The organism is Pelomonas parva (genome assembly GCF_043555835.1).
Classification (GTDB): Bacteria; Pseudomonadota; Gammaproteobacteria; order Burkholderiales; family Burkholderiaceae_C; genus Pelomonas; species Pelomonas parva.
This window is the reverse complement of the sequence record NZ_JBIGHV010000009.1, coordinates 1-224881: the sequence shown is the minus strand read 5'-3', so window position 1 is coordinate 224881 and position 224881 is coordinate 1. Positions and strand designations below refer to the sequence as shown.

203 protein-coding genes, 1 tRNA gene, 4 pseudogenes, 1 riboswitch and 1 other annotated feature (1 of these 210 cut by a window edge) are annotated in these 224881 nt (G+C 68.3%); of the genes and pseudogenes, 106 read left to right on the top strand and 102 right to left on the bottom strand.

The genetic code is table 11. The features are described 5' to 3' along the window. Both cphA and ACG00Y_RS22860 read right to left on the bottom strand, forming a co-directional pair. Positions 1-95, bottom strand: the start of a protein-coding gene (gene cphA, locus ACG00Y_RS22865; protein ID WP_394482903.1) for a cyanophycin synthetase. The gene continues 2467 nt to the left of window position 1, outside the view; 95 of the gene's 2562 nt are visible here — the first part of the coding sequence; its start codon is at positions 93-95; the stop codon falls past the left edge of the window. Between the two features lie 8 nt (positions 96-103). Further along, entirely contained in the window at positions 104-2284 is a 2181-nt protein-coding gene (locus ACG00Y_RS22860; RefSeq protein WP_394482901.1) for a cyanophycin synthetase, read from the bottom strand. An 89-nt stretch (positions 2285-2373) separates the two neighbouring features. Between ACG00Y_RS22860 and ACG00Y_RS22855 the strand changes: the two genes are divergently transcribed. The 5 genes from ACG00Y_RS22855 (at position 2374) to ACG00Y_RS22835 (ending at position 7862) form a co-directional block, all read left to right on the top strand. Further along, on the top strand, positions 2374-4629 hold the full coding sequence (locus ACG00Y_RS22855) for a cyanophycin metabolism-associated ABC transporter (RefSeq protein ID WP_394482899.1): 2256 nt from the start codon (positions 2374-2376) through the stop codon (positions 4627-4629). After that, complete coding sequence (locus tag ACG00Y_RS22850; RefSeq protein ID WP_394482897.1) at positions 4626-5102, top strand: cyanophycin metabolism-associated DUF1854 family protein; 477 nt, start codon at positions 4626-4628, stop codon at positions 5100-5102. The genes ACG00Y_RS22855 and ACG00Y_RS22850 overlap by 4 nt, the downstream gene beginning before the upstream one ends. Positions 5103-5111: 9 nt before the next feature. After that, the gene (locus ACG00Y_RS22845) at positions 5112-5918 is read left to right on the top strand and encodes an MliC family protein (protein WP_394482895.1); all 807 of its coding nucleotides are present in this window, start codon (positions 5112-5114) and stop codon (positions 5916-5918) included. Between the two features lie 3 nt (positions 5919-5921). Beyond that, complete coding sequence (locus tag ACG00Y_RS22840) at positions 5922-7073, top strand: methionine aminotransferase (RefSeq protein ID WP_394482893.1); 1152 nt, start codon at positions 5922-5924, stop codon at positions 7071-7073. Positions 7074-7178: 105 nt separating this feature from the next. Next, entirely contained in the window at positions 7179-7862 is a 684-nt protein-coding gene (locus ACG00Y_RS22835; RefSeq protein WP_394482891.1) for a methyl-accepting chemotaxis protein, read from the top strand. Between the two features lie 11 nt (positions 7863-7873). On the opposite strand, the gene ACG00Y_RS22830 is transcribed toward ACG00Y_RS22835, so the two are convergent. Further along, positions 7874-8947 (bottom strand): alpha/beta fold hydrolase, encoded by a 1074-nt coding sequence (locus ACG00Y_RS22830; protein ID WP_394482889.1) that lies wholly within the window; start codon positions 8945-8947, stop codon positions 7874-7876. Between the two features lie 132 nt (positions 8948-9079). Between ACG00Y_RS22830 and ACG00Y_RS22825 the strand changes: the two genes are divergently transcribed. After that, on the top strand, positions 9080-9883 hold the full coding sequence (locus ACG00Y_RS22825; protein ID WP_394482887.1) for a S1C family serine protease: 804 nt from the start codon (positions 9080-9082) through the stop codon (positions 9881-9883). A gap of 48 nt (positions 9884-9931) precedes the next feature. On the opposite strand, the gene ACG00Y_RS22820 is transcribed toward ACG00Y_RS22825, so the two are convergent. The 7 genes from ACG00Y_RS22820 to ACG00Y_RS22790 form a co-directional block, all read right to left on the bottom strand. Next, positions 9932-10501, bottom strand: coding sequence for a hypothetical protein (locus ACG00Y_RS22820; protein ID WP_394482885.1), 570 nt, complete (start codon positions 10499-10501; stop codon positions 9932-9934). 161 nt (positions 10502-10662) lie between these two features. Continuing rightward, positions 10663-11928: a Zn-dependent hydrolase gene (locus tag ACG00Y_RS22815; RefSeq protein ID WP_394482884.1), complete on the bottom strand. Its 1266-nt coding sequence runs from the start codon at positions 11926-11928 to the stop codon at positions 10663-10665. A gap of 10 nt (positions 11929-11938) precedes the next feature. After that, complete coding sequence (gene hydA / locus ACG00Y_RS22810; RefSeq protein ID WP_394482882.1) at positions 11939-13387, bottom strand: dihydropyrimidinase; 1449 nt, start codon at positions 13385-13387, stop codon at positions 11939-11941. Beyond that, the gene (locus ACG00Y_RS22805; RefSeq protein ID WP_394482880.1) at positions 13387-14808 is read right to left on the bottom strand and encodes an NCS1 family nucleobase:cation symporter-1; all 1422 of its coding nucleotides are present in this window, start codon (positions 14806-14808) and stop codon (positions 13387-13389) included. Before ACG00Y_RS22805 ends, hydA begins: the two co-directional genes overlap by 1 nt. Positions 14809-14832: 24 nt before the next feature. Beyond that, complete coding sequence (locus ACG00Y_RS22800) at positions 14833-16335, bottom strand: CoA-acylating methylmalonate-semialdehyde dehydrogenase (RefSeq protein ID WP_394482879.1); 1503 nt, start codon at positions 16333-16335, stop codon at positions 14833-14835. Positions 16336-16345: 10 nt separating this feature from the next. Next, on the bottom strand, positions 16346-17653 hold the full coding sequence (gene preA / locus ACG00Y_RS22795) for an NAD-dependent dihydropyrimidine dehydrogenase subunit PreA (RefSeq protein WP_394482877.1): 1308 nt from the start codon (positions 17651-17653) through the stop codon (positions 16346-16348). Beyond that, positions 17646-18995 carry an NAD(P)-dependent oxidoreductase gene (locus tag ACG00Y_RS22790; RefSeq protein WP_394482876.1) on the bottom strand — a complete coding sequence of 450 codons (1350 nt, stop codon included), beginning with the start codon at positions 18993-18995 and terminating at the stop codon, positions 17646-17648. The genes preA and ACG00Y_RS22790 overlap by 8 nt, the downstream gene beginning before the upstream one ends. 101 nt (positions 18996-19096) lie before the next feature. Here ACG00Y_RS22790 and ACG00Y_RS22785 point away from each other — a divergent pair, with 101 nt between their 5' ends. Further along, the gene (locus ACG00Y_RS22785) at positions 19097-19726 is read left to right on the top strand and encodes a TetR/AcrR family transcriptional regulator (protein WP_394482874.1); all 630 of its coding nucleotides are present in this window, start codon (positions 19097-19099) and stop codon (positions 19724-19726) included. On the opposite strand, the gene ACG00Y_RS22780 is transcribed toward ACG00Y_RS22785, so the two are convergent. The 3 genes from ACG00Y_RS22780 to ACG00Y_RS22770 all read right to left on the bottom strand — a co-directional run bounded on the left by ACG00Y_RS22780 (position 19716) and on the right by ACG00Y_RS22770 (position 22760). Beyond that, positions 19716-21596 (bottom strand): sensor domain-containing diguanylate cyclase, encoded by a 1881-nt coding sequence (locus ACG00Y_RS22780; RefSeq protein WP_394482872.1) that lies wholly within the window; start codon positions 21594-21596, stop codon positions 19716-19718. The genes ACG00Y_RS22785 and ACG00Y_RS22780 overlap by 11 nt on opposite strands. A gap of 70 nt (positions 21597-21666) precedes the next feature. Then, positions 21667-22266 (bottom strand): hypothetical protein, encoded by a 600-nt coding sequence (locus ACG00Y_RS22775; protein ID WP_394482870.1) that lies wholly within the window; start codon positions 22264-22266, stop codon positions 21667-21669. Beyond that, positions 22263-22760 carry an RNA polymerase sigma factor gene (locus tag ACG00Y_RS22770; RefSeq protein ID WP_394482868.1) on the bottom strand — a complete coding sequence of 166 codons (498 nt, stop codon included), beginning with the start codon at positions 22758-22760 and terminating at the stop codon, positions 22263-22265. The genes ACG00Y_RS22775 and ACG00Y_RS22770 overlap by 4 nt, the downstream gene beginning before the upstream one ends. 78 nt (positions 22761-22838) lie before the next feature. Between ACG00Y_RS22770 and ACG00Y_RS22765 the strand changes: the two genes are divergently transcribed. Both ACG00Y_RS22765 and ACG00Y_RS22760 read left to right on the top strand, forming a co-directional pair. Continuing rightward, positions 22839-24128: a S8 family serine peptidase gene (locus ACG00Y_RS22765; protein ID WP_394482867.1), complete on the top strand. Its 1290-nt coding sequence runs from the start codon at positions 22839-22841 to the stop codon at positions 24126-24128. Between the two features lie 114 nt (positions 24129-24242). After that, positions 24243-24890, top strand: a complete 648-nt coding sequence (locus ACG00Y_RS22760; RefSeq protein WP_394482865.1) for a hypothetical protein — start codon at positions 24243-24245, stop codon at positions 24888-24890. A gap of 10 nt (positions 24891-24900) precedes the next feature. On the opposite strand, the gene ACG00Y_RS22755 is transcribed toward ACG00Y_RS22760, so the two are convergent. The 7 genes from ACG00Y_RS22755 to ACG00Y_RS22725 form a co-directional block, all read right to left on the bottom strand. Then, positions 24901-25920, bottom strand: a complete 1020-nt coding sequence (locus tag ACG00Y_RS22755; RefSeq protein WP_394482863.1) for a serine hydrolase domain-containing protein — start codon at positions 25918-25920, stop codon at positions 24901-24903. After that, a complete protein-coding gene (locus ACG00Y_RS22750) occupies positions 25917-26702 on the bottom strand; it encodes an ABC transporter permease (RefSeq protein WP_394482861.1) in 786 nt (261 codons plus the stop codon). Before ACG00Y_RS22750 ends, ACG00Y_RS22755 begins: the two co-directional genes overlap by 4 nt. Continuing rightward, on the bottom strand, positions 26699-28792 hold the full coding sequence (locus ACG00Y_RS22745; RefSeq protein ID WP_394482859.1) for an ATP-binding cassette domain-containing protein: 2094 nt from the start codon (positions 28790-28792) through the stop codon (positions 26699-26701). The genes ACG00Y_RS22750 and ACG00Y_RS22745 overlap by 4 nt, the downstream gene beginning before the upstream one ends. A gap of 9 nt (positions 28793-28801) precedes the next feature. Then, positions 28802-29470, bottom strand: a complete 669-nt coding sequence (locus ACG00Y_RS22740; protein ID WP_394482857.1) for a hypothetical protein — start codon at positions 29468-29470, stop codon at positions 28802-28804. Next, the gene (locus tag ACG00Y_RS22735) at positions 29467-30345 is read right to left on the bottom strand and encodes an ABC transporter ATP-binding protein (RefSeq protein ID WP_394482855.1); all 879 of its coding nucleotides are present in this window, start codon (positions 30343-30345) and stop codon (positions 29467-29469) included. Before ACG00Y_RS22735 ends, ACG00Y_RS22740 begins: the two co-directional genes overlap by 4 nt. After that, complete coding sequence (locus ACG00Y_RS22730; protein WP_394482854.1) at positions 30342-30686, bottom strand: GntR family transcriptional regulator; 345 nt, start codon at positions 30684-30686, stop codon at positions 30342-30344. Before ACG00Y_RS22730 ends, ACG00Y_RS22735 begins: the two co-directional genes overlap by 4 nt. Before the next feature lie 141 nt (positions 30687-30827). Beyond that, positions 30828-32030, bottom strand: coding sequence for an HD-GYP domain-containing protein (locus ACG00Y_RS22725; RefSeq protein WP_394482853.1), 1203 nt, complete (start codon positions 32028-32030; stop codon positions 30828-30830). Positions 32031-32115: 85 nt separating this feature from the next. Further along, a riboswitch (S-adenosyl-L-homocysteine riboswitch) is annotated at positions 32116-32186 on the top strand. Positions 32187-32204: 18 nt separating this feature from the next. Between ACG00Y_RS22725 and metH the strand changes: the two genes are divergently transcribed. Together metH and ACG00Y_RS22715 are read left to right on the top strand one after the other, a co-directional pair. Beyond that, on the top strand, positions 32205-34901 hold the full coding sequence (gene metH, locus ACG00Y_RS22720) for a methionine synthase (RefSeq protein ID WP_394482851.1): 2697 nt from the start codon (positions 32205-32207) through the stop codon (positions 34899-34901). Between the two features lie 118 nt (positions 34902-35019). After that, complete coding sequence (locus tag ACG00Y_RS22715) at positions 35020-35586, top strand: outer membrane lipoprotein (protein ID WP_394482849.1); 567 nt, start codon at positions 35020-35022, stop codon at positions 35584-35586. A gap of 24 nt (positions 35587-35610) precedes the next feature. On the opposite strand, the gene ACG00Y_RS22710 is transcribed toward ACG00Y_RS22715, so the two are convergent. The 7 genes from ACG00Y_RS22710 to ACG00Y_RS22680 form a co-directional block, all read right to left on the bottom strand. Continuing rightward, the gene (locus ACG00Y_RS22710) at positions 35611-36417 is read right to left on the bottom strand and encodes a D-alanyl-D-alanine carboxypeptidase family protein (RefSeq protein ID WP_394482847.1); all 807 of its coding nucleotides are present in this window, start codon (positions 36415-36417) and stop codon (positions 35611-35613) included. Positions 36418-36422: 5 nt separating this feature from the next. Further along, positions 36423-37361, bottom strand: a complete 939-nt coding sequence (locus ACG00Y_RS22705) for a hypothetical protein (RefSeq protein ID WP_394482845.1) — start codon at positions 37359-37361, stop codon at positions 36423-36425. A 95-nt stretch (positions 37362-37456) separates the two neighbouring features. Further along, positions 37457-37912, bottom strand: coding sequence for a magnesium chelatase subunit ChlI family protein (locus ACG00Y_RS22700; RefSeq protein ID WP_394482843.1), 456 nt, complete (start codon positions 37910-37912; stop codon positions 37457-37459). A gap of 894 nt (positions 37913-38806) precedes the next feature. Beyond that, positions 38807-40855, bottom strand: coding sequence for a hypothetical protein (locus ACG00Y_RS22695; RefSeq protein WP_394482841.1), 2049 nt, complete (start codon positions 40853-40855; stop codon positions 38807-38809). 152 nt (positions 40856-41007) lie between these two features. After that, positions 41008-42366, bottom strand: a complete 1359-nt coding sequence (locus ACG00Y_RS22690) for an IS630 family transposase (RefSeq protein ID WP_394482839.1) — start codon at positions 42364-42366, stop codon at positions 41008-41010. 356 nt (positions 42367-42722) lie between these two features. After that, positions 42723-43481 (bottom strand): TraB/GumN family protein, encoded by a 759-nt coding sequence (locus ACG00Y_RS22685; RefSeq protein WP_394482837.1) that lies wholly within the window; start codon positions 43479-43481, stop codon positions 42723-42725. A 551-nt stretch (positions 43482-44032) separates the two neighbouring features. After that, on the bottom strand, positions 44033-45844 hold the full coding sequence (locus tag ACG00Y_RS22680) for an N-6 DNA methylase (protein WP_394482835.1): 1812 nt from the start codon (positions 45842-45844) through the stop codon (positions 44033-44035). A gap of 122 nt (positions 45845-45966) precedes the next feature. On the opposite strand from ACG00Y_RS22680, the gene ACG00Y_RS22675 reads away from it, so the two are divergent. Further along, complete coding sequence (locus tag ACG00Y_RS22675; protein ID WP_394482833.1) at positions 45967-46698, top strand: hypothetical protein; 732 nt, start codon at positions 45967-45969, stop codon at positions 46696-46698. A gap of 149 nt (positions 46699-46847) precedes the next feature. Here the strand turns inward: ACG00Y_RS22675 and ACG00Y_RS22670 are convergent, their stop codons facing one another. The 5 genes and pseudogenes from ACG00Y_RS22670 to ACG00Y_RS22650 all read right to left on the bottom strand — a co-directional run bounded on the left by ACG00Y_RS22670 (position 46848) and on the right by ACG00Y_RS22650 (position 51044). Further along, on the bottom strand, positions 46848-48044 hold the full coding sequence (locus ACG00Y_RS22670; RefSeq protein ID WP_394482831.1) for a metallophosphoesterase: 1197 nt from the start codon (positions 48042-48044) through the stop codon (positions 46848-46850). Positions 48045-48059: 15 nt separating this feature from the next. After that, a complete protein-coding gene (locus ACG00Y_RS22665) occupies positions 48060-48656 on the bottom strand; it encodes a sigma-70 RNA polymerase sigma factor region 4 domain-containing protein (protein ID WP_394482830.1) in 597 nt (198 codons plus the stop codon). Positions 48657-49273: 617 nt separating this feature from the next. Continuing rightward, entirely contained in the window at positions 49274-50026 is a 753-nt protein-coding gene (locus tag ACG00Y_RS22660; RefSeq protein ID WP_394482828.1) for an SGNH/GDSL hydrolase family protein, read from the bottom strand. 262 nt (positions 50027-50288) lie between these two features. Further along, positions 50289-50531: pseudogene (locus tag ACG00Y_RS22655) on the bottom strand (IS3 family transposase); the annotation flags it as partial. Continuing rightward, positions 50355-50469: a sequence feature (AL1L pseudoknot), on the bottom strand. It overlaps the preceding pseudogene by 115 nt. 213 nt (positions 50532-50744) lie before the next feature. Next, positions 50745-51044 (bottom strand): H-NS histone family protein, encoded by a 300-nt coding sequence (locus tag ACG00Y_RS22650; RefSeq protein WP_394482826.1) that lies wholly within the window; start codon positions 51042-51044, stop codon positions 50745-50747. 154 nt (positions 51045-51198) lie between these two features. On the opposite strand from ACG00Y_RS22650, the gene ACG00Y_RS22645 reads away from it, so the two are divergent. The 3 genes from ACG00Y_RS22645 to ACG00Y_RS22635 all read left to right on the top strand — a co-directional run bounded on the left by ACG00Y_RS22645 (position 51199) and on the right by ACG00Y_RS22635 (position 53381). Further along, on the top strand, positions 51199-51771 hold the full coding sequence (locus tag ACG00Y_RS22645) for a histidine phosphatase family protein (RefSeq protein ID WP_394482824.1): 573 nt from the start codon (positions 51199-51201) through the stop codon (positions 51769-51771). 218 nt (positions 51772-51989) lie between these two features. Beyond that, entirely contained in the window at positions 51990-52763 is a 774-nt protein-coding gene (locus ACG00Y_RS22640) for a hypothetical protein (protein ID WP_394482823.1), read from the top strand. Continuing rightward, positions 52764-53381: a papain-like cysteine protease family protein gene (locus ACG00Y_RS22635; protein ID WP_394482821.1), complete on the top strand. Its 618-nt coding sequence runs from the start codon at positions 52764-52766 to the stop codon at positions 53379-53381. A gap of 78 nt (positions 53382-53459) precedes the next feature. Here the strand turns inward: ACG00Y_RS22635 and ACG00Y_RS22630 are convergent, their stop codons facing one another. From ACG00Y_RS22630 to ACG00Y_RS22605, 6 genes are all read right to left on the bottom strand, one after another. After that, on the bottom strand, positions 53460-53975 hold the full coding sequence (locus ACG00Y_RS22630) for a hypothetical protein (protein ID WP_394482819.1): 516 nt from the start codon (positions 53973-53975) through the stop codon (positions 53460-53462). A 35-nt stretch (positions 53976-54010) separates the two neighbouring features. Beyond that, a complete protein-coding gene (gene tnpC, locus ACG00Y_RS22625) occupies positions 54011-55582 on the bottom strand; it encodes an IS66 family transposase (protein WP_394483041.1) in 1572 nt (523 codons plus the stop codon). A 54-nt stretch (positions 55583-55636) separates the two neighbouring features. Next, entirely contained in the window at positions 55637-55984 is a 348-nt protein-coding gene (gene tnpB, locus ACG00Y_RS22620; RefSeq protein WP_394482817.1) for an IS66 family insertion sequence element accessory protein TnpB, read from the bottom strand. Beyond that, positions 55981-56391 (bottom strand): IS66-like element accessory protein TnpA, encoded by a 411-nt coding sequence (tnpA, locus tag ACG00Y_RS22615; RefSeq protein ID WP_394482815.1) that lies wholly within the window; start codon positions 56389-56391, stop codon positions 55981-55983. The genes tnpB and tnpA overlap by 4 nt, the downstream gene beginning before the upstream one ends. A 133-nt stretch (positions 56392-56524) precedes the next feature. Further along, positions 56525-58744: an HAD family acid phosphatase gene (locus ACG00Y_RS22610; protein ID WP_394482813.1), complete on the bottom strand. Its 2220-nt coding sequence runs from the start codon at positions 58742-58744 to the stop codon at positions 56525-56527. Between the two features lie 240 nt (positions 58745-58984). After that, the gene (locus tag ACG00Y_RS22605; RefSeq protein ID WP_394482811.1) at positions 58985-59554 is read right to left on the bottom strand and encodes an H-NS histone family protein; all 570 of its coding nucleotides are present in this window, start codon (positions 59552-59554) and stop codon (positions 58985-58987) included. A 213-nt stretch (positions 59555-59767) separates the two neighbouring features. On the opposite strand from ACG00Y_RS22605, the gene ACG00Y_RS22600 reads away from it, so the two are divergent. Further along, a complete protein-coding gene (locus ACG00Y_RS22600; protein ID WP_394482810.1) occupies positions 59768-62761 on the top strand; it encodes a hypothetical protein in 2994 nt (997 codons plus the stop codon). Between the two features lie 49 nt (positions 62762-62810). On the opposite strand, the gene ACG00Y_RS22595 is transcribed toward ACG00Y_RS22600, so the two are convergent. Together ACG00Y_RS22595 and ACG00Y_RS22590 are read right to left on the bottom strand one after the other, a co-directional pair. Continuing rightward, positions 62811-63731 carry a putative phage abortive infection protein gene (locus tag ACG00Y_RS22595; protein WP_394482808.1) on the bottom strand — a complete coding sequence of 307 codons (921 nt, stop codon included), beginning with the start codon at positions 63729-63731 and terminating at the stop codon, positions 62811-62813. Between the two features lie 385 nt (positions 63732-64116). Further along, positions 64117-65021: pseudogene (locus tag ACG00Y_RS22590) on the bottom strand (YifB family Mg chelatase-like AAA ATPase); the annotation flags it as partial. Positions 65022-65268: 247 nt separating this feature from the next. Here ACG00Y_RS22590 and ACG00Y_RS22585 point away from each other — a divergent pair. From ACG00Y_RS22585 to ACG00Y_RS22555, 7 genes are all read left to right on the top strand, one after another. Continuing rightward, the gene (locus ACG00Y_RS22585; protein WP_394482807.1) at positions 65269-65988 is read left to right on the top strand and encodes a TorF family putative porin; all 720 of its coding nucleotides are present in this window, start codon (positions 65269-65271) and stop codon (positions 65986-65988) included. A gap of 22 nt (positions 65989-66010) precedes the next feature. Beyond that, positions 66011-66349: a P-II family nitrogen regulator gene (glnK, locus tag ACG00Y_RS22580; RefSeq protein ID WP_233370978.1), complete on the top strand. Its 339-nt coding sequence runs from the start codon at positions 66011-66013 to the stop codon at positions 66347-66349. 37 nt (positions 66350-66386) lie between these two features. Further along, complete coding sequence (gene amt, locus ACG00Y_RS22575; protein ID WP_394482805.1) at positions 66387-67913, top strand: ammonium transporter; 1527 nt, start codon at positions 66387-66389, stop codon at positions 67911-67913. Between the two features lie 99 nt (positions 67914-68012). Further along, positions 68013-69149, top strand: coding sequence for a GGDEF domain-containing protein (locus ACG00Y_RS22570; protein ID WP_394482803.1), 1137 nt, complete (start codon positions 68013-68015; stop codon positions 69147-69149). Between the two features lie 53 nt (positions 69150-69202). Then, positions 69203-70468 (top strand): glutamate--cysteine ligase, encoded by a 1266-nt coding sequence (gene gshA, locus ACG00Y_RS22565; protein ID WP_394482802.1) that lies wholly within the window; start codon positions 69203-69205, stop codon positions 70466-70468. Between the two features lie 347 nt (positions 70469-70815). Further along, positions 70816-72663, top strand: coding sequence for a potassium transporter Kup (locus ACG00Y_RS22560; protein WP_394483039.1), 1848 nt, complete (start codon positions 70816-70818; stop codon positions 72661-72663). 51 nt (positions 72664-72714) lie between these two features. After that, positions 72715-73329 carry a hypothetical protein gene (locus ACG00Y_RS22555; protein ID WP_394482800.1) on the top strand — a complete coding sequence of 205 codons (615 nt, stop codon included), beginning with the start codon at positions 72715-72717 and terminating at the stop codon, positions 73327-73329. A gap of 7 nt (positions 73330-73336) precedes the next feature. Here ACG00Y_RS22555 and ACG00Y_RS22550 read toward each other — a convergent pair whose 3' ends face one another. Next, complete coding sequence (locus ACG00Y_RS22550) at positions 73337-74464, bottom strand: DNA-methyltransferase (RefSeq protein ID WP_394482798.1); 1128 nt, start codon at positions 74462-74464, stop codon at positions 73337-73339. Positions 74465-74538: 74 nt separating this feature from the next. Between ACG00Y_RS22550 and ACG00Y_RS22545 the strand changes: the two genes are divergently transcribed. Then, on the top strand, positions 74539-75885 hold the full coding sequence (locus tag ACG00Y_RS22545) for an APC family permease (protein WP_394482796.1): 1347 nt from the start codon (positions 74539-74541) through the stop codon (positions 75883-75885). On the opposite strand, the gene ACG00Y_RS22540 is transcribed toward ACG00Y_RS22545, so the two are convergent. Continuing rightward, the gene (locus ACG00Y_RS22540; protein WP_394482795.1) at positions 75863-76717 is read right to left on the bottom strand and encodes a hypothetical protein; all 855 of its coding nucleotides are present in this window, start codon (positions 76715-76717) and stop codon (positions 75863-75865) included. The two genes, ACG00Y_RS22545 and ACG00Y_RS22540, sit on opposite strands and share 23 nt — an antisense overlap. Positions 76718-76774: 57 nt before the next feature. Here ACG00Y_RS22540 and ACG00Y_RS22535 point away from each other — a divergent pair, with 57 nt between their 5' ends. From ACG00Y_RS22535 to ACG00Y_RS22520, 4 genes are read left to right on the top strand one after another with little or no spacing between them, the layout of a single operon-like run. Continuing rightward, positions 76775-77947, top strand: a complete 1173-nt coding sequence (locus ACG00Y_RS22535; protein WP_394482793.1) for a benzoate/H(+) symporter BenE family transporter — start codon at positions 76775-76777, stop codon at positions 77945-77947. A 58-nt stretch (positions 77948-78005) separates the two neighbouring features. Then, the gene (gshB, locus tag ACG00Y_RS22530) at positions 78006-78950 is read left to right on the top strand and encodes a glutathione synthase (protein WP_394482791.1); all 945 of its coding nucleotides are present in this window, start codon (positions 78006-78008) and stop codon (positions 78948-78950) included. Then, positions 78947-80644 carry a DUF885 domain-containing protein gene (locus tag ACG00Y_RS22525; protein WP_394482789.1) on the top strand — a complete coding sequence of 566 codons (1698 nt, stop codon included), beginning with the start codon at positions 78947-78949 and terminating at the stop codon, positions 80642-80644. The genes gshB and ACG00Y_RS22525 overlap by 4 nt, the downstream gene beginning before the upstream one ends. Positions 80645-80646: 2 nt before the next feature. Beyond that, a complete protein-coding gene (locus ACG00Y_RS22520) occupies positions 80647-81129 on the top strand; it encodes an ankyrin repeat domain-containing protein (RefSeq protein WP_394482788.1) in 483 nt (160 codons plus the stop codon). Positions 81130-81164: 35 nt separating this feature from the next. On the opposite strand, the gene ACG00Y_RS22515 is transcribed toward ACG00Y_RS22520, so the two are convergent. Next, complete coding sequence (locus ACG00Y_RS22515) at positions 81165-83090, bottom strand: hypothetical protein (RefSeq protein ID WP_394482787.1); 1926 nt, start codon at positions 83088-83090, stop codon at positions 81165-81167. A gap of 8 nt (positions 83091-83098) precedes the next feature. Here ACG00Y_RS22515 and ACG00Y_RS22510 point away from each other — a divergent pair, with 8 nt between their 5' ends. Continuing rightward, positions 83099-83470, top strand: coding sequence for a hypothetical protein (locus ACG00Y_RS22510; RefSeq protein WP_394482785.1), 372 nt, complete (start codon positions 83099-83101; stop codon positions 83468-83470). Positions 83471-83481: 11 nt separating this feature from the next. On the opposite strand, the gene ACG00Y_RS22505 is transcribed toward ACG00Y_RS22510, so the two are convergent. Further along, positions 83482-84699 carry a flavin-dependent oxidoreductase gene (locus ACG00Y_RS22505; RefSeq protein ID WP_394482784.1) on the bottom strand — a complete coding sequence of 406 codons (1218 nt, stop codon included), beginning with the start codon at positions 84697-84699 and terminating at the stop codon, positions 83482-83484. A 54-nt stretch (positions 84700-84753) separates the two neighbouring features. Between ACG00Y_RS22505 and ACG00Y_RS22500 the strand changes: the two genes are divergently transcribed. The 5 genes from ACG00Y_RS22500 to ACG00Y_RS22480 are packed head-to-tail and all read left to right on the top strand — an operon-like array spanning position 84754 to position 91896. After that, positions 84754-85275 carry a MarR family winged helix-turn-helix transcriptional regulator gene (locus ACG00Y_RS22500; protein ID WP_394482782.1) on the top strand — a complete coding sequence of 174 codons (522 nt, stop codon included), beginning with the start codon at positions 84754-84756 and terminating at the stop codon, positions 85273-85275. Further along, the gene (locus tag ACG00Y_RS22495) at positions 85272-86234 is read left to right on the top strand and encodes a Bug family tripartite tricarboxylate transporter substrate binding protein (protein WP_394482781.1); all 963 of its coding nucleotides are present in this window, start codon (positions 85272-85274) and stop codon (positions 86232-86234) included. Before ACG00Y_RS22500 ends, ACG00Y_RS22495 begins: the two co-directional genes overlap by 4 nt. A gap of 30 nt (positions 86235-86264) precedes the next feature. Further along, positions 86265-88667, top strand: coding sequence for a tetratricopeptide repeat protein (locus ACG00Y_RS22490; RefSeq protein ID WP_394482779.1), 2403 nt, complete (start codon positions 86265-86267; stop codon positions 88665-88667). Beyond that, positions 88664-90793: an FUSC family protein gene (locus ACG00Y_RS22485; RefSeq protein WP_394482777.1), complete on the top strand. Its 2130-nt coding sequence runs from the start codon at positions 88664-88666 to the stop codon at positions 90791-90793. Before ACG00Y_RS22490 ends, ACG00Y_RS22485 begins: the two co-directional genes overlap by 4 nt. Before the next feature lie 2 nt (positions 90794-90795). Further along, positions 90796-91896 (top strand): S-(hydroxymethyl)glutathione dehydrogenase/class III alcohol dehydrogenase, encoded by a 1101-nt coding sequence (locus ACG00Y_RS22480; protein WP_394483037.1) that lies wholly within the window; start codon positions 90796-90798, stop codon positions 91894-91896. A 130-nt stretch (positions 91897-92026) separates the two neighbouring features. On the opposite strand, the gene ACG00Y_RS22475 is transcribed toward ACG00Y_RS22480, so the two are convergent. From ACG00Y_RS22475 to ACG00Y_RS22460, 4 genes are all read right to left on the bottom strand, one after another. After that, positions 92027-93127, bottom strand: coding sequence for a lactonase family protein (locus tag ACG00Y_RS22475; RefSeq protein WP_394482776.1), 1101 nt, complete (start codon positions 93125-93127; stop codon positions 92027-92029). Beyond that, positions 93127-94257: a DUF5009 domain-containing protein gene (locus ACG00Y_RS22470; RefSeq protein ID WP_394482774.1), complete on the bottom strand. Its 1131-nt coding sequence runs from the start codon at positions 94255-94257 to the stop codon at positions 93127-93129. The genes ACG00Y_RS22475 and ACG00Y_RS22470 overlap by 1 nt, the downstream gene beginning before the upstream one ends. 384 nt (positions 94258-94641) lie before the next feature. Then, on the bottom strand, positions 94642-97440 hold the full coding sequence (locus ACG00Y_RS22465; RefSeq protein ID WP_394482772.1) for a TonB-dependent receptor: 2799 nt from the start codon (positions 97438-97440) through the stop codon (positions 94642-94644). 43 nt (positions 97441-97483) lie between these two features. Beyond that, positions 97484-98179 (bottom strand): chitinase, encoded by a 696-nt coding sequence (locus ACG00Y_RS22460; protein WP_394482770.1) that lies wholly within the window; start codon positions 98177-98179, stop codon positions 97484-97486. 114 nt (positions 98180-98293) lie between these two features. On the opposite strand from ACG00Y_RS22460, the gene ACG00Y_RS22455 reads away from it, so the two are divergent. The 3 genes from ACG00Y_RS22455 (at position 98294) to ACG00Y_RS22445 (ending at position 101491) form a co-directional block, all read left to right on the top strand. After that, positions 98294-98956, top strand: a complete 663-nt coding sequence (locus ACG00Y_RS22455) for a response regulator transcription factor (RefSeq protein ID WP_394482768.1) — start codon at positions 98294-98296, stop codon at positions 98954-98956. Positions 98957-98958: 2 nt separating this feature from the next. Continuing rightward, positions 98959-100332 (top strand): sensor histidine kinase, encoded by a 1374-nt coding sequence (locus ACG00Y_RS22450; protein WP_394482766.1) that lies wholly within the window; start codon positions 98959-98961, stop codon positions 100330-100332. A gap of 244 nt (positions 100333-100576) precedes the next feature. Next, the gene (locus ACG00Y_RS22445) at positions 100577-101491 is read left to right on the top strand and encodes a hypothetical protein (RefSeq protein WP_394482764.1); all 915 of its coding nucleotides are present in this window, start codon (positions 100577-100579) and stop codon (positions 101489-101491) included. A 716-nt stretch (positions 101492-102207) separates the two neighbouring features. Here ACG00Y_RS22445 and ACG00Y_RS22440 read toward each other — a convergent pair. The 4 genes and pseudogenes from ACG00Y_RS22440 to ACG00Y_RS22425 form a co-directional block, all read right to left on the bottom strand. Continuing rightward, positions 102208-102342, bottom strand: a pseudogene (locus tag ACG00Y_RS22440) (IS3-like element ISPsy37 family transposase); the annotation flags it as partial. A gap of 57 nt (positions 102343-102399) precedes the next feature. Further along, a complete protein-coding gene (locus ACG00Y_RS22435; protein ID WP_394482762.1) occupies positions 102400-102909 on the bottom strand; it encodes a DUF1993 domain-containing protein in 510 nt (169 codons plus the stop codon). Positions 102910-103105: 196 nt separating this feature from the next. After that, positions 103106-104545, bottom strand: a complete 1440-nt coding sequence (locus ACG00Y_RS22430) for an N-acyl-D-amino-acid deacylase family protein (RefSeq protein ID WP_394482761.1) — start codon at positions 104543-104545, stop codon at positions 103106-103108. Further along, complete coding sequence (locus ACG00Y_RS22425; protein ID WP_394482759.1) at positions 104545-105819, bottom strand: alanine racemase; 1275 nt, start codon at positions 105817-105819, stop codon at positions 104545-104547. The genes ACG00Y_RS22430 and ACG00Y_RS22425 overlap by 1 nt, the downstream gene beginning before the upstream one ends. 83 nt (positions 105820-105902) lie before the next feature. On the opposite strand from ACG00Y_RS22425, the gene ACG00Y_RS22420 reads away from it, so the two are divergent. Next, a complete protein-coding gene (locus ACG00Y_RS22420; RefSeq protein WP_394482758.1) occupies positions 105903-106298 on the top strand; it encodes a RidA family protein in 396 nt (131 codons plus the stop codon). A 25-nt stretch (positions 106299-106323) separates the two neighbouring features. Here the strand turns inward: ACG00Y_RS22420 and ACG00Y_RS22415 are convergent, their stop codons facing one another. Further along, positions 106324-107406 (bottom strand): MBL fold metallo-hydrolase, encoded by a 1083-nt coding sequence (locus tag ACG00Y_RS22415; protein WP_394482756.1) that lies wholly within the window; start codon positions 107404-107406, stop codon positions 106324-106326. 20 nt (positions 107407-107426) lie between these two features. Further along, a complete protein-coding gene (locus ACG00Y_RS22410; protein WP_394482755.1) occupies positions 107427-107804 on the bottom strand; it encodes a VOC family protein in 378 nt (125 codons plus the stop codon). 133 nt (positions 107805-107937) lie between these two features. Between ACG00Y_RS22410 and ACG00Y_RS22405 the strand changes: the two genes are divergently transcribed. Next, positions 107938-108288 carry a DUF2200 domain-containing protein gene (locus ACG00Y_RS22405; protein WP_394482753.1) on the top strand — a complete coding sequence of 117 codons (351 nt, stop codon included), beginning with the start codon at positions 107938-107940 and terminating at the stop codon, positions 108286-108288. On the opposite strand, the gene ACG00Y_RS22400 is transcribed toward ACG00Y_RS22405, so the two are convergent. Further along, complete coding sequence (locus ACG00Y_RS22400; RefSeq protein WP_394482751.1) at positions 108285-109196, bottom strand: LysR family transcriptional regulator; 912 nt, start codon at positions 109194-109196, stop codon at positions 108285-108287. The genes ACG00Y_RS22405 and ACG00Y_RS22400 overlap by 4 nt on opposite strands. 116 nt (positions 109197-109312) lie before the next feature. On the opposite strand from ACG00Y_RS22400, the gene ACG00Y_RS22395 reads away from it, so the two are divergent. The 7 genes from ACG00Y_RS22395 (at position 109313) to ACG00Y_RS22365 (ending at position 117050) form a co-directional block, all read left to right on the top strand. Further along, entirely contained in the window at positions 109313-109735 is a 423-nt protein-coding gene (locus ACG00Y_RS22395; RefSeq protein WP_394482749.1) for a RidA family protein, read from the top strand. Positions 109736-109740: 5 nt separating this feature from the next. Next, positions 109741-110640, top strand: coding sequence for a hypothetical protein (locus ACG00Y_RS22390; protein ID WP_394482747.1), 900 nt, complete (start codon positions 109741-109743; stop codon positions 110638-110640). Positions 110641-110781: 141 nt separating this feature from the next. Beyond that, on the top strand, positions 110782-112920 hold the full coding sequence (locus tag ACG00Y_RS22385; RefSeq protein WP_394482745.1) for a family 20 glycosylhydrolase: 2139 nt from the start codon (positions 110782-110784) through the stop codon (positions 112918-112920). Further along, positions 112917-114125 (top strand): ABC transporter substrate-binding protein, encoded by a 1209-nt coding sequence (locus ACG00Y_RS22380; RefSeq protein WP_394482743.1) that lies wholly within the window; start codon positions 112917-112919, stop codon positions 114123-114125. The genes ACG00Y_RS22385 and ACG00Y_RS22380 overlap by 4 nt, the downstream gene beginning before the upstream one ends. Continuing rightward, positions 114125-114988 carry a carbohydrate ABC transporter permease gene (locus ACG00Y_RS22375; protein WP_394482741.1) on the top strand — a complete coding sequence of 288 codons (864 nt, stop codon included), beginning with the start codon at positions 114125-114127 and terminating at the stop codon, positions 114986-114988. The genes ACG00Y_RS22380 and ACG00Y_RS22375 overlap by 1 nt, the downstream gene beginning before the upstream one ends. Next, positions 114985-115794 carry a carbohydrate ABC transporter permease gene (locus ACG00Y_RS22370; RefSeq protein ID WP_394482739.1) on the top strand — a complete coding sequence of 270 codons (810 nt, stop codon included), beginning with the start codon at positions 114985-114987 and terminating at the stop codon, positions 115792-115794. The genes ACG00Y_RS22375 and ACG00Y_RS22370 overlap by 4 nt, the downstream gene beginning before the upstream one ends. Positions 115795-115796: 2 nt before the next feature. Continuing rightward, positions 115797-117050, top strand: a complete 1254-nt coding sequence (locus ACG00Y_RS22365; protein ID WP_394482738.1) for an ABC transporter ATP-binding protein — start codon at positions 115797-115799, stop codon at positions 117048-117050. On the opposite strand, the pseudogene ACG00Y_RS22360 reads toward ACG00Y_RS22365, so the two are convergent. The 3 genes and pseudogenes from ACG00Y_RS22360 to ACG00Y_RS22350 all read right to left on the bottom strand — a co-directional run. After that, positions 117045-118214 (bottom strand): annotated as a pseudogene (locus tag ACG00Y_RS22360) (alkaline phosphatase PhoX); the annotation flags it as partial. The gene ACG00Y_RS22365 and the pseudogene ACG00Y_RS22360 overlap by 6 nt on opposite strands. Before the next feature lie 5 nt (positions 118215-118219). Continuing rightward, positions 118220-118792: an HAAS signaling domain-containing protein gene (locus tag ACG00Y_RS22355; protein ID WP_394482736.1), complete on the bottom strand. Its 573-nt coding sequence runs from the start codon at positions 118790-118792 to the stop codon at positions 118220-118222. Position 118793: 1 nt separating this feature from the next. Continuing rightward, entirely contained in the window at positions 118794-119108 is a 315-nt protein-coding gene (locus ACG00Y_RS22350; RefSeq protein ID WP_394483036.1) for a PadR family transcriptional regulator, read from the bottom strand. Positions 119109-119279: 171 nt separating this feature from the next. On the opposite strand from ACG00Y_RS22350, the gene ACG00Y_RS22345 reads away from it, so the two are divergent. After that, positions 119280-120260: a lytic transglycosylase domain-containing protein gene (locus ACG00Y_RS22345; RefSeq protein ID WP_394482734.1), complete on the top strand. Its 981-nt coding sequence runs from the start codon at positions 119280-119282 to the stop codon at positions 120258-120260. A gap of 40 nt (positions 120261-120300) precedes the next feature. Then, a complete protein-coding gene (locus tag ACG00Y_RS22340) occupies positions 120301-121713 on the top strand; it encodes a serine hydrolase domain-containing protein (RefSeq protein WP_394482732.1) in 1413 nt (470 codons plus the stop codon). On the opposite strand, the gene ACG00Y_RS22335 is transcribed toward ACG00Y_RS22340, so the two are convergent. The 3 genes from ACG00Y_RS22335 to ACG00Y_RS22325 form a co-directional block, all read right to left on the bottom strand. Continuing rightward, a complete protein-coding gene (locus ACG00Y_RS22335; RefSeq protein ID WP_394482730.1) occupies positions 121714-122883 on the bottom strand; it encodes an ATP-binding protein in 1170 nt (389 codons plus the stop codon). A 49-nt stretch (positions 122884-122932) separates the two neighbouring features. Then, entirely contained in the window at positions 122933-126208 is a 3276-nt protein-coding gene (icmF, locus tag ACG00Y_RS22330) for a fused isobutyryl-CoA mutase/GTPase IcmF (RefSeq protein ID WP_394482728.1), read from the bottom strand. Between the two features lie 112 nt (positions 126209-126320). Beyond that, positions 126321-127007: a Bax inhibitor-1/YccA family protein gene (locus ACG00Y_RS22325; RefSeq protein WP_394482727.1), complete on the bottom strand. Its 687-nt coding sequence runs from the start codon at positions 127005-127007 to the stop codon at positions 126321-126323. 271 nt (positions 127008-127278) lie between these two features. Here ACG00Y_RS22325 and ACG00Y_RS22320 point away from each other — a divergent pair, with 271 nt between their 5' ends. From ACG00Y_RS22320 to can, 3 genes are read left to right on the top strand one after another with little or no spacing between them, the layout of a single operon-like run. Next, positions 127279-128163: a LysR family transcriptional regulator gene (locus tag ACG00Y_RS22320; protein WP_394482725.1), complete on the top strand. Its 885-nt coding sequence runs from the start codon at positions 127279-127281 to the stop codon at positions 128161-128163. Between the two features lie 60 nt (positions 128164-128223). Beyond that, complete coding sequence (locus ACG00Y_RS22315; protein ID WP_394482723.1) at positions 128224-129402, top strand: isovaleryl-CoA dehydrogenase; 1179 nt, start codon at positions 128224-128226, stop codon at positions 129400-129402. A 23-nt stretch (positions 129403-129425) separates the two neighbouring features. After that, positions 129426-130100, top strand: a complete 675-nt coding sequence (gene can / locus ACG00Y_RS22310) for a carbonate dehydratase (RefSeq protein ID WP_394482721.1) — start codon at positions 129426-129428, stop codon at positions 130098-130100. Between the two features lie 12 nt (positions 130101-130112). Here can and ACG00Y_RS22305 read toward each other — a convergent pair whose 3' ends face one another. Then, a complete protein-coding gene (locus ACG00Y_RS22305) occupies positions 130113-131228 on the bottom strand; it encodes an MORN repeat-containing protein (RefSeq protein WP_394482719.1) in 1116 nt (371 codons plus the stop codon). 264 nt (positions 131229-131492) lie between these two features. On the opposite strand from ACG00Y_RS22305, the gene ACG00Y_RS22300 reads away from it, so the two are divergent. Beyond that, positions 131493-132077, top strand: coding sequence for a hemerythrin domain-containing protein (locus ACG00Y_RS22300; protein ID WP_394482718.1), 585 nt, complete (start codon positions 131493-131495; stop codon positions 132075-132077). Here the strand turns inward: ACG00Y_RS22300 and ACG00Y_RS22295 are convergent, their stop codons facing one another. From ACG00Y_RS22295 to ACG00Y_RS22240, 12 genes are all read right to left on the bottom strand, one after another. Then, complete coding sequence (locus ACG00Y_RS22295; RefSeq protein ID WP_394482716.1) at positions 132078-132986, bottom strand: acyltransferase domain-containing protein; 909 nt, start codon at positions 132984-132986, stop codon at positions 132078-132080. Further along, positions 132983-133849, bottom strand: a complete 867-nt coding sequence (gene mdcB, locus ACG00Y_RS22290) for a triphosphoribosyl-dephospho-CoA synthase MdcB (RefSeq protein WP_394482714.1) — start codon at positions 133847-133849, stop codon at positions 132983-132985. The genes ACG00Y_RS22295 and mdcB overlap by 4 nt, the downstream gene beginning before the upstream one ends. Next, on the bottom strand, positions 133846-134523 hold the full coding sequence (mdcG, locus tag ACG00Y_RS22285; protein ID WP_394482712.1) for a malonate decarboxylase holo-[acyl-carrier-protein] synthase: 678 nt from the start codon (positions 134521-134523) through the stop codon (positions 133846-133848). Before mdcG ends, mdcB begins: the two co-directional genes overlap by 4 nt. Next, positions 134520-135221, bottom strand: coding sequence for a biotin-independent malonate decarboxylase subunit gamma (mdcE, locus tag ACG00Y_RS22280; RefSeq protein WP_394482710.1), 702 nt, complete (start codon positions 135219-135221; stop codon positions 134520-134522). Before mdcE ends, mdcG begins: the two co-directional genes overlap by 4 nt. After that, positions 135221-136084, bottom strand: a complete 864-nt coding sequence (locus ACG00Y_RS22275) for a biotin-independent malonate decarboxylase subunit beta (protein ID WP_394482708.1) — start codon at positions 136082-136084, stop codon at positions 135221-135223. The genes mdcE and ACG00Y_RS22275 overlap by 1 nt, the downstream gene beginning before the upstream one ends. Continuing rightward, positions 136081-136413, bottom strand: a complete 333-nt coding sequence (gene mdcC, locus ACG00Y_RS22270) for a malonate decarboxylase acyl carrier protein (protein WP_394482706.1) — start codon at positions 136411-136413, stop codon at positions 136081-136083. The genes ACG00Y_RS22275 and mdcC overlap by 4 nt, the downstream gene beginning before the upstream one ends. A 16-nt stretch (positions 136414-136429) precedes the next feature. After that, complete coding sequence (gene mdcA / locus ACG00Y_RS22265; RefSeq protein ID WP_394482704.1) at positions 136430-138109, bottom strand: malonate decarboxylase subunit alpha; 1680 nt, start codon at positions 138107-138109, stop codon at positions 136430-136432. A gap of 14 nt (positions 138110-138123) precedes the next feature. Beyond that, complete coding sequence (locus tag ACG00Y_RS22260) at positions 138124-139497, bottom strand: SLC13 family permease (protein WP_394482702.1); 1374 nt, start codon at positions 139495-139497, stop codon at positions 138124-138126. A 145-nt stretch (positions 139498-139642) separates the two neighbouring features. Next, the gene (locus ACG00Y_RS22255; RefSeq protein ID WP_394482700.1) at positions 139643-140581 is read right to left on the bottom strand and encodes a LysR family transcriptional regulator; all 939 of its coding nucleotides are present in this window, start codon (positions 140579-140581) and stop codon (positions 139643-139645) included. A 50-nt stretch (positions 140582-140631) separates the two neighbouring features. Further along, positions 140632-142056, bottom strand: a complete 1425-nt coding sequence (locus ACG00Y_RS22250) for a M16 family metallopeptidase (RefSeq protein ID WP_394482699.1) — start codon at positions 142054-142056, stop codon at positions 140632-140634. Between the two features lie 13 nt (positions 142057-142069). Then, on the bottom strand, positions 142070-143491 hold the full coding sequence (locus ACG00Y_RS22245; protein ID WP_394482698.1) for a M16 family metallopeptidase: 1422 nt from the start codon (positions 143489-143491) through the stop codon (positions 142070-142072). Positions 143492-143576: 85 nt separating this feature from the next. Continuing rightward, positions 143577-143930, bottom strand: a complete 354-nt coding sequence (locus tag ACG00Y_RS22240; protein WP_394482696.1) for a hypothetical protein — start codon at positions 143928-143930, stop codon at positions 143577-143579. 140 nt (positions 143931-144070) lie between these two features. On the opposite strand from ACG00Y_RS22240, the gene ACG00Y_RS22235 reads away from it, so the two are divergent. Further along, the gene (locus tag ACG00Y_RS22235) at positions 144071-144694 is read left to right on the top strand and encodes a hypothetical protein (protein WP_394482695.1); all 624 of its coding nucleotides are present in this window, start codon (positions 144071-144073) and stop codon (positions 144692-144694) included. Positions 144695-144733: 39 nt separating this feature from the next. Here the strand turns inward: ACG00Y_RS22235 and ACG00Y_RS22230 are convergent, their stop codons facing one another. The 3 genes from ACG00Y_RS22230 to ACG00Y_RS22220 are packed head-to-tail and all read right to left on the bottom strand — an operon-like array spanning position 144734 to position 148150. Further along, positions 144734-145036 carry a hypothetical protein gene (locus ACG00Y_RS22230; protein WP_394482693.1) on the bottom strand — a complete coding sequence of 101 codons (303 nt, stop codon included), beginning with the start codon at positions 145034-145036 and terminating at the stop codon, positions 144734-144736. Positions 145037-145046: 10 nt separating this feature from the next. Continuing rightward, positions 145047-147605, bottom strand: coding sequence for a serine/threonine-protein kinase (locus ACG00Y_RS22225; RefSeq protein WP_394482691.1), 2559 nt, complete (start codon positions 147603-147605; stop codon positions 145047-145049). Beyond that, entirely contained in the window at positions 147602-148150 is a 549-nt protein-coding gene (locus tag ACG00Y_RS22220) for an ECF-type sigma factor (protein ID WP_394482690.1), read from the bottom strand. The genes ACG00Y_RS22225 and ACG00Y_RS22220 overlap by 4 nt, the downstream gene beginning before the upstream one ends. 86 nt (positions 148151-148236) lie before the next feature. Between ACG00Y_RS22220 and ACG00Y_RS22215 the strand changes: the two genes are divergently transcribed. Further along, on the top strand, positions 148237-148482 hold the full coding sequence (locus ACG00Y_RS22215) for a DUF3297 family protein (protein WP_394482688.1): 246 nt from the start codon (positions 148237-148239) through the stop codon (positions 148480-148482). On the opposite strand, the gene ACG00Y_RS22210 is transcribed toward ACG00Y_RS22215, so the two are convergent. After that, on the bottom strand, positions 148473-148859 hold the full coding sequence (locus ACG00Y_RS22210) for a hypothetical protein (RefSeq protein ID WP_394482687.1): 387 nt from the start codon (positions 148857-148859) through the stop codon (positions 148473-148475). The two genes, ACG00Y_RS22215 and ACG00Y_RS22210, sit on opposite strands and share 10 nt — an antisense overlap. Beyond that, positions 148856-150211, bottom strand: a complete 1356-nt coding sequence (locus tag ACG00Y_RS22205; RefSeq protein ID WP_394482685.1) for a cytochrome P450 — start codon at positions 150209-150211, stop codon at positions 148856-148858. Before ACG00Y_RS22205 ends, ACG00Y_RS22210 begins: the two co-directional genes overlap by 4 nt. A gap of 129 nt (positions 150212-150340) precedes the next feature. Between ACG00Y_RS22205 and ACG00Y_RS22200 the strand changes: the two genes are divergently transcribed. From ACG00Y_RS22200 to ACG00Y_RS22160, 9 genes are all read left to right on the top strand, one after another. After that, positions 150341-151141, top strand: coding sequence for a substrate-binding periplasmic protein (locus tag ACG00Y_RS22200; RefSeq protein ID WP_394482683.1), 801 nt, complete (start codon positions 150341-150343; stop codon positions 151139-151141). A gap of 47 nt (positions 151142-151188) precedes the next feature. After that, the gene (locus ACG00Y_RS22195; RefSeq protein WP_394482681.1) at positions 151189-152367 is read left to right on the top strand and encodes an acetyl-CoA C-acyltransferase; all 1179 of its coding nucleotides are present in this window, start codon (positions 151189-151191) and stop codon (positions 152365-152367) included. Positions 152368-152369: 2 nt separating this feature from the next. Continuing rightward, the gene (locus tag ACG00Y_RS22190) at positions 152370-152996 is read left to right on the top strand and encodes a LysE family translocator (RefSeq protein WP_394482679.1); all 627 of its coding nucleotides are present in this window, start codon (positions 152370-152372) and stop codon (positions 152994-152996) included. Beyond that, positions 152993-153658, top strand: coding sequence for an SDR family oxidoreductase (locus ACG00Y_RS22185; protein WP_394482678.1), 666 nt, complete (start codon positions 152993-152995; stop codon positions 153656-153658). Before ACG00Y_RS22190 ends, ACG00Y_RS22185 begins: the two co-directional genes overlap by 4 nt. Next, a complete protein-coding gene (locus tag ACG00Y_RS22180; RefSeq protein WP_394482677.1) occupies positions 153655-155673 on the top strand; it encodes a GDSL-type esterase/lipase family protein in 2019 nt (672 codons plus the stop codon). Before ACG00Y_RS22185 ends, ACG00Y_RS22180 begins: the two co-directional genes overlap by 4 nt. A 174-nt stretch (positions 155674-155847) precedes the next feature. Continuing rightward, the gene (locus ACG00Y_RS22175; RefSeq protein WP_394482676.1) at positions 155848-156318 is read left to right on the top strand and encodes a MaoC family dehydratase; all 471 of its coding nucleotides are present in this window, start codon (positions 155848-155850) and stop codon (positions 156316-156318) included. 42 nt (positions 156319-156360) lie between these two features. Further along, the gene (locus ACG00Y_RS22170; RefSeq protein ID WP_394482675.1) at positions 156361-156834 is read left to right on the top strand and encodes a hypothetical protein; all 474 of its coding nucleotides are present in this window, start codon (positions 156361-156363) and stop codon (positions 156832-156834) included. A 77-nt stretch (positions 156835-156911) separates the two neighbouring features. Next, positions 156912-158048: an acyl-CoA dehydrogenase family protein gene (locus tag ACG00Y_RS22165; protein ID WP_394482674.1), complete on the top strand. Its 1137-nt coding sequence runs from the start codon at positions 156912-156914 to the stop codon at positions 158046-158048. Between the two features lie 111 nt (positions 158049-158159). Beyond that, positions 158160-161303 carry an EAL domain-containing protein gene (locus ACG00Y_RS22160; protein ID WP_394482673.1) on the top strand — a complete coding sequence of 1048 codons (3144 nt, stop codon included), beginning with the start codon at positions 158160-158162 and terminating at the stop codon, positions 161301-161303. Here ACG00Y_RS22160 and ACG00Y_RS22155 read toward each other — a convergent pair. Continuing rightward, a complete protein-coding gene (locus ACG00Y_RS22155; RefSeq protein WP_394482671.1) occupies positions 161298-161513 on the bottom strand; it encodes an endo-1,4-beta-xylanase in 216 nt (71 codons plus the stop codon). The two genes, ACG00Y_RS22160 and ACG00Y_RS22155, sit on opposite strands and share 6 nt — an antisense overlap. A 192-nt stretch (positions 161514-161705) precedes the next feature. Between ACG00Y_RS22155 and ACG00Y_RS22150 the strand changes: the two genes are divergently transcribed. Further along, complete coding sequence (locus ACG00Y_RS22150) at positions 161706-162665, top strand: alpha/beta hydrolase (protein WP_394482670.1); 960 nt, start codon at positions 161706-161708, stop codon at positions 162663-162665. 65 nt (positions 162666-162730) lie between these two features. Here ACG00Y_RS22150 and ACG00Y_RS22145 read toward each other — a convergent pair whose 3' ends face one another. Continuing rightward, positions 162731-163879, bottom strand: a complete 1149-nt coding sequence (locus ACG00Y_RS22145; RefSeq protein ID WP_394482669.1) for an endo-1,4-beta-xylanase — start codon at positions 163877-163879, stop codon at positions 162731-162733. 10 nt (positions 163880-163889) lie between these two features. Then, entirely contained in the window at positions 163890-164807 is a 918-nt protein-coding gene (locus ACG00Y_RS22140; RefSeq protein ID WP_394482668.1) for a lactate/malate family dehydrogenase, read from the bottom strand. A gap of 145 nt (positions 164808-164952) precedes the next feature. Here ACG00Y_RS22140 and ACG00Y_RS22135 point away from each other — a divergent pair, with 145 nt between their 5' ends. Then, positions 164953-165882, top strand: a complete 930-nt coding sequence (locus ACG00Y_RS22135; protein WP_394482667.1) for an ABC transporter ATP-binding protein — start codon at positions 164953-164955, stop codon at positions 165880-165882. 11 nt (positions 165883-165893) lie between these two features. Further along, on the top strand, positions 165894-167174 hold the full coding sequence (locus ACG00Y_RS22130) for an ABC transporter permease (RefSeq protein WP_394482665.1): 1281 nt from the start codon (positions 165894-165896) through the stop codon (positions 167172-167174). Between the two features lie 322 nt (positions 167175-167496). Here the strand turns inward: ACG00Y_RS22130 and ACG00Y_RS22125 are convergent, their stop codons facing one another. Beyond that, the gene (locus tag ACG00Y_RS22125; RefSeq protein WP_394482664.1) at positions 167497-168468 is read right to left on the bottom strand and encodes a hypothetical protein; all 972 of its coding nucleotides are present in this window, start codon (positions 168466-168468) and stop codon (positions 167497-167499) included. A 312-nt stretch (positions 168469-168780) separates the two neighbouring features. Between ACG00Y_RS22125 and ACG00Y_RS22120 the strand changes: the two genes are divergently transcribed. From ACG00Y_RS22120 to ACG00Y_RS22105, 4 genes are all read left to right on the top strand, one after another. Then, entirely contained in the window at positions 168781-169986 is a 1206-nt protein-coding gene (locus ACG00Y_RS22120; protein ID WP_394482663.1) for a C39 family peptidase, read from the top strand. Beyond that, the gene (locus tag ACG00Y_RS22115) at positions 169961-170440 is read left to right on the top strand and encodes a hypothetical protein (RefSeq protein WP_394482661.1); all 480 of its coding nucleotides are present in this window, start codon (positions 169961-169963) and stop codon (positions 170438-170440) included. The genes ACG00Y_RS22120 and ACG00Y_RS22115 overlap by 26 nt, the downstream gene beginning before the upstream one ends. Positions 170441-170906: 466 nt before the next feature. Beyond that, positions 170907-173162 carry a hypothetical protein gene (locus ACG00Y_RS22110; protein WP_394482659.1) on the top strand — a complete coding sequence of 752 codons (2256 nt, stop codon included), beginning with the start codon at positions 170907-170909 and terminating at the stop codon, positions 173160-173162. A gap of 66 nt (positions 173163-173228) precedes the next feature. Beyond that, positions 173229-174419: a hypothetical protein gene (locus tag ACG00Y_RS22105; protein WP_394482658.1), complete on the top strand. Its 1191-nt coding sequence runs from the start codon at positions 173229-173231 to the stop codon at positions 174417-174419. A gap of 11 nt (positions 174420-174430) precedes the next feature. Here the strand turns inward: ACG00Y_RS22105 and lepB are convergent, their stop codons facing one another. Beyond that, on the bottom strand, positions 174431-175120 hold the full coding sequence (gene lepB / locus ACG00Y_RS22100; protein WP_394482656.1) for a signal peptidase I: 690 nt from the start codon (positions 175118-175120) through the stop codon (positions 174431-174433). Continuing rightward, positions 175117-175257 carry a hypothetical protein gene (locus ACG00Y_RS22095; protein WP_394482654.1) on the bottom strand — a complete coding sequence of 47 codons (141 nt, stop codon included), beginning with the start codon at positions 175255-175257 and terminating at the stop codon, positions 175117-175119. The genes lepB and ACG00Y_RS22095 overlap by 4 nt, the downstream gene beginning before the upstream one ends. A gap of 80 nt (positions 175258-175337) precedes the next feature. Between ACG00Y_RS22095 and ACG00Y_RS22090 the strand changes: the two genes are divergently transcribed. From ACG00Y_RS22090 to ACG00Y_RS22055, 8 genes are all read left to right on the top strand, one after another. Further along, positions 175338-175832 carry a TspO/MBR family protein gene (locus tag ACG00Y_RS22090; protein ID WP_394482652.1) on the top strand — a complete coding sequence of 165 codons (495 nt, stop codon included), beginning with the start codon at positions 175338-175340 and terminating at the stop codon, positions 175830-175832. A gap of 37 nt (positions 175833-175869) precedes the next feature. After that, positions 175870-176562: a tRNA (adenosine(37)-N6)-threonylcarbamoyltransferase complex dimerization subunit type 1 TsaB gene (gene tsaB, locus ACG00Y_RS22085; protein ID WP_394482651.1), complete on the top strand. Its 693-nt coding sequence runs from the start codon at positions 175870-175872 to the stop codon at positions 176560-176562. 121 nt (positions 176563-176683) lie between these two features. Further along, positions 176684-177121 (top strand): ribosomal protein S18-alanine N-acetyltransferase, encoded by a 438-nt coding sequence (gene rimI, locus ACG00Y_RS22080; RefSeq protein ID WP_394483034.1) that lies wholly within the window; start codon positions 176684-176686, stop codon positions 177119-177121. A gap of 2 nt (positions 177122-177123) precedes the next feature. Further along, positions 177124-177894, top strand: a complete 771-nt coding sequence (locus ACG00Y_RS22075) for a uracil-DNA glycosylase (RefSeq protein WP_394482649.1) — start codon at positions 177124-177126, stop codon at positions 177892-177894. Further along, positions 177891-179960: a putative bifunctional diguanylate cyclase/phosphodiesterase gene (locus ACG00Y_RS22070; RefSeq protein WP_394482647.1), complete on the top strand. Its 2070-nt coding sequence runs from the start codon at positions 177891-177893 to the stop codon at positions 179958-179960. The genes ACG00Y_RS22075 and ACG00Y_RS22070 overlap by 4 nt, the downstream gene beginning before the upstream one ends. Next, complete coding sequence (locus ACG00Y_RS22065) at positions 179957-181036, top strand: class I SAM-dependent methyltransferase (protein ID WP_394482645.1); 1080 nt, start codon at positions 179957-179959, stop codon at positions 181034-181036. Before ACG00Y_RS22070 ends, ACG00Y_RS22065 begins: the two co-directional genes overlap by 4 nt. 113 nt (positions 181037-181149) lie before the next feature. After that, positions 181150-181389: a c-type cytochrome gene (locus ACG00Y_RS22060; protein WP_394482643.1), complete on the top strand. Its 240-nt coding sequence runs from the start codon at positions 181150-181152 to the stop codon at positions 181387-181389. Next, complete coding sequence (locus ACG00Y_RS22055) at positions 181386-182630, top strand: FCSD flavin-binding domain-containing protein (protein ID WP_394482642.1); 1245 nt, start codon at positions 181386-181388, stop codon at positions 182628-182630. The genes ACG00Y_RS22060 and ACG00Y_RS22055 overlap by 4 nt, the downstream gene beginning before the upstream one ends. Before the next feature lies 1 nt (position 182631). Here the strand turns inward: ACG00Y_RS22055 and ACG00Y_RS22050 are convergent, their stop codons facing one another. Beyond that, entirely contained in the window at positions 182632-183051 is a 420-nt protein-coding gene (locus tag ACG00Y_RS22050; protein ID WP_394482640.1) for a VOC family protein, read from the bottom strand. 102 nt (positions 183052-183153) lie between these two features. Between ACG00Y_RS22050 and ACG00Y_RS22045 the strand changes: the two genes are divergently transcribed. Next, positions 183154-183837, top strand: a complete 684-nt coding sequence (locus tag ACG00Y_RS22045) for a PEP-CTERM sorting domain-containing protein (protein WP_394482638.1) — start codon at positions 183154-183156, stop codon at positions 183835-183837. A 33-nt stretch (positions 183838-183870) separates the two neighbouring features. Here the strand turns inward: ACG00Y_RS22045 and ACG00Y_RS22040 are convergent, their stop codons facing one another. Next, positions 183871-186108: a C1 family peptidase gene (locus tag ACG00Y_RS22040; RefSeq protein WP_394482636.1), complete on the bottom strand. Its 2238-nt coding sequence runs from the start codon at positions 186106-186108 to the stop codon at positions 183871-183873. Between the two features lie 77 nt (positions 186109-186185). Between ACG00Y_RS22040 and ACG00Y_RS22035 the strand changes: the two genes are divergently transcribed. Together ACG00Y_RS22035 and ACG00Y_RS22030 are read left to right on the top strand one after the other, a co-directional pair. Next, on the top strand, positions 186186-187163 hold the full coding sequence (locus ACG00Y_RS22035; protein ID WP_394482634.1) for a 2-dehydropantoate 2-reductase: 978 nt from the start codon (positions 186186-186188) through the stop codon (positions 187161-187163). 2 nt (positions 187164-187165) lie between these two features. Next, complete coding sequence (locus tag ACG00Y_RS22030) at positions 187166-187447, top strand: hypothetical protein (protein WP_394482632.1); 282 nt, start codon at positions 187166-187168, stop codon at positions 187445-187447. A gap of 47 nt (positions 187448-187494) precedes the next feature. Here ACG00Y_RS22030 and ACG00Y_RS22025 read toward each other — a convergent pair whose 3' ends face one another. Both ACG00Y_RS22025 and ACG00Y_RS22020 read right to left on the bottom strand, forming a co-directional pair. Then, the gene (locus tag ACG00Y_RS22025; RefSeq protein ID WP_394482630.1) at positions 187495-188067 is read right to left on the bottom strand and encodes an NnrU family protein; all 573 of its coding nucleotides are present in this window, start codon (positions 188065-188067) and stop codon (positions 187495-187497) included. 11 nt (positions 188068-188078) lie between these two features. Then, positions 188079-188543: an Lrp/AsnC family transcriptional regulator gene (locus ACG00Y_RS22020; RefSeq protein ID WP_394482628.1), complete on the bottom strand. Its 465-nt coding sequence runs from the start codon at positions 188541-188543 to the stop codon at positions 188079-188081. A 122-nt stretch (positions 188544-188665) separates the two neighbouring features. Between ACG00Y_RS22020 and ACG00Y_RS22015 the strand changes: the two genes are divergently transcribed. The 3 genes from ACG00Y_RS22015 to ACG00Y_RS22005 all read left to right on the top strand — a co-directional run bounded on the left by ACG00Y_RS22015 (position 188666) and on the right by ACG00Y_RS22005 (position 191422). Next, positions 188666-189760, top strand: a complete 1095-nt coding sequence (locus tag ACG00Y_RS22015; RefSeq protein ID WP_394482627.1) for a saccharopine dehydrogenase family protein — start codon at positions 188666-188668, stop codon at positions 189758-189760. Positions 189761-189771: 11 nt separating this feature from the next. Then, complete coding sequence (amaB, locus tag ACG00Y_RS22010) at positions 189772-191283, top strand: L-piperidine-6-carboxylate dehydrogenase (protein WP_394482625.1); 1512 nt, start codon at positions 189772-189774, stop codon at positions 191281-191283. 54 nt (positions 191284-191337) lie between these two features. Further along, a tRNA-Leu gene (locus tag ACG00Y_RS22005) sits at positions 191338-191422 on the top strand. A gap of 46 nt (positions 191423-191468) precedes the next feature. Here ACG00Y_RS22005 and ACG00Y_RS22000 read toward each other — a convergent pair. Then, positions 191469-193505, bottom strand: coding sequence for a putative bifunctional diguanylate cyclase/phosphodiesterase (locus ACG00Y_RS22000; protein WP_394482624.1), 2037 nt, complete (start codon positions 193503-193505; stop codon positions 191469-191471). Positions 193506-193621: 116 nt separating this feature from the next. On the opposite strand from ACG00Y_RS22000, the gene ACG00Y_RS21995 reads away from it, so the two are divergent. From ACG00Y_RS21995 to ACG00Y_RS21960, 8 genes are all read left to right on the top strand, one after another. After that, positions 193622-193975 carry an HU family DNA-binding protein gene (locus tag ACG00Y_RS21995; RefSeq protein WP_394482622.1) on the top strand — a complete coding sequence of 118 codons (354 nt, stop codon included), beginning with the start codon at positions 193622-193624 and terminating at the stop codon, positions 193973-193975. Positions 193976-193985: 10 nt separating this feature from the next. After that, the gene (locus ACG00Y_RS21990; RefSeq protein ID WP_394482620.1) at positions 193986-195020 is read left to right on the top strand and encodes a LacI family DNA-binding transcriptional regulator; all 1035 of its coding nucleotides are present in this window, start codon (positions 193986-193988) and stop codon (positions 195018-195020) included. 239 nt (positions 195021-195259) lie between these two features. Continuing rightward, on the top strand, positions 195260-196618 hold the full coding sequence (locus ACG00Y_RS21985; protein ID WP_394482619.1) for a GH1 family beta-glucosidase: 1359 nt from the start codon (positions 195260-195262) through the stop codon (positions 196616-196618). A gap of 282 nt (positions 196619-196900) precedes the next feature. Continuing rightward, positions 196901-198202: a cyclic di-GMP phosphodiesterase gene (locus ACG00Y_RS21980; RefSeq protein WP_394482617.1), complete on the top strand. Its 1302-nt coding sequence runs from the start codon at positions 196901-196903 to the stop codon at positions 198200-198202. A gap of 53 nt (positions 198203-198255) precedes the next feature. After that, positions 198256-200337, top strand: a complete 2082-nt coding sequence (locus tag ACG00Y_RS21975) for a putative bifunctional diguanylate cyclase/phosphodiesterase (protein WP_394482615.1) — start codon at positions 198256-198258, stop codon at positions 200335-200337. Between the two features lie 33 nt (positions 200338-200370). After that, a complete protein-coding gene (locus tag ACG00Y_RS21970; protein WP_394482613.1) occupies positions 200371-200694 on the top strand; it encodes a DUF1840 domain-containing protein in 324 nt (107 codons plus the stop codon). Positions 200695-200696: 2 nt separating this feature from the next. Then, entirely contained in the window at positions 200697-201338 is a 642-nt protein-coding gene (locus ACG00Y_RS21965; RefSeq protein ID WP_394482611.1) for a histidine phosphatase family protein, read from the top strand. A 140-nt stretch (positions 201339-201478) separates the two neighbouring features. Continuing rightward, positions 201479-202435 carry a porin gene (locus tag ACG00Y_RS21960; RefSeq protein WP_394482609.1) on the top strand — a complete coding sequence of 319 codons (957 nt, stop codon included), beginning with the start codon at positions 201479-201481 and terminating at the stop codon, positions 202433-202435. Positions 202436-202479: 44 nt separating this feature from the next. On the opposite strand, the gene ruvB is transcribed toward ACG00Y_RS21960, so the two are convergent. The 4 genes from ruvB to ACG00Y_RS21940 are packed head-to-tail and all read right to left on the bottom strand — an operon-like array spanning position 202480 to position 206209. Next, entirely contained in the window at positions 202480-203538 is a 1059-nt protein-coding gene (ruvB, locus tag ACG00Y_RS21955; protein WP_394482608.1) for a Holliday junction branch migration DNA helicase RuvB, read from the bottom strand. Further along, positions 203535-204104, bottom strand: a complete 570-nt coding sequence (gene ruvA, locus ACG00Y_RS21950; RefSeq protein WP_394482605.1) for a Holliday junction branch migration protein RuvA — start codon at positions 204102-204104, stop codon at positions 203535-203537. The genes ruvB and ruvA overlap by 4 nt, the downstream gene beginning before the upstream one ends. Positions 204105-204131: 27 nt before the next feature. Then, the gene (locus tag ACG00Y_RS21945; RefSeq protein WP_394482603.1) at positions 204132-204782 is read right to left on the bottom strand and encodes a response regulator; all 651 of its coding nucleotides are present in this window, start codon (positions 204780-204782) and stop codon (positions 204132-204134) included. Positions 204783-204796: 14 nt separating this feature from the next. Next, positions 204797-206209 carry a sensor histidine kinase gene (locus ACG00Y_RS21940; RefSeq protein WP_394482600.1) on the bottom strand — a complete coding sequence of 471 codons (1413 nt, stop codon included), beginning with the start codon at positions 206207-206209 and terminating at the stop codon, positions 204797-204799. A 93-nt stretch (positions 206210-206302) separates the two neighbouring features. On the opposite strand from ACG00Y_RS21940, the gene ACG00Y_RS21935 reads away from it, so the two are divergent. Together ACG00Y_RS21935 and ybeY are read left to right on the top strand one after the other, a co-directional pair. Next, positions 206303-207277, top strand: a complete 975-nt coding sequence (locus ACG00Y_RS21935) for a PhoH family protein (RefSeq protein WP_394482598.1) — start codon at positions 206303-206305, stop codon at positions 207275-207277. Continuing rightward, the gene (gene ybeY / locus ACG00Y_RS21930) at positions 207274-207723 is read left to right on the top strand and encodes an rRNA maturation RNase YbeY (RefSeq protein WP_394482595.1); all 450 of its coding nucleotides are present in this window, start codon (positions 207274-207276) and stop codon (positions 207721-207723) included. The genes ACG00Y_RS21935 and ybeY overlap by 4 nt, the downstream gene beginning before the upstream one ends. Here ybeY and ACG00Y_RS21925 read toward each other — a convergent pair whose 3' ends face one another. After that, positions 207724-208830, bottom strand: coding sequence for a magnesium transporter CorA family protein (locus ACG00Y_RS21925; protein ID WP_394482593.1), 1107 nt, complete (start codon positions 208828-208830; stop codon positions 207724-207726). 4 nt (positions 208831-208834) lie between these two features. Continuing rightward, positions 208835-209851, bottom strand: coding sequence for a porphobilinogen synthase (gene hemB / locus ACG00Y_RS21920; protein ID WP_394482590.1), 1017 nt, complete (start codon positions 209849-209851; stop codon positions 208835-208837). Between the two features lie 347 nt (positions 209852-210198). Between hemB and ACG00Y_RS21915 the strand changes: the two genes are divergently transcribed. From ACG00Y_RS21915 to ACG00Y_RS21890, 6 genes are read left to right on the top strand one after another with little or no spacing between them, the layout of a single operon-like run. Further along, positions 210199-210627 (top strand): CopD family protein, encoded by a 429-nt coding sequence (locus ACG00Y_RS21915; protein ID WP_394482588.1) that lies wholly within the window; start codon positions 210199-210201, stop codon positions 210625-210627. Between the two features lie 2 nt (positions 210628-210629). Further along, complete coding sequence (locus ACG00Y_RS21910; RefSeq protein WP_394482585.1) at positions 210630-211730, top strand: VanZ family protein; 1101 nt, start codon at positions 210630-210632, stop codon at positions 211728-211730. Further along, positions 211727-212071 carry a (2Fe-2S) ferredoxin domain-containing protein gene (locus ACG00Y_RS21905; RefSeq protein ID WP_394482582.1) on the top strand — a complete coding sequence of 115 codons (345 nt, stop codon included), beginning with the start codon at positions 211727-211729 and terminating at the stop codon, positions 212069-212071. Before ACG00Y_RS21910 ends, ACG00Y_RS21905 begins: the two co-directional genes overlap by 4 nt. Continuing rightward, the gene (locus ACG00Y_RS21900; RefSeq protein WP_394482579.1) at positions 212068-212691 is read left to right on the top strand and encodes an alpha/beta hydrolase; all 624 of its coding nucleotides are present in this window, start codon (positions 212068-212070) and stop codon (positions 212689-212691) included. The genes ACG00Y_RS21905 and ACG00Y_RS21900 overlap by 4 nt, the downstream gene beginning before the upstream one ends. Before the next feature lie 22 nt (positions 212692-212713). Further along, positions 212714-213859 (top strand): D-alanyl-D-alanine carboxypeptidase family protein, encoded by a 1146-nt coding sequence (locus ACG00Y_RS21895; protein WP_394482577.1) that lies wholly within the window; start codon positions 212714-212716, stop codon positions 213857-213859. Positions 213860-213873: 14 nt separating this feature from the next. Continuing rightward, on the top strand, positions 213874-214167 hold the full coding sequence (locus ACG00Y_RS21890) for a YbeD family protein (protein WP_394482575.1): 294 nt from the start codon (positions 213874-213876) through the stop codon (positions 214165-214167). On the opposite strand, the gene ACG00Y_RS21885 is transcribed toward ACG00Y_RS21890, so the two are convergent. Further along, positions 214168-214758: a tetratricopeptide repeat protein gene (locus ACG00Y_RS21885; protein ID WP_394482573.1), complete on the bottom strand. Its 591-nt coding sequence runs from the start codon at positions 214756-214758 to the stop codon at positions 214168-214170. Between the two features lie 58 nt (positions 214759-214816). Between ACG00Y_RS21885 and lipB the strand changes: the two genes are divergently transcribed. Further along, positions 214817-215485 (top strand): lipoyl(octanoyl) transferase LipB, encoded by a 669-nt coding sequence (gene lipB / locus ACG00Y_RS21880; RefSeq protein WP_394482571.1) that lies wholly within the window; start codon positions 214817-214819, stop codon positions 215483-215485. Continuing rightward, complete coding sequence (gene lipA / locus ACG00Y_RS21875; RefSeq protein ID WP_394482569.1) at positions 215482-216453, top strand: lipoyl synthase; 972 nt, start codon at positions 215482-215484, stop codon at positions 216451-216453. Before lipB ends, lipA begins: the two co-directional genes overlap by 4 nt. On the opposite strand, the gene ACG00Y_RS21870 is transcribed toward lipA, so the two are convergent. The 4 genes from ACG00Y_RS21870 to ACG00Y_RS21855 form a co-directional block, all read right to left on the bottom strand. Next, positions 216454-217443 carry an N-acetylmuramoyl-L-alanine amidase-like domain-containing protein gene (locus ACG00Y_RS21870; protein WP_394482566.1) on the bottom strand — a complete coding sequence of 330 codons (990 nt, stop codon included), beginning with the start codon at positions 217441-217443 and terminating at the stop codon, positions 216454-216456. A 43-nt stretch (positions 217444-217486) separates the two neighbouring features. Next, entirely contained in the window at positions 217487-217978 is a 492-nt protein-coding gene (locus tag ACG00Y_RS21865) for a peroxiredoxin family protein (RefSeq protein ID WP_394482565.1), read from the bottom strand. Between the two features lie 22 nt (positions 217979-218000). Continuing rightward, a complete protein-coding gene (locus tag ACG00Y_RS21860; protein WP_394482563.1) occupies positions 218001-219101 on the bottom strand; it encodes a hypothetical protein in 1101 nt (366 codons plus the stop codon). A gap of 263 nt (positions 219102-219364) precedes the next feature. Continuing rightward, positions 219365-220603 (bottom strand): CaiB/BaiF CoA transferase family protein, encoded by a 1239-nt coding sequence (locus tag ACG00Y_RS21855; protein WP_394482560.1) that lies wholly within the window; start codon positions 220601-220603, stop codon positions 219365-219367. Positions 220604-220641: 38 nt separating this feature from the next. Between ACG00Y_RS21855 and ACG00Y_RS21850 the strand changes: the two genes are divergently transcribed. From ACG00Y_RS21850 to ACG00Y_RS21840, 3 genes are read left to right on the top strand one after another with little or no spacing between them, the layout of a single operon-like run. Further along, entirely contained in the window at positions 220642-221133 is a 492-nt protein-coding gene (locus tag ACG00Y_RS21850; RefSeq protein WP_394482558.1) for a hypothetical protein, read from the top strand. Between the two features lie 9 nt (positions 221134-221142). Then, entirely contained in the window at positions 221143-221541 is a 399-nt protein-coding gene (locus tag ACG00Y_RS21845; protein WP_394482556.1) for a PTS sugar transporter subunit IIA, read from the top strand. Then, a complete protein-coding gene (locus ACG00Y_RS21840) occupies positions 221538-221807 on the top strand; it encodes an HPr family phosphocarrier protein (RefSeq protein ID WP_394482555.1) in 270 nt (89 codons plus the stop codon). The genes ACG00Y_RS21845 and ACG00Y_RS21840 overlap by 4 nt, the downstream gene beginning before the upstream one ends. 54 nt (positions 221808-221861) lie before the next feature. Here the strand turns inward: ACG00Y_RS21840 and ACG00Y_RS21835 are convergent, their stop codons facing one another. Next, a complete protein-coding gene (locus ACG00Y_RS21835) occupies positions 221862-222665 on the bottom strand; it encodes a GNAT family N-acetyltransferase (protein ID WP_394482553.1) in 804 nt (267 codons plus the stop codon). A gap of 116 nt (positions 222666-222781) precedes the next feature. Here ACG00Y_RS21835 and ptsP point away from each other — a divergent pair, with 116 nt between their 5' ends. Continuing rightward, entirely contained in the window at positions 222782-224560 is a 1779-nt protein-coding gene (gene ptsP / locus ACG00Y_RS21830) for a phosphoenolpyruvate--protein phosphotransferase (protein WP_394482551.1), read from the top strand. The last annotated feature ends 321 nt before the right edge of the window (positions 224561-224881 follow it).

Here is a 224881-nt window from a genome sequence, read left to right as displayed (position 1 = left end):
CGCTCGGCCTCCTGGCAATTCACGACGGCCTCGATGGCCGTGTGACGGCTCCACATGTTCGGGCCGCGCAGCGCGCGGGTGCGGGAAACGTCCATGTTCTTGTTTACGCCAAGTGGAGTTCGGGAACGAAGGTGTCGAGGCCGGCGGCGATCAACTCGGGCGAGATGCCCAGCGCCCAGGCAGCGGCAACGGCGGCCAACAAGGTGGAGGCGTCGACGGCCTGGTCCCCAAAGCGGCGCAGCAGCGCGTCGATGTTGGCGCCCGGCGTTTCGGCCGGGCCGTGGGCCAGCACGGCGGCGCCGCCGCGCAGGAAGACGGCTCGGCCGCCGCGGTCGCGGTGGTGTTGCAGCGCTTCGAGATTGCCGTCTTCGGCGTAGAAGACCACCTCGCCGTCGCTCAGCTCGGCCATGTCGACCAGGCGCGGGTGGGCCGCGTTCAGCACGCTGGCGCCGTCGCTGAGCACGACGTCGATCTGCGTGCGCAGCACCTTGTAGAGCTGGTCGGTGTCCTGCACGTCGAACTCGGCGAGCGCCGCGATGCCGTCCAGGTCGGTGACGACGCCCACCAGCGCACGGTCATAGGCCAGCCCATCGCGCAGGATGGAGGCGGCGTCGTTCTCGACAACGACGGCGTTGACGCCGCGGTTCATCAGCAGGCGGTGCGCGGCGTCCCAGCGGGCGCTGTTCTTCTTCTCGACGCGTCGCGTGCCGAGGAACAGGCCGTCGCGGCAGGCGAGGCCGACGTGGCGGCCGTTCAGGTGCAGCAGCCAGGCGACGAGGCGGGTGATCTGCGGTCCGCCCACCGAGCCGGCCACGCCGACGATGGGGATGCGGCCGGTCTCGTCCTCGGCAAACAGGTGGTCGATGATGGCCTGGCCCACGGGCTGGGGCGAGCCGCCAGCGGGCTTCAAATGCATCAGCAGGCCGGGGCCGGCGTTGACCTCGACGATGGCGCCGCCGGTTTCGCTGAGCGGCTTGGCGATGTCTTCGGTGACGAGGTCGACGCCGGCGATGTCCAGCCCGATGGTGCGCGCGGCCAGCGATACGGCGTGTGCGACCTCGGGGTGGACCTCGGCCGTGCAGTCGATGGCGACATTGCCGTTGCGCTGGATCAGCACGCTCTTGCCCGCAGGCGGCACGGTCTCGGGCGCGAAGCCCTGGCGTTGCAGGTCCAGCAGCACGACGGGGTCTTCGCCCAGCGTGATGCGGTTGAGCGGGAAGTCCTCGGTCAGGCCGCGGCGCGGGTCGGTGTTGATCTGCAAGTCGATCAGTTCGGCCACGGTGTGCTGGCCATCGCCGTGCACCCAGGCCGCTTCGCCGCGCGCGGCCGCCACCATCTGGCCGCCGACGACCAGCACGCGGTGCTCGTTGCCCTTGATGTAGCGCTCCACCAGCACGGCCGAGCCCTCGGCATCGGCCAGCTTGAAGGCGGCCTCGCAGTCCACCTCGTTGGCGATGTCCAGCGTCACGCCCCGGCCGTGGTTGCCGTCGCTGGGCTTGATGACGACGGGCAGGCCCAGGTCTTGCGCGGCGCGCCAGGCCTCGGCGGCGCTCTTGACCTCCTCGCCCGCCGGCACCGGCACGCCCACGGCCTTGAGCAGGGTCTTGGTCAGGTCCTTGTCGCCGGCGATGCCTTCGGCGATGGCGCTGGTCATGTCGGTCTCGGCCGTCCAGATGCGGCGCTGGCGCGCGCCGTGGCCCAGCTGCACCAGGTTGCCGTCGTTCAGGCGGATGTGCGGGATGCGGCGGTCCGTCGCGGCGGCGACGATGGCGGCGGTCGACGGGCCGAGGTAGCAGTCGTCCAGCTTGTCGCGCACGCGGGCCGTTGCGGCTGCCACATCGAAGGGCTGGTCGTTGATCATGGCCATCAGCAGCGCATGGCCCTCGGCCAGAGCCGCGCGGGCGACCTGCTCGTCGCGCGCCCGGAACACCATGCGGTAGACGCCACGCTTGCTGGTCGAGCGCGTCTGGCCGAAGCCCGTGGGCATGCCCGACAGGTTCAGCAGCTCGATGACGACGTGCTCCAGCACATGGCCCATCCAGGTGCCGTCACGCAGGCGCTCGATGAAGCCGCCGCGCTCGCCGACGCCGCAGTGGTGCTCGATGAGGGCGGGCAGGGCGGTGGTCAGGCGGTCGTTGAAGCCCGGCAGCAGGTTGGAGGGGAAGTCCTCCAGCTCGCCCAGGTCCAGCCAGACTTCCAGCACGGGCCGGTAGGTCCACATGTTGGGGCCGCGCAGGTAGTTGACGCGCAAAAGTTGGATGTCTGGGCGGATGTCTTTGCTCATGAGGTACGGGGTAGGCGCGGCAAGCGCTGGGAATTGTGCGCCGAAGTCATGGCGGAGAATTGCTGCTGGCCGTCAGCGCAAACAACAACATGCAAGAGCTTCCCTCCACCACAGCGCCTCATCCGCAAACGGCCGCTCTCCAAGGGCGGCTCCTGGCTGGCGAGAACGTGGTGGCGACGCTGGAGGTTGACCTGGACGCCCATGGCCAGTTCGCCCAGGGCCTCATCGCGTTGACAAATGCACGGCTGCTGGCCTTCGAGCCCGCCAGCGGCACCTGGAGCGACCACCGGCTAGAGCCCGGCCAGACGCTCAAGCTCAGTGACCACGGCGGCTTGGCCTTCCTGGAGCTGTTCAGCGCCGACAAGCGCCTGGCGCGCTGGCGCTTCACGCTGGCCTGCAACCCGGCGGCCGTGCGGCTGGTGGACGCCTTCGAGCGCGAGCAGCAGCGGTTGGCCGGCGACGTCGCCGTCGAGCAGGATGAAGAGGGCGAAGACTCCGCCTTCGACTTCGGCGAGGCCAGCAAACCACCCAGCACCTGGGTGCTGCTGCGCCTGTGGCGCTTCGCACGGCCCTACCAGGGTCAGCTCTTGCTCGGCTTTGCGCTGATGCTGGGCGCGACCGGCGCGACGCTGGTCTCGCCCTACCTGGCCATGCCGCTGATGGACCGGGTGCTGATCCCGTTCCAGAACGGCCAGCAGATCGACCCCAGTCTGGTGACGCTGCTGCTGGGCGGGCTGTTCGGTGCGGCGCTGGTGTCCTGGGCACTGGGCTGGGCCAAGACCTATCTGCTGTCGCTGGTGTCCGAGCGCATCGCCGCCGACCTGCGCACGGCCACCTTCGAGCATCTGCTGGGCCTGTCGCTGGAGTATTTCGGCAACAAGCGCACCGGCGACCTGATGGCCCGCATCGGCTCCGAGACCGACCGCATCAGCGTCTTCCTGAGCCTGCATGCGCTGGACTTCATCACCGACGTGCTGATGCTGGCGATGACGTCCATCATCCTGTTCAGCATCCACCCCGGCCTGGCGCTGGCGACCCTCGTGCCGCTGCCCTTCATCGCCTGGCTCATCCACCTGGTGCGTGACCGGCTGCGCACGGGCTTCGAGAAGATCGACCGCGTCTGGGGCGAGGTCACCAACATCCTGGCCGACACGATCCCCGGCATCCGCGTCGTCAAGGCCTTCGCGCAGGAGAAGCGCGAGGCGCGGCGCTTCAAGGAGGCCAATGCCAACAACCTGCACGTCAACGACCGGCTCAACAAGACCTGGAGCCTGTTCACGCCCAGCGTCGCACTGCTGACCGAGATGGGCCTGCTGGTCGTCTGGGGCGTGGGCATCTGGCTGATCGCGCACCAGAGCATCACCGTCGGCACGCTGACCGCCTTCCTGGCCTACATCGGCCGCTTCTACGGGCGGCTGGATTCGATGAGCCGCATCGTCTCCGTCACGCAGAAGGCGGCGGCCGGCGCCAAGCGTATCTTCGACATCCTGGACCACGTCTCCAACGTGCCCGACCCGGTCAACCCGCAGCCGTTCGAAAACGTCGCCGGCGCGATCTCCATGCAGGCTGTCAACTTCCGCTACGGCTCGCGCTCCATCATCCGCAACCTGAACCTGGACATCCGCCCCGGCGAGATGGTGGGCCTGGTGGGCCACAGCGGTTCTGGCAAGAGCACGCTGGTGAACCTGATCTGCCGCTTCTACGACGTGACCGAGGGCGGCATCAAGGTGGACGGCGTGGACCTGCGCCGGATCAAGGTGACCGACTACCGGCGCCACATCGGCCTGGTGCTGCAGGAGCCGTTCCTGTTCTTCGGCACCATCGCCGAGAACATCGCCTACGGCAAGCCGGATGCGACGCGCGACGAGATCGTTGCCGCCGCCCGCGCCGCGCATGCGCACGAGTTCATCCTGCGCCTGGCCCATGGCTACGACAGCCTGGTGGGTGAGCGCGGCCAGGGCCTGTCGGGCGGCGAGCGCCAGCGCATCTCCATCGCCCGCGCGCTGCTGATCGACCCGGCCATCCTCATCCTCGACGAGGCCACCAGCGCCGTCGACACCGAGACCGAGAAGGAGATCCAGCGCGCGCTGGACAACCTCGTCAAGGGCCGCACCACCATTGCCATCGCCCACCGGCTGTCGACGCTGCGCAAGGCCGACCGGCTGGTGGTGATGGACCGTGGCGAGATCGTCGAGCTTGGGCCCCATGACGAGCTGATCGCCAAGCAGGGGCACTACTGGCGGCTGTGGGAAGCGCAGGCGCGGCGTGTCGATGCCGAAGGCGCCGATGACGGCGGCTTGATGGTGGTCGCCCCCAACCCCAGTGCACACACGGTGAACGCATGAGCACGACGCTGCCTTTTCGCGATCTGGCGTTGGACGCCCACGGCCGGCTGGTGCTGACCGACCTCCACGGCGCCACGCACGAGGGCGTTACGCCAGTGCGCGCCCACCCGATCTCGGCGCCCGACGAGGGCCTGTCGCTCGTCGGCGTGCATGGCCATGAGCTGGCCTGGATCGAGCGCCTCTCGGCCCTGCCCGACGGCCCGCGCAAGCTGCTGGAGGCCGAGCTGGCCGCGCGCGAGTTCCATCCCACGCTCAAGCGGCTGATTTCGGTGAACACCTTTGCCACGCCTAGCACCTGGCGCGTCGAGACCGACCGCGGCGAGGTCGACTTCGTGCTGAAGAGCGAGGAAGACATCCGCCGGCTGGACGAAGGCCGGCTGCTCATCACGTCCACGCATGGCGTGCAGCTGCAGGTGCCGGACCGCTGGGCACTGGACAAGCAGTCGAAGCGGCTGCTGGAGCGATTTCTGTAGGGCCTGTTCATGAAGACCTTGCTCGCCTTTGCACTGATCTGTTTCGCGACACTGGCCCAGGCCGCTGCGCCGACCTGCGATGCGCGCTGGCAGCGCGACGTACAGGCACGCCTGGGCGGCGACGGCCATGGCCCCGATCTCGGTTCGGCCGAATGGCAGGGCGCGGTTGAGCACCAGCTGGGCCTGCGTGACGCCAACGATCGCGGCGGGCCCGCCTGGTGCCAGCGCGTGCAGCAGGCGCTGGACGAGGCGCGCCGCGCGCCCACCTGCCGCACGCGCCAGGTGCGTGGCGATGTGGAAGAGCTGGTGTGCCAGCGTGCCGGCTTGGCGCGGCTGGATGCGCGCGTGGCCGAGGCCTATGCCGCCGCGCGGCGCAAGGCCCAGAACGAGCGGCCGCCGGTGCTGGCCGCCGAGCAGCGGGGCTGGCGGCGTGAGCGCCACGACTGCTGGAAGGCGGGGCCGGACGCGGCGTCCGCCGCCGACATCGAGGCCCGCGTGGCCTGCGTGCGCGAGTCCTCCCAGCGCCGCCTGCTGGAACTGCAGGCGCGCTACCGCCTGGTGCCGGTGTCGGCCACGGCGCGCTGGCGCTGCGACGACGGCAGCGAGGTCGTCGCCAACTTCTTCAGCGCGACCGAACCGCCCAGCCTCATCGCCGAACGTGGCGACCAGACCTCGCTGATGACGCAGCAGCCCGCCGCCAGCGGCAGCCGCTACACCGGCCGCAACGAAAGCTACTGGGAGCACCAGGGCGAGGCCCGCGTCATCTGGGGCTGGCAGTCCGCTGAGCTGCGCTGCACAAAGGCGGGCGAACGCTGAGCCATGCCCGTCCTGCCCACCAAACTGCCCAACACGGGCACCACCATCTTCACCGTCATGTCGGCCCTGGCGGCCGAGCATGGCGCCGTCAATCTCGGCCAGGGCTTCCCGGAATTCAGCGCCGACCCGGCCCTGCTCCAGGCCGTCACCGACGCGATGGCCGCCGGCCACAACCAGTACCCGCCGATGACCGGCGTGCCGGCGCTGCGGCAGGCGGTGGTGGCCAAGCTCAACGACCTCTACGGCTCGGCGTATGACGCCGACCGCGACATCACCATCACGGCAGGTGGCACGCAAGGGATCATCACCGCGCTGCATGCCTGCGTCGGCGCGGGCGACGAGGTCATCATCATCGAGCCGGCCTACGACAGCTACGACCCCGCCATCCGCCTGGCCGGCGCGGTGCCCATCGGCGTGCCGATGACGCTCGACTACCGCATCGACTGGGATGCCGTGCGCGCCGCCATCACGCCGCGCACGCGGGCGCTGATCATCAACACGCCGCACAACCCCAGCGGCCGCGTCGCGACGAGCGGCGACCTGCTGGAACTGGAGCGCATTGCCGAGCAGCACGACCTCTTCGTCGTCAGCGACGAGGTCTACGAGCACATGGTGTTTGATGGCGCGCCGCACGAGAGCGTGGCCCGCTACCCGGCGCTGCGCGAGCGCAGCTTTCTCGTCAGCAGCTTCGGCAAGACCTTCCATGTGACGGGCTGGAAGGTCGGCTTCGTCGCCGCACCGGCTGCGCTGAGCGCGGCATTCCGCCGCCTGCACCAGTACACGGTGTTCACTGTGCACACGCCGACGCAGCACGCCATCGCCGCCTACCTCGCCAACCCGGCGCCCTGGCAGGGGCTGAGCGATTTCTACCAAGCCAAGCGCGACCGCTTCCGTGCCGCGCTGGCGGCCACACCGCTGAAGCTGCTGCCCTGCGAGGGCACCTACTTCCAGACGGTGGACTACCGCGCGGTGTCGGACCTGCCCGATCTGGACTTTGCGAAGTGGCTGACGACGGAGATCGGTGTGGCGGCCATCCCGCTGTCGGTCTTCTACCAGCGGCCCCAGGAGCGCGGGCATGTGCGGTTCTGCTTTGCGAAGCGGGAGGAGACGCTGGCGCTGGCGACGCAGCGCTTGCAGAAGGGGCTGCGCGGCTGAACGGGTTGCGCCGGCATTGGCACGCCCCGTGCTAACCCTGAGTGCACAGACCAGCGCGCCGGAACGTGGGCGGTGCCGGTCGTGAACCAGATCACGGAGCCCCTCATGCTGCACCACCCGAGTGCCCACGCCGATGCACCAAAGCGGGCAGCCGCTGCACCCAAGCCGCCTGCGGGCGAGCTGTTCGGCAAGTTGATCAACCTGTCCGGCCGCCGCCGCTTCACGTCACAACGCGTCGTCCTCTACGCGGTGCTGGCCTCGCAGGGGCGCGAAGGCGCACTCGCCACGGCGCGCGACGCGCTGGCCACCTTCAGCGACGCCCACCGTGCACTGCTGACCGGCGAGATGTCGCCGGCGGCGCTGGGTGGCGAGCTGCAGCAGGCCTACTTCGGCCCCGACCGCGCCGACGAGCGCATCACCGCCTTCATCGAGCTGGCGCGGCGCGCGCTGGACGCCATCGCCACCGCCGCCTTCGTCGCCCCGACGCTGCTCGAAGAGCTGGTGGAAGCCGCCACGCCGCTGCTGGCCACGCTGAACCGCCTGACGCAGATCTACGAAGACCTCGCCCGCCAGCAGGCCGCCTCGGCCAAGAAGCAGCTGACGGCGGTGATGGGCGACATCGAGCAGATCGCCAAGCATGCGCGCATCGTTTCCTTCAACGCGCAGGTGGTGGCGGCGCGCGCCGGCGCCTCCGGCCGCGAGTTCGCCGTCGTCTCGGGCGAGATGACGCACATCACCGGGCAGCTCGATGGCCTGGTGCGCGAGGCGGTGCGCAGCGCGGTGGCGTGACACGCCGCTGATCAACGGCGGGCCAGCGGCAGCACCTCGGTCTTCAGTACCTGGAACTGCGCATCCAGCAGCGGCCCGTTCGGGTCATGGCCGGCGCGGGGCACGGTCACGAGCTTCTTGTGCGGTGCCTCGATGCGGTCGAACCAGGCGCGCGTGACGGCGGGTGGGGTCAGCAGGTCTTGCTCGCCCTGCACGAGGAAGACCGGCAACTGCAGCCGCGTGCGCTGGCCGATCAAGTCCAGCCGCCACAGCATGCCGTCGCCCTTGAAACCGACGAACTTCAGGAAGGAGAACTCCTCGCCGGCTTCATACGCGGCCGCGTCCTGCGGGCCGGCGTAGTCCGCGGCGGGCTTCCAGGCCGGGCCGGCGTCGCTGCGTTGCGCCTCGTAGCCGCGCAGCATGCGGCGCAGCTTGCCGAAGCTGCGCGGGTCTTGCCAGGGCGGTGGGCCGATGGCCTGCAGCGTGGCCAGGGCCGGCTGGTCGCCCAGCTCGCGTGCACGTTGCAGCGCGAGGGCGTGGCTGGCGCTCAGGTCCGCCGGGCCGACGAGCTGCGCCACGCCGACATAGGCGTGGAACAGCTCGGGCCTGAGGTGCGCCATCTCCACGGCCAGCGCCGAGCCCCAGGAGCTGCCGGTCAGGATGACCTTGGCGTGCCCCAGCCGCTGCTGCAGGTACTCGGCCACGGCGATGCCGTCGGCCGCCATCAGTTCCAGCGTCAGCGGCGTGCTGGCGAACTCGGCCGGCTCCAGTTCCCGCACCGGCAGGTTGCGGCCATAGGTGCGGCCGGCGCCGCGCTGGTCCCACTGCACGAGCGTGAAGTCCTTGGCCCAGGCGCCGTAGAGGGTGTCGGCGAACGGCGTGTTCGGGTTGCCGGGGCCGCCATGGATGAAGAGCAGCACGGGGTTGCGGCAGTCCTGGCCGGTGATGGTCAGCCATTGGGGAATGCCGTTGAGAGGGACGAAGGCTTGTTCGCGAACGGCGCGGTCCTTGGACTGAGCTTCGCAGGCTGGGGCCCGTGGCTCGGCGGCGTGGGCGGCCAGTTGCGAGAACACCAGCATTGCAGCGGTCAGCAGGAGTCGGATCAAAAGCATCTCCGTTCGGCCCACGGCGGGGCCCTTCGCGGCGGACTATAGAAGCGCCTCTGGCCCTGAGACCCCGGCTCCCGCGGCGGATTGCAGTAGGCTCGGCAACCTCTTTGCCGTCCAGCCCGACCCACCATGCACCCAGTGCCGCTTCGCCACCTCATGCCCGACATCGAGCGGCGCCATCTGCTGGCGTTGCTGGCCGGCCTGGCCTGCGGCAGCAAGGGGGCGTCTGCGGCGTCGCTGCCCGAGCTCATCGCGCGGGTCAAGCGGTCCGTGGTGGCCGTGGGCAGCTACGGCCTGATGGACAACCCGCGGTTCGGCTTCCGCGCTGCCGGCTTCGCGGTGGCTGACGGCCTGCACGTGCTGACCAACGCGCACGTGGTGCCAGCCGAGACGCCCGAGCGCATCGACCGCAGCATCGCGGTGCAGGTGTGGCTGGGCGACGGCCAGTGGCAGCTGCGCAGCGCCCGGCTGCTGGGCCGCGACCTGCGCAACGACCTGGCGCTGCTGGCCATCGACGGGCCCGCGCTGCCGGCGCTGAAGCTGGCCGCGCAGGACGCCGTGGAGGGCGCGGCGATTGCGCTGATGGGCTTTCCCATCGGCAACGCGCTGGGCCAGGTGCACACCACCCACCGCGGCATCGTCTCGGCATGGACGACCATCGCCACCCCCGCCGGCAGCCCGGCCGGCCTCAACCCGCGCGCCGTGCGCCAGCTGCGCGACGGTGCCTTCAAGGTGATGCAGCTCGACGCCATCGCCTACCCCGGCAACAGCGGCGGCCCGGTGCTGGACATCGAGACCGGCGAGGTCGTGGGCGTGCTGCAGGGCGGCGCGATCAAGGGCACCAAGGAAGCGGCGCTCAGCGCGCCGACGGGCATCACCTACGCGGTGCCGGCCAGCACGGCGGCGGCGTTGCTGGCCGAACACCGGCGCTGATGCCGGCAGCCTGAGGCGGTGGTCAGCGGCGCTGCCGGGTGTCTGGCGTTACAGGGCCGGCCCAGTGGCCTGCTGCCTGACAAAGTACAGCGCGGCAACGTCCGTGCGCTGGGCGGTGCGATAGGCCGCCGTGGGCGTCGGGTGGCCGGTCAACGCGTCGCGCGTCCTGGTCGGGCCGACCTCCAGGGCGATGCCGGCCCCGTTGTTGCCGAAGGCGGTCGCCGGGCTGTTCCTGAACGAGGCGGGTACGTTGAGCGAAGCAGGGCGTGCCACCGATCCTGCAGTGCGAGGGGCCAGGAGGACCACCAGCTCGGCACCGAGCTGGCGCCCCTGCGCGACGGCGACGGCTTCGGATGCCTGCCGGTCGCTGTTGAATCCGGACGCTGCGACCAGCACGTAGCCGCGCTTCTGGTACCTGTTGAGCAGCTGCCGCGCATCCGCGGCGGCGTGGCGCTCCACCAGCGGTTCACCTGTGGAGCGGGCCTGCTGCTCGGTACCGACGCCCTGGGCGGTCGGCCCGTGCGATGTCGAGAGGCCACTGGCGCAGCCGGTCAGGGCGGCCGCCGCTGCGACGGCGCCCAGTGCCCAGAGCCGCGTGACGGGAGCGTGTGGGTTCATGCATATCCCCTGTGTTGACAGGCGCATGCTAACCACGAATTGCGTGGCCAACAGCCCGGTAGGCTGGGGTGAATGAAATGAACCCCAGCGCCCTCGGCCTCGTTCAAATCAGGCAGCTGAGCGGGGCACGAGCGTTGGGGTTCGCTGTGCTTACCGCCAACCTACCGAGTGACCTGCGCCCGCTCCAACATCGCCATCAACAACACATTGCACCCCGCCTCGATGTGCTCCGGCTTGGCGTCCTCGATCTCGTTGTGGCTGATGCCGTCCTTGCAGGGGATGAAGATCATGCCGGCAGGCGCCAGCCTCGCCATGTAGACCGCGTCGTGGCCGGCGCCGGACACCGCACGCATGTTGCTGTAGCCCAGTGTGTCGGCGGCCTTCTGAACGGCGGCGATGCAGTCGGCGTGGAAGGGCTGGGCAGGGTAGTTGCTGACCGGCGTGATCTCGATCGGCAGGCCGCTCTCTTGTGACAGCTTGGCAGCGACTGAACGGATGTCAGCGTCCATCGCCTCGCACAGCGCATCGGTCGCGTTGCGCAGGTCGATGCTGAACTTCACGCGGCCGGGGATGACGTTGCGGCTGTTGGGGTGCACCTGCACCATGCCCACCGTGCCGCGGCCATGCGGCGGGTGGCGGTGGGCGCAAGCCACCACTTCCTGCATCAGCTTGGTGGCCACCTGAAGCGCGTCCTTGCGCAGCGCCATCGGCGTGGGGCCGGCGTGGGCTTCCATGCCGGTGACGACGCAGTCGTACCAGCGGATGCCCAGCACGCCGGTGACGACGCCGATGGTCTTGTCGTGATCCTCCAGCACCGGACCTTGCTCGATGTGGGTCTCGAAATAGGCGCCGATGGGGTGGTCGCCAGGCACCTGATCGCCGATGTAGCCGATGCGCTCCAGTTCGCCCTTGACGGTCTTCCCTTCGGTGTCGGTGGCCGCGTAGGCGTGCTCAAGCGTGAAGGCGTTGGCGAAAACGCCCGAGCCCATCATGACGGGCACGAAGCGCGAGCCCTCTTCATTGGTCCAGAACGCGACCTCGATGGGCGCCTCGGTCTCGATGCCGTGATCGTTCAGCGTGCGCACGACCTCGATGCCGGCCAGCACGCCGTAGTTGCCATCGAACTTGCCGCCGGTGGGCTGGGTGTCGATGTGGCTGCCGGTCATGATGGGCGGCAGGCTGTTGTTGCGGCCCGCGCGGCGCATGAAGCCGTTGCCGATCTTGTCGATGGTGACGGTCATGCCGGCCTCGCGTGCCCAGCGGGTGACGAGGTCGCGGCCCTGCTTGTCGAGGTCGGTCAGCGTCAGGCGGCAGACGCCGCCTTTCTCGGTGGCGCCGATCTGTGCCAGTTCCATCAGCGAGTCCCACAGCCGCTGGCCGTTGATGCGGAGCTTCGTGATGTCGGGAGTGGTGGCGGGCATGTCCATGTTGTGTCTTTCAGCGCGCGACGGCGGTGGGAGCGAGGTCGTGCGCGCGCTTGGCGGCGGCATCGAACTGTGAGCCGAACGGTGGGCGCTTCAGGTAGCGGCCCTTGCCGGCTTCGGCGCGCAGGTCGCCCCGTGCGAAGACGACGCGGCCTTGCGCGATGGTGTGGCTGGGGATGCCGCGCACGGTGCGGCCCTCGAAGATGTTGAAGTCGTTCTTGGAGAACTGCGTCTTGGCGCTGAGCGTCTTGATGCCGGCCGGGTCCCACAGCACGAGGTCGGCGTCGGCGCCCTCGGCAATGACGCCCTTGCGCGGGTACATGTTGAAGAGCTTGGCCGCGTTGGCCGACGTGATGGCGACGAACTCGCTGGGCGTCAGGCGCCCGGAGTTGACGCCGGCATCCCACAGCACCGCCATGCGCTCCTCGACGCCGCCGCAGCCGTTCGGGATCTTGGCGAAGTTCTCCTTGCCCGCCGCCTTCTGCGTCGCGCAGAAGGTGCAGTGGTCCGTCGCCGTCGTATGCAGCTGGCCCGACTGCAGGCCGCGCCACAGGAACTCCTGATGGATCTTGGGGCGGAAGGGCGGGCTCATCACATAGGCGGCGGCCTTCGCGAAATCGGGGTCGCGGTAGACGCTGTCGTCGATCAGCAAATGGCCGGCCAGAACCTCGCCGTAGACCCGCTGGCCACGGGCACGCGCACGGGCGATCGCTTCTGCGCTTTCGATGCAGCTCACGTGCACGATGTAGATGGGCACGCCCAGCACGTCGGCAATGGCAATTGCGCGGTTGGCGGCTTCGCCTTCCACCATCGGCGGGCGCGACATCGGGTGGCCTTCCGGGCCGGTGATGCCCATCTTGGCCACCTCGGCCTGCAGCAGGTAGACCAGCTCGCCGTTCTCGGCGTGCACGGTGGGCATGGCGCCCAGTTCGAGTGAGCGCTTGAAGCTGTTCACCAGCGTCTCGTCGTCGCACATGATGGCGTTCTTGTAGGCCATGAAGTGCTTGAAGCTGTTCACGCCTTCCTCGCGCACCAGCGTCCCCATGTCGTCGCTGACCGATTGGTCCCACCACGTCACCGCGACGTGGAAGGCGTAGTCGGAAGCGCTCTTCTCCGCCCAGCCGCGCCAGGTGCGGTAGGCGTCCATCAGCGGCTGCTGCGGGTTGGGGATGACGAAGTCGATGATGCTGGTCGTGCCGCCCGCCAGCGCGGCCGCCGTGCCGGTGAAGAAATCATCCTGCGTGACCGTGCCCATGAAGGGCAGCTGCATGTGGGTGTGCGGGTCGATGCCGCCGGGGATCAGGTACTGGCCGGTGCCGTCCAGCGTCGTCGTGCCGGCCGGGGCCTCGCGCACGGCGCGCTCGCCCAGCGCCGCGATGCGGCCATCGACACAGAGCACGTCGGTGCGGGACTCGGCGTCAGCATTGACGACGATGGCGCCGCGGATCAACAAGGAGCTCATCACTTACCTCTGCGTGGCATCGAAAGGAAATAGACCGTGCCGGACACGGCCAGGCTGAAGAACCAGCCGAAGTCGAACAGCGAAATCATCCACGGCGCGACGGCCGCCTTGTCGACAACGCCCGACACCGCCAGATAGCCCGGCAGGCAGGGCAGCACGCCGAGGGCGAGGGCGATCAGCGCGCGCACATTCCAGCCGCCGCTGTACTCGTAGTCGCCGCCGCGCCGGTACAGGTCGGCAGACTTCAGCTCCGTGCGACGGATCAGGTAGTAGTCGGTCAGCAGGATGCCGGCGATGCCGCCCAGCAGCGTGCCGTAGCCGCCCAGCCAGGTGAACAGATAGCCGCCGGAGGTGGCCAGCAGCTTCCAGGGCATGAAGAGCAGGCCGATGACGGCCGCGATCAGGCCGCCCATGCGGAAGCTGATCTTGCTCGGGGCCAGCTGCGAGAAGTCGTAGCTGGGCGAGACGAGGTTGGCGGCCACGTTGGTCGTCAGGTTGGCCAGCAGGATCACCAGCAGCCCCAGGCCGGCCGCCACCGGGCCCATCTTGGCCAGCAGCGCGTCGGGGAACAGCTCGGCCTTGCCGTAGAGGATGGCGCTGGCCGAGAAGCCGATGACGCCCACCATGGAGAACAGCGCCATCGGGATCGGCAGACCGATCGCCTGGCCCAGCGTCTGGTCGCGCTGGGTCTTGGCGAAGCGCGTGAAGTCGGGGATGTTCAGCGCCAGCGTGGCCCAGAAGCCCACCAGGCCGGTCAGTGCGGCCCAGGTGTTGGGGCCGCCGGGCACGGTCTTGGCCGGCAGGCCGAACAGCTGGGCGCTGGGCACGGCCAGCATCAAGGCCGCGACCAGCGCGATGGACGCGGCGATCATCAGCGGCGCAGCAATCACCTCCAGCAGCCGGATGGACTCGGTGCCGCGCCAGATGAACCACAGGTGCAGCGCCCAGAAGGCGATGAAGCACACGAACTGCGACGTGCTGATGGTTTCGCCCGGCGCGGGTGCTGCCAGGCCAAAGCCCAGCACGTTCAGGAAGCTGTGCAGCGCCAGCGCGCCGAAGTAGCAGTTGATCGAGAACCAGCCGCAGGCGACCAGCCCGCGCAGCACGGCCGGCAGGTTGGCGCCCTTGACGCCGAAGGACGCGCGCGCCAGCACCGGGAAGGGGATGCCGTGTTTGGGGCCGACACGGCCGATCAGCAGCATAGGGACCAGCACGATGCAGTTGGCCAGCAGCACGAGGAACACCGCGCGCTGCCAGCTGAAGCCCTGGTCCAGCATGGCGCTGGCCATGGTGTAGGTCGGCACGCAGACGACCATGCCCACCCACAGGGCAGCGAAGTCCTTCCAGCCCCAATGGCGCTGGGCGGCGGTGGTGGGCAGCAGGTCGGCGTTGGATAGCGTCGGATCGGCAGCAGCGCTCATGGAACCCCTTGTGATGGTGGTTGATCAGGTGTTCTGCGGGAAAGCAAATTGCGGACCCTTGGGCAGGCTGTCAGGCCAGCGCTGCATGACAGCCTTGTGCTTGGTATAGAAGCGCACCGCCTCCGGCCCGTAGGCATGGTGGTCGCCGAACAGGCTGCGCTTCCAGCCGCCAAAGCTGTTGAAGGCCATGGGCACCGGCAGCGGCACGTTGACGCCCACCATGCCGACCTGGATGTGGTGCACGAACTCGCGCGCCACATGGCCGTCGCGGGTGAAGATGGCCACGCCGTTGGCGTAATCGTTGGCCTCGATCAACGCTATTGCCGCGGCCAGGTCGGGCACGCGCACGACGCAGAGCACGGGGCCGAAGATCTCCTCGGTGTAGCAGCTCATGTCGGCCGACACGCCGTCCAGCAAGGTGCCGCCGACGAAGAAGCCATCCTCGAAACCGGCCACGCGGTGACCGCGGCCATCGACGACGGCCTTGGCGCCGGCGGCCACGCCTTCGCCGATCAGCTTCTCGACGCGCTGCTGCGAGGCGCGCGTGATCAGCGGGCCCATCTCGATGCCGGCGCCGTTGCCTTCACCGATCTTCAGCGCGGCGACCTTGGGCGCCAGCGCGGCCACCAGCGCGTCGGCCGCGTCGCCCACGGCCACGGCCACGGAGATCGCCATGCAGCGCTCGCCGGCCGAGCCGTAGGCCGCGCCCATCAGCGCGTCCACGGCCTGTTCGAGATCGGCGTCTGGCATGACGACCATGTGGTTCTTCGCGCCGCCCAGCGCCTGCACGCGCTTGCCGTAGGAGCTGCCCACCTTGTAGATGTGCTCGGCCACCGGCGTGGAGCCGACGAAGCTGACGGCCGCGATGCCGGGGTGGGCGAGGATGGCGTCGACGATGTCCTTGTCGCCCTGCACGACGCTGAAGATGCCGTCGGGCAGGCCGGCGTCCTTCAGCCATTGCGCCATCAAGAGCGATGCCGATGGGTCGCGCTCGCTGGGCTTCAGGATGAAGGCATTGCCGCAGCCGATGGCCAGCGGGTACATCCACATGGGCACCATGGCGGGGAAGTTGAACGGCGTGACGCCGGCCACCACGCCCAGTGGCTGGCGCACGCTCCAGGCGTCCAGGCCGCGCGCGATCTGCTCGGTGTACTCGCCCTTCAGCAGTTGCGGCATTGCCGTGGCGAACTCGATGTTCTCGATGCCCCGCGCCACTTCACCGAGCGCGTCCGGCATCGTCTTGCCGTGCTCGCGCACGAGGGCGGCGGCCAGCTCCTCGCGCTTGTCCTGCACGATGCTCAGGAACTTGAACAGCACGCGCGAGCGGGCCAGGGCCGGCGTCTGGCCCCAGGCCTTGGCGGCCTTGGTGGCAGAGGCCACGGCGGCGTCCAGATCGGCCACGCTGCCCAGCAACAGCTTGCCCTGCACGGCGCCCGTGGCGGGGTTGTGGATGTCCTGTTGGCGCGCGCCGCTACCGCTTGAAATGGCGCCGTTGATCCAGTGGCCGACTTCGTAGTGACTGCTCATCTCAGTTCCTTCAAGCGCATCCGGCACTCATCGGGTTGTTCGGATGCGTCGTCCAGTTGGCATAGCTGCCGTCGATGACGCGGCCCGTGCGCGCATCGGTCTCGCCCGGCTGCAGCGCGCGCATCGAGATGGTGCCAGGGACCGGGCAGATCGACACGCAGAGATTGCAACCCACGCACTCCGCGTCGTTGACCTCGAAGTGGCGCTTGCCGTCCTTCATCGCAAAGATGGCCTGGTGCGACGTGTCCTCGCAGACGACGTGGCAGCGCCCGCACTGGATGCAGCTGTCCTGGTTGATGACGGCCTTCTCGACGTGGTTCAGGTTGAGCTGGTTCCAGTTCTTCACGGTGGGCACCGCGCGGCCGCGGAAGTCTTCGATCGACTTGTAGCCCTTCTCGTCCATGAAGTTGGACAGCCCCGAGCACATGTCCTGCACGATCTTGAAGCCGTAGACCATGGCGGCCGTGCAGACCTGCACCGTGCCGCAGCCCATGGCGATGAACTCGGCCGCGTCGCGCCAGGTCGTGATGCCGCCGATGCCGCTCAAGGGGAGCCCCGCCGTGGCCGGGTCGCGGGCGATCTCGGCCACCATGTTCAGCGCGATGGGCTTCACCGCCTGGCCGCAGTAGCCGCCGTGCGAGCCCAGGCCGTCGGTGACGGGGCTCATCGTCATGCGGTCCAGGTCCACGCCCATGATGGAGTTGACGGTGTTGATGAGGCTCACCGCATCGGCACCGCCCGCATGCGCGGCGCGCGCCGGGAAGCGCACGTCGGTGATGTTGGGCGTGAGCTTGACGATGACCGGCATGCGCGTGTGCTTCTTGCACCACTCGGTCACCTGCTGGATGTACTCCGGCACCTGGCCCACGGCCGAGCCCATGCCGCGCTCGCTCATGCCGTGCGGGCAGCCGAAGTTCAGCTCCACGCCGTCGGCGCCGGTGTCGGCCACCTTGGCGAGGATGTCCTTCCAGCTCTGCTCGTTCACCGGCACCATCAGCGACACGACCATGGCGCGGTCCGGGAAGTCGCGCTTCACGCGCCGGATCTCGTCGAGGTTGACCTGCAGCGGCCGGTCCGAGATCAGCTCGATGTTGTTGAAGCCGATGACGCGCCGGTCCTGGCTCCACAGCGTGGCGTAGCGCGGGCCGTTGACGTTGACGACCGGCGGGTCCTCGCCCAGCGTCTTCCAGACCACGCCGCCCCAGCCGGCCTCGAAGGCGCGGCGCACGTTGATCTCCTTGTCGGTCGGTGGCGCCGACGCGAGCCAGAAGGGGTTGGGGCTCTTGATGCCCAGGAAGTTGGTGCTCAGGTCAGCCATGGGCCACCTCCGTCAGTGCTGCATGGATGGAGACCGCCGCGCGCTTGCCGTGCTCCACGGCCTCCACGGTCAGGTCGCGGCCGCCGGCGCGGCAGTCGCCGCCGGCCCAGACGCGGGCCAGGCTGGTCTGCCCGTCGGCGTCGGTCTTGATGCGGCCGCTCTGCAGCGCGATGGCCGTGCCGGCCGGTGCTTCGTAGGTCTGGCCGATGGCGCGCAGCACCAGGTCGGCCTCGATGAAGAACTGTTCGCCGGTGTCGACGAGCTTGCCGTCCTCCAGCGTCGTCGCCGCGAAGCGCATGCCTTGCAGCACACCGCCGTGGGCTTCTACACCCAGCGGCCGGGCCCAGCAGCGGATGGTCACGCCGTTCGTCTGCGCCCAGTGCTGTTCATGTGTCGACGCCGAGAGGCCGTCCGGCCCGCGCCGGTAGACCATGGTCACCTGCTCGGCACCCAGCAGCTTGCTCTGCACGGCCGCGTCCACGGCCGTCATGCCGCCGCCGATGACGACGACCTTGCGGCCCACGGGCACTTCTGCCGGTGCGCTCTGGCGCAGCTCGGCGATGAAGTCCACCGCATCGCGCAAGCCGGGCACCTGAGGCTCGGCAATGCCCAGCGCGTTGACGCCGCCCAGGCCCAGGCCCAGGAAGACGGCGTCGTATTCAGCCAGCAGGCTGTCCAGCGTGATGTCGCGGCCGAGCCTGCAGTTGAGCTTGGGCGTGATGCCGCCGATGGACAGCAGCCAGTCGATTTCTTGCTGCGCAAAACCGCCGGCCACCTTGTAGGTGGCCAGGCCGTATTCGTTGAGTCCGCCCAATTTCGGTGCGGCATCGAACAGCACAACGTCGTGTCCGCGCCACGCCAGGCCGTGCGCGGCGGCCAGCCCGGCCGGGCCGGCGCCGACGACGGCGACGCGCCGGCCGGTCGGCTGTGCGCGTTCAAACAACGGTTTGGCTCCGGGATTGGCGAAGTGACCCTCCACCGCGAAGCGTTGCAGCAGGCCGATCTCCACCGGTTTGCTCTCGTTGGTGTTGCGCACGCAGGCCTGCTCGCACAGCACCTCGGTCGGGCAGACACGGGCGCACATGCCGCCCAGCGGGTTGGCCGTCAGGATGGCCTCGGCCGCGCCGCGCACGTTGTCCTGCGCCACGCGCTGGATGAAGGCAGGGATGTCTATCCCCGTCGGGCAGGCCGTCTGGCAGGGGGCTGCGTAGCAGTAGTAGCAACGCTCGGCCTCGATCAAGGCCTGCGTGCGGTTCAGCGGCGGGTGCGCATCGGCAAAGTTGCGCTCGTACTCGGCCGGTGCGAGGCGGCCGGACTTCAAATCGGCAAGGTCCACGGGCATCTCCCAGTAGAAAACACCCAAACATTACTACCCTGTAAAACTTGACCAAGGCGTAAAAACCCGCAGCAAGCGCTTGGTGCGCCGCCGTCAGAATCCGGTGCATGAGCGTGACAACCGCAGTACGTACCCCCCGCGCCGCCACCCTGCGCAAGCAGGAGGCCATCCTCATTGAAGCCGAACACCAGTTCGCCCGCTTCGGTTTCGAAGGCGTCAGCCTCGACAGCATCGCCGCCGCACTGGACCTGTCGCGGCAGAACCTGCTCTACCACTGGCCCAGCAAGGAAGAGCTCTACCGCGCCGTGCTGAACAGCGTCATGGGCGAATGGATGGCCAGCATGTCGGCCATCGCCGAGGCCGACGAGCCCGAGACGGCCATCCAGGCCTATGTGCAGGTCAAGCTGCGCTTCAGCCGCGAGCGGCCCAGCGGCAACGCCGTCTTCACGCGCGAGATCATGGCCGGCGCGCCGCGCTATCAGGACGTGCTGAAGGCCCAGGTCATGCCGCTGCTGCACGCCGACGTGGCGCGCTTCGAGCGTTGGGCCAGCGAGGGCCGCGTGCGGCGCCTGGACTTCACGCACCTGATGTTCCTGATCTGGTCGTCCACCCAGGCCTACGCCGACCTGGGCCCGCAGTTCGCGCTCTACATGGGCAAGCCGGCGCTGGACGAGGACGACTTCGAGCGCGCCCGCGAGCTGATCACCAGCCTGATCTGGCGCAGTCTCAAGCCTTGACGTCGGTGACCGCGTCGCAGGTCACCCAGCGGCCCTTGCCCGCACGCTTGCCGGCCAGCAAGGCCCGATCGGCGCGGCCGAGCAGCGTGCCGACATCGCTGCCGTGCTGCGGGTAGATCGCCACGCCGATGCTGACACCCACGCTCGCCTCGCTGCCGTCGGGCAGCGTGATGGGCGCGGCGAAGCTGTCCAGCAGCCGGTTCAGCGCAAAGGCCTCGTCGCTGAGCGCGCCCAGCTGGTTGAGCACCAGCACGAACTCGTCCCCGCCCATGCGGGCCACCACGTCGTTGCCGCGCACGCTGGCCGTCAGCCGCTCGGCGGCGGCGCGCAGCACGGCATCGCCCGCGTCATGGCCATGCTGGTCGTTGACGGCCTTGAAGCCGTCCAGGTCCAGGTAGCAGACCGCCAGCCAGCGGCCGTTGCGCTCGGCGTCGCGCAGCAGGAAGGCCAGCCTGTCCTGCAGCAGCTGTCGGTTGGGCAGGCCGGTCAGCCCGTCGTGCAAGGCCAGGTGCCGGGCCTGCTGCTCGCTGCGCTTGATGTGCGTGATGTCCACCATCAGCCACAGCGATTCGCCGTCCGGCAGCGCCTTGCCGCTCAGGTCCACCCAGACGGTGCCGCCGTCCTTGCGCCGCATGCGCAGCTGCGTGCGGTAGCTGCGGGTCTCCTGCAGTTGCTGGTAGGCCAGGCCGACCTGGGCAAAGGACTCGTCGTCGAGGTAGAGCAGGCGCGCGGGTTGGCCGCTCAGCTCGCCCGGCCCGTAGCCGAACAGCCGCGCCAGCGCCGCGTTGTGCCAGACCTCGCGCCGCGCCCGCAGCTTCACCATGCCGACCAGTTCGTTGTCCAGCATGGCGCCGCGCTCGGCGGCCAGCAGCGCGGCCTGGGCCCGCGCCCGCACCTGGCGGGCCTGGGCGCGGTAAATGAGCGCCGAGGCGCCCACCACCACTGCCGCCAGCAGCGCCAGCAGGCCGCCCAGCTGCGCCATCTGGCGCCGCCAGGGCGCAAAGAAATCCTCTGTCGCCAGGCCGACCTGGACCAGCAGCGGATGCCGGCCCACCTGCGTGTAGGCGGTGACGCGCTCGATGCCGTCCAGCGTGCTGCGCGCGATGTAGCTGCCCTGCCAGGGGTCGACCTTGCGCGCCGCGTGGAACGCATCCGACACCTGGGCCATGCCCAGCCTGGCCTCGGGGTCGCGGTCGCGCGGTGAATACCTGGCGATCAGCCGCAGCGAGCTGGAGCGCAGCACCACGATGCCTTGGCTGCCCACATCGGCGCGCTGGAAGTCCTGCACGACGCCCTGCGTGCCGATGCCGCCGTAGACCACGCCGATGAAGCGCCCGGCCTCGTCAAGCCGGGCGCGCGCGAGGACCAGTCCCCAGCCCTTCTTGAGCCGGCCCTGCAGCGGCTCGGACACCGCCAGCCGCGTCGGGTCGGCACGGGCCGCCTGGAAGTAGTCGCGGTCGGCCACGGTGACGGTGGCGGGGCCGTCGGCGTCGGGGTTCAGCACCCGGCCCTCGGCATCGGTGACGCGCAACGCCGTCATGGCCGGCACGAGGGCGCGCTGCGCGTCGGCGATGCGCGTCAGCTCTTCCGCCTGCAGCGGCCCGGCGGCACCAAGGCGGTCCACCTGGTTCAGCGTCGACAGCAGCGTGTTGTCCACCAGTTGCAGTGTCGAGGCCACGCTCAGCGCCAGCGAGCGGGCCAGGTCGGCGGCGGTGGCGCGGCCGCGTTCCTCGTGCGCGCGGTGGCTGGCCGACAAGACCAGCACCGCCGCCAGCGCAATGAGCGCCAGCAGCACGAGGTTGCCCAGGATCAGGTAGCGCCGGAAGCGCCCGAGATCGACGGACAACTGCGGCGCGGGGTTCTGCGGCATGTGGGGTCAGGTCGTGCCATGGCCGTGCATTGCGGCCGCTCCCTGGCGTGTGTGCATCCTATCGGGCCGGTCAGTGCTTCCAGCCGGCGTCGCGCGCCGCCTGCTCCTGCGCGGCGTTCAAAGCCTCGCCCGCGATGGTTTCGTCCACGGCCGCCAGTACGGAGGCTGGCAGGCTGCTCGCCGCCTGCCGCATCGCGCCGCCGGACGCGGGCAAGGCGGCCAGGTGCTTCAGGACCCAGGCGCCATCCGGCTGGCGACAGGCCAGACCCGCCGACGCATCCGTTGAGAACGTGCGGCAATAGCGGCCGTCCTTGGCCTTGAAGCTCACTTGTACGTTGACCGCGTCGGGTGAGAAGCTGGCGAGGTGCCTGTTCAGCGCCTCGTCGATGTCGCCCGTGACAAGCACCCGGCCTGCCTCGTCCATCCCCGGTGGAGCCAGCCGCGTGCCGATCAACGTGCCCAGCACCAGCGTGGCCGCCATGCCGCCCCAGGCGGCCCAGTTCGACATGCCGCGCCGCTGCGCGCGCATCGCGCCGAGGTCGACGACCTGAGGCACCGGCTCGGCCAGCAGCGCCGTCAGCCGGTCAGGCACGGGCTCGCTCAACACACCGTCGAAAGCCGCAGACAAGCGGCGGCGCTCGGCCTTCAGTTGGTCTTCATCCAGATTCATGGCCACTCTCCCAGCAACTCCTGCAGCGCCTCGCGGGCACGGGCCACGCGACTTGTGACGGTGCCGACCGGCACGCCCAGCGTCTCGGCGGCTTCTTGATAGCTCAGGCCTTCCACCAGCACCAGGCCCACCACCGTGCGGTGCTCCTCGCTGAGCTTGGCCACGGCCTTGCGCACGAGGATGGCGTCGAGCGGCGCGCCCGTGGCCGCGCCGTCACCCACGTGCTCGCCTTCCTCCTCGGGCAGGAAGGTCTGACCGCGCCGCTCGCGCGCCCTCAGCTCGTCAATCCACGCGTTCTGCATGATGCGAAACATCCAGCTGTCCAGGCGCGTTCCAGGCGCCCACTGGTCGGTGCGGGTCAGGGCCTTCTCGATGGCGACCTGCACGAGGTCGTCGGCGTCTTCGGGGGAGTAGGCCAGCGTGCGGCCGAACCGGCGCAGCCGCGGCAGCAGGGCGGCAATCTCCTGGCGAAGTTCGGAGGGGGGAGCGGGCATCGATACAGGGACAACGGGCGAGGCATGGATTTTCTTCCCGACCTCGCTCGTTATCCTCGTCACTAGCCTGCGATTTCCATGAAACCTGCCCTTGTCCTGTCTGTTCTTGCCGCGCTGAGCGGCGCCGTGCAGGCCCAGCTGCGCCTGCCGCAATTGCCGCAGCTGCCTGGCGTGTCGCGCCTGCCGGGCGTCTTGGATCGCGTGGTCCAGCCCCTGCCCGAGATCCTGTCGTCGACGTCGCGGCTGCTGGACCAGCGTGTGACGAATGCGCGTGAACTGCTGACGCGACACCGCGACCTCATCGAGGCCGATCCCGCCGGCGAGCCCATCCGCCGCCGCGAGTTGCTGCTGGTGTCGCCCAGCGACGCGGCGCTGGCGGCTGCAGCGTTGCTGGGCCTCGTCAAGCTGCGCGAGGAGAGCTGGCCCGAGCTGGACCTGCGCCAGGTCGTGCTGCGCGTGCCCGACGGGCTGGATACCGCCGAGGCGCTGGCGAAGCTGCGCGCGGCCCAGCCGGCGCTGCAAGCGGACTTCAACCACCTCTATTCACGCAGCGGCGATGTGGCGTTCGGCGCGGGCGGCACGGTGAAGCCCGCCGGCCCCATCCGCGTGGGCCTTGTCGACGGCGGTGTGGACCGGCGCCACGCGGCGCTGCGCCATGCGGGCGGCGGCAGCTTCGGTTGCGGCTGCAACGCGGTGCCCAGCGAGCACGGCACGGCCGTCGCGTCCCTGCTCGTCGGCCGCGACCGCGGCTTTTCGGGAGCGGCGGCAAAGGCGGAACTCTTTGCCGCCGATGTGTACTGCGACCAGCCCGACGGCGGTTCGGCCGAAGCCGTCGTGCGCGCGCTGGCCTGGATGGCGCGCGAGCGTGTCGCCGTCGTCAACGTCAGCTTGGTCGGCCCGCAGAATCGGCTGCTGGAGCAGGGCGTCGCGGCGCTGGTGAAGCGCGGGCACCTGCTCGTGGCGGCGGTGGGCAACGATGGCCCGGCCGCGCCGCCGCTGTATCCGGCGGCCTATGCCGGCGTGGTCGGCGTGACGGGCGTGAACGCCTCGCGCCGCGTGCTGCCCGAGGCGGCGCAGGGGCCGCAGGTGATGTGGGCCGCACCCGGCGCCGAGATGGCCGTGGCGCGCAGCGGCGGTGGTTACGGCGTGGCGCGCGGCACGTCGTTCGCGGCGCCGCTGGTGGCCGGGCTGCTGGCGGTGGCGCTGCGCGAGCCGGATGCGGCGGTAGCGGCTGTGGCAGTCGAGCGGCTGGCGTCGAACGCCGTGGATCTGGGCGCTCCGGGTCGTGACCCGGTGTTCGGCCGAGGCCTCATCGCCGAGGACTTGCGCGTGGTGCCCGATCAATTGCAGGCGCGGCAGAACCGCTGAAACACACCGTTGCACCTGCGCCGGGAAGGATGTTTCGACGACGGTCGTTGTACTCAGTGAAAGGGCCGGAAAGGCTGGCTCTTCAGACACAACCACCACCTTCGGAGATTCATCATGTCTGCAACCCGTCGCACCCCAGTTCTTCGCACCACGCTGAGCATCGCCGCCGTGGCGGCTGCGCTGCTGGCCCCCAACGCCCACGCTGCCGGCCTGCTTGGCGGCGGTGCCGGTGGCGGCCTCACGGGTGGCCTGACTGGCGCCCTGTCACCCCGTCAGCTCGACATTGCAGGCAACGCCGCCGGCTCGGCCAATGCCAATGGCTCGCTGTTCAAGGGCGCCGTCGACAAGACCAGGTCGCAGGCCAGCGACGCCAGGACCGCCGTGCAGGGCAAGGTCGATGACGTGAAGACTGCGGCCGGTGATGCTGCGGGCAACGTGAAGTCGACGCCCCAGGGCTTGAAGGATCAGGTCGGGGCAGCGGCCAGCAACGGCTCAGGCAGCGCGAATGGGAACGTGAGCGGCACGCTGAGCCAGCCGGCGACACCTGCCACCACGCCGACAGCGACCACGGCCCCGGCCACGCCCACCACGAAGGCACCTGCTGCGCCGGTGGCGGCCAGCGACACGGGCCTGACGAGCGCCGTCGCCACCGAAGCCGCCGGCCGCAACGGCCAGGCCTCGGGCAGCGCTTCCGCCAAGGCCTCACGCGCCGACCGTTCGGTGGCGCTGGATGCTTCGGCCAGTGGCTCGGCTCAGCGCTGATCCTCGGCAATCACGAGCGCGCGGGTGGCCGCTGCGCGCTCAGGACCCTGACGACTCGGCTGTGTGCCGCCTCGATCTGCCCCCAGGCGCTCGCGGCGCTGGTGTTGGCGAACAGCACGACGACGGCGTCCAGGTCGCGGTGATGGCGCGCGATGCTCAGGTAGCCCGGCAGCAGGCCGGTGTGCTCGTATACCGAGACGGATGAATAGATGGCCTGCTCGTCCGCCGTCAGCAGCACGCCGTCGCGCAGGGCGCGCAGGAAGACGCCCACGTCCTGAGCCGTCGCGACCATGGAGCCGCCCGGCACCGGGTAGTCCACGGTCTTCAGGTCGCCGGCGTGGGCGGGGTGGTGGCCGCTGACGAGGTTGGCGGCGTCGGCCAGGGTCACTCGCGCGTAGGTGTGCGTCAGCCCTAGCGGCGCCAGCAGCGCCTGCTCGATGTAGCGCTGATGGCTGTGGCCCAGCTTGCGGTCGAGCAGGGCGCCGATGAGCAGGTAGTTGGTGTTCGAGTAGTGATGGCGTGTGCCGGGCTCGAACAGCGCTGGCCGGCCTCGCGCCAGCGCCAGGTAGCCGGCCGGGTCCGGCAGCGGGGCGAACCACGGGAACTGCGGCGCGTCGGTGATGTTGAACAGGCCGCTGCGGTGCTGCAGCAGCTGCTTCAGCGTGATGCGGTCGGCGTTGGCGATGCCCTGCGCGAGGTCGGGCAGGTCATCGGCCAGCGTGCCGTCCAGCGACAGCCGCCGGCCCGCCACCAGCTTGGCGGCCGCAGCCGCGATGTAGAGCTTGCTGATGCTGGCGATCTTGAACAGCGCCTGCGGGTCGCTGGGCATCTGGCTCGCCCGGTCCTTCCAGCCTGCCGCACAGGACTGCGGCGCGCTGCCCTTGCGGTCCACGTAGACGATGAGGCCGTCGAGGCCGTTGCCGACGGATTCGGCCAGGGCATCGGGCAGCGTGGCGGGCGCGGGGCTCAGGTGGGCGCAGCCCGCCAGCGCCGCCAATCCAGCGAGCGTGGTTCGCCGCGTGAGCGTCATCCGCGCCGCTTCAGGCGGTACATGGCGATGCCCCCGCACAGCACCGTGAAGCCCAGCAGCACGGCGAACGCCATCTCCGGCCCGATGTAGCGGAACTTGCTCACGTCACCCGCCGCGAAGACGAGCTGGTTGAGGTGGAACTGGGGCCAGAACGGGGCCTGGAAGTACATGGACTTGGGCAGCGGGAAGAACACGCCCGACAGGTAGAGCCCCGGCAGGTAGAGCAGGTGGGCGTAGGCCGGTGCGGCGCTGCCGCTGGCCAGCGCGCCCACCATCAGGCCCAGCGCGCAAAAGGGGATCGCGCCGGCGATGAGCACGGCGCTCATGGCGGCGAGCTGGCCGGCACTCAACTGGGCCTGGCCGCTGACGGCGGTGACGGCCAGGATGGGCAGGTAGGCGATGGCACCCGTGACGACGCCGGCCACGATCTTGGCCGTGAGCCAGGCACCGGGCGGCGCGGGCTGGGCGCGCTTGAGCGTCAGCAGGCCCAGCTCGCGCTCCAGCGCGATGGACGGGCAGGTGGCGAACACGGCGGCCATGGTCACGGCCATCAGCGAGAAGCCGGCGAACATGAAGCGCGCGGCGTCCGGGTCCTTGGCGGTCTGCTCGCCGGCAACCGCGAAGGCGAACAGCAGGTAGAGCGCCACGGGCAGCACGAACATCGGCAGCGCGAAGGCCGGTGAGCGGATCAGGCGCAGCAGTTCGAGGCGGATCTCGACGGCGTAGGGCGATGCCCGGTGCTTCGGTGTTGCGACGTGCAAGGGGTGAGTCAAGGCGGTCATGCGGCCTCCTGGGTGAGTGCGTTGAATGCGTCGTTGAGCCCAGCCTGCTTCACTTCCAGGCGGGAGAGTCGGGGGTCGGCCGCGAGCAGGCCGCGCACGACGGCCTCGGCATCGGTGGCGACGATGTGCAGCTGCGCCTGGTCGGTGGACACGTCGACGACGCCCGGCCAGCCGCGCACCTCGTTCGCGGCCGTCGTCGTCTCGCAGCGGATGTGCCGGCGCGACACCAGCGCACGCATCTCGGCCACGCTGCCCGAGGCGATGACGCGGCCCTTGCCGAGCACCGCCACGCGCGTCGCCAGCGCCTCGGCTTCTTCGAGGTAGTGCGTCGTCAGCAGGATGGAGCAGCCCTCGCGCAACAGCGCGCGGATGTTGGCCCACATCACTTCACGGGCCTGGATGTCGAGGCCCACGGTGGGCTCGTCCAGGAACAGCACGCGTGGCTGACCGCAGATGGCGATGGCGAACTGCACCTGGCGCTTCTGGCCGCCGGAGAGCTGGCCGTAGGGCCGGTTGGCCAGCGCCGTGACGCCGGCGCGGTCCAGCGCGTCCTTCACGCTCAGCGGGCGTTGGTAGTAGCTGGCGGACAAGGCCACCAGCTCGTGCACCTTGAGGTCTTTCGGCAGCTCGACGTCCTGCATCATGACGCCCAGCCCCTGGCGCCGCGCGATCTCCTGCGGCGAGCCACCGAGCAGCTTGACGATGCCGACGTCGGCGTCGTGCAGGCCCAGCCACAGCGAGATGGCGGTGGATTTGCCGGCGCCGTTGGGCCCCAGCAGCGCGAGCAGCTCGCCGCGCTTGAGTTCCAGGTCGACCGTGGTCAGCGCGTCCAGCTTGCCGTAGCGTTTGGACACGCCGCGCAGCGACGCGACGACCTCGTCGTCCGCCTGCGGTTCAACCGGCGTGGCCACGGCGCGGCGCGGATAGGCCCGGCCGTTGAGCAGCTTGCCGATGACGGTCGAGCGAACGAGCCAGTGGTAGCTCAGCAGCAGGACGGCCAGGCTGGTCAGCACGATGAATGGGAACTTCACGCCCCAGTGCAGCGGCCAGTCGCCCACCCAGACCTGCAGCGCCATGACCAGCGGCAGGTGCACCAGGTAGATCCAGTACGAGGCATCGGCGATGTAGCGCAACGCCGGGCTGTGGCCGGACAGTAAGCGCAGTGCCAGGCCCGTGATCGCGAAGCTCCAGGACCAGGCGGAGGCGACAAAGGACAGCGCGAAGATCAGCTTGGGTTGATCGGGCATGCCGAACGGCGGCTGGGTCTTCAGGATGTAGAGGCACACGGCAGAGGACGCCACGGCCAGTGCCAGGTGCAGCGGCCAGCGTGCGCCCAGCGCCGTCAGCGCGCCCGGCGCGCGATGCACCAGCCAGCCGAACGCGAAGGCCGTGCCGAAGCCCACGGTGGCGGGCAGTTGCGGGATCAGCGACTGGTCCGGCGTGGGGATGCCGACCCAAGGCATCCACATCGGCAGCGACAGCAGGCAGGCCGCCAGCGGCAGGCCCAGCAGCAGCGCGCCGGCCGGCCAGCGCACAGCGCCGGTGACGACGCGGTCCAGCCAGCCACGCAACACCTGGCCCCGGTCCAGCGCCGCGATGGCCGCGCGCACCAGCAGTGCACCGGCATACAGCCACAGCAGCTGGTACAGGAACCACAGGTGGAAGAGCGGCAGCGAGCCGAACTCCTTGGACATCTCGGGTGGCGCGGGCGGTGCGCCGTTGAAGACCTTCTGCATGCCCAGCCCCCACACGAAGATGATGGCGACGAACAGCAGCGGCCAGCCGGCGACCATGGGCACGGCGATGCGCTTGCCGCGGTTGGCCCAGAAGCCGGCGGTGCCGACCTTCTGATGCAGCAGCCGCGCGAAGTAGCCGGCGATGAAGAAGAAGAGCGTCATGCGGAAGCTGTGCGCAACGAAGCCCGCATCGCCCAGGAAGGCGCTGGGCGAGTTGTCGCTCATCGCCCAGAGGCCTTTCGGGATGCCGGGGATGAAGGACATGCTGGCGTGGAAGGCGACGCCCAGCAAAAGGGCAAAGCTCCGCACTGCGTCGAGGGCGTGCAGCCTCTCGCCGTTGGGGTGGTGGGTCATGAACTTTCCTTAGAGGAAATCGCGGCGGCGTGCCGCAAAGAGGAGAGGCAGGGCCAGCGCGATCAGCGTGATGGCCAGTTCGGCTGCGAGCAGCAGCCAGAAGGGCGTGTTCCAGACGGCGTCTGACTTGCCCATGTGAGCGCCGATTTCAGGGATGCGACCGATGCCCATCATGAAGAGGGACACCGACATGTTGGTGAGGACGATGACGCCGCCCATGCCGGCCTCGGAGCTGACGTGCAGCACGGCGCACAGCACCACCGCGAAGTTCATCAGCAGGAAGACGCAGAGCAGCACCGTGTAGGGCAGCAGGCCGTCGGCGATACCGGGCATGACCAGCACCAGCCCCACGGCGCCGGCGCTCAGCGCCGCCCAGGGCAGCAGGAAGCACGCGAGCAGGCCCAGCAGCTTGGCGCGCACATAGTCGGCGGGCGACAGCGGCAGGCTGAGGATGAACAGCAGCGAGCGCTCCTTGCGCTCGGAGGACACGCCGAACAACGCCAACATGACGCCCAACGCGATGATGGCCGTCAGCCAGACGAGGAAACCGATGTTGAAGCCGAACTCGCCGCTGCCTGCCGGCAACAGCGAAGCGAGGCCGGCGCCGGTGACGCCGACGAGCAGCCAGCGGTAGAGATACAGCTCCTTGGCGATGAGCTTGGCGGTGAGCAGGTTCATGGCCGCGCCTCCCGGCTGTGCATCACCGTGGCGACGAAGACTTCTTCCAGGCTCATGCGATGCACTTCCTGCACGGGCGCGCCAAGGCGGGCGAGGAAGTCGTCGCTGAAACCATCGACGGTCAGCGTCACGTTGGGGCCGTCGATGTCGCGGTGGACGATTTCGGGCAGCTGCCAATCAGGTGCGCCGTTAGGCATCCTCAGCCGCAGCGTGCGCCAGCGTTCGAGGAAGTCTTCCTTGTTGTCGGACGCCACGACGCGGCCGCGGTCGATGAAGGTGATGCGATCGGAGATGCGTTCCACATCCAGCGTGTTGTGCGACGAGAACAGGATGGAGCGGCTGTCGTCACGCAGCACGTCCATGAACTCGGTCAGCAGCTCGTGCCGGGCGACCGGGTCCAGCCCCGACGTCGGCTCGTCCAGCACCAGCAGGCGCGGGCGGCGGGCCAGGGCCAGCAGCAGCAAGGCCTTGGCCTGCTCGCCGGTGGACAGGCTCTTGGCCGTCTGCCCCGCATGCAGGCCAAAGCGCTTCAGCAGCTTGGCCGCGTAGGCCGCGTCCCAGCCGGGGTAGATGGAGGCGACGAAGTCCATGTGCCAGGCGAGCGTCGCCTGCGGCAGCAGCTTCATGTCGTCGCTGACGAAGCCCACGTCGGCCTTGGCGGCGGCCTGGTGGCGCGGCATGTCGTGGCCCAGCAGGCGGATGCTGCCGGCGTCGGCCGTGAGCAGGCCCATCAGCAACCGGATGGTGGTGCTCTTGCCGGCGCCGTTGGGGCCCACGAGGCCCATGATCTGGCCGTGGTCCAGGTCCAGGGACACGTCTTCCAGCGTGAAGAAGCGGAACGCCTTGCGCACGCCGTTCATTTCGATGGCCTTCATTCGTCGGCCTCCTGGTTCAGCGCTGCGCGCAGTCGTTGGATCAGTTCGGGCTCGGGCATGGAGAGGGACCGGGCGATCTCGCCGGCAGCGGCGAGGTGGGTATCGAGCTGGGCCAGGCGCATGTCCATGGCCAGGCCTTGTGCGTCCGCCACGAAGGAGCCCTTGCCGTGGCGGGTGACGATGACGCCCTCCGCCTCCAGGTCCAGATAGGCCCGCTTGACGGTGATGACGCTGACCCGCAGGTCCGCCGCCAGCGCCCGGATGGACGGCAGCTCCTGCCCGGCCGGCCAGTCTCCGGCGGCGACGCGCTGGCGGATCTGCTCCACGATCTGGAGGTACATGGGCCTCGCGTCGGTCTGCGAGATGAAAAGACTGCTGTGCATAATGTGTATACACAGAATATCTGCACAGTTCGGCGAATGCAAGTGCCGGAATGAACAAGGGCGACCCGAGGGCCGCCCTTGTCGTGGAATCAGCCGCGCTCAGAGCTTGAGCAGCGCTTCCAGATTGACCCGCAGCTTCAGCTCCGCCGGTGCCAAGCTGGCTGCGATGGCCTGTGCGGCCAGCCGTGTGTCGCGCGGCACCGGGTTGCTCAGCGGGCTGCCGCTCTTGCCGATCAGCGCGGCCACCAGCGGTTCGTTGGCGCTGAAGCCGCGCTTGAAGACGACGCCGATCTCGCCGTTGGCCAGCCGCACGATGCTGCCCGGCGGGTACAGGCCCACGGTCTTGATGAGGGCGGCGCCGGCTTCGTCGGGCTGGCCCAGTTCGTCCAGGAAGACGGCGCGGGCGGCGGCGGCGCCGCTCATCGCCACGCGGCTGCGGCGCGGCGACAGGCGGGCGCCGAAGAGGTCGATGCGGCGCAGCAGCCGCGCCAGCTTCTGACCATCGCCACGCGCGGCCAGCGGGCCGGGGCCGGCGTCGTGGTGCAGGCGGACGGCGGTCAGCCAGGTCGGGTCGGTCACGCCGGCTGCAGCCAGCCGCGCCGCAGCACGGTCGCCGTGGGCGGACAAGGCCTGGCGCTGGGCCGGCGTGGCGGGGTCGGCCTGCGCTGCGAGGCGGTCATGGGCGGCACCGGCGCCGTAGTTCATCGTCATTGCGGCGCCGTGCAGGGATGCGATCAGGGCGGGGTCCAGCTGCAGCTGGCGTGCGACGAGGTCGCACAGCAGCAGCGTCAGCAGCGCATGCCGCGCGCTGTAGTCGCCGAACTCCTGGCTGCTCTCGAACACGTGCAGCATCAGCGTCGCGTCCGGGTGGGCGTGCAGGCGCTTCAGCGCGGCGTCGCGCAACTGGGCCAGGCGGCCGGGGAAGTCGACGGGCTCGGCCTCGCGCAGCAGGCTGTGGGTGTGCAGCAGCAGGTCCGACCAGGCCTCGCGCGGCCCCTGCTCGGCTTTGGGCGCGGCCTGCGCATCCAGGCGAAAGCTGGCGTCCGCCTTGACGATGTCGGACAGCGGCACGTCCTGCATGACCAGCGTGTCCAGCCTGTGGGCCAGCGCGCGCTGGTACTCCACCGTTTCGTCGGCATGCACCCAGGCGCTGCCGTCCACGAGGCTGCGCACCAACGGCGAGTCGCGCAGCACCTGGCCGCGTGCGAACAGCAGCTTGCCGTTGGCGTCGAAGAGGTTGTAGGGCAGCGTCATGCCCAGCCGCAGCGTGCGGGCAGGCAGAGGGATGAGGTCAGAGGCCATGAATGCGCGGATTCTGTAACGGCCAGAGGGGCGAGCAAGTGCTGGTTGAACCACGGCGAAGGGCCGGCTGCGTAGAATTCCCGGCTCATCCGAGGAGCGCTGCGACGGGTTTGACCCGCCAGGCTCGGATCGTTTCCCGAACCGCGCTCATCGTCCCTCTGCACGAGTCCGTCGATGACCACCGCCCCGCCCCCTCTGAAGCTCTCCGGCCTGGAACCCGTCGCCATCGACGCGTCCAGCCTGTTCGTCAACATCGGCGAGCGCACCAACGTCACCGGCTCCAAGGCCTTCGCCCGCATGATCCTCGCGGGGGAGTTCGAGCAGGCGCTGGCAGTGGCCCGCCAGCAGGTCGAGAACGGCGCCCAGGTCATCGACATCAACATGGACGAGGCCATGCTGGACAGCCAGGCGGCCATGGTGCGCTTCCTGAACCTGATCGCCGGCGAGCCCGAGATCGCGCGCGTGCCGATCATGATCGACTCGTCCAAGTGGAGCGTCATCGAGGCCGGCCTGAAGTGCATCCAGGGCAAGGGCATCGTCAACTCCATCTCGCTGAAGGAAGGCGAGGCGGAGTTCAAGCGCCAGGCGAAGCTGGTCAAGCGCTATGGCGCAGCGGCCGTCGTCATGGCCTTCGATGAGCAGGGCCAGGCCGACACCTTCGCGCGCAAGACCGAGATCTGCGAGCGGGCCTATCGCTTCCTCGTCGACGAGGTGGACTTCCCGCCCGAGGACGTCATCTTCGACCCCAACATCTTCGCCATCGCCACCGGCATCGAGGAGCACGACAACTACGCGGTGGACTTCATCGAGGCCACGCGCTGGATCAAGCAGAACCTGCCGGGCGCCAAGGTGTCGGGCGGTGTCAGCAACGTGTCGTTCAGCTTCCGCGGCAACGAGCCCGTGCGCGAGGCCATCCACACCGTGTTCCTGTACCACGCCATCCAGGCGGGCATGGACATGGGCATCGTCAACGCCGGCATGGTGGGCGTGTACGACGACCTCGACGCCGAGCTGCGCGAGCGTGTCGAAGACGTGGTGTTGAACCGCCGCCCTGATGCCGGCGAGCGGCTGATCGAGATCGCCGACCGCGCCAAGAGCGCCGGCAAGGACGACTCGGCCCGCCTGGCCTGGCGCGCGGGCGACGTGAATCAGCGGCTGAGCCACGCGCTGGTGCATGGCATCACCGACTTCATCACCGTCGACACCGAGGAGGCCTGGCAGGCCATCTCGGCCGGTGGCGGCCGGCCGCTGCACGTCATCGAAGGCCCGCTGATGGCCGGCATGAACGTCGTCGGCGACCTGTTCGGCCAGGGCAAGATGTTCCTGCCGCAGGTGGTGAAGAGCGCGCGGGTGATGAAGAGCGCGGTGGCCCATCTGCTGCCCTACATCGAGGAAGAAAAGCGCCTGCTCATCGAAGGCGGCGGCGACGCCAAGCCCAAGGGCAAGATCGTCATGGCGACGGTCAAGGGCGACGTGCATGACATCGGCAAGAACATCGTCACGGTGGTCCTGCAGTGCAACAACTACGAAGTCGTCAACATGGGCGTCATGGTGCCGGCGCGCGACATCCTGCAGAAGGCCAAGGACGAGGGCGCGGACATCATTGGCCTGTCCGGCCTGATCACGCCCAGCCTGGAGGAGATGCAGCACGTCGCCGCCGAGATGCAGCGCGACGAATACTTCTCGTCACGCCACATGCCGCTGCTGATCGGCGGCGCCACGACCAGCCGCGTGCACACCGCCGTGAAGATCTCGCCGCACTACGACGGCCCCGTCGTCTACGTGCCCGACGCGTCACGCGCCGTGGGTGTGTGCACCGAGCTGCTCAGCGACGACCGCGCCGCCGCCTACATCGCCGACCTGAAGGCCGACATGGAGAAGACCCGCCAGCTGCACGCCAACAAGAAGCAGACGCCGCTGGTCACGCTGGCCGCCGCGCGTGCCAACAAGGCACAGCTGGACCTGAGCCGCGTGCCGCCCGCGCCCAAGTTCACCGGCCGCCGCGTGCTCAAGAACCTCGACCTCGCCGAGCTGGCGAAGTACATCGACTGGGGCCCCTACTTCCAGACCTGGGACCTCGCCGGCCCCTACCCGGCCATCCTCGATGACGCCGTCGTCGGCACCGAAGCGCGCAAGGTGTTTGCCGACGCCCAGGCCATGCTGAAGAAGATCATCGACGGCCGCTGGTTGCAGGTGCATGCCGTCTTCGGCCTCTACCCGGCCGCGCGCGTCAACGACGACGACATCGCGATCCGCAGCGAACCGCCCATGATCTGGCACGGCCTGCGCATGCAGAGCGAGCGCCCGGTGGTGGAGGGTGTGAAGCGGCCCAACCGCTGCCTGTCCGACTTTGTCGCCGAGAGTGGCGACCACATCGGCATGTTTGCCGTGACCGCCGGTCTGGGCGTCGACAAGAAGGAGGCGGACTTCCTCGCCGCGCATGACGACTACTCGGCCATCATGCTCAAGGCGCTTGCCGACCGGCTCGCGGAGGCCGCCGCCGAGTGGCTGCACGAGCGCGTGCGCCGCGAGTTCTGGGGCTATGCCGCCGATGAGTCACTGAGCAACGCCGACCTCGTCGCCGAGAAGTACTCTGGCATCCGCCCCGCACCCGGCTACCCGGCCTGCCCGGACCACCTCGCCAAGCGCGACCTGTTCCGCGTGCTCGCACCAGACGAGATCGGCATGGGCCTGACCGACAGCATGGCCATGACGCCGGCTGCCAGCGTCAGCGGCTTCTATCTGGCCCACCCCGACGCGGCCTATTTCAACGTCGGCCGCATCGGTGACGACCAACTGGCCGACTGGGCTGCGCGCTGCAGCTTGACGGAAGCCGAAGCGCGCCGCGCGCTGGCGCCCCTGCTGGGCTAGGGATTTACGAACTGCAGCATCTGCTTACCTGACCGACCGGGCGCTGCGGTTCCGTCCTACAAGGGCGGTCGCGGCGGGCGCGCAAGCTGTGAGTCATCTCAAATAGCTTGGAGACCTTATGTCGACCCCCAGCGTCAGTTCCACCCAGATCGTTGCCGGCGTTGCCGTTGTCGCGGCGCTCCTCGGCGGGGCCTACGCAGTCGGCCGCTCGCAGACCGAACCTGCGGCCGCGCCCATGGCCGAGATCACGCCGGCACCTGCAGCCAAGGTCGCCCTGGCCGAACCGCGCCGCGCGGCGCCGACCGAGCCGGTGCGCGCCCAGCCCGCACCACAGCAGCGCGTGGACCAGCGCTGCAGCAGCTGCGCCCGCGTGACCGCCGTGCGCACCGAGACCCGCGAGGGTGAGGCCACGGCGCTGGGTACCGTCGGCGGTGCCGTCATCGGCGGCCTGTTGGGCAACCAGGTCGGCGGCGGCACGGGCAAGAAGATCGCCACCGTGGGCGGCGCTGTCGCCGGCGGCTATGCCGGCCGCGAGATCGAGAAGCGCCAGCGCAGCACGACGGTCTGGATCATCGAAGCCCGCGAGGGCGACGGCCGCCTGCGCCGCTTCGAGCGCAGCGCCGATCCGGGCCTGCGCGTCGGCGACGAACTGCGCTTAACGGATAACGGGTTCGAACGCCGCTGACCTGAGCTTTTGCTGCGGCGGGGCCTAGGCCAGCTCCGGTCGCTGCGCCGGCTGCAGGTCCGGCCCGCCGCTGTGGCCCGAGGCGCGCCAGCGCGCCGAGGCGCTGGACAGCGTATCGATCCACGTGTTGTCCGCGCTGCCCAGCAGATCGGCGCCGACCGCTTCGCTCAGGTTGACGGGCCACTCCACATGCGGCGCTTCCCATGACAGCGACCGCAGCCCCACCTCGGCCGCCAGCTTCGGCAGGCGCCGCCAGTGCTCGCCCAGAACCCCGGCGTCGCTCCAGGTCCACTGGCCGTTGACGAACAGCACCAGGTCGGCCCCCAGACCGAACTGGTGGAAGGACTGCCAGGGCTTGGCCTTGGTGACGATGCCACCCGGCCGCGTGCGGCCCTGCTCGTACAGCCAGGCCTGCCGCTCGGGCGTGCGGAAGGCCTCGAAAAGCCGGAACGGGCGCCCCTCGGCCGCAGCCTTGGCCAGCAGGTTGACGAGCGCCTCGCGGAACTTCGGATGCAGCTGGGCGGGGTCGCTCAGCCGCGTCTGCGGGTTGGACGGCAGCGGCACCCAGCTGCCGCCGGCCACCGGCGTAGGGGCGGGCGCGACGACCGGCGGCGGGTTGCTCGGCGCGGGGACGCCGTCGACGGCGCGCACATAGTCGGCCCACACATGGCCGGACTGCTGCAGATAGGACACCGGCAGCCAGCCGCCCGCCGCCGCGCCGCTGCCCACGCAGGTCTGCCCGCGGCGCAGCACGGCCAGCACGCTGGCGCCGGTGTGGGGTGCGGCGCGCAGGTTCAGCGCGGTCGCGGTCACTTCATAGGTGCTGGGCATGGTCATCAACCTTTCGCGACAAGTGCTTCGGCCTGCGCCACCTGCTGGCTCAGCGTCGCCAGCGCGGCCGTCAGGCGGGCGGCGGCCGTGCTCGCGGCCTCGGCCGTGTTGCTGCCGGTGCCCAGGTCCTTGATGACGGCGGCGAGCTTGGCGCGGGCTTCCTCGGCCGCCGTCAGCTCCGTGTCGGCCTGGCTGAGGCTGCTGGCCAGCGCGGCTTCGTTGCCGGGTGTGGCCTGCTCGGCGCGCAGCGCGGCGACGCGCTTGCGCAGCTCGTCGAGCTGGGTGTCGATGCGCTTGATTTCTTCGACGGTGGCGTCGGGCAGCTTGGAGGCTCCCGAACCATCGCGCGTGGCCTCGGCGGTGCGGCTGCCGAAATAGAAGCTGACGACCGACGTGACCAGCGTGATGAGCGCCGTGATGATCTGCTTCTCCATGTCGATGACTTCGGCCGACTTGGTCGCGGGCAGGCGGTGCAGGCGCAATTTGGCGCCCTTCTCGTCGACGCTCTCGATGACGGCGGCCAGACCCAGCTTGCGGTAGCGCTCGACCTCGGCCTGCAGCTCGGCCGCGTTGCCGGAGAACGCCGCGCTGCCCATCGGTTGCTCGGCCAGGCCCGTATTGACGGCCAGCGTCTGCAGGCCGAAGACGGCGAACAGCACCATGACGCCGGTGGCCAGCAGCGTGCGCACGGAGCCGGCGGGAAGCCCGAAGGCCTCGGCCGGCGCGGCCAGGCCCAGCCAGCGGAACACCATCGCGATCAGCGCCAGCGACGCGGCCAGGATGACCAGCATGCCGATGAACCAGATCGGGTTCGAGAGCTGCACGCTGTCCTTGCGCGACAGCAGCAACGAGAAGAAGAAGACCACCGTGATGAGGCCGATGGCGACGGTGATGCCGGTAGCGCGCTGGTTCTTTTCAGCGGCGGTGGTGGCGGGTGTCGTCATGGGCGGCTCCTCGGGGCTTGAGTGGCGTGGCTCGCCCGGTCGCGGACGGGGCTGACGAGTATCTGGCCGGCCCCTCCGGCCTGCCATCAACAGTTCTAAGGACCCGGCAGCCCGCGCCGCATCTGGATGGCCTCGGCCATGTGGGCGGTGGCGATCTCGGCCGCGCCGGCCAGGTCGGCCACCGTGCGGGCCACGCGCAGCACGCGATGGAAGCTGCGCGCGGACCAGCCCAGCCGCTCGGCCGAGCGTTCCAGCAGCGCCTTGGCAGCAGGCTCCAGCACGGCATGCGTGGCCAGGTCTTGCGCCTGCAGCAGTGCATTGGCGATGCCCTGGCGTGCCAGCGCCCGCGTGCGCGCCTCGGCCACGCGCTCGGCGACGACGGCGCTGGTCTCGCCGGGTGCCAGGTCTTGCAGCTCGCGCGGCGGGATGACGGCGACCTCGATGACCAGGTCCAGCCGGTCCAGGAAGGGCCCGCTGAGCCGGCCCTGGTAGTGTGGTGATTCAAAGTTCTTGCATTCGCCCATGCCTGCCGACAGCCAGTTGCGCATCATGTTTGCTCTACGAGTTTGGCGGGCAATGCAAAGTTCGTGGGTCTGTGCCTCATCTGGTGCAAATATGCTGACCGGTGAGGCTCGCTTAATCTAGCCGCAAGAAGCACTTCAGTGTGCCGTCAAGGCTTCCGCAGGTCGTTGTACGTCACCGAGATGATTAACTTTCCCCCGTCGTAAACGCGACAACGCGGCGGCTTTGTCGTGTCGCCTGGAAAGAGCGGCGGGCTGCCCAAGTATTGGCCGCTTCCTCTCGCGACCACATCAACGCATGGGCCATTGGCTTGGCCAGATACTGACTCAAACTCAACGCCTGCATAAGACAACGGCGTGGGCTCTAGCCTTGCGCTCAGTTTTGCTAGGCGCGTTCCCGGCAGAGAACAAATACGTTCCTTCGCTACTTGGTTACCGCAAAAAATGATCTTCAATTGAATTTGGCCGTTGCCGATGGAAATCGGGGGTGTAGTGTCTTTGGCCTCTACTTCTCGTATTTCATGCTTCAGAGGATAGCTAAGCTCGTACTTCAGAACTGGCCTGGAGCTCAGACACTCAGCATCGGCGGCTGAACAGGTCTTTGAAAGACCACCTTGAGCCTCTAGGCATATAGGCTTAGAGCCTCGCAGGATTCCTTCTGGTTGGACGCCTACGAAGCCGCTTCTTTCAAGTTCAATAGGCGGCGCTCGCAAGGGTACCCCACCATCGGCTGGAGGCACACACAACCGCGAACTTGTCGTGACGAGTATGCTTTTGCCTTGATCATCGATCCCAAGAACGAGTACGTTGGGTCGTAGCCAGGCACGTATTGGCGAGACCACATGCTCGGCCGCTACAGATACAACAGGACTTAGCAGTGCCGAGGCAAGTAAAAGGTTTCGATGTAAACCCGACCTGCGCATCTCAGTTTCCCCTCGAAGGCTTACGCCAGACCGCCAGTTGCCCTTGAGCGCGGCGGTAAAGCTTGCGAGCTTTGCCCACCTCTTCACGGGCCTTTGCCAAGGACTTCCGGCTTTCGCTCACTGCAAATTTTGCGACGTCTATCTGAGTCTCGAAGAATGCTTGCTGCAGCTTTAGCTGTAGATCAGCAAATCGGGCTGCCAGATTTGTGCCCTCAACCACAAGATTGGCGGCACGCTCATTTACTTCTCGCAAAGCGTTCGTCTGCAGATCAAGCAACTGCCCGTTCAAGTCGGCAATAGCATTGACTGCATTGGTGTAGTCTGGATTCGTGATCATTTGAATCTTTTCGACAACTTGGCACAGGTCGCCTAGGAGATTGCAGGCCTGTTCCATCACCTTTTGCTCGATCTGCTTTGGTGTGTTGGCCAACTGAGCGCTGAGATCGCCGATTCGACGCTGTATATCTGCAATCTCGGCCTGAATACTGCTCAATCTGTTGGCGGTTTCAGAGGATTGCTTATCAACTTCAGCTTTGGCAGCAGCGTAGCCGGTCGAGACAAAGTCCGTCGCGGTCTGCAAAGCGCGGTTTGCTTCCTCAAGACCCTGCTCAGTTAATGCAAGCGCGCCCTCGGCTACCTGAGAGGCTTGCTGCAGGCCTTGTAGGGCTTGGTCAGTCTGATCGGCGAACTTCAGGACTAGGTCCATAAACTCCGCCAGCAGGTCTTTCTTCACCAGCATTCGGTTATATAGACTTCCGACAAAGATGCAGTCCCAGCCCATACTGTTCAGCTTGCCATTGCCATCGTTCTCAGAGTCCTTCTCCCAGATCCAGTTGTCTTTGGTTGTTTTGTCCGTTTCGCTGGGGCACCTCTCAATGATGAGCGCTCGGACTGCGGGGGTTGGGCCTTCTGCGAGCAGTTGATAGAAGGGGTTCCAGCGAGCCCGGCTTGCAATGACCTGCGCTACAGCATTGACATAGGTTGGATCGGTTCCGTCCGCGAGCATTCCTCCTGCGACGCTCTTGATCAATTCCATTGGCTCTGGAATCGAGGGCAAGTTGGCAAGCTTCAGGCCGGGGTTCGCGATTTGCATGCGCAAGAGGACGCGTGCGGCGTCGAGATGAAGAGGAAAATGTTCTTTGTCGGTTGCCGACATAATCAGCAGAGGTGGGAGGCTGCTGATCGCTGGATTTCCCGTGAGCCCTGCCAAGAGCTGCTGTCCGAGCACGCGCGTCTGCGCTTCCCAGGCGGCATAGCGAGCAGGAACCGTGATCAGCGTTGCCTCCGTTACGGCTGAAAAATCCAGCGGGTCAAAAGGGCGCATTGAGCACATGCCTCCTGAGCGGCCGTCAATGACGATGGCGGGGGGCTTCTCATCGGGCGCGCGGTAGCCGATGTCATGAGTGCAAAGAGTTGGCCACTTCACAGGCTTGCAGTCGGTTAGATCGTCCGGCCTGCAAAGTTTGGCGCTATCAATTGACGCGTCGATCCAGTTCAACCAGCGTTGATACGCCGCCGAGTCACCCGTCTCCATTACATAGAGCAGCACGCCGAGTGCCATGTCCGGTGAGAACCCGTTGGCGCACCGATCGCGGAAGTGGTTGCCCGTGAGGGGTGATGCGCTAAAGCAGTGCTGCTCCCACAGAAGGCGGCGCGCAGGGGACCGGAACCATCTCCCGTCTGCTGCCTGAGCTTGCTTAACGCCGGAACACCCTTCGGCTACGCCAGCGGCGCACAGCAACCCGTTGAACAAGGTCTGGTCGCCATCATCGCAAGTTGCCGTAGGGTAGTCACCCACGTCCGCCCCGGCATCAGCGTTCCCCTTGGATGGAAAGGCATCGAAGTGGCCCTGGACACGTGGGCAAAAGTCCGCCTTGTCGCGCCAGACTTTTAGCTGAGCATCCGACAAGGGGAGCCCTGTGTCCTGTATTGGCCAGGTGGGCAGGAGAACCTTCAGATCTGCGGCCCGCGACGCATGTCCAGAAAAAATGGCAATCACGGCAAGGGCGGCAACACTCAGGCGCACCAGGTGACGAGCAGAGATGGTCATGATGGGGCTTGGCGGGAGGGCCAGCGAATGTTGATGCCGATGACCCAATTCTTGCCAGCGGCTATTGGCTTTGCATCCTGAGTGTTGGGGAACCTCGTGCTTAGCGGCCAAGTCGACAATTTGGATGGACAGTTCGCCCAGCTCCGCTCCACCTACCTATAGGCCGGGTCCTTGCAGTTGTTTGATGACGAAAATGTCGAAGGAGTTCGCTCCTTGCCCCAGATCCAGTCGCCTGCTCGTTTGGGGGTCTTCCGGAAATGCTCGTTGCGACTGGAGAAGTACTGGTCAATTGCGGCCTTGGCTTCGTCCAGGGTGCCGTAGTTGCTGTTGTGGATGATCGCCCTGGACATGCCGCTGAAAACGGACTCGATGACGTTCAGGAACTGGGCGGAGGCCGGCAGAGGCACGAGTTCAAGACGTGGTCCGCCTGAGCTCCCGTCGTTGTGCTTGTCGATGAACTTCTTCAGCTGCTTCGAATCGTGCCACGAGGCGGCATCCCAGGACAGGTACAACGTCCTTTTGCCGGCGTAGTCGACTAGCAGCCGCTCGATGAGCTTCACCATCTCCGCTGTGTTCTTCGCGGTGGAGTAGAAGTGGGTCACCTGATTCTTCGACAGCTCCAGCGCAGCCGTGACGATGAGCCGTCCGCGGGACTTCTGCCACTGCGGAACGGTCGGTCGCTGACCTGGTGCGGCGAGAGACCGACCGGGTATCGCTTTGACTGAGAACGGGCCGTACTCGTCGATTGAGAAGAAGCCCTCGTTCGCCTTCAGATGCGAGAGGACGTCTTGAACCTTGTTCAGCTTCTCCTGGTACTGCGGGTCGGTGCTCGTCAGCACGACGCGAGCCGCTCGCCAGCGAAAGCCAGACTTCTCGATCGCCTCCCTCAGGACTGCCCTGCAGGTCGGAAAGCCCCGCTTGGCCATGGCCTCTTGCAGGTCGGCGATCCGCCAGCTGGTCCGATTGAAGCCGGACTGCGACGGCGGCTCGTGCAGCAGCTTGAACAGCTCGTCACGGTAATGGTCTGCGTCGGCCATCCGCGCCCGGACCTTCTGATGGGTCAGAGCCTCGACACCGCCCTGCTCGTACAACAAGCGGCTGCGGATCACTGTATTGGGTGACACGGCCAGATGCTTGGCGATGGCCTTGAGGCCGAAGCCTTCTTCGGTGGCCAGAACCGACAGCATCCGTTTGCGTGCGGCGGCACCGTGCCGCGAGAGCTCGACGCCGAAGGGTGGGCATGCAAGCTCGTCTTGCTCCAGCGAATACAGCCATTGCGCCCACTGCAGAAGTTCCCGATCACCTCGAGCCAGACCCGTATAGGGGATGACAGTGGAGAACAGGGAAACCCGCCTGCCGGGATCTCTTTTGGGCCTGGGCCGTTGGGTCAACATCTCCCGCGTCGCCTCTACGGTCAGCGATTCCTGCATGGCGACCATCTCGATGGGCTTCCCCTCGAAAAGCACCTTGCGTCGAATCCGGCGCCATTGGATGACATCGCAGCTGATCATGCCGAGCCCTCGTGCGCTTAACCAATTTAGGCGTCGACGGCGGCTAGAGTCAAAGTCCAATCGAAAGCGTGTGAAGTGCTGAATGACGTCGATGCGCAAGCAAAAGTCGGTCGTCAGTCGAGCCTTGCTGAGGCGGAATTGGCTCAGCCCCCTGGAGGATCGACTTTGGGCCGGATGCCAGCGGCGGGCCGTGAGTTCGGTAGCCCCGATTTTGAGCGCCTGATGGAGGAGGACCATCGTGCCGGAGAGGGCGTTTTCGACCCCGCATTGGGGGACGGATTTCGGGCGCAGGTTCTGATCCCTGAGGACTCGCAGGCCCAACACAGGAGGAAGCTCTGATCGCTTCTGCGCGTTATTTACAAAATCTGGTACTTCTGGCCTCGCGCGTTTAAATCGTGTAGTAGTCCCTGCGCCCCTACAACGTGCGCCGCACCGATCACGAATACTGTGGCTTGCTCTGGATCGGCGGCGCTGCGGAGCACAGCCTGAAGCATCACCTGATTCCGCTTTAGCAGCATCTCTTGAGCTCGAACCGGCGTTCGCTGGTAAATCTGATCCATCAGCGAGCCAAGCCGGCCTGGGTCCTTGCCCTGCCAAGCACTCAGTTCATCACGGAAGTCCTTGGCGCGCTGTGTGACGTCGCAGCTATAGGCGAGATCTGCCAATTGCTCGTCGTCGGGATATAGCGTCATAGCCTGGATGAGTTCCGCGCTCCCTTGAAGCCATCCACGTTTAGTCGGATCGACACGTCGCCACAACTGCTCGTCAACGCCGTCCTTGTTGAAAATCAGAAAAGTAGATCGATCGATTGCGCTGTCGATGTGAGCGGCGATATCGGCTATGGTGTACTTGAGAAGGTCGGCCATGACGAGCCCGACAGCTGGGCCAGTCCATACTTTCTGAAGATTTGGTGGAAGCTTGCTAGGGGGGGTTGCCGAAAACTGAAGGCTAGTAAGTGATGGCGACCGCAGCGCCTGATCCAGATCTCTTTCGAATATGACACGATCTGCTTGATCAATCGTGTCAATGATGCTCTTGTCGAGTACATATCCCGCCGTCAAGCGATGGAACGACGGGAGGATTGAGACCTTGGAATTTAGGAGATTGATGAGCATCAGATGATGTTGAGAAGTTGAGGGGCGTCGCCTATCTCAGCGCCACGGTCATATATGCCGATTCGAGCTTCCAGCATCACTTGGGCGATTCCCTCTCCTACTGCTCGGCTGCAAAGTGATAACCGAACTATTGTGTATACCGGCGGGACGGGCAGGCTCGACTGAACCCGTGCATCCGTCACGCAGGCGCACACAAAGAGAGGTGCGAATTGCCGGTCAGGGAGTGGCTGCCGCAAGTTGAGCGTGGTGACCATGAGCGCTCTAGCCGGGTCTGCCTGCCTTTGAGCGGCCGCGAGAGACACCCCTGTAACTGGGCTGCAATGACCATGCCCTAGTCGGTTTGAGTTGGCGATCCAACCTGATCACGTCTGGGCCGGTGTTCAAGAAGGTGCCTTACGAGGCGCGCGCGCCGACTGGGAAATATTAATCGCGACCCCTTCTCCACGCCCAAATTCCGGCGACTATCCCGGCGACGAGAAGCATTGACGGAAAGGGGTGAGCCTCCATGGCCGCCAATACCGCGGCCAAGTTGCTGACATTGAGATCTTTCATCATTGGCCCCCTTCGAATATCTGGCAAATTAAGTCGCCGTTCATTGCTTGTTCCCGCAGAAGAACGTCGACTTGAAACTGCAAGATCTCCTGACGCTCCAGGAGATTGCGTATGTCGTCGCACTCCGCATCTGACGGGATTTCTACTGGCAAGCTGCTGATGTCCTTTGCTAGTAGATTGGGGACGGTATTTCCCGTTCGCCTTTGAAGGAGTAGATCCTGGCCTAAATTTGATCGAAGGTAGGCAAAGAGAATTTCAGGGGGTAGTCGACTGCGCGGATGGGGACGAAGAATGACGCAGGCTTGACTTACGACCATTGGTAGGGGAGCGCAAATGCGGCCGGCCATAGCAACCTTGCCAATCGCTCCCTTTGCCGCAAGGAGAATGTCATTCGGCTGTATAAGCGCTTTAGACAAGTCGGCCGTCGGTGCGTCTACGCGTCTTGATGACTCCGTGAGTTTTCCAAACTTTGGAAAATCACTAGGGCCGACTTCAAAGACTGGGGTGGTTTCTTCGCTTGCTACGCGTGGTCGTGGCCGATGTATTGAGACCAGCTCCCCTAATTCGCGTACTTGTCTGCCTCTTGTCGGAGGTGTTCTTTTTGCGCCAATATGGCGGCGTGGGAGCAGCGCTTGACCGGATGCTTCGAGCGCGTCGTGCGCAACGGCCGAGGCATGTGTCGGCCAAGCCGATGGGTCCCGAAAGATTTCGACGAGAAGAGGCCAGCCATTAAGTGTGGAACGTCCACGACCATCACGATTGAAGAATTCCTCGGTTGAGCCCTCAATAAATACCACCGATTCGGAATTGTGCTGAAGAATCAATATGGAAAATTCGACACTTGTGCTTTGTAGCAATGCAGTGGGCAGGGAGATGACCGCAAAGAGCAGTTTTTGCCTAAGCAAGTAAGATCGCAGGTTATTGGCATCACCTGATGCGAACAGCAGATTGTTGGGAACGAGCGCAACCGTACGCCCGCTGATCTTCGATAGGGCATGCTGAATCCCCAAAATGGAGCTATCAGTCGACGGGACTTGGTATCGACGATGCATTGATTCCGTGGGGTACCTCTTTCCCATGGGGGCGGAAATTATTCCACAGTGGAAATGGGCTAAATCGCCGTCGTCTGGGCTGACGTCGAGTAGTGGGTCGTGAGAAGCAATGGAAAAGTTTGATGCTGAAGCCAGCTTAAAGACCCAAGGTAAAGTGGGGTCCGGTGTTTCAACATGTATGTGAGCCTGTTCGGCGACGGCAGCAGCTATGAGCCCCTTGGAAAGAGTGTCGTCGTAGCATATAAGCATCTCTGTGCCTGCCGCTGGCGCGGCAAGGGTCACTAGGAGTTGGCTTAGCTCGGATGGAAGGCGAAGGCTTGTTACTTCTAGTGTTGCCGAGAAAGTTGCCAATGCGCTCAAATGTTCGGCGCTATAGATTCTGCTGAACATATTGCATCGGATGAGATCTTCCGCGCATTCCAGCACCGAAAACAGCTCCCTATCTTCATATAAACCTATATGTCTAGCTTTGAATATTTGTCTGTCTGCTTCGTGCAGGAGTGATTTTGCTAATCCTTCCAGAATGGAAGGAATGGCATTCATATGTACGTCCGTTCGGTTGAACTGAAGGTTGGGCTCCTCGATCTTTCCAACCTGTGAAAGGTGCATCCAACTTGCGATCTGGAGTGCAAGGAGCTGGGTCTGCTGTATTGGCCTGTGAGGCACCTGGGACGCGAGCTCACGCATCGCCGAGATCGCTCGATCGATCAGGAAGGGCGGTTGGCCGGACGAGGGGGCACTATGGGCGTTCATGAGCATCTCGCGTTGTATAACGTCGTTATATCAACTTTTTGCGCACTGCAACAGACTTTCTTGCGCTCTGCACATCACGAAGTCGCTCGTTGGCCGACTACTCATGCACTCAACTGAAGGAGTGCGTGATGGGACTTCGGGTGCACGATGTAGAACGGGCGCGAGCAGACCGCGACCTCTACGCTGAATTGCGGACGCTGACGGTTCCTATCGCGGAAGAATGGATCGAGCAGTCGCTGAAGCGAGCGACGGCAAGCGCGGCAACCGACCTCTTTGCTAAGGAGTTCGAGGGGGTACGAGCGTTGCTGGCCTCAGAGGAGGCGCTGAGCTACGGAGTAGCGCTTAGGGCGGAGGAACCTGCCGTGCCCGGTCCTGGCTTGCCGCGCGCCCGTGTCTTCAAAGGGCTTGAGCCTGTCTTAGAAGAGGCAGTTGCGACGCAAATTGACCGGGAGCTTGTAAAGACGCTCGCAGCGGAGTTTGCAGACGGTCTTTGGAGTGGCTTGCTCAGGCAGATGCGACTTTCAGCCGATGGCGGACTGGTCGGAAGGCATAACCTTGTGCCAGTGGAGGAGCAACGGTGGACCCCGTTTTGGGAGGGGATTGCTCACTTTGGTGTCGAAGCGGTTCAAGTTCAGGCCATCGTGAAGGATGTGTTTGAGCAACTGGCCGAGAGACCACAGACGACGGACTACGTTGTCCTCCCCCTTGGACTAAAAATCAGAGTCTCAATGCTTAAAGACCTTCTGCGCAAAGCCAATGCGGAGGCAGACGCAGGCCTTTGGAGCCTCTCGACATTCGAGCGATTTTTGGAGACTGCGTCCAAGCCTCTGCCAGATAGGGCCGGCCTAAGGCGACGCTGAATAAGTCCCCGCGATGCAGCGCGCCCTGGTTTGGGATGGACTGCAAGGCGCAAACCGGAGACATAGCTGGGCCATGGCGAGGAGTTGCAACGCCGCAGGCCGCCCAAAGCAGGGATGCGCTGCGCGCGAGGGACTTGTTCAGCGTTGCCCTAAAGAACGAACGATAGCTTTTCGTACGCGCGGGCACTTCCCGGCGCCAACGGCAAAAAGCCAAACGCACCACCTGGTTGGCATCCGGCAATGGCTCGTCTCACGATTACCTCTCTAGGATTACGTTTGTTGGAGCTCAATCGAAAGACTGTGCACTGATACGGAAAGTCTTCCTGGCACCGTTCTGCGTATGTTGGGTTGGCGGCTGGAGTTGCAGCTATGTTCCTTTGACTTGTAGAAGCAGTGACGTGCTGGACACTGCTTCCCGGCAATGGCGGGTAGTTTGCGGAGACTGAAGTGTTGGGAAACGAGCCTATGAACGGATGGGTGATGTGAGTGTGGCCACCAATGTGCAAATGAATCAATGGCTGCTGCTGAAAGCGAGTCGTGAGTAACTCGTTTCCGAAATTCTGACGGTTGGTCAGGATTTGCTGAAAGCGCGGATTGCCTGGTACGGCTCCTGCCGCCACAGGGTAGTGCATCGCCAAAATGCGCAGATCTCTGCCGCCAGATCCGCTACTGCATGCTTGGGCCAGGCGGCCCAGATCGTCGGCCGCTGTTGGCCCCACCATAGGCGGCGGGGTCTTCCAAAATTGGTCTGGAAGCACCCGGCCTTGCGCCAACACGCCGGGCCAGAGCCCGTGGTCTACAGAATTCAGTGAAAAAAGCTGAACCTCTGAGGTGGAGTTCGGAACGGAGACAGCAAGTGGCGCAACAGGCAATGGGTTGGGAAACCATCTCTTTCTCAGCGAATCGCGCTGCTGAGTCATAGCCTGCGCGGGACCGCCGTTGCCTCTCCAGGCGAGCAGCGGATGGGTCGCCGGCCAGGCATCGTGGTTTCCATACAAGACGAGCTGCGATGTCTGCTGGCCACACGCCGCCTTGAATCTCGGGGTCCAGCATTGGAGCCAATCAGTTAAAGACTCATCGTCTCCAAAAGTTGTCCCATCTCCTGTGTCAACAAGCCAGCATGGTGCGCTACCCCAATCGGAATCCTTGCTAATTTCATTGCGCAGGAATTCTTCAAAGGCATAGAGCGCTGAAACATCTGCTCCTTCAAGCCCCTGTTGCCACTCTGGTGGCAGACGCTTAAAGAGCTTGGCCGTCGCGTGACGTTGTTTAAGAAACTGCGAGCCAACAATGTGCATATCTGAATAGTGCACGATCTGCAGAAATGGAATTTCGTCGCGACGCACTCCCCTCTCCTCTATTTATATTGCTCGAACTAGCGACATGGCGTCGTTGCCGAACTTTCTAATTAGTGTGGCTGATAGGCTGGCTCTCAATGTCTTGAGGCGTTGTCGTTCTCGATCTGTCATCGGGCGTTGATGCCCGCCAAGCGCTACTTCTCGAATTAGGTTTCTATCGCTTGGAGAAAGTTCATCAATAGCTACCATAATCCCTTGCAGCATGCGTCGATGATCGATCAGCTCAGGAAAGCTCAGTTGTGATGGTTCTGAAGGTTCCTCCGAGGGATCCTTGTCGTCGAAACTCGCCCAGCGCTGGTAATGTTGACGAAAGTGATCTGCGATCCGCCGATTCAATACAGTGAAACAATAACCTTCGAAGCGACTTATATCCTCGGGGGAAGGCGAATCGGCGCCAAACCAACTTTCGGGTATCCCTTGGCGCTCCTCTTTGCTTAAGGCGTTCGCCGCTGCAACGACAGCCTCACTGATCAAGTCTTCGTGAAAATCTCGTACTGACGGAAATTTGCTTCGCAAAAGCGTCTTGGCCTTTGGCAAGAACGCAACTAGTCCTTGCCGCCACCAAGCCGGGCTTTCGTGACCTACGGTGAAGTTCGGCATGTGTTGCTCATGCTGAGAAGGCAGCCGTCCTGTTCACACTACGAAAACAACGTATATCTGAAGGCGCGCCGGCTGTCATCATCTCAACTGACTAGCGTCACTGAATGCTCGGTCTCTCAACAGTCCTCACCGTCTATACCCAGCACCGCTTCCGAGAGCGCGCGCGGGGAGGGCTGCCAAGGTAGTTTGCGGCTACGGGGCTCAGCCCCAAGCACGCTGCCAGGTTGCCGGCGTCGGGGCTGACCGAGGATTGGATGATGCGCCTGCGCTGCAGCGTGCCACTGAGCCTCAGGCGGTCGGACCATGAAAAGGATCTTTGAACCATCAACCGCGACGAGGGGGAACAGGCGCTGGATCGTCAGAGCTCGCAACCCCGACACCAACGGCGTTGAGTGCGGGTCAGCAAATCGGCAATGAGTAGGACGGCGATGTCGAGAGCCTGGCGCTTCCAGATGAGCTACTGCGGACGTTGGGCAATCAGCCCGGCACTCCTTCGAAAATCTGGGTCGTGGATACCGGCGACTGCAAAGCTAGAAGAGCATGCCCGAACGTCTATGAGCTGATGCTCGAAACGGTGTACTCGGGGTGCGAACGATAAAAACGTCAAGCCGGAGGAACTATGCGAGGCCAGCGGCTTCAAGCTGCGGCTTCCAGCGTTTGGCAATTTTTTTGAATCCAGCAGGTGTAGGGTGGAGCTCGTTGGCCCATTCGTCGCGGCCCAATGTGCCACGCTGGTCGATCAGTTGCAGTTGTGGGAACTGTTTTCTCAGCTTTACCATCGCTTCCCAGTAACGATCTATAAGCAGGTTTATGAGATCTTGTTGCAGAGATCGGGGCACTTTGCATTGATCCATTGGAAACCGCAGCCATTGCCCAAGTCCAAAGAAGCCAAGCCCGTTTGGATTTGCATAGTCATAGCTGTGTGCGAAGACAGGTGTGCCTGGAATCTTATTTTCGACCAGTTCGATGATGGTCCCCAAAGCGCTTGTGACTTTGCCAAATAGTTTGCCTGGCTGTCTTATTCGAAGGCATGCTTCCGCAGTTTTGAATTTTGAACAGTCTTCTTCGAGCAGCGGGAGGAAATCTTCCGGACCGGCTAGATCATTGCCACCGCCAGAAAGGAAGACGGCCTTGATCGTCTTGCCATACCCCCGCGTCTTATCGAGGTCACGTTCCAACGTTTGGAAGATAACGCCGCTCGTGTATTCCTGCGCTTCCGCGCCGTTCGCCCCGCGGACCAGTATTATGTGATCCATCCTCTTGTTGAGAATGCTGTGGAGCGGCGTCGCAACGTTATTCTTGAGGTACCAAAACCACGAGTCTCCGAGCGCAATAATTGTTGGAAAGGCGATCGTGGTGTCGTCCTTCAATTCTTGCTCGTTCCACACTGGACCAGTAATCATTGCTTTCCTCCGAGGGCTATTGGGGCAAGGTAGATTTGTTCAGCAATTGAATAGAATTGCCGCGTTGACGCAACTGGATGTACGCGTACGGAGCGCGACTGTATGAACTTCACCTCCGCAGGTCATCCTCAACTTCGCTGAGATGGACGTCAGGTAGCACCGAACACTGACCTGCAACCCGCTTTCCGTACCAAGTCAATAGAGAAGAATCCGCGCACCCGGGAGAAGCGCGCTGCGCGCGACGCAAGCACAGCGCCGGGTTGCGCTGACGGGCCGCATGCCGCCAGTACGCCGATGGAGCGATCTGACAATGCGACAGATCGACTCGACGCCGAATTGCTGGCGATGCTGATCGACGAAGGCCTTCAGGACTTGATGCGGCGGTCGAGCTCTGCCTGGGCGAAAAGGCGCTGGCCAGCTTCAGGATCTCGTCGTCCTCACGAAGTTCGCGGTTCTCTCGCTCTAGCTCCTTGCCGCTGAACTTCGGTTGACGAGACGCCTTCAGCAACCCCCTACCAAACGACCTAGTTGAGGTAGGGCTGAGTATTCCAAGTGACTGCCCACGTTACGCAGCAGGCACAACGTGCCGTGCTAGAGCACGGGCAGTTGCGCTTGTGCCGACTGCCGCTCTATTGCGCACAAAAAAAGCCGCCCAACGGGCGGCTTCATTACCAAGGTCGATGCCTCAGATCTTGAATTGGTCCAGGGTAGCGCCGCCAGCAATTGCTGCTTTCAGCCACTTTGGCTGAAGGCCTCGTCCGCTCCAGGTTTCGCCGGTAGCTTGGTTCCTATACTTTGCCGCAACGCTTGATTTGGTAGTCTTACGAGCGCCAGCCTTGACTGCAAGGTCTGCGAGGGTCAGGCCATAGTCTTCCATCAGTGATTTGACCTTGGCCACAGCATTCGCTCGCTCGCTGGCTTGCGTCTCTGCAATCTGAGCTTCCAACGCGGCACGTTGAGCCAGCAAATCTTTTAATGAGGGCATGTCGGTTCCTTGAAAGACAGCTTGATACTAACAGGTTGACCCGTACTGGACAATGCGACTAGTTCACCGCTCGTGTTTGAATAGGCCATCAGCCTCATGGTGAGGCCAAGAGCCTGTGTTCGAATCTTGTCATAACTTCGCGAAGGAGTAGCGCTTGAGCCTGATTTGCGTGCGACATGGTGAAAGTACCGCAAACGCTGGGGCGGCCACTACAGATCCGTTGGGCATTCGGCTGACAGAGCTGGGGCGACTGCAAGCTCAGCAGATCGCAGCTTCTTGGAGCAGGGCTCCGGCACTGATCGTCACGTCACCCGCAACTCGCGCCCAAGCTACTGCGGCGCCGACCATTGACCGGTTCCCTGGCGTGCCGGTGGAAAGCTGGCCTATCGAGGAATTCACCTATCTCAGTCCGACGCGCTGTGCCGGTACGACGGTGGTGGATCGCCGCCGTTGGGTGGCGGAATATTGGAACCGGGGGGACCCGCAATTCATCGACGGTGAGGGCGCGGAGTCCTTTGAGCAGTTCATCGTCCGAGTCAAAGATGCTACGCGTAAGTTCGCTGACAGGGCGGACCACCGCCGGGCCGATATTCTGGTTTTCGGTCATGGCCAATTCATCAATGCGATGCGCTGGAGTCGAGGCGCTGCGAATCCCCTTGATATGAATACGTTCCGGTCCTTTGATCTCACCAATCCAATTGCTAATTGCCAGCGGGTCGAACTCTGATCTACTGGTTTTCCCGCAACGGGGCTCCGACCAATAGCCTGGCGCCGCGGGTCCAGCACTTTAGCCCCTGCTCTCGAAGCAGACGCGCAAAACGCGCCGCGAGACCGGTCTTGCCCTTCGATCGCAGCTCTCGCATTGCGCCGGAGACTCGACTGCGTCGGCGCTGAAGGGCAGGCAAGCGTTGCCAGATGAAGCTGATTTTTGGATAGGTAGATCCGATGCAACCACAACGACCGCGCAACTTGGTGTTGGCTCTGCTTGCGGCGACGCTGCTCCTGTCGAGCTGCAGCCAGCCGATCCGGGAGCAGCTCAAAGAGTTCGGCTTCAGCGAGATTCAGCCGCCATCGACACTCCTCCCGCCCGGCACTGTCATCATGGTCAAGCAACAGGATCCGCTTGTGGTCGGAATTATCTGCACAGCGCAGAACGCCTTTGGCGCCGAGATCGCCAATAAGCTGGTGAAGTCGGCATCGACGACCTCAATGAAATCTTCATCGCTGGAGGGTAGCTTCGACCTGGCCGCGGACTACGTGAAGTCGGTCTCCGGGTCGGTGCAAGGTAGCTCGGTCGAGAGCATTGGCGTCACCATGGCAAACGTGGCGCTCAATGAGCTCCCTGACGACGCTGTCATGTCGGGCGTCAAGAGTCGTACCCCGGAATGCCGAGATGCCATCAAGCTTCGCCGTGCCAATGGCGCGCAGGTTTCCATGGTCAAGTCCGTGGTCGCGGCCGACGTGACCTACATGATTCGCTACCGAGGATCCGTCGATGCTGCGATTCGCGCCGACATGACGAAGCAGGTGGCAGCACGACTGGGCCTCAGTGGCGCCGCCGCCAGCGAATCCAGCGTGACAGGCAAGCACCTCTATTGGGGCATCCGCGACGACATGGCTCTGGCCGCCTATGAGGGGGTCGGGCTGCCAGCCACCGGAACCATCAGTCGGGCTCGGCTCATCGAGCCTGGCAAACCCGTTCTTGTCGTCGCGGACTGAGTGAAACGTCGCGTCATCGGCTCGATAGCGGCTGCTGCAGCTCTCCTCGCAGCGGGCGGTGTCCATTGGCTACGCCGCAAGGATCGACTTGGGCCCGACATTGTTCGGCACGCCGTGCCGGTGTTACGCCAGACCGGACCCATGAATTGCTGGGCCGCTGTGTACGCCATGCTGTTGAGCTGGAAACTGTCGCGCACCCTTACGGAACAACAAGCGGTCGCTGCGCTGGGCGAGCCCTGGGCGGGTTTGCAACGTGCGGGATCGGGACTGCCGGGAGGGCAGGAACTTCGGTTCGTCGCGGCGGCCGGGCTGGTGGCCGAGCCGCCAGCCAGCTACATGCTGGAAGCGTTTCTCGATTGGCTCAAGTTCGCCGGACCGATCTGGGTCAGCACCGGCGATGGCCTGAGCTCGCACGCGCGACTTCTGATCGGCGCGGTCGGCGACGGGAAGTTTGACAGCACGAAGTTCATCGTCATTGATCCCGCCACCGCCATGGAGTCGTATGAGCCGCTACGCACATTCTTCGACGACTTTGAACACGAGGCTCGAGCAATCGTCGCCGCCAAAACTCAAGTGGACCTTCGCTGGCAAATCATCCACTGGCCACCGGAAAGGTAGCCACGACGCTCGCCGCAGACCTTAGGTCCTTGGACAACGCCATGCGATGCGTAAGCGTCGCCTCACCACCCTCTTGACCTAGACGTCGAGGACGTGACGCAGCAGTTCGAAGCCGACGCGCCAGTTGCGGCCGTCCATGGCTTGCAGCGTCGCGGTGCGCCGGTTGACCCGAGTAACGATGCCGACCAGCGCCGTCCCCTTGGCGTCGTCGAAGGTGACCTTGTCGCCGACCTTGAAGGCGGCGTTCGCCGTCTGCACGGCAGGCTCCGGCGGCGGCTCGTAGGCCTGCACTCCGGGTTCAGTCGTGAGGCTGTCGATCGCGACGTACGGAATCTTCCAGGTTCGGCGCACTTCTTCTTCGAGCACGGTCGCCTGCTTGTCGTGCCGCGCGATGAGCTTGCCGTGGCGGACCTGCCCGGTGCGATGGTCGATGAACTGCACGGCCTGCCCCAAGTGCAGCTTCATGCGCGCCGCCATCTCGCGCTTGGGGTCGTCCAGCAGCACATCGATGAGCGCGCGCATCTGGTACAGCTGCATGCTCGGCGCGTCTTGCAGTGCCTCGACCATGCGCGAGGCGATGTCGTCTTCAGCCATGGATGAATGTTGCCAGGGCCGCAGCCCGCTGGACTTCAGGCAGCGCGTGCAAGCGTGTGCTGCGCTGCGATCGACCACGGCAGCAGCTCGTCGATGCGGTTCACCGGATGGTCGGCGATCCGCTCCAGCACCTCGCGCAGATAGGCCTCGGGATCGAGCCCGTTGAGCTTGGCGGTCTCGATCAGGCTGTACATCGACGCCGCGCGTTCTCCACCCGCGTTCGAGCCCATGAACAGGTAGTTGCCGCGCCCGAGCGCAACGCCGCGCAGCGCGCGCTCGGCCGCTGAGTTGTCGATCTCGATGCGACCGTCGTCCACGTAGCGCGTCAACGCCTTCCAGCGCGCCAGGCTGTAGCGGGCGGCCTTGGCCAACTCCGACTTCGTCGACACCTGGGTCAGCACGCCCTGCAGCCAGAGGTGGAACTTCTCCAGCAAGGGGCCGGCCCGCGCCTGGCGCTGCTGGCGTCGCACCTCCGGTGGACGACCTCGGATGTCGGCTTCGACGGCATACAGCCCTTGGATGTGTTGCAGCGCCTGCGCCGCCAGTCCGGTGTCGTCACGGTGCTGTTCGTACAGGTCCCACCACGGCCGTCGCGCGTGAGCCCAGCATGCCGCTTCGACCACGTGGCCACCGTCGTAGAGCGCGTTCCAGCCACCGTAGGCATCGGCCTGCAGGATGCCTCGGAAGTCACGCAGGTGGCGCTGCGGGTGCTCGCCCTTGCGGTCGGCCGAGTAGCGGAACCAGACGGCCGGCGGCGCGCTGTCGCCCGAGGGCCGGTCGTCGCGCACATAAACCCACAGCCTGCCGGTGCGGGTCTTGCCTTCGCCTGGCGCCAGCACCTTGACCGGCGTGTCGTCTGCGTGCACCTTGGCCGCGTGCAGAACGTGACGGCCCAGTGCCGCAAGCAAGGGATCGAACAAGGTGTGAAGCTGCTCCACCCAGCCGGCCATCGTGCTGGGATCGATCTCGACGCCTTCGCGAGCGTAGATGCGGCTCTGGCGGTGCAGGGGTGAGTGATCGCAATACTTGGACACCGCCACATGGGCCAGCAGCGCCGGCCCTGCCAGGCCTCGCGCGATCGGTCGACTTGGTGCACTGGCCTGGAAGATGGCTTCGCACTTCGTGCACGCCAACTTGGGCCTGACGGTGCGGATGACCTTGAAGCGAGCCGGCACGTACTCCAGGTGCTCAGACACGTCGGCGCCGATGCTGCGCAGCCGGCCACCGCAGGCGGTGCAGCCGCAGGACTGGCCGGCAGCGTCGTGATGCGCAGCGCTGGTGTCAGGACGAATCTCGCGCTGTTCGCGAGGCAGGTGTTCCGGCAAGCTGCGGTCGACGCTGCCTGCATTGGCGGCCGGCGTGTTGGGCTTGCGCACGGGCAGCTGCTCCAACGCCACCGGCTCGATGAGGCTGGCCTGCAGATCGAATCGCTCGCTGGAGACGCCGAACTGCGCGCGCGTGCGGCGTGCCAGTTGCAGCTTGAGCTTGTCGACCATCAGCTTGAGCCGCTGCACCTCGTTGGCGCTGACGCGCAATTGCTGCTTGAGCAGCTGCGCGTCGTCGGGCAGTTGGCTGATCGGGTCGGTGTCTTGCGGCACGGACCTCAGTGTGCGACAGGGTCACCCGTGTTGGCATCGGGATCACTCCCGAGAAGGCATCACCTACGCAGCCAATTGGGGTGAGCTCGTGCGAGTAGGCATGCGCCAGTCGATGCCTTCCAGCAGCATCGACAGCTGGGCTGCGGACAGTGCAACGCGCCCGTCGACGGCCTGGGGCCAGACGAAGCGACCGCGCTCCAGGCGCTTGGCCAGCAGCATCAATCCCTGGCCGTCGAACCACAGCACCTTGATGATGTCGCCGCGCCGCCCCCTGAACACGAACACATGGCCGTCGAACGGGTTCTCCGCCAATGCCGTCTGCACCACGGCGGCCAGACCGTCGAAGCCCTTCCTCATGTCGGTATGGCCGGCGACGAGCCACACACGCGTGCCCGATGGCAGGCCGATCATGCGAGGCTGCGCAACGCAGAGAGCAGCGCCACAAGACTCTCCTGGTCGACGGCGCCTCGCAGTCGCAGCCGGGCACCAGCGAAGTCAAGTTCTATGCTGCCGGCGGTGGTGCGGGTCGCGCACGATGTGGGCACGGGAGGTGCCGACACCGGGTCGCTCGGCGTGGCCGAGGCGAGCGTGATCGGCAGCAGCTGCGGCGCCGACGCTTGCGCAGGTCCTAAGCCAGTGGCCTCGACAGCGCGATGTTCACGGCGCCACTTGAACACCAGGTTGGCGTTGATGCCGTGGGCCATCGCGATGCTGGAGACCGAAGCACCGGGCAGCAGGCATTGCCGGACCAACTCGCGCTTGAGCTCGGGGCTGTGGTCGCGCCTGCGGCGCTTGGAGGGTGTGTCTTGATCGGCCATGGTGTGCGTTAGCGATGCCTGATGCACACCATCTCGGCGTGCGCAGGATCAGCCGATCTTGCTCACGACACCACCGCCACGGTAGAGGGCCGTGAGGCCACGCTTACTGCGATGCCCACCGCCGTGGGTGGCGTTACCACGCTAGCTCAACCACCGTTGGGCAATGATCTGAGGTCGCAAGCAGGGGCTCCGGGAAGCTGGGCGGGTTGGGCGACTTCGATCCGCCCAGCGCGCCGATAGACACTTTGGAGATGGAGCCCACGGCGCGAGCCAGGCTCTCCGACACCAGCACGTGGTCGAGGCCAACGGGGTTTCGACAGCCAAGCCCCGTTGCCTTCGTCAGGAGTCCGGACTCAGCTGACGTGAGGACGGCAGTCTTGGACTTCTCACACGCTGCCTGAACTGCAGCGTCGCCCGGGCAGTGCGCTGCAAGCAGCACTGCCTTCGAACCCGCCGGCTTGCCGTCGTTCACCTCGAGTAGGAGGTTGCGCGCCCGCACATTGGCAGGTCGCGGACTTTGCAGATCGGTCGACTGGTCGCTCCGCGCCGCCTCGGCGCCGACGACCTTGTTCGCCTCGTGCCAGAGGTTTCGGTTGAAGTCGCCCAGCACGACGAAGTTGTCAACGCCATCGGCGAGATGCTCAAAGACGTCCTCCAGCGGCTGCACCTGCTGTTGAAGAACCTTGCAGTCCTTAGATGCCTCGTCGTCATCCATGCTCTTCTTATCCCTGTCCAGCGGTGACACGCAGCTGGATTTCAGGTGGACCGTCAGGAACCGGATCGCCTTGCCGCCGATCTTTAACGTGACCGCAAACCCCGGTCGCACCTGCTCCTGAGGTGGAAGCGTGGGGATGGTGAACGCAGCAATGTCCGAGCAAGCCTCCACGGCTGGGCCGAAGCTCTTGCGCCAAGCAAAGGCCAAGCGCTGAATCTTGAACTTGGGCTCGAAGGAACAGACGTTGTAGTCATCTGCCGCCGTCCCCAGCGCCTCGCGCACCGCGGCGACGCCGGAGACTTCCTGGAAGGCAATGACATCTGCCTTGACATCGCGGGAGAGGATTTCCGCGATCTGCCGATTTCGCTTCTCGTAGGCCGGCGGCGTGACCGCGATGCCCTTGCGCGCTGCATCCTGGTACGTGTTGCAGGGCGGCATGACGGACAGGTCGTTGCCGACAATCACGGCCCGCGACTCGCTGATGAGCCACCCAAGGGTCGCGCCAGCGGTGCCGTCGGGAACGGGATCCCAGGCTTTGGTCGTCGCGTTCTTCACGTACATCTTCGAGCAGGTGGCGATCCACGGATCGAGCTCGGCCTTCGCCACTTGCCACCCGAGGTTCCAGGTGGCGACTCGCAGAGTCACCTCCGTCATCGACTGCACCAAACCATCCTTGGCTCTCGCCTTGATGAGGCGGCATGCAGTACGCGCGGCGAACTGGGCCTCAGCACTTGAATCCATGGCCTTCGGACAGGTCTCATTCGCGGCGCTGGCCAAGTAGCGCTCCCAGGAACCGTAGGTGGGATTGGGCACGACGAACCACTTGCGCCCCCACTGCTCACCGACGTGCACCAAGTCGGCCTTTTTCTCGTCCGTTTTCTTGCCCGCGCGGAGGTCTCCGCGAAGCTTCGAACCGACGAAGTCGCCCAGGTCGTCGCCGACGAGCATGACGATCCGCCTGGGGAGGTTGGCCACACTCTCCCTGCGGATGGTCTTGTCCGTCACACCGCCGGTCGAGAAGAGGAAGGCCTTCTCGTCCGTCGCCCGGGCAAAGCCTTCCCGCTCCATCAGGGCCATCGTCTGCTTGAGCGCGGGGCACTTGTCCCGCGTGGCCTCGCCGGCGCATTCACGGTTGGTGATGTAGAACACGTCGACGTCGAGCTCTTGGGCTCTGCGTGTGAACTCGGCAGCGCCAGGTAGCGAAAGTCGATGGAATCGCGCCTTGGCGTCCTTTTCCGCAGAAAGCTCGACCCACTGCGCCCACTTGCCGGCATTGAAGTCGTCGCCTGTGCGTTGAAGTTCACCTTGGAAGGGCGAGTTGTCGAGTGCTGTCTCGTCCAGATCCAGGATCACGGCAGCCTTCATCCGTGATAGTTCAGCCGGGCGGAGCTTGAGCTGCTCCATCGCGACTGGCACACATCCCTTGAGACGGTTCTTCTTGCGATCACATGTCCGAACTGCCTCCTCAAGGGCCAGCGTCGCCTGCCGGTACACCTGAAGGGTGGAGGCAGCGTACTCGACGCTTCGCTGCTGCCACAGCACTGCGTTCACCTGATCCAGCGGCTCCGCAGCCAGGCAAGCTGTTGAGCCCATGCCGAGCAGCGCCCATGTGAACCACTGGCGAAAAGATGCCTTCATCGTGTTCTCCCCTGTGGTCACGAAGACCAGCCTAGACGGCAAGCGTGACGTTCTGGCAGATCTCTACCCCTGGCATCATCAATCTTTGGGACGACCGGGCTGCACTTAGAGCAGCTAGCGTCGAATCGAGCGGAGGGGATCTCCACTAGCAAACTAGGGGCGGCGCCCGATCCGATGCCCCGCAAGCAGTTGTGAGATCGCCATGCGCGACGCGGTCGACCAAAAAGTCGCCCCGCAAAGCTAAGCTGTCGACGAGTTGGCAGCCTCGACGGCCTTCGCCCCGGTCTTCTTCGCAGGCGTGGCTCGCGCCGCTTTCTTGACCGATATAGCCTTTGCATTCTTCGCCACGGGCGCTTTGCCCGCAGGCTTCGCTGCCTTGGCAGTGTTGGCAGTCTTCTTGGCGACTACGGCTTTGCCATTGGTTTTCGGCGCCATCTTCTTCCAAGCGGCCGCCCTGCGGGCCGCGGGCGCAGTCCTGTTGGCGCCAACCAGGAAATCGTCAAGCGAACGCCCACCTTCAAGTGCATCCTTGAGCCACTGAGGGCGCTTGCCGACGCCGTGCCATCCGTTGCCTTGATCGTCAGCGTACTTGTCCGGTTTGCCGGCCCCTACAGCACCACTCTTCTTCGACTGCACCTTCCTGCCGCCGCCGGCGGACGCAGCGCTCGACGAGCCGAACAGCTGCTCGACTGTCAGGCCATGCTGGTCGATCTCTCGCCTGATTCGCCCAACAACAGTCGCCTGCACGGCGTCGGCCTGTTTCTGAAGCTTCTCAATCTGCTGTTTCAGCTTGACGAGTGAAGATGCCATTCGAGACTCCGAGTTGTGGGTGCGGGAGTCTATCTAAACGTGCGCCTGTTCCGCCCAAAAGCGATCGGCCTCAACAATGCTTGAACTGAGGCTGATGGAAGGTTTCGTTAGCCACTCATAGTTCACGTCTCGGCTGATGCTTCGCCTAAGCCAGGCCCGTCGCTGAAAATCCCAGGCCGCGCCGTCTGGCGCCTACCTTTGCCGCGGCGAAACATGAACATCGACGAATACACCCACGGTGGCCATCTTCTCTATCAAGAGCTGTCTGAGACCGTCGCGGCCATCCTGAAAGCGGCGCTGTCACGCAGCGCGCCGCATCTGCGTATCCAGGAGATCCAGCGCCGTGCCAAGGGACCTGACTCCCTGCGCACCAAGCTGGCGAAGCAGGACGATCTGCTCAAAGATGTGACACAGGCCATCAAGGATCTTGCCGGTTGCCGAATCATTTTCTACAGCAACTCCCATCTCAGCGAGTTCCTGAAGAGCAATCTCATCGATGAGAACTTCGAGATCATCTGGGTTAGGACGAAGTTCCATCACCCGAAGACCGATGACGCGGAATCGGCGGACCTGTTTAGGTCGCACAACTACGTCGTCAAACTGAAGTCTCCCCTGGTCGACCTTCCAGAGCACGCGCTCCTAAGGGATTTAGTTTGTGAGATCCAGGTGCAGACCTCGCTCAACCACGCCTGGTCCGAGATGGGCCACGACATCATCTACAAACGCCCCGGGCTGAAAGGATTCGGCACGCACCAGATGCAGAGCATCGACGACCGCATGACAAAGATCATGCGCGAGTACCTGCTGCCGGCGGGCCACGAATTCGACAAGGTCGCCCGCGACTTCGAGCAGCTCACCAAGGGGAAGGCCTTGCTCGAGAGCGACCCTCTTGGGGCGCTCGCCGCCAGCACCGACAACAACAGGCGCCACGACATCCTGAATCGGTATCTCGACCTGGTTCTGCCGCTCTACGACGAGCTGGAGCTCGTGCACGCGGAAATCCGCGAAGCCGTTGTCCAGGCGATCAAGGTTGGCCGACACACTGCGGTACTGGATATCGAGACGCCCTACGGCCGGATCCCTGGCAAGACGAGCGAGGCTGTGACCAAGCTGGCACTCAGCGTGTTGGACGTGGTTCGGTATCAGGATGAGAAAGGGACGCGCGACGCCTGGCTTGCGCTAGTCGACCTATATCCAGGGGCGGTCACCGATCAGGAAAGACAACTGATCCTGGAATCAGTGCATCGGCTGGCCGAGAACAACCTGGAAGTCTGGATGCAGGTGGATCGGCCGGTGGTGCAGGCCATCGTGATTGGCGAACTGGTCTCGCTCGACGAGGCTAAGCTGGTGGCCTTGCGGCCGCTCGTGCTGCGGGCGCTGCAGTCGATGCTGAACCCCATCGCCGAATCCGTGCGGCGCGTCGCTGAAGGCGCGGAGATCCGCCGCGGGCACATCCCATATTCCGAAGAGCTGGAAGCCATCCGCGGCCAGGCCATCGGGCTGCTGAAGACGCTGCTCGCCAAGAGCACGACTGACGCCGAGCGCGAAGAGGTGATCCGCCACCTGTCGCCCGCGTCGGCAATGACGCATCTGGGAGCGTCACCCGATGGGATGGCGCTGATCGTCAGGGAGACGGCGACGATCTACGACATCTACACCGAGTTTGCGGACATCTTGTCGATGGCCCTGCGACAGCACCTAGAACACAACGCGCTGATCGACCACGGGCACTACGTCGTTCCAGCCGGCGGCACGTTTCCTTGCGAGGACGTCGGCGCGCGCGGCCTGCTCGAAGCGGCCTTGGTGCGCTTCCGGGAAACGCTGAACCGCGACACGGACTTCGTGGCGTTCAAGGTGCTGATGGGCTATGAATCGGTGTTTCCACCGGCCTGGACCGATCGCGAATTCATGATCGAAGGTACCGACGAGTACCGGGCCGCCGAGCGCCGAACGTATGTCGATGGCATCACTGAAGCGAATGTGGCCTGGTGGCTCGGTTTCCTTGTGCGTTGCGCGACGGTGCCGACAAACGACGCGGCGATGTTTCCGCCGCTGCACGACTTCTTGCAGGAGCTCGGCACGGTAAAACCTTCCACCGCTTTGGGATATGTGCGCGACCTCCCTCCCGAGTTGGAGTTGTTCCTTCCATCATTGCTGATTGGCATCGAGAAAAGCGGTCGTCGCCAGGATCTTCAGACGCTGATCGATGGCTGGTTGGACAACGGTCGCTACATCGGCGCCATCGCCCGATACCTGGAACACGCTGATCCCTTGGACCCGACACTGCGGGCGCGCACCGTCCGGCGCGCTATGGCGCTCAAGGACAGAGACAGCGTCGTGAGGTCGATGCCCGCGTTGACGAACCTCGGCCCGGTTGGGGACGACCCGGACGAGCTGTGGGCGCTGTTCCTAGATGCGGTCCGCTTCCTCACCGTCGCCAGCGACACGCGCTGGGTGCAGTTCGTCTGGGCTCGCGCCAAGAAGCCGGGGATCTTCAAGGACCGGCCGAAGGCCGAAATTGAATTGGTCCTTGAAGCGCTGAGGCCGCTGCAACGGCTGGACTTCCGCTCAGAGCAAATCATCTCGGCGATGGCAGTCGACTGGCCGCGCCTTGTGATCGACCTGTTCGCCAATCGGTCGCGTGACGCGCGCGATGCGGACCGCAGCTACGAAGCCTTGCCTGGCTCGTTCGCCTTCCTGAAAGAGACCCTGCGCGGTGAGGCCGATTACCTGATCCAAACGGCCAAGACGCTGTATCGAGAAGACCCCAGGCAGCACTACTTCCGCCGGCAGAACCTGGTGTCCAACGTTTTTCCAGACTACCTGCCCGCGCTCGATTTGGCGTTGCGCAAACTTATGGCGTCTGGGGATGCACTCGACCAGCAGCTGGTGGCCGAGCTCCTGCGGCCCTATCGCGGGCATCCGGACACCCACGAGCTTTGTAGAGACATCATCGCCAGCACCAAGGACGAGGACGTCTTGAGGGAAGTGGAGGTGGCACTCAGTCCATCGGGCGTGTTTGGCGGCGCCTACGCGATTGCAGACGCGTACCAGCGGCTGCACGATTGGATGAAGGCATGGCAGGCGGATCCGCGCGATGAGGTACGTGTGTTCGCGGTGGCGCTGGCTCGGCGCGCGGATCTTCAGGTCGCCACGGAACGTCGTCGGGCAGAGGAGCGCGCTGCACGCTTTGCCGCAGGCGACTGAGGCATGCGACTGCTTGGCGCGACCCAAAGCCGAGATATCTCACGGCGGGTCAACTGGCCTGCCAGCCTTCGCCGTTCCAGTGGCGGCGGCGGTCCTCATAGGCCATAGTCGCCGTCGATGCGAACGTCAAGCGAGCGAGGTCTTCATCCAGGGTCGGCCGATCATCGGCGCGCGTGATGTGCTTCAGAACACCGTACTTCTCGATGTACTGCTTCAGGCCGACGCCCCACCCGGATGAGCAGTTCAGAATTACCAGCAATAGCTCGTCTCGCGACAGCAAGCCTCGCAGGATGTTTGCGTAGTCCACCTTCTCGTCGTCGGGCAGCTCTGACCTGTCGATGAGCTTGAGCGTGTGATACAGCGTGCGCAAATACGGTCCGAGCCGGCTCTCGTTGCGCGAATAGAAGGCGCTGTAGGTCTCGGACAGCTTGGCCAGTCCCTGCTCCTGCAATTTCTTGTCCACGGCCCGCTTCCAAGTTTCCTCCGCGCGGGTGCGCACCACCTCAAGCGCGGCTGGGAAGTGCATGGTGGAAGTCGCCTCTGTGTCCACCCTCAGTTGGATCTGGTCGGACTGGCTGCGCAGCAGTTCGACGAGCTGGAAAAACAGCGGCTCGAAGGCTTGGCGAGCCTGCGCTGCTGCGGCTCTCGCTGCGTCCTCCCTCGCGCGTGTCCTGGCTTCCTGTGCCTCAGCTTCGGCGCGTTGCATCTGGATGCGCTGCAGCTTGATGGTTTCACGCTGCAGGTAGGCGGCGGTGACCACACCGACGAACGCCAACGCAGAGAACAGGGCGCTGAAACCGCCGAACATGTCGCCGGCGAGCCCAAGGTCGGCCAGTGCCGGATCCCCGTCTGACTTCCAATGCCGCACCACGTAGGCGGCACCGAACCACCACCAGCACCACCATGCTGCCACAGCAGCGACGAGCGCCGCCATGGCGCCGATTGCTGCCGCGCCCGATTTCGTTTCCATGCCCCCTCCTTCCAGACTAGTTTTGCTCGGCGCAACTATGCCGCTTCCAGGTAGGGGGATGTTTGCGCGGGAGGGCAACCCGCGTCAGCGCGGTGCCTTGACAGTGCGTTATCGGCGCGCCTTTCCTTAACCATGGCTCGCGGCGTTGGGATCAACATCCTCCAGCGCACATCAGCGCAGGCTTCGCCACTTGCCAATTGTGATGAAGACCGAACTGCTCCTCGTGAATCGCCACTCGTGGTCCAGTCGTGCGGCAGTGCCGACCTGCAAAGCGCGCGCCTGTGCTGCTTGCGATCACCTCAACTGAGACATCAGCGCCTGTGGATAACTCCGCGTCCCCCTGTACCCCCTCAACTCTGGACAGACAAAATTTTTCAACCCTAAGCGGGAGCTCGTCCAGGAACAGCACCCCATGCTGGGACAAGGAGATTTCGCCCGGCCGGGGCGGCGAGCCACCACCCACCAGCGCGACGCTGGACGCCGAATGATGCGGTGCCCGAAACGGCCGCTGGCCCCAGCGCGCGAGGTCGAACTGGCCTGCCAGGCTGAGCACGGCGGCGGACTCCAGCGCCGCTTCGTCGTCCAACGCTGGCAACAGGCCGGGCAGACGCTGCGCCAGCATGGACTTGCCGGTGCCCGGCGGGCCGACCATCAGCAGGCTGTGCCCGCCGGCCGCCGCGATCTCCAGCGCCCGCTTGGGCGCAGCCTGGCCCTTGATGTCGGCCAGGTCGGGCAGGCCGCGCCGTACCTCGCGCGGCAGCGCCGCAGCGCGGGGCAAGGCCTCGCCGCCGGGCTGCAGCGCGGCGACCACGTCCAGCAGATGCCTGGCTTCACGCACGGTCAGGCCGTCCACCAGCGCGGCCTCGGCGGCGCTGGCCCACGGTTTGCACCATCCTGGCGCAGTGCCAGCGCCATCGCCAGGGCGCCGCGCACCGGTCGCAGCTCACCGGCCAGCGACAACTCCCCCGCGCACTCGAAGCGGGCGAGCGCGGCGATGTCCAGCTGGCCGTTGGCCGCCAGCAGGCCCAGCGCCATCGGCAGGTCGAAGCGGCCGCCTTCCTTGGGCAGGTCGGCGGGTGCGAGGTTGACGGTGATGCGCTTGTTGGCCGGGAAGCCCAGGCCGCTGTTCTGCAGCGCGGCGCGCACGCGCTCGCGGGCTTCCTTGACCTCGGTGTCCGCCAGGCCCACGACCGTGAAGCTCGGCAGACCGTTGGCGAGATGCACCTCCACCGTGACCGGCGCGGCGGCCAGGCCGTCGAGGGCCCGGGAGTGGACGGTGGCGAGGCTCATCGGGAGGCAGGGCAGCAGCGGGGCAGTCTAGCCGCCGATGCCAGCGACAGTCAGGGGGTGTATTTCCCTCGGATGCACTGTTGAGGTGCTTAAAGTGGCTCGAATGGATCGTATTTGGTGCGTGTGTGTGCGTTGCGGGCGCCTTCGGCCCAGATTTGTGCGGCCGCCCGAGGGCGGACGACTTGGCACGGAAGCTGCAATGAATCGCCGGACTGTCACCCCCTCATTTCAAACAGGAGCCCCCGCCATGAAGTTTTCCCCTTCGCTGATCGCACTGGCGCTGACCACGGCACTGCCGGCCTTCGCCCAGGAGGCCTCGCCGCTGACGTTCAATGCCAGCGTCGTCAGCGACTACCGCTATCGCGGCATCTCGCAGACGCGCCTGAAGCCCGCCGTGCAAGGCGGCCTGGACTACGCTGCGCCGGGTGGTTTCTACATTGGTGCCTGGGCGTCGTCGATCAAGTGGATCAAGGACGTCGGCGGTGACTCCGAGGTCGAGATCGACGTCTACGGCGGCTGGAAGGGCGAGGTCGCTCCGGGCCTGACGCTGGATGTCGGCGGCCTGCAGTACTACTACCCCAGCAACAAGCTCGCCGTCAGCGCCAATACCTTCGAGCTGTACGGCGCACTGAGCTTCGGCCCGGTCACCGTCAAGTACTCGCATGCGCTGACCGACACCTTCGGCAACCCCGACAGCAAGAGCAGCGGCTACCTGGACGTGTCCGCCAGCTTCGAGGTCGCCGATGGCTGGATGCTGGCGCCGCACGTGGGCCACCAGAAGATCAAGGGCCCGGTGGGCGGCCCGGCCACCTACACCGACTACTCGCTGACGCTGTCCAAGTCGTTTGGCGCGCTGACTCCGAGCCTCGCCGTCATCGGCACCGATGCCGACAAGGGCTTCTACACCGTGAAGGACAAGTTCCTGGGCAAATCCGGCGTCGTCGTCGGGCTCAAGTACGCCTTCTGATCCACCGCGCCAGGAGAACCCCATGAAACTGATCACTGCCGTCATCAAGCCGTTCAAGCTCGACGAGGTGCGTGAGGCCCTGAGCGCCATCGGCGTGCAGGGGCTGACGGTCACCGAGGTCAAGGGCTTCGGCCGCCAGAAGGGCCACACCGAGCTGTACCGCGGTGCGGAGTACGTCGTCGACTTCCTGCCCAAGGTCAAGATCGAAGCCGCCGTGAACGACGACGTCGTCGACCGTGTCATCGAGGCCATCGAGTCGTCGGCGCGTACCGGCAAGATCGGTGACGGGAAGATCTTCGTGTCGCCGCTGGACCAGGTCGTCCGCATCCGCACCGGCGAAACCGGCAACGACGCGCTCTGAAGCGCGCGTCCATAACAACCGTTTGGAGAACCCTCAAATGAAGAAACTCCTTGCCGGCCTCGCCCTCGCGGCGGGTCTGCTCGCGCCGGCCGCCTGGGCCCAGGACGCCGCCTCGGCGCCCGCCGCTGCCGTTGCGGCCACTGCCACTGCAGCGGTCGACGCGGCCTCCGCGCCTGCCGCCACGCCCCCGGCCGAGGCAGCGCCCGCTGCGGCTGCGGCCCCCGCGCCCGCACCCAACAAGGGTGATACCTCGTGGATGATGGTGTCCACGCTGCTCGTCATCATGATGACGGTGCCGGGTCTTGCGCTGTTCTACGGCGGCCTGGTGCGCAGCAAGAACATGCTGTCGGTGCTGATGCAGGTCATGGTCGGCTTCTCGCTGATGGTGGTGCTGTGGGTGCTGTACGGCTACAGCTTCGCGTTCACCGAGGGCAATGCCTTCATCGGCGGCACCGACAGGCTGTTCATGAAGGGCCTGTGGGACAACGCGGCCGGCACCTTCGCACTGGGCGCGACCTTCAGCAAGGGCACGCCGATGTACGAGATCGTGTTCGCGGGTTTCCAGGCGACCTTCGCCGGCATCACCGCCTGCCTGATCATCGGCGCCTTCGCCGAGCGCATGAAGTTCTCCGCCGTGCTCGCCTTCCTGACGCTGTGGTTCACGTTCAGCTACCTGCCCATCGCTCACATGGTCTGGTACTGGATGGGCCCGGATGCCTACAGCTCGGCTGAAGTCGCTGCAGAGATGACCAGCAAGGCCGGTTTGATCTGGCAGTGGGGCGCGCTGGACTTCGCGGGCGGCACGGTGGTGCACATCAACGCGGCCGTCGCTGGCCTGGTGGGCGCGTACATGGTCGGCAAGCGCGTCGGCTACGGCCGCGAGCAGTTCACGCCGCACAGCCTGACGCTGACCATGGTTGGTGCCTCGCTGCTGTGGGTGGGCTGGTTCGGCTTCAACGCCGGCTCCGCGCTGGAAGCCAACGGCTTCGCTGCCCTGGCCTTCTTCAACACCCTGGCTGCCACGGCTGCTGCGGTGCTGGCCTGGTGCGTGGGTGAGGCGCTGCTCAAGGGCAAGGCCTCGATGCTGGGTGCTGCCTCGGGTGCCGTCGCCGGCCTCGTCGCCATCACGCCGGCTGCCGGCAACGTCGGCATCGGCGGTGGCCTGGTCATCGGCCTGGTCGCTGGCTTCGCCTGCCTGTGGGGTGTGTCGGGCCTGAAGAAGATGCTGGGTGCGGACGACTCGCTGGACGTGTTCGGCGTCCACGGCATCGGCGGCATCGTCGGCGCGCTGCTGACGGGTGTCTTCAACAGCCCCAACCTGGGTGGCCCGAGCGCCGTCGCCGACTGGACGACGGTCGCCATGGTCGCGCCGGAGGCCTACTCCATCGCCGGCCAGGTGTGGATCCAGGCCAAGGCCGTGCTGCTGACCATCGTCTGGTCGGGCGTCGTCTCGGTGGTCGCGTACAAGCTGGTCGACCTGACCATCGGCCTGCGCGTGACCGAAGAGGAAGAGCGCGAAGGTCTGGACATCAGCTCGCACGGCGAGACGGCCTACCACAAGTGATACAGAGGACCGGCTCGCGCCGGGCCTTCGTCACACCGAGCCGCCCCACGGGGCGGCTTTTTCATGGGCGTCTGCAGACCGGTCGTTATGCTGGCCGGCATGGACGTGATCACCTTGCTCGCGGCGGTGCTGGTCAATGCGCTGCTGATGATGCTGGCGCTGTTCGTCGGTGTCGGCATCCGTTCGCGCAGCGGCCTGCAGGCCTGGCAGTTCATGCTGCTGGGCCAGGCGCTGGGGTTCGGCTTGCTGATCGTCGCGACCCGGGCGCAGCCGCAGCTGCTGGCGACGCTTGGCGTCATGGCGCTGAGCGGCTCGGCCGCCGCCATGGTGCTGTCCGTCGGGCGCTTCCTGAGCCTGCGGACGCCGGCCTGGGCGCTGCTGCTGCCGCCGCTGCTGCTGGGCGCCGTGCATGCGGTCATCTACGGCGACCAGAAGCTCGCCACCGGCATCACCAACCTGGTCATCGGCCTGCAGATCCTGTGGGGCAGCGGCCTGCTGCTGCGCGGCGCCGGGCGCGTGCGCTGGCGCTGGCTGTGCGGCGCGGCCGCCATGGCCAACGCGCTGTTCACGCTGGGCCGCGCCGCACTCGTGCTGGGTTGGCCCGAGGTCTACCCGCGCTTCATCGCGCCCCATCCGCTGAACTTCGCCTCGCTGATGCTGCTCAACGCCAGCCTGGTGCTGGGCACCATGGGCTTCCTGCTGGCCCATCGGGACGCCGCCGAGCAGGCGCTCGTGCGGCTGGCGTCGCTGGACCCGCTGACCGGCCTGCTGAACCGTCGCGAGTGGATGAACCGCGCCGGCCGCGCTCTGGGTGCGGCGGGTGGCACGGCGGACGACGCCACCGTGCTGCTGATGCTGGACCTGGACCACTTCAAGCTCATCAACGACGAGCGCGGCCACCCGGTCGGCGACGAGGTGCTGAAGCTGGCCGGCGAGGTGCTGCGCGGCGAACTGCGCGCCAGCGACCTGCTCGGCCGCTACGGCGGCGAGGAGTTCTGCCTGCTGCTGCGCCACTGCGACCCCGAGGCCTTCAGCCGGCTCGACGCGCGGCTGCACCAGGCGCTGCGGCGGCGCTGCGAGGCCAGCCTGGGTTTTGTCGTCGACTTCAGCGCCGGCGCGGTGCGCGTGCAGCCCGGCGAGACGCTGGCCGCCGCCATCAAGCGGGCCGACGACCAGCTCTACCGCGCCAAGCACGCCGGCCGCGGCCGCACGCTGTGCGCCGACGGTGTCTTGTGATCCGCGCGGCCGCCCCCAGTTGGCCCGGTCTGCGAGTTTGAGATCATCCGGCCATGGTTCCCCATCTGATCACCGCCCTGAACGGCCCCATCAACGAGCTGGAGGCCCGCGTGCTGGAGTCCATGCCGGCCACGGAACGCTGGTTCCGGCTCGAATGGATGGAGCACACGCCCACCTTCTACGCCTCGGTCGACCTGCGCAACGCCGGCTTCAAGCTCGCGCCGGTGGACACCAACCTCTTCCCCAGCGGCTTCAACCACCTCACCGCCCAGATGCTGCCGCAGGCCGTGCAGGCGGCCATGGCGGCCATCGAGAAGATCTGCCCCGAGGCGCGCAACCTGCTGCTCGTCCCCGAGCCCGGCGTGCGCTGCAGCTTCTACCTGGACCACCTCGCCACGCTGGTGCGCATCTTCACGCAGGCCGGCCTGAACGTGCGCCTGGGCGCGCTGGACCCGGCGCAGACCGAGCCCGAGGAGCTGGCCCTGGCCAGCGGCGGCAGCCTTGTCTTCGAGCCGCTGGTGCGCAAGCGCGGCCGGCTCATGCTCAAGGGCTTCGACCCCTGCACCATCCTGCTCAACAGCGACCTCGCCAACGGCACGCCGCCGCAGCTGATGGGCCTGCATGAGCAATACCTGCTGCCGCCGCTGCACGCCGGCTGGAGCGTGCGCCGCAAGAGCCAGCACTTCCGCGCTTACGAGGAAGTCGCCAAGCGCTTCGGCAAGCTGCTGGGCATGGACCCCTGGCTCATCACGCCGTCTTTCCAGAGCGTCGACCTGCACGGCAGCAAGGGCCTGGAGGCGCTGCAGACGGCGGCCGACGCGCAGCTGACCAAGGTGCGCCGCAAGTACAAGGAATACGGCATCAACGAGAAGCCCTTCGTCGTCATCAAGAGCGATGTCGGCAGCTTTGGCCGCAGCGTGCTGACGCTGCGCGATGCCAAGGACATCGAGGCGCTGGCCGGCAACCTGCCCGCCGACCTGGGTCAGGAAGTGATCGTCCAGGAGGGCGTGCCCACCCACGAGCGCGTGCACGAGGCCGTCGCCGAGCCGGTCGTCTACATGATGGACCGCTATGTGGTGGGCGGCTTCTACCGCGTGCACGCCCAGCGCGGCATCGACGAGAACCTCAACGCCCCCGGCGCCAGCTACGTGCCGCTGGCCTTTGCCGATTCGCCCCACCTGCCCCGTCCCGGCGAGAAGCCCGGCGCCAGCGCGCCCAACCGCTTCTACATGTATGGCGTCATCGGCAGGCTGGCGATGCTGGCAGCCAGCTACGAGCTGGAGGCGACTGACCCGCAGGCTGAAGCCGAAGCGGCATAAACAGGCTCACCCCCTACGCGCTTCGCGCGCCCCCTTCAAGGGGGCTGAGCCCGGACACAAGCAGTCCTGAGGACTGGTTGTGCCTGGCGAAGGACAAGGCCTCTGGCCTTGGCAACCGCCAGTGGCCTGGCAAAGCCAGTTCCACGGCGGTCGCTGAATGAGCAGCCGGCTGCGCGGCTGCGATTACGCCTGCAGGGCGGAAGCGTCAAGCACTGCAATTGCGGGTTTGCTGCGCTGCACAAATTGCCAAAACCGGGCGCAGAATCCCGACTTTCGAACAAACGCCACCCCAAGCCGGTGGCCCTCACGACGTGAGTTCTTCCCAAGCGGCCCGCAGCCCCTCGGCCATGGCGGGCCTGACCCTCGGCGCGTTGGGCGTCGTCTACGGCGACATCGGCACCAGCCCGCTGTACGCCCTCAAAGAAGTCTTCCACGGCGGCCATGTCGCCACCACGCCGGAGAACATCCTCGGCGTGCTGTCGCTGCTGTTCTGGACGATGACCGTCATCGTCTCCGTCAAGTACGTGCTGCTCATCCTGCGCGCCGACAACAACGGCGAAGGGGGACTGATCGCCATGCTGGCGCTGGCCACCAACGCGGTGAACGACAAACCCAGGCTGCGCCGTGTGCTGATGCTGGTGGGCTTGTTCGGCACGGCCATCTTCTTCGGCGACGCCGTCATCACGCCGGCCATGACGGTGCTGGGCGCCATCGAGGGCATCGAGGTCTACGCGCCGCAGTACCACGACGCCGTGCTGCCCATCACGCTGATCGTGCTGGCCGGCCTGTTCGGTGTGCAGCGCTTCGGCACCGCCGGCATCGGCAAGGCCTTCGGGCCGGTCATGCTGCTGTGGTTCACCAGCCTGGCCGCGCTGGGCCTGCCGCACATCGTCGACAACCCGCGCGTGCTGGCCGCCGTCAACCCCATCTACGCGCTGAATTTCTGCCTGGAGTACCGCTGGGTCGCCTTCGTCGCGCTGGGCGCCGTCGTGCTGGTTGTCACCGGCGGCGAGGCGCTGTATGCCGACCTGGGCCACTTCGGCAAGAAGCCCATCCGCATCGCCTGGTATGGCGTTGTCATGCCGGCGCTGGTCATCAACTACTTCGGCCAGGGCGCGATGCTGTTGAACGACCCGGCGGCCATCAAGAACCCGTTCTACCTGCTGGCGCCCGAGTGGGCCGAGATCCCGCTGTTCCTGCTCGCGATGGCGGCAGCCACCGTCGCGTCGCAGGCGCTCATCACGGCGGCCTTCTCGGTCACCAAGCAGGCCATCCAGCTGGGCATCATGCCGCGCCTGCGCATCGTGCACACCAGCGTGCGCGACACGGGCCAGATCTACGTGCCCTTCATCAACTGGAGCCTGTTCGCGTTGGTCGTCGTCGCGGTCGTGTTCTTCGGCTCGTCGAGCAAGCTGGCCGGCGCCTACGGCGTGGCCGTCACCATCGACATGACCATCACGACGGTGATGACCTTCTTCGTCATCCGCTACGGCTGGAAGTACCCGCTGGCGCTTTGCATCGCCGCCACCGGCATCTTCTTCGTCATTGACGTCACCTTCCTCGCGTCCAACCTGCTCAAGCTGCTGCACGGCGGCTGGTTCCCGCTGCTGATCGGCGTCTGCGTGTTCACGCTGATGCTGACCTGGAAGCAGGGCCGCAAGCTGCTGTCCGACAAGCTGCGCCAGGACGCCATCGAGCTGCCGGCCTTCCTGGAGGCGGTGTTCATCAACCCGCCCACGCGCGTTGCCGGCACGGCCGTGTTCCTGTCCTCCGAGAAGGGCAGCACGCCCAATGCGCTGCTGCACAACCTCAAGCACAACAAGGTGCTGCACGAGCAGAACATCTTCGTCACCGTCAAGCACCACGAGGTGCCCTGGGTGGGCTTCGAGAAGCGTTGCGAGGTTGAGGCGTTGGGCCACAACTGCTGGCAGGTGGCGCTGCACTTCGGCTTCAAGAACGAGCCCGACGTGCCCGAGGCGCTGGAGTTGCTGAAGAAGCACGGCGTGCAGCTGGAGGAGATGGAGACCAGCTACTTCCTGAGCCGCGACATCATCATCCCGACCATCGGCTCGGGCATGGCGCTGTGGCGCGAGAAGCTGTTCGCCAGCATGCACCGCAACGCGGCGGCGGCGGCGGATTTCCTGCACCTGCCGGCCAACCGCATCGTGGAGCTGGGCAGCAAGGTCGAGATTTAGCGGACACTGGCGCCCGTTTTTGAGGGCGCCCCCAGCGCTCGTCCCGCCATGATGAGTACGCCGCCCATGATCAGGAACTCGCCCAATCCGTCCGGCTTCAATACGGCACTTGAGCTGCCCTTTCAGCTCCGGCTGGACGACTTCAAGGCGGCCGTCCAGGACGTCTACGACTTCTTCTTCGACGTCAACTCGGCGCTATTGGCCAAGGGCCTGGATCGGCTCGACGACACCTTGCGCCCGGCCATCATGTCGGGCGTGCTGTCGGACATGCTGACCGCCAGTCTCGCCAAGCATTCGCGGGTGTTGACGGTGAACACCTATTTCAACGGCCATCCCGATCTGGTCGTGCGCGGGCACTATGCAAACAACGCGGTGAAGGCGGGTGACCAAGGCGTGGAGATCAAGACGACCCGCAAGGCCGGCGGGGCCGTCGACACGCATGGCGCGCGCGATCAATGGATGTGCGTGTTCGTCTATGCCGTCGACAACGAGACCGAGCCGGCGCGCGCCCGTCGACCGATGACCTTCACCGAGATCTACCTCGGGCAGGTTGGCCTGGATGACTTCAGGCGCAATGCCCGGGGTGAACTTGGCACCCGCACTGCGACGCTCCACGCGCAAGGTATCGCCAAGCTGCGCCGAAGCTGGATCTACCGGCAGGGCTGAGCAGACCTCAGGCTCCCACGTCAAGCGCCGCCAGTTTCGGGATGGCTCGCTTGGCGAGCTGGAAGTAGTCAGCATCGCGCTCGATGCCCTGCGCCCGATAGCCGACCGCCATCGCCGCAGCCAACGTGGAGCCGCCGCCCGCGAATGGATCGAGCACCACGCCTTCGCCAAGCGGTAGGACACCGCGAACGATGCGGCGCATGAAGTCCTGCGGCTTCAGGCTCGGATGATCGGCAATGGCGCGCTCCTTGGCCCGCGTGGGGGCCGACTCGATGACATCGCCGAACGGCCGTTCATCGCTGATGCGTCGGAACCCTCCCGTCTTCCAGCGCCGCAGATTGTCCTGAACGCGACCTTCCAGCGGCTTGCGGAACAGCAGCCAGGGCTCCCATTGCGACCTGGGCATGGCGCTTACGTCCTTGAACTCCTCGTGCGCACCTTTCGGGCGGTCGCCGCCCCGCATGGTCATGACCAGCCGGGCGATCTCGCCCCGCCGCTCCAGCCCCGCGCGAGCCAGCGCGCCAGCGACGATGTGCGACAGCAGCGGGTTGGACGCCATCACCACGTTGGCGCCCGGCACCAGCACGCGGAGGACGCGGCGCGCCCACTCGCAGAAGAACCGGTCCAGCTCGGCCAGCTCGCGCTCCTTGAGGACGGTGAAGCGCGGCAGCGGCGCGCGTGCGCTGCCGTCGAAGCTCGGCGGAATGCGCCAGACGCCCCCTCGTCCCGCACGCAGCTTTTCCTGCTCGGCGTCCGAGTACTCGATCAAGCCGTAGGGAGGGTCGGTGACGACGGCCTCCACGCTGTTCTCGGCCGCCTGGGCCAGCCAGTCCATGCAGTCCTGGCGGTGCAGCGTGATGCGACCGTCGTCGAACGCGGCGCTGTCTGCCGCCTTGGCCGCCAGTACGGGCCTGGCGGCTGCCCGCTCAAACCCTGCCAGCGCGTACTGGCCACGCTCCTGGCGCACAAACAGCTCGGGCGTGTTGATCTGCAGATACGAGCGCACGGAGGATGCGGGCACGGGGCCGATGCGTTGCTCGACGCCAAGCGCAATCTGGCTGACCGAGGCGGAGTCGGTGGCTTGCAGTACGTCGACAATGGCGTCGCGAACTTGGCCTGGGCGTAGCCTGGACATGGGGAACCTTGTGAAATGCGCTGCGAGTATAGACGTCCAGACGTCTTGATGGCTTGCCGTAGCATCGCCGGCCCATGGTCGATGCCACCCCGCCCCTCGCCGCGCCCGAGCGCCGCCTGGGCGCCCGGCATGCCGGCGCACTCTGCGTCGGCATGGTCATCGGCGCGGGCATCTTCAAGACCGCGCCGATGGTCGCGCAGTCGCTGCCCGACGCCGGCCAGCTCTACCTCGCCTGGGCGCTGGGTGGCCTGCTGAGCTTCATCGGCGCGCTGTGCTTTGCCGAGCTGGCCGCTGCCTTCCCGGATGCCGGTGGCGACTACCACTTCCTGCACCGCGCCTACGGCTCGCGCGTGGGCCTGCTGTTCGCCTGGTCGCGCTTCGCCGTCATCCACACCGGCTCGATGGCTTTGCTGGGCTTTGTCTTCGGCGATTACCTGGCCCAGGTCGTCGACCTCAGCCCCTGGCTGGGGTCGCATGCCAGCGCCGTGCTGGCCGCCGGCCTCATCGTCGGGCTGACGGCGCTGAACCTGCTCGGCGTGCGCGTGGGCCTGGGCACGCAGCTTGGGCTCACGGCGCTGGTGCTGGCCGGCCTGCTGCTGCTGGGCGGCGGCGCGGCCGCGCGCCAGCTCGCCGGCCAGCCCGCCGCGACGCAGGGTGCGGCCACCGCCACGGCCGACTGGGGCACGGCGATGGTGTTCGTCTTCCTGGCCTACGGCGGCTGGAGCGACGCGGCGACGCTGTCGGCCGAGATGCGTGACCCCAGGCGCGGCATCGTTCGCGCGCTGCTACTCGGCCTGGGTGTCGTGATGGCGCTTTACCTGCTGGCCAACTGGGCCTACGTCAGCCTGCTGGGCCTGCCCGGCCTGGCGCGCAGCGAGGCGCCGGCCGCCGAAGCCATGCGCCTGGCCTTCGGTCGCGAGGCGGAGCTGCTCATGGTGGGAGTCGTCACGCTGACGGCGCTATCGGTCATGAACGCCATCCTCATCGCCGGCCCGCGCACCACCTACGCCGCTGCACGCGACCTGCTGGCCAACTCGCGGCTGGCGCACTGGAACGCCCGGCGCGGCACGCCCAGCGCTGCCGTCGTCGCCACCTCGGCCGTGGCCCTGCTGCTGGTGGGCCTGGGCGACCTGACGCGCGGCGGCTTCGCGACGATGGTGGACTACCTGTCGCCCGTCTACTGGGCCTTCCTGACCCTCAGCGGCGCCGCCCTCATCGTGCTGCGGCGGCGCGAGCCTGACGCGCCACGCCCGTTCCGCGTGCCGCTGTATCCGTGGCTGCCGCTGCTGTTCTGCGCCTGCAGCGCGTATCTGTTGTGGTCCAGCCTGGTCTATGTGAAGGCCGGCGCGCTGGTGGGCGTGGGCGTGCTGGCGGTGGGCGGCCTGGCGCTGGCCGCGCTCAGGGCAAGGGCGGGAAGCTGAGGTTCTTCTTTTGACCTAGGCACAGCGGCTGTTCCGGCAGCACGTCCAGCGCCGGCCCCACGTAGATGAAGCCCTCGGGCAGCTTCAGCAGGCTGGCGGCTTCGGCGACGCTCACGGGTTGATAGTCCGGCACGTCCAGCCCCAGCTGCTTCAGGCCTTGGGCATCTGGCACCCACCACATGCACTGGTGCTTGTCTGCGCGGATGATGAAGCGGGTGTCCGCGCCAAAACGCTGGCTGACGGTCTTCCAGCTGTCGGTCGTGGCAGCCAGGAAGGCCTTGACCCGGGGCGGCAATGGCGCCTGCTGCGCCGCCAGGGCCCGCACGGCCAGCGACTGGTTGATGGGGCCCTCGTACTGCTTCAGGAAGCGGTCGCGCGAGGCCTCGCTCATGTCGTTGCCCTGGATGAACAAGTCCCCGGCGTCGATCTGGTCCTTGCGCCGCGCCATCGTTTCCGTCATGCCGCCGAAGGCGATCAGCGTGCCGGGCTCGATGCGCGTCACCTTGCCGCTCATCAGGATGGACTTGGCGCAGGCGCCCACGCAGCTGCCGCGCAGTTCCAGCGCCATTGCCGGCTGCCGTTCACGCAGCCACAGGCCGATCTTCATCAGCTCCTGCGGATGGCTCAGCGGGGCGATGTCCACCGTCAAGGGCCGCGTCAAGGGCTCGGCGAAGTCGCGCGCCACCTCCTCGGCGTCGCCGGCCTTCACGACGCCCATGATGTGCGGCGCCCGTCCGAACGGCCCCGTGCCGATGGAAGCCGCCTGCACGCCCAGGCCCGACAGCACCAGCCCCAGCCCGCAGGCCGCCCGCCAAGTCACGCGCATCCGCATCCGTCGTCTCCCTGATGGTTGGTGCGGCCGCATTCTGTCGATGGCTATGCTGCGCCGATGCGCATGCTGTTGAGTGATTTTTCCCCCTCCACCGTCGTCGCCGGCTTCGTCGCCGTGCTGGTGGGCTACACCAGCTCGGTGGCCATCATCTTTCAGGCCACGGTGGCGTTAGGGGCCACGCCGGCGCAGACCGCCTCGTGGCTGTGGGCGCTGGGCCTGGGCATGGGGGTCACCAGCCTCGCCCTGAGCCTGTGGACCCGCCAGCCGGTGCTGACGGCCTGGTCCACGCCCGGCGCGGCGCTGCTCGCGTCCACGTCGGGGCTGGACATGCCCGAGGCCATCGGTGCCTTCATCGTCTGCGGCCTGCTCATCACCTGGGCCGGCTGGAGTTGCTGGTTCGAGAAGCTGATGGACCGCATCCCCGTATCGATAGCGTCCGCGCTGCTGGCCGGCGTGCTGGCGCGCTTCGGGCTGGACGCCGTGGCCAGCGTGAAGACGGCGCCTGGCCTGGTGCTGGTCATGGCCGCCGCCTACCTGCTCGGCCGCCGCTGGTGGCCGCGCTATGCCGTGCCCGGCGTGCTGGCCGCTGGCATTGCCTATGCGCTGGGGGAAGGGCGGCTGAGCTTCGTCGGCCTGGACACGAGCCAGGTCTGGGCGCTGCCGATGTGGACGGCGCCCGTGTTCACCTGGCATGCGGCCATCGGCGTCGCGCTGCCGCTGTTCATCGTCACGATGGCCTCGCAGAACCTGCCCGGCGTGGCGGCTCAGCGCGCCAGCGGCTATCAGACGCCGGTGTCTGCCTCCATCGCCGTGACCGGCGCGGCGACCACCGTGCTGGCGCCCTTCGGCGGCTATGCCTTCAACCTCGCCGCCATCACGGCCGCCATCTGCATGGGCCGCGAGGCGCATGAGGACCCGGCGCGGCGCTACACCGCGGCCATGGCGGCCGGCCTGTTCTACGTGCTCATCGGCCTGGCCGGCGGCGCCGTCGCGATGCTGCTGGCGGCCTTCCCGCGCGAGCTGGTCGCGACCATCGCCGGCCTGGCGCTGCTGGGCACCATCGCCGGCGCCATGGGCGCCGCGCTGAAGGACGAGCACCACCGCGACGCGGCCATCCTGACCTTCCTCGTCTGCCTGTCCGGCGTCAGCGCCTTCGGCATCGGCGCGGCGTTCTGGGGTGTCGTGGCGGGCGGCATTGCCACGCTGGCGTCGAGCTGGCGGCGGCCTTAGTCACACGAGGTCGGGCGCGCTGTGCAAAACTGCCCCGATCCATCTGCAAGACCCGATCATGAAGCTGCTCTTCGTTGCCGACCCGCTCTCCACCTTCAAGACCTACAAGGACTCCACCTTCGCCATGATGCGCGAGGCCGCGAAGCGCGGCCACAGCATCCTGGTGTGCGAGCCGCAGCAGCTCGTCTGGCTGCGCGGCGGCCGCGTCACTGCGCGGGCTGCGGTGGAGATCACGCTGACCGGTGACGCACACGACTGGTACACGGTCACGTCCACCGCCGACCTGGCCCTCGCCGACGTCGACGCCGTGTTGATGCGCAAGGACCCGCCCTTCGACAGCGAGTTCTTCTACACGACCCACCTGCTCAGCCAGGCCGAGCGTGAGGGCGCCCGCGTCTTCAACCGCGCCAGCGCACTGCGCGAGCATCCCGAGAAGCTGGCCATCCTGGAGTTCCCCGAGTTCATCTCACCGACGCTGGTCACACGCGACCCCGCCGAGATCCGCGCCTTCCACGCCGAGCAGCGCGACATTATCCTGAAGCCGCTGGACGGCATGGGCGGCATGGGCATCTTCCGCGTCAAGGACGACGGCCTGAACCTCGGGTCAATCATCGAGACGCTGAACAAGGACGGCTCGCAGACGGTCATGGTGCAGCGCTTCATCCCGGCCATCGCCGAGGGCGACAAGCGCATCCTCATCATCGGCGGCAAGCCGGTGCCGCACTGCCTGGCGCGCATTCCGCAGGGCGGCGAGGTGCGCGGCAACCTCGCGGCCGGCGGCAAGGGCGTGGCCCGCCCGCTGACCGCGCGCGACCGCGAGATCGCCGAATACATCGGTCCCATCCTGGCCGCGCGCGGCCTGCTGCTGGTGGGCCTGGACGTCATCGGCGAGAACGTCACCGAGATCAACGTGACCAGCCCGACCTGCTTCCAGGAGATCACGGACCAGAGCGGCTTCGACGTGGCCAAGATGTTCGTCGACGCGCTGGAACAGGCGCTGTGAGACGGCGCGACCTTGCCGCTCTTGGCCTGGCCGCGCTCGGTCTGCCGGCTCGGGCGGCGCGGGGCGAGTTGGGCGCCTTGGTGGAGGAGTTCCTGGAGGCGCTCTGGCGCCTGGACCCGGACGCTGCCGTCGCAGCCGGCCGCTTCGACCAGTCCCAGCGGCTGACCCTGCCCAGCGCCGCCGAGCGCGCCAGGCGCCGCCAGTTCCTGCAGTCCTGGCTGAAGGCCTTCCAGGGCCTGGCTGCCGACAAGCTGTCGCCCACCGAGCGCATGGACCGCGACATGCTGGCCGCCAAGCTCCAGAGCGACCTGTGGCGCCTGGACGTGCTTCGCGAATGGGCCTGGAACCCATCCGAGCACAACCCGGCCGGCCCCATCGACCAGATCCTCAACACCGACTGGGACAGCGTGCAGCAGCGCGTGAAGGCACTGCACCAGCGCATCCGGCAACTGCCCGCCTTCTACGCCGCCGCCCGCGCCAGCCTGGCCGGCGTCACCCGCGAGCACACCGAGCTGGCGCTGCAGCAGGCGCCGGGCGTGCTGTCGGTGCTGGAGGACCTGGAGTCCCATGCGCAGCAACAAGGCCTGGGCGCGTTGATGCAGCCCGATCTGGCCAAGGCCCGCAACGCCGTGGCCGGCTGGCAGGCGCACCTGCAGAAGCAGCTGCCCACGGCCAAGCGGCCCTGGCGGCTGGGCGCGGCGCTGTACGAGACCAAGTTCGCGCACGACATCCAGTCCGCCCGCACGGCGCGCCAGACCTTCGACGCCGCGCTGGCCCGTCGCGAGGAGGTGCTGGCCAGCATGCAGGCCCAGGCCCTGGCGCTGTGGCCCACCGTCATCGGCAGCGAGGTGGCGCCGCTGGACCGCTTCGTGATGATCGGCCGCGTCATCGCCAAGCTCAGCGAGCGCCATGTCACCCGCGAGAAGTTCGTCGACGAGATCCGCGCGCAGATCCCGCAGCTCGAAGCCTGGGTGCGCGCCAAGGACCTGCTGACGCTGGACCCCGCCAAGCCGCTGGCCGTGCGCGAGACGCCCGCCTACCAACGCGGCGTGGCCGGCGCCAGCATCGAGGCCCCCGGCCCCTACCGGCCGCAGGACCGCACCTACTACAACGTCACGCCGCTGGACGAGCTTTCGCCCGCCGATGCCGAGAGCACGCTGCGAGAGTACAACCACTGGATCCTGCAGATCCTCAACATCCACGAGGCCATCCCGGGCCACTACACGCAGCTCGTCTATGCGAACAAGGCGCCGAGCAAGGTCAAGGCGCTGTTCGGCAGCGGTTCGATGATCGAAGGCTGGGCCGTCTACGGCGAGCGCGTGATGATCGAAAGCGGCTACGAGGCCTCGCCGGAGATGACGCTGATGTGGGGCAAGTGGCACCTGCGCTCGGTCACCAACACCATCCTCGACTACAGCGTGCACGTGCTGGGCATGGGCGAGAAGGACGCGCTGGACCTGCTCGTGCGCCAGGCCTTCCAGACGGAGCGCGAGGCCAAGGAGAAATGGCGCCGCGTGCAACTCACGTCAGTGCAGTTGACGAGCTATTTCTCGGGGTACAGCGAGATCTTTGCGTTACGGGAGAGGCTGCAGGCGAGGCCGGGGTTCGGCCTGAAGGCCTTCCACGAGAAGTTCCTGAGCTATGGAAGTGCGCCGGTGAGATTGATTGCGGCGGAGATGGGGATGCAGCAATAGCTATGAAGAATTCACGCAAGGACCTGCGGTCCAGTCCAGTTTTCCTGGCGGTGGAGCTGCGGCAGTTGGTTCAGGTGATCAAGCATCTGGATGCCGGTGCAGAGGTGGAGCAGCTCGACCTCGATGGCAACTCTCCGCTGGTCCGCGCCGCCTTCCTCGGCGAAGCCGCAATCGTCGGCGAGCTCATTGCGCGTGGTGCACAAGTGGACGTTCAAAACGATATCGGCTATTCGGCGCTTCACTTCACTGCGCAGGAAGGGCATGCAGAAGTGGCGAAGCTACTACTGGCCGCCGGAGCAAAGGTCGACTCCATCGATCTGCATGGAAACACGCCGCTGTTTCGCGCGGTTTACGAAGACAAGGCCGAGATGATTCGATTGTTCTTCGACGCAGGTGCCCGTGCAGATATCGCAAACAAGCATGGCGTCAGCGTTGAAGACTTGGCTGCCAATGTCGGCTTGAACCTCGACGACTATCGGCGCTGAATGAGTCTTGGTGGCCTGGTTCGCACGCTCCCGAATCAAAGGCCGAAGCGATCATGCACTCGGGGTGCTGATGCTTCATCGTCATCCGCCACCCACACCGGCCCCGCCCCCTCATTTCGTTTCCACCGCCTCGGCACCCGATCAAGCGCAATGAACCACGCCGTCAGCCCGCCGTCCTTGTCGATGCGAAACCGCAGGAACCCTTTGTGGTCCTGCCCATCCAGCGCCGAGTAGCCGTTGTTGGTCAGGTAGCCCAGCCGTGACATCAGCGCCAGATACGCGCCGAAGATGAAGGCGCCCACCAGACCGCCGATGCTGAACACGCCCAGGCCCACCAGGCAGGAGTGCATGATGAGCCCGGCGGGCGCGGTGCGGTCGCCGATCCAGCTCAGCTCGCCCACCAGCTGGTGGCCCCAGAACTCCAGGCTGTAGACGGCCAGCACGTGCACCGCCGCGTGCAGGGCACCGATGCCCCACATGATGATCCAGCGGCAGATGGCGCCCACGGTGGGCGGCAGCTCGTTGACGGTCTCACGGCCCATGACCATGCAGCCGAAGGCCATCAGCAGGTTGATCAAAAAGCCCAGCGGGCTGAACACCATGGCCTTGAGCCACAGCATGAAGACATGCCAGTACTCGTCCATGTCGAATCGCCACATCGCCGCGAATCCGTCGGGCTTGAAGGAGTCGACGAAGGGCATGGAGTTCAGGTAGGCGTTGAACCAGTACAGCGCGCCCAGCAGCACGGCGAACCACGCGTTGCCGCCACCACCGCTGGCGTCGCGCCGGAACAGCGCCAGCAGGTTGCCCTTGCAGCCCGCCTTTGACGTCTCGGCGTCCGGATACGCAGTGGCCTCCACGCGCTGGAACTCGCTGCCCGGCCCCTGCTTCTCGGTCAGGCCGATGGCCAGTGCGGGCAGCGACGTGAAGGGCTCGGGCGGGATGCAGTCCTTCGTGTCGAAGGCCTGCAGCCGCACCGGCCGCGTCGTCGGCTTGGTGTGCGTCGGGTGCGTGAACGCGCCGCCGGTGCCGCAGACCACCAGCCGCCCCCAGTTGACCGAATCCCAGCGCAGGTAGCTGTGCAGGTCACCCGCCAGACGCAGCTTCACGCGGGCTCGCAGCAGGCCTTCGAGCTTCTGGTAGCGCTTGGGGTGGCTCTCGTCGGCGCCGTCGCCGATGGGCCGGGTCCAGTAGGGCTCGGGGTAGATCAGCAGCACGCGATCTTGCGCGCCGATGTGGTACTCGTGCCCGTCCTCGGTGACGAGGCCGCGCTCGCTGAGCAGCGCCTCGAACTGCTCGTACTGATCGCGGTCGATGTCATGGTCCAGCGCAAAGTCCAGCCCCAGCGCCCACCAGCCGCCGGGCAGCTTGATGCAGAAGTAGGTCTGCCGCTGCGGGATCTTGGCGCCCAGCAGCGGCGACGAGTCGTTGCGGCGCGTGAAGTAGCGGCTGAAGGTGGAGGTGGAGTCCATCCAGTCGTGGTTCTGCGGGATGGCCGCCAGCGTCAGCCGCCGGCCGCGCACGAGCGTGGGCTCGTGGCTGTTGCGCACCGCCTCGAACATCTCGACGAAGCGGTAGCGGTAGTCGTGCGTGCTGGCGGCGGGGTAGGCCAGGTCGCCGCCGAACAGCAGCAACTGGCCGCGCGGCAAGGTCTCGCCGTCCAGCGTCAGTTCATCCGCCAGCGCTGCGCTCGCGACGGCATAGCAGGCGTTGCCGCCGTCGCCCGTGTCGGCGATGAAGTCGAACCAGCATTCGCCCGCAAAGTCGCCCGCCGCCTCGGGCTCGCTGCGGTCGATGACCTTCATCGGCAGCGGCTGGCTCTCGCGGCCGTCGCGGTTGCGCTGTTGGTCCAGCGAGGACAGCACCTGGCGCGCGGCCGTCCACAGCACGTCGGGCTGGTACCAGGCGACGGGATGGCGTTCGTGGGGCGGATTGGTGCGGCCAAGTTTGTGAGGGAGCATGGGCCGGGATGATCGTCGTCTGCGCAGTGGCGTCAATATCCACCAAGGCCATCGCTTGCCAGAGGGCGGTCCTGGGGGATCATCCGACGGCCTCGCACAACCTTCACATCGGCATGACCAACTCCGACACCCCCAAAGACGGCGACTTTGCGGCGTTCCTTGAGCGCCAAGCAGCCGCCCCGGCACTGCCGAAGGAACCGACGGAGGTCGCGCCGCGCCAGACCCTCGACGATGTCCTCGTGGGCGGCCAAGAGCCGACGTCCGAGTTCCTGGAGGCGATCGACGCCCTGAGGCGTGCGGAACCCCTGTCGGACGAAGAGCTGGCAAGACAGGCGCTGGAGCACCCCGGTGCGGACGGCGACCCCAGCACGCCGGAGTAGCGCGCGTCCGTCTACCGGCTGCCTTGCGTCCGGTGGCCTGCCGCCGCCTTGTAGCTGTTGATCTCGGCCGCCACCTCGGCCGGGTCGATGACATCGGCGAGGTTGGCGAAGCCGTCCGGCGCCAGCGCCTCCACGCGGTCGAGGATGGCATCCAGCCCCTCGCGGCGGTTCATCTCGACGATGCGGGCACACAGCGGCCGGCGCTCGTCCTCGTAGGCGGCCAGCGCGGTGTCGAGGTCGTCGTGATTCGACAGCGCATCCGCCAGCGCCTTGGCGTCCATGACCGCCTGCGTCGCGCCGTTGGAGCCGATGGGCACCATGGGGTGGGCCGCGTCACCCAGCAGCGTGGACGGCCCCAGCCGCCAGCGCGGCAGCGGGTCGCGGTCCACCATGGGCCACTCCAGCATCTGCTCGGCGCCGGTGATCAGGCCGGGCACGTCCAGCCAGTCGAAGCGCCAGCTGCCGAACGTGGGCAGCAGGTCGTCCAGCTGGCCGGCGCGGCTCCAGTCGGCGCGGTCGGGCGCGGTCAGGCCGGGTGTGGGCGGCTGCACGCGGCGGTCGGCGATCCAGTTGATCAGCTGCAGCCCGTCGGCACGCGGCGCGCCGATCGGGTAGACGACGAACTTGGCCTGGCTGTGGCCGGCCTGCACCATCGTGCGGCCATCGAGAAACGGCGGCGCCCAGGACGTGCCGCGCCACATCATGACGCCGCGCCAGCAGGGCGCACCCTCGTCGGGCGCCAGCCGCTTGCGCAGCGCGGAGTGAATGCCGTCGGCGCCGACGATGAGGTCGGCCGCCAGCTCGCGCGGGCCGTCGGCGGTCTCGATCTGCGCGACGTTGCCGTCCCGCACGCCCACGACACGCTGGCCGCCGAGCACGGTGAGCTTGGCGCTTGCCTCGCGCCACAACATCATCTGCAGCTCGCCGCGGTGGATGCTGAACTGCGGGTGGCTGTAGCCGCCCTCAAGCCCGCGCGAGTCGCGGTAGATGGCCTGGCCGTGCCGGTTGGCGAACACCAGTGCCGCCGTCTCGACCGCCATGCCGCGTAGCGCCGGCAGCAGGCCCAACTCGTCCATAACGCCGACCGCATGCGGCAACAGGTTGATACCGACGCCGAGCGGCTTTGGCTCCCGAACGGCTTCCAGAACGGTCACGTCGTGGCCACGCGTCTGCAGCGCGAGAGCCGTCGTCAATCCGCCAATGCCTCCGCCTGAAATAACGATCTTCATGAATTCAGGGTAAGCGACATGGTTGCACTGTGCAACTAAAACTAATCTGTAGATGTGAAGACCGACAGCCCCGATCCCGAAGGCCTGATGCTGCCCGTGCCCGGTGTGGACTACGGTCCGCTGGACGGCCTGCTCGGCTATGCGCTGCGCCGCGCGCAGAACGCGCTGTATCTCGACTTCTACCGCGCCACGGCCGAGTGGGACGTGAGCCCGCAGCGCTTCGCGGCGCTGGTGCTCATCGCCCGCAACCCCGGCCTGCGCCAGGGGCTGCTGGCCCAGGCCATGGGCCTGCACCGCAGCGGCGCGCTGCGCCTGACGGACTGGCTCACAGCGCAAGGCTGGGCCGAGCGCCGCGACGCGCCGGACGACGCGCGCGCCTGGGGGCTGCACCTCACGCCCACCGGCAAGCGCCGCCTCGCGAAGCTGGAAGCCGCCGTCGCCGAACACGACCGCGCGCTGCTGGCAGCCCTCGGCGAGCAGGGCATCGCCCTCAAGGCCGGGCTGGACCGCCTCGCCTGGGTGGCCACCGCACAGAGCACCGCACCCGACAACAAGCACAGGAGACCCAAACCATGATCGACCGTCGCCACGTCCTCGCCTCACTCGCCGCCTTGCCGCTCGCCGCCCGGGCGCAGGGCCAGCCGCCGCGCATCCTCGTCGGCTTCCCCGCCGGTGGCTCGGTGGACACGACGGCGCGCCGCTTCGCCGAGTTCGCGCGCGGCAAGCTGGCCGAGACCATCCTCGTCGAGCAGAAGGTCGGCGCCGGTGGCCGCATCGCGATCGCCGGCCTGAAAGACGCCGCGCCCGATGGCCAGACGATGCTGCTCAGCCCGGCGTCCATGTTCACCATCTACCCGCACGCCTACCGCAAGCTGGCCTACAACCCGGCGACCGATGTCATCCCCGTCTCGCCGCTGGCGCTGTCCACCTGCGGCTTCGGCGTCGGGCCCATGGTGCCCGCCACCGTCAAGACGCTGGCCCAACTGGCCGACTGGCTGAAAGCCAACCCCGACAAGGCCGCTTATGCGTCGCCGGCGGCCGGCGCGATGCCGCACTTCCTGGGCAACCAGTTCGAGCACGCCGCCGGCCTCAAGCTCACGCACGCGGCCTACCGCGGCGCGGCGCCCGGCATGCAGGACTTGATGGGCGGTCAGATCGCCTCGGGCTGCTTCTCCATCGGCGACTTCCTTCCCCACCTCGCCTCTGGCCGCGTGCGGCTGCTGGGCGTGACGGACAAGGCCCGCTCGCGCTTCGCGCCCGACGTGCCGACCTTCGAGGAGCAGGGCTTCAAGGGCATCGTCGGCGTGGAGACCTATGGCTTGTTCCTGCCGGCGAAGACGCCGCAGGGGACGGTCGACAAGCTGGCTGACGTGGCCCGCGCGGCTGTGCGCGAGCCGGCGGTGGTGGAGGCGCTGGCCAAGCTGGGCTTCGAGCCGCTGTCGCTGTCGCCGGCTGACTACGCCAGGCGCCTGGCTGCAGAGCGGGAGTACTGGGGGCCGGTCGTCAAGGCGTCGGGGTTCTCGTCGGACGATTAGCATGCCGGCTCCACGGATGGAGCTGTTTGAATGCCCTGGCGCCGATTGGCCATTGGCTTTGCTGTCTGCCTTGCCCTGAATGCCGCCCACGCGGCCCCGGACACCACCCGCCTGCAGCGGCTGCTGACCGAGCAGCAGTACGCCGCTGCGCGCGCCGATGTCGCTGTGCTGCTGCGCGCGCCGAAGCCCAGCGCCGGCGAGCGCGCCGTCATCTACCAATGGCTGTTCGCCCGTGACGACGGCGCGGCGGTAGCCCGCCGCACCCGCCATGTGCTGACCGATGCGAAGGCCGACGCCGTCGACCTGCTCGCCGCCGGCCGCCTGGCCATGGACCGCCGCGATTTCGACCGTGCGCGCCTGTGCTTCGAGCGCGCGCTCGCCAAGGCCACCCGCCCCGTCGACCGGGCGCACGCGCTGCGCGGCCTGGGCCAGCGCCACTTTCACCTGCGCGAGTTCGACGCTTCGCTGCAGAAGCTGGAGCAAGGCCTGGCCGTCGAGCGCACCGCCGACGGCCTCGCGGCGCTGGCCGACACGCTGATCCGCCTGGGCCGCACCGAGGATGCCATCGCCGCCGCCGAAGCCGCCGTCGCGCTGAACCGCCACCACGAGGCCGCCCACTACCTGCTGGGCAATGGCTATGCGCGCGAGAACTACACGCAGCTCGCCGCCCGCCAGGGCGCCGCCTTCCCGCCGCTGCTGGCCGACGTGCGGCGCGCGTCCGACGCCTTCGAGCGCGGCGACTTCGACGCGGCGCTGGCCATCAGCCTGGCCGTGCTGGAGCGTTGCCCGCAGTTGGGCCGGGCGCATGCCATCGCCGCCAAGGCGCTGGAGTCGCAGCGGCTGCGCATCGACGTGCACCGCGCCGCCTACGAGAGCCGCTTCAAGGCCACGCCCATGCCCGTCGTGCCCGGCATCGAGCGCTACGTGCTGAACTGGCAAGACCTGTCGCCGCGCCACAAGAAGCGCGTGGCGCTGTCCGTCGCGCCCTGGAAGGCCTTCATCCCGGTGCTTGTCGAAGGCGGCGCCACGCACTTCATCAAGCCGATGTGGATGCGCCTGTCCGAGACGCCCCAGGCCCATGCGCTGAAGGACGCGCGCATCGACTACGACTCGCGGCTGTGGGACGACGTGCGTGGCATGGGCGGCCACTTCACGGTGACCGGCATCGAAGACGTGGAGCGCAGCATCTTCGACAAGTACAACACCGTGCTGCACGAGCTGACCCACCAGGTGCACGGCGTGCTGACGGCCGATGCGGCGCGCGAGATCGAGGCGCTGTACCAGCAGGCCAAGGCGCGCGACGCGAAGACGCGCGAGGGCTTTCTGTCGCGCTACGCCGGTGGCTCGGTGTGGGAGTACTTTGCCGAAGGGGCGAACGCCGAGGCGTCGCCCCGGCGCGACGCTTACGACGGCCGCGAGATCGTGCGTGAGCGCCTCATCCAGCGCGACCCGGCGCTGCGGGCGCTGGTGCAGCGCTTCTTCGCGCAGCGCGACACGAGCACCAGCCTTCCCATCGCGCTGGTCAATGCCGGCAACCAGAAGCTGGAGGATGGCAAGCTGGCCGATGCGACCGCGCTGTTCGAGCGGGCGTTGGGCCTGGCGCCCGACGACGAAAGCGCGCTGGGCGCGCGGCTGTATGCACTGGCGCTGGAAGGCAAGGCCGGCCGCGAGCTGGCGGCACGCGCACTGAAGCTGCACCCGCACAGCGGCGCGTTGCGGGTGGCGGCGGCCGATGCGCTCTGGCATGGCGGTGCGCCGTTGGCCGCCGACGTGGTGCCGGGTCTTGCCAAGGGCATCGAGGCGCTGACCGGCGAGGACCTCTTCCGTGTTGACTTGGCCCTGGCCGACCATCACCGCCGCCTTGGCGATGTGCCGCGAGCACTGGCCGCCTACGACGCCGTGCTGGCCTATCAAGGCGACCAGCCCGAGGCGCTGTGGGGCCGCGCGGCAACGCTCGCCCTGGATGGGCGCTGGGACGAGGCTTTCACCCAGTACGAGGCTGTGCTGCGCCTGCGCACCGGCCTGCTGGCGCTGCGCCGCGACTACGCGCTGGACCTGCTGCGCGCCGGCCGCACGGAGCCCGCCCGCGCCCAGCTCAAGGAGGCCCTCATCCTCGATCCGCGCGACCCCGACACGCTGGCCCTTCGTGCCTGGCTGACGCTGCTCGACGGCGACGCTGCCGCCGCGCTGCGGGGTGCCGACGAGGCGCTGGCGCTGGGCGCCTGGAGCGACCTCGCCGTGATCGTCCGTGCCGCCGCGCTGCAGGCGCTGGGGCAGGGCGACCAGGCCCAGGCCGCACTCGCGCCGCTGCGTCAACGCGTCGCTACCAACGCGCCGCCGCAGTACCTCTACCGGCCCGACAAGTCCGGCTGGTTCTCGGTGCATCAACTGCCTGCCGTCCAGCGCCGCGTGCTGGAGCTGCTCGTCAAGTGAAGGCCTTCCTGCAGCGGCTGGAGGCCGCCCACCTGAACGGCCTCAGCGTCGCGCTCGGCGTGGCGACCACGCACGTCGTCGTCGGCGCGCTGTTCGGCGAAACGGCCGGCCTCGCCGCCGTCGGCGGCGCCGTCTGCGCCAGCCTGCCCGACGTGCCCAACCCGCCGCAGCGTGTGTTGCCCCGCGTGCTGCCGGCCGCGTTCGCCGCCGCCGTCGTGACGCTGCTGGTGGGCCTCACGCATGGCTCGCTGGGCTGGACAGTGGCGCTCGTCGCCGTTGTCGGCTTCCTGTCGCTGATGACGCTGGCCTGGGGGCTGCGCGCCGGGCCCATGTCGTTCTCGCCCGTGCTGGCCATGGTGTTCGCGATGGCCTGGGACCGCACGGCCGGCGCCGTCGCGCCCTGGGAGCATGCGCTGTGGGTGGGCCTGGGCGGCTGCGTCTACGCCGGCTGGGCGCGCCTGGGTGCCGTCGTGCTGCGCCACCGGCTGCGCGAGCTGGCGCTGGTGACCGCGCTGCGCGCCACCGCGCAGCGCGTGCGCTCGCGGGCTCAGCGCATTGCGCTGGCCGTGGGCGCGGACGAAGCCCGCATCCGCGCGTCCATCGCCGACGACGTGGTGCTGGCCGACGCGCTGCAGGCCGCGCGCGACCAGGTTTTCGCTGCGCGCCGCTCGCCGCGCAGCCGCCGGCAGACCGACCTCGTGCTGGGCCTTGTCGAGCTGCGCGACCTGCTGCTGGCCAGCCGGCTGGACACCGAGCTGCTGGGCCAGGACTTCCCCGGCCGCCAATGGCGTGCCGCGCTGGCCGACACGCTGCGCCATCTGGCCGACGTGCTGGGCGCGCTGGCCGACACGCTGGCCTTCGGCACGCCGCTACCCGAGGTGTCGGCCGAGGCCTGGGCGAAGCAGCTGGCCGCGCGGCTGGCCGATGTCAGCGCGCCGGCGGGTGACTCGCGCAGCCATCTCGTGTCGGCGCTGCAGTCGCGCCTCGGCCACATGATGGACGACGTGTGCGCGATGGTCGCGCGCCAGGCCCGCACGGACGACGTCGACAGCCCGTGGACGCCCGAGAGGCTCGCGCCCTTCGTGTCGCCCGAGGGCTGGCCGCTGGCCGCGTTGAAGCCGCACCTGACGCTGCAGTCCAGCGTCATGCGCCATGCGCTGCGCTCGGCCATCGCGCTGTCGCTGGCCTACTGGCTGGGCGCCTTGCTGCCCTGGGCGGCCCACCCGTTCTGGCTGATGCTGAGCGTGGCCGTCGTGCTGCGCGGCAACCTGGAGCAGACGCTGGCGCGCCGCAACGAACGCATCATCGGCACGGTGCAGGGCTGCCTGCTGGTGCTGCTGCTGGCCCATGTGGAATGGGTGCCGGCGCTCAGCGTGATATTCATCGCCGCAGTCGGCACGGCCCACGCCTATGTGAACCGCCGCTACCGCGTCGCCGCCACGGCCGCCACGCTGATGGCGCTGCTGCAGCCGCTGATGCTGGACCCGACCAGCAGCCCCTTCATCGGCGAGCGGCTGGCGGACACCTTCATCGGCGCGGGCCTGGCCTGGCTGTTCAGCTTCGTGCTGCCGAGCTGGGAGCGCGCCGCCGTGCCTCGCCTGGGCAAGCAGCTGCGTGCGGCGCTCGCGCGGCATGCGACCCACATGCTGCGCTGGGCGCCCAGCGCGGAGGACAAGCTGGCCCAGCGTCTGTCGCGCCAGCAGGCCTACGCCGCGCTGGCGGCCCTGGCCGGCGCGGCCCAGCGCACGCGCGTGGAGCCCGAGAGCGTGCGCCTGCCGGACGCCGAGATCGAGGCCGCGCTGAGCCATGGCTACCGACTGATGGCGCTGCTGGGCGCCGTGCAGCAGCAGGTGCAGCGCCGTGCCGACCGGCTGGACGCCGCCAAGGCTGAGGCTGCGCTACCGTTGGCGCAGCAGGCCTGCGTCAGCGTGCTGAACGGTGAGCCCGCCACAGGAACGGACCCCGCAGACATCCCCGACGCCGATGCCGGCGCCTGGCCCGAGCACCTGGGCCAGCAAGACCTGACACCGTGGCTGCTGCGCCGCCTCAGGCTGTGCCGCATCGAAGCGCGCGAATTCGTCGCCGCGCTGAACCAACTTCAACCCCCCGCAGGAGAAACCTCATGAGCATCCAAACCCGCGCCGCCGTTGCCTGGAAGGCCGGCCAACCGCTGACCATCGAAACCCTGGACCTGCAAGGCCCCGCCGACGGCGAAGTCCTCGTCGAGGTCAAGGCCACCGGCATCTGCCACACCGACGACTTCACGCTATCGGGTGCCGACCCCGAAGGCCTGTTCCCCGCCGTGCTGGGCCATGAAGGCGCGGGCGTCGTGCTGGAGAGCAAGGTGCCGTGGCTGAAGGCGGGTGACCATGTCATTCCGCTCTACACGCCCGAGTGCCGCGAGTGCAAGTTCTGCCTGAGCCGCAAGACCAACCTGTGCCAGTCCATCCGCGCCACGCAGGGCCGGGGCCTGATGCCCAACGGCACGTCGCGCTTCTCGCTGAACGGCGATCCCGTCTTCCACTACATGGGCACCAGCACGTTCTCCAACCACATCGTCGTGCCGGGCATTGCGCTGGCCAAGATCCGGCCGGACGCGCCCTTCGACAAGGTCTGCTACATCGGCTGCGGCGTGACGACCGGCGTCGGTGCCGTGCTCTACACGGCCAAGGTGGAGGCGGGCGCGACGGTGGTCGTGTTCGGCCTGGGCGGCATCGGCCTGAACGTCATCCAGGGCGCCAAGCTGGTGGGTGCCGGCAAGATCATCGGCGTGGACATCAACCCGGCCCGCGAGGCGATGGCGCGGCGCTTCGGCATGACCGACTTCGTCAACCCCAAGGACGTGCCCAACGTCGTCGACGCCATCGTGCAGCTGACCGATGGCGGCGCGGACTATTCGTTCGAATGCGTCGGCAACGTGCAGCTGATGCGCCAGGCGCTGGAGTGCACGCACAAGGGTTGGGGCCGCAGCATCATCATCGGCGTGGCGCCGGCCGGCGCGGAGATTTCGACGCGGCCGTTCCAGTTGGTGACTGGGCGCAAGTGGGAGGGCTCTGCGTTTGGCGGCGCCCGCGGCCGCACCGATGTGCCCAAGATCGTCGACTGGTACATGGAGGGCAAGCTTCACATCGACGAGCTGATCACGCACAAGCTGAAGCTGGAGGACATCAACGAGGGGTTTGAGTTGATGCGGCGTGGAGAGTCGATTCGGTCGGTGGTGGAGTTCTGAGTTCAGCTCTTGGTTGCCTTTGCCGGGCGGGACTCCCGGCAATGCACCAATGAGGCAACCCGCCTCGCAAGCGCAACCAAGACCCAGCCCAGGTGGCATGCCGCACCCAAACGGCGGGTCGCGACCCGCCCTACGCCGCGCATGCCCCCGCCGGGCTCGGCACCGCCGTCTGCTTCCCCGTGAACTTCGGCGCCTCGGGTCGGCCCAGGTCGAAGTGGCTGAGCTGATCGCTGCGCTGGTTGCACACATACAGCTGGCTGCCGGCGATGCACGCGCTGCGCGGGTAGCTGCCGTGCACCCAGTGGTGGTCGATCACGCGGGGCTTGCGCGGTGCGTCCAGCGCGATGACGGCGAGGCTGTCGTGCAGGCGGTTGAAGGCATACAGATGCCGGCCACCGGGCGCGACCAACAGGTCGGAGGCGTAGCTGGTGCCCGCGAAGCCGGCCGGCAGCACGCTGACCTCGTCGATGAGGCGCGGGCCGCCTGAGCCCAGCTCGACGCTCGATAGCGTGGACGATTCCTCCTGCAGCACGTAGACGAGGTCACCCACGACCACGAAGTGGCGGGGACCTGAGCCCGGGCTGAGGGCCAGCTCTTGCGCGGGCGCTCTCGGCGTGGCGGCGCCGAGCGGCCAGACGAGCAGGCGGTCGCGGCCGAGGTCGGTGCCGAGCAGCCAGCGGCCGTCTGGGCTGACCTGGATCATGTGGGCATGCGGCGCGTCGTGGCCGCTGCTGGCCTGGCTGCCGGGTGGTGCCTTGGCGGCACGCGTCGGGCCGGGGCGGCAGTCGGTGGTGCAACTGGGCCAGCTCTCGGCGTCGCCGACGCGGCCGTCGGCGTGCAGCGGCAGCGCGGCGAAGCGGGCGTCGCCGTAGTGGGCCACCCAGACGCGGCCCGCGCCCAGCGACAGATGCACGGGCCCCTGGCCGCCGCTGGGCTCGCGTTGCAGCAGGGTCAGAGAGCCGGTGGCGTCCTGCGCGTAGACGGCGACATGGCTGCTGCCTTCCTCGGCGACGTAGACGCGCTGACCGTCCGTCGCCAGCCAGCTCGGGCTGCCGGCATTCGGCGTGACGCCCAGCGGCTTCAGCTCACCGCGGGCGCCGATGGCGAAGCTGTAGATCCCCTGGCCCAGCGGCGCATAGGTGCCGACATGCAGGAAGCGGGGTGATGGCGTGGCGGCGAGGGCGGGCATCAGGGGCAAGGCGGGCAGGGCGAGCAGGTGGCGGCGGAGCATCAGAGCTTGAGTCGTAAGCCTGTGCGCAGCAAAAGTCGCAGCAGCACAAGGACAACAGCGAGGAAGGCGGCGCCGCGCGCCACACCGGCCCAGCCGACGCTGAGTGCCGCCGGCCAGTGCCAGTGCAGCAGCGCCAGCACGGCGCCGATGACGTAGGGCAGCAGATAGGCCAGCAGCGGGTGGCGTGCTGCGTCGCCGAGGACATTCAGCGCCGCACGGCCCGGCGCGGTCTCGGCGAGCGGGCGCACGACGAGGTAGAGCAGCAGCGTGGCGCCCGCGCATACCAGGCCCCAGGTGGGCGTGGCCTGGATCTTGGAGAGTGGCCAGTGCTCGCGCAGGCTGAAGCCAACGGCCAGCAGCATGAAGGCCAGCAGCATCGCGAAACGCGTGGCGCGGTCGGGCGCGAGCATGTGGTGGGGGTCATGCAGCAGCACGGCGGCGACCAAGCCGGCCAGCACCAGCGCCGTGTGCGTGGCGTGGCCGCCACCGCCCACGTGTGGCGCGGCCCAGGCGAACCAGGCGACGCAGGCCGCCATGCCCGCCAGCGCCAGCGGCAGCCGTGCGTCGGGCTTGGCGAAGATGAACAGCAGCGCCGCCAGCCCGTAGGCCCAGCCGATGAGGCCCAGGATGCCCCACCAGTGCACGCCCATGCCGCCGGGGTAGACGGCAGCCAGCGCAAGCAGCCCGACGCCGCCCGCCGCGCGCCAGGGCCAGGCCAGCGGCGGCCCGCCGCGCACGCTGCCCCACAGCAGGAAGATGCCCACGAACGCGCCCAGCAGCCAGGCCGGGGCGTTGAAGCCGGCCGGCGCCATCTCGGCGTTGACCATGAACAGCCCGGTGACGATGAGCGCCACAGTGCGCTCGCCCACCGCCAGCAGCGCGCCCCGGCGGCCGGCCTGGGCGAGCCGGGCTTGCAGCGCGAACGGCAGCGACATGCCGACGATGAACAGGAAGGCCGGGAACACCATGTCCACGAAGGTCATCGCGTCCGCGTCCGCCGGCACGTGCTTCATCCATGCCGGCAGGCCCGCCACGCCGGCCCACTCGTTGACGAGGATCATCACCGCGACGGTGAGGCCGCGCAGCAGGTCGATGCCGGGCTGGCGGTTGGAAGTGGTGCTCGATGTCATGGGCGCAGATTGCACAACAAAAAAGGGCGACCCCCGGGAGGGTCGCCCAACGTGCGGCAGAAGCAGCTGCCACAACGAGGAACGTTGTCGACCCCGTATTGCGGGCCGAGCGCCGGGGCCGACGGCCAGAGGCCCTCGGCCTTCGCCAGGCAGAGGCAGTCCGCAGGGACTGCCTCTGTCCGGGCTCAGTTCCCAAGCCGGCCCGTCTGGCGATGTGCTTGCGGCTCTATGCCGCAAGCATCGCCGTCCCCTCGGGGGCTGAGGCCGGACACATGGCGCCCAGTGGGCGGCATGTGCCTGCCGAAGGGTTGCGGCGCGAGCCGCAGCGCGGTCTGCAAGACCGCCTGGGCGAGCCGCGTTCAGTGGGCTCGACTGGGCGAGGGGTCAATAGTTGTACCGCAGCACCGCCTGGTAGCGCTTGCCGGTGCGGTAGATGCCGCGGGTCAGCAACTCGGTGTTGGCGACGCCGGCCACGTCTGCGTAGTTGCGGTACTCGCTGTCCAGCAGGTTCATCGCGTCCAGGCCCAGGCTGAGCTGATCGGTCAGCTTCACGCTGGCGCTGGCTGCCAGGTCCTTGCTGCCGTCGGTGATCAGGAAGTTGCCGCGATCGGCCTGCGTGTAGTACTTGGAGCGGTAGGTGTACGTCACCCGGGCGCTGAAGCGGTCGCTTTCATAGAACGGGCTGACGCTGTACTGGTGCTTGGAGTTGAACGGCAGGTGCGAGCCGGCCTGGGCGGCCTTGGCGTCCGAGAACGTGTAGTTGGTCAGCGCGCCGAAGCCCCAGCCGATGTTGGCCTGCAAGGCCAGGCTCGCGCCCCTGATGGTGGCGCTGCCGGCGTTGTTCGGGCGCGAGACGGCGTAGGTGGCGTTCCTGCGTTCGAACTGGTTGTAGTGAACTTCCGGCGTCGTCGTGACGAGCACGTAGTCGGTGACCTTCTTGTTGAAGATCGTGCCGGCCAGGATGGCGTTCCTGGCGAAGTACCACTCCGCCGAGAAGTCCAGGTTGGTGGATTTGTAGGGCTTGAGGTTGGGGTTGCCGCCGCCGCCGGAGAGCGTCTGGTCGCCGATCCACAAGTAGCTGGACATGTCGCCGTAGTTCGGGCGCGACATGACCTTGGCCGCCGACGCGCGCAGCACCAGGTCGCTGCGCAGTTCGTAGACCACGTTCAGGTTGGGCAGGATGTTGCGGTAGTTCTTCGCCACATTGGTCTGCACATACTTGTCCGCCGGGCAGGCCTGCCCTGTGGACACGGTGCAGGCCCAGCCGCCGCTGTTGGAGGTGGTGTCCACGACGCGCACGCCGAAGTTGCCGCGCAGTGCGTCAAGGGCGTAGTCGGCCTGCACGTAGGCGGCATCGACGACTTCCTGGACCGACCAGGTGTTGGCGACGAAGGAGGGATCGTTGAACGTGGCGGGCTTTGGCATGGTCTGCCACGGGGCGAGCCATTTGCCACTGGTGATGAAGCCGGCCAGCGCTTCACCGTCGATGGTGTAGCGGTTGCTCAGGTCACCGACGTTGCCGAAGCCGCTGAGATAGTTGCCCGGCAGTGGCTTCGGAGAAAACTGGCTGGCCTTGGCATCGCCATAACCCCTCACCGCAGCCAGCGACACGCCGCCCATCGTCTGCGTGGTGTTGTGCTGGCGGTGCTTGACGCCGAAGCGCAGCTGGTAGATGGGGCCGTCGAACTTCAGGCCGCCGTCCACCTGCATGAACTCTTCCTTGTCCACCGTCGGCTTGAAGACGATGTTGCCGCCCCAGCCGGTGTTCCAGGTGGGCAGGGCCGGGTCCGCGCCCCAGCCGCCGTCGATCTGGAAGGCGGTCGGGTCCTTCAACGGGTTCGCGCCGGTGATGCTCAACTTGGGCGTGCCGCTGCTGATGTCGTAGTTGTAGTCGGTCCAGCTCAGGAACTCGCCGAAGACCTGCAGCTCGGTGCCGCCGGTGGCCTTGGAGGCGCCGACGTGGACGGAGGCGAACCAGCGGTCGTCCTTGTAGTTGCCCTTGAAGTCGTAGGACTTGGTGTCCACCGTGGCCTTGCGGTCGATCAGGTCGTACACCATCAGCGCGTTCTTGAACGTGCCCTTGGTGATGACGCCGCCATCCACGGTCAGGTCCGTCATCTTCATGAGGCCGTTGTAGGCATTGCCCTGGAAGGCAAACATCGAGTGGCTGCGGTTGTCGTAGCCGGCCTTCACGTCCAGCGCGTTGAACTCGAAGTCGAGCTTGTCGTTGGCGCGGGCCTGCAGCGACAGCGACAAAGTGTCGCGCTTGCGCAGCTGCTCGAAGTAGTGCGCGCTGATGGAGTTGGGGCCGACGGCGTTCGGGTTGGCCAGCAGCGTGGTGGCGCAGCTGCCAACGCAGGAGGCCGGCAACGTCGGTTGGCTGCCGTCCGGGTTGGGGGCGACGGCCCAGTTGGTCGGCAGGTTGTTGATGGAGCCGCCACCGCCGCTGCCGTTGATGTAGTTGCTGCCCCTGACGGTGCCGTAGGACTCAATGCCGTCACGGCGAATGCCTTCTTCCGAGCGCTGGGCCGAGAAGATGACCCCGAAGGTCTTGGCCTCGTTGCGCCAGCCGACCAGGCCGGCCAGCGTGGGCTCGCCCTTGCCGATGCGATCGTTGTAGAGGTAGCCGACCGAAGCAGCCAGCGTGAGCGGCTTTTGGTCCAGCGGCTTGCGGGTGGAGATGTTCACCGTGCCGCCGATGGAGCCTTCGTCGAGCCAGGCTTCGGGCGACTTGTAGACCTCGACCTTGTTGATCAGCTGCGGTGCCAGCAGCGAGTAGTTGAAGGTGCGGCCGGGCTGGTCGGCGATGAACCAGTCGGCCGAGGCGATCGTCTGGCCGTTGATCAGCGTGCGGTTGAGGGCGGGGTCGGTGCCCAGGATGGACACCTTCTCGCCCTGACCGAAGGCCTTGTCGATGGTGACGCCGGGGATGGTGGTCAGCGCCTCGGCGACGTTGGTGGCGGGCAGCTTGCCCACGTCTTCCGCGGTGATCACGTCGACGATGGCGTCGGCATTGCGCTTGGTCTGCAGGGACTTCTCCATGCTGGCGCGGATGCCGGTGACGACGACGGTGTCCAGCGACTCCTTCTTCTTCGGGGCCTCCTGCGCCAGCGCGGGGAGCGCGGTCAGCAGCATGGCGGCGGCTGCGATGGCCGTCGGGTGGGGGCTTGAATGCTTCCTCATGGTTCTCTTTCTCCGGTGTTATGGGGCAGGGGTAATGGCAGGGTCAGCACCCGAGCGGGTGCAGCAGGGGCACACCGAGCAAGTCGCTGGCGTGCTTGTAGAAGTCGGCGCGGCGCGCGTTCTTGCGCTTGGCATCGGGGTCGGTCGGCTTGTCGCACTCCAGCGGGCCGTTGATGGCGCGCGTCGTCGCGCCGAAGCCCGCGCCACTGCGGATGGCCGCGTGCGAGGTCTGCTTGGACTCGCCCGGCTGCGTCATCCAGTACCAGAGCGCCGTGCGCCAGGCGACGGTGGAGTCGCGCGCGACGCGGTCGGGGTCGCTCCACAGGTCGATGCCGAGGAAGTCGCCGGCCGCCTTGTATTGGTAGTTCCAGCTCAGCTGGATGGGCCCGCGGCCGTAGTACTGCTGGCCGGGCGCGCAGGCCAGGCGGGCGTCGGCGCGGCAGTACTTGTCCCAGTTCGCGCGCTTGTACTCGCGCTGGGCGCGCAGCTGGTCGGACTCGTGCGCGATCTGGCCCAGGAAGGCGGCCATCTCCTGGCGCCGCTCCACGTCGCTGCCGGCGTCGGCAAAGCCTGGCGTCTGGCGCACCGCCTCGACGAAACCCTCGTAGCTGTAGAAGGCGATGCGCTCGGGGAACAGCGCGTCGAACTGCGCGCGGCTGGGCAGGAAGGCCGAGCCAGCGGCATGCGCCAGCAGCGGCAGCAGGGACAGGAGGGCAGTCAGGAGGCGGACGCGGTTCATGCGCAGGTAACAAGTCGATTCAGGAATGGATGCGACTGTCTGCCCGGGTGCCTTTGCGCTGCTTCAATGGCTTGTTAAGACCGTCTTAACGCGGTTGTCACTAAAGTCCGGGTCATGCGCATCTGTCTCCTCGAAGACGACCTGGAACTGGGCCGCTCCCTGCAGGCCCTGCTGCAGAACGCCGACCACGACGTGATGTGGCTGCGGCGCATCGCCGACGCGCGGCTGTGGATCGCCGAGGGCGGGTTTGATGCCGTCGTCATGGACCTGGGCCTGCCCGACGGCGACGGCATGGAGCTGCTGCGCAGCGTGCGCCGCAACCACCGCAAGCTGCCGCTGCTCGTCATCACCGCGCGCGACGCCATCGAGGACCGCCTGGACGGCCTGGACGGCGGCGCCGACGACTACCTCGTCAAGCCCTTTGCCGGCTCCGAGCTGCTGGCGCGGCTGCGCGCCGTCGTGCGCCGCAGCCAGGGCGACGAGGCGGCCGACCAGCCGGCGGAATGGCAGCTGCGCGACCTGGTGCTGGACGAGCCGCGCATGGAGGTGCGCCGCGGCCAGGAGCGCGTGCCGCTGTCGCGCACCGAGTTCAGCCTGCTGTTGACGCTCATCAAGCTGCCCGACCGCGTCGTCACGCGCCGCCAGCTGGAGAACCGCGCGCCCTGCCAGATGGACGGCCGCAGCCTGGACGTGCACATCTCCAACCTGCGCCGCAAGATCGGCGAGGGCTATATCCGGACCGTGCGCGGCGTGGGTTATCTCGTAGAACGCCAGTGAGCGTGACGGCAGCGCCAAGATCGCTGTTCCGCCGCAGCCTCGGCGCGGTGTTTGCCGTGCTGTTCCTGTGCTGGCTCTTCCTCGTCGCCCGCGAGCTGATCGACATCCGCGTGCTGCAGGTCAACAACGGGCAGGCCGAGAACGTGCTGTGGGCCGAGCTGGCGCTGGAGCGCGCGCGCGACACGCACACTGACCCGGCGCAGCTCGGCCAGGCCCTGCTGGCGCTGGAAGGCATGCGCGAACGCGAATGGCGGCTCAAGGGCCACCGCACGCCGTTCCGCCTGCTGCAGGTGCTGCGGCGCGACGCCGTGCTGGCAGAGCTGAAGCCCGACCTGACCGGCCGCGAGCGCGTGCTGCCGCAGGAAGCCGTGCCCGGCCAGGACGACCGCTGGCTCTACACCGAGGTGCGCGACGCCACGCGCGAGCTGGTCGTGCGCCGCTGGCAGGAGCGCCCCGGCGACTGGCACTTCAGCCTCGCCGGCCTGAGCTACTACGCCCGCCCGCTGCTCTACGGCCTGCCGCTGCTGGCGCTGCCGCTGTGGCTGCTGTTCCGCCTCGGCTTTGCGCCGCTGCAGCGCATCGGCGCGCAGATCTCGCAGCGCTCGGCGCAAGACCTGACACCGCTGCCCGCCACGCGCTACGTGGAGCTGGCGCCGCTGGTCAACGCCGTCAACTCGCTGATGACGCGGCTGCAGCAGCGGCTGGACCGCGAGCACGAGTTCCTCGCCGACGCCGCCCACGAGCTGAAGACGCCGCTGGCCGTCATCCAGCTCAGCGCCGAGGGCCTGGACCAGCCCGACCCGCGCGCCCGCGACGAGGCGAGAGAGCGCCTGCGTCTGGGCGTGCAGCGCGCCACGCACACGGTGCACCAGCTGCTGGCCCTGGCCCGCTCGGGCGCCGACACGGTGGACCTGAGCAAGACCCGGCACGACCTCGTCGACCTCGTGCGCGAGCGCATCGCGCTGGCCAGCGGGCTGGCGGTGAAGCGGCGCATCGAGCTGGCGCTGGAGTCGCCCGAGGAACTGCCCATGTGGCTCAACCGCGAGTCCATGTGCAGCCTGGTGGACAACCTCGTCGACAACGCCATCAAGTACTCGCCAGCCGGCGGCCACGTCAGCGCGGCGCTGGTGGAAGAGGCTGATGCCGTGACGCTGACGATCAGCGACGAAGGTCCCGGCATTCCGGCCGAGCTGCGCGAGCGCGTGTTCGAGCGCTTCGTGCGGCTACAGAGCGACCAGCAATGCCACGGCAGCGGCCTGGGGCTCACCATCGTTGAGCGGGCGGCGGCGCAGCATGGGGCGACGGTTGAGCTGCTGGACGGTCTCGACGGCTGCGGGTTGACGGTGAAGGTCAGGTTTCCGCGGGCGGAGGCTTGAAAGGTGATGCTGCGCGGCAGCGATGACTGCGCTCGGCGGTGTTTGACAGATAGATGGACGGCTTCAGGCTGGGTGCAATAGTTCGCCACGGTTCGCTTTGCCGTGCTTGTAAGCTTGGCCGATAGCGCAAATGGTCAGCGGCGAGGAGCCCTACTATGTTTCCGATATCGCGCGATGGAGCCATGCCTCCGCGATCGCTGTCAGCTCATTCTTTAGGCACGGAGTTCCTCCGCAAAGCAACCCGATGGACGAAATACTCTCCAAGCAACATTACCGTAGAACCTTCTTCGGCGTAGTCGCGCTGGTACTGGCGCTCGCGCTCGTGACAAGGTTCTTCGTTCTGCCCTACTTCGCGCCAGCACATGCACTCACGAGCGCTGCTCTATTCGGGGCACTTCTGGACAACCTCGTGGTGTCGCTGTTCCTTGCTGTCTTCCTTGGGGGGTTTGTCTTCTGGCTTACCCCGTCGATCGTCAAGCGATCTGCGATCGATGTTGTCGCTCCCAAGCAAATCAATCCATTGCTGAAGTCCGCCGCGAGCGCGACCCGATCGTGGGTCTACAAGGGGGCGTGTGGACGGTACACGCGGGCAACAACAATCCCAAAACTTGCCGAGGCGGCACGCACAGAAGGCATCGGCAAGGACATAACCATCTGCATCTTGAACCCCAAGAACGACGACCTGTGCGCCGCCTATGCGACCTACAGAAGAAGTCTGAAGTCCGGCAACTCCGGCAAGCCATGGACTCGTCAGGTCGTGCAGGAGGAGGTTCTAGCAACGGCTGTTACAGCACTGAGGTTCCAGTTTTCAGAGCCACTTCTCCGCATTCGCGTCTTCTTCGTTGACCACTTCTCCGCGTTCCGCTTGGATATCTCAGATCAGTACGTCGTTGTAACGAAGGAAGACAAGGAGGCATCCGCGCTTCGCGCGGACAGCGGCACATATTTCTATGACTCCTACAAGGACGATGTGCGTCTGACCGAGCGTCAATCCAAAGAGATGGTGTGCTGCGGCAAACTGGAGTTCGCAGGCCCTCTGGACGAGGCAAAGCTGCGGGAAGCGCTCAAGTGTTCCGGCATCTTTGAGGATGCGAAGCTTGTTGAATTGGATATGGCGAGGCTCCTTGTCGCCATCAATACTCCAAGCGATCCCTACTGAAAATGTCGTCACTCATCGACCAAGTACAGCGACAGCTGATGGATGGCCGTCTTGGCCTGCCAGACCTGCTATCGCTTCGCCGCGAGCTTCGTGCACCATTCAGGCTGCACCCACTGGGATTCCTCGCGTGCACGCTCTTTTCCGAGGGTATACGTACGGTGCGATTGCACTACTGGCCTTTGGTGGGCGGAGCCCAGCAGTCTCCCGAGTGCCAAATTCATGACCACCTTTTCGAGTTCAGGAGCTGGGTTCTTGGCGGATCGGTCGAGAACGTCGAGTACTCGGCATCGTCTGAGGGGCAAGAGTTGTCTGTTTATCGGACGGAGTACAGCGGTGATCGTTCCACACTGACAAAGACGGACGCGACACTCAAGCTTTCTGTGCTTCGTCGCCGCACGTACAGCGCCGGCTCATCCTACGAAGTTCCGGCGGGTGTTCTTCATGAGACCGCGAGGGTTGGCATTAGATCGGCCTTTACCGTGCTCGTGACAAACCGCGCCTCCACCGCTGCACCTTTGGTCCTCGGTCCCAGGGACGGGCTGGACCGTTACGTGTACGAGCGAGAAATCCTTGACGACGTAGTTGTTGAGGCAATGATTGCTGAGTCATAGTCCATCGTGGCAACGCGGTCAGCGCGTAGGTTGGGGTGAACGAAGTGAACCCCAACGGGATCGTTGTTGAGACGCTGGGGTTCACAGACTCACCCCAGCCTACGAGCTGCCTCGGTCCGAATGAACGATCAGCCCATGCGCCGCATGCCGTTGCGCGATGGCCAGTTGCAGCGCCGCGCAGACCAATGCCGAGTGCATGCTCGGCGCCTTCGCCCAGCCCACGACTTTGCGCGCGTACAGGTTCAGAACCGTGCTGCGCGACAAGGGGCTACAGCCAGGGCGAGCGCAGTTGCCTGCTCAGTACGCGCCCATGTAGTCCTTCTTGCCGATCTGGATGCCGTTGTGGCGCAGGATGGCGTAGACGGTGGTGACGTGAAAGAAGAACTGCGGCAGTCCGTAGTGGGCCAGATAGGCTCGGCCGCTGAACTTCCTTTCCTTGGGCGTGCCAGGGCGCAAGACGATCTCGCGCTCGTCGGCGGCGTCGAACTGCGCCGGCTGCAGGCTGTCCAGGAAGCGCAGGCTTTCGTCCAGCAGGGCGGTCAGGTCGGCGAAGGTCTGCTCCTGTCCGTCATTGGCGGGAACGGCCACGCCCGCAAGACGTGCGCTGACGCCACGCGCAAAGTCCGCCGCGATCTGCACCTGCTTCAGCAAGGCAAACATGTCGGGGAAGAGCCGCGCCTGCAGGTAGGCCGCAGGCTCGATGGCGTGAGCGGTGGCGTGTGCGTCGGCCTTTGCCAGCACGTCCTTCATGGCGCTCAGCATCTGCTTGAAGACGGGAACCGATTGCATGTACATGGTCGAGGTCATGGCTGTTGTCCTGGTGGGGTGAGGAACTTGGCGCGGGTGAGGCGGCGGTGAGCGGCCAGTCCGCGCGGCTTGAATCGTGGCGAAGGGCCACGTTCGCAAGCGCGCATCATCGCCGCGCTGTTGCAGCGCTGTAGGTTGGGGTGAACGAAGTGAACCCCAACGATGCGCGCCCGATGGCGCGTTGGGGTTCGCAGGCTCACCCCAACCTGCAGGTTCGTTCACGGCGGCCAAGCACGCGGCCTGCGCGCGCTCTTGGCTCGCCGGCTTGCAGTGCCAGTTGTCCGTTGACCCACACGGCCGCGATGCCCGCAGCGGGCAGTGCCGGCGTGCCGTAGTCCGCCCGGTCCGCCAGCCGCTCGGCATCGAACAGCACCAGGTCCGCCGCCGCGCCCACCCGCAGCACGCCCCGGTCCCGCAACCCAAACCGCTGCGCCGTCAGCCCCGTCATCTTGTGCACCGCCTGCTCCAGCGTCAGCAACCCGCGCTCGCGCCCGTAGTGGGCCCACACGCGCGGGAAGGCGCCCCACAGCCGGGGGTGCGGGAAGTGGTCGTGCGGCAGGCCGTCCGAGCCGATCATGGCCAGCGGGTGAGTGAGGATGCGGTCCACGTCGTCGGCGTGCATCTGGAAGTAGCAGGCGCCGCCCGGCTGCAGCCGCGCCACGGCCTCGGGTTCGCTACACGCCCAGTCGAGCGCAATGTCGGCCAGCCAGCGGCCAGCGAGCTCGGGGTGGGCTTCGCTCCAGGTCAGGCGGATGGGCGTGATGCCATCGGCCAGGTCTTCGCGCAGCACGGTGGAGCCGGCCAGGTAGGGGTAGACGTCCAGCCCCAGCGCCTGCCTCTCGCTCAGCCGCTCGATCAGCGCCAGTGTCTGCAGGCTGCGCCCCCACTGCGCGCGGCCGGCGCATTTGTGGTGGGAGATGACCAGGGGCAGGCCGGCTTCGTGGGCGCTGTCGGCGGCCTCGGTGATGGCGGCCAGCACATCGGCCATCTCGTTGCGCAGGTGCACCGCGTAGACGCCGCCGTGCCGCGCGGCGACGCGGGCCAGGGCCAGCAGCTCGGTGGCGTCGGCTGCGGCGGCGGGTGCGTAGAAGGTGCCGGAGGACAGACCGGCCGCGCCCTGGCTCATGGCCTCGTCGAGCAGCGCGCACATCGCCTCGCGTTCGGCGGCGGTGGCGGGGCGGTTCGTGTCGCTCATGCAGCGCAGCCGCAGCGCCGTGTGGCCCACCAGGCCCACCGCGTTGACGGCCGGCCGGGCCGCGTCCACGGCGGCGCGCCAGTCGGCAAACGAGGCGTGCCGGAACTGCTCGCGCGCCAGCAGGTTCATCGGCGGTGGCGGGTCGGCCGTCACCAGCGGCGCCAGCGAGATGCCGCAGTTGCCGGTGACGACGGTGGTCACGCCTTGGGTCAGCTTGGGCAACATGCCCGGCGCCGCGATGAGGGCAGCGTCGTCGTGGCTGTGGGCGTCGATGAAGCCGGGTGCGAGGACCAGGCCGGTGCAGTCGCGGCGCGGAATGGCGAGGTCGACGTGCAGCGCCGTGCCCAACGCGGCAATGCGCTCTCCGGCTATCAGCAGATCGCCGACCCAGCCCGGCGCGCCGCTGCCGTCGACGATCAGCGCGCGTTGCAGAAGCTCCATCAGCTGAACTGCGTCGTAATCGCGTCCACCACGCGGTCGCGCTCATCGACGACCGCCAGCCACGCCCACTTGTCGAAGGTCGTGCACGGGTGCGACGGCCCCAGCGCGACGCGCTCGCCGACGGCCGGGCCATCGCACTCGGCCGGGTCCCAGCGCAGATAGGCGTGCTGGTCGTTCAGCCCCATCACCTGCCAGCCCTTGGGCACCACCCGCTCACCGCCGCGCAGATGCCAGACCGGCACCGGCCAGCCTTGGTCGAACGACACATCGCGCCGGCCCGCGTTCAGCAGCGCCAGGCCGGGCTCGGGGGCGGACAGCACCTGCGTCCACACCTCCAGCGCGGGCTGCAGGCTGGGCGCGCCGAACGGCGTGCCCATGCGCTCGTCCATCGTCCGCATGTAGCGGCCGTAGTGCGCGTGGTCGTGGCAGACGTAGCAGCCCGAACGCAGCAAACCGATCCGTCCTGGCTTGCCCGCCAGCACCGGCGCAACAAGGTCGAACAGCGCCGAGCCGCCACCGCTGAGCCACAGCGGCTGCACGGCGATGAGCCCTTCGGTTTCGATGTCTGCCAGCAACGCCTCGACACGCGCCTGCCACTGCTGCATCAGCGCCCGGTCGGGTTCGGTCTCGCCGACAACCTGCAGCCCTTCGTAGAAGCCGATGCCACGCAGCCGCAGCGCCGGGTGGTCTTTCAGCGCCCGCGCCAGAGCCAGCGCGGTGCCGTGCTCGCGCACGCCGCAGCGCGAGGTGCCCAGCTCGATCAGCACATCCACACGGTCTTCGCCCGCACCGAGCTGCGCCCAGTGCGCGGCTAGCAGGTCCAGCTGCGCCTGTGAGTCGACAAAGAAGGCCAGCTCCACGCCGGCGTGGCGGCGGCGCAGGTCCAGCAGCTCGGCGAGGTCGGCGGCGCTGACGAGCTGGTTGGCAATCAGCGCCCGCCGCGCGCCTGCTGCCAGGCCCAGGCGCAGCTGATGCACGTTGGCGAACGTCAGCCCCCAGGCGCCGGCGTCGAGCTGGCGGCGGAACAGCTGCGGGCTCATCGTCGTCTTGCCATGCGGTGCCAGCTGCACGCCGCGCTCGGTCGCGAAGCGCTGCATCCATTCGATGTTGTGCACCAGCGCGGCCTGTCGCACGACGGCCAGCGGCGTGGGCAGCGCATCGATCGTCCAGCCGCGCTGCGCCACGTCGGCCAGTGGCAGTGGCGCCTGCAGCGCGGGGAAGCCCTTCAGCCAGGGGCCCAGCCAGCCGGGGCGCGGGGTGTCGTCTTGCTCCATGCCGTCATCATCGCGCCGCTGTCTGAAGGCCATCTAAAGGGCACTCTTGCGCGCGGCGATTCGGGCCACCAGACTGCCGTGCCATGACTACCCAACTGATCTTTCTCGGCGCCGAGCCCACCGCCAGCGACCGCCAGCCCCGCCCCCTGTCCCCGGCCGTGCGCGCCGGCGACTTCGTCTACGTCTCCGGCCAGGTGCCGGTGGACGCCAGCGGCCAGATCGTCGACGGCGGCATCGAGGCGCAGACGCGCCAGGTCTTCGCCAACCTGGAGGCCGCGTTGGCGCTGGCCGGTGCGACGCTGGCCGACGTCTGCAAGACGACGGTCTGGCTCGAAGACGCCCGCGACTTCGGCGCCTTCAATCGTGTCTACATGGGCTACTTCCCGAGCGGCAAGCCAGCGCGCTCGACGGTGGAGTCGCGGCTGATGATTCCGGCGAAGGTGGAAATCGATGTGGTGGCGTATCGGCCGGTGGGGTGAGTCCGCCGGCTGCGGAGAGCGATCTCTACCTCAACCCCACCCACCACCGCCTGTTGCTGCGCGCCTGCCCCACCGTCAGCACTTCGCCGATCTCCGGCGTCGCCAGCGCGATGCCCTTCGCGGCCGCCAGGTCGGCCATCCGGTTCAGCGGGTCCTGCCAGGTGTGGAAGGCCAGGTCGAAGGTGCTGTTGTGCACCGAGTACAGCAGCTTGCCGCGCAGGTCGACGAAGGCCTGCACGCTTTGCTCCGGCGTCATGTGCACCGCCGGCCAGTAGGCGTCGTAGGCGCCGTTCTCCATCAGCGCGACATCGAAGCCGCCGAAGCGGTCGCCGATCTGCTTGAAGCCGGGGAAGTAGCCGGTGTCGCCGCTGTAGAAGATGCGCTGCCCGCCGCTCTCGATGACCCACGAGGCCCACAGCGTGCTGTTGCGGTCGCTGAGGCTGCGGCCCGAGAAATGCTGCGCCGGCGTGGCTGTGACCCGCACGCCGGCCTGCGTGGCGCCCTGCCACCAGTCGAACTCCTGCACGCGTTCGGCCGGCACGCCCATCTCCACGAGGCGCCGCTTGACGCCCAGCGGCACGAAGTAGCGCTGCACGCGCTGCGCCAGGTACTCGATGGTGGGCACGTCCAGGTGGTCGTAGTGGTCGTGCGACAGGATCAGGCCTTCGATGGCCGGCAGCTGCTGCAGCGTCAGCGGCGGCGCATGGAAGCGCTTGGGGCCGGCAAAGCCGACGGGCGACACGCGCTCGCCGAACACCGGGTCGATGAGCCAGAACCGGCCCTGCAGCTTCAGCAGGTGCGACGAATGACCCAGCCGCACGACATGATTGGCCTGCGGGTCCAGCGCCTCCAGCTGCGCCGTCGTCAGCGGCCGCACGGGAATGGCGTCGATGGGCACCGTGCCCACCTTGCTGGCGAAGATGAAGCGCGACCAGATCGACCAGGCGCCCGCGCTCGGCGGCGTGTCGGGGTTGGGCGGGTTGACGAAGGCGCAGTCCTTGAACTGCGGCGAGGCGGCGTAGGGGGCGCTGCAGTTGCCGCCAGTGCTGGCGCAGTGGGCCAGCAGTGGCAGGCAGGCCAGGAGCAGGAGTCGGTGCAGGAATCGCATGCGGCGAATTTGCGCTGGCGTCACTGCATGGAGTGCAGGCCCAGCTTGTTGCCCTCGGTGTCGATGAAGTGCGCGAAGAAGCCGAAGCCATTGCCGATGTCGGTCTTGGGCACGGCGACCGAGCCGCCGGCGCCTTCGACGCGGGCGAGCTTGTCCGCCAGGTCGTCGCCGCCGTTGAGGTAGACCACGGTGCCTTGCTGCGACGGTGTGCAGCCCTCGCCCTGCACGATGGCGCCGCCGATGGCCTCGGGGTCGGAGGACAGGAAGCCCATGGTCATGGGCCCCATTTCCATGGTCTGGATGCTCAGGCCCAGCACCGTCTCGTAGAAGGCCTTGGCGCGGGCAAAGTCAGTCACAGGGATCTCGAACCAGCTGATGGCGTGGGGATTCGCGGACATGGATAGCTCCTGAATGAAGGGTGTGGACTGCAGCCGCAGGCGGCGTGCCGGGAAAGCATACGCGTGCCCCATGACCGTCCCAGAAGGCATGGCGCGGCGTGGCAGCATGCGTGCAGCCTCAGGAGTCATGCCCATGCCTGGCCACCGCATCTTCACCACCGCATTCGCCAAGGTCTATCCGCTCTATGTCCGCAAGGCCGAGGCCAAGGGCCGCACGCCGGCGGAGGTGGACCAGGTGATCTGCTGGCTGACGGGGTATGACGAGGTCGGGCTGCGGCGGCAGCTGGACGTTGCGGCCGACTTCGAGACCTTCTTCGCCCAGGCGCCGGCGCTGCATCCCAACACGGCGCTCATCAAGGGCGTGGTCTGCGGCGTGCGCGTGGAAGCAGTCGACGACCCGCTGATGCAGCAGATCCGCTGGCTGGACAAGCTGGTCGATGAACTCGCCAAGGGCAGGGCGATGGAGAAGATCCTGCGGGGCTAGTCAGGCCCCGGCAGCGTCGCCATCAGCTCATCGACCCAGCCCATGAAGGCGCGCAGCCTGGCGCTGACGTGGCGGGTTGCCGGGTAGGCCAGGACCATCGGCATGGGCGCGATGCGCCAGTCCTCGAACAGGCGCAGAAGCTCCCCGCACGCCGCATGGGGCTCGGCCATGTAGCGCGGCAGCCAGAGCACGCCCATCCCGGCCAGGCCGGCCGCCAGATAGGCGTTGCCGTCGTCGGCCGAGACGACGTAGCGGCCATCGACCGCCACGGTCTCCTCGCCGCGTCGCATGACCATGGGCGCCACCGTGCCGCTGCTGGCGCGCAGGAAGCCGACGATGAGGTGCTGCGTGTCTTCAAGCTCGCTTGGGTGCGCGGGCGTGCCGGCGCTGCGCAGATAGTCGGGCGCGGCATACACGCCCATATGCAGCTCGCCGACCCGCCGCGCGATCAGTGACGGCACGGTCACTTCGCCGCCGCGCAGCACGCAGTCGACGTTGTCGCCGATCACGTCGACCACCCGGTCGCTGACGCCCATGTCCAGCTGGATGCCCGGGTAGCGGCGGTGGAAGTCGGGGAGGGCAGGCATCAGGACCAGGCGCGCGAACGGGCTGGGCACGTCCACGCGCAGGCAGCCGCTCGGCGCGCTGGCATCGCCGCTCAGGCCGGCGTCGGCCTCCTCCAGATCGGAGAGCACCCGCACGACGCGCTCGTAGTAGGCGGCGCCCTCGGTCGTCACCGTCACCTGGCGCGTCGTGCGGTGCAGCAGCTTCACGCGCAGGCGTGCCTCCAGCTGCTGCACCAGCTGCGTCACGGTCGTCTTGCTCATGTGCAGCGTCAGCGCTGCCTTGGTGAAGCTGCCGGCCTCCACCACGCGGACGAAGGCCTGCAGCGCGTCGAATCGGTCCATCGGAACTCCGTTGTTTGGGCTGGCCAAACAGTGTTTGTGCGCCTTGCCTGTTTATCGGCAGGCGCGGTGTTCCTAGAGTTTCGGTTCTCGATCACTCCGCATTTCAGGAACCCCCAATGCCCGCACGCGACGTCGTCTTCCCACCCGGCCGCCAGGCCCTCTACGAGCGCAACCGCTACTCGCCAGCCATCCGCTCCAACGGCTTTCTGTTCGTGTCGGGCCAGGTCGGCAGCCGGCCCGACGGCTCGCCAGAGCCCGAGCTGGAAGCGCAAGTGCGGCTGGCCTTCCAGAACCTCAACGCCGTCCTTGCGGCCGCTGGTTGCAGCTTCGACGACGTCGTCGACGTGACCGTCTTCATCGTCGACCCGGCTGAGAAGTTCGAGCGCATCTGGCCCATCGTCGGCGAGTTCTGGGGCGAGGCGCCGCACCCGACGTTGACGGGCGTCGGCGTGACCTGGCTGTATGGCTTTGACTTTGAGATCAAGGTGGTGGCGAAGCTGCCGGATGCCGGTATGCCGGATGTTGGTAGGTTGGGGTGAACGCAGTGAACCCCAACGAATCCGGCCCGGATAGCTCGTTGGGGTTCGCGTTGCTCACCCCAACCTGCGGGCTTCCCGACGCCATAGGATGCCGCCTCCATCGCTCACTGGGAGGAGGCCTCGTGTCACTGTCTGCATTCCTGCTCGTCACCGCACTGACTGCAACCGCAGTCGCTGCTCCGATCAACGCCAGCCCCAAGGACGACACCGCCACCCGCGCGGCTTGCCAGGCATTGGTGCATGTGCGAGGGATGCAGTTCGCCGCAACCCAGACGCTGTCGGAGGAGGCGGCGGCCTTCGACGCGCTGGCCGCTGAACTGGGCCGCATGGAGGCCGGCGGCGGCATCCCCGCCGCCGATCTGCATGCCCTGTCATCCAAGGCCCGGGCGCTGTTGGCGCGGCGGACCCCGGTGCTGCAGTTTCACGAAGCACGGCGGCGCATCTACGCCCGTGTCGATGACGTACAGGAGGCCGTGGACAACGTCTTCTCTGCGGAAGCGTCCGGCAAGCTGAGCGCGCCGCGCATGGCCGCCGTCAACCGGCTCAGCATGTTGGCGCAACGCATCCCACGCTCGGCGGGCAGCTTGATCGTTGCAGGTCGGGCGGACCCGGATGCAGTGTTCGTGCTGGCGCGCGATGTCAAGAGCTTCAAGGAGCTGCTGAAGGGCTTGCGCGAAGGCAACCCGAATTTCCGCCTCAGCGCATCCAAGAGCAAGGATGTGCTGGATGCACTGCAAACGCTGGAGTTGAGATTTGCGGCGACGGCGACACAGGTGGGGGCCGTGCTGGGCGACCTGAAGGGGCTCGTTGAAGCGCTCGAGTTGCAGGCTGCGGTTCAGAGCGAGGCGCGTGCCAGCGATCAGACGCTGGCGCCCCTTTGTTTTGGCGCCGGGAGTGCTCGGTAACGCCTCACCTTGGTGGCGGTGAGCGAGGCGGGCGATTCGCTCGCCGTGGCCTCCGCGATGCTGTCCTCCCCCCCCCCATCTTGAGACAACCTTCAGATGCGCTTGAGATAGGCCCAAGCCGACCGCGCAGAAGATGACCGCATGTCGTTTTCCTCGCTCGCCGCCGCGCTGCTGCCCCAGCCGCAAGCCCTGACCCTGCTGTCTGGCGCGGGGCCGGCGGTGGCTGGTTTGCGCGATCTGCCAGCCGAGTGGCGGGCGCTGTTGCCGGCAGACGAAACCACCACTGCGGCGCGGCTGGTACTGCCGACCCTGACGCCCAGACTGCCGCTGCTGGGCGACGACGAATCCTTCCGCCTGCGCCTGGGCGCCGATGTCGTGTGCCTGCAAGCAGCGACGCCGGCCGGCGTGCAGCACGGCCTGCATGCGCTGTCGCAGCTGTGGCATGCGGCGCGCGAGGCGGGCTTGGGCTCGCTGCCGGCGCTGCAGGTGGACGACGCGCCGCGCCACCCCTGGCGCGGCCTGCTGGTGGACGTGGCGCGCCGGCCGCTGCCGTTCGACGCGCTGCTGCACCTGCTCGACGGCATGGCCGCCGCGCGGCTCAACGTGCTGCACTGGCACCTGACCGACGACCAGGCCTGGCGGCTCGAATCCCCCCGCTACCCGCGCCTGCAGCAGTGCGCCAGCGGCGGCGTCTTCTACACGCTGGACCAGGCGCGCCGCCTCGTTGATGAGGCCGCCCAGCGCGGCATCCGCGTCGTGCCGGAGCTGGACCTGCCCGGCCATTGCTGGGCGCTGGGCCTGGCCTACCCGGAGCTGCTGTGCGCGCCCGCGCCCACCGAAGCGCAGCGCGGATTCGGTGTCTTCGGCGCGGCGGTGAACCCGGACAGCGACGCGCTGTATGCCTTTGTCGACGGCCTGCTGGTCGAATGGGCCGAGGTGTTCCCCGACCCCTTCATCCACCTCGGCGGCGACGAGATGGCGCCGGCCGCATGGACGCGGCTGGCCGAGCAGCGCGGCACCTGCCTGGCCGAGCTGCAGGGCGCCTACCTCGCCCGCCTCGGCGCGCTGCTGGATAGCCATGGCCGCAAGCTCGTCGCCTGGGACGAGATGGGCCAGTCCACCGCGCTGCCGCCGGGCAGCCTGCTGCAATGCTGGCGCGGCGAGGAAGCCTTGCGCCTGGCGCCGCCGGGCCTGTCCGGCCGGCTGCGCAGCGCGGGCTTCTACCTGGACCAGATCCACACCGCCGCCTACCACTGGCGCCGCCCACTGCGCCCGCCCACGCGGCCCAGTGCGCCCCTCGCGAGTGGCGAGGCCTGGGCGTTGCAGGCCACGGTTGGCGCATGGAGTGTCGAGGGCCGGCTGTGGCTGAACGCCGATGAAGCCCGGCTGCACCTGCGCAGCAGCGGCACGCTGGACGAATGGCTGGCGCCGCGCGTCATCATCGGCGCCGGCCCGTGGCGGCTGCAGGTCGACAGCGACCTGGGCGAGCTGGAGTTCTGGGGGCCGTCAGACGGCAGTGATGCAGGCTGGCTGCGCCTGGGCGCGCTGCGCCAGCCCTGCGTGTGGCGGCGCGATGAAGCGCCGGTGTGGCCCGCCGACGCTGCGGGTGAGGCCGTGCCCATGCTTGGCGGCGAGGCCGCGCTGTGGGCCGAACTGGTCGAGGCGCCTCAGCTCGCGCTGCGCACCTGGCCGCGCGCGCTGGCCGTGGCCGAGCGGCTGTGGAGCGATCCTGTAGACGACAAACGCCTAACTCAACGACTGCTTGCCGCGCAGCGCTGGCTCGTCGCCACCGGCCGCATCCCCGCCGACCCCGCCGCGCCGCTGTTCGAAGCGCTGTGCCCCGACCCCGCCGACCGCGCGCTGTTGCGGTCCGTGGCGCTGTGGCTAGAGCCCGGCTCCGGCTATGCCCGCCAGCACGCCAAGAAGCGCGCGCTGACCTACCACCAGGGCGAGGCGCTGGACCGCCTGGCCGACGCGCTGCCAGCCGAGAGCCCGCTGATGGCGTCGCTGCACGGCGCGCCCGCATGGCTCGCCGCATTGAGCGAAGCCCGCCAGCAGTTGCCTTCCTGGCGCGCGCTGCTGGCCGCCTCGCCACACCTTTTGCCGGCCCTGCCGCTGCTGGGCACGTTGGCCGATCTGATCGAGCTCGGCCATTCGCTCTGGTCGGGCCACAAGCCCGCCGACGCCCAGCAGCGCCTGCACCTCGCCGCCGCGCTGGTGGACGAGATGCTGCCCGCGCTGGTGCAGCCACTGCAGCAACGATTGGACGCGCTGTCGTGAAGCACGCCGCCCTCATCACGCTGCTGCTTGCCGCCAGCGCCCAAGCCGCCGACCTGGAGCTGCTGCATGGCTGGACCTCCGGCAGCGAGGCCGCCATGGTCACCGAGCTGAAGGCTGCCGCCCAGCGCGGCGGCGTGGACCTGAAGACAACGGCCGTGGCCGGCGCGTCCAACGCCAGCACGCTGCTGAAGGCGCGCTTCCTGTCCGGCCACCCGCCGACGTTGGCGCAGACCGACAAGCCGCTGCGCATCTGGGCCGAGGCCGTGCCGTTGGCCGACCTGGGGCCGGTCGTCAACGCGCAGTTCGCCGCGCTGCCGCATGCGGTGGCGACCGAGCTGCGCAGCGCCGGCAAGCCGGCCGCCGTGCCACTGAACGTGCACCGCCTCAACACGCTGTGGAGCAACCAGCGCCTGCTGCGCGCCCACGGCCTTGCCGTGCCGCAGAGCTGGGACGAGTTCCACCGCACCGCCGAGGCGCTGCGCCGCGCCGGCCTGCTGCCGCTGGCCATCGGCAGCTCGGCGGGGCAGAAGCTCAGCCTCTTCGTCGCCGTCGTGCTGGGCCGCGCGGGGCGCGACTTTTTCGAGCGCGCGCTGGTGCAGGCCGACCCGGCGCTGCTCGCCAGCGAGCGCATGACGGCGCTGCTGCAGGAGTTCCGCCGCCTGAAGACCTACACCGACGCCGGCCAGGTCAGCCGCGACTGGGCGGGTGCCACGGCGCTGCTGCTGCAGGGGCGCGCCGTGTTCCAGTTCACCGGCGACTGGGCCAATGGCGAGTTCCAGAAGGCCGGCTGGCAACCTGGCGTGGACTACGACTGCACGGCCGCGCCGGGCCATGCCGGCCTGCATTACTTCGAGTTCGACCGGCTGGTGTTCTTCGCCCAGCCCGCGCGGCTGGGGGCGCAGCAGCGTCTGGCCGGCCTGCTGCTGGCGCCGGAAACGTCGACACGGCTGGCGCGTTTGAAGGGCGGCATCCCGGTGCGTCGCGATGCGGACCTGTCCGGCTTCAACGCCTGCGCGCAGCGCTCGGCGGCGGACTTCCGCGCCGGCGAGGCGCGCGGTGAGCTGGTACTGGCGCTCAGCGCCAGCATGGGCGAGAGCGCCTATGGCGGCTTGAAGGACGTGCTCTCCGCCTACTGGGCCAGCGAGCGCATGACGGCCCAGCAGGCGCAGACGCGGCTGGCGCAGGCCTTGAGGCAAACCGACTGATGAGCGAACGCCGCACCGCACTCGCCTGCCTGATCCCGCTGCTGCTGGTCGGCGCCGTGTTCTTCTACGGCTTCCTGCTGTGGACAGGCTGGCTGTCGCTGACGCGCTCCAACCTGCTGCCCAGCCACGAGTTCGTCGGCCTCAAGCAGTATGAGCGCCTGCTGCTGGACCCGCGCTGGCAGGCCGCGCTGTGGAACCTGCTGTGCTTCGGCCTCGGCTTCGTGCTGCTGCCTTTGCTGATCGGCCTGGGCCTGGCGCTGCTGCTGGACCAGAAGCTGCGCGGCGAGGGCGCGCTGCGCTGGGTGTGGCTGCACCCGATGGCGCTGTCCATGGTCGTGACCGGCAGCGCCTGGCGCTGGCTGATGGACCCCGAGCAAGGCCTGGCCGAAGGCGTGCGCTCGCTGGGCTGGACGAGCTTCCGCTGGGACTGGCTGGCGCAGGAGGACATGGCCGTCTACGCGCTCGTCGTGGCTGCGGTGTGGCAGATCAGCGGCTTCGTCATGGCCATCTTCCTGGCCGGGCTGCGCGGCGTCGACGATTCCATGCTGCAGGCCGCGCGGCTGGACGGCGCGCAGGGCTGGAAGCTGCTGAAGCGCGTCATCCTGCCGCAGCTTGGGCCCAGCCTGTTCTCGGCGCTGCTGGTGCTGCTGCCGGCGGCCATCAAGACCTTCGACCTCGTCGTCGTGCTGACCGAGGGCGGCCCCGGCCAGGCGAGCGAGCTGCCGGCCTTCTACATGTTCCAGATGGCGTTCGAGCGCAGCCGCCTCGGCCTGGGCGCGGCCAGCGCGATGGTGCTGGTGATGATGGTGCTGTCCATCGCATTGCCCTATGCCGTGGTGCGCTCGCGAAAGAGCGTGGCATGAAAAGGCTGACGCTCTATCTGCTGGCCATGCTCGCCGCGCTGGTCATCGCGCTGCCGCTGTTGCTGATGCTGATGAACAGCTTCAAGGGCGTGGCCGAGGCGCAGCAGGGTTTCCTTTCGCTGCCGCGCGAGCCGAGCTTCGCGGCCTGGCGCCTGGCGTGGGAGAAGCTGCACGGCAGCTTCGGCATCAGCCTGATGCTGGCTGTGCCCGCAGTGCTGCTGTCGGCGCTGCTCGCAGCCGTCAACGGCTTTGTGCTGTGCAAGTACCGCTTCCGTGGCGAGCGCTGGGTCGGGCTGCTCTTGGTGCTGGCCTTCTTCCTGCCGATCAAGGTCTACCTGCTGCCGCTGGCCATCACGATGGCGCGGCTGGGGCTGGACCGGTCGCTCGGCCTGCTCATCGCTATCCACGTCATCTACAGCCTGCCGCTGGCGCTGTTCTTCCGCAATCACTTCCTCGCCTTCCCCGATGAGCTGCTGCAGGCCGCGCGGCTGGACGGCGCGGGCTTCTGGCGGCTGCTCTGGCGCGTCGTGCTGCCGCTGTCCAAACCCATCTTTGTCGTCGTGCTCATCCTGCAGTTCACGACGATCTGGAACGAATACCTGTTCGGCCTGGTGTTCGGGCCCGAGGACGCGCGACCCATCACGGCGGCGCTGGCGCAGCTGAGCGCGCAGACGGAAACCGGCGCGCGCGCCTACCCGCTGGAGATGGCGGCGGCGCTGCTGGCGGCGGCGCCGACGTTGATCGTCTATCTGCTGGCCGGGCGGCATTTCACGCGGGGCCTGGTGGCCGGCGCAGTCAAAGGCTAGAGATGACAGAAGAAGAAACCGGCCTGCGCATCAGCGGCCTCACGCGGCGTGTTGGCGCAAACACCATCCTGGACGACATCACGCTGAACCTCGATGCCGGCGAGATGCTCATCCTGGTCGGCCCCTCCGGCTGCGGCAAGTCGTCGCTGCTGGGCGTCGTGGCCGGCCTGCAGCCGCACTGCAGCGGCGAGATCCAGCTTGACGGCCGGCGCATCGAGGCCTTGAGCCCGCGCGAGCGCGACATCGCGATGGTGTTTCAGAACTACGCCCTCTACCCGCACATGAGCGTGGCCGAGAACATCGGCTTCGGCCTGGAGATGCAGGGCTGGCCGCGTGCCAGGCGCGAGGCGCGCGTGCTGGAGGTGGCCAAGCTGCTGCAGCTGCAGACGCTGCTGGCGCGCAAGCCCGCACAGCTCTCGGGCGGCCAGCGCCAGCGCGTGGCCATGGGCCGGGCGCTGGCACGCCAGCCGCGGCTCTTCCTGTTCGACGAGCCGCTGTCCAACCTCGACGCGCAGCTGCGCGCGGAGATGCGCAGCGAGATCAAGCTGCTGCACCAGCGCCTGGGCCGCAGCGCCATCTACGTGACGCACGACCAGACCGAGGCCATGACGCTGGGCCAGCGCATCGCGGTGATGAAGGACGGCCGCGTGCAGCAGCTGGGCACACCGCAGGACGTCTACCAGCGGCCGGCCAACCTGTTCGTCGCGCAGTTCCTCTCCAGCCCGGCGATGAACCTGCTGCCTGCGCGGCTTGAGCCGGAAGGCGAGTTCACGCTGATGCTGCGCGGCGCCGGGGCGCTGAGCTGGCGCCCCGAGGCGCTGTCGAATCGTGATCGTCTGCTCGGCCGGCCACTGCTGCTGGGCTGGCGGGCGGAGTCCGTTCGCACCGAGGCTGCTGGCGGGCCGGCGCTGTCGCTGCGCGCGCCGGTGCTGCTGGTCGAACCCACGGGGGTGGACAGCCTGGTGCAGTTGCAGCTCGGCGAGCACCGCCTGCACTGGCGCTGCGCGGGCTGGCCCACGCTGCGGCCGGGCGAGGCGGTGGACTTGAAGCTGCCGCTGGCGGACCTGCTGATCTTTGACGCCGAGACCGGCGAGCGGCTCGTTGCCGCGAGCGACGCCGGGCTAGCCTGCAGCGGCCTTTCGCAATGCCTCCCAGGGCCCTCGGATGGCGATGGTCATGCCGGGTTTCTTGTGGATATTGGCGAACAGGGTGTGCCCGTCAGGAGAAAAGCAGGCACCGCACCATTCCGCTCGTGAGTTGGCGGCAATCAAGTAGACCTTGCCTTCAGGGGTCAGACCTGCAAGACAGTTCTCGTCGTGCCCGCTGTCTTCGCAGAGCACCAAGTCCCCCCACGGCGCGATCGTGAGGTTGTCCGGTCTCGACAGGAAGGTGTCCGCGCCGGCGGTGAAGACCAGCTCGATATGACCACCGCCGTTGCGGGCATCCGGCCGGTATCTGAAGATCTGCCCCATGCCCGCGATGCCGCCGGTGCTGCACACGAAGTAGATGCCGTCCACGTGGGCCGCCATGCCTTCGCCGCGAACAAAGACCGCCGCACCTTTTGCCTTGGCCTGCAGGCGAACCGTGTCTTCCTCGGGATCGGGCTCGTCAATGGTCACCCATTCGCAGGCATAGGCGCGGCCCGTTTCGAGTCGGTCGAGGGTGGTGTGTCGAAGCGCTGAATCGACGAACTTCAAAGCCTGCAGTGCGCCGCCTCGGTCCAGCCGCCCACGCTCCTTCGGCACGAACCGGTAGAAGCAGCCGTCGGCGGCATCTTCGGTCTGGTAGGCCACACCGCTTTGCTGATCAATCGCGACGGCTTCATGGTTGAAGCGCCCCATGGCCAGCAAGGGGACAGCCGGGCGAAGCGGTTGTCGCGGGTCCACCTCGAAGTTGTAGCCATGGCGTTTCCCCATCAACCACCCCTCGTGAGCCGCTTCCTCACAGCTGATCCACGTCCCCCAAGGGGTCTTGCCGCCGCTGCAGTTGCGGATCGTGCCGGTCAGGCTCAAGTAGTGCCGCTCGACCTCCAGCCGCTCATTCAGCCAGACGGTGGTCGTACCGCCGCTCGACGCGGGATCGTAGGCATGAGCGGGTGCCGGAGAAGGCGGATCAGATGGGAAGTAGGTCGATACCTCGTGATTCCGGACCAGGATCGTTCGCCCTGCCGGGCCAGGGAAGCAACCCATGCCGTCGTGATAGTCGGGCACGGTGTGGCCATCGGACATGGTTTCCCCGTGTTGCGAGATCACCAGGTAGGTGAAGCCCTTCGGCAGATCGCAGATGCCTCGGGGATCGCTCACCAGCTCGGGAATCACGCGACGTGGCCCTCGCGAGCAGCCGGCCAGACCGTGCAACAGGCCAGCCAGTGAGAGCCCGACACCCGGTGCGGTGGCTGTCAGAAAGCCTCTGCGCCCCATGCGCTTCATCGTCCCGCTCCCGCCGTCATGCCACGGCCCAGGGCCTGCAGCACACGCCGTGTCAACTCCGCAACGGCCAGGGCCAGCAGCAAGGCCATGGGAATCAGCAGCGCGCCCAGCAGTTCGTGTTCGCCGGGCCGTGAGCGCGACACGATATCCACGACAACGCTGTTGCCATGAGCGCTCGTCCAGACACCGACCGTGTCGGGAGCCCACAGCTTGACCAAGGCCAGCAGCGCGCAGAGCGCCGCGACGGAGTAGCCGAAGGCCGCCATCGTCCAGTACAGGCCGCGCGTCACACCGCGCTTGACCGACTGCAGCGCCCGAAAGCCGCGTGGCGGTGGCGTGCCGGCCAGCACATGGACCACGTAGCTGGCGGCCAGTTCACGCGGATCGCCAAACCCGGCCAGCAAAGCCTCCACATCGACGGGCAGCCCGCTTCGCTGCTGCTGCTCGATCACGTCCAGCACATGGCCTTCGATCTCGCGGATCACCTCGTCCGCGTCGGCGGCGCGCAGCGGCGCAAGGAATCTGGCCAGTGCCTGGGTGTATTGCCGTACCGCTTCTTGGTGATTCATCTCAAGCTCCTCCTTGCGTTTGATTTCCCCGTGCCGCAGCGCGGCTGAGCAATTGGCCGATGTCCTCCGCCGACTGCAGCCAATAGGCGGTCAGCGTCGTCAGCTGCAGCAAGCCCTGCTCCGTCAGCCGGTAGTACTTTCGGGGGCGGGATTCACCCTCCTGCACCCAATCGGCCTGCAGCAGTCCCTCTCGTTTGAGCCGGTCCAGCAGCGGGTACAGCGTCCCTTCGGTGATCGCCGTGGTCGGGAATTCCTGCAAGCGGCGCAACAGGTCCAGCCCATAGACGCAATCACCTTTCAGCGCCGCCAGCACCACCAGTTCCAAGGTCCCCTTTCGTAGTTGAACCTGCCAACGGTCCGTTGGTCCCTGGTCTCCGTCCATCCCATGCTCCGCAAGATACTATGTTGTACACAGTATGCTGCATGACACTGTCTTGTCAACAGGCCCTAGACTGCCGCCCGTTTTGGCTGATCGCCGTCGACCTCCGTGAGAACCCTGCTGCCCCTGCTGTTCGCGCCGCTGACCGCGCTGGCCCAGTTGCCCACGCTGACGCTGGAGCAACTGCCCCGCCCGACGATGCCCCCGGGCGAGCGCGGCCCCGTGGTGCCCGCTCAGGTGGAGCGTTGGCGCCAGGAGGCCAAGGCGCTGGAGTACGGCGACGGTATGCCGCGCAACGAGGTGGCGGCCGCCAAGCTGTACTGCCGCGCCGCGCGCTATGGCGACGCCGAGGCCCAGTACAGCCTGGGCTGGATGCTGACCAATGCGCGCGGCATCCAGCGCAACGACGCCGAGGCCGCCCACATGTTCGCGGCTGCCGCCGAGCAGGGCATGGACCAGGCGCAGAACATGCTCGCCCGCATGGGCGGCACGCCGCTGGGCGACCCGCCGCCCTGCCTGCGCCCGCCCGAGACTGACCCGCCGGTGGCCGTGGCACCGCCGCCCGTGCGCGGTGCCAAGCCTGCGTCGCTGTGGGCCACGCTGCCGCTGCCCGAGCGCGCGCCGCCGGCCATCGTCAACTACGTGAAGCTGCTGGCGCCCGAGTACCAGCTCGCCCCAGCGCTGGTGCTGGCGGTGATCGCGCAGGAGTCCAACTTCGACCCGCTGGCCGAGTCGCCCAAGAAGGCGCAAGGCCTGATGCAGTTGATGCCCGGCACCGCCGCGCGCTTTCGCGTCACGCGCATCACCGACCCGTCGCAGAACATCCGCGGCGGCATGGCCTACCTGCGCTGGCTGCTGGCCTATTTCGAGGGCGACGTGATGCTGACGCTGGCCGCCTACAACGCTGGCGAGGGCGCGGTGGACCGCTACCTGGGCGTGCCGCCCTATGCCGAGACGCGCATGTATGTGCGCAAGATCATGGCGGCCGTCGGCGGCCAGCGCCTGCACCCGTTCGATGCCAGCGTGGCAGCGACATCGCCCATGCTGCAGCGGGTGAAGGCGGCGATGAAGGTCATCCAGTCGCGTTGACTTTCGGCAGGCTCATGGCAGCCCACCAGAATGCGGCGCCATGACCCAGCCCCTCGCCATCGCCCTCTCGCTCCTGGCACTCACAGCCCAGGCCCAGGCCAGCCCTGAGAGCCGGGCGCAAGCGCTGCTCGATGCGATGCGCGAGGCCGGCGGTGTGCCGGGCATGTCGGCCGCCGTGTGGCAGGACGGCAAGCTGCGCTGGCAGGGCTTCAGCGGCCTGCGCGACGTGGCGCAGAAGCTGCCGGTGCAGGCCGACACGCGCTTTCGGCTGGCCAGCGCATCCAAGCCGTTTGCGGCGGCGGCCGTGGCCCAGCTCAAGGCCCAGGGCAAGCTGGATGTCGACAAGCCCGTGGGCGCGCTGCTGCCCGAACTGGAGCCTGCGATGGCGGCCCTGACGCCGCGCCTGCTGGCCGCCCATCTGAGCGGCATGCCGCACTACGAAGCGCGTGACGCCAGCGTCGGCGGCGCCCGCCACGTGGCGGCCCGCGAATCGCTGGTCTATCTGAAGGGCCGTGAGCTGCGATCGGCGCCGGGCAGCCGCTATCTCTACTCGACCTGGGGCTACACCTTGCTGGCCGCCGCCGCCGAGGCCGCGGCCAGCCAGCCCTACCTGGACCTGCTGTCCAGCAAGGTTGCGCCGGGCCTGGCCATCGGCCCCGACCAGACGGGCCAGTCGCCGGCCATGTCGCAGGCCTATCACTTTGTCGGGCAGCGCCCGCAGCCGGCACCCGCCGCCGACTTCAGCTACAGCTGGGGCGGCGCCGGCCTGGCCGCCACGGCACCGGCGTTGGCGGAATGGGGTGGGCGCATGCTGCAGGGCCGCGTCGTCGACGCCGCCACGCGCGACTGGATGTGGCGGCCGGTGCTGGACAACGCCGGCCAGCCGGTCGGCGAGCGCAGCTTCAAGATGGGCTTTGGCTGGCGGCTGGACAGCGACGCCGAGGGCCGCCGGACCGTCCACCACGCCGGCTCGACGCTGGGCGCGCGCAGCGTGCTGTTGCTGTGGCCGCAGGAAGGCGCGGCCGGTGGCACCAGCGTCAGCCTGCTGTCCAACGCGATGTGGACCTCGTCCATCGAGCGCAGCGCCGAGCTGCTGAGCGCGCCGCTGCGCCCGCCGGTGCCAGGTCTTGCCGCACAGGCCTGCCCGCTCAAGGCCAGCCGCTTCGACGGTGAGCTGGACGGCGCCGCCGTGCAGGGCAGTGCCAGCTTCCGCCGCGACGCCGACGGTCTGTGCCGGGGCGAGCTGAGCCTGCCCGATGCGCTGGCCAAGGTCGTCAACCCGGGCCCGCAGCCGGCCGCAGACAAGCTGGTCGTCATCGGCCTGCAGGGCGACCTGGCGCGAGCGGCGCTGGTGACGCCCATCGGGCTGGCGGATTGGCGGGCGCAGGCGGATGGCAGCGTGCGGGTGGAGGGCGTTGCGGGGCGGCGCTTGATGCTGCGGCTGGCGGAATAGTTAGGTTTCAGCGAGCCAGTCCATGATCTCGCGCACCGGCAGCACGTCAACCGCGGCCTTCAGCGGATAGCGCCGCGCCACCGGCGCGACGACCGCCGCGCGTTCGGGCTGCAGGTCGGCCAACGCCTGCCAGAAGCCCTTGCCCACGGTGGGTGCGGCCGAGAACTTGATCTCCAGCCCCAGCCGCCGGCTGCCTTGCTCGATGACGACGTCCAGCTCCGTGCCGGCGGCCGTGCGGTAGTAGCCCAGTTGCGCATCCGGCATCACCTCGGCTACCGCAGCGGCCACCTGCTCGATGACGAAGCCTTCCCACGACATGCCAACGATGGGGTGGCCCTGCAGCGCGTCCAGGTCCTGCAGGCCCAGCAGCGCATGCACCAGGCCGCTGTCGCGCACATAGACCTTGGGCGACTTGATGAGCCGCTTGCCCAGGTTGGGCAGCACGGGCTCCAGGCGGCGCAGCATCAGCGCGTCCACCAGCGTGTCCAGGTAGCGCGCCACCGTCGTGTGCGCCAGCCCGCCGAGCGACGCGCCCAGTGCCGACGCGTTGAACTGCTGGCCCTGCAGATGGGCCTGCATGCGCCAGAAGCGGTGCAGGCTCTCGGCTGCCACCTTGACGCCCATTTGCGCCAGGTCGCGCAGCAGGAAGCTCTCGATGAAGTCCTGCCGCCAGCCGAACGACGCCGCTTCGTCGGCCGCCAACAGGCTGAGCGGAAAGCCGCCGCGCAACCACAGTTGCTGCAGCGCGCTCAAGTTGTCGGGCTGCTCCAGCGCCAGCACCGGCGGTAGCTCCAGGTAGCTGATGCGCCCGGCCAGGCTCTCGCTCTTCTGGCGCAGCAACTCGCCGGAGGCCGAGCCCAGCATCAGGAAGCGCCCGGGGCGGCGTTGCGCGTCGATCTCCGGCCGCAGCACGCTGAACAGCTCGGGCATCAGCTGCACCTCATCCAGCACGACGAGTTGCTCGCGGTGCCGCGCGAAGAACAGCTCGGGCTCGGCCAGCTGGGCGCGGTCCGACGCGCGCTCCAGATCCAGCATCACGGCGCCGGGCCGGCTGGCCGCCATGGCGTGCGCCAGCGTGCTCTTGCCCACCTGGCGCGGCCCGAGCAGCAGCACGGCCGGCGCGCGTGCCATGCGCTCAGCCAGACGTGCCTGGGTACGGCGATCAATCATCCTTGCATTTTGAGCGGCGACCGCTCAATTAGCAAGGAAGATATCTTGTTCACATGCTGCGCCGGTACTGCCCACCGACTTCGAACAGCGCGCCGGTGATCTGGCCCAGCGAGCAGACACGCACGGCGTCCATCAGCACGTCGAACACGTTCTTGTTCTCGATGACGGCCTGTTGAAGTCGGGCGAGCATCGCCGGTGCCTCGGTCGCATGCCGGCCCTGGAACTCGGCCAGCCGCGTCAGCTGCGACTGCTTCTCTTCATCCGTCGAGCGGGCCAGCTCGATGTGCTCTGGCACCGTCTCGCCCTTCGGGTTGCGGAAGGTGTTGACGCCGATGATGGGGTACTCGCCGGTGTGCTTGAGCATCTCGTAGTGCATGGACTCTTCCTGGATGCGGCCACGCTGGTAGCCGGTCTCCATGGCGCCCAGCACGCCGCCGCGTTCGCTGATGCGCTCGAACTCGGTCAGCACCGCCTCTTCGACCAGTTCGGTCAGCTCGTCGATGATGAAGGCGCCCTGGCTCGGGTTCTCGTTTTTGGCCAGGCCCCACTCGCGGTTGATGACGAGCTGGATGGCCATCGCGCGGCGCACGCTCTCGTCGGTGGGCGTCGTAATGGCCTCGTCATAGGCGTTGGTATGCAACGAGTTGCAGTTGTCGTAGACGGCGATCAGCGCCTGCAGCGTGGTGCGGATGTCGTTGAAGGCGATCTCCTGCGCGTGCAGGCTGCGGCCCGAGGTCTGCACGTGGTACTTCAGCTTTTGACTCCGCTCATTCGCGCCGTAACGGTCGCGCATCGCGACAGCCCAGATGCGGCGTGCCACGCGGCCGAGCACCGTGTACTCCGGGTCCATGCCGTTCGAGAAGAAGAACGACAGGTTGGGCGCGAAGTCGTCGATGTGCATGCCGCGCGCGAGATAGGCCTCCACGAAGGTGAAGCCGTTGGACAGCGTCAGCGCGAGCTGGCTGATCGGGTTCGCGCCGGCCTCGGCGATGTGATAACCCGAGATGCTCACCGAGTAGAAGTTGCGCACGTTGTGGTGCACGAAGAACTCGGCGATGTCGCCCATCACCTTCAGCGAGAACTCGGTCGAGAAGATGCAGGTGTTCTGGCCCTGGTCTTCCTTCAGGATGTCGGCCTGCACGGTGCCGCGCACATTGGCCAGCACCCAGTCCTTGATCTTGGCAGCCTCGTCGGCGGTCGGTTCGCGGCCGTTGTCAGCCTTGAACTTGGCCAGATTCTGGTCGATGGCCGTGTTCATAAACATGGCCAGGATGGACGGCGCCGGGCCGTTGATGGTCATCGACACGCTGGTGGTCGGGTTGCACAGGTCGAAGCCGTCGTACAACACCTTCATGTCGTCCAGCGTCGCGATACTCACGCCGCTGTTGCCGACCTTGCCGTAGATGTCGGGCCGGGGTGCGGGGTCGGCGCCGTAGAGCGTCACCGAGTCGAAGGCGGTGGACAGGCGCTTGGCGGGCATGCCTTCGCTGACCAGCTTGAAACGGCGGTTGGTGCGGAAGGCATCGCCTTCGCCGGCGAACATGCGCGTCGGGTCTTCGCCCTCGCGCTTGAACGCGAACACGCCGGCTGCGTACGGGAAGCTGCCGGGCACGTTCTCCAGCATCAGCCACTTCAGCAGCTCGCCATGGCACTCGTAGCCGGGCAGCACGACCTTGCGGATCTTGGTGCCCGACAGGCTTTGCGTGACCAGCGCGGTGCGGATTTCCTTGTCGCGGATCTTCACGACGTACTCGTCGCCCGCATAGGCCTTGACCATGTCGGGCCATTGCGCCAGCAACTGGCGCGCGTCGCCATCGAGCTTGGCTGCCCGCTGCTCGGCCAGCTCGGCGAGCGCGTCGCGGGCGCGGTGCTTGTCGGGGTTGGCGGCCTCCAGCATGGCGCGGCTGGCGTCCAGCTGCTGCACCTCGCGGGCCAGTGCGGCCTGCCTGCGCGCACGGGCCTTGTAGCTGCGCACGGCGTCGCTGATGTCTGCGAGGTAGCGCACGCGGGAGGCGGGGACGATGGGTGTCTGGTGGGTGCTGTGGCGGGTTCTCACCGCTGGCAGTCGCCCCGCGCCGAGACCGAGGCGCGCCTTCAGCGCCTGGTACAGCGCCGTCACGCCGTCGTCGTTGAAGCGGCTGGCCATGGTGCCGAACACGGGCATCGTGTCCGGCATCACATTGAACGCCTCGCGGTTGCGCTGCACCTGCTTGCTCACATCCCGCAGCGCGTCCAGCGAGCCCTTGCGGTCGAACTTGTTGATGGCGACGAACTCGGCGAAGTCCAGCATGTCGATCTTCTCGAGCTGGCTGGCGGCGCCGAACTCGGGCGTCATCACGTACATCGGCACGTCCACCAGCGGCACGATGGCCGCGTCGCCTTGGCCGATGCCGGAGGTCTCGACGATGACGAGGTCGAAGCCGGCGACCTTGGCGGCGGCGATGACGTCTGGCAGGGCGGGGGAGATCTCGGAGCCGAAGTCACGCGTGGCGAGCGAGCGCATAAACACTCGCTGGCCTTGCGACCACGGGCCGATGGCGTTCATGCGGATGCGGTCGCCCAGCAGCGCGCCCCCGCTCTTGCGGCGTGACGGATCGATGGAGATCAGCGCCACGCGCAGCGCGTCGCCTTGATCGAGGCGCAGCCGGCGGATCAGCTCGTCCGTCAGGCTGGACTTGCCGGCGCCGCCGGTGCCGGTGATGCCGAGGACGGGCGTCTTGATGTCTTTCGCTTGCGAACGCAGCGCATCCACGATGGCCGCGTCGGCCTTGCCGTTCTCCAGCGCCGTCAGCAACTGGGCAAGCGCACGCCAGGCCGACTCGGAATGCCCCGTGATGGCCGCCAGATCCTTCGGCGCATGCACGCTGAAGTCCTGATCCGCCTTCATGACCATCTCGCCGATCATCCCCTGCAGCCCCATGCGCTGGCCGTCTTCGGGGCTGAAGATGCGCACGCCATGCTCGGCCAGTTCGCGGATCTCGGCCGGCACGATGACGCCGCCGCCGCCGCCGAACACCTGGATGTGTGCGCCGCCGCGTTCCTTCAGCAACTGCACCATGTACTTGAAGTATTCGACGTGCCCGCCCTGGTAGGAGCTGATCGCGATGCCTTGCGCGTCTTCCTGCAGCGCCGCCGTGACGACCTCGTCCACCGAGCGGTTGTGCCCGAGGTGGATGACCTCCGCGCCCATGCCCTGCAGGATGCGCCGCATGATGTTGATGGCGGCGTCATGCCCGTCGAACAGGCTGGCGGCGGTGACGAAACGGACCTTGTGGGTCGGGCGGTACTCGGCCAGCGCCTTGTGGTCGGCGGCGAGATCGGTCATGGCTTGTCTCCTTGATCGGAGACAGATTCTAGGTCTGTCGATTGACGTTAACGTCAACTAAAAGGGCGCGCCTGCCGAAGCAGGGCGCGCCCTTTTGCGGGAGCGTCGAACGTCAGTCGTCCGAACCCATGAATCCGAACAGCTGCAGCAGGCTCGTGAACAGGTTGAAGATGGACACGAACAGGCTGACCGTGGCCAGCACGTAGTTCGTCTCGCCGCCGTTCACGATCTGCTGCGTCTCGTACAGGATCAGGCCGGCAGACAGCAGCGCGACGACGGCGGAGACCGTCAGCGCCAGCGCCGGGATCTGGAAGAAGATCGCAGCCAGGCCGGCCAGCAGCGCGACGATCATGCCGGCGAACAGGAAGCCGCCCATCCAGGACAGGTCACGCTTGGTGGTCGTCGCATAGGCCGACAGCGCCAGGAACACGGCGCCGGTGGCGCCCAGGGCCAGCATCACGGCTTCGCCGCCGGACGGCATGGCCAGCGTGCGCGTCAGCAAGGGGCCGAGCGTCCAGCCCATGAAGCCGGTCAGCACGAACACGAGGCCCACGGCGGCGCCGCTGTTCTTCAGCTTGTGGATGCCGAACAGCAGGCCGAAGTAGGCGATCAGCGTCAGGATGATGCCGGGCGCGGGCAGGCTGAAGGCGACCGCTGCCCAGGCGACGGCGGCGCTGAACAGCAGCGTCATCGACAGCAGCGCGTAGGTGTTGCGCAGCACACGGTGCGTGGTGCCGCGATCGAGCGTCGTGCCGTATGTCGTCACGGGCACGGCGATGGCGGTGGGGCGGGTTTGCATGGCAGACCTCCAGGTTGGAAAAACAACGCGAGAGTAGGCGCCGTGAACAGCAAATAAAAGCAGACAATCGCGAACCGTTTCTTCGTAATTTCTTGCTGTGGCGACGCTGAATAAGTCCCCGCGATGCAGTGCACCCTGGTTTGGGATGGGCTGCAAGGCGCAAACCGGAGCCATAGCGGGCTATGGCGAGGATTTGCAACGCCGCAGGCCGCCCAAAGCAGGGATGCGTTGCGCGCGAGGGACTTGTTCAGCGTTGCCCTGAGTCAGCACCATGAGCCTGAGCTTCAGCTACCGACACCTCTACTACTTCTGGGCCGTCGCCAAGGAGGGCGGGCTGACGCGCGCGGCCGAGCGGCTGGGCCTGTCCGTGCAGACGGTGTCGACGCAGGTGCGCGAGCTGGAGCAGTCGCTCGGCGCGTCGCTGCTGAAGCCGGCCGGCCGCGGGCTCGCCTTGACCGAGGCCGGCCAGGCGGCGCTGCAGATGGCCGAGCAGATTTTTGCGCTCGGCGAGGTGCTGCCCGAGCGCGTGCGCGACGCCGCCACGGCGCCGGCCGTGCGGCTGGCCGTGGGCATCTCCGACGGCCTGCCCAAGCTGGTCGTGCAGCGGCTGCTGGAGCCCATCATCGACACGCCCCACCTGCGCCTGCTGTGCCACGAGGACGAGTTCGACCGCCTGCTGGGCGACCTGGCCCTGCACCGGCTGGACGTCGTGCTGGCCGACCGACCCGCGCCGCCCAACCCCAACCTGCGCGTCTACAGCCATGCGCTGGGCAGCTCGCCCATGGCCTGGTTCGCCGCGCCGCGCTGGGCGGCGACCGCCATGCGCGACTTCCCGGCGTCGCTGGCCGACGTGCCGATGCTGCTGCCCACCGACCATGCCGCCGTGCGCCCGCGGCTGAACCAGTGGCTGGAGCGGCATGGCGTGCGCGCCCGCGTGGCCGGTGAGTTCGAGGACAGCGCGCTGCTGGCCACCTTCGGCGCGGCCGGCATGGGCGTGTTCCCGGCGGCGGCACTGATGACCGACCGGCTGGTGCAGCGTGATGGCGTCGTGCGCGTGGGCGACTGCGAGGGCGTCGAGGAGGCCTTCTTTGCCGTGGGCACGGACAAGAAGATCGTCCATCCGCTGGTGAGCCGGCTGCTGCCCGAACGAGGCTAGTTGCTACAGTTGACGTAAACGTCAATCAAGTGCCCTACCGGGCCGCACAGGAGACTCACCATGCATCTGCCCGGCCTCAACTTCCAGCTCGGCGAAGACATCGATGCACTGCGCGACGCGGTGCGCGCGTTCGCCGACGAGGAGATCGCTCCCCGTGCGGCGGAGATCGACCGCAGCGACCAGTTCCCCATGGACCTGTGGCGCAAGATGGGTGAACTGGGCGTGCTGGGCATCACGGTGCCGGAGCAGTACGGCGGAGCGGACATGGGCTACCTCGCCCACATGATCGCGATGGAGGAGATCAGCCGCGCCAGCGCATCGGTGGGCCTCAGCTACGGCGCGCACAGCAACCTGTGCGTGAACCAGATCAAGCGCAACGGCAACGACGCGCAGCGCGCCAAGTACCTGCCCAAGCTGATCAGCGGCGAGCATGTCGGCGCGCTGGCGATGAGCGAGCCCGGTGCGGGGTCGGACGTGCTGTCGATGAAGCTCAAGGCTGAAGACAAGGGCGGCTACTACCTGCTCAACGGCACCAAGATGTGGATCACCAACGGCCCCGATGCGGACACGTTGGTGGTCTACGCCAAGAGCGAGCCCGAGCTGGGCGCGCGCGGCGTGACGGCTTTCCTGATCGAGAAGGGCATGCCCGGCTTCAGCATCGCGCAGAAGCTCGACAAGCTCGGCATGCGCGGCTCGCACACCGGTGAGCTGGTGTTCAACAACGTCGAGGTGCCGGCCGAGAACGTGCTGGGCGCGGTGAACGGCGGCGCCAAGGTGCTGATGTCGGGGCTGGACTACGAGCGCGCCGTGCTGACCGGCGGGCCGCTGGGCATCATGCAGAGCGTCATGGACAACGTCGTGCCCTACATCCACGACCGCAAGCAGTTCGGCCAGAGCATCGGCGAGTTCCAGCTCATCCAGGGCAAGGTGGCCGACATGTACACCGTGCTGCAGGCCGCGCGCAGCTTCGCCTACACGGTGGCCAAGAACCTCGACCTGCTGGGCGCCGAGCATGTGCGCCAGGTGCGCAAGGACTGCGCGAGCGTCATCCTGTGGACCGCTGAGAAGGCGACCTGGATGGCCGGCGAGGGCGTGCAGATCTTCGGCGGCAACGGCTACATCAACGAGTACCCGCTGGGCCGGCTGTGGCGCGATGCCAAGCTGTACGAGATCGGCGCGGGCACATCGGAGATCCGCCGCATGCTGATCGGCCGCGAGCTCTTTGCGGAGACGATGTAACTCCTGGCTGAGAAAATGCCGGCATGACAACGCCCAACCACGAACTCCAGGACCTCCTCGACAACAACAAGCGCTGGGCGGCCGAGACCGAAGCCGGCGAGCCGGGCTTCTTCTCCCGGCTGCTCAAGCAGCAGACGCCGCAATACCTGTGGATAGGCTGCGCCGACAGCCGCGTGCCGGCCAATGAGCTGGTGGACCTGCTGCCGGGCGAGCTGTTCGTGCACCGCAACGTCGCCAACGTCGTCGTGCACTCGGACCTGAACTGCCTGTCCGTCATGCAGTTCGCCGTGGACCATTTGAAGGTGCGGCACATCATCGTCGTGGGCCACAGCAACTGCGGCGGCGTGAAGGCGGCGCTGTACGACCTGCGCGTGGGGCTGGTGGAGAACTGGATCCGCCATGTGCAGGACGTGCGGCACATGCACAGCGAGTGGCTGAACGGCGTGCCCGAGCCTCGGCGTGTCGATGCGCTGTGCGAGCTGAACGTGCTGGAGCAGGCACGCAACGCCTGCCACACGACGGTGGTGCAGGACGCTTGGCATCGTGGCCAGGAGGTCGTCGTGCACGGCTGGGTCTACGGCCTGCACAACGGCTTGCTGGAGGACCTTCAACTGACGGCGGGCAAGTCGGAGGATGTGGACCCGGCCTACCGCCGCGCACTGGCACGCGTCAAGGCGCGCTACGCAACGACGGGGTGAGGACTGGCGCGTTCAGTCGTACGAGTACTCGAACGCGAACGGCTGCTCGATCACATGGTCGCCCGGGCAGTCGTAGGCGCGGATGGCGCGCTCGATGTTGGCGATGAACTGCGGATGCAGTGCCTCGTTGACCGGTCCCGTCGCGGCCACGTCGACGCGCGTCACCGCGCCGTCGCGGACGATGACGAAGGCGCGGTAGTGCAGCCGGCCCGCCCATGCGGCCTTGGGCACCTCGGGAGGCAGCTTCTTGCGGCAGATGTCGGCGGGCGCGGTGTAGCGGTTCGCCGAGGCCAGCTTCTGAGGCAGCACGTAGCGTGGCGTCAGCTTCACGCGCAGTGCCATCGAGGCGGGGGCGGGCGAGCCATCGGCGTTCAGGAAGTTGCCCGACATCGTCGGTGACCCCACGGCGAACGGGCCCTCGTAGCTTGGCCCGCCGGGCTGCTGGATCTGCCCTTGCCCGGACGGGAGGCCGTGCATGAGCTGGCCCGTGTAGCGGCTGCCGTCCGCGAACCGATAGTCGCCCTGGCCGTGCAGGTCGCCGTCCTCGAAGCTGCCTTCGTAGACGTTGCCTACGGCCCAGGTGTAGCGCCCCTGGCCGGATGGCTGGCCGAGGTTGAACGCGCCAACGTAGCGGTCGCCGTTGCCGAACTGCACCTCGCCCTGGCCCTGCGGCCGCGCCGCCTTGCACTGCCCTTGATAGTGATGACCGTCGGGCCAGGCGATGGAGCAGGCGCCCTCCGCGCGGCCGGCGACGAACTCGCCCCGGTAGACCGTGCCGCGCGGGAAGGTCAGCAGCCCTGCGCCCTCGTAGCGGCCGTCCACGAAGCTGCCGTCATAGCGCTGGCCATAGGGCATCGTCAGCACGCCCTGGCCGGCCAGGCGACCGGTTTTCATCTCGCCGTCGTAGGTCGAGATCGTGACGCCGTCGACGCGGGTCTGCTTGCGGCCCGTGCCCTCGGCAAAGCCGTCTCGGCAGGCGCCGCTCCACGTCACCGACTGCAGCGGCAAGGGGCGTGGGTTCTCCAGCTTGCAGCCCTGTGCATCGGCCAGCCACTGGACATCCGCTGGGCTGGCCAGGGGCGTCAGCGTCGACAGTGCGCACAGCGCCTTCAGCAGGGTCGGTTTCATGCGCGTGGGGCTCGTATCACTTCGTGAACTGCAGCTTCAGCGTCTGCAGCTGCGGCAGCAACTGCGTGCCACCGGCGGCCGCGATGTCTCCCGCCCGTGTTTTCAGCGGGACGCGAGCCTAGCAGAGCACCTGCGGAAACGGCGCGGTTACGGCGCGCCGTTCGGGTTCAACCCGGCGCCGAAGCGGCTTCGTCCGACAGACGCGAGGCCCCCTGTCTACCAACAATCGCGGCAGCCATACCCTGTGATCCTGGAGAGCACCGCATGATCTTCGACGCCATCCGCGAAAGCCACGACCTGCAGCGCGACCTGTGCCGCAAGCTCACCGCGTCACGCGGCGACATGGCCGCGCGCCAGCTGCTGTTCCTGCAATTGAAGGTCGAGCTGATGGCGCACGCCGCTGCCGAGGAGCGCCACCTCTACGTGCCGCTGCTGATGGAAGACGGCGGCCTCGATGCGTCGCGGCATGCGCTGCATGAGCACCACCAGGTCGACGAGCTACTCGAGGACCTGTCGGTGCGAAACAAGCAGCAGGACGGCTGGATCGCCACGGCCAAGACGCTCAGCTTCAAGGTGCGCCACCACCTGAAGGAAGAAGAGTCCAAGTTCTTCCAGGTGGCCGGTCGCCTGCTGCCGGACGCGAAGAAGCAACTGCTCGCCGGCAAGTACAAGCGCGAGCTGGTGCGCATGCGCAAGCACTACGCGGCCGAGTTCCAGACGGTGGCCGTGTCCGAGGCCACCGGCCTGGTCAAGCCGGCCAAGCCGGCGGCCGACAAGCCGGCGACGCGCGGCAGTGCCAGCGCCGGTGCAACGCTGCGAGGCAAGAGCGCGCCCCGCCGCACGCGCTGATCACCCATCCGCCAGCCCGTTCACCCAGGTGGCAACTGCCGCCGCGCTGCGGAAGTCGTCGCAGGCGCGGGCGGGAATGGCCTGGAAACGCTGGTTCCACATGTGCGCCAGCGCCTGGCCGGGGCCGACCTCCAGCACGCAGGCCACCTGCCTTGCGGCCACGTGGTCCATGACCGCGTCCCAGCGCACCGTGTGGTCGATCTGGGCCGACAGCCCGACGCGCGCTGAAGCCGCATCCCGGATGCGATCACCGGCGCTGCCGAACAGCAGCGCGCGCGGCGGGTCGAAATGCACCGTCGCCAGCGTGTGCGAGAAGTCCTGCGCCGCCTCGCGCATCCACGGCGTGTGCGACGCGACGTTGACCCGCAGCCGGGTGCATTGCGCGCCGGCCAGCGTGGCGATGCGCTCTGCCTGGTCCAGCGACGCATGCGGGCCGCCGAGGATGCTGCTGTCCACGCCGCTGCGGATGGCGATGGCCAGGCCGGTGTCGGCCATCAGCCGCTCCAGGCGCTGCCCGCCCAGCCCGCTGACGGCCAGCAGGCCGCCGGGCGCGTGCTTGGCACAGCGATCCATTGCGGCGGCCCGCGCCGTCGCCAGCGCCGCAGCCGTCTCCGCCTCGAACACGCCGGCCGCGCTGAAGGCCGGCAGCTCGCCGACGCTGTAGCCGGCCACCGCAGCCGGCACGCCGACATGCGGTGCCAGTTGTTGCCAGGCGGCCAGCGACAGGCCCGTCAGCAGCGTCTGCGCCACGTCGTTGCGCTGCGCCCAGGCCGGGTCGGCCAGCGCGGCGCGCCAGTCGGTCACGCCCAGCCGGGCGCAGGTGGCGCGCACCAGGTCATCGTCGGCCAGCCACGGCAGCATGGCGGCGTGCTGCGTGCCCTGGCCGGAGAAGAGCAGCGCGAAGCTCATGCGAGTGCGCACACGCGGACGACCCAGCAGGCCGCCGACAGCGTGTCTGCCGCGCCACCGGGCGACAGCCGGCGCGCCACGAAGTCCCGCGCGACCGACTCGGCCCGCCGCAGCCCGCCGGGCGCCGCCGCGCCGCCGGCGTCCAGATAACGTTGTGCGCTGCGCTGCGCATGCCGCAGGCCGGCCATGCCGCCACGATGGGCGAGGTTGCTGTCGTCCAGCACGGCCATGATGTGGAACAAGGTGTCGAGCCGCGCCTGCTGCGGGGTCAGTCCGCGCGCCAGGGCCGAACTCAGTGCGGGCACTGCCGTTTCGAACACGACCGGAAAGGCCGCTGCGGCCTCCTGCGACGCGCTGCGCAGGCCGTGGCGTTGCGCGGCGATGCCGCCCGGCAGTGTCGACACGCGCTGGCTGCGCAGGGCGAGCGCCTCGCCCCAGTGCCGCTGCAGCGCGTCGCGCAGCTCGGCCGGCCGCGCGATGCCGTCGCGTTCGCGTGCCACCGCGCCGGCCGAGGCGCACAGCAGGCCCAGCATGAAGATCGCGCCGCGATGCGTGTTGACACCGCTGGTCGCGGCCAGCATGCGGGCCTCGGCCTCGATACCCAAGCGTTCCAGCTCGCCGAACTCTGCGCCCTCAAAACCGGCGGCGGCGATCAGCCCGAAGTAGCGGCGCAGCGCGAACAGGCTGCGCATGAAGGTCTGCGCATCCATGTCGTCGTGGCTGCCCTGGTCCACCAGCGTGACCAGCCCCGGTTTGGGCGACAGCGCCAGCTCGTCGTACAGCGCCAGCGTGGCCGCACGGCCAATGCCCACAGGCGCCGGCCCGTACGCGGCGACCGCCGTGGCAGCGGCGCGGCGCGTCATGCGGCCTGCGCGAACGTCGTCGCGCTCCACCGGGCCGGTGACTGCAGCAGGCTGTTGCCGTCGGTGGCCTTCACCAGCAGGGACTTGACCCGCCCGCTGCGCCAGTTCACCCACTCGCGCCAGGCCACCGCGCCGCCGTCGACGAACATCAGCTCACCGTCCAGCCGCAGGCCGCGATACGCAAAGCCCTGCAGGCAGGCGGCCGCCGCATCGGCCTGCTCCATGTCGGTGACCGACAGCCAGAGGTCGATGTCCGACCCCGGGCGCACATGGTCCAGCCCGCTCAGCAGCTCCCAGCCATAGCTGCCGTAGACGCGCGCGTTGGCGCCGACGGCCTGCAGGCCCTGGCACAGCGTTCGCCAGGCGGGCCTGGCCGGCGCGGGCAGGCGGCGGCCCGCGTGGTGGAGCAGCGGGAACTCGTCGAAGTAGGCGACCTCGCTGCGGGCAACGCTCAGTGCCAGGCGGCGCCGGCCCCAGCGGCCGGGTGCGGGCAGGCCGAGCGAGATGCGGTCTTCATCCTTCGGGTCCGCCTGCCGCGTCACGACCAGCGGCAGCCGCGCGGCCGCCCAGTGCGCGAGGCAGGCGCGTGCGACGGGGTCCCAGTCGCCTGCCAGCAGCGTGCGCCAGCCGGCATCGCGGAGCCGGGCGAGCTGGTGTCGGTGCAGCGGCGTCATGGCGCATCGAGCACGCGCTGCACCACCGGCGCGGCCATGCGCCGGCCGCCGCGCTGCTGGCCGTCGGCGGCGCGCTCATCCTGCACCGGCGCGTTCGCCAGCGCATCGCGCAGGGCGGCGGGCAGGTCGCCCTGCCACAGCCCGCGCACGCCGCCCATCGCCACGTAGTTGCCCACGCCCGGCGCGAACACGGGGTTGCTCTGCGACAGCTCGGCCAGCCGCGCCTCCGGCAGCTTGGTCACGCGCGCCATTGCCGGGATGCGCATGACGCGGATCTCGGCCTCGGGCAGGGCGTAGCAGGCGTCGGCGATCAGCCCCGAGGTGATGAAGCCGCCGGACAGCGCCTGGTCGTACACCAGCCCGATGACGCGGTGGCCGCGCCGACGGGCCAGGTCCAGCGTCATGCCGAGGTGGGCCATCGCGCGGTTGATGCCCAGCAGCTCGTCGCGCCGGCGCAGCTGCTGGCCCTGCGTGTCTATCAGCAGCAGGATGGCGCGGCCGGGGTGTTGCGTCATCGTGTCCAGCACCGCGCGAGCCTGGGCCAGCGCAAGCTGCACGCCGATGGGCGCGTGGTCGGTGGTGCCGATGACGGTGAGCGGTTCGCCGTCGAACTCGACCTCGCCGCGCAGCACATCGCCGTCGCGCTGGATGCCATGGTCGGTGCCAAAGAGTTGGCTTGCAAGCGTCTGCCAGGCCATCAATGCACTCCCAGTGATTGCAGGGCGGCCACGTCGAGGTCGGGCACACGCGCCGCCTCGGCGATACCCAACGCCGTCCACAGCGCGACGGCTTCGTTGCCGTCGAAGCGCAGCCGGCTCGCGAGCAGCGCGTGCTCTTCCTCAAGGCCGGCCAGCGTGACGGGGCGGGCCTTGTCCAGCGCCGCAATGGCCGCCGCGCGGAAGGCGGCCACGTCGTCGTCCACCAGCGCGTCGCAGTCGCCGCTCAGCCAGCGGTGCTTGCCGCCGGTCGTGCGCCAGACCAGCGCGCGGTCGCGCGAGTCGAACTCCTCGACGCCATGCGAGGCCTCGATCACCTCGGGGCCGGACATGGCCAGCCGGCCCAGGTCGCTCATGACGATGTGGTCGGCGCAGCGCGCGACGATGCCCATGCCGCCGAAGCAGCCGTTGGCGCCGCCGATCAGCACGACGACCGGGATGCCGGCCGCGCGCACGTCGAGCAGCGCGCGCATGACCTCGGACACGGCGATGAGGCCGGCATTGGCCTCGTGCAGCCGCACGCCGCCAGACTCGGCCAGCAGCAGCACGGCATCGGGCCGGTCGCGCGGCGCGCGCCGCAGCAGGCCCACCAGCTTGGCGCCATGCACCTCGCCGACGCCGCCGCCCATGAACTCGCCCTCCTGCGCGGCGACGAACACCGGCCGGCCAGCCAGCGTGGCGCGGCCGATGGCGACACCGTCGTCGAAGGCCGAGGGCACCCCCAGCTGGGCCAGGTGCGGGCTGGTGACCCGCTCGCTGGGCGGCAGCCACTCGTGGAAGGAGCCGGCGTCCAGCAGCAGCGCCAGCCGCTCGCGGGCCGAGCATTCGGCAAAGCTGGTGCTCATGGCTGGCCTCCCGGCAGTTCGGCGACGGCCTGGTCCAGCCGCAGGCTGACCACCGCCGGCGTGGCGCCCATGTCGTTGATGGAGATGCGCACGCCGGCCAGCGGGTGGCGGGCGTGGAAGTCGTCCATCACCGCCTGCCAGATGGGGCCGAAGCCGCGTGCGGAGGTCTCGACGCGGACGGTGCAGTCGGCGCCGGCAGCGGGCTCCAGCATGACCTCCAGATTGCCCGAGCCGACCACGCCAACCAGCACGGTCGCAAAGGCCCCGGCCGGCTGGCCGCCGGAGAAGGAGAAGTTGAGGGTTTCGAGCCCTGCGGGGACGTTGCTCATCGTGGGTTCTCCTTGGCTACCAGTTCCTGAAGCGCTTGGGCGGCTGGTACAGCCCGCCCGAGGCCGTCACCAGATCGCGCATGCTGCGCGCGGCCAGCAGGTTGCGCGTGGCCTGCCGAGGGTCGATGCCCAGATCCTGCGGCCGGCGGATGACGCCGCGGTCACGCAGGTTCTCTACCGCGCGCTTGTCTCTTGCCAGGCCCACCGCCGTGTAGCCGGCCACGCCCCGGATCGCCTGCTCGCGCTCGGCATCGCTGCGGCACAGCAGCAGGTTGGCAATGCCTTCTTCGGTCAGGACGTGCGACACGTCCTCGCCGTAGATCATGATGGGCGGCAGGGCCATGCCGGCCTGCTCCTGCAGCGTCCAGGCGTCGAGCCGGTCGACGAAGGCGGGCTGCATGTGCTCGCGGAAGGTCTCCACCATCTGCACCACCAGCTTCTGCCCGCGCGGCGTGCCGGCGGCGCCGCTGCGCCCCTGCCGCGCCTCGCGGCCGGCCTTCAGCCAGGCGGGGCTGGCGTGGCGGCGGCCGCGTGCGTCGGCGCCCATGTTGGGCGCGCCGCCGAAGCCGGCGATGCGGCCCAGCGTCGCCGTGGAGCTGTTGCCGTCGAGATCGATCTGCAGCGTGGAGCCGATGAACATGTCGCAGGCGTAGTGGCCGGCTGCCTGGCAGAAGGCGCGGTTGCTGCGCAGGCTGCCGTCAGCGCCGGTGAAGAAGACGTCGGAGCGGGCGCGGATGTAGTCCTCCATGCCCAGCTCGGAGCCGAAGGAGTGCACCGACTCGACCCAGCCGGCCTCGATGGCCGGGATCAGCGCCGGGTGCGGGTTCAACGCCCAGTGCTTGGCTATCTTGCCCTTCAGCCCCAGCGATTCGCCATAAGTCGGCAGCAGCAGCTCGATGGCCGCCGTGTCGAAGCCGATGCCGTGGTTCAGGCGCTGCACGCCGTATTCGCCGTAGATGCCCTTGATGGCCATCATGGCCATCAAGACCTGGATCTCGCTGATCTGCCCTGGGTCGCGTGTGAACAGCGGCTCGATGACGTTGGGGCGCGGCGCCTTGACGACGAAGCTGACCCAGTCGGCCGGGATGTCGATGCGCGGCAGGGCACTCCCCTCCGCCACGATCTCGTTGACCTGGGCGATGACGATGCCGCCCGAGAAGGCCGTCGCCTCGACGATGGCCGGCGTGTCCTCGGTGTTGGGGCCGGTGTAGAGGTTGCCCTGGGCGTCGGCCGCGTGCGCGGCCACCAGCGCCACCTTGGGCGTCAGGTCGACGAAGTAGCGAGCGAACAGCTCCAGGTAGGTGTGGATGGCGCCAATCTCGATCTGGTTGCGCGACACCAGCTGCGCCAGCCGCGCGCCCTGCGGGCCGCTGAAGCTGAAGTCCAGCCGCGAGGCGATGCCGTTCTCGAACACGTCCAGATGCTCGGGCAGCGCCAGCACCGACTGCACCATGTGCAGGTGGTGCACGCGCTGCGGGTCCACCTGCACCAGCGCCTTGGCCAGGAAGTCGGCCTGCTTCTGGTTGTTGCCCTCCAGGCAGACACGGTCGCCGGGCGCGATGACTGCTTCGAGCAATTGCCCGATGGCATCAGCCTGGACCCGCTTGCCGGCCAGCCGCGGGCCCAGTGCCTCGGCCGCTCGCGCCAACCGAGCGGCGCGGTCCTCGGCCTTGGTGTTCCATTGCTTGGCGTTCATGGGCATCCGATCCTTCACAGCACGACGAAGAGCAGCCAGACCAGCACCGGGGCCACCACCGTCACGATGGCGCCATAGGTCATCAGTTGCCGGAAGAACACATCGCGGTCGATGCCCTTGGCATTGGCCAGCACCAGCGCGCCGTTGGTGGAGAAGGGGCTGACGTCGACGATGGTCGACGACACCGCCATCGCCGCGATGAAGCCGATGGCGCTGACGCCCGTGTCGCCCTGCAGGAACGGCACCGCAAGCGGTATCAGCGAGCCCAGCACGGCCGTCGACGACGCAAAGGCCGACACGACGGCGCCGACGAAGCACAGCAGCAGCGCGGCCATCAGCGGCGAGGTCAGGCCCGCCACGCTGTGGCCGACGAAGTTGATCGTGCCCATCTTGTCCATCACGCCCACATAGGTGCTGACGCCGACGATCAGCATGATCTCGGGCCACGACACCTGGCCCAGTGCGCGCTTCTGCAGGTTGGGCGCCATCAGCGTCAGCAGCAGGCCGATGGTGATGGCCACGAAGCCGATGTCCAGCTTGTAGAACAGCGTCAGCACGGCCAGCGCGATCAGGCCGCCGACGGTGGCGAGCTGGTAGCCGCGCGACCCGGCCTGCGTGTTGCCGCCCGGCGCGGCATCCATCAGCGAATCGCCGTCCGGCGTGGCCGTGCGGCGTTCCTCGGACAGCGCCTCGCCCTCGGCATCGCCGTAGATCTGCGCGCCGCCCTGGCCATGCGCCACGCGGCCGACGGCCGGCATGGCGCCGCTGGCATCGGCCTTCTGGCGCAGCAGCTTCATGCCGCCCAGCAGGAAGAACAGCAGCAGCGACACCGACAGGTTGACGCCCAGGCTGGCCAGCATGGTCGTCATCTCGCTCAGCGGCAGGCCGGCCTTGGCGACGATCTTGTTGGTGATGCCGCCGTAGATGCTGATCGGCGAGAAGCCGCCGCCCTGCGCGCCGTGCACCACCATCAGGCCCATCAGCAGCGGGTTGATGCCGTACCTGGCCGCGAAGCCCAGCGCGATGGGCGCAATGATGGCCACCGCCGCCGGGCTGACCGCGCCGACCGAGGTCAGCAAGGCCGCGATGAAGAACATGATCCACGGGATGGCCGCAATGCGGCCGCGCACCGCCCGCACCGCCAGCCGCACCAGCCAGTCGATGGTGCCGTTGTTCTGCGCCAGCGCGAACAGGTAGGTGATGCCCACGAGCGTCAGGAACAGGTCGGCCGGAAAGCCGGCCATGATGGCCTTGGCGTTCATGCCGGCGGCCAGCGTGCCGACGAGGAAGGCGCCCACGAAGGCGATCACGCCCATGTTGATGGGCAGCACGGTGGCCACGACGAACATCGCGGCCAGTGCGTAGATGGATATCCAGTGAGCGCTCATTGATCTGTCTCCTGCCGTTGTGGCGGACGGCACGTGTTGCGCCGTTCTTGTGGGTGCGGAAGGTACGCAGCCCCTCAGGAGCGATCAATGCAGCGCGAGGCCCGACCTTTACGCTGGCCGGAACGATCGCGGGTAAACCTGTGGCTCAGCCCGCATCGGCCCGCGCCAGCCGGCACACGGCCAGCAGTGCCAGCAGGTTGGGGTCACGCTCACGCGTGCGCAGGAAGTGCAGGCCGATGGTCTGGCGCATCAGGTACTTCGGAGCCAGCGGGATGAACTGCACCGTCTGCGGCATCACGCTGCGCACACGGCCGGGCAGCAGCGTGCAGCCCAGCCCGCCACTGACCAGGTTCATCAGCGAAAAGATGTCGCCCGTCTTCATCACCACGTTGGGCGTGAAGCCGGCCACCTTGAAGGCCTCCATGAAGCCGCTGTAGGTGACGAAGCCTTCGGTCAGCGTGACGAAGCGCTCGTCGGCACAGCTGGCCAGGTCGATCTCGTCGAGCGCCGCGTAGCGCGAGCCGGCGGGCGCGGCGAAGAAGATGTCGTCGACGAACAGCGGCTCGGTCTCCAGGTCGGCCGTGCCCTCGGGCGAACCCATCAGCGCGGCATCGACGGCGCCGTCGCGCAGCTTCTGCAGCAGGTCGGCGTTGGAGCCCAGCACCAGCTCGGTCTGCACGTCGGGCTTGCGCAGCTTCATGGCCATCACCAGCGCCGGCACGGTGTGGTGGCTCAGCGAGTACAGCGAGCCGATGCGGATGCGGTCGGCCGAGTAGCCGGCCACCTCGCGCGTCGAGCGGATGCCCTCGTTCATCGTGCGCAGCACCTCGCGTGCCACCTCGGCCAGCGCCTGCGCGGCCTCGGTGGGGTGCAGGTTGCGGCCCTCGTGCCGAAACAGCGCGCAGCGCAGGCCCGCTTCCAGCGCATGCAGCGCGCGGTGCACGCTGACGGCGCTGGTGCCCAGCAAGTCGGCCGCGCGCGCCAGGTTGCCGGTCTCCATGAAGGCCAGCAGGATCTCCAGCCTGCGGAAGGTGATTTCTTCGTCGACGCGCACCGATGCCATGTCCCCGGGATAGGACTTCATCCTAGGGCACGACCCGGGCAGCGACTGCCCGGGCCCGCTCGGTCAACGGCTCAGGGCTTGACCGTCGTGAACTCGCCGAACGCCTTCAGCTGCTCGGCGATCTTGGCGGAGTCGCCCACCACCACCCAGCTCTGCTCGTCCGGGTTGAAGTACTTCTTGCCCACCGCCTGCACCTCGGCGGCCGTGACCTTCTGCAGCGCCGGCACGAACTTGCCGAGGAAGTCCGCCGGCAGGCCCACCAGCCAGTTGCCGGCGAGCTGGCGCGCCACCGAGCCCTGCAGTTGCGTGCTGACGAGGTAGCTGCCGGCCATGTAGCGCTTGTTCATCGCCAGCTCGTCCTCGGGCACGGGCTCGGCGCCGATGCGGCGGTACTCCTTGACGTACTCGGTCATGGCCGCCGCCGTCACCTCGTTGCGCACGTCGGCGCCGCCGGTGATGGCGCCGCCGACACGCCAGGACTGGCCGCCGGCACGGGCGCCGTAGGTGTAGCCCTTCTCCTCGCGCAGGTTCTGGTTCAAGCGACTCGAGAAGCCGGTGCCGATGACGGTGCTGGTCAGCCGCAGCGCGACCTGCTCGTCGCCGCTGGCCGGCATGCCGGGGCGGCCCAGGCGCAGCGTGGCCTGCACGCTGCCCGGGCGCTCCAGCAGCAGGCGCTGCACCGGCGCGGTCGCGGCGGGCGGCGCCACGTCGGGCACCGCATCGCCGCTGGCCTTCCAGTCGCCGAAGGCCTCGCGGGCCAGCTTCAGCGCGGCGGCCGAGTCGATGCGGCCCGTGATGACCAGCAGCGCCCGGTCCGGGCGGAAGCGCCGTGCATGCTCGGCGCGCAGGCCCTCGGCCGTCACCGCCTGGATGGCGGCCTCGGTCTCCTGCGTGCGGCCGTAGGCGTGGCTGCCGTAGATGGCGCCGTCCAGCGCCTTGGCGGCGCGGAAGGCCGGCTGCGTGCTGGCGGCCTTCAGGCCTTGCAGCGCATTGGTCTTGGCGAGTTGGACCTCGCTCTCGGGGAAGGCCGGCTGGCGGGCGACCTCGGCCAGCAGCCTGGCCATCGCGCCGGCGTGCGAGGCCAGCGCATTGCCGTAGACGCTGATGCCGTCGTTGCTGGCGCCCGCGCCCACGCCACCGCCCATGGCCTGGGCGGCCTCGGCGATCTGCCTGGAGCTGCGCTGCGCCGTGCCTTCGGACAGCAGGCCCGCCAGCAGCTTGGCGCGGCCCGGCGCGTCTGCCGCGTCGGCACTGAAGCCGGCGCCGCGCACGGCCAGTACGTAGTCCACGCGCGGGATGCCGTTGCGGGGCACCACCCAGACCTGCAGGCCGTTGGGCAGCGTCTGTTGGGTGATGTTGGGCACGGCCAGCGGCTTGTCCTTGCCGAACGGCGGCAGCTCGGCGGGCAGGGCAACGGTGGCGGCCTGCGCGGCGCCTGCCAGGGTCAGCGCGGCGGCGATGAAACCGAGGCGGAAGGAGGAGGGGATGATTTTCATGACGGCTCCGGCATCAAGGTTGGGAAGCCGGCTTGGCGGCAGAGGCGGCCGGGGCCGGCGCGGCCAGCATGGCGGCGGGCTTGCGGTCGATGACCGAGCGGTTGGCCTTCGTCAGGTAGGTGGCGGCCACACGCTGCACGTCGGCGGACGTGACGCCCTCGATCCAGCCCGGCACCTTGTTGATGACGGTGGCGTCGCCCCACAGCGCCTGCAGCTTGGCCAGGCGGTCGGCGCGGCTCAGGAACATCTCCACGCCGTTGTACCAATCGGCCAGCAGCGCGGTCTTCAGGTTCTTCAGCGTCGCGGCATCGACACCGTCCTTGACGATGCGGGCCACTTCCTCGTCGATGCCGACCAGCAGCGCGTCGGCCGTCGTGTTGGGCTTGTAGAGCGCGAACACGGTGAACAGGCTGGGGCCGTCGTACTCCCAGATGCTGGTCAGGCCGTACAGCGAGTTCACGTTCAGCGCCAGCTCGCGGCCCTTGACCAGGCCCTGGTAAAGGCGCGACGCGTCACCGCCGGCCAGCAGCTGGCCCAGCACGGCAAACGGGGCCTGGTCACGGCTGCCGCGGTCCGGCAGCTTCCAGGCGGCGGCGATGGCGGGCACCTGGGCCAGCTTGTCGGGCTGGGTCAGGCGGCGCTCGGCGGTGTTCAGGCCTTCGCGGAAGTCGCTGGGCTTGGGTGTCGGCCGCGCGGCGATCTTGCCGAAGTACTTCTCGGCCAGCGCAAAGCCCTGGGCCGGCGTCACGTCACCGGCAATGGACAGCACCGCGTTGTTCGGGCCGTAGAAGTCGCGGTGGAAGGCGCGCACGTCGTCCAGGTTGGCGTTCTCCAGGTCCACGAAGCTGCCGTAGCCGTCGTGCTTGTTCTCCCATTTGTCGAAGGCCAGGCCGCCGATGTCTATCCACATGAAGCCGCCGTAGGGCGCGTTCTGCACGTTGACGCGGATCTCCTCCTTCACGACGTCCTGCTGGTTCTTCAACGTCGTGGCGTTGAAGTCCAGCGTCGTCATGCGGTCGGCCTCCAGCCACAGCATGGTCTCCAGCGCCGAGGACGGCGCGGTCTCGATGTAGTTGGTGAAGTCGGGCCGGGTCGAGCCGTTGTTGTTGCCGCCGCCGGATGTGATGACCTGGTCGAATACGCCCTTGGGCGCCTTGGGCGTGCCCTGGAACATCAGGTGCTCGAACAGGTGGGCGAAGCCGGTGCGGTTCTTCGGCTCCAGCCGCATGCCCACCTTGTAGACCACGCTGATGCCCACGGTCGGGCTACTGGCGTCCGGCGAGATGACGACGGTCAGGCCGTTGGCCAGCTTCTTCGTGTGGACGGGAATCTGCCAGCGGTCGGCCTGGGGTGCTGCCGTGGCGGGGCTGGTGGCAAGCGCGAGCATGGCGGCGCTGATGGCGCCCAGCACCGCGCGGCGGGTGGTCTTCAACATGGGGTCTCCTGTGGGGGAACGGCGCGCAGTTTCCGCTCTTTTGCGCGGTGTGCCGCATGGCACACCGGGAAACCCCGGGGCGTACCTAACGCGCCTGCGACGCGGCGGGTGCTGCCGGGCTGACGGGCAGGTCGAAGTCGAAGCGCTGCTCGAACACATGTTCGCCAGGCTGGCAGGAGGCGCGTCGCAGGGCGGCGTCGATGGCTTGCGTCAGCCGGCGCTGCGCACGGCGATCGACACCACCCTTCAAGGACGTGATCTCCACCATGCCCACGATGCGACCGTCCTTCACTTGCGCCTTGGCCTGGTAGGCCGCGTGACCGCGCCACTCTACGTTTGAGACCTTGGGCTGCGGTACCTTGCAGATCGGGGCCGCCTCCTGCGCCTGCGCGGACATGGCCAGCAGCAGCGCCGCGAGGCCGGTGAGAACGTCCTTCATGTCTTGCCTCCCTGTTGAGCGGCGCAGCCTAACCGGCTTGCTGCGGTGAATAGTCACCTCGCTGATCTTTCCAGTGAGCGTTTCTCCGTCCTTGTTGACAAGCCCGGCATGTCGCCGCGCTTCAACCACCGGAGACCATCATGGCCGCATTGCCCGTCACCATCGCCCTGACCAAGATCAAGTGCAAGATCGAGACCGACGAGGTCGGCTCGGACGAGCCCTATGTGCTCGTCACCGCCGTCGACCTGAGCAACCCGCTGCTGCCCAACGCCGAGGTCACTCTCTACGGCCCCTGGGGCGACGTGGATGAGGGCGAGACCCGCACCACGCAACCCATCCCGCCGGGCGTGGACCCCAACGACCTGCCCTTCATCATCTGGCGCCGCAACGCCTGGGGCCCGTCGGGCCAGGCCAAGGTCATCGCCAACCCGGCCCATGCCGTCATCCTCGTGTCGATGATGGAGCACGATGACGGCAAGGCCGGCACCGCGCGCGGGCTGGCCAAGGCGGCGGCGGTCAGCTCGCTGGCGGCATCGATGGGCATGACGCGCGAGCAGCGCGTCAACAAGCTCAAGGCCGACATCCATGCCGCCTTGGGCATCCCCACCGGCGCGCCCAACTTCGACGACCGCGTGGGCGGCACGAAGGAGTTCGCGCTCAGCGCCAACCTGCTCAATGTGGCCGCCGGCCCGAAGAGCAAGATGCTGACCATCGTTGGCGACGGTGGCAAGTACGACGTGACCTTGCAGGTGAAGAAGGGGTGAAAGGACGGCGGCGGCTGAGATTCAGCCGCCGCGCCTGATTCACTTGCTGATGACCTTCTCGGCCGGGCAGACGCCGGTCGGGTCGGGGCACTTGGGCTTCTTGGGGCCGATCTGCTGGCCGCTGACGCCTTTGTTGCTGCCGATGCCGCCGCCAGAGCCGCCTGCCTTCGGCACGCTGCCGGTGCCCGTGGCGGTGCCGGCCGTCGTGGCGCTGGCGGCGGGCGTGACCTTGGCGGCCTTTGCTGCCGGCGTAGGGGTCGCCTGCACGGCGGTGTTCGCAACGGCGATGGCCGCGCAGAGGCTCAGCAGCAGTCCAAGCGGGCCTGTGATGAAGTGGCGCATATTGTTCCTTTCAGTAGCGCAGCAGCGCGATGTGAGCGGCCCGGGGCGGGCGTGGAGAAGAGGACAGAGACGTCAGCTCGGCGCGCACTCGGGCCGCGTCGGCCCGAGTGTCCAGCGCCTGGCCGTACAGCGCCAGCGCGGCCTGCGCGCGCGGCCGGGCGTCGGGATCGAGCGTCCAGGCGGCCACGGCGGCAAGGGCTTGGGTGCGCAGCCGGTCCGGGTGGCCAGGCGGCAGGCCGAGGTCGGCCGCCCTCGCTGCGTCGTCGAGGTGCCGCCGGGCCGTGTCGACCTGGCCCAGCTCCAGATGAGCCAGGCCCAGCAGGGCGAGTCCCAGCCAGCGGTCGGCCGGGTCCGCCGCACCGCTGTCGTGTGCGCCCTGCAGCCACGGCAGGGCCAGTTGCGGGCGGTGGCGGCGCAGCTCCGCTTCGCCCTGCAGCAGTTGCGCGCGCCAGGCCCAGGTCGAGCCGGCGGTCGGTGAAAAGTGGGCCCAGGCGGCGCGTAGCCGCGGTTCGGCTGCGGCCGGCAGGCCGGTGCGCAGTTCCAGCCGCGCCAGGATGAGGCCGAGCAGCGGCCGCGTGTCGGGATCGGCTGCTGCGCTGGCGTCCGCCAGGGCCTGACGTGCCTGCACCAGCGCGGCCTCTGGCTGGCCGTGGTGGAACAGCGCTGTCGCCCACCAGGCGCGAGCGTAGAGCGTGTGCGTGTGTTGGCTGCCCATCACGCGGGTGAGCGCCTGCACCGCGTCGCGCAACAGCGGCACCGCCTGCACGTAGCGGCCCAGCTCCACCTCCAGCGTGGCGGCCGATAGGCGCGCGATGGCAGCATCCACCGGCCGCGCAGACTCGGTCGCGGCCGCGACGGCGGCGAACCATTGCCGTGCCTCGCCCCATTGCCCTTGTGCGCGGGCCACCGTGGCCAGCAGGTCCGCTGCCTTGACGTAGGCGCGGTGCTGCGCCGAATGCCGGGTCTGCGCCTCGGTGACAGTCTGCGTCAGCAGTGCGCGCGCCTCATCCAGGCGGCCGGCATCCAGCGCGATCTCGCCCAGGCTGGCGCGCGCAAACAGTGCGAACTCATCGCTGCCCGAGCTGGTCACTTCTCGCAATAGCGGCTCGGCTCGGGTCGCCTCGCCCTGGTGGCGCAGCACGGTGGCCAGCTCAAAGGCCACCTCGCGTTGTTCCCTGCTTGCCGTGCGGCCTTGGCGCACGGCCTGATCCCTGCTGAGCTGCAGCGCCTCGTGCGCCAGCGCGGGGTCGCCGTTCTGCGCCAGCAGCAGCCCCAGCGGCCGCGCCACCTCGGCCAGCAACGTCGTGTCGTCGCCCAAGCGCCGCTTGGCCTCGGTCCAGCTGCGCCGCAGCAGCTCGATCATCGGCACGGTGGCGCTGCCCGACGCGTCGGGGCTAAGCCCGGCCAGCAGCTCGGTCAGCACGCTTTGCACGCGGCGCGTGCGCTCGGCCTCCAGGCGAGCCTGCTGCCATTGCCAGGTCGTCGTGGCGACGCCGGCCAGCAGGCTGGCGACCACCAGGCCCAGCGCGGCCAGCTGCAGCCGGTAGCGGCGCGCGAACTTGGCGCTGCGATAAGCGAGCGAGTCCGGCCGGGCGCTGATGGGCTGGTGGCCGAGATGCCGGCGCACGTCGTCGGCCAGCGCGCTGGTGCCGGCATAGCGCTCCTCGGGCCGGGCCTTCTGGGCCTTGGCGACGATCAGCGCCAGCTCGCCGCGCAGCGCCGGGCCAGGCTCTCGTTTGCCGGTCAGCAGCAGGCACAGCAGGCGGCCCAGCGCGTACACGTCGGTGGCGGTGCTGACCGGTTCGCCGCGCAGCTGCTCGGGCGCGGCGTACTCGGGCGTGAGGCCGGCGGCGGCCTGCGCGGTCAGCTCGTGATCGGTGTCGTCCGCGAGCAGCTTGGCGACGCCGAAGTCCAGCAGCTTCACCTGCCCCTCGGCCGTGACGAGGATGTTGCCGGGCTTCAGGTCGCGGTGCACCACCAGCCGCGCCTGCGCGTGGGCCACCGCGTCGCAGACCTGCAGGAACAGCCGCAGCCGCGCGGCCACGTCCAGGCTGCGTGCGTCGCACCAGCTGTCGATGCGCTCGCCCTCCACCAGCTCCAGCACCAGGTAGCGCGTGCGCGTGCCGCCCAGCAGCGCCTCGCCGACGTCCAGCAGCTGGGCGATGTGCGGGTGTGTCAGCCGCGCCAGCAGCTCGCCCTCGCGGTGGAAGCGCGCCCGCGCCGCCTCGCCGCGCCAGGGGCTGTGCAGCAGCTTGATGGCCGCCTCGCCCTGGTGGGCGCCGTCGCTGCGCCGCGCGCGCCACACCTCGCCCATGCCGCCGCTGCCGAGCGGGGCAACCAGTGTCCAGGCTCCGAGCACTTGACCGGCCAGTTCGGGGGCGGCAGGGAGCGCGGCCGGCTCGGCGAGGAAGTCCTGCGCTTCGGCGTCGCGGTCGGCTCTGATGAGCGCTTCGAGCCGCTCACGTTGCGCCGGTGGCAGCTCTGCCAGCAGGGCTTCGCGTTCGGCGGGGCTCGCGTCCTGCCAGGCGTCAAAGGCCGCCAGCACGCCGGCCCGATCAAGGGTGTTCACGTTTGCAGAGCATCGAACAGAAAGGCCCGCGCCTTGCGCCAATCGCGCTTGACCGTTGGCACCGACACCTCCAGCACCTCGGCGATCTCCTCCAGCTCCAGCCCGCCGAAGAAACGCATCTGCACGACCTGGTGCGCCCGGCCGTCGGCGCGCTCCAGGGTCTGCAGCACCTCGTCGAGCTTGAGCACGTCGGGGGGCGCGAGCTGGTCCATCGCGGTGGTCGACAGCGTCACGTTCAGGCCGCCGCCGCGCTTGTCGGCATAGCGCTCGCGCACATGGTCGACGATGACGCTGCGCATGACCTTGCTGGCATGCGCAAAGAACTGGCCGCGGTGCAGCGCCCCTTCGCGCCCCGCACTCTTCAGCCACACCTCATGGATCAGCGCCGCCGGTTCCAGCGTCATTGGCGCGTGGCCGGCGAGGTGGCTGCGCGCCAGGCGCTTCAGCTCGGGGTAGAGCAAGGTGTAAAGACGGTCACGTGCGTCGGCCTGGCCGCCGGCCAGGGCCGACAACAGCTGGGTGATCTCGCTGATCTCTTCGTTCATGGGCGCGATGCTCGGCCCCGGCGGCGCGAACCGGTATCCCCAGCTCAGGGACAATGCGCGCCCTGCCTCACCGCACCTGAACCTCCATGTCCGAAGCCACCCGCCCCGAACTCCCCGACCACCTCAGCGTCGACCCGCGCAGCCCCCACCACGTCGCCGCCGTCTTCGAGCACGACATCGGCATCCGCTTCAACGGCAAGGATCGCCAGGACGTGGAGGAATATTGCATCAGCGAAGGCTGGGTCAAGGTACCCGCCGGCAAGACGCTGGACCGCAAGGGCCGGCCGCTGTGCATCAAGCTCAAGGGCGTGGTGGAAGCCTTCTACCGCTGAGACATCAGCACCAGCGCTGCGGTCGCCAGCAGCGCGATCCAGGCCGGGTGACGGCTGCGGTTGCTCCACAACACCAGGCCGGCGCCGGCCGTGAGCGCCGCGGCGGCGATGCCTTCGACGACGCCGCCCGAGGCCGCCCGCGCCGCCGGTTGCGCCAGCCACAGCAGCAGCGCCGCGAAGGCCCAGGCCAGCACCGTCACGAGATGCCAACTGGCCCACAGGATGCGCGTCTGGAAGCCACGCAGGACCGGAGCGCCACCGCTGGGCACCACACCGCCGTCGCGCAACTGGCGAAAGACCATCAGCTCGCCCAGCCACGAGTGCGCGAGGCCGGTGACGAAGACGAGCGCGGCGGCAGCCACGAGCCAGGCGTTCAAGCGGGTCTCCTGGTCAGCCGCAGCGTCAGCCCGCCGTCGGGCCGCAGCGTGACGGCCATGCGCGGCCTTGGCGGCTCGGCGCTGGCGGGGCTCAGCTCAAAACGCTGCAGCAGCAGCGCGGCGATGAGCGTCATCTCCAGCGTGGCGAAATGCTGGCCCAGGCAGACCCGCGGGCCCAGCCCGAACGGGATGTAGGCGCCGCGCGGGATGGCGTGCGCGGGGTCGCCAAGGAAGCGCTCGGGCTTGAACTGCAGCGGTGCGTCCGGCCACCAGCGTGGGTCGCGGTGCAGCAGCCAGGGTGTCACGCGCACCAGGGTGCGGGCCGGCAGGTGCACGCCGCCGACGGTGATGTCGCGCGTCAGCCGCCGTGTCAGCATCGCGGCGATGGGTGGGTACAGCCGCATGGCCTCCTTCAGCGTGGCGGACAGGTAGGGCAGCGCGCTCGCGTCGTCGGCCGTCGGCGTGCGCCCGGACAGCACCGCGTCGACCTCGGCACGCGCCTGCGCCTGCGCCTCGGGGTGGGCGGCCAGCAGCCAGCTCCACCACAGCAGCGCCGTCGCGCTGGTCTCGTGGCCGGCCTGGAAGCTGACCATGCACTGGTCGTAGACCTCCTGCGGCGACAGCGCCTCGCCGCTCACCTCGTCGCGCAGCGCCATCAGCATGCCCAGCAGATCGGGCTTGATCTCCGAAGACGCGCGGCGCGCATCGATGTGCCCTGCGAGCAGGGCGTTCAGCAGCCGTGACGCGCGGCGCTTGGCGGCCTTGCCGGGCAGGGGCAACCAGTCGGGCAGCGTCGTCGGCCAGAACATCTCGCGCAGCGCCGTCTCGCTGAGCACCTGCACCGCGTTGGCCGCCGCCGCGGTGTCGCTGCCGATGGGTGTGCTGAACAGCGTGCGCGAGATGACGTCCATCGTCAGGCGGCTGAACAGCGGGTCCATCGCCACCTCACCTTCTGCCACACCGTCCAGCGCGGCGGTGGCGGCCTCGGTCATCAGTGCCGCGTAGCCGGCTACGCGCTTGGGCGTGAAAGCCTGCATCAGCATGCGGCGCTGGCGTTGCCAGGTCGCACCCTCGGTCACCAGCACGGACTGGCCCATCAGCTCGGCGAACACCTCGACACCGCGCTGCCAGCGCACCAGCGCGTCGGCGTGGTCCACCAGGATGGCGCGCAGCAGTTCGGGGTCGAAGACATCGACGCCGCGCTCGCCGAGGATCTGCTGGCGCACCAGGTCGCCCAGCGGCCGCTGGGCGGTGATGACGGCCAGATAGTCGCGCCGCATCGCGGCCAGCACGGGCAGGCCCCACCAGCGGTCTGGATGGCTGGGCAGGTCGTTCAGGGTCGTGGCTTTCATGGCCGCCATCCTGCACTGGGCACCGCAGGCCGTGTTGAACGAATGCGACAGCTGCGAAGAGGCGTTCCGGCCTGTCGTTTGTGGCGACGAACGCGCAGAAATGAACAGGCCCGCACCTAAACTTCTTGCATGAGATGGAGGCTTGGGCTGGCCGTGTGGGCGGGATGCGCGTGGACGATGGCCGCGGCCGCGCCGGCCTGCCCGCAGCCCCTGCGCATCGGCTTCAACGACAGCGCCACGCCGCCCGGGCTGATGGGTCAGGGAACGCGCTTCGCCGACCCGCCGGGCTGGGAGGTGGACGCCGTGCGCGACGCCCTCAAGCGCCTGGGCTGCAAGGGCGACCTGGTGCGCCTGCCCGGCCGGCGGCTGAGTGCGTCGCTGACGCAGGGCGGCCTGGACTTCGCGCTGCTGTACGGCGTCACGCCGGAGCGGCTGCGGGTGCTGCGCTTCCCGCTCGACATGCAGGGCCGGCCCGATCTGGCCTGGGCGCCGGTGTTCGGCAACCTGGCCTTGTTCGCCCGCGCCGGCACAACGCCCGATGCCGGCTGGACGGGGCAGCGCCTGTCGCCCCGCTGGCGCGTCGGCGTCGTCGTGGGGTCGGTGCAGGAGGCCATCGCCCGCGACCGGGGCTGGCGGGTCGAGCCGGTGCAGGCGATGGAGGCCGGCGTGGCCATGCTGAAAGTGGATCGCTTCGACCTGCTGTTGACGACGCGCGAGGCGTTGACGCCCGAGGAGCGCGCCGGCCTCGTCGAATGGTCGCCGGTCGTGGCTCGCCTGCCTTATTTCATGCCGGCGTCGCCCGCCTTCGAGCAGCGCCACCCGGGCTGGACGCGTGCCTTCTGGAACGAGTTCTGCCAGGCCGTGCGGCGCCTGGAGCCGGATGTCCGCCCCGCGGAGTGCGGCATCGTTCCGCCCGCGACGCTGCGCTGATCCAGCGCGCGAGAATGACGGCTTCGTCTACCAACGGAGTCCAAAACATGTCCGAGACAATCGTCATCGTGTCCGCCGCCCGCACCCCCATCGGCGGCCTGCTGGGTGATTTCGCCGGCCTGGCCGGCTGGGAGCTGGGCGCTGTCGCTATTCAAGCCGCCGTCGAACGTGCCGGCGTGCCGGGCGATGCCGTCGATGAAGTGCTGATGGGCAATTGCCTGATGGCCGGCCAGGGCCAGGCACCCGCCCGCCAGGCCGTGCGCAAGGCCGGCCTGCCCGATTCGGCAGGCGCCGTGACGCTGAGCAAGATGTGCGGCTCCGGCATGCGCGCCATGATGTTCGGCCACGACATGCTGGCCGCCGGCTCGGCCGAGGTCGTCGTGGCGGGCGGCATGGAAAGCATGACCAACGCGCCCCACCTGATGTTCGCGCGCAAGGGCGTCAAGTACGGCGCGGCGCAGATGTACGACCACATGGCCATCGACGGCCTGGAAGACGCCTACGAGCGCGGCAAGGCCATGGGCGTGTTCGCCGAGCAGTGCGTCGCCAAGTACGCTTTCAGCCGCGAGGCGATGGACCAGTTCGCCATCACGTCCACGCAGCGCGCTAAGGCCGCCAACGAGAGCGGCGCGTTCGACTGGGAGATCGCGCCGGTCACGCTCAGCTCGCCCAAGGGCGACACGGTGGTGAAGTTCGACGAGCAACCCTTCAAGGCCAAGCTCGACAAGATCCCGGCGCTCAAGCCCGCCTTCAAGAAGGACGGTGCGATCACCGCCGCTACGTCGTCCAGCATCTCCGACGGCGCCGCCGCGCTGGTGCTGATGCGAGAGAGCACGGCCAAGGCACGTGGCCTGACGCCCGTGGCCCGCATCGTCAGCCACTCGGTGCACGCCCAGGCGCCGGACTGGTTCACGACCGCGCCGGTCGGTGCCATCCAGAAGGCGCTGGCCAAGGCCGGCTGGGCGGCGTCCGACGTGGAACTGTGGGAAGTCAACGAGGCCTTCGCCGCCGTGACGATGGCCGCGATGGCCGAGTTCAAGCTGCCGCACGACATCGTCAACGTCAACGGCGGCGCGGTCGCGCTGGGCCACCCGATCGGCGCCAGCGGCGCGCGCATCGTCGTCACGCTGCTGGGTGCGTTGAAGGCGCGTGGCTTGAAGCGTGGGCTGGCGGCGCTGTGCATTGGCGGCGGCGAAGCGACGGCGATGGCGGTCGAACTGCTGTAGCCATGCTCGGCACCCACGACCTGCCGCTATTCGCCGTCACCGTGTTCGTGCTGAACGCGACGCCCGGCGTCGACATGGCCTACGCGGTGGCCGCCACCTTGCGTGGCGGCTGGCGCCAGGGCGTGGCGGCGGCGGTCGGCATCATGGGCGGCTGCGTGCTGCACACGCTGGCGGCGGCGTTCGGGCTGGCGGCGCTGCTGGCGACTTCGGCCGAGGCCTTCGCGGTTCTGAAGTACGTGGGTGCGGCGTATCTGCTCTACGTGGCGTGGGGAATGGCGCGCGCCGGGTTCAAGCCTTCAGTGGCGGGCGAAGTCAGCGCGCCCCCCTCGCTGTGGCGCACGGCGCGACAGGGCTTCTTCACGAATGCGCTGAACCCCAAGGTGGCGCTGTTCTTCCTGGCGCTGCTGCCGCAGTTCATCGACGCTGCCGCGCCGAACAAGACGCTGGCCTTCTTGTTCCTGGGGGGCTGGTTCATCGTCCAGGGCCTGCTGTTCATGCTGGCCTTGATCGCCCTCGTCGCGCCACTGCGCCGCACCAAACCGCACCCCTGGGTGGGGCGCGGCCTGAACCTCGGCGGCGCCGGACTTTTCACTCTGCTCGCGGCCAAGCTGGCGCTCACCAAACCATGAACGTCCTCATCATCGGCGCGTCGCGCGGCCTCGGCTTCGAGTTCGTCCGCCAGTACCGCGCGGCCGGGGCGCGCATCACGGCCACGGCGCGTGACGAGACGGCGCTGGGCCGGCTGCGCGAGCATGGCGCCCTGGCGCTGACGCTGGACGTGGCAGACACGGCCAGCGTGTCGGGCCTGGCCTGGCTGATCGACGGTGAGCGCTTCGATGTCGTCGTCATCAATGCCGGCGTCTACGGCCCCGAGACGGCAGGCCTGGAGACGCCCACGGTGGCCGACTTCGACGCCGTCATGCACACCAACGTGCTGGGCCCCATGCGGTTGCTGCCGCAGATCGCGGAGGCGCTGGCGCCCGGTGCGCGCGTGGCCATCATCTCGTCCAGGATGGGCTCCATCGGGCTGCGCACCAGCACGGCCGGCTGGCTCTACCGGGCCTCCAAGGCGGCGGTGAACTCGGTGATGAAGGACGCGTCGCTGGCGCTTGCCGGCAAGGCCACCGTCATCAGCTTCCACCCCGGCTGGGTGCGCACCGACATGGGCGGTGCGGGCGCCGACATCGACACCGCCACCAGCATCGCCGGCATGCGCACCGTGCTGGCGAGCGTGAAGCCGTCGGACACCGGCAGCTTCTTCAACTACGACGGCCAGAGGCTGGCCTGGTGAGGGCGCTGCGGGCGCTCCTCGGCGCCGCCGCACTGGCGCTGAGCCTGGCGGCGTCTGCAGCGCCCCCGTTGCACTTCAGTTTCGCGGCCACGCCCGCGCCCGGCGCGGTCAGCCTGCGCTGGAGCAGCGACGGCGGCGCGCCACGTTTCGACGCGGCCACCGGCTACGGCTTTGTCGAGCGCACGTCGGCGCTGCCGGCGCGCAGCGTGCACGTCGCGACGGTGCGCAGCGCGGCGGAGGGCGCCACCATCAGCGAGCCCGACCTCGAGACCGGCGACGACGCCAACCACCACGGCCTGGCCTTTCGCATCGCCGCGCCGCCGGGCGCCTATGCGGTGCGCGTGCGCACGACCGTGGGCGCGGACGAGGCGACCGTGTCCATCAGCGGGCTGCAGACCAGCCGGCTGCTGTCCACGTCGTTCTGGGATGCCGCCAGCCGGCTACCCAACCGCAATCGCATGAGGGTGCAGGGCCGTGACTGGCACTACCGCCACGTCAACGGCCGCGGCTTCATCGACATCGAGGTGGAGCCGCGCCGGCCCCGCGTGGCCGTGGGGCTGGAGGAGGTCGAGCTGCAGCCGCTGCCGCCCGAGCCGCGCGCGGCGGGCACGTTGCCGACGCTGTTCACGCTGGGCGACTCGACGATGAAGACCTACACCTTCGACGAGGCGCCCATGAGCGGCTGGGGCCAGGTGCTGGGGCGGCTGTTCGACACGGAGCAGGTCAGGCTGCAGAACTACGCCATGGGCGGGCGCTCCTGGCGCAGCGCCTACACCGAAGGGCGGCTGAACGGCCTGCTGCTGGCCGCACGGATGGGCGACGTGGTGCTGATCCAGTTCGGCCACAACGACGAGAGCACCGACGAGGCCCGCCGCTGGGGCCGGGGCGGCAGTGAGGCGATGGTGGAGGAGCTGATCCGCGAGGTCTATCTGCCCGCCATCCGGGCGCGCGGCCTGCGCCCGGTGCTGGTGACGCCGATGGCGCGCGTGCCCGGCGCGCTGAAACCGGGCGAGGCCTATGTGGACTCCTTCCAGACGCGGCGCTTCCCGGCGCTGCTGCGCCGCCTGGGGGCCGAGCTGGGCGTGCCGGTCGTCGACCTGAACGCGCGCAGCGTGCAGTTCTACAACCAGGCCGGTCCGGCGGCCGTCACGGCGATGGTCATGTCCATCGAGGCCGGCGAGACGCCAGGCAAGACCAACACCGGCAGCTATGCCAACGGCCACCCGGCGGACAAGATCGACGGCACGCATTTCAAGGAGGCGATGTCCCGGCAGTACGCGCGGTTGGTCGTCACCGAGCTGGCGCGGCTGGCCGGGCAGGGCGACGCTCTGGCGGGCAGTGTGACGGCCTGGCTGCGCCCCGACGTGAAGGCGGCGCTGGCGGCGGGCGACTGGTCGGCCGTCTACCCCGAGATCGCGCGCGACATCGTCGACGGCGAGGGCGCCTACTACCGCAACCAGATCGAGAAGTTGCTGCAGCTGGGTGTGCTGAGCGTGGATGCGCAGCGGCTGTTCAATCCTGGCCAGCCCATGGATTCAGGCGAGTTCGCCACCGCCCTGGCCCGGCTGCTGAAGCTGCCGCCAGAGGAGCTTGCAGGCACCGGGCCGCTGACCCGCGAGGCCATGGCGGTGCTGCTGTTGCGCGCCTACGAGGCGAAGTTCCGCAGCAAGCCGGCCTACATGACTGACTACAACGGCGCCGGTGCCGTTGCCGCCGCGGCGCGCGACCCCAACCTGGACGGCGGCGCACGCCATGCGCGCTACGACCCCTTGCTGCCCTGGGCGGCGCTGGTCGACAGCGCCCAGGTCACGCCCGCGCTGGGCCCCCAGGTGCGTCAGGCCTACGAGCTGGGGCTGATCCGTTCGGAGCGGGGCATCGCGCGCGGCCGCATGCTCAACGGCGATGCTCTGGAGCCGCAGACAATCGTCAGCCGTGCCAAGGCCGCCAAGGCGCTGTACTTCATGTGGGTGTTGGCCCAGCCGCCCAAGGCTCAGAACGAGCAGGGCTGGCCCTGAGGGGGTGAGCGGGTACGCCGGTTGCCACACGTCACCGGCGCAAGGATTTGTTACCTCCGAGCAGGTGGTGACCGCTGCTAACGTCATGCTCCGGGCATCTTGCTTGCTTATATTGAATCGGACCCCGCGAGTTGCTCGCCGGGTCGCTCCCAAACTGCAGTACCAGGAGAAATGATGGACGCCCCCGTCGCCGAATCCGGCACCAGCACCCTCGTCAGCGTCGGCGAGACCTGCGAGCGCGTCGTGCGTTTCACCCGCGAGGACATCGCCACCTTCGCCCGGCTGACGAACGACACCAACCCGCTGCACTTCGACACCCAGGCGGCCCAGCGCGCCCGCCATGGCGAGATCATCGCCAGCGGCCAGCAGACGACAGCCATGATGATCGGCCTGGCGGCCAGCCACTTCTCGCGCAGCGACGACGGCAACGACCGCGAACTGCTGTGCCTGAACTTCAACTTCGCCTTCAAGGCACCCGTGTTTGCCGAGCAGGAACTGGTGTTGCACTGGCGCGTGGCCACCGTGGAATGGAACGCCACGCTGGGCGGCTGGCTGGCCCACGTGGACGGCCGCGCGACGGTGCGGCATGCCCACCCCTGCGTCATCGGGCGGGGGACGTTGCTGGTGAAGGGCATCGCAGGCTGAGTTCCCCACGAGGCCCAGTTCCGCCGCGAGGTGATCAGCGACATGGTGGACCCGGTGCGCGGCTGCCACCAGGCGAAGGACGCCGAGGGGCAGCCGGTGGTGTCGTGGCTTGAGCGCCAGCAGTGCCGGTTCGCGCTGGGCGTCATGCCGGAGCAGAGCCGGCAAGACAGCGACGCGCGCTGGCTGCGGCATCTGGCGACGCTGCCGGCGACGGGGCCGGCCGCCTGCGAAGTGTTTCAGGCTGAGCCCTGGATAGAAACCACGCCCTGGCCCGCCTGGCGGAACACGGTGACACGCTGGCTGCTCGAAGTGCCGGGCGGTCACTTGGCGGGCTACGCCGCCCGGCATTCCGACCTGGAACTGCTGCGCCAGACGCTGCTGGCAACCTTGCAGGGTCAGCCGTTGCCGGCCGGAGTCCTCATCGAGCGCAAGGCCGAAGGCCAGATCTTTGCGGGCTGCCAGGCGCGCCTGGGGCCGAAGGTCTCGCGCGAGCCGATCAGGCTGCCGGCGCTGTAGAGGCGGCTCGCTTTGCGGTGATCCCGTGGCGCGCGGTTGGACAATGGCTCACCGCAACACCAGAGGTCGAGCTCACCATGCTCCTGTCCGAAGACCACCTCGCCGTGCAAGACGCTATCCGCGCCTTCGTGCAGGCCGAGATCGCTCCCCACGCCGCCGCCTGGGACAAGAGCCACCACTTCCCCGCCGAACAGCTGAAGGGCCTGGCCGGCCTGGGCTGCTACGGCGTCGCCGTGCCCACCGAGTGGGACGGCGCCGGCCTGGACTACCTGGCCCTGGCCGTCATCCTTGAAGAAATCGCCGCCGGTGACGGCGGCACCAGCACGGTCGTCAGCGTCAACAACTGCCCGGTCTGCTCCGTCCTGATGGGCTTCGGCAACGACGACCAGAAGGAGCGCTTCCTCAGACCCCTGGCGCGCGGCGACATGCTGGGTGCCTTCTGCCTGACCGAGCCGCACGTCGGCTCCGAGGCCGGCGGCCTGCGCACCACCGCTGTGAGAGATGGCGACGACTATGTGCTCAACGGCGTCAAGCAGTTCATCACCAGCGGCAAGCATGGCGACGTTGCCATCGTCATGGCCGTGACCGACAAGGCCGCCGGCAAGAAGGGCATCAGCGCCTTCCTCGTGCCCACCGCCACGCCCGGCTACACGGTCGCGCGCATCGAAGAGAAGATGGGCCAGCACAGCAGCGACACGGCGCAGATCCTGTTCGAGAACTGCCGCGTGCCCGCCGCCAACCGGCTGGGCGAGGAAGGCCAGGGACTGAAGATCGCGCTGTCGGGCCTGGAGGGCGGGCGCATCGGCATCGCGTCGCAGGCGGTGGGCATGGCCCGGGCCGCGTTCGAGGCGGCGCTGCGCTACAGCCGCGACCGCGTCACCTTCGGCCAGCCCATCTTTGAGCATCAGGCGGTGCAGTTCAAGCTGGCCGACATGGCCACGCAGATCGAGGCCGCCCGCCAGCTGATCTGGCATGCCGCCAGCCTGAAAGACGCCGGCCGGCCTTGTTTGAAAGAGGCCGCCATGGCCAAGCTCTTCGCCAGCGAGATGGCCGAGCGCGTCTGCTCCGATGCCATCCAGATCCACGGCGGCTACGGCTACCTCAGCGACTTCCCCGTCGAGCGCATCTACCGCGATGTGCGGGTGTGCCAGATCTACGAGGGGACGAGCGAGGTGCAGAAGATCCTGATCGGGCGGGCGTTGGCGGCGGGGTGAAAGGGTGCGCGCTGGCCAGGCGATGGCCGGTTTCATGCTGCAATGCAGCACGGCTAGAAGCTATCCCGTCGGCGCCCGCCGACACCCTAGAACCACCGCCCCGGAAGTTGCATGCGCCTGCCCGATTTCAGCCGTCTGATCGCGCGCCTCAGTGTCGGCCGCAAGCTGATGCTGATCTATCTGCTTGACCTGACCGCCGTGATCTTCGTCAGCGGCATCCTGATCAACGAAAAGTTCATCGCCATCGACTTCGCGCGCAAGGAGGTGCAGGGCAACGCCTATGTGAGCGGCGTGCGCGACGGGCTGATCGGTGCCGCGCGGTTTGGCGCCGGCGACCTTCAGGCCCAGGCCGGCTTGGGGCCGGCGGTCACCGCCGTGGCCCAGGCCGAACTCGCGCATGGGCCGGGCCTGGACAGTGCCGCGCTGGCCGCCGCTGCGCAGAGCGCGCTCGCTGCGGCGCGGGCCGTGCCCCCGGCCGATGCCGGCCCGGCCGTGGACCTGGTGCTGGTGCAGGGCCGGGACTTGCTGACGCGCGTGGCCAACCAGTCCAACCTGATCCTGGACCCCGACCTGGCCAGCTACTACACGATGTCGCTGCTCGTGTTGCGTTACCCCGAACTGCTGGAGCAGGTGCAGGCCCTGGGCCGCGAGATGGGCCAGACCGATGCGACGCAGCGCACGCGCTACCTGATCCTGGAAGGCCGGCTGGATGCCACGGCCCAAGGCATCCGATCCGACCACGCGGAGGGCTTCGCCGCCGGTGACCCGGCCCTGAGGGCGGCCCTGCAGCCCCACGAACAGGCGCTGGCCGGCGCCATCGCGGCTTTTCGCTCGGCGGCCAGCCGCTCGGCCGAGCGGCCGGGAGACACGGCGCTCTACGCCACCGCCCGCGCGGCGCAGCGCACGCTGGTCGACACCTTGCAAGGCAGCTGGGCCGCCGCCAACGCGGAGATGGACCGGCTGCTGGCGCAGCGCATCGACGGCCTGTATCAGCGCATGTGGCTGCACCTGGGCACGGCGCTGACGCTGCTGCTGGCCATCCTGGGCGTGGTGACCTTCGTCGCGCACCAGATCGCGCACCCGCTGCGCCACCTGTCGGGCGTGGCCGACACCGTGCGTCGCACCGGCGACCATCGCCTGCGTGCCAGTTGGCAAAGCAGCGACGAGATCGGTCGCCTGGTGGTGGCCTTCAACGACATGCTGGCCCAGCTGGACCACGAGCGCGAGGCGCAGAAGGAGCTGGCCGCCAGCGCGCGCGCGGCCGAGGTGGAGCGTGCGCTGGTGGAGGCCACGCCGATCCCACTGGTGGTCACCGCGATCCCTGGCCACGAGGTCTTGCACCTCAACCCGCCGGCCGAGGCCTGGCTGGCCGGGCGCCGCGACGACCCCTGGAAGGCCGGGCTCGAATCGCAGGTGCGGGCGCGTTTCTTCCAGCAGTTGTCGGACCGCGGCGGGGTGGACGAGTTCGAGGTGCGCTGGACCGGCGGCGCCGAACCCGCCTGGGCCGTGCTGTCGGCGCGCCGCCTGCAGTACCAGGGCCGCGAGGCGGTGGTCACGGCCTTTGCGCCCATCAACCACCTGAAGCTGATGGAGCGCCGGCTGCAGCTCTGGGCCAAGGTGTTCGAGGCGTCGAGCGAGGGCATCGTGATCCTCGACGCCGACCGCCGCACCCTGACCGTCAACCAGGCCTTCACGCGCCACACCGGGCTGGAGCTGCAGGACGTGGTGGGCGAGCGGCCCGAGGCGCTGCGCCTGCCCGAGGCCGCCTGGCCCACGGTGCAGCTGCGTGGCACCTGGCAGGGCGAAGCGGCGATGCGGCGCCGCAATGGCAGCGAATACCCGGCCTGGCTGATGGTGAGCGCCGTGCGCCACGGGTCGGCCGAGGTGTCGCACTACATCGTCACCTCCATCGACATCAGCGACCGCAAGCGCAGCGAGGAGCGCATCCGCTTCCTGGCTGAACACGACGTGCTGACCGAACTGCCCAATCGTGCGCTGTGCACCGAACGCCTGCGCATGGCGGTGCAACAGGCCAAGCGCACGGGCCGCCAGGTGGCGGTGCTGTTCATCGACCTGGACCGCTTCAAGGACATCAACGATTCGCTGGGTCACCACATCGGCGACGGCCTGCTGCGGTCGGTGGCGCAGCGGCTGCTGGCTGGCGTGCGCGAGGGCGACACCGTCAGCCGCCTGGGCGGCGACGAGTTCGTCATCGTGCTGGCGGGTGTGGACGGTGCCGACGAAGTGGCGCAGATCGTGCACGAGCGGCTGATCCCGCGCATCCGCGAAGTTCATCCGGTGGAAGGCAGCGAGCTGCATGTGTCCTGCAGCGTGGGCGTCGCGCTCTATCCCGACGACGCCACCGACCTCGATGAGCTGATGCGCCACGCCGACACCGCGATGTACCAGGCCAAGGCCAACGGCAAGGACAACGCGCAGTTCTTCACCGTGGGCATGACCGAACGCGCCCAGGCACGGCTGCAGATGCTTGGCCAGCTGCGCCACGCGGCGGAGCAGGGGCAGCTGCACCTGCACTGGCAGCCCCGGGTGCGGGCGCGTGATGGTTCGCTGGCTGGCGTGGAAGGCTTGTTGCGCTGGGTGCACCCGGAGATGGGGCAGGTGTCGCCGGCGCAGTTCATCCCGCTGGCCGAGGACTCCGGTCTCATCGTGCCCATGGGCGACTGGGTGGTGGAGCAGGCCTGCGCGCAGATCGCCCGCTGGCGCGATGCCGGCTGGCCGTCGCTGTCGGTGTCGATCAACCTGTCGGCGCGGCAGCTGCAGGGCGACGAGCTGATCGACGTGGTGCGCGACAGCATGGCTCGCCACGGCGTGCTGCCGGGTGAGCTGGAACTGGAGCTGACCGAATCGATGGTGATGGTGGATGCCGAGGCCAACCTGCAGCGCCTGCACGCGCTGCGCGCGCTCGGTGTGACGCTGGCCATCGACGATTTCGGCACCGGCTATTCCAGCCTAGCCTACCTGAACCGCTTCCCCATCGACAAGCTCAAGATCGACCGCAGCTTCGTGCACGACATGCTGGACGACCCGACCGACCGCGCCATCACGATGGCCATCATCGGCCTGGGCCACACGCTGGGGTTGAAGGTGGTGGCCGAAGGCGTGGAGCTGGCCAGCGAAGCCACCGTGCTGCGCGACGCCGGCTGTGACGAGCTGCAAGGGTTCCTGTATGCGCGGCCCATGGCGGCGGATGAACTGGCGGCATGGCGCGAGGCCCGTCAGCCGGCGCTGTCATGAGCCGGCTGCGCGGGCCGGTATCCGGGCTGGCACGTAGCCGTCATCCGTGATCGCCCTGGCCGCCGGCTTGGGCGCTCCCGTCGTGTCGAACAGCAGCGGCCGGTTCTCCCGCGAAATGGGAAATCCAGCCAGCCACGTGCCGTTGTCCGCAATGCCCCAGGCCGTGACGCTTTGCAGGCTGGGGTGCTGCTTGACCATCGGCTTGCCCATCCTTGAGCACCAGGCGGTCGGGTGGGCGTTGGCGGCGGGGTGAGGTGGGCGCCAGAGCCCTCGAATTTCGCCTGCGCTGAGGTGCCGGCTTCGCGAGCCGGCATCGGTTGCCTGTTTTCTTCTTCGCTCGCCTGGCTGGCAGCGCCCGGACCGGGCGGCACAGAATTCGCCACCCCACTCCCACTGCCGCGCATGATGTCGTCCCGCCTTGTTTTGACCCTGCTGCTGGCCTGCGCTGCGCTGCCGGCCCAGGCCCAGGCCCAGGCAGCCGCCACGCCGGCCGACCCGCCCGACACTGCCGGCAGCGGCGCATGGCCGGCGCTGAAGGAGGAGGTGGCGTCGCTGCCCGATCACGTCATCTACCGCCCGGCCAGCCTCGCAGGCGTCAAGCCGGGGCAACTCGGCCTCTATGTCTTCGGCAACGGCGCCTGCTCCGACGACGGCGCCAGCTCGCGCATGCACCTGCTGGAGATCGCCTCACACGGCTACGTCGCCGTGGCGCTCGGCCGCATCCGCTCGGGCCCGGGCGCCACCGCGCCGGCGCAGCCCCAGCCGCCGCGCCAGCTCGACGCCGAAGGCCGGCCGGTCTTCCCGCCGCCGCCCACCAGCTACACCGGCTTGCTCGCTGCCATCGACTGGGCGCTGGCGCAGAACGCCGACGCCAAGAGCCCCTATTTCGGCAAGTTCGACGCGAAGGCCATTGCCGTCTCGGGCTTCAGCTGCGGCGGCATCCAGGCGCTGCGCGTGGCACCCGATCCGCGCGTGAAGACGGTCGTCGTCATGAACAGCGGTCTCTTCATCCCCGGCACGGGCATCAAGCACGTGGAGATGGACCAGCCCAAGTCGCTGCTCGACCAGCTGCACACGCCGACCTTCTACGTGCTCGGCGGCCCGAGCGACATCGCCTACGCCAACGGCATGGACGACTTCGCCCGCATCGCTCATGTGCCGGTCGCCGTCGCCAACCTGCTCGGTGCGGGCCACGGCGGCACCTACATGCAGCCCCACGGCGGCAAGGCGGCCGCCGCCGTCGTGGCCTGGCTGGACTGGCAACTGCGCGGCGACATGCAGGCCGCGCGCGCCTTCGTCGGCCCGCAGTGTGGCCTGTGCACCGACGCGGCCTGGGAGCTGCGCAAGAAGAAGATCGACTGACACGAGCGCAGCCGGCACGGCTGCCGCGTCAGATCAAGAAGTGCGTCCGACCCCGCGACGCCGCCTCACGGCACGTAGCCGTCATCCGTGATCGCCCTGGCCGCAGGCTTCGGCGCCCCCGCCGTGTCGAACAGCAGCGGCCGGTTCCCCCGCGCAATCGGAAATCCCGACAGCCACGTGCTGTTGTCCGCAATGCCCCAGGTCGTGACGCTCTGCAGGCTGGCGTGCTGCTTGAAGACGTTGAACAGCGCGCGGTACTGCAAGGCCTGGGCCTTCAGCGCAGCGGCCAGCAGCGTGGGGTCGCCGGTGATGTCGGCCGCGCAGCCGGTCCTGCTGGAGAAGCAGGAGCCGGGGTCGCTGTAGAGCGAGACGTCCAGTTCGGTGACGTGGTTGATGAGGCCCTTGTTGGCGACGCTGCGCAGCGCGTTGTCGACATTGGCCATCGTCGGCGAGGTGATGCTGACGTGCAGCTGGTGGCCCACGCCGTCGAGCGGTGCGCCCCGGGCCTGGACGTCGGCCACGATGGTCATCAGGCGCGCGAGCTTGGCCGGGTCTTCGGTCCCGTAGTCGTTGATGAAGAGCTTGGCGTCCGGGTCTGCGGTGCGGGCGGCGCGCAGCGCGATCTCGATGTATTCGGGCCCGAGGATCTGCAACCAGCGGGAGTTGCGCCAGGCCGAGCTGCCGTCGTCGCTGGTGCATTCGTTGACGACGTCCCAGCAGGCCACCTTGCCCTTGAAGTGCGTCACGACATCGCGGACATAGGTCTCGAGCCTGGTGCGCACCTCGGCGGCCGTGCCGGTGAAGAACCAGTCGGGCGTCTGCGAATGCCAGCACAGCGTGTGGCCGCGCACGACCATGCCGTTGGCGGCGGCGAAGGCGACCAGCTCATCGGCCGTGGCCCAGTTGTAGGCACCGGGCGAGGCGCCGAGGCTGGCGGGCTTGAAGCAGTTCTCGCCGGTGATGGAGTTGGCGTGCTTGAGGATCACCGGGTTGGCGATGGCGTTCCTGTAGCCGTTGGGGTCGGCGGCCATGCCGATCTTGAAATGGGCGGCGAAATGGGTCTTGAGGGCCGGGATGTCGGCCAGCGGCGGCGCGGGTGCAGGGGCGGGCGCAGGGCTCGGCGCAGCGCCTCCACCGCCGCCGCAGGCGGTCAGCACGGGCAGGGCCAGGCCGCCCAGCAGCAGGCGGCGACGGTCAGGGTGATGGGCAGACATGCGCGCGCCCTCAGCCGGCGAGCGAGGCAAAGGCCCGCTCCAGCACGACGGCCGATGCCGCCAGCGCTTCGCGCTCGGCCGCGTCCATCGCCGGCTCCATGACCTGCACCGCGCCGCCCGCGCCCACCAGCGACGGCAGCGACAGCGCCATGCCGCGCAGCCCGCAGGCGCCCTGCTGCACGCGGCTGACCGGCAGCAGCCGGCGCTCGTCGTTGACGATGCAGCCGATCAGCTCGGCCGTCACCAGGCCGATGGCGTGGTTGGTGGCGCCCTTGCGCTGGATGACGTCGTAGGCCGCGCGGCGCACGTGGCCGGCCAGCGTGGGCTCCTCGTCCGCCGGCCAGCCGGGCCAGTCGCGCAGCGGCACGCCGCCCACGTTGGCGCCGCTCCACAGCATCACCGACGAGTCGCCATGCTCGCCCACCACCTGCGCATGCACCGACGTGGGCGACACCTTCAGGTGGCCGGCCAAGCGCTCGCGCAGCCGCGCCGTGTCCAGCATCGTGCCGGTGCCGATGACGCGCTCGGGCGGCAGGCCGGCGGCGGCCGCCACCACGCGTGTCAGCACGTCCACCGGGTTGGTGACGACGATGACGATGCCGCCAAAGCCGGCCAGCGCCCGGCCCATGCCGGCGGCGATGCGGGCGTTGTCGCGCAGCAGGTCCAGCCGGCTTTCGTCCGGCTTGCCGTTGCGGCCGGCGGCCAGCACGACGATGTCGGCCTCGCGCATCTGCGCCAGCGGCACGGCGCTGACCGTGCAGCGCGGGTAGAAGGCCGCGCCGTCGGACAAGTCCATGGCCTCGCCCTCGGCGACCGCGCCGCGCTGGTCGTACAGCCAGAGTTCACGTGCGTGCCCGGCGAGCAGCGTGGAAAACGCGACGCTGGTGCCGACCCAGCCCGTGCCGATGATGCCTATGCGTGCCTTCATGCCGCGAGTATTGCCCAGGAGGCCACAGGCTCCTCGCCGCGCGGGCTGTCGATTCGCGCACCCGGCTTGCCATTCGTCGCAGCCGTGGCGAGGCCGGTTCGGCGCCGCCATAGCATTCGCCCCAATTCGATGAATGAGGTGAGTCATGAACGACGAAGTGCTGACGGCCCGAGGCCTGCGCAAGGCTTACGGGGATCGAGTGGCGGTGCATGAGGTCAGCCTCGCGCTGCGGCCCGGCGAGGTGCTGGGACTGCTGGGCCCGAACGGCGCCGGCAAGTCGACGACGGTGGGCATCATCAGCGGCCTGACCGTGCCCGACGCGGGCACGGTGACGCTGTCCGGCGGCCTGAGCCTGGCGTCGGATGAAGCTGGCTACAAGCGCCGCATCGGCCTGGTGCCGCAGGACATCGCGCTGTACGAGGAACTGCCCGCGCGCATGAACCTCGAACTCTTCGGCGCCCTCTACGGCATGCCGGCGGACCTGCTGAAGCGCCGCACCGACGAGGTGCTGGCCATGGTGGGCCTGAGCGACCGCGCCAAGGACAAGCCGTCGACCTTCTCCGGCGGCATGAAGCGGCGGCTGAACATCGCCTGCGCGTTGATCCACGACCCCGACGTGCTGCTGCTCGACGAGCCCACCGCCGGCGTCGACCCACAGAGCCGCAATGCCATCTTCGACAACCTGGAGATGTTGAAGGCGGCCGGCAAGGCGCTGATCTACACGACGCACTACATGGAGGAGGCCGAACGCCTGGCCGACCGCATCGTCATCGTCGACCACGGCCGCGTGGTGGCCAGCGGCACGCAGGCCCAACTGTTCGCGCTGCTGCCGGCGGCGCAGACGCTGCAGGTCGAACTCGACGGCGAGCCGGACGACGCGGCGCTGGCGGGCTTGCCCGGCGTGCAGCGCGTGGGCCAGCGGCTGGACGCGCGCATGACCGACATCGGCCGCGACACCGGCCCGCTGCTCGCCGCGCTGGCCGAGCGCGGCGTCAAGGTGCGCGGCCTCGCCACGGCGCGGGCCACGCTTGAAGACGTCTTCCTGCAACTGACCGGCCGCGCCCTGCGCGATTGAGGACATCCGACATGCAAGCCTTGCTCGCCCTCGTCCGTGCAGAACTGAAGCTGCACTTCTCCAACCGCCGCGCCGTGCTGCTCAGCATCGTCGCGCCCATCCTCATTGCCGCGTTCTTCGGCAGCCTGTTCGGCAGCAACACCAAGATGGCCGGCATCGCCGTCGGCGTGGTCGACCTGGACGGCAGCGCGCTGTCGCAACGCGTCGTCGCGGCGCTGCAGGCCGAGGCCTCGCTGAAGACCACCGTCACCGACGAGGCCGACGCGCTGGCCCAGGTGCGCGCGGGCAAGCTGCGCGCCGTGGCCGTGCTGCCCAAGGGCCTGGGCGATCAGGCCGGTGGCGCGATGTTCGGCGGCGCCGCCAAGCCCGAGATCGTGCTGCACTACGACCCCTCGCAGGCCACGGTGCTGGCCGTCGTGCGCGGGCTGCTGGCGCAGACCCTGATGCAGGAGGTCAGCCGCTCGACGCTGAGCCCGGCCGGCCTGGCCGACATGCAGCGCCAGGTCAGCGGCGCGGCCAGCATGCCCGATGCGCAGCGTGCCGACCTGACGCGGATGTTCGACGCCATCGGCAGCGTGCAGCGCCATGAGCCCGCTGCAGCGGCTTCAGCGCCCGAGGGCGGCGGCCTGTCCATGCCCTACACGACGCGCGAGATCGAGGCCGTGCAGTCCACTGCCAACGCCGCGCCCGTGGCCTACAACAGCTACGCCCATTCCTTCGCCGGCATGGGCGTGCAGTTCATCCTGATGGCCAGTGTCGACATGGCCGCAGGCCTGCTGCTGATGCGCCGCCTGGGCCTGTGGAAGCGGCTGCGCGCGGCGCCGCTGTCGCGCGCCCAGCTGCTGGGCAGCCGCATCGTCGCCAGCACGCTGATCTCGCTGATCGTCTTCGCCGTCATCTACGCCGTGGCCATCGCCGCCTTCGGCGTGCGCGTGCTGGGCAGCTGGCCGGGCTTCGCACTCGTGCTGGTCTGCTTCTCGCTGCTAACGGCCAGCTTCGGCCTGCTGGTCGCCGCGTTAGGCCGCACCCCGGAAGCCACGCGCGGCCTGGCCATCCTGGCGACGCTCTTGATGGTCATGCTGGGCGGCGCCTGGGTGCCGGCCTTCATCTTCCCCGAGTGGCTGCAGACCGTGTCGCTGGCCGTGCCGACACGCTGGGCCATCGACGCGCTGGACGCGATGACCTGGCGCGGGCTGGGCTTCGCCGACGCGCTGCTGCCGAGCGCGGTGATGCTGGGCTTCAGCGCCGTGTTTGCGCTGGTGGCGGTGTGGCGGTTCCGCTGGGAGGAGTGAGAGCTTCAACGCCGAGGTCCGGCACTCCATGTCGTGCCCGGATGAGGACGCGGGTCGGTCCAGAAGAACGTTTGCGTGATGGAATCCGTTTGGTCGGGCCTGCTCTCGTCCTCGGTGACGACACAGCGCCAAAGCCCTTGCGGCGGCATACACAGCCAGATGGCGAATGCCAATGCTCCGAGGGCAGCCAAGATCGCACGCCTACCGGGGCGGAAGCGATGAAGTCCAGGCAACCAGTAACGGGACGCCCACGACCAGGACGATTGCTGAGCGGCCACCTGACTTGTGGGTGCGGACGGCGAAATGGCGAGCTGCGGATGCTTCAAGCCAATGGCCGGCTGTCGTCCAGCGCCTTCGACTGCGCATCGTGCAGCGCGACGAGGGCCAGCAGGTCGGGATCTTCCCGGCCATTGCCCAGCGTCTGCAAATACCGGCAGGCGGCATAGGCCTCGGCTTCCCGTTCGTAGCGCTGCATCCAGGCTTCGCGCTCCGGCAGGCGCTCCGGGCGAATGGGCCAGACGCCAGGGCGCGGTTTGAGACGGCCAGGGATGCCGATGCGCCAAGGCTTGGCGGTCAGGCGGGCGCGGAAGCAGTGCTGGTTCAGGCACATGCGGGCGTAGATCGGATCGGTGCCGACGGCATCGAAGAATTCGCGGGTCTGTGCCGCGTCGGCCGCCATGTGCGCATGCGTGGCGATGAGCCGCAGGCCTGCCGGTGTGCGGTAGATGCGCAGACGCCAGTCGGTGTGGCTGGCCATGAAATCCTTGATGCGTTGCTGCGCGCCCTTCTCGCTGGTGTGGCTCCGGCGCTTGGCAAGCCCATGAGTGAGCACGCTGCCCAGCAAGTAGCTGCCGATGGCGCCGATGATGCCCACCACCCCGACACCGAGCGCGAGGAGAACCGCCACGCTCACGCAGACGAGCAGCAGTTGCAGGCCTACCCGGAGTGCTGCGGGCAGCTTGGTCCCGAAGTCCACATCGGCGATCAGCAGGTTCGGCACGTTCAGGCAGCGCGCGCCGTAGGCATTGCGCGTGATGACGGCCTCGCCGTGGCGGGCCAGCACCTCTTCGCGGATGGGCAGGCCCTGGGCGCCGTTGTAGGGCAGCTTCAGGTCACGGCGCGGCACGGTCTCGCCGCTGGCCGCCCGCTGTGCCGCATCGGCCACGCGCAACTCGGCCTGGGCTTGCGCGTCCGCGGCGCTGGTGTCGGACCAGCCAAAGCGCCGCAGCGTGATGTCACGGCCTTTCGCTCGCGCGGTGGTGCGGGCCTCGGCCCAGTAGCTCGGAACAATCATCAGCCTCTCCCTGCCTCGCCACGACTTGGGTCGTGATCGGCCGGAAGGGTAGCAAGCGCAGCATGGCTGGGCGAAACGGTTGCTCAAACCGCACGAAAAGCTCGGCGACGGGTCGTGAATCGACGACCGGATGGGGGTGGCGGACGATGAGCATCCGTTCCGTCGATGCGCTGGACGCGATGACCTGGCAGGCGCTTGCCGCCGTCATCCGTCTGCAGGACGACTCGCAGACTTGGGGCTATGAATCCCGCGCGCCACCGCCTAGTGTCCTGAGTCCCAACATGGCCCGGCAAGGGCTCACGGAGACATCGCATGGCCACAAGTCGCTACCCCGAAGCCCAGCTCATGATCGCCCGCGAGGAGCTGGTCGAACACGCCCTCGTCGGCGTGCTGAAGAACGCCACCGCTGGCATTCCCGTGCTGCGGGACTGGACGGCCGGCACCGTCCGCAAGACGCCGCTGGTCATCCACGACATCAACGGACAGCCGCTGTTCTACGACTTCGAGGTCGGCAAGACGGGCGAGGTGTTCGGCAACGTGCGCGTGGCGGCCAGCCAGGTGCTGGGCGCCGGTGTCGTGTCGTCCGAGATTGGCGCGCGGCCCTGGAGCTTCGAGGCCGCAGTTAAGAAGCTCACGCCGCTGGTCAAGCGCGAGTTCAGGGGCGCCAAGATCGCCGAGCCCAAGCTGGTCTGCTACAGCTACCCCAAGCTGGGCGTGATGTTCGAGATGGACGGGCCGCAGGGAGCAGCCCGCGCCATCTACGACGTGGCCTCCTTCGCCCGCGTGCCCGAGCGCAAGGACGACGACCGCGAGGGCTTCTACGCCTGGTCGGTCTACGACGCCATTCCCGACGTGCAGCGCAAGCAGCGCGTCGCCCGCTTCAAGAAGATCGAGGCCGACCGCGTCAGCATCAAGCCCGCGCTGCGCAAGGAGATCACGGCGGCCCGCACGCTCACGCCGGTGCTCGCCAAGCTCAAGTGGACGCTGACGCAGAACACCACCCGCCTGCTGTCGTTCTGCGACCATTACAGCCACACGCATGCGCGCTCGCACCACTGCTTTGCGCTGCACGCGCAGCAGGTCAACGACTACTGCTCCGTGGCCACCGCCCAGATGATCCTGTGCTTCTACCGTTACTACTACACGCAGGACCAGATCGCCCCGGCCCTGGGCTACACCGCCGGTGACGGCTGCCCGCGCGATGTCAGTGCCGGCTACCGGGCGCTGACCTGCAACCACCTGGCGTCCAGCTACGACGAGGACGCCACCTGGGAGAAGGCCCGCGACCAGATCAACCTGCAGCGGCCGTTCAAGAGCGGCATCTCCGGCCATGCGCGCGCCTGCGCCGGCTACTCGCATGCGCGCTGGTCTCTGGCCGGCACCACCACCGACAAGAAGCTCTACATCTACGACCCCTGGCCCTGGAATGCCGACTACGCCCAGGGCGGCGCCATCACCTGGGAAGACTGGGACTCGGTGACGCACACCAACTATGTCTACGCCAACATCGACTGCTGAGCCCATCCGCCAGGCTGCCCTGCAGGCGGTGCAAGCGCCGCCCGTCATGGGCGACCCGGCCATGTCCGGCCTGCACGACGCGCAGGCCGGTGCGCCGCTGCTGGCCAGCGATGAGGGCGGCGCGCCCGCGTTCTGGCTGGTGCCCTTGCTGCAAGGCGAGCACGCCTGCGGCTATGTGCGTGTGGACCTGGGCGGGCGCGTGGCCCAGGTCAGCGCCTTCGGCGCCGGGCCGCGCGACCTGGCGGCGTGGCCGCAGGCAACGTACTTCAGCGCGCCGCCGCAGCGGCTGATCGACGGGGTGCGCGCCCGGCACCCGGGGGTGACCTTGGGCGCTGCGCGGTTCTCCTTCGACGCCAGCCCCGCAAGGTGGGCCTGGCGCATCGCCATCGGCGAGCAGCTCGTGGCCTACATCACACCCACGGGCTGGTACGAGCGGCCCTCCGGCCGGCGGTGATGGGGCGTCTTCCCCTGATGGCCTCCGCGGCGGCCGCCCAGCGCTCGAAGCAAGCGGATCGGCTCGGTGGTCGCGTGGGTAGGTGCCATGTCAGCCAGATAGTGCCGTCAGGCGGGTCCGTCAACAACGGGTAGTCCCGCGCCGCGCCCGGCCGGCGCTGCTTGGCATCGTGACGACACGGCCAACCCCGTTCTTCAGCGCGTTGCTCGCCCCTGGTGGCGCGAATCAACTTTGCATGGCTTGCCCACCATGCCCGCTCACTTCTGAGTGAGCGGCGCAGAGATCCATTGCCTCGCCGCCACATTCGGAATGGGCGTTGCGGTGTGCTGCGGACCTTTTTCACAACTGCCGCGACCACGTCGGAAGTGCGCCGAATGCCCATCCCTAGACTCGCCGGCGTTCTGCGGGGGGTGGCGTTCAACGCCGGGCTCCAGACCGCAGGAGCGTCCAAGAGAGGGAACACAACATGGCTTCGTCCAAGAACATTCGACTCCACGCGCTGGTCATCGCCAGCGCCATGGCATTGGCCGCCTGCGGCGGCGGTGGCGGCGATGGCGCCGCAACACCTGACCCCACGCCGGTCAAGCCGGCCTCCAACCCCATCACCGTGACGCCCTCGCTGGGCCAGTTCTCGGTCGGCACTGTGGTGGTGGCCTACCGGCTCGACGGCACGACCGAGGTCGCTCGCGGCACGGTTGACGCCAGCGGTGTGGCCAAGATCGACCTGGGCAGCCACACCGGCGCCGTGGTCGTCAGCGTGCTGGGCGGCGCAGGCGTCACCTATTACGACGAGCACACCAAGGCGAATGTGAACTTCCCGGCCGGCCAGACGCTGTCGGCCGTGGCGCCCGGCGGTACGGCGCTGGTCGGCGTCACGCCGCTGACCGAGGCCGCCAGGCAGCAGTTGGCCGCCGCCACGGGCGGCATCGCTGCCGCGACGGATGCCACCATCGGCGCCGCGAACAAGACCGTCGCCGCCGCCTTCGGCCTGGCCGACGCGCTGACCCCGCCGGTGCTGATCAAGGACGCCACGGCCAACACCGACAACAGCGAGGCCGGCCGCTACGCACTGGTGCTGGCCGTGCTCGCCGGCAGCGGCGACACCGGCGTGCCCGCGCACGAGGCCGCCGCCGCGCTGGCCAAGGACTTCGGCGCCGACGGCAAGCTCGACGGCAAGGGCACGGGCGGTACGGCCGTCGGCAAGGTCGACGTGGCCAAGCTGGCCACGAACTACGGCGACATGCTGGCCGCTGCGGCCAAGACCTTCGCCAAGCCCGATGTCGCCGCCGTCATCGAGGCCGAGGCCATCGCCAAGCTCGTTACCCTCAATACCACGCCCAAGGCGCCGGACGGCAACACCACGGGCATCAAGGCGGCGCGCGACGTCATCGCCGATGTGCGCGTGTCGGCCAGCATCGCCGACGGCCAGCTGCGCGCCACCGGCAAGGCGCTTGCCGACGCGGTGACCGCCATCAACGACAGCACCCGCCTGGCCATGGAGCACTACGAGTTGCTCAGCATGGGCGGCACCTTCATGTGGTCGCTCGTGCAGGGCGACACGGCCGGCATGGTGTCGCGCGCGCCCACGGCCGTCGGCTGGACCAAGCGCTACGTCGCCAAGGGCCACCGCCCCGGCATGGACTGCTTCAGCGACACCGCCGAGCCGGCGCAGACCACCCGCGTCGTCTGCAACTACGCCCGCACCCAGGGCCGCAATGCCGAGAAGCCGCAGGAGTGGAGCCGCTTCCGCGTCGTCTTCACGCGGGCGGCCAATGCCAATGACTTCAATTGGGACGCGCTCGCCCAGACCTCCACCAACGGCACTTTCGCCGAGGGCGACGTGACCAACCTGCCCTTCGGCAGCGAGCAGGACGGCGTCTTCCACTTCGAGATCACCGAGCCGGCCACGGCCCAGGCCGCGACCAAGGCCAAGGCCTCGTTCAAGGGCCTGATGCCCTATGGCATGCGCACGCTGGCAACCGACAAGCAGGACCTCGACCTGACCGTCACCGCCTCGCTCGCCGAACTGACCAGCGGCGTCATCGCCGATGCCACCATCGCCGGCGGCCTGGTGCGCACCATGGGCGGCAAGACGGCCAAGGTGGAGTTCCTGCCCGACGCCAGGATCGCCGTCGACGAGGCCAAGAACTCGGTCGTCGCCAACCTCGGCGTGAAGGCCACGGTGGGCGACTACACGTTGACCGGCGCGCTCAGCCTGAGTGACACCGCGACGCTGCTGGCTGCCACGCCGACGCCTGCCACGGCCAAGTTCACCGGCGCCGTGGCCGGCACGGGCGGCGACTCGGCCAACGTCGAGGCGACGCTCAAGGTCAACAAGCTCGACGCCGTCGGCGACCTGGATGCCGTCACGCTGTCGCTGGCCGGCAAGGTCACGACCAAGGGCGGCCTGGTCGTGCAGCTGGCCGTCGGCGCCGAGCGGGCCGAGGCGGGCAAGGACGTCACCAGCCTGACCCTCACCCAGCAGTTCACCAGTGGCACGACCGAGCGCAAGGTCAGCGTCGCCGCCAAGCTGACTGCTGGCGAGCTGGATGGACCGCTGACCATCACCGCCAGCCGCAACGGCCTGGCCGTCGCCGCGACCCTCACGCGCGGCAGCGACGGCAAGACCACCGGTTCGATCAAGGCCGGCGATGTCGAGGTCGGCACGGTGTCGGGAACGCAGGTCAACTTCAAGGACGGCTCGACCGAGAGCCTGGGCTGATCTCGGGGGCACCCACCCTGCCAGGCCCGCGGTGCAAGCCCGCGGGCCTTTTTTCGACGGGAAACCATGGCTTTCAACTTCCGCTCCCGCCGCCTGCGCCGGTGGCTTGTCGCCCTGTGCGGCGGCCTCGTGGCGCCCGCCATCGCCGGCACGCTCGGCGACGCGCTGGCCGACAACCCGGCGCGCATCGCCCCGGCCGGCATCCGCCTGCAGGCCCAGGCCAGCGTCGACGCCTTCAGCGACCCGGCCGCCTTGCTGCGCCTGGACGACCAAGACTGGGGCCGGCACGCGCGCAGCCGCCATGCCAGCAACCATGCGCAACTGGCCGGGAAGGCGGCGGTCGGCGTCGAGGCTGGTGGCTGGCGGCTGCAGGCGCTGACGCGCAGCGGCGGCATCGCCCGGGCCAGCGCCGATGCGGTGACGCTGCTCGGCCTGCTGAGTCGCGACGAGCCGCCGGGCAGCGGCGAGCACTTCGACCTGGACTACCGGCTGGACTTCTGGCGTGCCAGCGGCCTGAGCCTGGGCCGAGGCTGGCGCTGGGCGCCGGCTGCGGGGCAACTGGTGGAGGTCGGCGCGTCGCTGCAGGTCCTGACCCGCATCGAGCTGCTGCACGAGACCTTCAGCGGCACGGCCACGCCGGCCGGCGCCGACCGCATGCTGTTCGACGGCCAGCACCGGCGCGCGGGCAACCGCATGCGCACCGACGACCCGAGCCGCTTCAACCCCTTCGTGCGCGACGGCAACCCACGCGGTCACGGCCGCGCGCTGGACCTCGGCGCGCGCTGGACGCTGTCCGAGCGCTGGCAGCTGGAACTCGCCGGCTTCGACCTCGCCGCGCGGCTGGACGGCCGGGACATGCCCGAGTCGCTGCGCGTCGGCCGCTTCCTCTACGACGGCGAGGGCCGGCTGATCGGCAATGCCGACGGTGCCGCCGCCGTGCAGGGCCAGGACCGCCGTGGCGACCTGCGCCTGCGCCCGCAGCCGCGCTGGCTTGGCCGCTTGGGCTGGCAGCAGCAGGGCTGGCAGGTCGACCTGCTGGCCCAGTCGCAGGCCGGCGTGCGCCAGCTCGAACTGGCGGGCCGGCGCCAGCTGGGTGACGGCGGCTGGTGGATCGGCGCCTCCATGGCGGCGCGCAACACCGCCCTGGGCCTGAGTGCCGGCAACGCCTGGTTCAGCGTCGGGCTGGTGCTCAGCCACCTGCGCGCGGACCAGGCGCGGGCCCTCGGCGCGGCCTTGCGGCTGAACCTGCCGCTCTGAAGCGCAGGAGCCTAACGAATCGCCGTCACCCAGCGCCCGAATCGCGGCGCCATGCGCCAGCCGTCCTCGCCCAGCCAGTCCGCCGACACCAGCACGCGGTGCGCCCGGCCGATCAGCAGCTCGCGTGGCACGGTGCCGATGACGCGCGAGTCCTCGCTGTTGTCGCGGTTGTCGCCCAGCATGAAGTAGTGGCCCGGCGGCACGGTCGTCTCGGCGACATCGCGCCGAGCGCGCAGCGGCGGCAGGAACTGCACGGCGTGCGGGCGGCCCTCCAGGCGCTCGGTGGCGCGCACGGCGTCGACGACCCAGCCCGGCGCGACGGTCTCGCCACGTGTCTGCGGGCCGTCCAGGCCCACCGGCTGGCCGTTCAGCAGCAGCACGTCGCCCCGCATCGCGATGCGGTCGCCGGGCAAGCCGACGATGCGCTTGATCAGCCGCGTGCCGCCGGCCGGCGAGCTGAACGTGACCACATCGCCGCGCTGCGGTTCGCTCAAGCGGAGCAGCACGATGTCGGTCAGCGGCAGCTTGAGGGCGTAGGCCAGCCGGTTGACCAGCACCACGTCGCCCTCCAGCAGCGTGGGCCGCATGGAGGCGGAGGGAATGGGGTTCCAGTCGGCCACGGCCGTCCTGAACAGCGCCAGGCCCAGCAGGAAGAGGATGAAGCCGCGGTTGGCCCTGAGGGTGTGCTGCAGTGTGTTCATGCCGCCATGCTGGCGCGGGCGGCGCCGGGCAGGCGCGGGCGGTGGGCGAGCGGCAGCGCCGGCCGCGTCAACGGCAGGCTGGCGGCCTGAATGGCGGTAGGCCACTTCCTACCGGCGCGGCCGGCCTGCGCTTTCAAGCGGGGCTATTCCGCCCGCGCTATCGTTGCGGCTCATTCTGGAGACGATGCAAGTGGCGCAAGGCGGGCAAGGGACAGGCATGGTCAGGAATCGGACGGTGGCGCAGGGGCTGGGCCTGCTGGCGTGGCTGGCGCTGACCTTCGTGGCGGCGGCCGTGGGCGCCATCGCGTCGGTGGACGCGCAGGTGTTCTACGCCCAGCTCGACAAGCCCGGCTGGGCGCCCCCTGCCGGCGTGTTCGGGCCGGTGTGGTCGGTGCTCTACACGCTGATGGGCGTGGCCGCCTGGCTGGTGTGGCGGCAGCGGCCGTCGCAGCGGGTGGATGGCGCGCTGGGGCTGTATCTGCTGCAGCTGGTCGCGAATTCGCTGTGGTCCTGGCTGTTCTTCGGCTGGCGCCAGGGCGCCATGGCGGCCGGCGAGGTGCTGCTGCTGCTGGCCCTGGTCGCCATCACGACGGCCGCCTTCTGGCGCGTGCGGCCGCTGGCCGGCGTGCTGTTGCTGCCCTACCTGGCGTGGGTGAGCTTCGCGTCGGCGCTGACCTGGGCGATCTGGCAGCGCAACCCTGGCCTGTTGTAGGGCCCGTCGGGGCAACCCCCGACGGTAAACTGCCCTGATGCCAGGTCTCCCCGTTCTGCTCGCCCTCGACAGCTCCACCGACACGATGGCCCTGGCCCTCGTGACGCCGGGGCAGACGAAGGTCTTCGAGGCGGCGGGCGGCGCCCAGGCCTCGGCGCGCATGCTGCCCGAGGTCAAGGCCTTGCTGGCGGGCGCCGGCCTGGACATGGCGGCGCTGGACGCCATCGCCTTCGGCCAGGGCCCCGGCGCCTTCACCGGCCTGCGCACGGCCTGCGCCGTCACGCAAGGCCTGGCCCTCGGCCTGGACAAGCCGGTGCTGGCCATCGACAGCCTGATGCTGGTGGCCGAGGACGCGCGCACTGCCGGCGCGGGTGATGACATCTGGGTGGCGATGGACGCGCGCATCGGCGAGATCTACGCGGCGCATTACCGCTGGGTGGACGGCGCCTGGACCGTGGTCGAGGCGCCAGCGCTCTACCGCCCTGAAGTGCTGGCCGCCCACTGGGGCGAGCCCGCCGCCGTGGCCGGCACGGCACTGACCGAGTACGCCGCTGCCCTGGGCGAGCTGCCCCGCAGCTGGCCCCGGGCGCGCTGCCGCGCGGCGGCCCTGGGCGCGCTGGCGCTGGCGGCCTGGCAGCGCGGCGACACGTTGGACGCCGCCGAGGCGCTGCCGGTCTATGTGCGCGACAAGGTCGCGCTGACGACGGCCGAGCGGGCGCTCAAGGTATGAGCGCAGCGCCGGGCCGTCCCAAGCAAGCTCGCTCCCGCTCGGCGGGACAGGCCGTAGGCCGAAGGGTGATCCAGTGAGTGCGCTGCTGGAGCGCAGTCTGCCGCCCTTCGAGGCCGCCGCCATGCGCGTGCCCGACCTGACCGAGGTGATGGCCGTCGAGCGCAAGGCCTACCCGGTGCCTTGGACGCATGGCAACTTCGTCGACTCGCTGGCGGCCGGCTATCCGGCCGAGGTGCTTCGCGGGCCGCGTGCCGAGCTGCTGGGCTACTGGGTGGCCATGCCGGGCGTTGACGAACTGCACCTGCTGAACATCACCGTCGCAACGGCCTGGCAGCGGCGCGGCCTGGCCATCGTCATGCTGGACCGGCTGGTGGCCCATTGCCGGCGCCTGGGGTTGACCCAGCTGTGGCTGGAGGTGCGCCTGGGCAACGAGCGCGCGCGCGATGTCTACCTGCGCTACGGCTTCGCCGAGGTCGGCCGGCGCCGTGCCTACTACCCCGTGCCGCAGGGGCCGCGCGAGGACGCCTTGCTCATGAGTCTCGCGGTGGCGGTGGTCTGACGATGAGCTGGGACGAACGCCAGAGGGCCATGCTGGCCGAGATGGGTTTTCGGCTGCCGGCGCGGGCGGTCGAGGCCGTCGCGGCGGATGAGCCGGACGTTGCCGTCATAGAGCGCCCGCCGGTGGCCGCGCCGGCGCCGGTCATTTCACGGCCGACCGTGGCTGCACCCGCGCCTCGCATCGCGCCGGCCCTGCCCACCACCTTCACCGACCTGGACACGCCCGCGCTGCGCGAGGCCGTGGCCACCTGCCGCGCCTGCGGCCTGTGCGAGCAGCGCCGCAATGCCGTCTACGGCAACGGCGCCGTGCAGCGGGCGCAGTGGCTGGTGGTCACCGACCCGCCCGACGACGCCGATGATGCCGCCGGCCAGGCCATGGGCGGTGACGCTGGCCGGCTGCTCGACCGCATGCTGCTGGCCGCCGGCCAGCGCCGCACGGGTGACCAACCCACCGCCTTCGTGACGCCCATCGTCAAGTGCCGCCCGCCGCGCGGCCGGGCGCCGCAGCCCGCCGAGCTGGACGCCTGCGAGGCCGTGCTGGCCCGCCAGGTGGCGCTGTTGCAGCCTCGCCTCGTGTTGGCGCTGGGCATGCAGGCGGCGCGCCGCCTCACCGGCCTGGCCGAGCCGCTGGGCAAGCTGCGCGGCCGCGTGCACGCCTGGCGCGGGCTGCCGCTGGTCGTGACCTACCACCCTGCCTACCTGCTGCGCTCACCCGCCGACAAGGCCGGCGCCTGGGACGACCTGTGCCTGGCCCGCGCGAGCGCCGAGTCATGACCGGGCCCATAGTCGCTTCCACGCTGGCCACCGAAGCCGGCCGCTTCAAGCTGCTGGCCGCCTACCTGCCCGCGTGGATCGCCCTGTACGACGCCAAGACCCAGGTCTGCCTGTTCGCCAACCGCGGCTATGCCGAGGCCTTCGGCCAGACCGAAACCGGCATCCTCGGCAAGACCTTCGCCGAGATCATCGGCCCCGAGGCCGTGGCGCTCATCCAGCCGGCCGTCGACAAGGTGCTCAGCACCCGCTCGGCGGTCAGCTACGAGCGCGAGCTGCCGCAGGCCGATGGCACGCCGCGCTGGATCGAGGTGCACCTGATCCCGCAGCTCGGCGAGGACGGCGAGGCCGTTGCCAGCTGCGTGATGATCAACGACATCACCAAGCACCGCCTGGCCGAGCGCCAGGTGCGCGAGTCGCAGGAGCGGCTGGACAAGTTCATGCAGGCCACCGTGGAGGGCATCCTCTTCCACCGCGACGGCCTGCTGACCGACGTGAACCCGCCGCTGTGCGCGCTGATGGGCTACACGGCGGAGCAGCTGATCGGCCAGCATGTGATGAGCTTCGTCGCCGAGGACGAGCTGCCCAAGGTCAACGAGGTCATGCGCCTGGCCCGCGAGCTGCGCTACGAGACCGCCATCGTGCACCGCGACGGCACGCGCATCCCCGTCGAGCTGATCATGCGCACGATGGAGCGCGACGGCGAGCGGCTGCGCATGGCTGTCGTGCGCGACATCCGCGACCGCCTGGCCAGCGAGGCGCGCATCCAGCACCTGGCCCATCACGACGGCCTGACCGGCCTGCTCAACCGCAGCGCCTTCATGGAGCGCATGGCGCTGGCGCTCAAGCGCGCCGAGCACCGCGGCGAGATGCTGGCGCTGCTGTTCATTGACCTGGACAACTTCAAGCGGGTCAACGATTCGCTGGGCCACCTGGAGGGTGACCAGGTGCTGATGACGGTGTCCGAACGCCTGGTCGGCGCGCTGCGCGGCAGCGACATCGTGGGCCGCTTCGGCGGCGACGAGTTCATCGTGCTGCTCAGCGACCTGGACAGCCGCGCCGACATCGTCGTCGTGCTGGAGGCGCTGCTGTCCGTCGTCGAGGTGCCCGTGAAGGCGGACGGCCGCGCGCTGTCCGTCACACCGTCCATCGGCGTGGCCGTCTACCCTGACGACGGCCGCCATGCGGACGAACTCATCCAGCATGCCGACACGGCCATGTACCGCGCCAAGGCCCGTGGCCGCGCGACCTACCAGTTCTTCGAGGCGGCGCTGGCCGAGACGGCCTATGCCGACCTCGTGCTGGAGGCCGAGCTGGCGCAAGGCCTGACGCACGACGAGTTCGAGCTGTTCTTCCAGCCCCAGGTGGACGCCACGACGGGCCAGCTCTCCGGCGCCGAGGCGCTGCTGCGCTGGCGCCATCCGCAGCGCGGCCTGCTGAGCCCGGACGCCTTCATCTTCGTCGCCGAGCGACACCGCCTGATGTTGGCGTTGGGCGAATGGGTCATGCGCGAGGCCGCCGCCACCGCGCGGCGCTGGCGCGAGCAGGGGCTCACGGCGGGTCACGGGCCGATGCGCATCGCCATCAACCTGTCGCGCATGCAGTTCCACCTCGACGGCTTTGCCGACACGGTCAAGCGCGTGCTGGCCGAGTCGCAGGCCGAGGGCCAGTGGCTGGAGCTGGAGCTGACCGAGCGCATGCTCATGGAAGAGATCGAGCACGCGCCCACCACGCTGGCCCAACTGCGCGCCATGGGCCTGACCGTGTCGGTCGACGACTTCGGCACCGGCTACACCTCGCTGGCCCACCTGACCGAGTTGCCGCTGGACAAGCTCAAGATCGACCAGAGCTTCACCGCCCGCCTGCCCGACGATGCCGGCGCCCAGGCCATCACGCGCGCCATCGTGCAGATGGCCGTGGGCCTGGGCCTGACCGTCACGGCCGAGGGCGTGCGCACGGCCGCGCAATGGCAGCTGCTGTCGAGCTGGGGTTGCCAGCAGCTGCAGGGCGAGCTGGTGGGGCTGCCGATGCCGGCGAGCGAGTTTGAGGCTTGGGTGAAGGCAAGATGAATCTGGCCGAGCGCATCCATGCCGAGATCGCCTCTGCTGGCGGCTGGTTGCCGTTCGACCGCTTCATGGCCATGGCGCTGTACGAGCCGGGCCTGGGCTATTACGCCGGTGGCCGGCGCAAGTTTGGCCAGATGCCCAGCGAGGGCTCGGACTTCGTCACCGCGCCCGAGATGTCGCCGCTGTTCGGTCGCGCGCTGGCGCGGCAGATCGCGCAGGCGCTTGCGGCCAGCGGCTGCCGCGAGGTCATGGAGTTCGGCGCCGGCTCGGGCGCGCTGGCGGCGCAGCTGATCGCCGAGCTGGATGCGCTGGACGCGGGGCTGGTGCGCTACGCCATCGTCGAGCTGTCCGCCGAGCTGCGCGAGCGCCAGCGCGAACGGCTGGCGCACTGGGGCGAGCGCGTTGAATGGCTGGACGCCCTGCCCGAGCAGATCGAGGCCGTCGTCGTCGGCAACGAGGTGCTGGACGCGATGCCGGTGCAACTGGTCGCCTTCGACGGGCAGGTGTGGCGCGAGCGCGGTGTCGTGGTGGCGTGCCAGGGCTTTGCCTTCGAGGACCGCGACAGCCACCTGCGCCCGCCTCTGGAGACCGGCTTCGTGCCCGGCACCGTCACCGAGATCCACCCGCAGGCCGAGGCCTTCACGCGCACGCTGGCCCGCTCACTTAAGCGCGGCGCGGCCTTCTTCATCGACTACGGTTTCCCCGAGTCCGAGTACTACCACCCGCAGCGCCGTGGCGGCACGCTGATGTGCCACCAGGCCCACCTGGCGGACGCCGACCCGTTGGTGGCGGTTGGCGACAAGGACATCACGGCCCACGTCAACTTCACCGGCATCGCGCTGGCGGGGCAGGACGCCGGCCTGGTCGTGCTGGGCTACACCAGCCAGGCCAATTTCCTGCTCAACTGCGGCATCGCCGAGCTGTTGGCCGGCGCGTCCTTGGGCGAACGGGCGATGGCCCACCGCCTGCTGGCCGAGCACGAGATGGGCGAGCTGTTCAAGGTGGTCGGCTTCGCGCCGCTGAATGCGCCGTTCGATGCGCTGGGTTTTGAGCGCGGGGACCGGTCTCACAAACTCTGAACCACATCATGAATGCAACCACAGAGGCACGGAGACACAGAGGAACTTCTGTCTTTTCTCTGTGCCTCTGTGTCTCAGTGGTTGCATTTGGCTTTCCTGCCCTGGCGCAGGACATGACGAGGGCGCGCAGCCTCGCCGCCACCTGCGCCAGCTGCCACGGCACCCACGGCCGTCCGCGTGGCACGGTCATGCCGCCGCTGGCCGGGATGAAGGCCGAGACCATGCTGGAGGCGCTGGCCAACTACCGCAGCGGCCGCCAGCCGGGCACGGTCATGCCGCAGATCGTCAAGGGCTACACGGAGGAGCAGCTGCGTCTCATCGCTGGCTACTTCGCCGCCCAGGCCAAGCCATGATCGCGCGGCGGCAGCTCATCGCGGCGGGCGGCCTGGCGCTGGCCGGCTGCGCGACGATGGCCGCGGCGCTCGGCCGTGTCGTCGTCGTGGGCGGCGGCTTTGGCGGCGCGACGGCGGCGCGCTATCTCAAGCTGTGGGGCGGCGCAGATGTCGACGTGACGCTGGTGGAGCGCAACGAGGGCTTCATCTCCTGCCCCATGTCCAACCTCGTCATCGCCGGTGCGCGAGATGCCATCAGCATCGGGCAGGGCTATGCGGGCCTGGAGGCCGAGGGTGTGAGGCGCGTCCGCGGCGAGGTCGTGGCCATCGACCCGGCGGGCAAGTCCGTGCGGCTGGCCGATGGCACGGCGCTGCGCTGGGATCGACTCGTGCTCGCGCCGGGCGTCGACTTCATGCTCGACGACATCCCCGGCCTGGCCGCGGCCTATGACAACGGCCGCGCCGTCCACGCCTGGAAGGCCGGCCTGCAGACGCTGGCGCTGCGCCGCCAGCTGCAGGACCTGCCCGATGGCGGCGTCGTGCTGGTGAGCATCCCCAAGGCGCCCTACCGCTGCCCGCCCGGGCCCTACGAGCGCGCCTGCCTGATCGCGTCCTGGCTGCGTCGCGCCAAGCCGCGCGCCAAGCTGCTGGTGCTGGACGCCAACCCCGAGGTGCAGAGCAAGAAGTCGCTGTTCGAGCGCGCCTTTGCCCAGCACCACGCCGGCGTGCTGGAGTACCGGCCCAATGCCGAGCTGAAGGAGGTGGCTGGCGGCGTCGCGCGCTTCGAGTTCGAGGATGTCAAGGCCGATGTGCTCAACCTCATCCCGCCGCAGCGCGCCGGCGACCTGGCGAGGGACTTCGCCAACGTGAACCGCCGCTGGGTGGGCATCGACTGGTTGACGATGCAGGCCCAGGCCGCGCGCGGCGTGCACGTCGTCGGCGACGCCATCCTGTCGGCGCCCGGCATGCCCAAGTCGGCCCATCTCGCCAACCAGCAGGCCAAGGTCGCGGCGGCGGCCGTGCTGGCGTTGCTGAAGGGCGAGGCGGTCAACCCTGCGCCGGTGGTGATGAACACCTGCTACAGCTTCGTCACACCCGAAGAGGCCATGCACGTGGCCTCGGTCCACCAGTACGACGCGGCCGAAAAGACGATGAAGACGGTGCCCGGCTCGGGCGGCGTGTCGCCCGCCGCGAGCGCGGCGGAAGCGGCCTATGCGCAGGGCTGGGCCGACAACATCTGGGCCGACAGCCTCGGCCTTTGAGTTACCAGCTGCCCGTGTTGGGCATCGACGCCCACGGCTCGGCCGGGGCCAGCGCGGGGCCGTGCTGAAGCAGCTCGATGGAGATGCCGTCCGGCGAGCGCACGAAGGCCATGCGGCCGTCGCGCGGCGGGCGGTTGATGAGCACGCCGTGGTCCATCAGCTTCTGGCAGGCGGCGTAGATGTCGTCCACCGCATAGGCCAGGTGGCCGAAGTTGCGGCCGCCGGTGTAGCCGGACTCGTCCCAGTTGTGGGTCAGCTCGACTTGCGCCGCATCGTCGCCCGGCGCGGCCAGGAAGATCAGCGTGAATCGGCCGGCTTCATGCTCAGTGCGGCGCAGTTCCCGCAGGCCAAGTGCGTCGCAGTAGAACTTCAGCGAGGCGTCGAGGTCGCTGACGCGGACCATGGTGTGTAGGTAATGCATCGAATTGCAATCTGTCCGATTGGGCGCGCGACCCTTGCAATGAGGGGTGCGCGCGAATAAGGGTGTCAGTAGTATCGGCGCGTCTGTTGACAGGAGTTCTCCATGCGTCGATCCGTCTTGTCCGTTGGGGTGCTGGCTGTTGCTGCCCTGTTTTCCACGGCTGCTCAGGCGACAAGCTTCAGCTTCGAGGTCGACTACCTGGGCGCCAACAAGGCGGCCGCTGCGGCTGGCAGCCAAGCGCCGACCGGCGTGATGCTGGACCCGGGTGACTCCTTCACATACGCACTGCTTGCCCAGCCGGGCATGGCGTGGACGGTCACTGCAACGGATGACTACTTCGCCGTCTTCGCGCTTTCGGCCGACGAGAGTGCACGCCGGGTCGGCAACGTCACCGTGTTGCTGAGCCTGGCCGGGCAACAGGTGTACAGCTTCTCGGCAACGGATGATGAATCGAGCCATGTGCACGTCGGCGCGAACACGACACCGCTGACCGTCGGCTTGACGTTTGATCGGCTGGAGTTTTCGTATGCGCTGGCATCGGCGGCAGCCTGTACCTGGGACGACGAGCAGACGGAATGCACGGACACGGACATGATCAGCGACACGACGTTGGGCGGCCCGCTGCCGATCTTCGGTGCGCCGGACTATCACTATTCAGACGGGTTCACCTACGCCGCTGCGGTGCCTGAGCCGGGCTCGGTGGCCCTCATGCTGGCGGGGCTGCTGCCTGTCGGCCTGCTCGGGCTGCGCTCGCGGCGTCAGCGCGGAGCGCCTGCTTCGCGCTAGCAACGCTTTGCCGGTGAGTTCGCGCACCGGAGGTCAGTAGTCCAGCCATTCCATCGGCGCCACCAGCTTGGCGCCGCGAATGCGCTCCAGCGTGCCCGTCAGCACGTCGATGTTGCTGTCGAAGCTGCCGTGGCTGGCCCCGATCTGGTCGCCCATCTTGGTCGTGCGCACCTTGGGCGCCGTCACGGGGTGCAGCAGGTCGCCGGCCGGCCAGAGCTTGCGCCAGTCCTCGATGTCCTGGCGAGCCTGGCCGTCGGCCCACTGGTCGCCCAGCCACATCGGGTCCTCGGCGACGAGGGCGCGCTCCATGCCCAGCAGCGGCTGCTTGCGCACATCGTCCAGCGCGCGCGACACCAGGTAGAGCAGCGACTTGCCATAGATGTCGTGCTCGGCCGTGGGCAGGCCGTCGGCGCGTTCGTTGGCATCGGTCAGTACATGCAGGTGCAGGTTGTTCAGCGACAGCACGCCGGCCTGGTCGGCGGCGCCGTAGTGCCGGACGGCGAAGCCGCTGGAGCAGGCGGCGGCGTACAGCTCGCAGCTGGCGGCCGGCACGATGCCGGGCCCGCCGAGCGGGCTCAGCCGCCCGAGCAGGTGGCCCAGCAGGATGGAGCCGGCCGAGTGGCCGACGAGGTGCAGCTCCAGCGCCCTGCCGCGCTTGTCCAGCGCGGCCTGCAGTTCGCGCAGCAGGTCGGCGGTGAGGTCCAGCACATGGCCGTCCGTCTCGCCGCCGGCGGCGTTCTCGCGCATCTCGCTCCAGATGCCGCGCGCGAACTGGCGGCCCACGGCCTCGATGGCGCGATCCTTGGCCTCGGCGGCGGCATCGCGCAGGCGCTCCAGCCAGCCCTCGCTGCGCTTGTCGTCGACGATGCGGTGGGCCAGGTCCGCCAGCATGTGGTTCAAGGTCTCGATGGGCCCGGTCTTCCAGGTGAAGAACAGCGGGTAGATGCCGTTGGCGAGGAAGTAGGGCGCCAGCATGCGGATGCGCTGGATGGAGCCGGCCTCGGAGTTCAGGCCGCCGTGGGCATACAGGGCGAGCTTCAGGGTTTTGGCCTGGCTGCCCTTGAACCAGGCCAGCGGGCGTTCGACGACCAACTCGCGCGCCAGGCCCTCGCGGTCGGCGCGGTCGCGTGTGAAGTCTGTCGACATCAGCTGGCCGTCGTTGCCCGAGACCAGCGTGTGCGTGTAGGCCGCGTCGGTGCGCAGCGGCTGGTAGGGCTTGTGCGCGAACTCGTGGTTGACGGGCCAGGGGTCGTCCTGCGGGTTGTCGCCCTCGCACAGCGTCGCGGCGACATCGCCGAGGCCGCGCCCGGCCATGACGCGAAAGCCGCTGGCCGCGCGGGCGGTTGCCTTGGTGCCACTCTTCACGGTGGGCTGGCGTACCTTCACGTCCGACAGATCCTGCGGCACGCCCAGGGCGACGGCCCAGGCGTCGTTGCCGTTGGTGACCCAGTCTTCATACGGCAGCACGGCAAAGCCGGCGGCGCCCCAGCCCGTGCCCCAGCTGTTCTGCACGACGAAACCGCGCTCGTTGAAGCCCACCAGCGCGAAGGCGTGGCCGCCGGTCACGTTCTTCATGCGCGCGATGCGCGGCAGCTTGTCATGGCTGTCGGGCAGCGCGGCGCTCGCCACGCCCCAGCCGTCGTGCACGTCGGCCGACACATAGATGGCGCCGATCTCGTAGATGGCGGCCTGCAGGTCGACGATGCTGCGCTTGTCGACGCGGTAGTAGACGCCCAGAGGCCGGCGCGGGGCGTCGTCGTCCCAGCCGGCTGCGGGGCGCTCGAAGACGCCGCCGCCGTTGCTGTCGAGCGGGTAGGGCCACAGCGCCTCCGAGCAGACGCCGTGCTTGTGCCAGCCCTTCAGCGCGCCCCGGCAGGACGAGCCCTCATAGTCCTGGCCCGGCCATTCGTCGTAGAGCTTGGCCAGCTCGTAGTACATGCGCGGGCTGACGAGTTCAGGCAGCTTGCGGCCGCGCGCGGGCTGGTCGAGATGACGCAGCCAGTACAGGTAGTTCGTGACACAGGCCAGGCCGAAACCGGTGCAGGCGCCTTCGTTGCCCTGGTTGAGGATGCGGCCGGCGGCGACGTAGCTGGGCAGCAGCTTCTTCAGGTCGGCGTCGCGCGGCCAGCGGCCGGGCAGCGAGCGCAGCGGCGCGCGGTAGACGAGGTCGCGCAGGTCCAGCCGGTCGGGGCGGGCGTCGAGCTTGGGGGTCGGCGTGGCGTTGGCGGCTGCCTTCTTGGCTGTGACGGGCTTCTTGGTCTTGGTGGCCATGTCTGTCTCCTGAAGGGGTCGGCAGATGATGGCGGCCGGCCCGCGCCGGGACAAGCACGCATGCGAGACTGATCCTCATGTTTAAGGTCTGCATCGTCGGCCTCGGGGCCATCGGCGGCTGGCTGGCCGCGCATCTGCAACGCGTCGAGGGCCTGCGCGTCTGCGCGCTCGTCCGGGGCGACACATTGGCCGCCGTGCGCGAGCGCGGCCTGCGGCTGGACAGCGGCGAGGACAGCTGGTGCGCACCGCTGCGCGTGAGCGACGACCCGGCCGAGCTGGGCCTGCAGGATCTGGTCATCCTCGCCGTCAAGGGGCCGGCCATCGCCGGCGTGGCCGCGCAGGTCGCCCAGCTGCTGGGGCCCGGCACGCGCGTGCTGACGGCGCTGAACGGCCTGCCCTGGTGGTTCACTGCCGGCCTTCCGGTGCCGGGGCTGACGCTGACCTGCGTGGACCCCGACGGCCGCATCGCCGCCGCGATCCCGCCCGAGCGCGTCATCGGCTGTGTCGTGCATGCCAGCTGCGCGCTGCGCGGGCCGGGCTGGGTGCATCACGTGTTGGGCAACGGCCTGCTGATCGGCGAGGCGGTGGGCGGCACCAGCGAGTCAGTGACGGCGCTGGCCGCGCGGCTCGTTGGCGCCGGCTTCGGCGCCCGGGCCGTGGACAGCATCCAGCGCGAGGTGTTCTACAAGCTGTGGGGCAACATGACCACCAACCCCGTGTCTGCACTGACCCGCGCGACGACCGATCGCATCCTGGCCGACGACCTTGTGCGCGAGTTCACGGCGGCCATCATGCGCGAGGCCGCGCTGATCGGCGAGCGGGTGGGCTGCCCCATCGCGCAGACGCCGCAGGACCGGCATGTCATCACACGCTCGCTGGGCGCCTTCAAGACCTCGATGCTGCAGGACATCGAAGCCGGCCGTGCCATCGAGACTGACGCGCTGCTTGCCGCGCCGCGCGAGCTGGCGCAGCAGTTGGGGGTGGCGACGCCGATGCTGGATGCGCTGCTGGGGCTGACGAGGTTGATGGACGTTTGCCGGTCTCGGGCAGGCTAGACATGCCTTTCCGCAGAAGCGATATGCCCTACGAGAGGCTTGCCTACTGGTTTTGCGTTGTGGCGCTAGCGGCGATGGGCGGCATCTATTCGGTAGGCCTGGCATCCATGCTGGCGGAGGGGCAGATCAACTCCTTCGGGAAAGGGTCCCACCGCGTGATCGTATGGGCGACTGCACCGTACGCATTCATCAGCGCGTTGATACCGCACCTCATGTTGAACGGCTTCTTCTGGTATGGCGCCTATTGGGTCTGGTTCTCCTACATCCGCAAGGAGGATCGGTGACTTCGGGTTGATCTTGGCAGCGGCAATCGTCCCGCCGCCGCACGTGATCACCGCCCCAGCGGCGCGATGCCCAGCCAGGCCGCATGCGCCCAGAACGCGAAGAAGGCCCACAGCGCCACGCCGACCACGACGGTTGCCGCAGTGCCCGCGGCCGTCGGGGAAGCCACCGCCGGCCCTGGCCGCCGCCGAGCCGCGCGGAACACGAGCACGGCCCAGACGAGGAAGCTGCCGAACAGCATGACGTCGGCCAGCGTGTTGTTGGCCAGCAGGTGGGCCAGCGCCCAGACCTTGACCGACAGCGTCATCGGGTGCAGCAGCCGGGCCTTGATGTGGTTGCGCGGCACGTAGGCCGCAGCCAGCAGGATCAGCGCCACGAGCATGAACAGCGCCGCGAGGTGGTTCATGCCGCGGATCGGCTGCCAAAGCACGACAGGGGTCAGGCGTGCCTGTGCGTAGCCCCACAGGATGAGGCCAAAGCCGACGACGGACACCAGTGTGTACAGACCCTTCCAGCCCTTGTCGCCGAGGCGGGCGACCTGGGCGTCGCGCCATCGTGGCGCCAGCGCACGGGTCAGGTGAATGCCGAGGAAGAGGGTGAGGCCGAGGGCAAGCCAGATCATCGTGTTCTCCATCAAGTTTGTCTGTCGACACGCAGCGCAAGGACGACCGAACTGTTCGTGCGCAGCACGCCGTCGATGTCGCCGATCTCGTCGAGCAGCGCGTCGAGCCTGGCCGTAGTGTCGGCGCGCAGCAGCGCCATGTAGTCGAACTCACCGCTGACGGACGCGAGCTGGCGCAGCTCCGGCAGTTCGGTCAGCCGCTTGACGACCTCGCGCCCGGCCTTGGGGCTGACGGTGATGCCGACAAACGCCTGCACGCTGCGGCCCGCTTCGTCGCCACCCAGCCGCGCCGTGTAGCCGACGATGCGCCCGCTGGCCTCCAGCCGCGCCAGCCGGGCGACGACGGTGGTGCGCGCCACGCCCAGCTTGCGCGCCAGCGTGGCCGTGCTTTCGCGGGCGTTGGCCTGCAGCAGCAGGATCAGCCGGCGGTCCAGATCGTCAGTCGGCGCTGCAGGATTTACCCGTGAATCATCCATAACGGCGAATCATCGCGACGATTCGACGAATCATCAATCGCTTTCGTCGGAAGATCGCTTTCTTTCGTCAGTGACCCTGCCTAGAGTGCTGCCCAACGCAACACCTACGCCTGGAGTCCCCCATGAAGATCGCCCTGCTCGGCGCCGGCCACATCGGCCAGACCATCGCCCGCCTGCTGCACGCCACTGGCGACTACCAGGTCACCGTGCTCGACAAGAACGCCGGCTACCTGAAGGTACTGGCCGCCGAGGGCATCGCCACGGCGGAAGTCGACAGCGACAACCGCGCTGCGCTTGCCGCCCAGTTGCGCGGCAAGGACGCCGTCGTCAACGCGCTGCCCTATCACCTGGCCATCACCGCCGCCGAGCTGGCGCTGGAGTGCGGCTGCCACTACTTCGACCTGACCGAGGACGTGGCCGCCACCAAGGCCATCAAGGACATGGCCAAGGGCGCCCGTACCGCCTTCATGCCGCAGTGCGGCCTGGCGCCGGGCTTCATCGGCATCGTCGCCCACCACCTGGCCAGCGGCTTCGACTCGGTGCGCGACGTGCAGATGCGCGTCGGCGCGCTGCCGGCCTTCCCGACCAATGCGCTGAAGTACAACCTGACGTGGTCGGTCGACGGCCTCATCAACGAGTACTGCCACTCCTGCGAGGCCATCCACGAGGGCGAGACCATCGCCGCGCTGCCGCTGGAGGGCCTGGAGCACTTCAGCCTCGACGGCACCGAGTACGAGGCCTTCAACACCTCTGGCGGCCTGGGCACGCTGTGCGAGACCTGGGCGGGCAAGGTGCGCAACCTCGACTACAAGACCGTGCGCTACCCCGGCCACCGCGACCTGATGCAGTTCCTGCTTGGCGACCTGGGCCTGAAGAGCGACCAGGGCAACCTGAAGGACATCATGCGCAAGAGCATGCCCGCGACGATGCAGGACGTAGTGCTCGTCTTCGTCACCGTGTCGGGCATGAAGAACGGCGTGCTGCTGCAGGAGGTGTTCGCGCGCAAGATCTTCGCGACGCGTGACGGGGCGCAGCCGCTGAGCGCCATCCAGATCACCACCGCTGCGGGCATCTGCGCCGCTGTCGATCTGTTCCGTGAAGGCAAGCTCCCGCAGCAGGGCTTTGTGCGCCAGGAAGAGGTCGCGCTGCCGGACTTCCTTGCCAACCGTTTCGGCTCGGCCTATCAACAGTCGCGTCAGGTGGAGTCCATTTCCTGAGAATGCGGACCATGAAGCAACAAACCCTCTCCGTTCTGGACGCGCTGGGCGTCCACCTGCCGGGCGCCGGTGATCTGACTGTCCGCTCGCCCATTGATGGCAGCGTGCTGACCCAACTGCCCACCGCCAGCGCCGCCGACATGCAGGCCGCCGTGGGCCGCGCCCACGCGGCCTTCAAGGCCTGGCGCGTCGTGCCGGCGCCCAAGCGCGGCGAGCTGGTGCGTCTGTTCGGCGAGGAACTGCGCGCGCACAAGAGCCAGCTCGCGCAACTCGTGTCCATCGAAGCCGGCAAGGTGACCAGCGAAGGCCTGGGCGAAGTCCAGGAAATGATCGACATCTGCGAGTTCGCCGTCGGCCTGTCGCGCCAGTTGCACGGCCTGACCATCGCCAGCGAGCGCCCCGGCCATCGCATGATGGAACAGTGGTTGCCGCTGGGCGTCGTCGGCATCATCTCTGCCTTCAACTTCCCGGTCGCCGTGTGGGCCTGGAACTCGGCGCTGGCGCTGGTCTGCGGCGATGCCTGCGTCTGGAAGCCGAGCGAGAAGACGCCGCTGACGGCGCTCGCCACGCAGGCGCTGTTCGAGCGCGCGCTGAAGGCCTACCGGGCCGCCGGCCACACGGCGCCTGACGGCCTGTCCGAGCTGATCATCGGCCGCGCCGACGTGGGCGAGGTCATGGTCGATGACGCCCGTGTGGCGCTCGTCAGCGCCACTGGCTCCACCCGCATGGGCCGCGCCGTCGGCCCGCGCGTCGCGGCGCGCTTCGGCCGCTCGCTGCTGGAACTGGGTGGCAACAACGCCATCATCGTCACGCCCAGCGCCGACCTGGACCTGGCCGTGCGCGGCATCCTGTTCGGCGCCTACGGCACAGCCGGCCAGCGTTGCACGACAACGCGCCGCGTCATCGTCCACGAGAGCATCCATGACGCGCTGGTCGAGCGCCTGGACCGCGCCCGCGCTCAGCTGCCGATTGGCTCGCCCATTGAAGCCGGCACCTTGATCGGCCCGTTGATCGACGCGCAGGCCTTCGATGCGATGCAGTTCGCGCTGAACGCGGCGCGCGAGCAGGGCGGCATCGTGTCGGGCGGCGAGCGCGCGTTGAGCGACCGCTTTCCCGAGGCCTACTACGCCGTGCCGGCGCTGGTGCGCATGCCGGCGCAGACCGAAGTCGTCTGCCACGAGACTTTCGCGCCCATCCTCTACACGCTGAAGTATTCGACGCTCGAAGAGGCCATCGAGTTGCAGAACGGCGTGCCGCAAGGCCTGTCGTCGGCCATCTTCACGACCGACCTGCGGGAGGCCGAGCGTTTCATGAGCGCGGCCGGCAGCGACTGCGGCATTGCCAACGTCAACATCGGCACGTCGGGGGCGGAGATCGGCGGTGCGTTTGGTGGCGAGAAGGAAACGGGCGGTGGCCGCGAGAGTGGTTCGGACGCCTGGAAGGCCTACATGCGGCGCACGACCAACACCGTGAATTACTCAAGCGAGTTGCCTCTTGCTCAGGGCGTGAAGTTCGACATCTGAGTCGACTTTGTCGGGGAGGGTGAAAAACTGGGCTATAGTCCGGCCTCCCTGAAAGCCCAGGTGGCGGAATTGGTAGACGCACTAGTTTCAGGTACTAGCGGGTAACTCCGTGGAGGTTCGAGTCCTCTCCTGGGCACCAAACAAGAAAGGCCAGCACGCAAGTGCTGGCCTTTTGCGTTTGTGGCTCAGGATTTGCACGTCGAGGCAGGGAGCCAGCGCTCTTCAAATTCGGCAGCGGAAACGCCCTTCCCAAACCACCACCCCTGCCCCCAGTCGCAGCCCATGGTCTGCAAGGCCAGCATCTGCGCTTCGGTCTCGACGCCTTCGGCGACGACCTCCATGCCCAGTTCGTGCGCCATCGTCACGATGGCCCGGCACAGCGCCACCGCCTTGCCGCCGCTCTCCAGGCCAGCGACGAAGCTGCGGTCGATCTTGACCGTGTCGATCGCGTGGTGCTGCAGATAGCTCAGCGACGAATAACCCGTCCCGAAGTCGTCCAGCGAGACTGACAAGCCGCCATCGCGCAGTTCCCGCAGCCGCTCGCTCACGGCCTCGTCGCGTTCCAGCAGCAGCCCTTCGGTGATCTCGACGGCCAGTGCGTCGCCGGGCATGCCGAGGTCGCGCAGGTGGCCGACCCAGTCCGGCTGCACGCGGTGGCTGCGTTCGCCGAGGAACTGCACCGGCGACTTGTTGATGCTGATCTGGAAGCCAGCGTGCCCCGCCGCCCGCCACGCCTGCGCCTGGGCCGCTGCCGTTCGGAACACCCAGTCGCCGATGTCGACGATGAGGCCGGTGGCTTCGGCGATAGGGATGAAATGCGCCGGGCTCACGTCGCCCAACTGCGGGTGCCGCCAGCGCAGCAGCGCCTCAGCCTTGCGCGGCGCCGCTGTCACGTCGCGCAGCCACAGGATGGGCTGGTAGACGAGGCTGAGCTGCCCCAGCCGCAGCGCCTCGCGCAGCTCCGCCGCGAGCCTCACGCGCCGCTGCGCCGCCTCGTGCAGCGCTGGCGTGAACACGCTCACGCGGTTGCGGCCGGCGCCCTTGGCTTCGTACAAGGCCAGGTCGGCATGCTTGAACAGCGCCTCGATCTCGCTGCCGTCGCGCGGCGCCAGGCTGACACCGATGCTGGCCGACACGTAGACCCGCTCGCCCGCCACGTCAAAGGCCTCGGACAGCGACTGCAGCAAGTCGTGCCCGACCCGTTCGGCCTCGGGTGCGGCCCGCGCCGTCGCGAGCAGCACGGTGAACTCGTCACCGCCCATGCGTGCCACGACGGCGTCGGCGGGCATGCGCGCCTGCAGCCGCTCGGCCACCTGCACCAGCAGCGCGTCGCCCACGTCATGGCCCAGCGAGTCGTTGACCTCCTTGAAGTGGTCCAGGTCCACGAACATGACGGCCAGCTCGTCGCCGCGCATCTGGCGCAGCGCCAGCGCACGCTCGATGTGTTCGCGCAACGCCCGGCGGTTGGGCAGGCCGGTCAGCGTGTCCAGACGCGCCTGCTGCCACACCAGCGCCTCCTGGCGCTTGCGGTCGGTGATGTCGGTGTGTGTGCCCACCATGCGCAGCGGCTGGCCTGCGGCATCGCGCGCGATCACCATGCCGCGGCTCAGCACCCATTTCCACGAGCCGTCCCTGGCCAGCACGCGGTGCTCGTTGCGGTACAGCGGCGTGCGGCCAGCGAAATGGTCCTCGCGGTCGCAGGCCATCTGCGCCAGGTCGTCGGGGTGCGTGCGTGCATCGAAGGCGTCGGGCGTGGGCGGGATGTCACCGGGCTCAAAGCCGTACAGGCGCAGATAGCGGTCCGAGTAGTACTCGGTGCCGGCCTGCACATGCCAGTCCCAGACACCGTCGCCGCTGCATTCCAGTGCCAGCTTCCAGACGGCATCGGCCTCGTTGAGGCGGTTCTCTGCGGCTCGCCGTGCCGCGATGTCGGTGTGCGTGCCGAGCCACAGCGCCGAGCCCGGCAGGCGCTGGGCCTGGGCCAGCACCCAGGCGGTGCCGACGCGGTACTCCAGCTCGAAGCGGCCGACCTCCTGGGCAGCGCCCCAGGCCTGCGCGAAGGCGGCGCGGTCGTCTTCGTGCAGCCACAGCGACAGCGGCGTCGGCAGCGCCGGCCGGTTCAGCGCATCTGCCAGGCGCGCGTTCATCCAGAGCAGGCGGCCTTGGGCATCTGCCTTCCAGACCTGTTGGGGCAGGGCGTCGAGCGCCGAGGCAATGTGCACGAGTGGGACCGAATCTTCGATGGATACGGGACTGTATGCCTGCGGGTGAGTTGCGGCTTGGGCCACAATCCCGCCCGCCCGAGCCGTTCGGGCGAGTTTTGGACGAGATCCCCCGCATGAACAAGACCGATCTGATCGAACACCTGGCCGCCAAGCACGAGCTGAGCAAGGCCGAAGCCGGCCGCATCCTCGAGACCCTGCTGGACGCCGTCGTCACCACCGTGAAAAAGGGTGGTGCCGTGTCGATCCCGGGCTTCGGCTCCTTCAAGCAGCACGCACGCGCAGCGCGCAACGGCGTGAACCCCAGCACCGGCGCCAAGATCAAGATCGCTGCCGCCAAGCTGCCCAAGTTCACCGCCGGCGCTGGCTTCAAGGCCGCCGTGGACCCGAAGGCCGCTGCGAAGAAGGCTGCTGCCAAGCCCGCCGCCAAGGTTGCCGCCAAGCCGGCCGCCAAGGCCAAGAAGAAGTAATTCTTCAACTGTGAGCGCACGCGGCGGAAGCCCCACCATCGTCGACGTCGCCCGCGAAGCGGGCGTGTCGATCAAGACCGTATCGCGCGTGCTCAACCACGAGCCCGGCGTGCACGAGAGCACCCGGGACGCGGTGCTCAAGGTGGTGGAGGCGCTGCGCTACCGGCCCAAGCAGTCGGCACGCAGCCTCGCAGGCGGCCGCTCCTTCCTGATCGGCCTGCTCTACTACGACCCCAGCGCCGCCTTCGTCGGCAGCGTCCAGCAGGGCGCGACGGTGCGTTGTCGCGAACTGGGCTATCACCTGGTTGTCGAGTCACTTCACAACGACGCACCCGACCTGCGCCAGCAGATCGACCGCATGGTCCTCGCCCTGCGCCCTGACGGCATGATCCTGACGCCGCCGCTGTGCGACAACCCCGAGGTGCTTGCCGCGCTGCGCGAGAACGGCACGCCCTGCGTGCTGATGTCGCCGGAGCGGGACATCGTGGGCGTGCCCTCGGTGCGCATGGACGACGTCCATGCGGCCGAGGAAATCACCAACCTGCTCATCAGCCTCGGCCACCGCCGCATTGCGCTGATCAAGGGGCCGCCGGACCAGTCGGCCAGCGCCGCCCGCCAGCAGGGCTTCGTCAACGCGCTGCAGGCGCACGACATCGCGGTGGACCCCGAGCTGATGCAGCCCGGCTCCTTCACCTTCGACAGCGGCCGCGATGCGGCGCACCAGTTGCTCAGTCGCCGCCAGCGCCCCACGGCCGTGTTCGCCAGCAATGACGACATGGCGCTGGGCGTGCTGGCCGCAGCGCAGCGGCTCGGGCTGTCCGTGCCGGGCGAGCTGTCCGTGGCGGGCTTCGACGATTCGCCCACCGCGGCGCTCGTCTGGCCGGCGCTGACGACGGTGCGTCAGCCCGTTGCCGAGATGGCGCGCACGGCGGTCGAGATGCTCGTCTTCGGCCACAAGTCCGAGCTGGCTCCCGGCGACGACGGCGAACTGCACAAGGTGCTCGCCCACGAGCTCGTCGTGCGCGACTCCACCCGGGCCGGCTGAGCCCGACACCCACCCTTTCGGCGTGAACTCTTGATCTGATTGTGAAGACACCGCTGTCATTCGATGTTGACAGCGTTGTCATCGATCAGAGATGATCGTTTGGCTGGACGAGGTCCGGTGCATCGGCGGCTGAACTGCGCCGGTACTTCCCGTAGTCCCGACGCCGGGGTGGTCCGCGGCCCACCTCGATTTGCTTGACCCTTCTTCGTTCCCGGCGCAACGCCGGGCGCTCCTCCACCATGAATCTCTTCGATCCTTCCCGTCTCGACCCCGCCTCGCTCGCCCAGTCCTTCCCGCCCGACTTCCTGTGGGGTGTGGCCACCAGCGCCGCGCAGATCGAGGGCGCCGGCGCCGAGGACGGCAAGGGCCCGTCCATCTGGGACCACTTCTGCCGCCAGCCGGGCCGCATCAACGACGGCTCCAACATCGACATCGCCTGCGACCACTACCACCGCTATCGCGAAGACGTGGCGCTGATGAAGAGCCTGGGCCTGGACTGCTACCGCTTCAGCCTCTCCTGGCCGCGCGTGCAGGCCACGGGGCAAGGCGCCTGGAACGAAGCCGGCTTCGCCTTCTACGACCGTCTCATCGACGAACTGCTGCAGGCCGGCCTGCAGCCGCACGCGACGCTGTATCACTGGGATCTGCCGCAGGCACTGGATGAAGGCCTGGGTGGCTGGCTGTCGCGCGATGTTGTCGCCCGCTTTGCCGACTACGCCGCCGAGACCGCCCGCCGCTTCGGGGATCGCCTGGCCAGCATCGCCACGCACAACGAGCCCTGGTGCACGGCCACGCTCGGCTATGAGACCGCCCAGTTCGCGCCCGGCCACAAGAGCCGCGCCGAGAGCCTGCAGGTGGCCCACCACCTGATGCTGTCGCACGGCGACGCGGTCAAGGCGATGCGCGCCGAGACCACGACCAAGCTCGGCATCGTCTTGAACCACACGCCGTCGTTCCCTGCCACGCCCAACGAAGCCGACCGCCGCGCCGCCCGCATCGACGACGGCCTGAACGTGCGCTGGTACATGGACCCGATCTTCCGCGGCGCCTATCCGCAGGACGCCATCGACTTCGTCGGCGCCGACGCGCCCAAGGTCGAGGCCGGCGACCTGGCGCGCATCCGCCAGCCGCTGGACTTCCTCGGCATCAACTTCTACACGCGCGGCCTGTTCGGCGCCGACGGCAAGACCGTCAAGGGCCCTGGCAAGCTGGGCTTCACCGACATGGGTTGGGAGATCGTCCCCGAGGTCTTCGCCCAGCATCTGGTGCGCCTGGCCCGCGAGTACAACCCGCCGCCGATGTACATCACCGAGAACGGCATGGCCAATGCCGACCGCGTCGTCGACGGCCGCGTGCCCGACAAGGAGCGCATCGCCTACCTGTCGGCCCACCTGCAAGCGCTGTCCGTGGCCATGAGCCTGGGTGCCGACGTGCGCGGCTATTTCTACTGGAGCCTGCTCGACAACTTCGAGTGGAACTCCGGCTACGACAAGCGCTTCGGCCTCATCCACGTCGACTACGAAACCCTCGCGCGCCTGCCCAAGGACAGCGCGCACTGGTATCGCGACTTCATCGCCAAGCACCACGCGACACGCTGAGCGCCGCCCCGGGCCTCGCCTGGGGCGAAATCACGGTGTCGTCGGGACGATGACACCGTGCCGCCAGTCATGCATTCCTCCGCGTTTGCCCGGACAAAGGCAAGGAATTTCGGTCACGTTCAGGCGCTAAGCTCCGCCCTGCGTTCCAAGGGGATTTTTCCCGCATCGCTTGGAACGCGAATCGGCCGATTTGACATAGAGCAGGAGGCCGGCTTCAGGTTCCTCGGCAGTGGTGCCGAAACCGGGGCCGAGTCGAGGGGTGCCCGACGCGGGTTTGAGTGAATGCAGGATAGATCAAACGATCCGCTGATCGACGTCAGCCAATTGACCGTGGGGATGTTCATCCACCTGGATCTGGGCTGGATGTCGCACCCGTTTCCGCTGTCCAGCTTCAAGATTGCTTCCAGCGACCAGTTGCTGATCCTGCGTCGGCTCGGCCTGACACAGGTGCGCTGGAGCCCGGCCAAGAGCGACCTGTCGCTGCAGCCGTCTGCCGAGGCCGGCGCTGCGGCGGCCGCAGCCGTTGAGGCCCACGCCGAACCGCAAGCGCCCGCCCATCCCACACCCGAGGAATTTGCTCGCGAGGCCCATCGCCGCGCGCTCGCCGCCCAGCGTGAAGCGCTGCGCCTTTGCGAGCAGCAATACAGCGAAGCCAGCGATGGCTTCCGCGGCGTCATGGAGGTCGTCCAGACCCAGCCGCAGCAGGCGCGCACGCAGGCCGAGAGCCTCACCGCCGCGCTGCTCGACAAGATGCTTGTCGAGGGTGATCTCAATATGCGGCTGCTGAACGAAGCCGCCGGCGACCGCAGCACCGCGCACGCGCTGAACGTCTGCATCATTGCGCTGCTGCTGGGCCGTGCCTTCGGCCTTGGCCGCGAAGAGATGATGGACCTGGGCGTCGGCTCGCTGCTGCACGACGTCGGCAAGCTCGAAGTCGCCGCTCGCCTGCGCCACCGCGACGAGAGCTTCACTGCCGCCGAGACCCAGGCCTACCAGCAGCACGTCGCCAAGGGCGTGGCCATCGCCCAGGCCATGGGCCTGTCGCCGGCGCCCCTGCTCATCATTGCGCAGCACCACGAGCATGCCGACGGCAGCGGCTTCCCACAGCGCATCAACATGGATCGCATGAGCACCGGCGCACGCATCGTCGCGCTGGTCAACCGCTTCGACGGTCTGTGCAACCCGCTGATCACGTCCAAGGCGATGACGCCGCACGAGGCGCTCTCGCTGATGTTCGCGCAGGGCCGCAACCGCTTCGACGCGACCATGCTGAACGCCTTCATCCGCATGATGGGCGTGTATCCGCCGGGCTCGACCGTGCAACTGACCGACGACCGCTACGCCCTCGTCGTGTCCGTCAACTCGGCGCGGCCGCTGAAGCCCCGCGTCATGGTGCATGACCTCAAGGTCGCCAAGGAAGAAGCGCTCATCCTGAACCTCGAGGAGATGCCCGACCTCGGCATCCGGCGCAGCCTCAAGCCCCAGTTCCTGCCGCGCCCTGCGCTGGACTACCTCAGCCCGCGGGCACGCATCGCCTATTTCTTCGATGCCGTGAGCACCGGGCCCGGGGAGTTGGTCACGTGAGTGCGGGCCGCGAGGCACTCCCATCCCAGTCTCGCGTTCCCGAGGCGCCGCCGTTGATCGGCGCCCTGCTCGAAGGTCTGCCCGAACCTGCCTGGCTCGTCGATGGCAGCACGCTGACGGTCAGTGCCGTCAACCGCACCGCGCTGCGCCTGCTCGGCCTGAAGCCCGAGCGCGCGCTCGGCCAGGCGCCGACGGTGCTGTGCGACTCGCTGGAAGACGAAGCGTTCTGGCAGGGTGCCGCGCGCGACCCCTTTGCCCGCATCCGCTCCGACACCGTGCTGACGCACAGCGACGGCCAGCCGCGCTGGGTCAGCCGCGCCATCAGCCCCGTGCACACACCCGAAGGCGGCCGCTACTGGCTGGTGCTGCTGCACGACCAGACGCGCCGCCGCCGCGCCGAGGCCGAGCGCGAGACGCTGCTGGCCGAGCTGCGCGCCACGCTTGAGTCGACGGCCGACGGCATCCTTGTCGTCGACCTGTCCGGCCGCGTGCGCAGCTTCAACCGCCGCTTCGCCAAGCTCTGGGGCCTGCCTGGCGGCCTGCTGCACGAGCCCGGCGACGCCGGCCTGTGGCTGAGCCTGCAGCGCGTCATGCGCGACGGCGAGCAGTACCGCCTGCGCATCGAGGCGCTGCTGGATGCGCCTCTGATGCGCTCCAGCGACATGCTGCGCCTGGCCGACGGACGGGTGCTGGAGCAGGTCTCGCTGCCGCAGATGAGCCGGGGCGAACCGATCGGGCGGGTCTTTTCATTCCGCGATCTCAGCGAGAAGCTCGCCGCTCACCAGCGCATCGAGGAGCTGGGCCGCTCCGATGTGTTGACCGGCGCGCCCAACCGCCGCGCGCTGGCCGACCGCATCGTCCAGCAGATGGCTGCCGGCGTTTCGGGTGAGGCCCCCCCGGTCTTCGCGCTGCTGCACCTGGACCTGGATCGCTTCAAGCAGATCAACGACACGCTGGGCCACAGCTACGGCGACCGCGTGCTGCGCGAGGTCGTCGAGCGGCTGCGCGGCGCCGTCGGCGCCAATGACACGCTGGCCCGCCTCGGCGGCGACGAGTTCGCGCTGCTCGTCGACGGCGCCCAGATGTTCGAGGCCGAGGCCGCCGCGCGTCGCGTGCAACAGTTGCTTGCCCAGCCCTTCAGCTTCGACACGCTGAGCTTCACCGTCACGGCCAGCTGCGGCATTGCCCTCTACCCGGGCGACGGCAACAAGCCCGACGAACTGCTGGCCAGCGCCGAGCGCGCCATGCACTGGGTCAAGGAAAGCGGGCGCGCGGGATTTCGCTTCCATGTGCCGCGCAAGGAGGTCGACCTGCTCTCGCGCATGCGGCTGGACCACGCCATGCGCCAGGCCCTCGCCGAGGGGCGCTTCCGGCTGCACTACCAGCCCCAGGTCGAGCTCGGCAGCGACCGCGTCATCGGCGCCGAGGCGCTGATCCGCTGGCGCGACCCCGAGCGTGGCGACATCTCGCCGGCCGAGTTCATCCCGCTGGCCGAGGAGAGCGGCTTCGTCGTACCCATCGGCGAATGGGTGCTGCGTGAGGCGGTCGACCAGGCCGCCCACTGGCTCAGCCGCGGCCTGCGCATGCCGGTCGCCGTCAACGTGTCGGCGCTGCAGTTTCAGCAGGCCAACTTCGTCAACAGCGTCGCCGCCGCGCTGCGCGACGCGGCCCTGCCGCCCAGCATGCTGGAGCTGGAGCTGACCGAAGGCGTGCTGCTCGGCGACGCCGACGAGAACCTCAAGCGCATGCAAGCCCTGGCCTCTCTGGGCGTCACGCTGTCCATCGACGACTTCGGCACCGGCTATTCGTCGCTGGGTTATCTCAAACGCTTCCCCATCCAGCGGCTCAAGATCGACCGCAGCTTCGTGCAAGGCCTGCCGGGCGACCCCAGCGATGTCGGCATCGCCAACGCCATCGTGCAGATGGGGCGTGCGCTGGGACTGCAGGTCATCGCCGAGGGCGTCGAGACCGAGGCCCAGCGCGACTTCCTCGCCCAGGCCGGCTGCCACGAGTTCCAGGGCTATCTGTTCGCGCCGCCGCTGCGGCCGGAGGATTTCGAGCAGCGCGTGCGTCCGCGCCGCCATGTCGTCGACGCCGCCGTGTCCGGCTGGCTGGGCCTCGCCGGAAACGGCTGAGCGGGCGCGCCCGCGCCGGCCCACAATGCGGCCATGCTCTATTGCTTCAAATCCAAGGCCGGTGCCGACATCGTCATGCTGGCCGAGTCCGGCGATGCCGTGCTGCGCCTGATGGGCCGCGAGCCGGCCCCCCAAGGCATCCTGGAGGCTGCTGCACTGCCCGCGCTGCTCCAGGCGCTGGAGGCCGGCGTCGACGCCGACGATGCACGCTTCCAGCAGGCCGTGGATGCCGCCAAGGCCGCCGGCGAGCCGCCGCCCCGCCGTCAAGGCGTGTCGCTGCGCCAGCGCGCCTGGCCGCTGCGCGATCTGATGGCGCGCAGCCAGCGCGAGGGTGTCGACGTCGTCTGGGGTGTCTAGTGTTGGAGCAGGCCACCCGACTCGTCGTCATCCGCCACGGCGAGACCGCCTGGAACCGCGCGACACGTATCCAGGGCCACACCGACATCCCTCTCAGCGACCTGGGCGTGGCGCAGGCCCAGCGCCTGGCCGGCGCGCTGGCAGAGGAGCCGCTCGCAGCCATCTACGCCAGCGACCTGAGCCGCGCCCGCCAGACTGCCGAGGCGCTGGCCGTCACGCGTGGCCTGCCGGTGCGTTTCGACGCCGCGTTGCGCGAGCGCGCCTTCGGGCGCTTCGAGGGCTTGAGCTGGAACGAGATCGAGCAGACCTACCCCGATGAGGCCGCGCGCTGGCGTCGCCGCGAGCCCGACTTCGCCGTCGGGGGTGGCGAGAGCCTGAACGTCTTCAGCGCCCGCTGCCTACAGGCCGCCCGCCTAGCCGCCGCTGCGCATCCGGGGGAAAGCATCGCGCTGGTCGCCCATGGCGGCGTGCTCGACTGCCTTTACCGCGCGGCTACTCGGGTCGCGCTGGACGCACCGCGCAGCTGGCAACTGGGCAACGCCACGATCAACCGCCTGCTCGCCACGGTCGACGGTTTCACGCTGGTCGGCTGGAACGACGACCGCCATCTGGCCGGCCTCGGCACCGACGACATTGCCGCCTGAGCGCCCCAACTCCCTAGCTGCACTGTTGCATCGGCGCGTCGCCCACTCGGCTGCGGGCTAGTGCCACTCCTATACTGACTGTCATTGATTGTCATCTGACGGTTCGTCAACCCGTCGTAACCCATCCTCAAAGGCCAACGATGAAGAATGTCACGCTCGCCGCCGCCCTGGCCACCATCATGGTTGCCCCGGCATTTGCCCAAAGCTCCGTCACGCTGTGGGGCCGCATCAACACCACGGTCGAGAGCCAGAAGGTTGCCAACCAGGATCGCAAGGTCGCTGTTGAGAACAACAGCTCCCGCCTGGGCCTGCGTGGCACGGAAGACCTGGGTGGTGGCCTGAAGGCTGCCTTCAACCTGGAGCACGGCCTGAATTCGGACACCGGCGCTGCTTCCGGTGGCACGCAGTTCTGGAGCCGTCAGGCCAACGTCGAACTGAGCGGCTCGTTCGGTACGGTGCGCCTGGGTTCTTGGTTCCCGGATTCGTACTTCTCGACCGTGGACCGCGTCAGCAACCACAACCACGACACCGGCACGTCGTCGGACGCGCTGTTCTCGTCCTTCGCGTTCAGCCATCGCACCAACAAGCTCGGCTACTTCTCGCCGACGGTGGGCGGCTTCGGCTTCATCGCCACGGTCCACGCCGGTGAAGGCGCTGCAGGCGATGGCCGTGCGTTCGATCTGTCGGGCAACTACGAAGCGGGCGGCCTGCACATCGGCGCCACCTACTCGCAAGTTGACACCGCCGCCAAGCGCAAGAACTACACGATCGAGGCGGACTACGGTTTCGGCCCGTTCCTGGTTGCCGGCTACTACCAGCGTGAAGACATCGCCGGCGCCAAGTCGCGCGACATCGCCCGCGTGTCGGCCATGTACACGTCCGGCGCGTCGGAGTTCCATGTCAACGTCGGCGGCACCAAGTCCGGCGGCGACGGCATGTTCAAGAGCACCGGTGGCAAGCAGTGGACGCTGGGCTACAACTACAACCTGAGCAAGCGCACCAAGGTCTACGGTTTCTACACCGTCACCGACCTGAACAACGCCAACAAGGCGGGCGACTTCAACTCGCTGGCTGCCGGCGTGCGCCACAACTTCTGATCCTCCAGATCGGAAAAAGAAAAGCGCCCTGCGGGGCGCTTTTTTTATTCTCCGAACAGATCGCTTGACGTCTTGCTGCCCGGCGGCGTCAAGCCCAGGTGGCGGTAGGCCGCCAGCGTCGCGATGCGGCCACGCGGCGTGCGCTGCAGGAAGCCCTGCTGGATCAGATAGGGCTCGATGACGTCTTCAATCGTGCCGGCTTCCTCGCCGATGGCGGCGGCGACGTTCTCCAGGCCGACCGGCCCGCCGTCGAAGCGGTGCACGACCGCTTCCAGCAGCTTGCGGTCCATCAGGTCGAAGCCTTGCGAATCGACGTCCAGCATGGCCAGCGCCTTGTCGGCGATGCCGGCGACGATGCGGCCATCGGCCTTGACCTCGGCGTAGTCGCGCACGCGGCGCAGCAGGCGGTTGGCGATGCGTGGCGTGCCGCGTGAGCGGCGGGCGATTTCCAGCGCCCCATCGGCGTCGATGGGCGCGCCCAACAGGCCCGCCGATCGCGTCACGATGCGCTGCAACTCTGCCGGCGTGTAGAACTCCAGCCGCGCGACGATGCCGAAGCGGTCGCGAAGCGGGTTGGTCAGCATGCCGGCCCGCGTCGTCGCGCCCACCAGCGTGAACGGTTGCAGGTCCAGCTTGATCGAGCGCGCCGCCGGGCCCTCGCCGATCATGATGTCGATCTGGTAGTCCTCCAGCGCCGGGTAGAGGATTTCCTCGACGACGGGGCTGAGGCGGTGGATCTCGTCGATGAAGAGAACGTCGTTCTTTTCGAGGTTGGTCAGGATGGCGGCCAGGTCCTTGGGCTTCTCCAGCACCGGGCCCGAGGTCTGGCGGAGGTTCACGCCCAGTTCGGCGGCGATGATGTGCGAGAGCGTCGTCTTGCCCAGGCCCGGCGGGCCGAACAGCAGCACATGGTCCAGCGCCTCGCGGCGCTTCTTGGCGGCACCGATGAAGATTTCCAGCTGCTCGCGGGCCTTGGCCTGGCCGACGTACTCATCCAGATGCTTGGGCCGCAGCGCGCGCTCCATCGCCTCCTCGCGAGCGGACTCGGGCGCGGCGCTGATCAGCCGCGGCGCGGGGGCGAAGTCGTCGGTCTGGATGCTCACGACAGTCTCTTGAGCGCGAGCTTGATGCCGTCGCTGACGCCGACTTCAGGCGGCAAGACCTTGAGCGCCGCAGCGGCATCCTTCTCGCTGTAGCCCAGTGCGACCAGGGCCTGCAGGATGTCGGCTTGTGCGTCGTTGGCCACTGCAGCGGGCAATGCCAGGTCGGCGCCCAGCTTGCCCTTGAGTTCCAGCAGCAGGCGCTCGGCCGTCTTCTTGCCGATGCCTGGCACCTTGGTCAGGCGGCCGGTCTCTTGCAGCGACACCGCCTGTGCCAGTTCGGGTACGGACAGGCCTGACAGCAACCCCAGCGCCATCTTCGGGCCGACGCCGCTGATCTTGATGAGCATGCGGAAAGTGGCGCGTTCCTCGTGCGTGAGGAAGCCGAACAGCTGGTGCGCGTCCTCGCGCACGGTCAGGTGGGTCAGCAGCACAGCCCGCTCGCCCAGGCTGCCGAGGTTGTAGAAGGTGCTCATCGGCACATCCACCTCGTAGCCCACGCCCGCCACGTCGATGACGATTTGCGGCGGCGATTTCTCGGCGATGACGCCAGTCAGTCTTCCAATCATCTGCCCATTATCTGGGCCACCCTGGCCTCAGTTCCGGCCAAACAACCCTAGACGTTGGGCTTCCAGCGCCGCCTCCGCACGCGAGCTCACATTGAGCTTGCGGTAGATCTGCTTCACGTAGTCGGCAATCGTGTGGCGGGAGAGGCCCAGCTGCACGCCGATCTCCGGCAGCGTGTAGCCCTTGGCCACGCGCAGCAGCACCTCGGTTTCGCGTTCGGTCAGCGAGACCTCATGCAGCAGCGTCGAGGGCTTCTTCACTTGCGCGGCGAAATAGGCGATGACCTTGCGCGCGATGGACGGCGACAGTGGCGGTTCGCCGCCGCTCATGCGCTGCAGTTGCTCGACCAGCAGCTCGCGCGACTGTTCCTTCAGCAGATAGCCGAAGGCGCCGGCCTGCAGGGCGGGGAAGAGGTGCTCATCGTCGTCGTGGATGGTGACGATGACCGACTGCACTTCGGGCTGCTTCTCGCGCAGCGCGGCGATGACCTCGACGCCCGAGCCGTCCGGCAGACCCAGGTCCAGCAGCGCGAGCGTGAAGCGTTGGCCGTTGACCAGCGACAGCGCATCCTGCACGCGCGAGCATTCGGTGATCTGGGCGTTGGCGAACACCTGCTTGACCAGCGCCTTCAGCCAGGCGCGGATCTCCGGGATGTCTTCGAGCAGCAGGATGTGGTTCATGAAGGGCCTCGGAATCAGAGCGGGATGGTCAGACGGATGACAGTACCCCAGCCGGGGCCGGATTCAACCAGGCACTGGCCATGCATTTGCTTGGCGCGTGATTTCATGCTCGCCATGCCGTGGCCGCGGTCCAGGCGACCGTCCAGTTCGGTCGGGATGCCCTGGCCGTTGTCCTGGATGGTCAGCACGAAGTCGCCATCCTGGAAGGCGGCGGAAATCGTCGCGTTCGTCGCGCCGCTGTGCTTGATGATGTTGGACACCGACTCGCGCAGGATGCGCGTGGTCTGCACATAGGAACGGGCCTGGAAGGTGTGCTCGATGTCCTCGGCCGGGCTCTTCCACTCGGCCAGGATGTTGGCCTGGCCCAGCCGTGAAACGACCTCGGCACGCCAGTCGCCCAAGGCGTCGATGAGGTGCACCGGCTTGCCCGTCAGCCCGCGCACCGACAGCCGCATCTCCTCCAGTGCCTCGCGCGCCAGCGTCGAGATGCGGTCGGATTCGCTGGTGTGCACGATGGTCAGCAGCTTGGCGCCGAGGTCGTCGTGCAGGTCGGCGGCGATGCGCTTGCGCTCGCGCTCGGTGACCTGCTCCAGCTTCTGCTCGGCGAGCTGGCTGTGGCTGCGCTCGACCTCGGCGATGCGCTCGGCCATGCGCTGCTCGATGGCGGCGCTGCGTCGATCGGCATCGACACGCGCGTGGGCCACGTGGTTCACCAGCTGCAGCCCTAACGCCAGCATCAGCAGGGGCAGCATCAGCCCCAGCCAGGGCGAGGCCGACCGCCATAGGGGCTCGCTGACGGCGGCGAGCAGCATCTCGGCCAGCAAGGCCAGCATGGTGGGCAGCAGCAGCGCGGCCATCAGGCGGAACTCGCGGCCGTGGGCATCGTCCGGCGTGGCCTGCAGGCGCTGGCGGCGCAGCCACAGCGCCCAGCCCATCGCCGCGATCAGCTCCAGGCTCAGCACGGCATGCCAGACCGCGCCCAGCATGCCGATCTGGCCGCCGGTCAGCAGCAGGCTGGCCGGCACGATGAGGCACTGGATCAACAGCGCGTGGTCTATCCAGCTGCGTTTCCAGTTCATCTGGCGCAGCAGGTATTGCACGCCGCACAGCACCAGCAGCGTCATCAGCAGCGGCCTCAAGCCGGCGGCGCCTGGCGCGGCGGTGGCGCGCAGCACGACCCAGCTCAGCATCATGCCGACCAGGAAGTTGGCCGGCCGCTCGCGGTGGTGCAGGCTGGACAGCAGGCCGACGACAGTGGCCATCAGCGCCAGCATGGCCGCCAGCCAGCCGTTCAGCGTGACGGCCCAGTACATGCCGGCCGGGGTCTGGGCGTGGGCAGCAACGGGCCAAAGTGTGGCCAGCGCCGTCAACAGAAACAGGGGTGGGCGCCAGGCCGTTGCGGCCCTGGTCGCGGTCGGAAGAGTCATGGGGCGGCATTGTGAGGGAGGGTCGCCACCCCCGCGCCGGGGAATGCACCAGCGACAGCGACAATCGGCGCCTGCTTTCTTCAGACGCACCAAGTGATCCTGCGCTTCGTCCTCGACCCCGTCGACAACACCCGCCTGGCCCGCGTCTGCGGCAGCCTGGACGTCCACCTGCGCGAGATCGAGGCGGCGCTGGGCGTGAAGCTGAGCCGCCGCGATGCGGAGTTCCGCGTCGACGGCCCCAAGGCCTCGGCCGAGCGCACCAAGGCCTTGCTGGAGACGCTTTACGAGCGCGCCCGCCGGGCGCTGCCCGCCGAGACCATGCAGCTGGCCCTGATCGAGGCCAGGACGCCGGAGGCCAGCGCGGCGGCCGAGGGCCGGCCGGGCGACGACGGCGGTCTGGTGCTGCGCACGCGCCGCGCCGACCTGGCGGCCCGCACGCCGCGCCAGCATCAATACTTGCAGCAGATCCTGTCGCACGACATCACCTTCGGCCTCGGCCCGGCCGGCACCGGCAAGACCTTTCTGGCCGTGGCCTGCGCGGTGGACGCGCTGGAGCGCTCGACGGTGCAACGCATCATCCTGACCCGCCCGGCGGTCGAGGCCGGCGAGCGCCTGGGCTTCCTGCCCGGCGACCTGACGCAGAAGGTCGACCCCTATCTGCGGCCGCTCTACGACGCGCTCTACGACCTGCTCGGTTTCGACCGCGTGACCAAGGCCTTCGAGAAGGCCCAGCTCGAAGTCGCGCCGCTGGCCTTCATGCGCGGCCGCACGCTCAACCACGCCTTCGTCATCCTCGACGAGGCGCAGAACACCACGCCCGAGCAGATGAAGATGTTCCTGACCCGCATCGGCTTCGGCAGCAAATGCGTCGTCACCGGCGACACCAGCCAGATCGACCTGCCGCGCGGTACGCAGTCCGGCCTCATCGACGCCGAGCATGTGCTGGCCAAGGTGAAGGGCATTGCGATGACGCGCTTCACCAGCGCCGACGTCGTGCGCCACCCGCTGGTGGCCCGCATCGTCGAGGCCTACGAGGCGCGCGCCTTGCGCGAGGCGCGAGAAATATGAGCAAGCCCGAGCTGAGCCTGTCCCTGCAGTTTGCCGACCCGCGCCACCGCGTGCTGCTGCCGCGCCACAAGGTGCAACGCTTCATCCGCGCCGCGTTGGAGCTGCCGGGCGAGATCGCCGTGCGCATCGTCGATGCCGAGGAGGGCCGCGCGCTGAACCGCGAGTACCGCAGCAAGGACTACGCGACCAATGTGCTGACCTTCGACTACAGCCACGAGCCCGTCGTCGGTGCGGACCTCGTCATCTGCGCCGAGGTTGTCGAAAAGGAAGCTGCTGAGATGGGCATCCCGCTGCTCGACCACTATGCCCACATGCTCGTGCACGGCACGCTGCACGCGCAGGGCTTCGACCACGAGGTCGACGACGAGGCCGAGGCGATGGAGGCGCGCGAGACGGAGATCCTGCTGGGCCTGGGCTTTGCGGACCCCTATCGCCGCAACGGCTAGCTACTTGCCGGAAGCCAGGTAGCGCTTCCTGCGGAACAGCAGCCACAGCCCCAGCGCGACGACTCCGATCAGCAGCGCCGCCTCCCAGAAACCGTGGGGGTTCTTGATCAGCGGCATCCACTCGAAGTTCATGCCGAAGATGCCGGTGATCAGGTTCAGCGGCAGGAAGATCGCGGTCAGCACGGTCAGCGTGCGCATGATGCTGTTGGTGCGATGGCCCAGCGCGCTGAAGTGCATTTGCACGGCCGACTCGGCGGACGACTCCAGGCGGCGCACATGCGTCAGCACGCGCTCCACATGCTCCAGCACGTCGCGCGAGCGCACCCGCAGCAGCTCGCGCTCGCGGGCCGCCTGCGGGTCGCCGTCGGTCGGCCACTCGTCCAGCGCGTCTATCCATTCCTGGATGGCGGCGCGCTGGTCCTCGCAGGTGTCCTCCAGCCGGTGCAGCGCGTCACGGCTTTCCAGCAGCAGTGGCCAGTCGTTGAACTCGCTGTTCTGGTCCAGCAGCACGCGCTGCAGCGTGCCGAGCTGGCGCGTCAACAGCCGGCGCAGTTCCAGATAGCTGTCCACCATGTGGTTGACCATGCGCAGCATCAGGTCGGCCGGGCTCAGCGGCAGGCGGGCGCTGCCGCGCGCGGGCGCCTTGTCGCGCCCTTCGATCAGGCGGTCCAGCTTCTGCGCGAAGAACTCGCGCACCTGGCAGTCGGTCGGGTGCACCGTCACCAGCACGCGGTCGAATACTGCAAAGCCCACCGGGCTGGTGTCGATGGCGCGCATGGCCTTTTGCGCCGAGGCCAGCGTGCCGTGTTCGTCGTCGACGAACAGCTCGGCGCTGCCCGGCGCCGCCGCCAGGCGGCGGAACACCAGCATGTCGTACCAGGACGTGTAGTCGAAGTGCGAGGGCAGCTGGTTGTTGATCAGGTCGGCCACATGCAGGTCGACGATGTTGCCGCAGCCCCAGCGCGCCAGCGCCTGCTGCGCGGTTGCCTCGCCGACCTCGAACTCTCGCCGGCCATAGCCCAGCCACAGGAAGCCGCGTTCGGGCAGCGTATCGGGCAGGGCCGGCAGTTCGGTGAAGCGGTCCGGCTCGATGTGGAAGACCCGCATGGGCTCAAGGCCTCTTCAGCAGCCGTGCGGCGTCCAGCGCGAAGTAGCTCAGTACCCCGTCCGCGCCCGCGCGCTTGAAGGCCAGCAGCGACTCCATCATGACGGCGTCATGGTCCAGCCAGCCGTTGGCCGCTGCGGCCTTGACCATCGCGTACTCGCCGCTCACCTGGTAGGCGAAGGTTGGCACGCTGAACTCGTCCTTCACCCGGCGCACGATGTCGAGGTAAGGCATGCCGGGCTTGACCATCACCATGTCGGCGCCTTCGGCCAGGTCCAGCGCCACCTCGCGCAGCGCCTCGTCGCTGTTGCCGGGGTCCATCTGGTAGGTTTTCTTGTCGGCCTTGCCGAGGTTGGCTGCCGAGCCGACGGCGTCGCGGAAGGGGCCGTAGAAGGCACTCGCGTACTTGGCGCTGTAGGCCATGATGCGCGTGTGGATGTGGCCGGCGGCTTCCAGCGCCTGGCGGATCGCGCCAATCCTGCCGTCCATCATGTCGCTGGGCGCGACGATGTCGACACCGGCGTCGGCCTGCACGATGGCCTGCTTCGCGAGGATCTCCACGGTCGGGTCGTTGAGGATGTAGCCGCTCGCGTCGATGACGCCGTCCTGGCCGTGGCTGGTGAACGGGTCCAGCGCCACGTCGGTCAGCACGCCGAGCTGAGGAAAGTTCTGTTTGAGTGCCCGCACCGCGCGCGGCACCAGGCCGTCGAGGTTCAGCGCCTCGGCGCCATCGGGGGTCTTCAGTGCCGAGGCGATGACGGGGAACAGCGCGATGACCGGCACGCCCAGTTCGACGCACTGCTCGGCCGTGCGCAGCAAGTGGTCCAGGCTCTGGCGCACCACGCCCGGCATGGAGGCGACCGGCTGCAGCAGGTTCTCGCCCTCGTGGATGAAGACCGGCAGGATCAGGTCGCTGGCCTGCAGCGTGTGCTCGCGCACCAGGGCGCGGGTGAAGGCGTCGCGGCGCAGCCGGCGCGGGCGCGCGGCGGGAAAGGCGGCGGGAATGAGACGGGAGCGGGTCACGGGCGAAACCTCGACGGGACAGGCAGATGAGGGGGGCTGCGCGCCCGGCGCGTGATGGACGCCACATCCGGCGTCATATATGCGTGACGCACCCGCTCCAGCGCGCTAAACTTGCGCCCGGATGATAGCCGCAAGGTCGTTGTCCCCTGCTTTTCCTCCCTGAGCAGGAGCCTTGACGTGATGACAGCGAAAAGGCTTTCTCGCCCCGGTTTTTACCGGGGCTTTTTTTCATCTGTGCAAAAGTGCAGTGCCGCTTCGCGGCCCAGCCTGCGCAGACGCGCAGCGCACCTGGCGGCGCGACTTTTGCCCATCTGCAAGCCCGGCTGCAGCCTGCCCATAATGCCGCCATGCTCTGGGTCAAAGCGTTCCACATCGTCTTCGTCGCCGCCTGGTTTGCCGGGCTTTTCTACCTGCCGCGCATCTTCGTGAACCTGGCCATGGTGCCGACCGACAGCCATGCCGAGCGTGAGCGACTGCTGCTGATGGCGCACAAGCTGCACCGCTTCAGCAGCCTGCTGATGGGCGTGGCGCTGCTGCTGGGCATCTGGGTGCTGGTGGGTTGGGGCGCGACCCGCTTTTCCGGCAGCTACTGGCTGCACGCCAAGATGCTCTTGGTCGTCGGTGCCATCGGGCTGCACCACATGAACCGTCGCTTGCTGCGCAGCTTCGAGGAACTGTCCAACCGCCGCAGCCACCGCTGGTTCCGCGTCTACAACGAGAGCGCGGTGCTGCTGTTCGCCGCCACCGTGGTGCTGGTGACCGTCAAGCCCTTCTGAACATGCGGCGTCGCCAGAGTTCCGCCACCTGGCTGTTGCTGGCCCACATCGGCCTGGTCATCTACGCCAGCCTCTATCCGTTCTGGCCCTGGCGTTGGCCGCCCGGCATGGGCCTGCCCTGGCTGTTCGGCCTGCCGTGGCCGCCGCGCTTCTGGGCTTTCGATTTGGAGGCCAACCTGATCGGCTACATGCCGCTGGGCCTGCTCGGCTTTGCGGCGGCGGTCCGGTCCGGCTGGGGGCTGCGGGTCGCCTGGTTGATGGGCCTGCTGCTCGGCCCGGCGCTGTCATTCGTGATGGAGACGCTGCAGTTCTTCCTGCCCGGGCGCGTGCCGTCGTTGTCGGACTGGGCGTTGAACGTCGGCGGCAGCACGCTGGGCGCCTTGCTGGGCGTGGTGCTCAACGCCCTGGGCGGCCTGCAGCGCTGGGAGGATGTGCGCGACCACTGGTTCGGCGCCAGCAGCGCACCGGCCCTGGCCCTGCTGGCGCTGTGGCCGGTGGCGCTGCTCTACCCGACGCCGCTGCCCTTCGGCCTGGGCCAGTGGTTGCCCTGGTGGCGGGAGAGCCTGCTGGATGCGCTGGAAGGCACGCCCTGGGCTCTGAGCTGGGGCGATGCCGTCACCGTCGAGCATGCCTTGCCGCCCGGCTTGCAGGCGCTTGCCATCGCGCTCGGCCTGGTGGCGCCGGTGCTGATGATGATCGTGGTCGCCCGGCCCGGGCCGCGGCGCCTGGTGCTGGCTGGCGGCGCCGTGCTGCTGGGCCTGCTGGGTACCGCCACGGCGACCGCCATGGCCTTCGGGCCGGACCACGCCTGGGCCTGGCTCAGCGATGCGACGCGGCCCGGCGTCGGGCTGGGCGTGGTGCTGGCGCTGCTGGCCTGCCTGCTGCCGTCGCGCGTGGCGGCAGCCCTCGGGCTGCTCGGCATCTGCGCGTTGATCGCCCTGATCAGCGTCGCGCCCAGTGACCCCTATCTGACGCTGAACATGCAGGCCTGGGAGCATGGCCGCTTCGTCAACTTTTATGGCCTGACGCGCTGGGTGGCCTGGACCTGGCCCTTCATCGCGCTGTTCTGGCTGGCCGCGCGCCTGGTGCAAAAGCCCCGATGAGAGAATCCGCCGCGATGAGTTACTACCAGCGCCACCTCTTCGTCTGCCTGAACCAGCGCGCCAATGGCGAGGCCAGTTGTGCCGACCATGACGCCCAGGCCGCGTTCGACCACTGCAAGTCCCGCGTGAAGCAGCTCGGGCTCGCCGGCAAGGGCGGCGTGCGCGTCAACAAGGCGGGTTGCCTGGACCGCTGCGCCGGCGGGCCGGTGGCCGTGGTCTACCCGGAGGCCGTCTGGTACTCCTGGGTCGACAAGAGCGACATCGACGAGATCGTCGAAAGCCATCTGCGCGACGGCAAGGTCGTCGAGCGCCTGGTGCTGCCGGACGCCGTCGGCCGATGAATTCGCAGACTGAAAAGCGCCTCGTCCCCGGGCCGGCGGGCCAGATCGAGGTGGCCATCGACCTCCCCGCCGATGGCGTCGCGCCGGTCGGGACGGCGCTCATCTGCCACCCCAACCCGACCCAGGGCGGCACGATGGACAACAAGGTCGTGCAGACCTTGGCCCGCGCCTTCATGCAACTCGGCTGGCGAGCCGTGCGCTTCAACTTCCGCGGTATCGGCAAGTCCGAAGGCGCGTGGGACGAAGGGCGCGGCGAGGTGGATGACGCGCTCGCGGTGCTGGCCGCCGTCCGCGCGCCCGGCGAGGCGCTGGTCCTGTCCGGCTTCTCCTTTGGCGGCTATGTCGCCTCCCAGGCTGCGCTGCGGGTGACCGAACCCGCGCAACGCCTCGTCCTCGTCGGCCCCGCCACGAGCCGCTTCGACACCGCCCCCGTGCCGGCCGACACCGTGGTCATCCACGGCGAGGTCGACGACGTCGTGCCCCTCGCCGCCGTGCTCGACTGGGCCCGACCGCAGAGCCTGCCGGTGGTCGTCGTCCCCGGCGTGGGCCATTTCTTCCACGGGCAGCTGCCGCTGCTCAAGTCCCTTGTGGTGCGCGCCTTCGATCCCACCCGGATCTGACCACTGCACCTGAACAGAATCGATGAAAAGACTGCTTGCTTCCTTCCTTGCCGCCCTGGCGCTGACTGCTCAGGCCCAGGCCCCGCAACCGCCCGAGATCGCCGCACGCAACTACGTGTTGGTCGACCTCACGGCCAACAAGACCCTCGGTGAGCGCGATGCCGACACGCCGCAGGACCCGGCCTCCCTGACCAAGCTGATGACGGCCTACGTCGTCTTCGGCGCGCTGCGCGAAAAGAAGCTGTCACTGGAGCAGCCGCTGACCATCTCCAAGCGCGCCTGGGACGAGCGCAAGGGCGACCCGTCGCTGATGTTCATCGACACCACGATGACGCCCAAGGTCGACGAGCTGCTGCGCGGCCTCATCATCCAGAGCGGCAACGATGCCGCCGTGGCGCTGGCCGAGGGCGTCGGCGGCAGCGTCGAAGGCTTTGTGCAGCTGATGAACCGCCAGGTCCAGGCCTGGGGCCTGAAGAACACCGAGTTCAAGAACGTGACCGGCATGTCCGAGCCTGGTCACAGGGCCAGCGCGCGCGACATCGCGACCATCGCCGCCCACATCATCAAGGACTTCCCCGAGTACTACGGCTACTACTCGCAGCGCGACTACACCTTCAACAAGATCCGCCAGGACAACCGCAACCTGCTGCTGCGCCGCGACCCGTCGGTGGACGGTATGAAGACCGGCTACACCGAGGCCGCCGGCTACTGCCTGGTGTCCAGCGCGAACCGCGACTTCCCGAACGGCAAGCGCCGCCTGCTCAGCGTCGTCATGGGCACATCGTCGAAGGAAGCGCGTGCCAGCGAGAGCCAGAAGTTGCTGAACTGGGGCTACACGGCCTTCGACGCGGTCAAGATCTTCGACGCCGGCAAGGCGATCGCCACCGTGCCGGTCTGGAAGGGCGAGGCCAAGGAAGCCCGGCTGGGCGCTGCCGACGCGGTCTTTGTGGCCGTGCCGCGCGGCGACGCCGGCAAGCTGCAGACCCAGGTCGAGCGCACCGACCCGCTGGTCGCGCCGCTGAACAAGGGCCAGCGCGTCGGCACGCTGCGCGTGACGACGACGGCCGGCGCGCCGGTGGCCGAGGTGCCGCTGATCGTGCAGGAGGCCGTGCCGGTCGCCGGCATCTTCGGGCGGGCGTTCGATTCGATCCGCCTGTGGATCAAGTGAGCAGCGAGGTCCCCATGAATCTGCCGCCTGAATTGCCTGAGGTCCCGCCCGAGAAGTCGCTCATCGAATACCCGTCGCAGTTCCCCATCAAGGTTATGGGCGCCAAGGTCGACGGCTTCGTCGATGCCATCGCCCACGTCGCCAAGCAGTTCGACCCGGGCTTCGACGCGTCCACCATCGAGCAGCGTCCGAGCAAGGCCGGCAACTACCTGGGCCTGACGATCACCATCACGGCCACGAGCCGCGAGCAGCTCGACGAGATCTACCGGACGTTGACGACGCACCCGATGGTCAAGGTCGTCCTCTGATCAGCTGGCACTGTCCAGCACCTTGATCTTGGCCTTGGCCGCCACGTCGCCGTTCTTCGCGGCCACGTCGAACCAATAGCGCGCCAGCCGCTGGTCAGCTTCCACGCCCAACCCAGTCTCAAACATCGACGCGACCAGGTATTGCGCGCCGACGTCGCCGGCCTTGGCGGCTTCCAGGTACCAGCGGTGGGCCTGGATCATGTCCTGCGGCCGGCCGCGTCCGAGGTAGTAGCAGGTGGCGATGGCCAGTGCGCCGTCGCCGTTGCCGTGCTCGGCGGCGCGTTCGAACCAGCCGCACGCGGCTGCGGGGTCGGGCTTGCCGCGGCGGCCCTGCTCGACCATCTCGCCCAGCGCGTTCTCGGCCAGCGCGAACTTCTGCGCCGCGGCTCGCTCGAGCAGCGTCCAGGCTTTAGCGTCGCTCGCCCCGGGCAGCTCGCGGCGCAGATTCATCATGGCCAGGTTGAACTGGCCCAGCGGCTCGCCGCGTTGCGCGGATTCGGTAAAGCCCTTGGCGGCCGTCCTGAGATCGCCATCGTCATAGGCGGTCAGCGCGTCGGACAGCGAGGCGGCGAGAAGCAGGGCGGCAATCATTGGCATGGCAGTCGGCTTGAGATGGCGAGGGCTTACAGCGCCTGCCTATGATGCCCGCATGATCGTCAAGACCCTCGGGCGGGTCGACTACCTGCCCACGCTGGAGGCCATGCGCGCCTTCACGGCGGCGCGCGATGCAGAAACGCCGGACGAGCTCTGGCTCTGCGAGCACCCGCCCACCTTCACGCAAGGCATCGCCGGCAAACCGGAGCACCTGCTGCTGCCTGGCGACATTCCCGTCGTGCCGACCGAGCGCGGCGGTCAGGTCACGTACCACGGCCCCGGCCAGGTGACGGCCTACCCGCTCGTCGACCTGCGGCGCCAGGGCATCTTCGTCAAGGAGTACGTCTTCCGCCTGGAGACGGCCATCATCCAGACGCTGGACAGCTACGGCGTGACCGGCCTGCGGGTGGCCAGCGCACCGGGCATCTACGTGCGCCCGGCCGACCCCGGCAGCCACGCGGCGCTGGCCGGGCCGGTCGATCCGGCAAACGCCTTCAAGGGCCTGGCCAAAGTGGCAGCCCTGGGCATCAAGGTCAGCCGCCACTGCACGTATCACGGTCTCGCGCTCAATGTGGCGATGGATCTGGAACCCTTCCAACGCATCAACCCGTGCGGATACGAAGGGCTGGCAACCACATCCCTCGATAAACTCGGGGTTTTCACCGACTGGCCGATCGCGGCCGGGCGGCTCGCCGAGCGGCTCTCGGCACAGTTCACGTCATGACCATGTCCGACACGACCACCTACGACCCGACGATCAAGCAAAAGGCCGAGGCCAAGACTTCGCGCATCCCGATCAAGATCGTGCCGGCGGAGGTGCTGAAGAAGCCGGACTGGATCCGCGTCAAGGCCGGCTCGCCGTCGACCCGCTTCTACGAGATCAAGCAGATCCTGCGCGAGCACAAGCTGCACACTGTCTGCGAAGAAGCCTCGTGCCCCAACATCGGCGAGTGCTTCGGCAAGGGCACGGCCACCTTCATGATCATGGGCGACAAGTGCACGCGCCGCTGCCCGTTCTGCGACGTGGGCCACGGCCGGCCGGACCCGCTGGACGTGGACGAGCCTCTGAACCTGGCCAAGACGATCGCGGCGCTCAAGCTCAAGTACGTCGTCATCACCAGCGTGGACCGTGACGACCTGAAGGACGGCGGTGCCGGTCATTTCGCCGAGTGCATCACCAAGACGCGCGAGCTGTCGCCGGCGACGCAGATCGAGGTGCTGGTGCCCGACTTCCGCGGCCGCGCCGACCGCGCGCTGAACATCCTGAAGGCCGCGCCGCCGGACGTGATGAACCACAACCTGGAAACCGCGCCGCGCCTGTACAAGGAAGCGCGCCCGGGCTCGGACTACCAGTTCAGCCTCGACCTGCTGCGGCGCTTCAAGGAAGAAGTGCCGGGCGTGCCGACCAAGAGCGGCATCATGGTCGGCCTGGGCGAGACGGACGACGAGATCCGCCAGGTCATGCGCGACATGCGCGCGCACAACATCGACATGATCACCATCGGCCAGTACCTGGCGCCGTCGGGCCACCACCTGCCGGTGCGCCGCTACGTGACGCCGGATATGTTCAAGCAGTTCGAGAAGGAAGCCTACGAGCTGGGCTTCACGCACGCGGCCGTGGGTGCGATGGTGCGAAGCAGTTACCACGCGGACGAGCAGGCCCACGCCGCACTGAACCCCACGGCCGCCTGATCAGCCCGTCAACGCGGCCGGCCGTGCCGGTCGCGGCTGCGGTGCCATCGGCGGCACCTGTGGCGCGTCGTTCAGGCGCAGGAACTTGAAGCCCGCCAGCTGAGGCTTGTTCTGGCCGGCCTCGCGCGCGTCTCGCTCGTTCAGGCGGGTGATGAAGCCCTGCAGCGTCTCCTCGCGCACCTGCGGCTCGGCCGAATGCACGATGTGGCGCTGGCCATCGCTGCCAATGGCGATGAGACCGACGTGCGAAGCCCAGTAGCCACCGTCCCGCCCCGAGATCACGTTGACGAAGTCGCCCTCCAGTAGCTGTGCCTCGATGGCGGCCACGTCCTGCTTGGCGACGAAGACATCTTCGAACTGCTGCACCGGGATGTCGCGCGCGATCTTGAACCGCTTTTGCAGGAAGGCGCTGCGGTCGATGCGCTGGCGGTAGGCGCGTGTCGGTGCCCCGAGCGCGCCGGTGACGTCCTGGACCAGCCACTGGTTGGCCATGTTCCAGTCTGCCTCCGTGTAATGGTTGCGCGTGGCCACGCCGATGACGCCTTCGCGGTAGCGCAGGCGCTGCAGCATCCAGAAGAACTCCTCCCACGAGGCACTGAGCGCCATCGCGTAGATGTGTTCGACGAAGACGACGCAGTCGCTCCGGGTCAGGTCGAACAGCGGCTGGCGGTCGTAGGTCTCGTAGGGGAACTCGCCCAGCAGGTACAGCTCGTAGGGCTGGCCGATGTTCTTGCGCGCCAGTGTGGCGATGCGTTGGCGCAGATCGGGCTGGTTCAGTTGCTGCCAGGCGAGGAAGCGGCCGAGCTCGGCCGGCTGCATCTGGAACAACGGCTTGTTCAGCAGCGCGCCGAGCTGCACAGCATCCATGCCGACGCGGGTGGCGGCTTCCAATTGCGCGGAGGTGGGTTCGACCTTGGGCGGCGCGGGCGGTGGGTGGGCGCAGGCGGCCAGCAGCAGCGGGAGGACCAGGGCGGCGAAGGTCTTGTGCATCGCCGCAGTGTCGGCCCAGAGGTGCTGCGCCGTCTGCCGGGGGTCAGCCTTCGGCCAGCAGCTTTTCGATGAGCCCGTGCACTGCGGCGAAGTCCGGCTCGCCCACGTAGCGCTTGACGATCTCGCCGCGCTTGTTGATGAGGAAGGTCGTCGGCGTCATCTGCACCGGGCCGAAGGCCTGGGCGACGGCGCCGGTGTTGTCGATGGCCACGCCAAAGGGCAGCTGGCGCGACTCGGCGAAGCGGGCGACGAAGGCCGGCGGGTCGTAGCTCATGGCCACGGCCAGCGTGTCGAAGCCGCGCGCCTTGAACTTCTCGTGCGTGGCGGCGATCTGCGGCATCTCCTTCACGCAGGTCGCGCAGCTGGTGGCCCAGAAGTTCACCAGCATGACCTTGCCGGCCCACTGCTTGGAGCTGACCTTCTGGCCATTGAGCAACACGTAGTCGACGGCGGGCGCCGGCTCCTTGGCGCAGCCGGAGAGGGCGGCAATGCCGAGGGCAGCGGCGGAGGCGGCGAGGGTGCGACGGGTCAGCATGGCCGCCATTCTAGGAAGACCGTCAATTCCTGCGCGACAGCTCGAACATCAGCAGCGAGGGCAGGGCCTCCGTCAGGTGGCGGCGCGAGATGCGGGCAATGCCGTCGGAGGTGGCCGTCGACAACTGCGTGCGGTGCTCGCCGTCGAACATCTCGACGAAGGCGAAGTCCGGCGCATCGCGGCTGATGCCAGCGATCAGGTTCAGCAGCGGCTCGTTCATCAGCGCCGCATCGAACAGCAGCACGTGCGGCAAGCCCTCGCGGCAGAACTGCTCGGCCTCGGCCACGCTGCCCACCACGTCGACCAGCATGCCCATGTGGCGCACGGCAGCCTGGGCTTCGTTGCGCATGTCGCGGTGGGCGGTGAGGATGAGCAGTTGGCAGCCGGCCAGCGGGCGCGAGTTGCCACCCATGCGCTCGGCCTCGGCCTCCAGCCTGGCGTGGGTGCTGTCCGGCGGCGGCGCTTCCTCGGGCGCGAGCTGGTTGAACTCCAGCGTCAGCAGCGTGATGCCGGCCTCCTGCTCGCGCAGCGGCAGCACGCCCAAGGTGATGGCGGTCTGCTCCAGCAGCCGCCAGGCCAGCGAGTCCAGCCCTGGCGTCGCCGCAGGGTGGTGCGCGTCATCGGCGAGCAGCTCCAGCGAGCGGTGGGCGAAGCGGCAGCTCAGGCGCGCCTTCACCGGCCAGGGCGTCAGGTCCAGGCGCAGGTCGACGGAGGAATGCGTGTTAGTCAGCGCCCAGTCCATCAGCGCATTCAGCAGCGCGAACAGCAGGGCGCCGTCCGCCCAGATCTCGACCGGCTGCAGCGACTGGCGCACCTGCACGCCGCGCGCCTGGGTTTCGCGGCTGCGCTGGGCCAGCACGCTGCGCAGCATCTGTGTCAGGTGCTGCCGCTCGCGGTTCAGCTGAAGCCGACCGGAGGCCAGGCGGGCGAGCTGCTGGCCCAGCATGCCGGCGGTGCGGGCGTCGTCCACGCTGCGACGCAGCAGGCGCAGGCCGCGGCGGTCGATCTGGCCGGTGCTGGCCAGGTTCTGGATCTGTTCCAGCGCCGCGCTCAGCGGCTCGGCGATCTCGGCGCCCAACTGCTGGACGATGTCCGCCCACTGCACCGGGGTCGGCTCAGGCATGACATCGTTGGCGGCGCTGACGGGCGCTGAGGAAGGCGGTGTGGACATGACCCCGGAAGACGGATGCCGCGGCGGATGGTTCTAGGTTGTGGGCCCGGCGCGGTGCGAAAACGCATGCTGGGTGCAGGAGGTCACCGGCTCCATCCCTCGCCTGGGGGGAAACCCTTGGGTCAGGGGTGGGTTTGCCCGCAGCGCCAGGCATCCAGAGTTGCCCGAAGCTGATTTCAGCTGCGGGTTTCTACGAGGTTTTCCAGGTTTGCCCGTCAAGCGATGACGCCCGCAGCCAGCCACGCGTCGATGTCTTCGGCGCTGCAGCCCGCTTCCAGCAACAGTTCGCGGCTGTGCTGCCCCAGCAGCGGCGGCGCGTGGCGGTACTGCACCGGCGTGGCCGACAGCTTCATCGGGCTGGCGACGAGGCGCAGGTCTGGCGTCAACGCGTGGTCCAGGGCCACGACGGCGCCTCGCGCCTGCGCCTGCGGGTCCGCCAGCGCCTCGGCGATGGAGTTGATCGAGCCGCAGGGCACCTTGGCTGTCTCCAGCGAAGCCAGCCAATCCGCGCGCGTGCGCTCACGCATGACGGTCTCCAGCAGCGGCACGAGCAGGGCCCGGTGGCGCACGCGCTGGGCATTGGTGGCGAAGCGCGCATCCGCTGCCCATTCCGGCCGGCCGGCGATGTCGCAGAGCTTGGCGAACTGCCGGTCGTTGCCCACTGCGACGATGAGGTGGCCGTCGCTGGCCTCGAAGACCTGGTAGGGCACGATGTTCTGGTGTGCATTGCCCATTCGGCCGGGCGCCTGGCCGCTGCACAGGTAGTTGCTGCCCAGGTTGGCCAGCATGGCGAGCTGGGTGTCGAACAGCGCCATGTCGATCACCTGCCCCTGGCCCGTCGCGTCCCGGTGGCGCAGCGCGGCCAGGATGGCGACGGTCGCGTACATGCCGGTGAACAGGTCGGCCACTGCCACGCCTACCTTCTGCGGTCCGCCGCCCGGCAGGTCGTCGCGCTCGCCGGTCACGCTCATCAGCCCGCCCATGCCTTGCACGGCGTAGTCGTAGCCGGCGCGGTGGGCGTAGGGCCCCGTCTGGCCGAAGCCGGTGATGGAGCAGATGACGAGGCCTGGGTGCTCGGCCAGCAGGCTCTGTGCATCCAGCCCATACCTGGCCAGGTCGCCGACCTTGAAGTTCTCGACCAGCACGTCGACCTGGCCTGCGAGCTTGCGCACGATGGCCTGGCCTTCGGGCGTAGCCAGGTCCACAGCCAGCGAGCGCTTGTTGCGGTTGGCGCTGAGGAAATAGGCGGCTTCGGAGGTGTCCTGGCCGTCGGCGCCCCTCAGATAGGGCGGTCCCCAGGCGCGGGTGTCGTCGCCGCTGCCGGGGCGCTCGATCTTGATGACATCGGCGCCCAGGTCGGCCAGTGTCTGCGTGCACCAGGGGCCCGCGAGAACGCGGGACAGGTCCAGCACGCGCACGCCCGCGAGGGCCTGGGGTGGGGGGCTTTGCTGCATCGCGGAATTGTCACGGGGCTGCTGCCGATAATTCGGCCATGCCACGTCGCGCCAACGCCGGATTTGCCCTAATGCTCAGCCTGCTGGTGGCCTGCCAGCCGGTGCTGAACTGGCGCGAGGTCCGGCCGGTCGGCTCCGGCGCGGCCGCGCTGTTCCCCTGCAAGCCCGATGTCGAGCAGCGCGCCGGCATGGGGCTGGCGCACTGCCAGGCCGGCACCATGGAGTTCGCGCTGAGCTGGGCTGACCTGCCCGACCCCACGCAGGCGGGCGCAGCCTTGAGAGCCATGCCTCTGGCGTTGGCCACCAGACTGAAGCTGCCCTTGCTGCCTGGCCCGACGCTGCAGGTGCCTGGCATGACGCCGTTGCCGGACGCGGCCCAGCATTGGCTGTCCGGCAAGGATGGCGTGACGCACGTGGCGGTGTTCTCACACGGCGGGCGGGTCTACCAAGCCCTGATGAGGACGGGCCTGGACGATGGAGTCGCGTGGGACAGCTTCGTCAAGGGGCTGCGCGTCGAGCCCGCCCGCTAACATCCCGCCATGCCCAACCTGCTCGTGATCGCCCACGCGCCGCTCGCCTCTGCGCTGCGGCAGGTGGCCGAGCACACCTTCCCCGACTGCGCGCCGACGTTGACGGTGCTGGACGTGCATCCCGGCCAGTGCGCCGAGGATGTCGAGTCCGCTGCCCGCGCCTTGATGGCCGAGGCGAGCCAACCCGAATGGCTGGTGTTGACCGATGTTTTCGGCGCCACGCCCAGCAACGGCGCTCAGCGTCTGGCCGGGGAGGGGGTGCAGGTGCTCAGCGGCGTCAGCGTGCCCATGTTGTGGCGCACGCTCTGCTATGCCAGCCAGAAGCCTTTGACCGAACTGGCCCGGCGCGCCGCGCAAGGCGCGGTCGACGGCGTCGTCGCCACGCCCTCCTTGCCTACGGACGAATGATCACCTCCACCCTCACCATCAGCAACAAGCTGGGCCTCCACGCGCGTGCTTCCGCCAAGCTGACCAAGCTGGCCGGCAGCTTCAAGTGCGATGTCCACATGAGCCGCAACGGCCGTCGTGTGAACGCCAAGAGCATCATGGGCGTCATGATGCTCGCCGCCGGGCTGGGCGCCGCCGTCGAGCTGGAAACCGATGGCGAGGACGAGCAGGCCGCCCAGGATGCGATCACCGCCCTCGTCAACGACAAGTTCGGCGAAGGTCAATAAGACCTTGCGGGACAGACCGATCGAGCGAAGCGAGTAGCTCTGTCCCCAACTGGCTCAAAAGCTGACGCGGCGAAAGCGCGCCGGCAGGTCCGCCATGCGCACCAGCAGCGGCAGGTCGGCAGTGTTGAAGTCCGGGTCCCAGGCCGGCTCGCCCATCAGCTTGGCGCCGCAGCGCAGATAGCCGCGGATCAGCGCCGGCGCCTCGACCTGCAAGTCCTGGCGCAGATGGGCGATGGGCAGCGGCAGCCTCGGGCGCACCTGGCAGTCGATAGGTGCGAGATGTGTCGCCGCGATCTGCTTCCACAGGCTGGCCGCGAAGTGCCCGCCGTCCCGCATGCTGACGCTGGCGCAGCCGATGACGGTGTCCAGCCCGTTGCGCGTCATGAACTCGGCCATCGCGCCCCACAGTGCAAGGATGGCGCCGCCACTGCGGTGGTCGGCGTGCACGCAGGAGCGGCCGATCTCCGCCACCCGCGAGCGCATGCTGCGCAGCCGGGTCAGGTCGAACTCGGTGTCGCTGTAGAAGCCGCCAGCGCGCTTGGCGGCTGCCGGGGTCAGCACGCGATACGTGCCGACGACCGGGCCCAGCTCACCGTCATCGCCGCCGGCGCGTACCAGCACATGCTCGCAATAGGCGTCGAAGAGGTCGATATCCAGGTCGGCCGCCCTGCCCTTGCCGGGTGCCAGGCGCGCGCCCATCTCGACGGCGAAGACCTGGTAGCGCAGTGCCTGGGCCTCGCGGACTTCGGCCTCGCTGCTGGCCCAGCTGACGCTCAGGCGGACGGGCGTGGCGCGCTCCGGGCGCGGCAAGACGGGGGCATGCGACGGCGCATGCGTGACGATTTGGCTGCGGTTCATGCGGTCGAATGCTGAGCGGCCGGTTTGACGCAGCCATGAACGCACTATGAAAAAACCATGACGCGCGAGCCTCGCGCGAGCGGCTACATTGATCCCTCGGTCTGCGGAGTGCGCTGATGAGTTTCCAGGTGTTCGGCATTGCGGTATCGCGCGGCGTGGCCATCGGTCGCGCGGTGTTGGTGGCGTCCAGCCGCGTCGACGTGGCGCATTACTTTGTCGCGCCGAACGAGGTGCAACCCGAAATCGCACGGCTGCTGCGCGGGCGCGATGCCGTCGTGCGCGAGCTGGAAACGCTGCGCGACGAACTGCCCGCCGATGCGCCGCATGAACTGGCCGCACTGCTCGACGTGCACTTGATGCTGCTGCACGACGAGGCACTGACTGGCAGCGCCAGTCAGTGGATCATCGATCGTCACTACAACGCCGAGTGGGCGCTGTCTGCCCAGCTCGAAGTGCTGGCACGGCAGTTCGACGAGATGGAGGACGACTACCTGCGTGAGCGCAAGGCCGACCTCGAACAAGTGGTCGAGCGCGTCCTGCGCGCGCTGTCCCAGGCCCAGGGCGACTTGCCCACACCAGTGACCCCGCGCGACTTCGGCGGCGAGGACCCTTTGCTGCTTGTCGCCGCCGACATCGCGCCGGCCGACATGATGCAGTTCAAGCGCAGCGTCTTCCGCGGCTTCATCACCGACATCGGCGGCAAGACCTCGCATACCGCCATCGTCGCGCGCAGCCTGGACATCCCCGCTGTCGTCGGCACTCGTGAGGCCTCACGCCTCATCAGGCAGGACGACTGGGTCATCATCGACGGCGACGCCGGCACCGTCATCGTCAACCCCTCGCCCATCATCCTGGAGGAGTACCGTTTCCGCCAGCGCCAGAGCGAGCTGGAACGTGCCCGCCTCGCTCGTTTGCGCCACACGCCGGCCGTCACGCTGGACGGCGAACACATCGAGCTGCATGCCAACATCGAGCTGCCGGCCGACGCCGAAGTGGCGGTCGCCACCGGCGCGACGGGCGTGGGGCTGTTCCGCAGCGAGTTCCTCTTCATGAACCGGGAGGGGGAGTTGCCCAGCGAGGACGAACAGTTCGTCGCGTACAAGGCCGCCGTCGAGGCGATGAAGGGCATGCCGGTCACGATACGCACGGTCGACATTGGTGCCGACAAGCCGTTGGACCGCCTCACCGTCAACGAGCTGCGCCACGAGCACACCCTGAACCCGGCCATGGGCTTGCGCGCAATCCGATGGAGCCTGGCCGAACCCAGCATGTTCCGCCAGCAACTCCGCGCCATCTTCCGGGCAAGCGCATTCGGCAAGGTCAGATTGCTGATACCGATGGTGGCCCACCTCGGCGAGGTCCGCCAAATCATCGAGACCATCCGCCGCGTTGAGCAGCAGCTGACGGACGCAGGGCACGCCTACACGCACGTCGAGCTGGGCGTCATGATCGAGATCCCTGCGGCCGCCGTCATGCTGCCGCTGTTGCTGCGCCATGTCGACTTCGTCTCCATCGGCACCAACGACCTCATCCAGTACACGCTGGCCATCGATCGCGCCGACGAGGCGGTCGCCCACCTCTACGACCCTTGGCACCCGGCCGTGTTGCAGCTTATCTCCCAGTCCATCGCCCAGGCGCGCGCCGCCGGCAAGGGCGTCAGCGTGTGCGGCGAAATGGCCGGCGACCCCGATTTCACCGAGCTGCTGCTCGCCATGGGCTTGCGGAGCTTTTCCATGCACCCCTCGCAGATCCCGGCGGTCAAGCAGCGGGTGCTGCGCTCCGACGCACAACGCTTGGCCGGCGTGCTGCCCCGCCTCCTGCAGAGCGAGGATCCTCGCGCACTCGCCGAGAAAGAGCTTGCCGCCGCCAGGAGTGGCTCAACGGCAGTCCACTGATCTGCGCGCGGCGTCCGCCCCGCGTGCGAAGACATCGATCAGGCGGAGTTCACACACCGATCAAGGAAGAGGTTGCGAAGCGCGAAAAACCTGTGCTACAGTCGTGGGCTTCGCTGATGACAACAACGCGACCCGCAGGGGTTGAGTGATTGGAGTTGGCGGGGCTGAGCTGAAAAGCTTGGGGCGGGCTTTGGGTTCGTCGTGTGCTGAGAGGGGTTCGAAAAGAATTCAACAAAGTACTTGACGATGCTGCGAAAGCAGATCAAAATCTCGCCTCTTTGCTGCTGACAACTGATTGCGAAAGCGACGGGTTGAAAGCGG

What these genes read in the sequence shown, in the direction of transcription:
- ACG00Y_RS22860 (WP_394482901.1), bottom strand. Translation starts at nt 2,284, where the DNA reads ATGAGCAAAGACATCCGCCCAGACATCCAACTTTTGCGCGTCAACTAC.
- ACG00Y_RS22855 (WP_394482899.1), top strand. Translation starts at nt 2,374, where the DNA reads ATGCAAGAGCTTCCCTCCACCACAGCGCCTCATCCGCAAACGGCCGCT.
- ACG00Y_RS22850 (WP_394482897.1), top strand. Translation starts at nt 4,626, where the DNA reads ATGAGCACGACGCTGCCTTTTCGCGATCTGGCGTTGGACGCCCACGGC.
- ACG00Y_RS22845 (WP_394482895.1), top strand. Translation starts at nt 5,112, where the DNA reads ATGAAGACCTTGCTCGCCTTTGCACTGATCTGTTTCGCGACACTGGCC.
- ACG00Y_RS22840 (WP_394482893.1), top strand. Translation starts at nt 5,922, where the DNA reads ATGCCCGTCCTGCCCACCAAACTGCCCAACACGGGCACCACCATCTTC.
- ACG00Y_RS22835 (WP_394482891.1), top strand. Translation starts at nt 7,179, where the DNA reads ATGCTGCACCACCCGAGTGCCCACGCCGATGCACCAAAGCGGGCAGCC.
- ACG00Y_RS22825 (WP_394482887.1), top strand. Translation starts at nt 9,080, where the DNA reads ATGCACCCAGTGCCGCTTCGCCACCTCATGCCCGACATCGAGCGGCGC.
- ACG00Y_RS22820 (WP_394482885.1), bottom strand. Translation starts at nt 10,501, where the DNA reads ATGAACCCACACGCTCCCGTCACGCGGCTCTGGGCACTGGGCGCCGTC.
- ACG00Y_RS22815 (WP_394482884.1), bottom strand. Translation starts at nt 11,928, where the DNA reads ATGGACATGCCCGCCACCACTCCCGACATCACGAAGCTCCGCATCAAC.
- hydA (WP_394482882.1), bottom strand. Translation starts at nt 13,387, where the DNA reads ATGAGCTCCTTGTTGATCCGCGGCGCCATCGTCGTCAATGCTGACGCC.
- ACG00Y_RS22805 (WP_394482880.1), bottom strand. Translation starts at nt 14,808, where the DNA reads ATGAGCGCTGCTGCCGATCCGACGCTATCCAACGCCGACCTGCTGCCC.
- ACG00Y_RS22800 (WP_394482879.1), bottom strand. Translation starts at nt 16,335, where the DNA reads ATGAGCAGTCACTACGAAGTCGGCCACTGGATCAACGGCGCCATTTCA.
- preA (WP_394482877.1), bottom strand. Translation starts at nt 17,653, where the DNA reads ATGGCTGACCTGAGCACCAACTTCCTGGGCATCAAGAGCCCCAACCCC.
- ACG00Y_RS22790 (WP_394482876.1), bottom strand. Translation starts at nt 18,995, where the DNA reads ATGCCCGTGGACCTTGCCGATTTGAAGTCCGGCCGCCTCGCACCGGCC.
- ACG00Y_RS22785 (WP_394482874.1), top strand. Translation starts at nt 19,097, where the DNA reads ATGAGCGTGACAACCGCAGTACGTACCCCCCGCGCCGCCACCCTGCGC.
- ACG00Y_RS22780 (WP_394482872.1), bottom strand. Translation starts at nt 21,596, where the DNA reads ATGCCGCAGAACCCCGCGCCGCAGTTGTCCGTCGATCTCGGGCGCTTC.
- ACG00Y_RS22775 (WP_394482870.1), bottom strand. Translation starts at nt 22,266, where the DNA reads ATGAATCTGGATGAAGACCAACTGAAGGCCGAGCGCCGCCGCTTGTCT.
- ACG00Y_RS22770 (WP_394482868.1), bottom strand. Translation starts at nt 22,760, where the DNA reads ATGCCCGCTCCCCCCTCCGAACTTCGCCAGGAGATTGCCGCCCTGCTG.
- ACG00Y_RS22765 (WP_394482867.1), top strand. Translation starts at nt 22,839, where the DNA reads ATGAAACCTGCCCTTGTCCTGTCTGTTCTTGCCGCGCTGAGCGGCGCC.
- ACG00Y_RS22760 (WP_394482865.1), top strand. Translation starts at nt 24,243, where the DNA reads ATGTCTGCAACCCGTCGCACCCCAGTTCTTCGCACCACGCTGAGCATC.
- ACG00Y_RS22755 (WP_394482863.1), bottom strand. Translation starts at nt 25,920, where the DNA reads ATGACGCTCACGCGGCGAACCACGCTCGCTGGATTGGCGGCGCTGGCG.
- ACG00Y_RS22750 (WP_394482861.1), bottom strand. Translation starts at nt 26,702, where the DNA reads ATGACCGCCTTGACTCACCCCTTGCACGTCGCAACACCGAAGCACCGG.
- ACG00Y_RS22745 (WP_394482859.1), bottom strand. Translation starts at nt 28,792, where the DNA reads ATGACCCACCACCCCAACGGCGAGAGGCTGCACGCCCTCGACGCAGTG.
- ACG00Y_RS22740 (WP_394482857.1), bottom strand. Translation starts at nt 29,470, where the DNA reads ATGAACCTGCTCACCGCCAAGCTCATCGCCAAGGAGCTGTATCTCTAC.
- ACG00Y_RS22735 (WP_394482855.1), bottom strand. Translation starts at nt 30,345, where the DNA reads ATGAAGGCCATCGAAATGAACGGCGTGCGCAAGGCGTTCCGCTTCTTC.
- ACG00Y_RS22730 (WP_394482854.1), bottom strand. Translation starts at nt 30,686, where the DNA reads ATGTACCTCCAGATCGTGGAGCAGATCCGCCAGCGCGTCGCCGCCGGA.
- ACG00Y_RS22725 (WP_394482853.1), bottom strand. Translation starts at nt 32,030, where the DNA reads ATGGCCTCTGACCTCATCCCTCTGCCTGCCCGCACGCTGCGGCTGGGC.
- metH (WP_394482851.1), top strand. Translation starts at nt 32,205, where the DNA reads ATGACCACCGCCCCGCCCCCTCTGAAGCTCTCCGGCCTGGAACCCGTC.
- ACG00Y_RS22715 (WP_394482849.1), top strand. Translation starts at nt 35,020, where the DNA reads ATGTCGACCCCCAGCGTCAGTTCCACCCAGATCGTTGCCGGCGTTGCC.
- ACG00Y_RS22710 (WP_394482847.1), bottom strand. Translation starts at nt 36,417, where the DNA reads ATGCCCAGCACCTATGAAGTGACCGCGACCGCGCTGAACCTGCGCGCC.
- ACG00Y_RS22705 (WP_394482845.1), bottom strand. Translation starts at nt 37,361, where the DNA reads ATGACGACACCCGCCACCACCGCCGCTGAAAAGAACCAGCGCGCTACC.
- ACG00Y_RS22700 (WP_394482843.1), bottom strand. Translation starts at nt 37,912, where the DNA reads ATGATGCGCAACTGGCTGTCGGCAGGCATGGGCGAATGCAAGAACTTT.
- ACG00Y_RS22695 (WP_394482841.1), bottom strand. Translation starts at nt 40,855, where the DNA reads ATGACCATCTCTGCTCGTCACCTGGTGCGCCTGAGTGTTGCCGCCCTT.
- ACG00Y_RS22690 (WP_394482839.1), bottom strand. Translation starts at nt 42,366, where the DNA reads ATGATCAGCTGCGATGTCATCCAATGGCGCCGGATTCGACGCAAGGTG.
- ACG00Y_RS22685 (WP_394482837.1), bottom strand. Translation starts at nt 43,481, where the DNA reads ATGCTCATCAATCTCCTAAATTCCAAGGTCTCAATCCTCCCGTCGTTC.
- ACG00Y_RS22680 (WP_394482835.1), bottom strand. Translation starts at nt 45,844, where the DNA reads ATGCTCATGAACGCCCATAGTGCCCCCTCGTCCGGCCAACCGCCCTTC.
- ACG00Y_RS22675 (WP_394482833.1), top strand. Translation starts at nt 45,967, where the DNA reads ATGGGACTTCGGGTGCACGATGTAGAACGGGCGCGAGCAGACCGCGAC.
- ACG00Y_RS22665 (WP_394482830.1), bottom strand. Translation starts at nt 48,656, where the DNA reads ATGCCGAACTTCACCGTAGGTCACGAAAGCCCGGCTTGGTGGCGGCAA.
- ACG00Y_RS22650 (WP_394482826.1), bottom strand. Translation starts at nt 51,044, where the DNA reads ATGCCCTCATTAAAAGATTTGCTGGCTCAACGTGCCGCGTTGGAAGCT.
- ACG00Y_RS22640 (WP_394482823.1), top strand. Translation starts at nt 51,990, where the DNA reads ATGCAACCACAACGACCGCGCAACTTGGTGTTGGCTCTGCTTGCGGCG.
- ACG00Y_RS22630 (WP_394482819.1), bottom strand. Translation starts at nt 53,975, where the DNA reads ATGGCTGAAGACGACATCGCCTCGCGCATGGTCGAGGCACTGCAAGAC.
- tnpB (WP_394482817.1), bottom strand. Translation starts at nt 55,984, where the DNA reads ATGATCGGCCTGCCATCGGGCACGCGTGTGTGGCTCGTCGCCGGCCAT.
- tnpA (WP_394482815.1), bottom strand. Translation starts at nt 56,391, where the DNA reads ATGGCCGATCAAGACACACCCTCCAAGCGCCGCAGGCGCGACCACAGC.
- ACG00Y_RS22610 (WP_394482813.1), bottom strand. Translation starts at nt 58,744, where the DNA reads ATGAAGGCATCTTTTCGCCAGTGGTTCACATGGGCGCTGCTCGGCATG.
- ACG00Y_RS22605 (WP_394482811.1), bottom strand. Translation starts at nt 59,554, where the DNA reads ATGGCATCTTCACTCGTCAAGCTGAAACAGCAGATTGAGAAGCTTCAG.
- ACG00Y_RS22600 (WP_394482810.1), top strand. Translation starts at nt 59,768, where the DNA reads ATGAACATCGACGAATACACCCACGGTGGCCATCTTCTCTATCAAGAG.
- ACG00Y_RS22595 (WP_394482808.1), bottom strand. Translation starts at nt 63,731, where the DNA reads ATGGAAACGAAATCGGGCGCGGCAGCAATCGGCGCCATGGCGGCGCTC.
- ACG00Y_RS22585 (WP_394482807.1), top strand. Translation starts at nt 65,269, where the DNA reads ATGAAGTTTTCCCCTTCGCTGATCGCACTGGCGCTGACCACGGCACTG.
- glnK (WP_233370978.1), top strand. Translation starts at nt 66,011, where the DNA reads ATGAAACTGATCACTGCCGTCATCAAGCCGTTCAAGCTCGACGAGGTG.
- amt (WP_394482805.1), top strand. Translation starts at nt 66,387, where the DNA reads ATGAAGAAACTCCTTGCCGGCCTCGCCCTCGCGGCGGGTCTGCTCGCG.
- ACG00Y_RS22570 (WP_394482803.1), top strand. Translation starts at nt 68,013, where the DNA reads ATGGACGTGATCACCTTGCTCGCGGCGGTGCTGGTCAATGCGCTGCTG.
- gshA (WP_394482802.1), top strand. Translation starts at nt 69,203, where the DNA reads ATGGTTCCCCATCTGATCACCGCCCTGAACGGCCCCATCAACGAGCTG.
- ACG00Y_RS22560 (WP_394483039.1), top strand. Translation starts at nt 70,816, where the DNA reads ATGGCGGGCCTGACCCTCGGCGCGTTGGGCGTCGTCTACGGCGACATC.
- ACG00Y_RS22555 (WP_394482800.1), top strand. Translation starts at nt 72,715, where the DNA reads ATGAGTACGCCGCCCATGATCAGGAACTCGCCCAATCCGTCCGGCTTC.
- ACG00Y_RS22550 (WP_394482798.1), bottom strand. Translation starts at nt 74,464, where the DNA reads ATGTCCAGGCTACGCCCAGGCCAAGTTCGCGACGCCATTGTCGACGTA.
- ACG00Y_RS22545 (WP_394482796.1), top strand. Translation starts at nt 74,539, where the DNA reads ATGGTCGATGCCACCCCGCCCCTCGCCGCGCCCGAGCGCCGCCTGGGC.
- ACG00Y_RS22540 (WP_394482795.1), bottom strand. Translation starts at nt 76,717, where the DNA reads ATGCGGATGCGCGTGACTTGGCGGGCGGCCTGCGGGCTGGGGCTGGTG.
- ACG00Y_RS22535 (WP_394482793.1), top strand. Translation starts at nt 76,775, where the DNA reads ATGCGCATGCTGTTGAGTGATTTTTCCCCCTCCACCGTCGTCGCCGGC.
- gshB (WP_394482791.1), top strand. Translation starts at nt 78,006, where the DNA reads ATGAAGCTGCTCTTCGTTGCCGACCCGCTCTCCACCTTCAAGACCTAC.
- ACG00Y_RS22520 (WP_394482788.1), top strand. Translation starts at nt 80,647, where the DNA reads ATGAAGAATTCACGCAAGGACCTGCGGTCCAGTCCAGTTTTCCTGGCG.
- ACG00Y_RS22515 (WP_394482787.1), bottom strand. Translation starts at nt 83,090, where the DNA reads ATGCTCCCTCACAAACTTGGCCGCACCAATCCGCCCCACGAACGCCAT.
- ACG00Y_RS22510 (WP_394482785.1), top strand. Translation starts at nt 83,099, where the DNA reads ATGATCGTCGTCTGCGCAGTGGCGTCAATATCCACCAAGGCCATCGCT.
- ACG00Y_RS22505 (WP_394482784.1), bottom strand. Translation starts at nt 84,699, where the DNA reads ATGAAGATCGTTATTTCAGGCGGAGGCATTGGCGGATTGACGACGGCT.
- ACG00Y_RS22495 (WP_394482781.1), top strand. Translation starts at nt 85,272, where the DNA reads ATGATCGACCGTCGCCACGTCCTCGCCTCACTCGCCGCCTTGCCGCTC.
- ACG00Y_RS22490 (WP_394482779.1), top strand. Translation starts at nt 86,265, where the DNA reads ATGCCCTGGCGCCGATTGGCCATTGGCTTTGCTGTCTGCCTTGCCCTG.
- ACG00Y_RS22475 (WP_394482776.1), bottom strand. Translation starts at nt 93,127, where the DNA reads ATGCTCCGCCGCCACCTGCTCGCCCTGCCCGCCTTGCCCCTGATGCCC.
- ACG00Y_RS22470 (WP_394482774.1), bottom strand. Translation starts at nt 94,257, where the DNA reads ATGACATCGAGCACCACTTCCAACCGCCAGCCCGGCATCGACCTGCTG.
- ACG00Y_RS22465 (WP_394482772.1), bottom strand. Translation starts at nt 97,440, where the DNA reads ATGAGGAAGCATTCAAGCCCCCACCCGACGGCCATCGCAGCCGCCGCC.
- ACG00Y_RS22460 (WP_394482770.1), bottom strand. Translation starts at nt 98,179, where the DNA reads ATGAACCGCGTCCGCCTCCTGACTGCCCTCCTGTCCCTGCTGCCGCTG.
- ACG00Y_RS22455 (WP_394482768.1), top strand. Translation starts at nt 98,294, where the DNA reads ATGCGCATCTGTCTCCTCGAAGACGACCTGGAACTGGGCCGCTCCCTG.
- ACG00Y_RS22445 (WP_394482764.1), top strand. Translation starts at nt 100,577, where the DNA reads ATGGACGAAATACTCTCCAAGCAACATTACCGTAGAACCTTCTTCGGC.
- ACG00Y_RS22435 (WP_394482762.1), bottom strand. Translation starts at nt 102,909, where the DNA reads ATGACCTCGACCATGTACATGCAATCGGTTCCCGTCTTCAAGCAGATG.
- ACG00Y_RS22430 (WP_394482761.1), bottom strand. Translation starts at nt 104,545, where the DNA reads ATGGAGCTTCTGCAACGCGCGCTGATCGTCGACGGCAGCGGCGCGCCG.
- ACG00Y_RS22425 (WP_394482759.1), bottom strand. Translation starts at nt 105,819, where the DNA reads ATGGAGCAAGACGACACCCCGCGCCCCGGCTGGCTGGGCCCCTGGCTG.
- ACG00Y_RS22420 (WP_394482758.1), top strand. Translation starts at nt 105,903, where the DNA reads ATGACTACCCAACTGATCTTTCTCGGCGCCGAGCCCACCGCCAGCGAC.
- ACG00Y_RS22415 (WP_394482756.1), bottom strand. Translation starts at nt 107,406, where the DNA reads ATGCGATTCCTGCACCGACTCCTGCTCCTGGCCTGCCTGCCACTGCTG.
- ACG00Y_RS22410 (WP_394482755.1), bottom strand. Translation starts at nt 107,804, where the DNA reads ATGTCCGCGAATCCCCACGCCATCAGCTGGTTCGAGATCCCTGTGACT.
- ACG00Y_RS22405 (WP_394482753.1), top strand. Translation starts at nt 107,938, where the DNA reads ATGCCTGGCCACCGCATCTTCACCACCGCATTCGCCAAGGTCTATCCG.
- ACG00Y_RS22400 (WP_394482751.1), bottom strand. Translation starts at nt 109,196, where the DNA reads ATGGACCGATTCGACGCGCTGCAGGCCTTCGTCCGCGTGGTGGAGGCC.
- ACG00Y_RS22395 (WP_394482749.1), top strand. Translation starts at nt 109,313, where the DNA reads ATGCCCGCACGCGACGTCGTCTTCCCACCCGGCCGCCAGGCCCTCTAC.
- ACG00Y_RS22385 (WP_394482745.1), top strand. Translation starts at nt 110,782, where the DNA reads ATGTCGTTTTCCTCGCTCGCCGCCGCGCTGCTGCCCCAGCCGCAAGCC.
- ACG00Y_RS22375 (WP_394482741.1), top strand. Translation starts at nt 114,125, where the DNA reads ATGAGCGAACGCCGCACCGCACTCGCCTGCCTGATCCCGCTGCTGCTG.
- ACG00Y_RS22370 (WP_394482739.1), top strand. Translation starts at nt 114,985, where the DNA reads ATGAAAAGGCTGACGCTCTATCTGCTGGCCATGCTCGCCGCGCTGGTC.
- ACG00Y_RS22365 (WP_394482738.1), top strand. Translation starts at nt 115,797, where the DNA reads ATGACAGAAGAAGAAACCGGCCTGCGCATCAGCGGCCTCACGCGGCGT.
- ACG00Y_RS22355 (WP_394482736.1), bottom strand. Translation starts at nt 118,792, where the DNA reads ATGAATCACCAAGAAGCGGTACGGCAATACACCCAGGCACTGGCCAGA.
- ACG00Y_RS22340 (WP_394482732.1), top strand. Translation starts at nt 120,301, where the DNA reads ATGACCCAGCCCCTCGCCATCGCCCTCTCGCTCCTGGCACTCACAGCC.
- ACG00Y_RS22335 (WP_394482730.1), bottom strand. Translation starts at nt 122,883, where the DNA reads ATGATTGATCGCCGTACCCAGGCACGTCTGGCTGAGCGCATGGCACGC.
- icmF (WP_394482728.1), bottom strand. Translation starts at nt 126,208, where the DNA reads ATGACCGATCTCGCCGCCGACCACAAGGCGCTGGCCGAGTACCGCCCG.
- ACG00Y_RS22325 (WP_394482727.1), bottom strand. Translation starts at nt 127,007, where the DNA reads ATGCAAACCCGCCCCACCGCCATCGCCGTGCCCGTGACGACATACGGC.
- ACG00Y_RS22320 (WP_394482725.1), top strand. Translation starts at nt 127,279, where the DNA reads ATGAGCCTGAGCTTCAGCTACCGACACCTCTACTACTTCTGGGCCGTC.
- ACG00Y_RS22315 (WP_394482723.1), top strand. Translation starts at nt 128,224, where the DNA reads ATGCATCTGCCCGGCCTCAACTTCCAGCTCGGCGAAGACATCGATGCA.
- can (WP_394482721.1), top strand. Translation starts at nt 129,426, where the DNA reads ATGACAACGCCCAACCACGAACTCCAGGACCTCCTCGACAACAACAAG.
- ACG00Y_RS22305 (WP_394482719.1), bottom strand. Translation starts at nt 131,228, where the DNA reads ATGAAACCGACCCTGCTGAAGGCGCTGTGCGCACTGTCGACGCTGACG.
- ACG00Y_RS22300 (WP_394482718.1), top strand. Translation starts at nt 131,493, where the DNA reads ATGATCTTCGACGCCATCCGCGAAAGCCACGACCTGCAGCGCGACCTG.
- ACG00Y_RS22295 (WP_394482716.1), bottom strand. Translation starts at nt 132,986, where the DNA reads ATGAGCTTCGCGCTGCTCTTCTCCGGCCAGGGCACGCAGCACGCCGCC.
- mdcB (WP_394482714.1), bottom strand. Translation starts at nt 133,849, where the DNA reads ATGACGCGCCGCGCCGCTGCCACGGCGGTCGCCGCGTACGGGCCGGCG.
- mdcG (WP_394482712.1), bottom strand. Translation starts at nt 134,523, where the DNA reads ATGACGCCGCTGCACCGACACCAGCTCGCCCGGCTCCGCGATGCCGGC.
- mdcE (WP_394482710.1), bottom strand. Translation starts at nt 135,221, where the DNA reads ATGGCCTGGCAGACGCTTGCAAGCCAACTCTTTGGCACCGACCATGGC.
- ACG00Y_RS22275 (WP_394482708.1), bottom strand. Translation starts at nt 136,084, where the DNA reads ATGAGCACCAGCTTTGCCGAATGCTCGGCCCGCGAGCGGCTGGCGCTG.
- mdcC (WP_394482706.1), bottom strand. Translation starts at nt 136,413, where the DNA reads ATGAGCAACGTCCCCGCAGGGCTCGAAACCCTCAACTTCTCCTTCTCC.
- mdcA (WP_394482704.1), bottom strand. Translation starts at nt 138,109, where the DNA reads ATGAACGCCAAGCAATGGAACACCAAGGCCGAGGACCGCGCCGCTCGG.
- ACG00Y_RS22260 (WP_394482702.1), bottom strand. Translation starts at nt 139,497, where the DNA reads ATGAGCGCTCACTGGATATCCATCTACGCACTGGCCGCGATGTTCGTC.
- ACG00Y_RS22255 (WP_394482700.1), bottom strand. Translation starts at nt 140,581, where the DNA reads ATGAAGTCCTATCCCGGGGACATGGCATCGGTGCGCGTCGACGAAGAA.
- ACG00Y_RS22250 (WP_394482699.1), bottom strand. Translation starts at nt 142,056, where the DNA reads ATGAAAATCATCCCCTCCTCCTTCCGCCTCGGTTTCATCGCCGCCGCG.
- ACG00Y_RS22245 (WP_394482698.1), bottom strand. Translation starts at nt 143,491, where the DNA reads ATGTTGAAGACCACCCGCCGCGCGGTGCTGGGCGCCATCAGCGCCGCC.
- ACG00Y_RS22240 (WP_394482696.1), bottom strand. Translation starts at nt 143,930, where the DNA reads ATGAAGGACGTTCTCACCGGCCTCGCGGCGCTGCTGCTGGCCATGTCC.
- ACG00Y_RS22235 (WP_394482695.1), top strand. Translation starts at nt 144,071, where the DNA reads ATGGCCGCATTGCCCGTCACCATCGCCCTGACCAAGATCAAGTGCAAG.
- ACG00Y_RS22230 (WP_394482693.1), bottom strand. Translation starts at nt 145,036, where the DNA reads ATGCGCCACTTCATCACAGGCCCGCTTGGACTGCTGCTGAGCCTCTGC.
- ACG00Y_RS22220 (WP_394482690.1), bottom strand. Translation starts at nt 148,150, where the DNA reads ATGAACGAAGAGATCAGCGAGATCACCCAGCTGTTGTCGGCCCTGGCC.
- ACG00Y_RS22215 (WP_394482688.1), top strand. Translation starts at nt 148,237, where the DNA reads ATGTCCGAAGCCACCCGCCCCGAACTCCCCGACCACCTCAGCGTCGAC.
- ACG00Y_RS22205 (WP_394482685.1), bottom strand. Translation starts at nt 150,211, where the DNA reads ATGAAAGCCACGACCCTGAACGACCTGCCCAGCCATCCAGACCGCTGG.
- ACG00Y_RS22200 (WP_394482683.1), top strand. Translation starts at nt 150,341, where the DNA reads ATGAGATGGAGGCTTGGGCTGGCCGTGTGGGCGGGATGCGCGTGGACG.
- ACG00Y_RS22195 (WP_394482681.1), top strand. Translation starts at nt 151,189, where the DNA reads ATGTCCGAGACAATCGTCATCGTGTCCGCCGCCCGCACCCCCATCGGC.
- ACG00Y_RS22190 (WP_394482679.1), top strand. Translation starts at nt 152,370, where the DNA reads ATGCTCGGCACCCACGACCTGCCGCTATTCGCCGTCACCGTGTTCGTG.
- ACG00Y_RS22185 (WP_394482678.1), top strand. Translation starts at nt 152,993, where the DNA reads ATGAACGTCCTCATCATCGGCGCGTCGCGCGGCCTCGGCTTCGAGTTC.
- ACG00Y_RS22175 (WP_394482676.1), top strand. Translation starts at nt 155,848, where the DNA reads ATGGACGCCCCCGTCGCCGAATCCGGCACCAGCACCCTCGTCAGCGTC.
- ACG00Y_RS22170 (WP_394482675.1), top strand. Translation starts at nt 156,361, where the DNA reads ATGGTGGACCCGGTGCGCGGCTGCCACCAGGCGAAGGACGCCGAGGGG.
- ACG00Y_RS22165 (WP_394482674.1), top strand. Translation starts at nt 156,912, where the DNA reads ATGCTCCTGTCCGAAGACCACCTCGCCGTGCAAGACGCTATCCGCGCC.
- ACG00Y_RS22160 (WP_394482673.1), top strand. Translation starts at nt 158,160, where the DNA reads ATGCGCCTGCCCGATTTCAGCCGTCTGATCGCGCGCCTCAGTGTCGGC.
- ACG00Y_RS22155 (WP_394482671.1), bottom strand. Translation starts at nt 161,513, where the DNA reads ATGGGCAAGCCGATGGTCAAGCAGCACCCCAGCCTGCAAAGCGTCACG.
- ACG00Y_RS22150 (WP_394482670.1), top strand. Translation starts at nt 161,706, where the DNA reads ATGATGTCGTCCCGCCTTGTTTTGACCCTGCTGCTGGCCTGCGCTGCG.
- ACG00Y_RS22145 (WP_394482669.1), bottom strand. Translation starts at nt 163,879, where the DNA reads ATGTCTGCCCATCACCCTGACCGTCGCCGCCTGCTGCTGGGCGGCCTG.
- ACG00Y_RS22140 (WP_394482668.1), bottom strand. Translation starts at nt 164,807, where the DNA reads ATGAAGGCACGCATAGGCATCATCGGCACGGGCTGGGTCGGCACCAGC.
- ACG00Y_RS22135 (WP_394482667.1), top strand. Translation starts at nt 164,953, where the DNA reads ATGAACGACGAAGTGCTGACGGCCCGAGGCCTGCGCAAGGCTTACGGG.
- ACG00Y_RS22130 (WP_394482665.1), top strand. Translation starts at nt 165,894, where the DNA reads ATGCAAGCCTTGCTCGCCCTCGTCCGTGCAGAACTGAAGCTGCACTTC.
- ACG00Y_RS22125 (WP_394482664.1), bottom strand. Translation starts at nt 168,468, where the DNA reads ATGATTGTTCCGAGCTACTGGGCCGAGGCCCGCACCACCGCGCGAGCG.
- ACG00Y_RS22120 (WP_394482663.1), top strand. Translation starts at nt 168,781, where the DNA reads ATGGCCACAAGTCGCTACCCCGAAGCCCAGCTCATGATCGCCCGCGAG.
- ACG00Y_RS22115 (WP_394482661.1), top strand. Translation starts at nt 169,961, where the DNA reads ATGTCTACGCCAACATCGACTGCTGAGCCCATCCGCCAGGCTGCCCTG.
- ACG00Y_RS22110 (WP_394482659.1), top strand. Translation starts at nt 170,907, where the DNA reads ATGGCTTCGTCCAAGAACATTCGACTCCACGCGCTGGTCATCGCCAGC.
- ACG00Y_RS22105 (WP_394482658.1), top strand. Translation starts at nt 173,229, where the DNA reads ATGGCTTTCAACTTCCGCTCCCGCCGCCTGCGCCGGTGGCTTGTCGCC.
- lepB (WP_394482656.1), bottom strand. Translation starts at nt 175,120, where the DNA reads ATGAACACACTGCAGCACACCCTCAGGGCCAACCGCGGCTTCATCCTC.
- ACG00Y_RS22090 (WP_394482652.1), top strand. Translation starts at nt 175,338, where the DNA reads ATGGTCAGGAATCGGACGGTGGCGCAGGGGCTGGGCCTGCTGGCGTGG.
- tsaB (WP_394482651.1), top strand. Translation starts at nt 175,870, where the DNA reads ATGCCAGGTCTCCCCGTTCTGCTCGCCCTCGACAGCTCCACCGACACG.
- rimI (WP_394483034.1), top strand. Translation starts at nt 176,684, where the DNA reads ATGCGCGTGCCCGACCTGACCGAGGTGATGGCCGTCGAGCGCAAGGCC.
- ACG00Y_RS22075 (WP_394482649.1), top strand. Translation starts at nt 177,124, where the DNA reads ATGAGCTGGGACGAACGCCAGAGGGCCATGCTGGCCGAGATGGGTTTT.
- ACG00Y_RS22070 (WP_394482647.1), top strand. Translation starts at nt 177,891, where the DNA reads ATGACCGGGCCCATAGTCGCTTCCACGCTGGCCACCGAAGCCGGCCGC.
- ACG00Y_RS22065 (WP_394482645.1), top strand. Translation starts at nt 179,957, where the DNA reads ATGAATCTGGCCGAGCGCATCCATGCCGAGATCGCCTCTGCTGGCGGC.
- ACG00Y_RS22060 (WP_394482643.1), top strand. Translation starts at nt 181,150, where the DNA reads ATGACGAGGGCGCGCAGCCTCGCCGCCACCTGCGCCAGCTGCCACGGC.
- ACG00Y_RS22055 (WP_394482642.1), top strand. Translation starts at nt 181,386, where the DNA reads ATGATCGCGCGGCGGCAGCTCATCGCGGCGGGCGGCCTGGCGCTGGCC.
- ACG00Y_RS22050 (WP_394482640.1), bottom strand. Translation starts at nt 183,051, where the DNA reads ATGCATTACCTACACACCATGGTCCGCGTCAGCGACCTCGACGCCTCG.
- ACG00Y_RS22045 (WP_394482638.1), top strand. Translation starts at nt 183,154, where the DNA reads ATGCGTCGATCCGTCTTGTCCGTTGGGGTGCTGGCTGTTGCTGCCCTG.
- ACG00Y_RS22040 (WP_394482636.1), bottom strand. Translation starts at nt 186,108, where the DNA reads ATGGCCACCAAGACCAAGAAGCCCGTCACAGCCAAGAAGGCAGCCGCC.
- ACG00Y_RS22035 (WP_394482634.1), top strand. Translation starts at nt 186,186, where the DNA reads ATGTTTAAGGTCTGCATCGTCGGCCTCGGGGCCATCGGCGGCTGGCTG.
- ACG00Y_RS22030 (WP_394482632.1), top strand. Translation starts at nt 187,166, where the DNA reads ATGCCTTTCCGCAGAAGCGATATGCCCTACGAGAGGCTTGCCTACTGG.
- ACG00Y_RS22025 (WP_394482630.1), bottom strand. Translation starts at nt 188,067, where the DNA reads ATGATCTGGCTTGCCCTCGGCCTCACCCTCTTCCTCGGCATTCACCTG.
- ACG00Y_RS22020 (WP_394482628.1), bottom strand. Translation starts at nt 188,543, where the DNA reads ATGGATGATTCACGGGTAAATCCTGCAGCGCCGACTGACGATCTGGAC.
- ACG00Y_RS22015 (WP_394482627.1), top strand. Translation starts at nt 188,666, where the DNA reads ATGAAGATCGCCCTGCTCGGCGCCGGCCACATCGGCCAGACCATCGCC.
- amaB (WP_394482625.1), top strand. Translation starts at nt 189,772, where the DNA reads ATGAAGCAACAAACCCTCTCCGTTCTGGACGCGCTGGGCGTCCACCTG.
- ACG00Y_RS21995 (WP_394482622.1), top strand. Translation starts at nt 193,622, where the DNA reads ATGAACAAGACCGATCTGATCGAACACCTGGCCGCCAAGCACGAGCTG.
- ACG00Y_RS21985 (WP_394482619.1), top strand. Translation starts at nt 195,260, where the DNA reads ATGAATCTCTTCGATCCTTCCCGTCTCGACCCCGCCTCGCTCGCCCAG.
- ACG00Y_RS21980 (WP_394482617.1), top strand. Translation starts at nt 196,901, where the DNA reads ATGCAGGATAGATCAAACGATCCGCTGATCGACGTCAGCCAATTGACC.
- ACG00Y_RS21970 (WP_394482613.1), top strand. Translation starts at nt 200,371, where the DNA reads ATGCTCTATTGCTTCAAATCCAAGGCCGGTGCCGACATCGTCATGCTG.
- ACG00Y_RS21960 (WP_394482609.1), top strand. Translation starts at nt 201,479, where the DNA reads ATGAAGAATGTCACGCTCGCCGCCGCCCTGGCCACCATCATGGTTGCC.
- ruvA (WP_394482605.1), bottom strand. Translation starts at nt 204,104, where the DNA reads ATGATTGGAAGACTGACTGGCGTCATCGCCGAGAAATCGCCGCCGCAA.
- ACG00Y_RS21945 (WP_394482603.1), bottom strand. Translation starts at nt 204,782, where the DNA reads ATGAACCACATCCTGCTGCTCGAAGACATCCCGGAGATCCGCGCCTGG.
- ACG00Y_RS21940 (WP_394482600.1), bottom strand. Translation starts at nt 206,209, where the DNA reads ATGACTCTTCCGACCGCGACCAGGGCCGCAACGGCCTGGCGCCCACCC.
- ybeY (WP_394482595.1), top strand. Translation starts at nt 207,274, where the DNA reads ATGAGCAAGCCCGAGCTGAGCCTGTCCCTGCAGTTTGCCGACCCGCGC.
- ACG00Y_RS21925 (WP_394482593.1), bottom strand. Translation starts at nt 208,830, where the DNA reads ATGCGGGTCTTCCACATCGAGCCGGACCGCTTCACCGAACTGCCGGCC.
- ACG00Y_RS21915 (WP_394482588.1), top strand. Translation starts at nt 210,199, where the DNA reads ATGCTCTGGGTCAAAGCGTTCCACATCGTCTTCGTCGCCGCCTGGTTT.
- ACG00Y_RS21910 (WP_394482585.1), top strand. Translation starts at nt 210,630, where the DNA reads ATGCGGCGTCGCCAGAGTTCCGCCACCTGGCTGTTGCTGGCCCACATC.
- ACG00Y_RS21905 (WP_394482582.1), top strand. Translation starts at nt 211,727, where the DNA reads ATGAGAGAATCCGCCGCGATGAGTTACTACCAGCGCCACCTCTTCGTC.
- ACG00Y_RS21900 (WP_394482579.1), top strand. Translation starts at nt 212,068, where the DNA reads ATGAATTCGCAGACTGAAAAGCGCCTCGTCCCCGGGCCGGCGGGCCAG.
- ACG00Y_RS21895 (WP_394482577.1), top strand. Translation starts at nt 212,714, where the DNA reads ATGAAAAGACTGCTTGCTTCCTTCCTTGCCGCCCTGGCGCTGACTGCT.
- ACG00Y_RS21890 (WP_394482575.1), top strand. Translation starts at nt 213,874, where the DNA reads ATGAATCTGCCGCCTGAATTGCCTGAGGTCCCGCCCGAGAAGTCGCTC.
- ACG00Y_RS21885 (WP_394482573.1), bottom strand. Translation starts at nt 214,758, where the DNA reads ATGATTGCCGCCCTGCTTCTCGCCGCCTCGCTGTCCGACGCGCTGACC.
- lipB (WP_394482571.1), top strand. Translation starts at nt 214,817, where the DNA reads ATGATCGTCAAGACCCTCGGGCGGGTCGACTACCTGCCCACGCTGGAG.
- lipA (WP_394482569.1), top strand. Translation starts at nt 215,482, where the DNA reads ATGACCATGTCCGACACGACCACCTACGACCCGACGATCAAGCAAAAG.
- ACG00Y_RS21870 (WP_394482566.1), bottom strand. Translation starts at nt 217,443, where the DNA reads ATGCACAAGACCTTCGCCGCCCTGGTCCTCCCGCTGCTGCTGGCCGCC.
- ACG00Y_RS21865 (WP_394482565.1), bottom strand. Translation starts at nt 217,978, where the DNA reads ATGCTGACCCGTCGCACCCTCGCCGCCTCCGCCGCTGCCCTCGGCATT.
- ACG00Y_RS21860 (WP_394482563.1), bottom strand. Translation starts at nt 219,101, where the DNA reads ATGCCTGAGCCGACCCCGGTGCAGTGGGCGGACATCGTCCAGCAGTTG.
- ACG00Y_RS21855 (WP_394482560.1), bottom strand. Translation starts at nt 220,603, where the DNA reads ATGCAGCAAAGCCCCCCACCCCAGGCCCTCGCGGGCGTGCGCGTGCTG.
- ACG00Y_RS21850 (WP_394482558.1), top strand. Translation starts at nt 220,642, where the DNA reads ATGCCACGTCGCGCCAACGCCGGATTTGCCCTAATGCTCAGCCTGCTG.
- ACG00Y_RS21845 (WP_394482556.1), top strand. Translation starts at nt 221,143, where the DNA reads ATGCCCAACCTGCTCGTGATCGCCCACGCGCCGCTCGCCTCTGCGCTG.
- ACG00Y_RS21840 (WP_394482555.1), top strand. Translation starts at nt 221,538, where the DNA reads ATGATCACCTCCACCCTCACCATCAGCAACAAGCTGGGCCTCCACGCG.
- ACG00Y_RS21835 (WP_394482553.1), bottom strand. Translation starts at nt 222,665, where the DNA reads ATGAACCGCAGCCAAATCGTCACGCATGCGCCGTCGCATGCCCCCGTC.
- ptsP (WP_394482551.1), top strand. Translation starts at nt 222,782, where the DNA reads ATGAGTTTCCAGGTGTTCGGCATTGCGGTATCGCGCGGCGTGGCCATC.